This window comes from Providencia rettgeri (assembly GCF_001874625.1).
GTDB classification, from domain to species: domain Bacteria; phylum Pseudomonadota; class Gammaproteobacteria; order Enterobacterales; family Enterobacteriaceae; genus Providencia; species Providencia huashanensis.
The window spans coordinates 1,038,086-1,268,771 of record NZ_CP017671.1 but is presented as its reverse complement, the minus strand read 5'-3'; the positions used below and the strand labels follow the sequence as shown (position 1 = coordinate 1,268,771).

Genomic DNA, 230,686 nt, shown 5'->3' with positions numbered 1-230,686 from the left:
GTCCATTGACCCACAATTAGCAATTAGAATTATCTAAAGACTTGTAAAAGTCCCCAAATAAGAATGATGGCAGCAGGTAATGGATGGAAAATCGCACGCCAAATGACTTTTTGGGGTTTGAAACCAACACCAAAAATCATCGCACTGCAAGTTGCCCAAATTAATAACAGCCCTTGCCAAATTTGGAATGAACTGGTTTTTGCAGCAAATAGAGATGGGTCCCACATCACTGCACCAGCTGTAACTAAAGCTAAAATAAGGATAAGGGCCCTTAACGGCCCCTTATCCAATAGCTGATAGGTTTTATCCACCAGCATTTTATTTACTCACCATCTTTAGCTGCTTTAGAGTCTTCAGAGTGCTCTAATGCTAGTGCTGCAATCACTGCAAAACTACAAGCTAACAGCGTGCCGAGAATCCAGGCGAAATACCACATAGTTATGCTCCTTAATACAGTGAATGCTTGTTGCCTTCGATGAAGTTTTTGTCCAGACGACCAAACATTTTGTAGTAACACCATGCGGTGTATGCCAGTACGATTGGAACAAAGATAGCCGCGACAACTGTCATGACTTGCAGTGTGAACAAGCTAGATGTTGCATCCCACATGGTCAAGCTTGCATTTGGCATAATGCTTGAAGGCATGATGAATGGGAACATTGCTACACCACAAGTTAAAATGATACAAGCGATAGTTAATGAAGAACTCACAAACGCCCAACCATTTTTGTCTGCTTTACTGAACAGCATAGTCAGTAGTGGCAGCGCTAAACCCAGTGCAGGCAGAGCCCACAGGATTGGGTAAGTATTGAAGTTAGTCAACCAAGCCCCTGAAACAACCTCTACGGTTTTATTCAGTGGGTTTGATACCGCATGGTGATCAATCGCTGAAGTGATAACATAGCCATCGATACCCATTACTAACCAAACACCAGCACCCGCAAACGCTAACAGTGTGACTAACGCACAGATATAGGTTGCTTTACGTACACGTAGGTACAGCTCGCCAGTGGTACGCATTTGCAGATAAGTTGCACCTTGGGTAACAATCATCATTAAACCAACCACACCCGCTAACAGACCATATGGGTTCAGCAGACCAAACAGGTTACCTGTATAGGTTAAGTACTGTTGGTTATCAATTTGCAGTGGGACACCTAATAATAGGTTACCAAATGCAACACCGATAACTAATGGTGGAACGAAACCACCGATGAACAGACCCCAGTCCCACATGTTACGCCATTTTGGGTTCTCCAGTTTTGAACGGTAGTCGAAACCCACCGGACGGAAGAACAAAGCAGCTAACACTAAAATCATCGCGATATAGAAACCGGAGAATGATGCCGCATAGACTTGTGGCCATGCAGCAAACATCGCACCACCCGCAGTGATTAACCAAACTTGGTTACCATCCCAGTGCGGTGCAACGGCATTAATCATGATACGGCGTTCGGTATCTGTTTTACCTAAAATAGGTAATAAGAAGCCAACGCCCATGTCAAAGCCATCCGTGACAGCAAACCCAATCAGTAATACACCGATAAGGATCCACCACACAAACCGAAGAACTTCATAATCAAACATAAGTGGCTCCTATTTACTGAACGTCGTGTGCAGAAGTGTTTTTCTGTTCAAAGTGGTAGCGACCAGTTTTCAGGCTACTAGGCCCTTTACGAGCGAATTTGAACATTAAGAACATTTCAGCAATTAAGAACAGTGTGTACAGACCACAGATCAATACCATAGAGAAGATCAGGTCATGGGTCGTTAAATTAGAATGAGCAACCGACACCGGTAATACTTCACCAATTGCCCAAGGCTGACGACCATACTCTGCAACGAACCAACCTGATTCAATTGCAATCCATGGTAGTGGAATACCAAACAGTGCAATACGTAACAGCAGTTTGCTTTGACCAATTTTGTTACGGACTACTGACAGGAATGCCCAGCCAATAATTAATAACAACAGGAAGCCAACACCAACCATGATACGGAATGCCCAGAACAGAGGACCTACGTTAGGAATACTGTCTTTTACTGCTTTTTGAATTTGCGCTTCTGTCGCATCAACAACATTTGGTGCGTATTGTTTTAACAGAAGACCATAACCGAGATCTTTTTTGCTAGCTTCAAATGCAGCACGCAATTCAGGATCTTTATTTCCAGCTAACAGTTCTTGTAATTGACCATATGCAACCATACCGTTACGGATACGAACTTCGTGTTGTTTCATTAGATCTTTCAGACCTAATACTGGCGTATCAACAGAACGAGTTGCAATGATACCCATCGCCCAAGGAATTGAGATAGCAAACTTGTTTTCTTGCTTCTCAGTATCTGGCCAAGCGATTAAGTTAAATGCAGCTGGAGGCGCATGGGTTTCCCACTCAGCTTCAACCGCAGCGAGTTTAGTTTTCTGAACGTCACCCATTTCGTAACCTGATTCATCACCAAGAACGATAACAGATAGAACCGCAGCAATACCAAAACTAGCAGCAATTGCAAAAGAACGCTTAGCAAAAGCAACATCACGACCTTTAAGTAGGTAGTAAGAGCTGATACCTAAGATAAACATTGCACCAGTACAATAACCTGCAGCCACTGTGTGGACAAACTTAACTTGCGCAACTGGGTTTAAGACTAGCTCAGAGAAGCTAACCATTTCCATACGCATTGTTTCAAAGTTGAAGTCAGCTGCGATCGGGTTTTGCATCCAACCATTCGCCACTAAAATCCACAAAGCAGAGAAGTTAGAACCTAAAGCAACTAACCATGTTACAGCAAGGTGTTGAGTTTTGCTTAAACGATCCCAACCAAAGAAGAATAAACCAACAAAAGTAGATTCTAAGAAGAACGCCATCAAACCTTCGATTGCCAGAGGCGCACCGAAGATATCTCCAACGTAATGAGCATAGTAAGACCAGTTAGTCCCGAATTGGAATTCCATGGTCAGACCCGTTGCAACACCTAGGGCGAAGTTAATACCAAATAACTTACCCCAGAACTTAGTCATATCTTTATAAATTTGCTTGCCAGACAGCACATATACCGTTTCCATGATCGCAAGCAAAAACGCCATACCGAGCGTTAATGGCACGAACAGGAAGTGATACATTGCAGTTAAGGCAAACTGTAATCGTGACAGTTCGACAATATCAAACATCTTGACTCCTTGCTCCTAGCAGGAAGACACCGACTTGCGGCAACCCAGCTTCCAGATTAAATTTCGAAGAAAGCCTCTTAACTACCAGCAAAAAATGCCTCAAAACAACAAATAATTAACAAAACCAAAAGAAAGAACAATACTATAATAATAGTACGCCTATCTTCACATACAATAAACTTCTTTTACGTGACTCAGATTTGAATTCTGAATTTACATCAATAATTATACCCTTTAATAGAAAATAGAGTATTTGATCGTGCACCAATTTAAGCAATTTCGACAAATAAAGCTAGAGGTAATAAATTGATTTACGTCAATTTTTTTCCTATTGTTAATTGATTTGCATACCAGTCAATTAATAGTTATTCACTTGTTAATACACTGTTATTGGTATTGATATAAATGTTCTTATTTTTTCTAAAGATTAACAAAAAAATATAACCTTTTTATTAAGAAGTCTAAAAAAGAATATTTAATTTCTAATAGTATCTTATTTCAAAGCTATTATGAATTTTATTAATATACGAACTTATCTCAACTAAAATCATATATTCGGTTAATTAACTTTCCCCAATAATTATAAAATTGACCTGACACAACTTTCTCGTTTTTTGCTTAAAATGGGCTTTGTAGCCCACCAAAGCTATGGAGCATTTTCACAGATAGCCGTACCTGTACTCGTATATTTTAATATTTTTAAGTATAGACACTCTTTGCCAGAAATCCTTATCCTCTCTCCAGAAATTACACTAACGGCTTTTAAAGCCATAAAAAAACCCGTACTCAAATAAGCACGGGCTTTCGTCTCTTACGGCTGCTAGTTACCTAGCGGATCATTTACTTATTCAGTAATGATTTCACGGCATCGCCGATGTCTGCAAGGCTACGAACGGTTTTCACGCCCGCAGCTTCTAATGCAGCAAATTTCTCATCCGCAGTACCTTTACCGCCAGCAATGATTGCGCCAGCATGGCCCATACGTTTACCTTTCGGTGCCGTTACACCAGCGATATAACCAACTACTGGTTTAGTTACATGCTCTTTAATATAAGCCGCAGCTTCTTCTTCCGCGTTACCACCAATTTCACCGATCATGACAATCGCTTCAGTTTGTGGGTCAGCTTGGAACATTTTCAGGATATCAATAAAGTTTGAACCTGGGATTGGGTCACCACCGATACCAACACAAGTTGATTGGCCTAAACCTGCATCAGTAGTTTGTTTTACCGCTTCATAAGTCAGCGTACCTGAACGTGAAACGATACCGACTTTACCTGGCATATGAATGTGACCAGGTTGGATACCAATCTTACATTCACCTGGAGTGATAACGCCTGGGCAGTTAGGGCCGATCATGCGAACGCCAGCTTCATCCAGCTTCACTTTCACAGTCAGCATGTCCAGAGTTGGAATACCTTCAGTGATGGTGATAATCAGTTTAATGCCTGCATCGATAGCTTCTAAGATAGAGTCTTTACAAAATGGCGCTGGCACATAGATAACAGACGCAGTTGCACCTGTCGCTTCAACCGCTTCGCGAACTGTATTGAACACCGGCAGACCTAAGTGTGTTGTACCACCTTTGCCTGGTGTAACACCACCGACCATTTTTGTACCATAAGCAATCGCTTGTTCTGAATGGAATGTACCTTGACCACCAGTAAAACCTTGGCAAATCACTTTGGTGTTTTTATCGATTAAAATAGACATTATTTAGCCTCCGCTGCTGCTACTGCTTTTTTAGCTGCGTCAGTCAAGCTGTTAGCAGCGATAATGTTCAAGCCGCTGTCTGCCAGTTTCTTAGCACCTAATTCAGCATTGTTACCTTCTAAACGCACAACTACTGGTACATTTACGCCAACTTCTTCAACTGCACCAATGATGCCGTCTGCAATCAGGTCGCAACGAACGATACCACCAAAGATGTTAACAAAAACGGCTTTCACGTTTTCATCAGAAAGAATGATTTTAAATGCTTCAGTTACACGCTCTTTAGTTGCGCCGCCACCAACATCTAAGAAGTTTGCAGGTGCGCCACCGTGAAGTTTAACAATGTCCATAGTTCCCATTGCTAAGCCTGCACCGTTAACCATACAACCAATGTTACCATCTAATGCAACATAGTTGAGTTCCCACTGCGCTGCTTGAGCTTCGCGCGCATCTTCTTGAGATTCATCACGTAGTTCACGGATTTCTGGCTGACGATATAGCGCATTACTGTCGATGCCTAATTTGCCATCTAAGCAAACTAAATCACCCGAAGTACTGATAACCAGAGGGTTAATTTCTGCTAAAGCTAAGTCACGCTCAAGGAATAAAGTTGCTAGACCCATAAAAATTTTAGCAAATTGACTAACTTGTTTACCTGTTAAGCCTAATTTAAATGCCAATTCACGGCCTTGGAAAGGCATTGGGCCAGTCAGTGGGTCGATAATTGCTTTATGAATTAATTCAGGCGTTTCTTCAGCAACTTTTTCAATTTCCACACCACCTTCAGTCGATGCCATGAAAACAACACGACGAGTGCTACGGTCAACAACCGCACCTAAATACAACTCTTTATCAATGTCAGTCGCTGTTTCAACAAGAATCTGGTTTACTGGTTGGCCGTTAGCGTCTGTTTGATAAGTCACTAAGTTTTTACCTAACCAGTTTTCTGCAAATGCTTTAACTTCGTTAATATCGCTAGTGACTTTAACGCCACCTGCTTTACCACGTCCGCCTGCATGTACTTGGCATTTAATTACCCATGGGCCATTGCCAATTTTTTTAGCAGCGTCTACGGTTTCAGCGACTGATGAACAGGCATAACCTGTTGGTGCAGGCATCCCATAACGTGCAAACAACTGTTTTGCCTGGTACTCGTGTAAATTCATGATGTTCTATCCATAATTGAGTCTGAAGAGGCGTTTATTCGCCTCCTGCAATTGTTACTGATTTAGCAACCCGCAAGCGGGTTGCATCGGTTACTTCAGACCGGGCAGGTTGTTCCTACCCTGTTATGTTGCTATACGTCCAGCAGTAAACGAGTTGGATCTTCCAGCATATCTTTGATAGCGACTAAGAAGCCCACTGACTCACTACCATCGATTAAACGGTGGTCATAAGACAGCGCTAAATACATCATAGGAAGAATCTCTACCTTACCATTTACAGCCATAGGGCGGTCTTTAATGGCATGCATGCCTAAAATTGCGCTCTGTGGTGGGTTAATGATAGGTGTAGACATCAGAGAACCAAATACGCCACCGTTAGTGATAGTGAAGTTACCACCACTTAAGTCTTCAACAGTTAATTTACCATCGCGACCTTTAACAGCCAGTTCTTTAATTTTTTTCTCGATATCTGCCATGCTCATTGCATCAACATCACGTAGAACTGGAGTTACCAGACCACGAGGCGTAGAGACGGCAATGCTGATATCAAAATAGTTGTGGTAAACCACATCGCTGCCATCAATAGAAGCGTTAACTTCTGGATAGCGTTTCAGTGCTTCTACCGCAGCTTTAACATAGAAGGACATAAAGCCTAAACGTACACCGTGGCGTTTTTCGAATGCTTCGCCATATTGTTTCCGTAAGTCTTTAATTGGTTGCATGTTAACTTCATTAAATGTTGTCAACATTGCAGTGGTGTTTTTCGCTTCTAACAGGCGCTCTGCGATACGTTTACGTAAACGTGTCATTGGTACACGTTTCTCGCTACGGTGTGCTAACGGCGCTTGTGGTGCAGCAGGTGCTGTTGCTGCTGGAGCTGCTGATTTATTTGCTGCTAAATGTTTTTCAACATCTTCACGAGTCAAACGACCACCAACACCCGTCCCTTTAATGTCAGCTGGGTTCAGGCTATGTTCTGCAATCAAGCGACGAATAGCTGGGCTCAGAGCGTCATTACTTTCAGTCTCTAGGCTTGCAGTTTGGCGTTGTGCTGGCGTTGCTTCCTGTGCATCTTTAACTTCAGCAGGAATACCTGAGCTATCACCTAAACGAATACGACCTAACAGTTGTTTAGATAATACCGTCGCGCCTTCTTCTTCAACGATAGCTTCTAACACACCTGCTTCACTTGCAGGCACTTCTAACACCACTTTATCTGTTTCGATCTCAACCAGGACTTCGTCACGCTGAACACTATCACCTGGTTTTTTATGCCATGTGGCAACCGTGGCATCTGCAACGGACTCAGGAAGATCGGGAACAAGAATTTCTACGCTACTCATTTTCTATCCTTTAATTATTCAATGTTCAAAGCGTCATTAACCAGGGCTTTTTGTTGTTCCTGGTGAACGGACGTATAGCCAACTGCTGGTGATGAAGAAGCAGCTCGACCTGCATAACGTAAAGTAGCCCCTGCTGGGATAGCTTCACGGAAATTATGTTGACTGCAATACCAAGCACCTTGGTTTAATGGCTCTTCTTGACACCATACAAAGTCTTTAACATCAGTAAATTGCGCCAACGCTTTTTGGATATCATCGTGTGGGAACGGATACAACTGCTCAATACGCACGATAGCAACGTCAGTTTGTTCATTCTTACGACGTTGTTCTAACAGATCGTAATAGACTTTCCCTGAACACAGAACGACGCGTTTCACATTTTTCGGATTGATTTCATCGATTTCACCGATAACTGGTTCGAATTTGCCATTCGCCAGTTCATCCATACTAGATACTGCTAATGGGTGACGGAGCAGAGACTTCGGTGACATCACAATCAGAGGACGACGCATGCCACGTAAGGCCTGACGACGTAACATGTGGTAAACCTGAGCTGGTGTTGATGGAACACATACTTGCATGTTTTGATCAGCACACAGTTGGAGATAACGCTCTAAACGTGCAGATGAGTGTTCTGGCCCCTGACCTTCATATCCATGTGGCAGTAACATTACAAGGCCACACATACGACCCCATTTTTGCTCACCAGAGCTAATGAATTGGTCGATAACAACCTGAGCACAGTTTGCGAAGTCACCAAATTGCGCTTCCCAAATCGTCAGAGCACGTGGTTCAGTCGTCGCATAACCATATTCAAATGCCAATACTGCGTTTTCTGTTAGGACAGAGTCCCAAACGTTGAATACGCCTTGACCGTTATGAATATTTTGTAATGGAACATAGACAGAACCGTTAGTTTGGTTATGAATAACCGCATGGCGGTGGAAGAATGTACCACGACCCGCATCTTCACCTGACAAACGAACAGGAACACCTTCATCAACCAATGTTGCATAAGCTAAAGTTTCAGCCGCACCCCAGTCGAGTAATTTTTCGCCTTTCGCCATTTCAGCGCGATCTGCATAAATTTTCTCAACACGAGACTGAGCAACAACACCTTCAGGAATAGTGCTAACTTTAGTTGCCAATTCAGTTAAACGTTTGATATCAACGGTCGATTTATATGATTCATCCCATTCATGGTTCAAATACGGAGCCCATGTATAAGAATTGAGTCCCATTTCACGGTACTCTTCAACCACACAATTACCTGCATCTAAGGCATCACGGTACAGATTGACCATTTCAGTCACATCATTAGCACTCAACACGTTCTCTGCAATTAAACGGTCCGCATAAATTTTACGTGGTGTTGGATGCTGTTTGATTTTTTGATACATCACAGGCTGAGTTGCACTTGGCTCATCCGCTTCGTTATGACCATGACGGCGATAACACACTAAATCGATCATCACATCACGTTTAAATGTATTACGGAAATCTAGCGCTAAGCGAGTCACAAATGAAACGGCTTCAGGATCATCAGCATTCACGTGGAAAATAGGCGCCTGCACCATTTTCACGATATCAGTACAGTATTCAGTTGAACGGGTATCTTTCGGATTTGAAGTAGTAAAACCAATTTGGTTGTTAATAACGATACGTACAGTACCGCCAACTTCATAACCACGAGCCTGAGACATGTTCAGTGTTTCTTGAACAACACCCTGACCGGTAACTGCGGAGTCACCATGAATAGTGATTGGTAACACCATGTTGCTGCGACCTTCGTCCAAGCGATCACGACGAGCACGCACTGAACCAATTACCACAGGGCTAACAATTTCAAGGTGAGATGGGTTAAATGCTAACGCTAAGTGAACACGAGAACCGGCGGTTTCAAAGTCAGACGAGAAACCTTGGTGATATTTAACGTCACCCGCACTTGAATGGTCTTTATGTTTACCCGCGAATTCATCGAATAATTCACCAGGTTTTTTACCTAGGATATTCACAAGAACGTTTAAACGACCACGGTGAGCCATCCCCAAAACAACTTCACGAGTATCCTGTTTGCCTGCGTGGTGAATTAAATCTTTCAGCATTGGGATCAGGGCATCACCGCCTTCCAATGAGAAACGTTTAGCCCCTGGGAATTTAGCCCCGATATAGCGCTCAAGGCCTTCAGCGGCGGTGAGTTCCGCTAAGAAACGTAATTTTTCTTCTTTAGAGAAAACTTTTGCAACATCAACTGACTCAAGACGTTGTTGAATCCAACGTTTTTCTTCAGTATTTGTGATATGCATATATTCAGCACCAATCGAACCGCAATAAATGCGTTTCAAGTGCTCATATAGCTCACTGAGTTTCATGGTTTCTTTGCCAATAGCAAATGAACCCACGTTAAAGGTTTCGTCGAAATCTTCTTTCGTCAGATTATGGAATGCTGGGTCTAAATCTGGAACAGATTCGCGTTTCCAAAGCCCTAACGGGTCAAGATTCGCATTCTGGTGCCCGCGGAAGCGGAATGCATTTATTAACTGCAAAACTTTGACTTGTTTTGCATCGATAGCTGGATCGCTAACAGAAGTGTGATAACGCGTAGAGTCTTTTGCTAAGCGGCGGAAGTAATCGCGCGCTTGGGAGTGGAATTGTTCACCACTAGTACCTAAAGTAGCACCAGGAAGTTGCTCAAAAATGGCTTTCCACTCGGCATCTACAGAGTTAGGGTCAGTCAGATAATCTTCATAAAGCTGTTCTATATATGTCTGGTTCGCGCCTGCCAGAAAGCTTGAATCCAGCCAGTCCTTCATTACGCCGTTCTGCATTGTGATCCCTTAAGCTTTAAAAGCTTTAGTTTTCGCCGTGGTTAACTAATTACCGCATTTAAGCGGCCTCGATAAAGGTTCTCTTGGACGTGCTTTATGCATGTTCTCTCTTTGGGAGGCCCTTTATCAGTAAGGGTTTCCCTTTTAAGGAACCTTTAAAAACTGGCTACGGTTTTTAAAGGCCCCTATGCTTGGGCTGTCGTCTTCATCTTTTTTTGCAGTTGGCTATTTTTTCTACTTTTTACTGTTACTTTCTTTGCTTTCACTTTTTTGCGCTTTTGTTATGACAACGTTTTATTAAGTGCTACATTTTATATATGACAATGTTACTTTCTGATGCTCGTTGTGGGTATTTCGTTTTCGCGCTTTTGTGACCTTAAGCGCTATTTAAATTAAAAACCCTACTTTACTTTACGCCCTATTTTTAAGTTATGTATTTATTTTGTGCTATTCCCATTTTAACCCGTAGCACTTAAGCACTACGGGTTAAATATTCACTATCAGGCAGTATGTTTTAGCAACATAGATTTAATATGACCGATAGCTTTTGTTGGATTTAGCCCTTTAGGGCATACATTGACACAATTCATGATGCTATGACAGCGGAAAACACTAAAAGCGTCGTTCAGATCATCTAATCTTGAATCCGTTTCAGTATCGCGGCTATCGATCAGGAAGCGGTATGCTGCCAGCAAGCCCGCAGGCCCAATAAACTTATCTGGATTCCACCAGAAAGATGGGCAAGAAGTCGAACAACAAGCACATAAGATACACTCGTATAAACCATCAAGTTTTTCACGTTGTGCAGGAGTTTGTAAATTCTCACGAGCAGGTGGGTTCTTATTATCATTAATAAGATATGGGCGGATTTTTTCGTATTGGGTATAAAACTGAGTCATGTCGATAATCAGGTCGCGCACAACAGGCAAACCTGGTAACGGACGGATAACAATTTTTTTCCCACCACGGATTAAAGCGGACAATGGTGTGATACACGCCAGCCCGTTTTTACCGTTCATATTGACACCATCAGAACCACAGACACCTTCACGACAAGAACGACGGAATGACAGTGTTGGGTCCTGTTCTTTAATTTGGATCAACGCATCCAACAGCATCATGTCACGCCCTTCTGGCACTTCGAGGGTGTAATCTTGCATGCGTGGGGCGTTGTCCACATCTGGATTATAACGATAAATCGAAAATTGTAGTTTCATAGTTTATTTCTCCGCAACTGGATTAACACCACGCATTAGTAGGTACGAATTTTCGGTGGGAAGGCTTCACGCAATTTTGGCTGCATGTTGACTTCACGACGCGTCATCGTTTCAGATTGCGGTAAATATAATGAGTGACATAACCAATTCGCATCATCACGCTCTGGATAGTCAAAGCGGCTATGCGCCCCACGACTTTCTGTACGGAAGTTCGCTGCTTGTGCTGTCGCATAAGCGGTTTCCATCAGGTTATCCAGTTCTAAACACTCAATACGCTGAGTGTTGAACTCTGTTGAGGTATCATCAAGACGTGCATTTTGCAGGCGTTCACGGATCACTTTTAGCTCTTCCAGACCTTTCGCCATCGCATCACCTTCACGGAATACCGAGAAGTTATGCTGCATACAGGTTTGCAGTGCCTTGCGGATCTCAGTTGGATCTTCGCCAGTACGAGCCCCTTCCCAACGGTTAAAGCGTGTCATCGCCGCATCAATATCGGATTCAGAAGCATCACGCATTGAACCTTGTTCCATGATGGACTCTTTTAGGTGTAGACCCGCAGAACGACCAAATACGACTAAGTCGAGCAATGAGTTACCGCCTAAACGGTTAGCGCCGTGTACAGATACACACGCAATTTCACCCACAGCAAACAGACCTGGAATAACTTCGTCTTCGCCTTTTTCGTTATAGCGAATCGCTTGGCCAGTCACTTTTGTTGGAATACCACCCATCATATAGTGACAAGTTGGAATAACTGGGATTGGCTCTTTGATTGGGTCAACGTGAGCAAAGGTACGGGATAATTCAAGGATACCCGGTAAACGAGACTCGAGAACTTCTTTCCCTAAATGATCCAATTTCAGTTTGGCATGTGGACCCCAAGGACCATCACAGCCACGGCCTTCACGGATTTCAATCATGATTGAACGTGCAACAACATCACGACCTGCCAAATCTTTCGCATTTGGCGCATAACGTTCCATGAAGCGCTCACCGTCTTTATTCAGCAAATAGCCACCTTCACCACGGCAACCTTCTGTCACAAGAACCCCTGCGCCAGCGATACCCGTCGGGTGGAATTGCCACATTTCCATATCTTGTAAAGGAACACCAGCACGAGCTGCCATCCCAACACCATCACCGGTATTGATATGCGCATTGGTGGTCGATTGATAAATACGCCCTGCACCACCCGTAGCTAAAATGGTCGCTTTAGCTTTGAAGTAAACTAATTCGCCAGTTTCCATACAAATTGCAGTACAGCCCACCACATCGCCGTCTTGATTTTTAACTAAATCAAGGGCATACCACTCTGAAAAGATGGTTGTGTGATTTTTTAAGTTTTGCTGATACAAAGTATGTAACAGTGCATGACCAGTCCGGTCAGCCGCAGCCGCAGTACGTGCCGCTTGCTCGCCACCGAAATTCTTAGACTGACCACCAAATGGACGCTGATAAATACTGCCATCGTCTAAGCGAGAAAAAGGTAACCCCATATGCTCTAATTCTAGGATAGCCTCGGGCCCTGTTTTACACATGTATTCGATTGCATCTTGGTCACCGATATAGTCGGAACCTTTCACGGTATCATACATATGCCATTCCCAGTTATCAGGGTGAGTGTTACCTAAAGCAACAGTGATACCACCTTGCGCTGATACTGTATGAGAACGGGTTGGAAATACTTTTGACAGCAGAGCACAAGACAGGCCCAACTGTGAAATTTGAAGTGCTGCACGCATACCTGCGCCACCAGCACCAATAACGATAGCGTCAAACTCTCTGATTGGCAGATTCATTTATGCACCCCACACAACAATTGTTCCGTAAATTAAATAAGCCAACAGACCAACAACGATAGCCAGTTGCAGCACTAAACGAATTGCTAGCGGCTTGACATAGTCAGTTAGCACTTGCCACATGCCAATCCACGCATGCACAAGAATCGAGAACAATGTGAGGATAGTAAATACTTTCGTCACAGAAGAAGCGAAGAAACCACGCCATACTTCATAAGTAATATCATTGATAGCAACAAAACCAACAATGTAAATTACGTATAATACGATAATAATCGCAGAAGCACGGATTAACAGCCAGTCCTGGATACCAGTACGGCCTAAAGCAGAAGCATTACTTACCATACTAAGATCCCCGCCAGAATTGCCAGAATTACGGTGATAACAAATGTAATTTTTGCAGATGAGTTACCAGCAGCAAGGGTTTCATCAACACAGCCAAAATCCATCAGCATATGACGAATACCACCACAAATGTGGTAAGCCAATGCCGTTAGAATGCCCCAAAGAATGAACTTAGCAAAAAAGCCAGTCATTATTTCAGACGCGTATTGAAAACCTTCTGGAGAGGAGAGAGATGTCCCTAGCAACCAAAGCAGAATACCAACTGCGATGAGAGTAATGACGCCAGAGACACGGTGCAAGATCGAAGATATTGCAGTGATCGGGAAATGAATCGTCTGCAAATCAAGGTTGACAGGTCTTTGTTTTTTCACAATTTTGCCCACACAGCTCTTTATTATTTTCCATCCTCCGGACCTGGGGTGGAAATCAGACAGCGACAGGGGGTACAAAATGCAACTTAACACAAACTCTAATCCATCATGTTTAAATAAAGTTGCATACTGATCACGCTGGGAACTCCTACTACAGGGTAATCCGGAGACCTGCCGCTAGTATAAAGTCTTCACAATGCCATTACAATTCCCACACAAAATGTTTGGGGACATTTAGCCCGAACAGTGAGAAGGATCACGATTTAAACATTTTGTATAAATGTGCTTATCTTATTTGACAATGATTCAACATTTATCTTACATATAGGTCTAGCAGAATTATCTTAAGGTGTGGGCGTTCCCTCACTGAAAAATAAAAAACATGAATGTTGCAATGTTAAGTACCTTCCAATTTGAACTGTGACAGGTATTACTAACAAAAGTTATGAAAGTTGTTCCTCTTACCACAAATAATGATATTGTAAGTAAAACAACAAAAAGAACATAACATCTACACACTCATAAACAACCTAATTACATTGTCGTCGGTCGTCAGATTTCAGGTTTTATGTGATAGCTAGCTGATTTTCTAATCATACCGGTAGAACAATGCACGAAGAAACAGTATAACGCTGAGCTTCTGGGTTGTTGGGTGTCGATTATCAAGCGCTAAGGAGACCGTAAATGGCTGATAACAAAGCTAAGCTAACGACTGGTAGTAAGGGTGATATTGACCTCGATATTTTAAGCCCTACCATTGGTCAAGACGTTATCGATGTCCGAACTTTAGGTTCAAAAGGGTTCTTTACCTATGACCCTGGTTTTACTTCTACTGCATCCTGTGAATCAAAAATCACCTATATCGATGGTGATGAAGGCATTCTGCTGCATCGTGGTTTCCCGATCGATCAACTCGCTACCGAAGCTTCTTACCTCGAAGTTTGTTATATCCTGTTATACGGCGAAGCACCGACTCAAGAGCAATACGACACATTTAAAAATACGGTAACTCGCCACACGATGATCCACGAGCAAATCACTCGCATGCTGAATGGCTTCCGTCGTGACTCACACCCAATGGCAGTGTTATGTGGTGTAACAGGTGCACTGGCTGCGTTCTACCATGATGCATTGGACGTGAACAACCCGCGCCACCGTGAAATTACAGCTTATCGTCTGCTGTCAAAAATGCCAACTGTTGCGGCAATGTGTTATAAATACTCCATTGGCCAGCCTTTTGTTTATCCACGTAATGAACTGTCGTACGCGGGTAACTTCTTGCATATGATGTTCTCTACACCATGTGAAGAATATGTGGTAAATCCAGTTCTTGAACGTGCAATGGATCGGATTTTAATCCTGCATGCTGACCACGAACAGAACGCTTCAACATCAACCGTACGTACTGCTGGGTCATCAGGTGCAAACCCATTTGCTTGTATTGCTGCGGGTATTGCGTCTCTGTGGGGGCCAGCTCACGGTGGTGCTAACGAAGCCTGTTTACGCATGTTGGAAGAAATTCAAACCGTTGAGCATATCCCTGCATTTATCGAACGTGCGAAAGACAAAAATGACTCTTTCCGCTTAATGGGCTTTGGTCACCGTGTTTATAAAAACCATGACCCACGTGCAACTGTGATGCGTGAAACTTGCCACGAAGTACTTAATGAGTTGGGCTTAAACGATAGCTTACTCGAAGTCGCTATGGAGCTAGAACGTATTGCCCTGAATGACCCGTACTTCATTGAGAAAAAACTGTATCCAAACGTTGACTTCTATTCAGGTATCATATTGAAGGCAATGGGAATTCCATCTTCAATGTTTACTGTTATTTTTGCTATTGCACGTACAATTGGTTGGATAGCCCATTGGAATGAAATGCATGATGACGGTCTGAAAATTGCTCGTCCTCGTCAGCTGTATACGGGTTACAGCCAACGTAAATTCAACTCTGGATTAGCAAAAAAATAATATTCAATTAAATCTATCCCCCTACAAATACTCAAGCCTCGGTTTATCGGGGCTTTTTTCTCTTTTACTGTTGATATTCCCGCGGTGTTACCCCACTCATTTTGCGAAAAAAACTGATAAAAGCACTATCACTGGCTAAGCCAAGCTCTTGAGTAATAAAGTGATATGGGTGATTTTGTGCCAATAACTCAATCGCTTTAATAAACCGCCATTGTTGCCGCCATGTTTGATAAGTCATTCCGGTTTCTTTTAAGAAAACCCGTGTAATGGTTTTTTCACTTGCGCCAATCGTTTGAGCAAGTTGGTTTAAATTAGGTGGTAATTGCTCGATATCGAGGTCTTTAAAGCGCCTATCTTGAGGAAGTGCAAGTAATGTTGGCTCAGTCGTTGCACTTTGTAGTTCATCGATAAATACTGGTAATAAATTTGCTAAGCGCCCTTGTTGCCAATCACTGTCAAACGGGGCAATTGCAATCCGTTCAAGTACCTCTCTTAGCAGAGGTGAAATGCTCAAAATGACGACTTCATTTGCTATTTTTTTAGCATATTGTTCACTTAAATACACCGAACGATAGCCCACAGATGCGCGCATTTGTGCTCGGTGACAAACAAATGGAGGTATCCATGCCACCCTTCCAGGAGGTAATAGAGAAATTCGGTTCTCAAGTGAAATTCGTATACACCCTTGTTGTGTAAACAAAAGCTGCCCCATTTCATGGCTATGTAAACCAGAATCATGTTGCCCCATTTGAGCTGCTATTCCCAATACTGGCGCTGTATACCAGTGAGTTTGAAATTCATCTGTTTGTTCTAGCCAAGCCATAATGTCCTTTTTTTGATATTTATAGTCTTTATTTTTGTAATGAGACACTAAAAATACCATTAAACTACTTGTCATTGAATAGTTGTATTCATCTTCACCATCTATTTTTATTAATATAAGCAGGATAATTGGTATGAAACACCCTCTTTCATTATGGCTTGCTGTTGCCTTAATGATGTTTCCACAAATCGTGGAAACCATATACAGCCCAGCATTGACCAACATTGCTAGCGCATTTAATGTCGATGCTGAACAAGCATCACAAACATTATCATTCTATTTCTTTGCTTTTGCGCTAGGTGTCGTATTTTGGGGAAGAATGTGTGACACGCTAGGCCGCCGCCCGACTATTCTGGCAGGTCTGTTGATCTACGGTATCGCCTCTATCTGCGCGTTGTTTATCACACACTTTTATTTATTACTGTTAATGAGAATGCTTGCCGCATTTGGTGCCGCCGTCGGTTCAATTGGAACACAAACCGCAATGCGTGATAGCTATCAAGGGCATGAATTAGCTAAAGTTTTTTCAATTATGGGTATTGCCCTAGCCATTAGTCCTGCATTAGGGATGTTATTCGGTGCGGGGTTAGTTAGTTTTGGCGGATATATCGCCGTTTTTACTGGCTTGGCATTTCTCGCGGTCGTGCTTTTTATTTGGTCTACTTGCCGTTTACCAGAAACACGCCCTGAAAATGTGATCAAAGTCCCATTTATGGCGACATTTTTACGAATGATCACAGATAAAGAAATTGTTAGAAATGTGATCTTGATAGCATTTTTCAACATTAATTTATTTAGCTATTATCAGCTGGCACCTTTCAGTTTTGAACGATTAATGCTCACTCAGCAACAATTTGGTTTAACTGGAATTTTATTAGCACTTGGAGTGGGCTTAGGGTCAATCATTAATCGTCATTTATTGGCTAAAAAACACACATCTGAGCAACTTGTTAAGCTCTCTAGCATCATATCTTTGATAAGTGGTTGCTTGGTTTTTGCTCTGATGGATTCTATTTGGTTCATTTTACCGGTGATTGGTGTAGTTATTGGATATGGAATTGCTATTCCTAATATCCTTGCACATGCTTTAAATCGCTATAGTGATAGAAAAGGTACTGCTGGGGCTATTTTAGGTTTGTTTTACTATATCGGACTCGCCATTGGTTTAATGGTCGCAGGCTGGAGCCAGCACTTAGGCTTGGTATTAACCATTTCGGGTTTGGTTCTTGTTCTTTCATCATTACGCTATCGAATTTATACGAGTTAACTTTTTATTTTACTAATTACACATAATTTTCTACGCATTTTACATCACAAGTATGTGACTAGGGGTCGCGAGTGTAGCCAACACCGCCGAGGTTAGATTTAGAAAATCAATGAAGATTAGCTTGAAAATTTAATTCTCTAAATAGTTCGAGTTGTAGCTAGGCGGCAAATGAGCGACTCCCTAAGAGCATAGCCAACACCGCCAAAGTTAGAATTAGAAACTCAATGAAGATTAGCTTGAAAATTTAATTCTCTAAATAGTTCGAGTTGTGGCTAGGCGGCAAATGAGCGACTCCCTAAGAGCATAGCCAACACTGCCGAGGTTAGAATTAGAAAATCAATGAAGATTAGCTTGAAAATTTAATTCTCTAAATAGTTCGAGTTGTGGCTAGGCGGCAAATGAGCGACTCCCTAAGAGTATAGCCAACACCGCCGAGGTTAGATTTAGAAAATCAATGAAGATTAGCTTGAAAATTTAATTCTCTAAATAGTTCGAGTTGTGGCTAGGCGGCAAATGAGCGACTCCCTAAGAGCATAGCCAACACTGCCGAGGTTAGAATTAGAAAATCAATGAAGATTAGCTTGAAAATTTAATTCTCTAAATAGTTCGAGTTGTGGCTAGGCGGCAAATGAGCGACTCTCTAAGAGTATAGCCTACACCGCCGAGGTTAGATTTATAAAATCAATGAAGATTAGCTTGAAAATTTAATTCTCTAAATAGTTCGAGTTGTGGCTAGGCGGCAAATGAGCGACTCCCTAGGAGCATACACAAGTATGTGACTAGGGGTCGCGAGTGTAGCCAACACCGCCACAGCTCGAAATATGACGAGAATTAGGCTGGGTTATCGATATCGATAAACTCTGCGTCTAACCCATGGTGATCAACTAGCCACTTAGTCAGCGCTTTAATCCCGTAACGCTCTGTCGCATGATGCCCTGCACTGTAGAAATGGATACCCATTTCTCTTGCTATATGGATTGTTTGCTCTGAAACTTCACCTGTCACAAATGCATCTACGCCAAACTCGGCGGCTTGTAAGATAAAGCCTTGTCCGCCCCCTGTGCACCATGCAATTTGGCGAATTTCATCTTTAGCATTGTCACCACAATGCAACACTTTGCGACCAAGGCGGGACTCTAAGCGCTGGGTTAATTCCTGTGGTGTAATCGGTTGATCAAAGAAACCGAATGGCATTAATGGATCAATTTGGCCATTTACTTGCACACCCATGATATACGCAAGCTGAGTATTATTACCTAATTGATGATGAGCATCTAAAGGAAGATGGTAACCATAAAGGTTAATATCATTCGCTAATAATGTTTTTAAGCGATTTTTTTTCATACCTTTAATAATTGCGGGCTCATTTTTCCAAAAATAGCCATGGTGAACAATCACAGCATCCGCTTTCTTTTCAACTGCCACGTCCAGTAGTGCTTGGCAGGCTGTTACACCGGTGATGATTTTATGCACATGAGGGCGCCCCTCAACCTGCAATCCATTTGGTGCAAAATCTTGGAATTCACTAATTTTCAGCTCATCATTAATGATTTCTTCTAATCTTAAATTATGCATTATGTGGTCCTTTTTACTACACCGCTATAGGGTCAACCCCATCATTTTGAATGTAATTTACTGATAATCAATAAGCATAAACGGAAACATGCTTTTTTTCTGTGTTATTTGCTGTAAATAAGGATGCTAACCAAAAAGAAAGGTAATAAAGAAAGGCAATAAGGAAAAGAAAAACAGGATGAGGGATAAAAAACAATATCCCCACAATAGGTCATTGCAGGGATATGGCATTACCACTTAAAAGCAAAGCAATTATTAATGATGGCTTTCAAACGTGGCTTCTGAACGCTCTAACCAAACGGGCTTATCGCTGGTTTTAGCCCATACTTTGTGTAAATGGCTATAAAATTTTGCTCGTTGCGGATGAAAAACCATAACCGGAAACGCAATAATGCCAGCTGTAACAGCAGCAGTGCGGCGTGCAAGTACCTGATTACGGGAATATTCGCGATATGTGGACATCGGTATCCTCCTTCAGTTGCCACTCTATTTGTCGATTCCAGAATTGCTCTAAAACCCCAAATAATGACTGTTTAGAAGAGCGACTAAAACCGAACAGATAATATAAAAATTAACTGTCAATATCATAGCGCAAACTGTGTAATAAAACTACTCATCTGACCACTATAAATTAAAATTTACATAATAAAATGATAAATTCCGTTGTTTTATTACATTATTTAACCTGATTGCGTCAAAAACAAACAAATCAGCAACATTTACATAACAATTATTCACTTTAACTCGCCATCTCTGTTTTATTTTATTCCCTCGTATAAAAATACACTTTTATACTTTTTTTACACCGAAGGTCTATTTTTTATCAGCTTCTTTACAACGGAAGTTTTAGCCTTATTGCATGGAAATAATAAGGAGAAAATACTGTGTCATTACTTTCCATTATTGGGGCAGTTCTCGTTGTGTTACTGCTGGTTTATCTGGTCTATGCCCTGCTAAGCGCGGAGGATTTTTAATATGACCACTACCACAATTTTAATTATCGGTAGCTTTTTACTCGTGCTGTTTATTTTGGCAAAACCATTAGGCAATGGTATTGCTCGGTTAATTGATAGCGATATACCGAGTACGCTAATAAAAAGCGAAGCCCTTCTTTGGCGCTTAGGCGGCGTAAAAAAGCCAGGGCGAGAAATGGCGGAAATGACTTGGCTACAATATGCCTTATCGATTTTACTGTTCAATATTTTAGGCTTTATATTGCTGTTTTCTATATTAATATTCCAAGGTCATTTGCCCCTTAACCCACAACAATTTCCGGGAATGAGTTGGGATTTAGCCTTTAACACCGCAATTAGCTTTGTCACAAATACTAATTGGCAATCCTACAGCGGTGAAAACACATTAAGTTATCTAAGCCAGATGTCTGGGTTAACGGTACAAAATTTCCTTTCCGCTGCAACAGGGATTGCCGTTGTTTTCGCCCTTATCCGAGCATTTTCACGCCATGGTCGTAAAACGGTTGGTAATGCATGGGTGGATATCTACCGTATTACTGTGTATCTACTTTTCCCATTAGCGATTATTTTTGCTCTATTTTTTGTTAGCCAAGGTGTTATCCAAAACTTCTCAGATTACCTATTAGTTAATAACCTAAATAATAGCAACCAGTTATTACCAATGGGGCCTGTCGCCTCTCAAGAAGCAATTAAGCTACTCGGTACTAACGGAGGCGGTTTCTTTGGAGCTAATTCTTCACACCCATTTGAAAACCCAACGGCATTAAGCAATTTCGTACAAATGTTAGCCATTTTTCTAATTCCAACAGCGTTATGTTTTGCTTTTGGGCGTGTCGTTGGCAACAACAAACAAGGTCACACTCTGATATGGGTGATGGGGATTATTTTTGTCGTTGCTGCCATAGCGGTTATCAAAGCAGAGTATGTTGGTAATCCATTTTTAAGTGAATTCCATGCGACTACCACTGCCAATATGGAAGGAAAAGAAAGCCGCTTTGGTATCTTAGGCTCCGCATTATTCGCTGTTGTAACAACAGCTGCCTCTTGCGGTGCTGTTAATGCAATGCATGATTCCTTTACTGCGATGGGTGGCATGGTGCCGATGTGGTTAATGCAAATCGGTGAAGTGGTTTTCGGCGGTGTGGGATCTGGCTTATATGGCATGTTGCTATTTGTTTTACTCGCCGTATTCCTTGCTGGGCTAATGATTGGTCGTACTCCTGAATATCTCGGTAAAAAAATCGAGGTGCGCGAAATGAAAATGGTTGCACTGGCTATTTTAGTGACTCCCACTTTAGTACTACTGGGTACCACACTTTCATTAATGACTGAAGCTGGGCGTGCAGGGATCTTAAACCCAGGCGCTCACGGGTTTAGTGAAGTGTTATACGCTTTTTCCTCCGCAGCGAATAATAACGGTAGCGCGTTTGCTGGACTTAGCGCAAATACACCGTTTTACAACCTGCTATTGGCGGTCACCATGTTCTTAGGACGTTTTGGCGTCATTCTGCCAGTTCTCGCCATTGCAGGTTCGATGGCAAGCAAGAAACCTCAAGCGCAAAGTAATGCAACATTACCCACAACAGGTCCGTTATTTATTGGTCTGCTTGTATTCACTGTACTTCTCATTGGTGCGCTGACCTTTGTACCTGCCCTTGCGTTAGGTCCAATTGCAGAGCAACTACACATCGGTTTCGCGGGATAATGAGGGGAAGAAAATGAAAAGTAATAACATCAAATTATTTGATAATAAATTAATCAAACAATCTATCTTTGAAGCATTCAAAAAATGCACACCGCAAGCACAATGGCGAAATCCCGTAATGTTCGTGGTGTATATCGGCAGTATTATCACCACCCTTTTATGGTTAGCAATGGTAACTCATTACACTGAGGGTAACGCTTGGTTTAGTGGAATGGTGACACTATGGCTATGGTTTACACTGCTCTTTGCTAATTTTGCCGAGGCGCTAGCTGAAGGGCGAAGTAAGGCACAAGCCCAAAGTTTAAAAGGGGTAAAACAGCAAAGTAACGCAACTCGTTTGGCTTCTGCATCAATGGATGCGGCTCAAGAAATCGTGGTTTCAAGCCAGTTACGTAAAGGGGATATCGTGCTTATCCATGCTGGAGAAACAATCCCTTGCGATGGTGAAGTGCTTGAAGGTGGTGCATCTGTCGATGAAAGTGCAATTACTGGTGAGTCAGCTCCTGTGATCCGTGAATCCGGTGGTGACTTTTCCTCAGTCACCGGAGGGACTCGCGTTCTTTCTGATTGGTTAATTGTTGAATGTACCGTAAACCCCGGTGAAACATTCTTAGACCGAATGATTTCAATGGTTGAAGGCGCACAACGTCGTAAAACCCCCAATGAAATCGCTTTAACGATCCTGTTAACCGCCCTGACGATTATTTTCGTGTTGGTGTGCGCCACCTTGTATCCATTCACGGTTTTTGCTGCCGATTATGCAGGCGCAGGTAGTGCGGTCTCTATTCTAGTCCTTATTGCTTTATTAATTTGCTTAATTCCAACCACTATTGGCGGATTACTCTCTTCTATTGGTGTGGCAGGGATGAGCCGTATGTTAGGTGCAAATGTGATTGCCACCAGCGGTCGTGCAGTGGAGGCTGCGGGTGATGTCGACGTCTTATTACTCGATAAAACCGGTACTATCACCCTTGGTAACCGACAAGCATCTGAGTTTTTGCCTTTAACGGGTGTGACTGAACAGCAACTAGCAGATGCTGCTCAACTTTCTTCTTTAGCCGATGAAACCCCTGAAGGGCGTAGTATTGTCGTGTTGGCGAAACAAAAGTTTAATTTACGTGAAAGAGATATTCATGGCCTGAATGCTACCTTTGTTCCGTTCTCTGCAATGACTCGTATGAGCGGTGTCAACATTGGAGAAAGAATGATCCGCAAAGGTTCTGCGGATGCGATACGCCGCTACGTTGAAGCAAACCATAGTAAATTCCCGATAGAAGCCGACCAATTAGTTGAAAAAGTCGCTCATTTAGGGGGAACCCCTCTTGTTGTTGTGGACGACCAAACAGTACTCGGTGTTGTAGCATTAAAAGATATTGTTAAAGGGGGAATGAAAGAACGATTTGCTCAAATGCGTAGCATGGGGATCAAAACAGTTATGATCACCGGAGATAACCACTTAACAGCCGCCGCTATTGCTGCAGAAGCCGGTGTCGATGACTTCCTCGCTGAGGCAACCCCCGAAGCCAAGCTCGCATTAATCCGCCAATATCAATCAGAAGGCCGACTAGTTGCCATGACGGGTGATGGTACCAACGATGCCCCAGCATTAGCGCAAGCGGATGTGGCTGTAGCGATGAACTCAGGGACACAAGCGGCCAAAGAAGCAGGTAACATGGTTGATTTAGACTCTAACCCAACCAAATTAATTGAGGTCGTCCATATTGGTAAACAAATGTTGATGACACGAGGCTCATTAACAACCTTTAGTATAGCCAATGATATTGCAAAATACTTTGCCATCATTCCAGCCGCTTTTGCTGTCACTTGGCCTCAACTTAATGCATTAAATATTATGCAGTTACATTCACCTGCATCTGCGATTCTCTCAGCGGTGATCTTTAACGCTTTAATTATCATTTTCTTGATCCCATTGGCGATTAAAGGGGTCAATTATCGCCCTATGAGCTCCCAATCATTGTTGCAACGTAACTTAAGCCTCTATGGTTTAGGTGGGTTAATAGTGCCATTTGTTGGGATTAAATTAATTGATATGTTTATTCGCTTATTTGGGATATAAGGAATTGATAATGAACATGATCCGTTCTTCTATTATTATGTTAATAATTCTCACTTTATTCACAGGGATCGCCTACCCATTGATGGTGACAGGGCTTGCTAATGTCTTTTTCCCTTGGCAAGCTCATGGCTCCTTACTCACTCAAGATGATCAGGTTATCGGTTCTGAACTGATTGGACAAAATATACAAAGTGAAAATTACTTTCATGGGCGGCCCTCTGCAACCGCTGAAGCCCCTTATAATACATTAGCATCTGGCGGTAGTAATTTAGCCGTTAGCAACCCATTACTATTACAAACAATGGAACAACGAAGTGCCCAACTTCGCTCAGAAAACCCAGCGGCTGACAAGAGCATCCCTGTTGATTTATTAACAGCCTCTGCCAGTGGATTAGACCCCAATATTTCTGTTGATGCGGCGTTATATCAAGCCCCGCGAATTGCTAAACACAGACAGATCCCACTAGAAGAGGTAAAATCATTAATTAATACTCATACTGAAAATAGTGTATTCGCTTTTTTAGGCGAGCCTGTTATTAATGTCTTAAAGTTAAACCTTGCTCTTGATGAATATCAGCAACAAGCCAATAGCCAAACTCACTAAGGCCTATTATGAAAAATCAGGAACCTAGTCGCCCTAATCCCGACGATTTATTGGTAAAGGCCAATGAAACAGGCCGTGGCAAATTAAAAATTTTTTTCGGCGCCTGTGCTGGCGTCGGGAAAACCTATGCCATGCTTCAAGAAGCCCAAAGACTAAGGTCACAAGGATTAGATGTGCTTATTGGTGTAGTAGAAACCCATGAACGCGAAGAAACAGCTGCGTTACTTGAAGGTCTCTCACAGTTACCACCAAAGCGTATCCAACATAGGGGACGCCGTTTAACTGCTTTTGATATTGACGCCGCAATTGCTAGGCACCCAGCCATTATTTTAATGGATGAATTAGCATTTAGTAATCCTAATGGCAGCCTACACCCTAAACGCTGGCAGGATGTCGAAGAGCTATTAAATGCTGGTATTGATGTCCTTACGACCATTAACGTTCAACATATTGAAAGTTTAAATGATATCGTCGGAAGCATTACTGGTATTCGAGTGCGTGAAACGGTTCCTGATCATATTTTTGATGCCGCAGATGAAGTCGTATTAGTTGACTTGCCTCCTGATGACTTACGGCAACGCCTAAAAGAAGGCAAAGTTTATATCTCTGGGCAAGCAGAGCGAGCAATCGAACATTTTTTCCGTAAAGGGAATCTCATCGCGCTACGTGAGCTGGCTCTACGTCGAACTGCCGATCGCGTTGATGACCAGATGCGGGAATTTCGTGATGGCAAGGGGCAAGCCCCTGTCTGGCATACCCGGGATGGCCTTCTATTATGTATTGGTCATAATATGGGTAATGAAAAGTTGGTTCGCACCGCGGCTCGCCTTGCCGCAAAGTTTGGCAGTGTATGGCATGCTGTATATGTGGAAACTCCTGCGCTCCATCAATTACCCGAGGCTCGGCGCAGAGCCATTTTAAAGGCATTACGTCTTGCTCAAGATTTAGGCGCTGAAACCGCCACGTTATCTGACCCTTCTGAAGAAAAAGCCATATTACGTTATGCTCGAGAACATAATTTGGGCAAAATACTGATTGGTCGTCGCGATAAGCAACGTAAATGGCCCATATTTAATTTACGCCCTGGCTTTGCTGACCGTCTTGGCAAATTAGGGCCAGACCTTGACTTGGTGATCGTCGCGCTAGAAGAAAAAAGCGAATGGGATAAAGAACCAGAGAGAAAACCTTTCTCTGAAAAATGGCGTTCAGACATGAACGGTTATTTAATGGCGATTGTGATGTGTGCTGCAATTACCATGTTCTCACGCACATTTTTGTTAGCGTTAGATAAAGCCAACTTAGTCACGCTCTATCTACTCGGCGTGGTACTTATCGCGCTATTTTATGGCAGGCGCCCTTCTGTCTTTGCGGCACTAATTAATGTTATTAGCTTTGATTTATTCTTTGTTCAGCCCCATTTTTCCCTTGCTATCATGGATATGCAATATTTAGTCACCTTTACGGTTATGCTAATTGTTGGCGTCGTTGTGGGGAATTTAACTGCTGGCATGCGCTATCAAGCCCGAATTGCCCGTTATCGTGAACAACGAACGCGACATTTATATGAAATGACAAAAGAATTAGGGCAAGCACTCAGCACCGATGACATCGGCAGAACAGGCTATCACTTCCTTAATAACGCGTTCCAAGCCAAAAGCTGTTTATTAATACCCAATGCTGAGGGGCAATTATTGCCCTTAAAATGTGAGGGGCACAGTGCAATGCAAATTGATAATGCAATTGCCAAATGGAGCTTTGATAAACGCCAACCCGCAGGAGCTGGCACCGATACTCTTCCCAGCGTCCCCTATCAATTGCAACCTATAACAACCGCAGATCAAACACTTGCCGTCTTAGCGATTGAACCTAGAAATATGCGCCAGTTGTTGATCCCAGAACAACAACGTATGTTACAAACCTTCACTGGGTTAATTGCCAGTGCCCTTGCTCGGTTAGAGCTAACCAAACAAGCCGAATCCGCAAAATTAGATATTGAACGTGAGCAATTGCGTAATTCATTACTCGCGGCCCTTTCACACGACCTAAAAACACCATTAACCGTTTTATTTGGGCAAACTGAAATATTAATGTTGAATTTGTCTGCTGAAAACTCGCCACTTACTGAGCAAGTTAATAAAATGCGCCAACAAGTTCTGAGTACTTCGCGATTAGTCAATAATTTACTCGATATGGCACGGCTGCAATCTGGTGGCATTCAACCTAATTTAGAGTGGCAATCACTACAAGAAATTACCAGTAGCGCTGTCAGAACATTAGACTATACTTTACATAGTCATCCTTTAGATATTGATATCCCAGCTGATTTATTACTCTATTGTGATGCCAATTTGATAGAGCGGGTGCTTATCAACCTATTAGAAAATGCCGTAAAATATAGCCATGAAGATACCCCAATTGGTATTAAGGCGAGGGTTGAAGGGCAAAAAATTCATATTGAAATTTGGGATGCCAGCAATGCAATCCCTGATGGACAAGAAAAAACTATTTTCGATAAATTCTCTCGAGCGCAAAAAGAATCAGCCATTCCCGGAGTTGGCTTAGGCCTTGCTATTTGTCGTGCCATTATTCAATTACATGAAGGGGAAATATGGGCTCAGAACAATAATAAAGGTGGAGCCAGCTTCCACTTTGTTTTACCTTTAAAACAACTACCTGATATTGAAACCGAAATTTAGGAGCACAACCACTATTGTGAGTACTCATCAAATCCTGATCGTTGAAGATGAAAAAGAGATCCGCCGCTTTGTTCGCCTTGCGCTGGAAGGTGAAGGCTGGAAAGTTTTTGAAGCAGAAAACTACCAACGCGGGTTGATTGAATCTGGGACACGGCAACCCGACTTGCTTATCTTAGACCTTGGGTTGCCTGATGGCGATGGGCTTGATTTAATTCGTGATTTACGCAAATGGAGCAGTATTCCTATCATCGTTTTATCCGCTCGAGAAGACGAATCTCAAAAGGTTGCCGCCCTTGATGCAGGTGCTGATGATTATCTGACTAAGCCTTTTGGTATCAGCGAATTACTCGCACGAGTCCGTGTCGCCTTGCGTCGTTTTGGCAAAGCGGCACAAGAAAACTCACAATTTCAATTTGGTGATATTACGGTCGATTTTATTAATCGGGTTGTCACTAAGCAAAATGAAGAATTACACCTTACTCCCATTGAATTCCGCTTGCTCAGCGAGTTAGTTGCTAACAGCGGCAAAGTATTAACCCAACGCCATTTATTATTACAAGTATGGGGGCCGAGCTATATTGAGCATAACCATTATTTGCGAATTTATATGGGCCATTTGCGGCAAAAATTAGAAAATGACCCAACTCGCCCAATTCATTTACTTACAGAAACAGGCATTGGTTATCGCTTTATGCCTTAAATTGAATTCTAGGAATCTTACCGATAGTTTAAATTAAACGGCTGCTTATAATTCACTCACCTTTTTTCTATGGAGAGAAATTCGTGCAATCACTTACAGCCCAACTATCAAACCGCTTTTCCTCTGCTTTAGTGCTTTTTTTAAGTGTTTTTGTCACCACTCAAGCTCTAGCATTAAGCCCTGAAGAAAAAATTCGTACTGAATCATTATTAGCAGAACTCGGTAAACAACAAAACCTGACTTTTACTCGTAATGGTACGGAGCATTCTGCAACTGATGCTGAATCTCACTTGAGATTAAAACTGCGTAAAACTGAGAAACGCCTCAATACTACTGAACAATTTATCGATAACGTTGCTTCAAAATCATCGGTTACAGGGGAAGAATACCAAGTCAAGGATGCACAAGGTAATGTTTTCCCTGCCAATCAATATTTACATGATTTATTGAAAAACAGTGTGGATAAAAATTAAGAAGTCACAGTAGGTGTTTTTAACCATAAATAAAAACACCTACTGGATGATTGACTAGTTTGCTATCATCTCCCCGACTTTAACAGCCACCCAACCTGCTGGTGTTGTTGCCCCACCGACAATGTTTGTCATTTCAGAAATACCTTCTGGGACAGGGATATTTGAATTAACTGCCGCCTGTGTATACTCTTTAGAAATATCTGTCCCAACATAATAAATAGATGTAAGGACAAGTGTTCCACAAATAAACATTCTAAACATATTACGCTTACAGAAAGGCGTAACCATTGCTAATAAAAACATTAATGAAGCAAGGTCAACGAAAGGTAATACTTTATTACCCGGTAAAATAAATGCGAGCACAATTGCCATTGGGATGAGTAAAAGCCCTGTCGCTAATACTGATGGCTCCCCAATTAATAAAGCGGTATCCATTCCTATATAGAAGTCTCGATTAGGAAATACTTTTTTCAATTTAGCTTCAACGGCATCTCGTACAATTAATAAACCTTGAACTAATATTTCGATCATTTTAGGCAGCAATAACATTGCAGCAGATACAGTAACGGCCAACGCAACAGACTCACTAATGCTATAACCTGCCATTAATGCTAAAACTAAACCAAGAATAAATCCGAGTGTTAATGGCTCGCCAAAAACACCAAATTTTTTATTGATCGTTTCGGGTTCTAAATTAATTTTAGAAACCCCCGGTATTTTTTCAATAATATAATTAGTTGCTATTCCAAAGGGAACATACATGATACAAGTTAAATGCGGGAACGAAATTCCTTTTAAATTATAGTTTCGCTGTAAATAAGGCGCAGTAATATCCGCAGCAACTAATGTTAAAATAAAAATAACATAGGTGATACCAATTGAGAGCCAATAACTTTCAGTACCTGCGTAAACGACTGAACCAACAAGTAAGAAGATCCAATAATTAAAAATATCGATATTAATGGTTTTTGTCATTTTAAAAACAACCATTAATAGGTTTATCACAATAAAGCCTACGACTACCGGTAACATAATCGGAGAGCCCCACCCAATCGTTGATGCCGTAGGCCAACCTGTATCAACAACCGTTAGGTTTAATCCCATTTTCTCTACCATTGATTGCGATGCAGGGCCAAGATTAGATAATAATAAATTAATTACCAATCCAACGCCGACGAAGCCAATTCCCACAAGCATTCCTGCTTTAAATGCTGTACCTACTCTTACGCCAAAACATAATGCAATAATAAAGAAAATAATGGGCATCATGACAGATGCACCAAGGCCTATAATACTATTGATAATATCCATAGCATTTTCTCACGTAAAAGGATTTGAAATAGAATGCATGGTAATAGCACGCATCCTATCGTTTAATATTAAATTTTTATTTTAATTTAATAACTCTATTTTATTTCTTTCAGAAATAACTCTGAAAATAATTTTGGTGTATTGCTAAATGCATCAAGAGTACTCCCCGCCATATGAGGTGTGATAGTGATATTATCTAATAAATAAAATTCACTATTATCTTTTAGTGGTTCATCATCAAAGGTATCAATTGCCGCCCCCATGATTCTTCCATTCTTTAATGCTTCAATCAAATCACTTTCATTAATTAAACCTGACCTCGCCGTATTAATAATAGTGGTGGTCTTTTTCATTAAATCAAAATGTTTTTTATTAATTAAATTTTGTGTTTCGCTGGATAGCCTTGCATGTAAGGAAATAATATCCGCTTGGGAAACTAATTCTTCTAAGGTTTCAACTTTAGTAAACCCAGCAATATCGCTCACATATTTATCATAATATAAAATTGTACACCCAAAACCGGATAAAAATTTAGCAACTAACTGTGCAATATGCCCAAAACCGACTAACCCTATTATTTTCCCGCCTATTTCGGGAATAACATCTGCATTAGGAAAATCTTTACGCCAATGCTTATCTTTAAGTGCGTCATGTGCTCGGGCAATATTACGCGTCTCAGATAACATTAACCCGACAGTAAACTCAGCGACACTACGCGCATTACGCCCTGGTGTATTGAACACCTTAATTCCCTTGCTTTTCGCATATTCAACATTAATATTTTCAATACCGCCACGCAGCACCCCGATATATTTTAGTTTTGGCAAACTATCAATCACCGCTTTATTTATTGGCGCAAATTGGGTGACCACTAATTCAGCATCTTGTGCACTTGTATACAGTTCAACGGGTAAAGTTACCGCTTCTGAACCATGCTGCTCAATTTGTAAGTTATCTTCTTGAAGCTTTTCGATGGAGCTGTGTGTCCACTGATTAACCGTCACATCAATACCGTTATTACGTAATTTCTCTAAGCCTAAATCCATCGTATTCTTTTTAATGAATAAATCGGCAATCGCAAGGCATTTCATTTTCTTTCCCCTTTTACTTAACGCATTAACATGCCACCGGTCACATCAATGGTTGCACCAGTCATATAACTCGCTTTTTGTGAAACTAAAAATACCCCGATATCTGCAATTTCGGATGGAGAAGCGACGCGACCATTTGGTATACGATTAAGATAATATTCCGTATTATTGCGCAAATTCTCGCGGATCATCTCCGTATCCATAATGCCTACTGCAATGTTATTCACATTAATATTTTGTTTTGCCACTTCTCTAGCTAATGAGATTGAAAAAGCCACTAACCCTGCTTTACTGGCCGCATAATGAGAATGCCCAGTTGTTGAACCATGAAAAGCTGCTTGTGAGGTGATATTCAAAATCGAACCTGTTATTTCCTTAGCTAAACATTGGTTAACAAATAACTTGCTTAGATGAAAAACTGATTTCAAATTCACATTCATCACCTTATCCCAATCCTCCAATGAGATTTCGCTCACTTTACCTGATAGCCAGACAGCCGCATTATTGACCAAAATATCAAACTGCCCGAACTCACTTAACCCACTATCGAATAGGGTATCGATAGCTTCGCTATCACTTAAGTCGGTTCTAATGGCTTGGACTTTTACACCACTTTTCCCATTGATTTCTTTCACTAATGACTCTGCATCGTCAGGATGACTGCGGTAAGTAAAACAGACATTAACGCCTTCTTGTGCTAATGAACGAACAAACTCACGTCCAAGCCCTGTCGCCCCACCTGTCACTAATGCGTTTTTTCCTTGTAAGTGAAGTTTCATAATTAATTCCTTTTATTATTCAGTAGCTAACATATGCATTGGTGAACGACTATGGGATTTCCATGTAGCTTGCATATCATCAAGCATGCGTTTATACAGTGCGTACTTTTGCTGATAAACGGTTTTATTCGCTGTATCCGGCTTGATGATATCGGCTACTTTGACCATCACTTCACAGGCAGCAAATACATCTGGGAAATGCCCTTCCATCACGGCCGCTGTCATGGCCGCACCCAGTGTGCCGTGTTCTTGAACATCTACAATTTCAAGCTGGCACTGGAAGATATCAGCAAAAATTTGTAGCCAAACTGGGGAATGCGTTATCCCTCCAGCAATACGAACCACATCACTGAGTTGTGGGTTAATCTTTCTTAACCTTTCAACGTGATAAAGATGACTAAACGCGACCCCTTCATAGATAGCACGCAAAAAGTGCCCACGATGATGAAAACTAGTGACACCAACAAACCCTGCTGTTGCATCTGGAATGGTATTGGAACCAAAAACAAAAGGAAAAAACATGAGTTGGCTTTCGCTTGGTGTTGTTGCAGCAACGAGTTGATTACAAAGCTCATAAACTGAACCGCCCTTCGATTCTTCGAGTTGTTTGTCCGCTGCCATAAAATGTGTAATAAACCACTCTAAATTACTGGCAGAGGTTGGGCTGGCTTCTGTAATTTGCCATCTATTTTCCATTGGATAAATAGATGTCATAAATAGGTTTTTATCAACGACTGGCTTGTCTGTTACGTATTCATTAATACTCCACGTCCCCGCCACAATCGCTAATTTATTAATTTGGTTAACACCCGATGCTAAAGATGATGCTGAAATATCAAATATCCCCCTGATACAGGAGTACCCGCACTTAGCCCCGTCAACTCAGCAATTTCGGGGGTGATATACCCACAACAATCCGTTGATAATTTGATTGGTGGCAGCTTGTCTTTCCACTCTAAACCGCCCCAAAATTCAAGAATTTCATCGTCATAACAACGGTCACGTACATTAATTAAGTTAGTCCCTGAAATATCTGTCAGCTCTTGGTATGCCTCACCTGTTAAATAAAAACGGATCAGGTCTTTGACCATAAAAATATAACGGGCTTTTTGTAAGCTCTCAGGTTCATGATCACGCAACCATGCAAGCAACGCAACAGGCTGCCCTGCCCAGATGGACTGCATCGTTTTTGGCAAAATATCACTTTCAAATCGAGGTGACTGATACCAGTTTTCGACATATTGTTTTGCTCGATTATCTGTGGATACGATACCATTACGCGTCGCATTTCCCTGTTCATCAACGAGGTACAACCCATTTCCGTGACCTGTCACAGATATACCAATAATATCCTCAGCATCTATAGCGGATTTTTTTAGCACCTCTTTAATAACTAAAAGATTTGATTGCCAAAGTTCTGCAATATCCCTTTCAGTGAAAAAAGGTTTTGGAGTGATCATTCGTGTCGTATTTGAAGCAATAGAGACAACCTGGCCTTCTAGGTTATAGATAGCTGCTTTGGTGACGGTTCCACCATTATCAATGCCCATGACATATTGTGTTTTCATTATGAGCCTCTTTGTAATCGGATTTTTATAATTGTTGTTTACCAAAGGGTATGTTCACTGGTTGTAATTCCGTTAAAGCCGGTATAGAAAATTTTATCGACAATATATTTTCTTTTTACAAATCCACCTGCAATGAATGGTTTATTACTTTGATTAAAGCTTCTTTTTAATAAATCAAAACAACTACAGGCATATTCAGCTGGTAATAATTCAATAGCATCAACATCAACTGAATTGTTTTTAACCATATTACTTGCTTGCTCTAATGAACGAGAATCCACTAGTAATACTCTGAATATTGTGTCTAACCCTTCTTTTTTTGCATAACGTAGAGCTGTAAAATTTGAAGAAATAACACCGTCAACTTTATAAAAGTTTTTAAGCACCGTAATACCTGATTGGTCAGGTTTAAATCCACCTAATAATTCTAAATGGACTAAAACTTTTTTCCCTGCCTTATGGCATTTTCCAATCATAGATTGCAAATTACCAATATCGGCATCTGGTAATAAAATATATTCAGAACGACAATTTAATGCCTTCTCAAAATATTTGTAATTTCTGACTGATGGAATAACGGTGTTATTTAAATTCATTATTTAATTCCAATTATTTTGTATTTTGATATAGAGCATAAGCTTCTTCAGGTGATGCCCCTTGGTGAATAATGGCATTTAAACCTGCAACCATTGCGATAGGTTTAGGGTCTTGTGTAATGTTACGCCCAACCGCAACACCTTTAGCCCCCATATTCATGCAATGCTCTACAAATTTAAAGTAGCCAAGTGTATCTGTTTTTGGTCCACCCAAAGCTAAAACAGGGACCATCGAAGCTTCAACAATCAGATAGTCGTCTTCGGTACCTGAAAAACGCGTTTTGATCACATCTGCACCCAGCTCTACGGCAATACGGGCGGCATCCGCAATAACTTTGGCTTCATTGGATTCTGGACTAGTCACTGGGTAACCATAAGGCAATGATTCTACAATGAAAGGCATATTCCATTGTTCTGCTTCTTTTACCAATCTAGCGACCATAGCGTGGGTTTTTTCTTCATTAAATGCGCCAGGAAAGGTCATACAAACCATGCCATCAGCATCTATTTTTAGTGCGTCCTCTGTCGTAAATACCTGTTGCGTGTCAGGTACACTGTTATCATATACATTCACCGTTGAATCAACACGCAGCACAATCGAAATGTCTTTAAACTCCTTCTGGTAATTCCTTGCCATACCGTAAGTTACCAGCGCACAATCCAACCCATTAGCGACTAATTCTGGCATTTGTTTTATTGTATTATCGATACCTTCTGTTTTTGTCGAGAAAAAATAACCATCTAATGCTAGCGTAACGGATTTCCCATCCTGAGCAAAAATCTTAGATAAACGACGTTGTTTTGACATAATATTTCCTTAGAATAAAAACAAAAAAAGCCCTCAGAGATCTGATTAAGATCTCTGAGGGCTTTCAGTTCACTGACCCTGTTATTTATATTTTTAATTATTAAAACCAAGTAATAGATTATTTGATCTTTTTTAAAAATATAAATTTAATTTATATTTAACCTAACTAATGGTTTTTCAATTTAACCTGAAAAAACATTAGTTATTAAGATTAATAAAAACAAATTAATCACTTTGTGTGTTATATATCTTTATTAATCTTAACTGGAGTATATCTTTATCATACAATCTTTCAAACTGTCTAACCGATTTTATTGTTTTGTGATTTAAATCCCGTAATCAATTTTTGATTTCAGTATTTTCAGATATTATTGGTTAATAACAACAAGAAACCATAATTAATTTAGCGTAGTTCTTTCTATACAGCAATAAACCACTTTATTTACAAGGGTAATAACTGATTAAATAACCTCATTTTCTGTTGATTATTTTTTATTATTCTCTATTCAATATCACAGAGAAAACAAAAAATCCCCCCTAGAAATATACATATGTATGTGACTAGGGTTAGAGGGTAAAGCCAATGCACCTAATGTGCATTGGCTTACAACATTTTTTAGTTGGACTCTATTTTAGCCCAAGTATCACGCAACCCTACCGTCCTATTAAAGACCAAGTTATCCGCGCTACTTAAACGGTTATCTGCACAAAAATACCCTTCACGCTCAAACTGATATGCTTTTTCAGGGGCTGCATCTTTTAAGCTTGGTTCAACAAACCCTTGGCGAATAACCAATGACTCTGGGTTGATTACCGACAGGAAATCCTCTTCTGCACCCGGGTTTGGTACTGTAAATAAGCGGTCGTACAAACGAATTTCCGCTGGCAGTGCGTGTGCTACGCTAACCCAGTGAATAACCCCTCTGACTTTACGCCCATCCGCAGGGTCTTTATTTAATGTACCTGCATCGTAGGTACAATAAATAGTCGTGATATTGCCCTCTGCGTCTTTCTCAACACGCTCAGCTTTGATGATATAAGCGTTACGTAAGCGAACTTCTTTACCTAAAACTAAACGTTTATATTGACGATTTGCTTCCTCGCGGAAATCTGCACGGTCAATATAAATTTCATTGCTAAATGGCACTTGGCGAGTGCCCATCTCAGGTTTATTTGGGTGATTTGGTGCCGTTAAGATTTCTTCACCAGCAGGCATGTTTTCAATCACCACACGCACTGGATCAATAACCGCCATTGCACGCGGAGCTGACTCATTCAGGTCATCACGAATACAGGACTCTAATGATGCCATTTCAACGTTGTTGTCTTGCTTAGTGACACCAATACGTTGGCAGAACTCGCGGATAGAAGCAGCGGTATAACCACGACGGCGCAAACCTGAAATGGTTAACATGCGTGGATCGTCCCAACCATTGACATGTTTTTCTGTCACTAATTGGTTCAGTTTACGCTTAGACATCACCGTATATTCCAAATTCAGACGAGAAAACTCGTACTGACGTGGATGACAATCAATCGTGATGTTATCTAATACCCAATCATATAAACGACGGTTATCTTGGAACTCAAGTGTACATAAAGAATGTGTAATACCTTCTAACGCATCAGAAATACAATGTGTGAAGTCATACATCGGATAAATGCACCACTTATTACCAGATTGGTGATGTTCCGCAAACTTAATACGATATAAAACCGGGTCGCGCATCACCATAAATGGGGATGCCATGTCAATTTTAGCACGTAAACACGCTTTACCTTCCTCAAAGCCACCTGCACGCATTTTTTCAAATAATGCTAAGTTATCTTCAATTAAACGCTCACGGTATGGACTGTTTTTACCCGGCTCTTTCAAAGTCCCGCGATATTCACGGATTTCGTCAGGGCTGAGCTCATCAACATAAGCAAGGCCTTTGTTGATCAGTTCAATTGCGTATTGATACAAAGTATCAAAATAATCAGAGGAATAACGAACATTCCCCGTCCATTCAAAACCTAGCCATTTAACGTCTTCTTGAATGGAGTTAACGTATTCGACATCTTCTTTTACAGGGTTGGTATCATCAAAACGTAAATTACATTGTCCCTGATAGTCCTTAGCAATGCCAAAATTCAAGCAGATTGATTTCGCATGACCAATATGTAAATAGCCATTCGGTTCTGGTGGAAAACGTGTATGCACTGATGTGTGTTTTCCGCTCGCCAGATCTTCATCTATGATCTGACGGATAAAATTTGTTGGGCGAGCATCTGCCTCATTCATTGTCATCATTCCTCAATGCCAAAAGCGCGCTAAAAGCGTGTAGTATCTGAATATATTCTATCATAATCAATCAGGAAACAACCGTTTGATTGCGCTTAGCCACCAAAAGGTGCAACAAACTGGAATTTAGGGCAAAAAACTCCCGACATCAGCCCAATTCATTTTTAAGTGAACAACATCACCATTAACACCACTAGCAATAATAGCGGATAACTTTGTGCATGACGTTTATCACTAAGATAAGGCATTAGTAAACCAGCAAAGCGAATTCCCAGCCATGACGCTGCGATTAAAATCAATGCACCTTTAATGTAGATCATCCCAAGGAAACCCGCGCCAAGGTCAATGTGTTGGTCGATAGCAAAAAAGAAGTACGTCAATGTTCCTGTAATCGCCATTGGTAATGTCAATGGATTGGCAAATGCAGCCGCTTGGATCATACTCGCGCCTCTACGTCGCATTAAAGGGACTGTCATCACGCTCCCACCGACCCCAAGAAATGCAGCCACAGCACCAATCACCACCCCAATGGGGGTATCTGCAAAAATGCCCCCTTGTGATGCGGTTACACCATTTGCCTGTGTATTCATAAAACCAGGGCGGATAAAGCAATCTAAAATAGTAATGACTAAGTAACCTATAAATATCCAACGGATCAACGCACTATCTATTGATAGCGCCACTATTGCCCCAAAAATTCCACCAATTGAAATAGGGATAACAAAGGGACGTATAATCGGCCAACTCAGGTTGCCTTTAAGGTAATGAGTACGGCTAGAAAGCGCCGATGAAAAGATCATTACACAGGTTGATGTTGCTACCGCAATTTGCATTGCTACACTGCTTGCCTCGCTTTGCGGCCCCCACACTAAAGTAATCAAAGCATATAACAGTGGAACCGTAATAAAACCGCCACCAAAACCGAATAATGCCGTTGTTATTCCTGAAATAAATCCAAACAAACACAGTAGCCAATCCACAGATAAGTCCTCATGAGTCATTGAAAAGTTATCTTATCGATGAAAAAAGCCCCTTGCTTATGCAAATTAGACAACCTAGTTTGAGATTTCGCCAATATGATTAACACTACTTGATGAATACAAATAAAGGGAGCTCAACTCCCTTTATTTAACATCATTCAAACATGAATAATAATTACCATTCGTCCCGATAATCAAATGAAACTTGATACACAAATTTATCTAAATCAATTTGATGAATGACATGACTTTGAATTTCAATTACCCATTCTTTTTGCAAATCAAATACTCCGTTGTTAATAATATTTTCATCTTTAGGAGCAATTGTTTTATCTATCAGAAAATCATCATCTCCAAAATCTTCTGAATATTCTTCACCCATAAATTCACCAGTTTGCTTATCAAACCATTGAGTATGTAGTTTTAATCCCATTGTTTATTCCTCTTCATAGATATTTTTTTATATTACGTTTAGGATCTGCTGGTTTCAATTGTTTACCACTTTTTGGATCGAATGCACCTATATGCTGCCCATCACTACCTCTATATCCCTCCAATTCTCCATGTTGAGAATCCCACTCATAGATTTTACGCCCTTTGTCACCAACCCACCGATTACGCCGTCCCCCACCACCTTGTTTTGGCGTTTTTCCTTGCACTGGCTTTAATTCACCTAAGCCTTTTATTTCATCAACTTTAGGTGCAGGATGATAAGAATGACCTTTTTCTTTAACACCTTTTCTTTCATCATCTTTTCCCTTCCCTTTATTTTTCTTACCGCCTTTGCTTGCCGCAATATAAATTGGCTTGACACCGATGTTCTCAGAAAAAACAATAATAAAAGGAGATTGCGGGTTAGAACTTGAATTTATAACGGAAGTTGGAAAAGAAGGTGAACTAATCGGGATGCCTGAAGGCCGTTGAATATCATATATTTCACCAGGTAACGATTTCAATCTCTTCGGGTTAGGTAAGGGAGTACCTGTGAAAACCTCAGGTTTTCCTATCTGTATATATCTATCTTTTTGTTCATTTGGCAGTGAATAACTAAAAAGCCCTTTTTGTTCAGTGGGGATTGCTGGTATAACTCGAGTCTCGACTGGTGAATTTGTTGGTGTTAATTCAATAATTTTTTGTCCATTACTTATATGCTCTGTAGGAACGGCATAAGTTTCAACAATGCCCTTGTTACGACTCACCTCTCTTAATATTCGTTCCTCTGGTACTCTTAATTGTTCCCCAACGGGTGTCCTTGCTGTATTTGTATTCCTTGTTAAATAATCAAAATCATGTTTTGAAAAGCCATGTAATGTATCTATTCCGGGTGCACCCGCTGGTGGCGAATATGTTAGTAATCCAATACCTAATCCCACCGACCGCCCAATAACAGTACCTAGAGGGTCACTGTTAGAAAGAGGGGTGACACCGAGTTTGAAAGTACTGACTGGTGCAGCATGGCTGATTATTAGAGGGGACGGTTTTAAGGTTGATAAAGAAGCATTTAATGCTGAAGTAAGTACAGGAGGAATTGTTACTGCTTGATTATCAAAAATTTTATATCTTAGGCTGTCTGTTACTGACTCATATATTTTTATTTTACTTTTAAAATCCTCCCTGAGCATAGATAGTGTTTGTGCAAATGTTTTTATATATATTTTTTGTGCTTCTAAAAAATCACCTCGCCTAAATGCATCCATCATCTGTTTAGCACGCTTATCATATGTCAGAAAAGGGCAATCTTGTTCCCCACACCTAGGGCAAAGGTTACACTTCAATATGTTCATGATGTCATCATTTTGCTGCATAGATGTTCCTTATCAAAAGAGTGTGTTATCCCAAACACTGCCCACAAAGCTAACAATTAATTATATTTTCTTTATACACTGGACTCAATTGATACTGATTATCATTATTTGTTATGCCCTATATGATTATCTTTTTCTTATTTAAACTGCATAAACAAAGAGGGTGGCCTAAGCCACCCTCTTACTCACTTATAATATTAAACTGAATTATTTCAGAACATTATAAATAACGGTTTCACCTGCTTTCACGTCACCTTCAACTAAAATTTCGATGCCAGCAAAATCATCGATATTGCTGATGATAACTGGGCTAATCATTGATTTAGCATTAGCTTCAAGGAACGGTAAATCTAATTTCAGGATAGGTGTACCCGCAGTCACTTCTGCACCTTCTTCCACTAAACGAGCACAACCTTCGCCTTTCAGTGCAACCGTATCAATCCCCATATGAACGATGAGTTCGACACCGTTTTCTGTTTCAAGGCAGAATGCGTGGTTAGTTTCGAAAATTTTCACCACCGTACCTGATGCCGGCGCTAACACTTCGCTGCTTGTTGGTTTGATAGCAATACCATCACCCACAATGCGGCTAGAGAATGCTTCATCTGGTACGTCGTCAAGGGAGAAAACTTGACCACTTACTGGCGCAACTAAGGATAGAATCGCATTACCTTTTGCTTTCTCAGGCTCTGCGGCTTTTTTCTCTTCTGCCGCTGCAACTGGCGCAGAACCTGCAATTGGGCCTTTTGCAATCACTTCAGTCATTGCTTTTGCGACCAATTCAGCTCGAGTCCCCACAATCACTTGAACATTCTGTTTGCTTAAACGGATAACACCTGAAGCGCCCAAACGTTTGGTCATGGCATCATTAACAACTGCTGAATCTTTAACGCCTAAACGTAAACGCGTAATACAGGCATCAATACTGACGATATTGTCGCTACCACCTACTGCGGCAACATATTGGCGCGCTTCTTTTTGGATATCGCTGTCACTGCTATCAGCAGGGCTAATGCTTTCGTCATAACCGTCAATGGTTTCGTCACCCGCACTTTCTTCACGACCTGGCGTTAACAGGTTAAATTTGCGGATCATAAAGCGGAAAATGACATAGTAAATACAGAAGAATACTAAACCTTGGACAATCAACATATACCACTGAACAGCTAATGGGTTACGTGATTGCAACAGCATATCGACTAAACCTGCACTGAAACCGAACCCAGAAATCCACTCCATGGTGGCTGCGATATATACCGAAATCCCCGTTAATAATGCATGAACAACATACAGTATTGGCGCCACGAACATAAATGAGAATTCAAGAGGTTCAGTGATACCAGTAAAGAATGCCGCGAATGCACCCGCGATCATGATACCCGCTACTTTTGCTTTGTTTTCTGGACGTGCACAGTGGTAAATCGCTAATGCTGCACCCGGCAAACCGAACATCATGATTGGGAAGAAACCAGCTTGGTAGCGGCCAGTAATACCCACAGTTGCAAGACCTGCTTCAATAGACTTAGCACCGCCTAAGAAGTTTGGAATATCATTGATCCCTGCAACGTCAAACCAGAACACAGAGTTAAGTGCATGGTGCAAACCAACAGGAATTAATAAACGGTTGAAGAAGGCATAAATACCGGCACCAACTGAGCCTAAATCTTTAATGCTTTCACCGAAAGACACTAAACCGTTATACACCACCGGCCAAACATACATCAGTATGAAGGCTAAGATGATCATTAAGAAAGAAGTTAAAATCGGGACAAGGCGACGACCACTGAAAAACGACAATGCTTTCGGTAGCTCAACACCACTGTAACGATTGTACAATTCAGCAGACAGTACCCCAACTAAGATACCGACGAACTGGTTATTAATTTTACCAAATGCCGCAGGAACCGTTTCCAACGGAACATTCATAATCATGGAATAAGATGCAGGAGAACACAGTGTTGTCACCACTAAGAAGCCGACAAAACCGGTCAGTGCAGCTGCACCATCCTTATCTTTTGACATTCCATAAGCAACACCAATTGCAAACAGTACGGACATATTATCAATAATTGCCGCACCGGATTTAATCAGTAACGCCGCGATTGCACTATTCGCTCCCCAACCATCTGGGTCGATCCAATAGCCAATCCCCATAAGGATTGCTGCGGCTGGTAGTACAGCAACTGGCACCATAAGTGCCCTACCAATCCGCTGTAAGTAGCTAAGAATATTCACAAACTCCCCCTTTATCGCCCTATTTTTGCCCCATTTACGGGATCTTCTTGTTCACACACCTAAATCATAATTTAGGTTATTGAGAGTATCAATTTCATAGTCTAAATTAATTGTTTCGCGATGCAAAATAAATAGGTGTGATTTGTGATAAATGTCAACGAAAGAGTTCCTGATATGACTAAATTAGTAGCTATTATTGAAAACTTATTTTATTATTAAAAATAACTTATTTAAGCCATTAACCTGTATATTCTCAGCACACTTGAAACGATGTTATGAGATAAAAATAACATGGCAACCAAGTGATAACGCACAATAAATTTGAAGTATAACGAGTATTCCTATATCTAATGAATAACATCAGGGATACATATATACATGAAAGATTTCACAGACTTATTAGAGGTAATAGAGACATGAGGCTAATCCCACTTAACAATGCACATGATGTCGGAATCTGGTCCGCACAGTACATCGCTGATAAAATCAATGCATTCAATCCAACTGCAGAGAAACCTTTTGTACTTGGGTTGCCAACAGGTGGTACCCCCCTAGCAACATATAAGGCACTGATTGCTTTATACAAAGCGGGTAAAGTGAGTTTTAAGCACGTAGTAACATTCAATATGGATGAATATATTGGTATTCCAGCTAATCATCCTCAAAGCTACCATACCTTTATGCATGAAAATTTTTTCAATCATATTGATATCCAAGCTGAAAATATCAACTTACTTAATGGCAATGCCCCTGATGTTGATGCCGAATGTCAACGCTACGAAGATAAAATTAAATCTTTTGGTAAAATAAACCTGTTTATGGGCGGCGTTGGCAATGATGGCCACATTGCTTTTAATGAACCCGGTTCATCTTTGAATTCTCGCACGCGAATTAAAACGTTAACACCAGAAACTCGCCAAGCAAATTCGCGCTTTTTTGACAATGATATTAACCAAGTACCTAAGTTTGCATTAACCGTAGGTGTTGCCACATTAATGGATGCCCAAGAACTGATGGTCTTAGCTACTGGTGCCAATAAAGCGAATGCCGTACACGCTGCCGTTGAGGGCTCTGTTAACCATATGTGGACAATCAGTTGTGTGCAAATGCACCCGAAAGCACTGATTGTTTGTGATGAACCCGCAACACTCGAATTGAAAGTCAAAACACTTAAATATTTCAAACAGCTAGAATCTGAAATTCTTGAGAAGTTTAACTAAGATTATATTTATCAATCACCCGATCAGCGAAAGCTGGTCGGTGACCCAAATCCCCAGAGGTCAGGAGTTTTAAGCCATGTATGCACTAACTAATTGCATTATTTATACAGGTCATGAAAGACTGGATAACCATGCTGTCATCATTGATGGTGAAATCATCAAGGATGTTTGTCCTGTCGCTGAACTGCCTGCCAATATTCCACAGCATGATTTACAAGGGGCTATTCTCTCCCCTGGTTTTATTGACTTGCAGGTCAATGGCTGTGGCGGTGTTCAATTCAATGATAATAAAGAAAATGTTACATTGAAAAACTTGGATATCATGCAAAAAGCCAACGAGCGCACAGGCTGCACAAGTTATTTACCGACATTGATCACTTGTTCCGATGAGCTAATGAAACATGGCGTTGAAGTCATGACTGAATACTTAAAAGAACATAAAAACCAAGCGCTTGGGCTTCATTTAGAAGGCCCTTACATTAATGTCATCAAAAAAGGCACACATAACCCCGAGTTTATTCGTCAACCAACAGCACAAATGATTGATTACTTAGCTTCTCACGCAGACGCTATCACTAAAATCACCTTAGCACCTGAAATGGTTGAACAGGGTTATATCCGTCAATTAAAAAACGCGGGTATCGTTATTTCAGCAGGGCACTCTAATGCCACATATGAAGAAGCCAGACTGGGCTTTAAAGCGGGTATAAATTTCTCAACCCACCTTTTCAATGCTATGCCATATATTTCAGGCCGAGGACCAGGGTTAGTCGGTGCCATTTATGACACACCGGAAGTGTATGCTGGAATTATTGCTGACGGTTTACATGTACAATGGGCAAATATTCGCAACAGTAAGCATTTAAAAGGTGATAAATTAATTTTAGTCACAGATGCAACTGCACCAGCAGGGATTGATCCGCAAACTGGTGAAATGGATCATTTTATCTTTGCAGGTAAAACCATATACTACCGTAATGGATTATGTGTGGATGAAAATGGCACACTCAGCGGTTCATCACTGACTATGATTGATGCAGTCAAAAACAGTGTAGAACACGTCGGCATTGCATTGGATGAAACACTTAGAATGGCAACGCTCTACCCCGCAAGAGCCATTGGAGTTGATAACACCTTAGGGTCGATTGCTCCTGGTAAAATTGCGAATTTGACCGCGTTTAACCACGACTTCAACGTCCTCGCAACCTACGTTAACGGAGACGAAGTCTACAAAAAATGAGTAACTAGCTAATGAATCAAAGCCACTCGCTAAAGCAAATTGGTAATATTGATCTCGTCAAACAATTAAATAGTGCCGTCGTTTATAGCTTGATTGACCAACAAGGTCCGATATCAAGAATTCAAATAGCGGAGCAAAGCCAGCTTGCCCCAGCCAGTGTGACTAAGATCACTCGCCAACTACTCGAACGTGGTTTAATCAAGGAAGTTGACCAGCAGGCCTCCACTGGGGGCCGCCGTGCCATTTCAATTGTTTCTGAACATAAAAATTTCCATACTATTGGTGTCCGTTTAGGGCGCTATGATGCCACCATAGCCTTATACGACTTAGGTGGTAAAATGATTATTGATGGTCATTATCCTATTACAGCGCCTTCTCAGCAGGCTGTCGAAGAAAAGTTAATTGCTGCCCTTGAAGACTTTATTGATAAAAACCATCGTCGCCTTAAAGAGTTAATCGCAATTTCTGTTATCCTTCCGGGGTTGGTTAACCCTCACAGCGGTATTGTCTATTACATGCCGCATATTAAAGTTGATAACTGGCACCTTATTGATAATTTACAATCACATTTTAATATCACTTGCTATGCTGGCCACGATATTCGCAGCCTAGCCCTTGCTGAGAGCTATTTTGGTGCAACCCGTGATTGTGAGGACTCACTTCTAGTACGTATCCACAGAGGCGCTGGAGCAGGCTTAGTTATTAACAAAGAAATCCTGCTCAATCACCGTGGGAACTTAGGGGAGATTGGTCACATCCAAGTAGACCCACTGGGTGAACTATGCCACTGTGGTAATTTTGGTTGCTTAGAAACCATTGCCTCAAACCAAGCTATCGAAGCCCGCGTAAGACAGCGCCTAGAACAAGGTTATTCAAGTTCTCTGACCGCAGAAACCTGTACAATTTCTCATATCTGCCAAGCGGCCAACAAAAGTGACCCGCTAGCGACTGAAGTCATCCAACATGTCGGTCGTCAGATCGGTAAAGCCATTGCTATTTCAATAAACCTCTTCAACCCTGAAAAAGTGGTTATTGCAGGTGACATCACAGAAGCCGAATTGGTTCTTATTCCGGCGATCCAAAGCTGCATTGACACTCAAGCCCTTAAAGGTTTTAGAGAAAACTTACCTATTGTCACATCACAACTTGTCCATAACTCAGCAATAGGCGCATTTGCCCTCACCAAACGAGCTATGCTTAATGGTGAGTTACTGCAAAAATTATTTGAAAATTAATTTCTCCGTTTATTTTTCATAAAAGCAGGTTTTATGCCTGCTTTTTTGTTTTCCCCTAACGCGAAAACTCAGCAATTCATTGGATTGATTAAACTTAAATAACTTAAATTTTAAAGCTGGGTTCCACTCTGTTTTCACTAAGTATACGTTTTCAACGCTGCTATCATTCGAATAATTCCCCTTCCATCTTGATCCTCCCGAAAAAGATTTTTTCAAATATGGGCTTGTTTTTTGCTGGCTTTATCGACAAAATGATTATTCATCAGACAAACAGACGCATTTTCTGAAAAATAGTGCAAAAAGCTGTTGACTGTCGTGTCTGTAATTAGCATAATGCGCCCCGCAACGCCGACGAAGGTTATGCAAAAAAAGATGGCTATGTAGCTCAGCTGGTTAGAGCACAACACTCATAATGTTGGGGTCACAGGTTCGAATCCCGTCATAGCCACCATTATTTGCGGGAGTGGCGAAATTGGTAGACGCACCAGATTTAGGTTCTGGCGCCGCAAGGTGTGCAAGTTCAAGTCTTGTCTCCCGCACCATTTTCCTTCTCGGTAGCATTGAATTTAAGATTGGGGTATCGCCAAGCGGTAAGGCACCAGGTTTTGATCCTGGCATTCCCAGGTTCGAATCCTGGTACCCCAGCCATCTTAATACAATCTGTAGTAGAATTCCCGGATGGGGTATCGCCAAGCGGTAAGGCACCAGGTTTTGATCCTGGCATTCCCAGGTTCGAATCCTGGTACCCCAGCCATCTACTATCCTATCTAGATTGTCAAAAACTTCATTTTGAAAAACATAAAATGGCTATGTAGCTCAGCTGGTTAGAGCACAACACTCATAATGTTGGGGTCACAGGTTCGAATCCCGTCATAGCCACCATTGTTTGCGGGAGTGGCGAAATTGGTAGACGCACCAGATTTAGGTTCTGGCGCCGCAAGGTGTGCAAGTTCAAGTCTTGTCTCCCGCACCATCTACCTTCTTGGTAGAACAAAATTTAAGATTGGGGTATCGCCAAGCGGTAAGGCACCAGGTTTTGATCCTGGCATTCCCAGGTTCGAATCCTGGTACCCCAGCCATCTTTCTTCACTTCCTTCTTTCATTTTTCCTATCTCAGTTTACTGATTGATTTTCTCCTATAATATCAACGCGATGCCATGCTATTTTGGTTTATTATTTTTATTAAAAACTTAAATAGAAACAATTTGGCATTCCACGAATAAATCCATACATCTCTCTCTACACGCGCTATTTTTATAAATTTTCCATATTTTCATGCTGGTTATTAGCTGAAAAATTTCTTTTCATTGCCTGCCTTTTACAAATCATCATTATCCGACAAATAACAAATTTAGTTCCTTACAGTTAAAATAGGTCAACATTTGACGCATAAAATTTACCTTTGTTTAACTTTTATATCAGATATGTGACTTAAGTCATTTTTTATTAACCAGTGAAAGTGGTAATCTTCCGACGAATTGTAGTTAGGTGTGATTAATGGCGGGTAAGATCCTTTCTAGCTGCGGTCATTAGTACATTCAATCCCATCTTCCATTCCAATTGATTAGCTCTCAAAAACTCTAATAAAAGTTTTAAAACCTAATAATTATAAATTGCCAAACGTAACATTTTTACAGAGAAAATTTATGCGAAACATGATAAAGCAACCAATATATAAGATTTTATATGTTCAAGTGATCGTAGCCATCTTGCTCGGTATTGCACTTGGTCACTTTTTCCCTGAGGCCGGAGAATCATTAAAACCACTTGGTGATGGGTTCATCAAAATCGTAAAAATGATCATCGCACCTGTCATCTTTTTAACCGTAGTAACCGGTATTTCAGGGATGTCTAATATGAAAGCGGTCGGCAGTGTCGCAGGTAAAGCTATGCTGTACTTTCTGACTTTCTCAACCATTGCATTATTTATCGGCCTTATTGTCGCGAATGTCATCCGCCCAGGTTCTGGGCTTAATATCGACCCAGCAACGCTCGATAGCACAAAAGTTGCTAGCTATGTCGAAAAAGCCCATGAGTCTTCCATTGTTGGCTTTTTGATGAACATCATTCCAGATACGGTCATTAGCCCATTAGTGAATGGTAATATCCTACAAGTCTTATTTATTGCGATTATTTTCGGGTTAGCATTAGCCGCAACAGGTAAACATGGTGAGCCAATAGTTAAATTGCTGCAAAACTTTTCTGAACCTGTGTTCAAAATGGTTGCGATGCTAATGAAACTAGCACCTATCGGGGCATTTGGGGCAATGGCATTTACCATTGGTAAATATGGTATTTCATCTATCGGTAACTTAATGATGCTGATAGTAACTTTCTACATTACCTCCCTGCTCTTTGTCTTAGTTGTTCTTGGCGCTGTCGCAAAATACAACGGCTTCTCAATCATCGAACTCATTAAATACATCAAGGATGAACTTTGGCTCGTTTTAGGGACTTCTTCTTCTGAAGCTGCACTACCAAGTTTGATGAGAAAAATGGAACGGGCTGGCTGTGAAAAATCAGTTGTAGGTTTAGTTATCCCAACAGGTTATTCATTCAACCTTGATGGTACCAATATCTATATGACCATGGCTGCACTGTTTATTGCCCAAGCCACTAATATTGAACTCACAATTTGGCAGCAACTTTCTATACTGCTTGTCGCAATGATCAGCTCAAAAGGAGCTGCAGGTGTGACTGGCGCAGGGTTTATTACTCTCGCAGCAACATTAATGGTAGTACCAAGCATCCCTGTTGCAGGTATGGCATTAATCCTCGGTATCGACCGTTTTATGTCAGAATGCCGTGCTTTAACTAATTTAGTTGGTAACGCATGCGCCTGTATTGTCGTCGCCCGTTGGGAAAAAGAATTAGATACCGAAAAGTTAGCACATGCATTTTCAGATAAAAATGCGACATTTGACCCAGAGGTAACTGAAGGTGATAGCATTATCAATATCAATAAATCAAATGATATACAACCTATTGATCTAGTTAACAATAAACCACATTTATTACCTTAAATAAAATAGGCCGCTGGTAGCGGCCTATTTTATTGTCCATTTCACATCAACGTTATAACCCTAAGGCATATTTCAATGCCAGTTTTTTAGCTTCTCCAGCGCGCTGAGCTGCCATTAACCCGAGGTTTCTTAACATTTTCAACCCCGGTAAACTTTCACTAAATGCCATATAGAAAACATCCATCCCTGCTTGCATAACTAAGTTGTCAGGTAAACGACGACGCTGATAACGTTTTAATACCTCAATGGAGCACCAAGGCTGTAGATATTCACGTGCATAAATGACTTCTTTTAACAACGCATCTACATCACGGTACCCAAGATTGACGCCTTGCCCCGCTAATGGATTAATGGTGTGCGCCGCATCGCCAATCAGTGCTAGACCATCAAGAACATAGCGGTTCGCGTGATGACGTGTTAATGGGAAAGCCCCTGAAGCCACTGCGGTTATTGGCCCTAAACGTTCAGGGAAGGCCTCTGAAACCGCCCCTGTTAACTGTTCCATCGACATCCCTTGCAGACGCCTAATTTTGTCAGGGCTATCATACCAAACCAAAGAAGCCCAGTGATCATATAAAGGCAAGAATGCTCTAGGGCCCGATGGAAAAAACTGTTGCCATGTTTTATCTTGCTGAGGTTGCTGTGTTTGAATAGTAATTAACATACATGATTGGCGATATTGCCAACCACGGTTGCCAATCCCCGCCATTTTACGCACTTGGGAGTTAGCGCCATCGGCTCCCACAACAAGTTGCGCTTCTATAGTTCGGTTATCATCTAATTCAATACACCACGTTTTTTGGTTCTGAGGCCGATATAAATTAACCAACTGCGCAGGGCAAACCAATTCTAAATTGTCGTATTTTTCACACTCACGCCATAGTGCAAGTTGCAGTACGCGGTTTTCAACCATAAACCCGAGTTCTGGCAACCCAAGGCTTTGAGCGTCAAAAAGAACATTGCTACCCGGTTCTTCCCATGTTTCTAGCTGCCTGTAAGGGGCACTCCTCATGGCCTCTACATGCTGCCAAGCACCTAATTGTTGCAATAATTCAACGGATGCACGGCTAATCGCAGAAATACGGACATCAGGTGCGCTTTGTGGATCGAATGCCGCTGGTTTTGCCTTTTCAAGCAAAGCGACTCGCATGCCTTCTTGGGCAAAGCCCAATGCTGCCGCGGCACCCGTCATACCGGCTCCCACCACGACAACATCATAAGATTCGATTAATTTATTCATCACATTAGCTACACTATTCATTGTTTGATGGGATTATTATTTGATTAAGCTATTGTACCCAATATTTGCGGCTCTCACAGAAAATATCCATGTTAGAAACCCATAAGAGTGCTACATTGAGTGAATACCGCGACGCCATAAGTGGCCTGTTTTGCTTAAAAGCCGTTAATTTGCATAAAAATTAACCACAAATACTCAACATCCTCTAGTCACTGATGCCTCAAATGAATACAATACGCCCTAACTTTAAAACAATAGGCAAATTGCCTGCCCTTAAATTTGGTGTAGTGATATTATTTTAAATATCTTTGCATTTATCCCATCATACAATGATGTTCTTCATCAAAATGCATGCAAGTTCCCAAAAAGAGGGTAGGACTTTGGATTTACAACGCGTTTCGAGGTCCATTACACTAGCCGCTTCGAAAACACCGGATATACGACATGTCGACGAATAAAAAGCTATACATTAAAACTTGGGGTTGCCAAATGAATGAGTATGACTCATCCAAAATGGTTTCTTTATTGGAAAACACCCATGGTTACCAACTCACTGAAGTTGCAGAAGAAGCTGATTTATTACTGCTAAATACCTGCTCAATTCGTGAAAAAGCGCAAGAAAAGGTTTTCCATCAACTCGGGCGTTGGAAAACGTTTAAGGATAAAAACCCAGATATCATTATTGGTGTCGGCGGTTGCGTAGCCTCACAAGAAGGGGACTTTATCCGTCAGCGTGCACCAAGTGTTGATATTGTTTTCGGTCCACAGACCTTACACCGCTTGCCTGAAATGATTAATCAGGTGCAAGGTACCCGTAGCCCTGTGATTGATATCAGTTTCCCTGAAATTGAAAAGTTTGATCGCTTACCTGAACCACGAGCAGAAGGCCCAAGCGCATTCGTTTCAATTATGGAAGGCTGTAATAAATATTGTACTTTCTGCGTAGTGCCTTATACACGAGGCGAAGAAGTTAGCCGCCCTTGTGATGATATTTTATTTGAAATAGCACAATTAGCAGCACAAGGTGTCCGTGAAGTTAACTTGTTAGGGCAAAACGTTAACGCTTATCGTGGTGAAACCTTTGATGGTGAAATTTGCTCATTTGCCGAATTATTACGCCTCGTTGCTGCTATCGATGGGATTGACCGTGTACGCTTTACAACCAGTCATCCAATTGAATTTACAGATGATATCATTGAAGTATACCGTGATACCCCTGAATTGGTGAGCTATTTACACCTTCCAGTGCAAAGTGGTTCTGACCGTATTCTTACCATGATGAAACGGGCTCATACCGCACTAGAATATAAAGCCATTATTCGCAAACTGCGTGAAGCTCGCCCTGGTATTCTTATTAGTTCAGATTTTATTGTTGGCTTCCCTGGCGAAACTAACGATGATTTTGAAAAAACCATGAAGTTAATCGCTGATGTGGATTTTGATATGAGTTTTAGCTTTGTTTACTCAGCGCGTCCCGGTACACCTGCGGCCGACCTTCCAGATGATGTCAGTGAAGATGAGAAAAAACAGCGTCTATACTTATTACAGCAGCGCATTAACCAACAAGCCATGAGCTTTAGCCGTGCCATGTTAGGCTCTGTACAACGCATCTTAGTGGAAGGCCCTTCACGTAAGAGCCTCATGGAACTTTCTGGCCGTACCGAAAATAACCGCGTTGTGAATTTTGAAGGCACACCGGATATGATTGGTAAATTTGTGGATGTAGAAATCGTGGACGTCTATGCAAACTCCCTACGCGGCAAAGTGATCCGCACAGAGGAGCAAATGGATCTTCGTGTTCACGAATCCCCTGCATCTGTCATTGCACGTACTCGTAAAGAAGATGAGCTAGGTGTTGGCAACTATCAACCCTAAGTAATAATCTAACGATAGGATATTCAGTGACCGATACAACAACTTTGCAAATCGCAACACAAGAAATCTTTCTAGAACCCGCAGATAACCAGCGTTTAATGAGCCTCTGCGGGCCATTTGATGACAATATTAAGCAACTTGAACGCCGTCTTGCCATCGAAATTAACCGACGCGATAACCGTTTTAAAATATCGGGCAAACCACTTAATGTACAAGCGGCAAGTAAAATTTTACGCCAGCTGTATGTGGATACCTCCCCTGTGCGCGGTGTTATTCCGGATATAGACCCTGAAAACATTCACTTAGCGATACTCGATAGCCGTGTCTTAGAGCAATCCGCTGACAGCGTGCCAGACTACGGTAAGGCCGTGAATATCAAAACAAAACGTGGTGTAATCAAGCCTCGTACACCAAACCAAGCGCAATATATCGCAAATATTTTAGACCATGATATTACGTTTGGGATTGGCCCTGCTGGGACAGGGAAAACATACTTAGCTGTTGCCGCTGCTGTTGATGCACTAGAGCGCCAAGAAGTTCGCCGAATATTGCTAACTCGTCCAGCTGTTGAGGCTGGTGAGAAGCTCGGTTTCTTACCGGGGGATCTAAGCCAAAAAGTTGACCCTTATCTTCGCCCCCTTTATGACGCCTTATTTGAAATGTTAGGCTTTGAAAAAGTTGAAAAACTGATTGAGCGAAACGTGATTGAAGTTGCGCCATTGGCGTATATGCGCGGCCGCACATTAAATGATGCTTTTATTATTTTAGATGAAAGCCAAAACACGACCATCGAACAGATGAAAATGTTTTTGACGCGTATTGGGTTTAATTCCAAAGCGGTGGTAACAGGGGATATTACCCAAGTTGACTTACCGCGCGGCAGTAAATCGGGTTTACGTCACGCCATAGAAGTCCTTTCTGGGGTTGATGATTTAAGCTTTAATTTTTTCCACAGTGAAGACGTTGTTCGTCACCCAGTAGTGGCTAAAGTTGTTATGGCTTATGAAGCATGGGAAGAGCAAGACAATAAGCGCCGCCAGCAGTTACGTGAAGAAAAAGAACGACAACAGCAATTTGAAAAGCAGGAAAACCAATAAATGAGTGGCATCGATATTATTCTCGATTTACAAATTGCATGTGAAAATCCGGACGGCTTACCCTCTGAAGCTTTATTTGAACGCTGGTTAGCCGCAGTACTGCCTAAATTTCAAGCGCAAAGTGAAGTCACCATTCGCATTGTAGACGAAGCGGAAAGCCATCATTTAAACTTAACCTACCGAGGAAAAGATAAGCCCACAAATGTATTATCTTTTCCTTTTGAAGCACCGCCGGAAATTGAGCTGCCATTATTAGGCGATTTAATTATTTGTCGTCAAGTTGTTGAGCAAGAAGCGATTGAACAACAAAAAAGTGCTGAAGAGCACTGGGCACATATGGTGATCCACGGTTGCTTACATCTACTAGGTTATGACCATATTGAAGATGATGAAGCTGAAGAAATGGAAAGCTTAGAAACTGAAATCTTAGCAGAATTAGGTTATGACGACCCCTATCTTGCAGAGAAAGCATGATCTAACTATAATTTTTCTAGTTATCTTTTATAAAAAAGCATTATTTTACAAAAAACTGACGGTAATTATGAGGATAAACCGTCAGTTTTATGCTAAAAAAGAATCAAGCAAGTTGTTTTTATTAACTAACCTAGCTCTAAATACTTTAACTTGTGCTATTAAACCCATAGCCGAGTACAGCTAACAGCGCTGTAGTTCAAAGTATGTCGAGTATTTTATTGAGGAATACAAAATTAACCGCCATGAGCGACGATAACTCTTCGAGTAGCGATAACCCTGGTCCTAAGAAAGGGTTTTTTGCACTATTAAATCACCTGTTCCACGGTGAACCTAAAAATCGTGATGACTTAGTCGAATTAATCCGCGACTCTGAACAAAACGATTTGATTGATCCTGATACCCGCGAAATGCTTGAAGGGGTAATGGACATTGCGGATCAACGCGTACGCGATATTATGATCCCGCGTTCCCAAATTGTTACCTTAAAACGTAATCAAACGCTTGATGAGTGCCTTGATGTCATTATTGATTCAGCCCACTCACGCTTCCCTGTTATTAGTGAAGATAAAGACCACATAGAAGGTTTATTAATGGCAAAAGATTTGCTGCCATTTATGCGCACTGACGCAGAACCTTTTAGTATCGATAAAGTCTTACGTCAAGCAGTTGTTGTACCTGAAAGTAAGCGAGTAGACAGGCTACTCAAAGAGTTCCGCTCTCAACGCTACCATATGGCTATCGTCATTGACGAGTTTGGTGGTGTGTCAGGGCTTGTTACCATTGAAGACATTTTAGAGCTTATTGTTGGCGAAATCGAAGACGAATATGACGACCAAGATGACGTTGATATCCGTCAACTCAGTCGGCATTCTTATTCTGTCCGCGCGCTGACGCAGATAGAAGACTTCAATGATGCTTTTAATACTCAATTTAGTGATGAAGAAGTTGATACCGTGGGCGGTTTAGTTATGCAAGCCTTTGGTCACTTACCTTCCCGTGGTGAAGTTATCACTATAGACAATTACCAATTTAAAGTTGCCATGGCAGACAGTCGTCGAATTCTTCTGCTTCACGTGAAAATTCCAGATGACGCGCCAGTTCCGACTTTGGAAGAAGAACAGACTTAATGAATTCAACGTCTATTTATCAAAGTCAGCGGTTACGGTTACTGCTGGCTTTACTATTTGGAGCCAGTGGAACACTGGCTTTTTCGCCTTTTGATATCTGGCCCGCTGCACTACTTTCTATTCTTTTCCTTCAATTACTCACCTTACAGCGGACGGTTAAGCAATCTTTTTCGATTGGCTTTGCTTGGGGGTTTGGTTTATTTGGTAGCGGTGTCAATTGGGTTTACGTGAGTATTGCTGACTTTGGTGGAATGCCTGGCCCTGTTAATGTACTTATCGTTATTCTTCTGGCGGCATATCTCTCTCTTTATACCGGTCTATTTGGGGCATTACTCACTAAATTTGCTCCCAGTGCCAATATCTGGCGTTTAGTCTTCCTTGCACCTGCACTTTGGCAGTTAACTGAATTCCTACGAGGTTGGGTATTAACTGGCTTCCCATGGCTCCAATTTGGTTATAGCCAAATTGATGGGCCAATGAAAGCATTAGCACCAGTTTTTGGTGTTGAAATGGTTACCTTGTTGCTATTTAGTATCAGTGGCCTATTAGTGCTAGCGATAATACGCCGCAGTTTTATGGCGTTAATAGCGGCTGCGGTTTTATTGTTTGCCCCCCTACTTGCCAAAAATATTCAATGGTTCACCCCTCTTGAAGCAAAAAAAATGCAAGTTGCTTTAGTACAAGGCAATATTCCCCAATCGATGAAATGGGAAGCCAGCTTTTTACAAAAGACCAAAGACACCTATATGGAGTTATCAAGGCCTTATATAGGTAAAGCTTCACTGATCATTTGGCCCGAATCTGCCGTCCCTTCCGTTGAACTCGATAACCAAGCTTGGTTAAAATCCCTCGATCAACTGCTGGCAGGCTCTAATACGCGCTTAATAACCGGAATTGTCGATGCAAGGCCAGCGAATGGTGAGTATGAATTTTTTAATACTATTATCGTATTAGGTGATAAAACGCCGTATCTTTATCCTTCTAAAAATCGTTATAACAAACACCATTTAGTTCCATTTGGCGAGTTTGTTCCCTTAGAGGATATACTACGCCCTATTGCCCCTTTCTTTAACTTACCTATGTCAGGTTTTAGCCGAGGTGATTATCAACAAGCTCAGCTAGCGGTAGGGAATATGCATCTTACAGCCGCAATTTGCTATGAGATAATCTTAGGTACGCAAGTTAGAGATAACTTTAAGCCAGATAGCGATTACTTACTTACCGTATCAAATGACGCATGGTTTGGAAAATCGATTGGCCCATGGCAGCATTTCCAAATGGCTCGAATGCGTTCGTTAGAGTTAGGTCGCCCATTACTACGCTCAACCAATAATGGAATTACTGCTGTGATCAGCGCTGACGGGACAATCCAAGATATACTGCCTCAGTTTAAAACAGCAGTACTTGCCACTGATGTCATCCCGACGACAGGGTTAACGCCTTATGCACGTTGGAGCAATTACCCAATGTGGGCCGCGGTTGTCATCTTTGGCTTACTAGGTTTCACAATGAACCGACGTAGAAAAATTTAATCTGTCATCAGCCTCAATAAGCAAAAATATTGAGGCTGATGAAACTAAACTAACCAACAAGTAACCCTCGTAAATCTGAGATTTTCACTGTAACAATACAGCCCGCATTAAACTGTAAAAAATCATCTTCTATTCCATCTGAGAAAATAACGCCATTATCAGGCATCAACGATTCAAGCATTAAAGGTGATTCTGTTTCTATCGTGCCAAACACCCATTTCGTGCCCGTTGTTTTACTTAAAAAAGGCTCCCTAACGCTAAATTGCAATTTATTGTCTCCCCAACCAAATCCATTAGAAAGGGGATGATGTGCCACGCCTGTAATCGCTTTAGCTCCAGCTAAAATAGATTGAAACCACCCCGTTGAACCCAACCCTGTTGAAACTATAATTCCAGAAGAAGATTGAAACTCTTTCTCCCCTTTCCAATTCAATAAATAACGCGCAGAGGTATGGCTTTTCGGGCCAATGAACAAGTCATTCACCGCTAATAATGATTGACCATCATTGGTTGTTGCTTGTGCAAAAGTAACTGTTTTTTGCTCTGCCTTGCCTTGTATTGTTTTTTGTACAACTTCCTTTAGTTGGCCTATTTCAAAAGGTAATAATTTGCCATCCCATCTCGCTGGGTCTGGGTTAATCGCAATAATAGGCTGCCCATTCAGGTACTTTAACGTATTGGCAACTAAGCCATCCTGCCCGATCACAACCACAATATCTTGCTTAGAAAATTGGTAACTGGGCAATAGTTTTCTTTCTAATAATTGAAACCTACCTAATGGTTTTAATATTGATTCAGCTTGGATTAATTGCCTCTGATAAAGATCATGCTCATTAAGATAATCATCAACTTCCACATGGTTATGCTCTAAATAGAATTTCGCTTGTGGCCATGTATTAAAGCGTTCAATCAATTCCTGTAAGCGCGTCTTACGTGTTACTAATACAAATCTAGCATTATCCATTCCTTCCATTACTTCCCTCCTTTTTTCATTAGTTGACCAAATAGATCAGGTGATAGATTAAGTTCCCCTATCTTCCCTGCATTTTGAGCCAGTGACTCAAAAGCCATTGCCATTAATTGTTCTGGGTTCATTTTTGCCAACGCTAGCGCTTTTAAATTTTCAACGGGTAACTGGCTATAGGCTTTCATTTTGGTTTCAATAGCATAAGCATCTGCTTCTGATTGAATACGCTGGTTTCCCACACTGAGTGTGACTAACTCTTGGCGCTTTGCCTCCGCACTAACTTGCGCAACCAACTCTTCTTGCTCTATTTCTGCTCGTTCACGTAATAGCTTACGTTCATTATCAAGGCGAGCTTCTTCAATTTGTTGTTCTTTTGCTTGAACAGATAAATCCGTTTCTAATTCCGCTTCTTTAATCGTTCTTTCTTGTTCAACAGAAAATTTGCGTCTTGCGTAAATAGCATCATCCGCTTCTTTTAGAATTGACTCCCTCGCTTGCGCCTCTAACGCTTTAAGAGTTTCAGGTGAAGGCGCTATTGCAGCAAAAGAGACGTCTAAAATTTCAAGGCCTAATGATTCAATTAGCGTTTGTTCTGCCAGTTGTTGAGTGACTAAAGTCACTAATGATTGGCTAATAAGTAATGCATCACGCAATGAAGTCGTTTGAATTCTGGCTTGGATAATAGTTTGCGCAGCCCTCACTACTCTATCACTCAATTTAAGTGGGTCTTCAGAAGCGTGATTTTTTCCATCTTTAGTTAAATTGAAATTTAATACATTTGCTGTTTTTTCTGGGTTCTTCACTTGAAATGAAATTTGCCCCTGAATGCGTAAACTTTGAAAATCCGCAGTTTGTAAATTAAAAATAAAAGGAGCTTCTTGAGCGCTTAACGGTAATGCCGCAATAGATGTCTTATCCGAGTTATACCAAAAACTAATCCCCTTTCCTTGCTTACGCACTTTCCCATTCACTGACTGAATAACAAATGTAGATGAGTCTGCTTTGAAATATTTAAAATTGAACATAGTCCACCTCTCATTAATGTCCTTATGACTTTAATTAATTATTGTCCTATAGACACAAACAAGTCAAGCATTAAATGTCTTAATGACATTAATTGGCTTTTAGCGTATGATAGCTCTATTGATTTGAGTGCAATTTAAAGTAGGTAACAATATGAATGAAAAAGAATTTTTAGCAGGATATAACAAAAATGAATATCTCTCACCACTGCTGACTGTTGATGCCGTCTTGTTCACATATCATGAAAACACACTCAAAGTCTTATTAGTCGAAAGGGCAAATTTCCCTGAAAAGGGGAAATGGGGGTTACCTGGTGGCTTCGTTGATGAACAAAATGATAAAACTATCGAAGAGACAATCCTACGTAAGCTAAAAGAAAAAACTGGGGTTATCCCGCCTTATGTTGAACAACTTTGTACGGTAGGTAATAAACAACGTGATCCTCGGGGTTGGTCTGTCACTGTCTGTTATACCGCTTTAATTGCTTATCAAGATTGTGAAGCTCATATTGAGACCGTCGAATCAGTAAAATGGGTATCTATTGATGACATCGCTACATTGCCTCTGGCATTTGACCATTTACAACTCTATCAACAGGCTCGTGAGCGCTTACAACAAAAATCACTTTATTCCATCGTACCCGGCTTTGCTTTACCTGACGTTTTTACACTGTCTGAATTGCAGCATGTCCATGAGGTTTTAATTGGTAAGACTTTGCAAAATAAGTCTTTTAGACGTCGTTTAGAACAAGCAGACTTGCTTATCGATACAGGGGAAAAACGCCATGAGCGCGGCCGACCAGCCAATTTATACCGCTTAAAACCCCAATCGGCTGAATACCGTTTTATTCGTAATTTAGAGTTTTAATCATGAGTACGCCTGATAAATAGCGATTATCAGGCGCAATGATAAAGGTCAGAGGCAAATAGCAGGAGTAACAATATAGGTAAAAATTAATTTATTGGATTTATAATAATTATGTGTGATCCCATCAGGGAACATTTCATGTAAAATTTTCATTCCTGCATCCTTACCGCAGTAATTTATATCTAAGACCTTACGCATGTTCTGCTGCCAGCTATTACTCTCTAGCACATTGTCAGGGATCCCTTTGATAGTATATTGATAAAACAACATGCCATTTTTTTCTGTCACCTCTGTTAATAATGTTACATCATCAATCAACATAGGTAATGACTTCGCCATTTCAGACAAAAAAATGCCACGCAGCATTGTCGGGTCATCATCTGACTTGGCATTAAATGCATTGATTTTATCTTCTGTCGAATTGCTTTTAATTTCATCAACGCGCTGTTTTAATTCTGAATTCGCAGTTGCTACAGAAGACGGCTCAGATTTTGCTTTTTCTTCCGTATCAGGCGAGCACCCAACCATTAATACTGCACCTAACAGTAAGCATACTGTTTTTTTGAACACTACCATCCCATCCACCTATTTTATTATTTATATAGCAGGATGAGTTTACCATAATGATAAATTAAACTTATAGACAGAAAAATCCCCTTTTAACGAGCGAGGGGATCATAAAAATATTAAAATGAGGCTAACCACATACGCATTTTTAAACCATAAGAGCTAGTCCAGCCTGAAGTAAAACTAACTAACTCGCCGTTATCAATTACCATAAACGTCGGTGTTGCACTGACTCCTACCGCATTCGAGAGCTGCCCACTACTGTCATTGATAACAGGGAAGTTTAAATCCTTTTTTTCCATCCCTGAGACTAAGCGAGCCGTTTCACCGGAACGTATGGCAACAGAAATAATCGGCATACCTGATTGATTTAAATCTGAAACTGTTGGCGAAGTTAGATTGCACACACCACACCATGTAGCCCAAAAATAAACCAATATCGGTTTTTCTTTACTTAACTCAGCTAATGAAACCGTTTCACCATTAACTAAAGTATGTTGTTCCAACAATGCAGGGGCTAAAGTTTGTGGTTTACGCCACAAGTCCATTACCGTAAAGGCAACAAACAATATAATGGCTAAAACGATAATTTCTTTAGACCACTTTTTCAGTCTATTCATACGGTTATTAACCTATTTGTTATCAAATAGTACAAATTTAAAGTGTAGCAAAGCAAAGCATTTAATCGAAATTAATGCTTTGTCATTAAGTTAAAATGCTTTCTTTGCTGATTCGCTAATACTTTTCTAAGTCAATCTTAAGCTTAGCTTTATCCCCTAAATAATTCGTGTTGTGGCTAGGCGGCAAGTGAAACTAAGCCCTAGGAGCATACATCAGTATGTGACTAGGGTTAGTATGCCAAGCCAACAACGCCACAGCGCGAAGTATAACAAGGATATTATTTGAGCTTAGCCAACTGCTCTTTCACTATCGCTTCAAACTGCTGCGCATCAATAGCCCCTGGGATCATTTCTTCACCGACTAGTGTCGCTGGTGTCCCATTCACTCCCAGTTTTTCAGCTAACATCATGTTAGTACGAATACCTTCACGGCTTTTTTCGCTCGCTTTCAGTTTATCATTACCCGTCGCTTTCAGGGCTTCTTTGATATTCGCATCAGACAGCATGCCTTGCTTTTGCATAAATTTATGATGTAACGCTTCAAACGCCTTTGGATTCTCTTGCCATAATGTCATCGTTAATTGAGCCGAATCCATTGAAGTCTGGCCTTTAAATGGCAGATATTTGATAACCACAGCAACATCATTTGGATATTTTTTCACGATATCCTCTAGTTGTGGGTCAAAACGTTTACAGAATGGGCAGTTAAAATCAGTAAAGTTGACCAAAACTAGCTTCGCATTTTTATTACCTAAAACTGGGCTAGTTGGGTCATTAAATAATGCCTCTTTTTCCATTTTTAGCGTTTCTTTCATCTGCGCTTGTTGCTTCTCACCCTGTTTGGCTTGCAGTGCGACGATCGCCTCTTCTAAAATCTCAGGGTTTTCTACTAACGTATCTCTGACTAACTTACGAACTTGTGCTTCCTGTTCTGCATTTAGTGGCGCGGCTTGTGCCATTGCACCAAACATAAGTGATGAAAATAGAACAGCTAAAATTGTTTTATTCATTTTGTGGCTCCTTTGGCCTGATTCATAACTGATATTAACGACTCACGGTCAAGTATAGTTGACAGTACTTCGCCTTCGGCCAAGTTAGGGCCATAAATTTGATTAAATGGAACAGCTACCTGCCCACGTTTTTGTAAGAAGGCAGTAATTTCTGGTGATGGTTTCGTCCAATCACCACGTAAAGCGACGACGTCAGGCTCACTAAGAAGCTGCTGAATATCATCTCTCAATAACACATTGTATTTATTCGCCTTACAAGTCACGCACCATTCAGCGGTTACATCAATAAAGACACGTTTATTATCGGCCAGTGCATCTGTAATTGCCTGCTCAGTTAATGGCTGCCAATCTACACTATCCTTTACTAAAGAACGGCTTCCGGTATGTTGCTCTTGCGTCATCCACACAAAACCAATAGCGAAAACAGCAAATAACAACAATGGCAAGAACGCAGCTCGTACCCCTCTTTTTATCGCAATAAAAACCACCAGCAGTACTAAGAAAATTACCGCTATAGCTGTTGATACTGTGACACCAAAATGAGGAATTAATAAGCTAATTAACCACAAGCTGGAGAGGAGCATCATCACCCCAAGCACAGCACGTAATTTTAGCATCCACATGCCAGGTTTTGGTAATAACCTTGATATTACTGGGAAAGCGGCGATTAATAACCAAGGCAAACTCATCCCGACTCCCAGAGCCGTGAAAATCAACCATAACTCTTCCATCGGTGCGGTAAGTGCAAAAGCAACTGCGGTGCCCAAAAATGGTGCAGAGCAAGGGGTCGCTAGCAGAGTTGCAAAAACGCCTTGCCAGAAATGCCCACTGTTTCCATGCCCACCAGCGGTTGCAAGACGAGTGTTAGCCTTACTCCCTAAATTAATTTCAAATAAGCCAAATAAATTAGCAGTAAACAGTGCTGTAACTAGCACCATAAAACCAATAAACCATGGGTTTTGAAACTGAATTCCCCAGCCAACGGCTTGTTGCCCAACACGTAACAGCGTCATGAGTAAAGCAAGTAACCAGAAGGAAACTAAAATTCCTAAGGAAGATAATAAAAATTGGCGACGAATGGTTTTTTGTTCACCTTGAGGCACCATCAATACAGAGCCCAGCTTCATCGCAAGCACAGGAAGAACACATGGCATTAAGTTAAGGATTAACCCACCAACCAAGGCAAATACCACCACTTGCCATAAGGAAATTGCACTTCCAGCGTTACTTCCACCAATAGTTCCTGAAAATGAACCAACTTGGCTATTAATTTGCTGAGAAATATCACCATCACTCACAACAAATGAAACAGTTTTACCGGTTAAATCTGGGGATTCCCCACCCCAATCATCACCAACGTCGATAGTTGCTGTTAAATGCTCCCCTGAGACTTCAATCTCAGGCACCCCTAATGTTGCACCTTCAACAACATCAGTGAAGATATTCGGTTTCCCCCACGAGCTACCTGAATTTTTTTGTAATTCGATAACGAGCTTGTCATGGGCAAAACCAACTTTAGTTTGATCAACTAAACCACTTGTTGGCGGTACTGCCCCTTTCGCTTGGTTAAACGCCCAAGTAAAATCAGCAGGAACAGGCTCAGTTAAATCGAGCTCAAACGGATAATCCGTTAAAATACAAACGTTACTACAAGTCGATAATGTTAATGTCCCAGCCAGTTTATCTAGTTTTTCAGTACTTTTGACTGTAATAGGGAAAACAACATCCCCCATATAGCCTTGAGTTGATACCCCTGCGACATCAAAACGCCCAGGCGTTGGCCATTGCCAATCGGTGGACTCTACAGGTGATGACCACACAATTTCAGGTGCAACGCCCCCCTCTCCCGGTGAGCGCCAATAAGTTTTCCAGCCATCATCAAGTTTCACATCAAGCAAAATATCGATTTTACCCTGTTCTTGGGTAGAACTGAGTAACCTCACTTGTGCATGCCTTGGGGTGTTATCACTCATCCACCCGTTATTCGCTGGTTGCAACCACCCCGTATCCGCAGCATGAATGCTGCTCGAAAAAAGAGCAAATAAAATTAAAAATGAATTAATCAAAAAACGCATTGTTTCCTCCAGAATAAATTACACAAACAGATCCCTATTTGTTGTGTGCTAATTCCGAAGATTACAAAACTGTAAATGTCGTCTGACACGAGGGGGGCATGTTTCTCTTCATTGTTAGCTCTAGATATAAATAGATTAGTGCAAAATAGAGTTAATGCAGCTAAAGAAAGAAACATAAAGAAGAATGGTTCAATAACAGCAGGCAACAATGTCATTAATGACTTCGCGCTAAGTTCACAACTGGAAAGTTGAGTACTACTGTTATCACTCTGTTCTATTTGAGGTTGTTCGACATAGCTAAAGCTATACCCGGTAGGGTCTTGCGCCTGTACTAACACATTAGGCACAAAAAAATTGGCGAACAGACGCTCTCCGACAGCACGTTGGTTCATACAAACCAACACCATCAGACAGGCGAGTATCACTAATCCTTTACCTAATTTCAAATGCCTGTTCATGCGTATCTCGGTATATCTTCCTGAAATAACACCAATTATATGGTTTACACGCTAGTAGCAATGATAAAAACCATGCTTTGATTAATACCATTACACCATCTATAAGTTAAATAGAGGTTACATCTTACACAGCAAAACATTCCGTACAAGTATCATCATCTAACTTTACAAAAAAACATTCCTTTTTAGCTCAATGAAAATCTAAACACATCTAAAAGTAGGCACAAAAATTGCTTTATTTTAATCATCGAGTGAAAACGAAATGATTTGCACTCTAACGGTGCATGATTGTCGGATTTAAACAAATTTTAGCCGCTGTTTATCATGTTAGTGCAGCAATTCAAGAAATCGCCAAATAATATGCGAGACAGCTCCCGAAATTGAAACAATTTGTTTTCATTAATTAACAAATTTAATTACTTTTTAACAATAATAAAACATATAGCGGATAATCGCGGCATTGTCTAAATCAGCAAAATATCCGCAAACACAACACAACAAAGCCAAAGTCATTCAAGGGGTATCTAACGGAAGAACAACAGTTTAGCTAACAGCAGCTTTAACCGCAATTAGCCCAACTGACGCTCGCCCGTCAAGATAGCGTTTGAAATACGATGGGTTTACACCGATGGTCTAAAGGAGCTGTAATTATGCGTATAAGTAAGCTTGTATTATCAATGATGATTTTAGGTGCAACCTGCGCTGTTCAAGCAGAAGAGCTAAACGGTACTCTGAAAAAAATCAAAGACAACGGTGTAATTGTTGTTGGTCACCGTGAATCCTCTGTCCCATTTTCCTACTATGATAATAGCCAAAAAGTCGTTGGTTACTCACAAGATTATTCCAACGAAATTGTCGATGCAGTAAAGAAAAAACTCAATATGCCTGATTTACAGGTCAAACTGATCCCGATTACTTCACAAAATCGTATTCCATTACTGCAAAATGGCACATTTGATTTCGAGTGTGGCTCAACCACCAATAACTTAGAGAGACAAAAACAAGCTGCATTCTCTAACACTATCTTCGTGGTCGGCACACGCTTGTTAACCAAAGGCGATTCAGGTGTGAAAGATTTCGCAGATTTAGCTGGGAAAAACGTCGTGGTTACCTCTGGTACCACCTCTGAAATTCTACTCAATCAGTTAAATGACGAAAAAAATATGAAGATGCGCATTATTAGCGCCAAAGACCACGGTGATTCATTCCGTACCTTAGAATCCGGTCGTGCAGTTGCCTTTATGATGGATGATGCGCTGTTAGCGGGTGAGCGTGCTAAAGCTAAAAAACCTGAAATATGGGAGATAGTCGGTACACCGCAAACTGAAGAGGCCTATGGCTGCATGTTACGTAAAGATGACCCTCAGTTTAAAGCTCTCGTTGATGAAACTATCGCCAATGCACAAACATCAGGCGTCGCAGAGAAGTCCTTTGAGCGTTGGTTCAACCAGCCAATTCCACCCAAAAATCTCAACCTGAAATTTACGTTATCCGATGAAATGAAAGCCCTATTTAAAGCACCGAATGACAAAGCATTAAACTAATAAAAAGACAAACAGGGTATTACTGTGAAGTAGATAGTGGCAAGGCGGTCGTTCCCCGCCTTGCATACTTATCGATAACAGTATTCGGGGATCTAATTGCCCACAGGAAGTCAACATTATGTCTATTGATTGGAATTGGGGGATTTTCCTTCAGGAAGCCCCGTTTGGGAATACCACCTATCTAGGGTGGTTAATATCTGGCCTTGAAGTCACCGTTACACTTTCTATTTGTGCATGGATTATCGCATTCTTAGTCGGCTCAATTTTTGGTATTCTACGTACCGTACCTAATCGTTACTTAGCCTTTATTGGCACTGCCTATGTTGAGTTATTCCGTAATGTACCATTGATTGTGCAATTCTTTACATGGTATTTGGTGATCCCTGAGCTGCTGCCTCGCTCCATTGGGGATTGGTTTAAAATGGAGTTAGACCCTAACTACCAATTTTTTATTTCTTCAATGTTATGCCTTGGGTTATTCACAGCCGCACGGATGACCGAACAAGTTCGAGCCGCTATTCAATCGCTCCCTCGCGGGCAGAAAAGCGCAGCTCTGGCGATGGGGCTAACTCTCCCACAAACATATCGTTACGTTTTATTGCCGAATGCTTACCGAGTAATATTGCCGCCAATGACCTCAGAAATGTTGAATTTGGTCAAAAACTCAGCAATCGCATCAACAATCGGCTTAGTTGATATGGCTGCACAAGCGGGGAAACTACTGGATTATTCTGCTCATGCATGGGAATCATTTACAGCCATAACATTAGCTTATGTTGGTATTAACGTCATCATTATGATTTTAATGTCGCTACTCGAACGAAAAGTTCGTTTACCTGGCACTATTGGAGGGCGATAAGATGCTTTACGAATTTGACTGGAGCTCAATTGCACCGAGTATCCCTTTCTTAATTGATGGCTTTATTGTCACCGCTAAAATTACACTTACCGCCATTGTCGTCGGGATTTTATGGGGAACAGTCTTAGCTGTTATGCGGCTATCGCCTTTCAAGCCTATCAGTTGGTTTGCTGCCTTATATGTTAATACCTTTCGTTCTATCCCGTTAGTCATGGTTTTATTGTGGTTTTATTTGATTGTGCCTAGCTTATTACAAAATGTTCTAGGCTTATCACCAAAAAATGATATTCGTTTAATTTCAGCAATGATAGCCTTCTCCCTTTTTGAAGCGGCCTACTATTCAGAGATTATTCGTGCGGGTATACAGAGTATTTCCCGAGGTCAGGCATCAGCAGCATTAGCACTTGGTATGACAAATATGCAAACCATGAGGCTAGTTGTATTACCACAGGCTTTCAAAGCAATGGTACCATTGCTACTAACTCAAGGTATTGTCTTATTTCAGGACTCCTCATTGGTATACGTCCTAAGTTTGACGGACTTCTTCCGGACAGCCACTAACATTGGCGAACGGGATGGCACACAGGTGGAAATGGTACTATTCGCAGGTCTGGTGTACTTTATAATCAGTTTTGGCGCTTCCATGTTAGTGAATTATCTTAAGAAAAGGACTGTTTCATGATTACCCTGAAAAATGTATCTAAATGGTATGGCCAATTTCAGGTGCTTACAGACTGCACAACTGAAGTCAAAAAAGGCGAAGTCGTGGTAGTGTGTGGGCCATCTGGCTCTGGTAAATCCACATTAATAAAAACAGTGAATGGCTTAGAACCTATTCAGCAGGGTGAAATTTTTGTGAATGATATTCAAGTTAATAGCAAAAAAACTGACCTTGCAAAGTTGCGTTCTAAGGTGGGAATGGTGTTCCAGCACTTCGAGCTATTTCCGCATCTATCAATTATAGAAAACCTAACATTGGCACAAGTCAAAGTATTAAACCGAGATAAAAAAGCCGCTGAAGCTAAAGGGTTGAAACTCTTAGAACGAGTTGGCTTAACAAGCCATGCGAACAAATTCCCTGCTCAATTATCAGGGGGACAGCAACAACGTGTCGCCATTGCCCGCGCACTTTGTATGGACCCTATTGCAATGTTATTTGATGAACCAACATCTGCTCTTGACCCTGAAATGATCAACGAAGTACTTGATGTCATGGTTGAATTAGCTCATGAAGGGATGACCATGATGGTGGTTACCCATGAAATGGGCTTCGCCAAAAAAGTAGCAAACCGCGTGATCTTTATGGATGAAGGGAAAATTGTTGAGGACAGTAAAAAAGAAGACTTTTTCGCTAACCCACAATCTGAACGTGCTAAAGATTTCCTTGCGAAAATACTTCATTAATTCATCTCAATAATATATCTAAACAACGTGGCAGGGCTCCCTTGGAGTCGCTGTCACGTAATCTTCCATAATTTATCGTCTAACCGCATTTTTCTTAACAACCATGAAAATCAACCGACAAAATATTTCCATCTTATAGATTACTCACCCCGACGAATTAGACTGTACTCACTGCGATTTCACCACGTTATTTACACAAGAATTATGTACACAAGAATTGTTGTGTCGAGGGTTATAATAAAGCGCTATACCGTTGCACCAAAAAACGCTCATGAAACCGCACTATTTTGGTATAAAGCGCTTTAGCTCGTCATTCTTCTTTAGTCATTTTTTTAAATATTAACTGCCCCATTACGCCACCGCCACCATCATTTGGGTGGTTAACACCATCCATTACATTCACAGATGCAAAATCAAATGGTGAGACACCTTCTAAACAGGCAGCATTTACCCCGTATTCCTCTGGGTTTGATCGCCGTTGATGAAAGGTATAAATACCGCACACCGAACAAAAAAAATGAACAGCTTGATGAGTATTAAAACGATATTCTGTTAACTTATCTTTTCCTTCCAAAAGTTTAATCCCTGATAATGGTGCAGAAACAGCGACAGCCCCTCTCATCGCACAGAAAGAACAATTGCAGCGCCTAGCCGTATTTAACCCATCGGTTAATTTCACTGTAAACTTTATTGCCCCACAGTGGCATTGAGCTTTAATCGCGTTCATTTGTTTCCCCTTTTATCGGTATCACCTCTAATTTACGTTCAATGAGTTCATCTTATTTAAGGAATTCATGCTTTTTCATTCGGGACAATAAAGACAATGCTCTTTCTATAGAAATAAACAACAACTTGCTGAATTCAAAATAGTTCAAGAAACCACTACCATTTAGCTGTTTTTTTAGTTAAGTTGTTTGGTTATCGGCATAAAATATGCTGATCCCGTTCCCCGAAAAGCAATATTCAGCTTCCCCCCGCAGGTTCAGCTAATCAACTATTGTTGTTTTCGGTACAGATCCGCTATGCTATGCGGATCTAAATAAAGATAGACATCCACGCTACAGATGTAGCATTTATATTCACCATAGGATTATCGGTGCCATGCAAGAACAATATCGTCCAGAAGATATAGAGCCTAAAGTACAGCGTCACTGGGATGAAAAAGAAACTTTCAAAGTGACAGAAGACAACAGCAAAGAAAAATACTACTGCCTGTCCATGCTACCTTACCCTTCTGGTCGACTACACATGGGCCACGTACGTAACTACACCATCGGTGACGTTATTTCTCGTTACCAACGCATGTTAGGGAAAAATGTACTCCAACCAATCGGTTGGGATGCGTTTGGCCTACCTGCTGAAGGTGCTGCGGTTAAAAACAACACAGCTCCTGCACCTTGGACATACGCCAATATCGATTACATGAAAGGCCAGCTAAAAATGCTGGGCTTTGGTTACGACTGGAACCGTGAAGTCACAACCTGTACCCCTGAGTATTACCGTTGGGAACAGTGGTTCTTCACTAAATTATATGAAAAAGGTTTAGTGTATAAAAAAACCTCAGCGGTTAACTGGTGCCCACACGATTTAACTGTACTCGCCAATGAGCAAGTTGTTGATGGTTGCTGCTGGCGTTGTGATACCCCAGTTGAACGCAAAGAAATCCCACAATGGTTTATTAAAATCACAGATTACGCAGAAGAACTGCTCAATGACCTCGATAAACTCGAAGATTGGCCAGAGCAAGTTAAAACGATGCAACGTAACTGGATCGGCCGCTCAGAAGGGACTGAAATCACCTTTAATGTAGCCGAACGTGATGAAAAATTAACCGTTTATACTACCCGCCCAGACACTTTTATGGGGGCGACTTACGTGGCTGTTGCCGCAGGTCACCCTTTAGCTAAAGAGGCAGCGACTAACAACCCTGAATTAGCTCAATTTATTGATGAGTGCCGTAATACCAAAACCGCAGAAGCGGATATGGCAACCATGGATAAAAAAGGGATGGCAACAGGGTTATTCGTTGTGCATCCATTAACCCAAGAAAAACTGCCAATTTGGGTCGCTAACTTTGTTTTAATGGAATACGGTACGGGTGCTGTCATGGCAGTTCCTGCTCACGACCAACGTGACTGGGAGTTTGCACACAAATACAACTTACCTATCAAAGCCGTTATTGCTGATGCAGAAGGCAACGAGCCTGATTTATCGCTAGAAGCTATGACGGATAAAGGTTCTCTGATTAATTCAGGTGAATTTAGCGGGTTAGATCACGAAGCTGGTTTCAATGCGATATCAGACAAACTGGTTGCTCTTGGCGCAGGTCAACGTAAAGTAAATTATCGTTTACGTGACTGGGGAGTTTCACGTCAACGTTATTGGGGTGCACCTATCCCAATGGCAACATTAGAAGATGGCACAGTCGTTCCAATTCCTGAAGATCAACTGCCAGTAATTTTACCTGAAGATGTCGTAATGAATGGTATTACTAGCCCGATTAAAGCCGACCCTGAGTGGGCTAAAATCACGATTAATGGTCAGCCAGCCCTGCGTGAAACAGATACCTTCGATACTTTCATGGAATCATCTTGGTATTACGCTCGGTATACATGCCCACAACACAATGAGGGTATGTTAGACCCAACTGCGGCTAACTATTGGTTACCGGTTGATCAGTACATTGGTGGTATCGAACACGCTATCATGCACTTAATGTATTTCCGTTTCTTCCATAAATTAATGCGTGATGCAGGCTTAGTAAACTCCGATGAGCCAGCTAAACGTCTGCTGTGCCAAGGCATGGTATTAGCTGATGCATTCTACTACACCGGGAGTGACGGCCAGCGCGTTTGGGTTTCTCCAACAGAAGCGATTGTTGAACGTGACGATAAGAACCGTATTATTAAAGCTGTAGACGCAGAAGGCCATGAACTGGTTTATACCGGTATGAGCAAGATGTCTAAGTCGAAAAACAACGGTATTGACCCACAATTAATGGTCGAAAAATACGGTGCCGATACCGTTCGTCTGTTTATGATGTTCGCCGCACCACCTGAATTAACCCTTGAATGGCAAGAATCTAGCGTAGAAGGTGCGAACCGCTTTGTTCGCCGTGTTTGGCGTTTAGTACACGAACACTCACAAAAAGGGGCAACCTTACCTTTAGATATCAGCACGTTAACGCCAGAGCAAAAAGACTTACGTCGCGACCTGCACAAAACGATTGCTAAAGTTACCGACGATGTTGGCCGCCGCTATGCATTCAACACTGCTATTGCTGCTGTGATGGAGTTCATGAACAAACTCGTTCGTGCCCCACAAGAGAGCGAACAGGACCGTGCGTTAGTTCAAGAATCTCTAGAAGCAATTACGTTAATGTTGTCACCGATTATCCCACATGCTTGCTTCGAAATGTGGCAAGCGCTTGGGCATAATGAAGATATTGATTTTGCTTCTTGGCCAGTTGCTGATGAGCAAGCGATGATTGATGACACCAAGCTGGTTGTTGTTCAAGTTAATGGTAAAGTCCGTGGTCGCATAACAGTTCCTGCTGATGCAAACCAAGAGTTTGTACTGGATATGGCACAAAAAGAGTCTAGCGTAGCAAAATACCTTGAAGGTGTTAGCATCCGCAAAGTAATCTATGTTCCAGGCAAATTGCTAAACCTTGTTGTAGGTTAATAGTTAGGTTGATGGCTGATAAGGAGGCCAGGTGCGTTATCTGATAACTTTATTTTTGAGCCTGGCGGTGCTAGTCACCGCAGGCTGCGGTTTTCGCCTTCAAGGAACCACCCAAATTCCTGAAGAACTGAAAACGTTGCAGCTGAGTTCAAGTGACCCATATGGCTATCCTACAAGGGCACTTAGGGAGCAGTTACGGCTGAATAACGTAACAATCCTTGAAACAGGCAACGCAAGTGTCCCTATTTTGAAAGTCCTCGGTTCCAATGAAAACACGGAAACCGTTTCGATTTATCAAGATGGTAAAGCAGCAGAAAAGCAACTTACACTTGTTATGAATGCGCAAGTGTTGATGCCTGATGGCGCTATTTACCCGCTACAAAGTCGTGTTGAGCGTACTTTCTTTGACAACCCTTTAGAAGCACTTGCGAAAGATGCAGAAAAAGAAATTGTTAGGCAAGAAATGCAGGAGCAAGCTGCACGTAACTTAGTTCGTAAGTTACTGCTTGTCCACTCAGCCGAACTTGAAAAAGCAAAAAACCAAGCGGCTGATACGAACACGCAACCATAATGACGCGTATTTACCCTGAACAGCTGGCCTCTTCGTTACAAGAAACGCTAAGAGGCCGCTATTTGATTTGGGGCAATGAGCCCCTTCTACTTCAAGAAAGTCAAGATGCCATCCGCAAAGCTGCCCAACAACAAGGCTTTGAGGAACATTTTGTGTATTCTCTTGAGCAGAACACTGACTGGGATGAAATTTTTAGCCAATGTCAGGCGCTAAGCTTATTCGCTAGTCGTCAAACTCTGACGCTGTTATTACCTGAAAATGGCCCCAACGCAGCAATGGCGGAAAAATTAAGCCAGTTGTCGCAGTTACTTCACCCAGATCTACTCCTTGTACTACGTGGACATAAACTAACAAAAACCCAAGAAAACAGCGGGTGGTTTAAAGCCCTCAGTAAAGAGGCGGTGTATGTCAGTTGCCTGACGCCTGAATACCAACGGCTCCCTCAGTGGGTATCGAAACGCGCGTACAGTATGCGCTTATCTTTAGAAGCCGAAGCCAACCAACTGCTCTGTTATTGCTACGAAGGTAATTTACTAGGTTTGGCGCAAGCCCTTGAACGCCTGTCATTACTGTACCCTGATGGCAAACTCACCTACCCCCGAGTTGAAAATGCAGTTAATGATTCTGCCCATTTTACACCGTACCATTGGGTCGACGCGTTACTTGCAGGTAAATCACGGCGTTCATGGCATATTTTAGAACAACTTCAACATGAAGATGTTGAACCCGTCATTTTGTTACGTTCAATACAACGTGAATTAATACTGCTTATTACGTTAAAACGCCAATCAGTCACAACACCATTGAAAACGTTATTTGACCAACACAAAGTTTGGCAAAACCGCCGTGGAATGATCTCTGAAGCACTACAGCGTTTAACGTTGCATCAATTACAATCTGCACTAATGTTATTAACACAAGCTGAAATCCATATTAAACAAGATTTTAGTCACTCAGCATGGCCTGACCTACAATCACTATCTATGTTATTATGTGGTAAAGCATTTGCAGAGAATTTTATTCATGACTGACCATTTTTCGCCTAAAGATAAACACAATCACCTTCAAGCGTTATTTGGTGGGACATTTGACCCGATCCACTTCGGTCATTTACGCCCTGTTCAGGTTCTAGCTCAACAAGTTGGGTTAGAAAAAATTATTTTATTACCCAATCATGTCCCGCCACACCGTCCGCAACCAGAGGCTACCCCATTACAGCGTTTGGAAATGGTAAAATTAGCGGTTAAAAATAACCCGTTATTTGCCATCGACACTCGTGAGCTAGAAAAAGATAGCCCTTCATATACGATAGAAACACTTTCTCAACTACGCCAAGAAATGGGACCAACCCAACCCCTTGCGTTTATCATTGGGCAAGATTCCTTGTTATCTATTAATACATGGTACGAATGGGAGAAAATTCTTGATAATTGCCACTTATTAGTTTGTGCCCGCCCAGGATATGCTACGCAATTTACCGACCCCAAAATGCAAGCTTGGCTGGCACAACATCAAGCCACAACACCCTCGCAACTAAGCCAATCTGCCAATGGTTATATTTTTATTGGTGACACCCCTCTTATCAATATTTCTGCCACAGAAATACGTGAAAAACTAAATGCAGGGGACACCTGTAGCGAGCTTATCCCTGAAACCGTTCTTCAATATATTTACCAACAGCACCTTTACCAACGATAAGGAAGTTCTCTTATGGGGATGCAATTAGGGTAAGGTTCAAAAAAATATTGTTCACTCAAATAGTTATCAGGGTATTGCACCAATAATTGGCGCATCATTGCTAACGGCTGGCTTATTGGTAAATTCCCTTCTCGATAATCATTGATCAACCATAACAACCGTTTTTTTTCATCTGAGGTTGCTTTACGTTTAAAATATCCTTGCATATGGCTAAGCGCATTTACTTGAATATTTCTAGCTGGAAGGGACGAAAATATTTCCATTAGCCCTGCTTTGTAGTGGTTAAAAAAACCGTGGAGATCGCTTCCCTTACGAATACTTGCCACTAAGCGGCCAGTTAATTGATACCCCACAGGAGAATATGCCATTATCAAATATTTATGGCGGCTATGAAATTGGATGATTTCAGCCTGTGTTAGGTGTTGGCATAAGTTATTAAGCCTTTGCAAAACATACAGTTTCGTTAAGAAACTATCCCAGTAGTCGACATCATGCCATTGCTCGTCAGTGATCACCGCAATACTCGCTGGAAATAACCCAGCCAATTGAAGCCTATCTTGCGCAGCGCAAATAATGCCATCTACGCGGTTGTGGGCTGAATTGACAACATCAGCCGTTAGGTATTCCACAATAGGCTCTACCCATGGTTGAATTTTCATGGGGAGATGACTAACCCCTTCAAATACGAAAATATTTGGCTTCATTATTTGCACAATATCCATCTCACTCTAAAATATTTGCTAGGGTGCGAATTTGTTGAGTTATTTTGTAAAGTTAACACAAACCTCTTGCTCAAGTGAGCAGATATCCCTATAAATTTCACTCCATAATGAATAAAAAAGAATTTAGCCGATTTTTCTTAAAATCTAGGGTAAAATGGCTTCGCTGAGAATGATTTTGATTCATTAGCTATCAGCAAACGCTTTATCTACAAACTACAAACAGTGTTTAATGTAATATTCTGTTTATTTGAATGAAAGGTGAACCTTTTGCAAGGAACTGAACTCCAACAATTTATTATCGATCAGCTTGATGATGCCAAAGCAGAAGACATTATCACTATCGATGTTCAAGGGAAATCAAGTATTACCGATCAGATGATCATCTGTACAGGGACATCAAGCCGCCATCTGATGTCTGTCGCTGACCGGTTAATAGATGCCTGCCGTAAAAATGGTTTAATGCCATTAGGTGTTGAAGGGCAAGGCATTTCTGATTGGATCGTAGTAGACCTAGGTGATGCTATTGTGCATATTATGCAAGACGAAAGCCGCCGCATGTACGAATTAGAAAAACTCTGGAGCTGAGTTTGAAATTACAACTCATCGCCGTTGGAACAAAAATGCCGGACTGGGTCCAGACCGGCTTTATGGATTACCTCCACCGTTTCCCTAAAGATATGCCGTTTGAATTAACGGAGATACCCGCTGGGAAACGCGGGAAAAACGCAGATATAAAACGCATTTTAGAAAAAGAAGGCGAGTTAATGCTCGCAGCCGTGGGTAAAGGAAACCGTATTGTCACCTTGGATATTCCAGGAGATCGCTGGGATACTCCCAAACTGGCCATTCAATTGGATAAGTGGAAACAAGATGGCCGTAATGTCAGCTTATTGATCGGTGGTCCCGAAGGGCTAGCTCCCGCTTGTAAGGCGGCGGCTGAGCAAAGTTGGTCATTATCACCACTTACGCTTCCTCACCCACTAGTTCGTGTCCTTGTTGCCGAAAGTCTTTATCGCGCATGGAGTATTACGACTAATCACCCTTATCATAGGGAATAGTTTGGTTTGAATAAGTTCAAAATGGCAATGGGATGAAAACACAACGCACCCCTTTTCGCGACCACACCGCAGAATCTGTTTTGTTTATCCGCCGAGCGCTTATTGCTTTCGGCGTGATTGTCATTTTAACCTCGATCCTCGTGACCAATTTGTACCATTTACAAATTGTTCGCCATGAGGATTACCAAACTCGCTCTAATGATAACCGAATCAAATTGGTGCCCATTGCACCAAGCCGTGGCATTATCTACGATCGGCAAGGAACACAGCTCGCCCTAAATAGCACTTTTTATCAGTTAGAAATCGTGCCAGAGAAAGTCGATAACCTACAAGAAACCTTAGACAAACTTCGTGATATCGTTGATTTAACCGATGAGGATATTGCTAATTTTGAAAAAGAACGTAAGCGCTCACGTCGTTTTACCTCTATCGCCTTAAAAACACAATTAAATGAAGTTCAAGTGGCTCGCTTTGCCGTAAACCAATACCACTTCCCCGGTTTAGAAGTTAAAAGTTATCAACGTCGCTCCTATCCATATGGTTCTGCATTGACCCATGTCATCGGCTACGTCGCTAAAATTAATGATAAAGACATCGAGCGCCTTGATAAAGACGGGTTATTACCCAACTATGCGGCTAGCCATGATATTGGTAAATTAGGCATCGAGCGTTATTATGAAAGTGTATTACACGGTAAAACAGGCTATGAAGAAGTCGAAGTTAACAGCCGAGGGCGGGTTATTCGCCAGCTTCATGAACAACCGCCTCAAGCTGGCCGGGATATCTATTTAACGATTGATCTCGAGTTACAAATCTATATTGAAAAATTATTAACCACTAGCCGTGCTGCTGTCGTAGTGACAGACCCACGCAACGGGGAAATACTGGCGCTGGTTTCTAACCCAAGCTATGACTCAAACCTGTTCGTCAACGGTATCTCAAACAAAGATTACCAAGCGTTACTGAATAACCCTGATAGGCCGTTGATTAACCGAACAACCCAAGGGCTTTACCCCCCAGCCTCAACCGTAAAACCCTTTATTTCTGTTGCCGCATTGAGTGAAAAAGTCATCACGCCCAACACCACAATATTTGACCCCGGTTGGTGGCAACTCCCCGGCTCAGAAAAACGCTACCGAGATTGGAAACGCTGGGGCCATGGTAAGCTGAATGTGATGAAATCTATTATTGAGTCTGCAGATACCTTCTTCTACCAAGTTGCCTATGATATGGGTATTGACCGTCTCTCTGTATGGATGACCCGCTTTGGCTTTGGCGAGTACACTGGGATCGACCTTGCCGAAGAGCGTTCAGGCATTATGCCTACTCGTGAGTGGAAACAAAAACGTTATAAGAAACCTTGGTACCAAGGGGATACTATTCCAGTCGGGATCGGCCAAGGCTATTGGACTGCTACCCCAATTCAAATGTCAAAGGCCTTAATGACCTTAATCAATGACGGTCAGGTCAAAACGCCTCACTTACTTTATGGCACCAAACTTGGTAATGCCATGGTGCCTTATGAAGATAAAGAAACCACTCAAATTGGGGACATTCATTCGGGTTATTGGGAACTCGCTAAACAGGGGATGTATGGCGTAGCCAATGCACCTAATGGTACAGGTCGTCGTAGTTTTATCGGTACCCCTTATAAAGCTGCCGCGAAGTCTGGAACGGCTCAAGTCTTTAGTTATGAAACCTATAATGCAAGTAAACTCGCCGAGCACTTGCGTGACCATAAATTGATGATTGCTTATGCGCCTTATGATAAGCCAACTATCGCTGTCACTATTATTTTAGAAAATGGCGGCGCAGGTCCTTCTGTAGGGGATATAGTGCGGCAAATATTTGACCATGTTCTTCTTGGTGATAACCGTACAGAAATTGCCACCTCACCAACTAGCGCTGGGGAGGACCGCTGATGTCCCGTTCAAGCTATCAGCTTCAACCAAATACAGTGAGCTATAAAAAAGATGACAGACGATAAGAAAAAAATTTCATTATCAACACGTCTGCACATAGATGTGCCTATGCTATTAATTATCATGGCATTGCTTGCCTATAGCGCGTTTATTATGTGGAGCGCTAGTGGTCAAGACCCTGAAATGATGGAGCGAAAGCTAGGGCAAATAGCTTCTGGCTTTATTGTAATGATCGTTATGGCTCAAATTCCCCCTCGAATGTATGAAAATTGGGCTCCACATCTGTTTATCTTTTGTGTCATTTTATTAGTTTTTGTCGATGTGTTTGGGCAAATCAGTAAAGGGGCCCAACGTTGGCTAGACCTCGGTTTTATTCGTTTCCAACCTTCAGAAATTGCAAAGATAGCGGTGCCACTTATGGTTGCCCGCTTTATGAATCGTGATTTGTGTCCCCCTTCATTTAAAAATACACTGATTGCACTCGTCCTCATTTTTGTACCGACATTATTAGTGGCTGCACAGCCTGACCTTGGAACATCAATCCTTGTGGCGGCTTCGGGGTTATTTGTCTTATTTCTTGCTGGGATGAGTTGGCGGCTGATTGCTATTGCTGCTATCGCCCTAGCGGCCTTCATTCCATTGCTGTGGTTCTTCTTGATGCATGGCTACCAACGGGCTCGTGTCATGATGTTATTGGACCCAGAAACTGACCCATTAGGTGCGGGCTACCATATTATTCAATCAAAAATTGCGATTGGTTCTGGTGGGTTAATGGGGAAAGGTTGGCTGCACGGTACACAATCACAACTTGAATTTTTACCTGAAAGGCACACTGACTTTATTTTTGCTGTATTAGCCGAAGAACTTGGCTTAGTCGGTGTTCTTATCCTTCTTGGCTTATATATTTTGCTGATTATCCGCGGGCTCTATATTGCCGCCAGCGCACAAAATACCTTTGGTCGAGTGATGGTTGGTGGTTTGATCTTAATCCTTTTTGTATATGTGTTTGTGAATATCGGCATGGTCAGTGGTATATTACCTGTCGTTGGCGTTCCCCTCCCCTTAGTGAGTTATGGCGGTTCTGCCTTAATTGTTTTAATGGCTGGATTCGGTATTATCATGTCGATACATACACACCGAAGATTCCTTTCAAAAAGTTTATAAAATGAGGCTTAGTATGCGTTTACAATGGATAATGCTTGGTGTCACTGCCGCGCTACTTAGTGGCTGTGTTACAGAAGAGGTTAAGCAACCCGCCCAAGTGCCAACCAATGTGCCCACTCAAGATGTATTAGGTGCTGAACCTCATTATGAGCCATATCACCCAACAGCAAATAGTGATTACTCACGTAATGGCCAGCAATACCAAATCGTACGTGACCCGGCACAATTTAGCCAAGTTGGCTACGCTTCAATTTATGGTGCTGAATCAACAGGCAATATGACTGCCATTGGTGAACGAGTTAACCCCGTAGAATTAACCGCAGCACACCCGACTTTGCCAATCCCTAGTTATGTGCGTATTACCAATATGATGAATGGCCGCATGATGGTGGTTCGAGTCAACGACCGTGGCCCTTATATGCAAGGTAAAAGCATTGCTATTTCTCGGGCTGCGGCTGACCGCTTAAATTTATTACCAACCACTAAGATTAAAATAGACGCTATCCAAGTCGCCCAAGACGGTACACTTTCTGGTACCGGTACTGTCGGCTCTAATTTTGTTAAGCAGAGCTATGCACTACCTGGGCGCCCACAGCTAGGTTCAGGCCCTATGGGAACGCCTGTGATGGAAAACTTACCAACGCCAGAAAATGCGTTGCCTGTCCAACAGCCCAAAGAACCTATGCAACCAGTGATGCCAGATATGAGCTTACAAACCCCTACGCCAGAGCCACAACCCGCGGCCGAAGAAGCGGTGCCTGAGCGTGGCTTTTTAGTCCAAGCGGGTGCAATTAGCAGCCAACCGAACGCACAAAAAATGCTGGATGAACTAAAAACACAATTTAATGTTCCTGGGCGTTTACAACCCTACAATGGTATCTACCGGGTTCAATTAGGGCCGTTTAGTACTCGACAACAAGCTGTTGAAGTACAGGGCCGTCTACAATCAGAAAAAAACCAAACTTCGATGGTAGTCGCACCTTAAATCTGAATACATACCAAACATTTTAGGTCTCTCAACATTGTGATGATGTTGATGGGGCCTAAAGTATGACTGTATCAAACTGACAAAAATAATTGGTGGAGCGCAAAAGTGGCTTTTTTCTTGCCCTATTCTTTTGCTAAACTGCGCCTCCTTGTGTTAACCGAATTTCGGATGTAAATGGTAAAACCATGAATAATGTCGCTCCATCACGCATCGTGCGTTATACAGTGCTGGGTTCTGCTCTGCTTCTTTTGACTGCCAGTATTGCAAATGCCAATGACAGCTTTCCAAATACTTCAATTCCCGCAGCACCAGCCATAGATGCTGAAGCCTATATACTCATTGATTATAATTCAGGAAAAGTCCTCGCTGAAAGTAATGCGGATCAGCGTCGTGACCCAGCCAGTTTAACCAAGATGATGACCAGTTATGTTATTGGTCAGGCGATTAAATCAGGTAAAATTGGTGCAAATGACATAGTCACCGTGGGTAATGATGCATGGGCAACCGGTAACCCTGTGTTTAAAGGCTCATCCTTGATGTTCTTAAAACCAGGAGATCGAATCAGCGTTTCTCAACTGACTCGTGGGATTAACCTGCAATCAGGTAACGATGCTTGTGTTGCAATGGCTGATTATATCGCTGGAGATCAAACCAATTTTGTTCAATTAATGAATGGATATGTGAATAAATTAGGTTTGAAAAACACCCATTTTGAAACTGTTCATGGCTTAGATGCAGAAGGCCAGTATAGCTCCGCACGTGATATGGCGCTTATTGGTCAAGCTTTAGTACGTGATGTACCAGAAGAATATGCCATTTACAAAGAAAAAGAATTTACCTTTAACAACATCCGCCAAATTAACCGTAACGGTTTGTTGTGGGATAAGAGCCTTGCTGTTGATGGGATCAAAACAGGTCACACAAATGCCGCAGGTTTCAACCTTGTTGCATCCGCAACAGATGGTGATATGCGTTTAATTTCCGTTGTGATGGGTGGGAAAAGCAGCAAAGGACGTGATGCTGAAAGTAAAAAATTACTCACTTATGGTTTCCGTTTCTATGAAACAGTTAAACCATTACAAGCTAACGTTGATTTTGCGAGTGTTCCTGTTTGGTTTGGTGATGAAAATGAAGTGAAATTAGGTGTAGTGGATGACCTATACTTAACGATACCTCGGGGACGGTTAAAAGATTTAAAAGCCAGCTATGAACTGTCAACGACAGAATTACAAGCGCCTTTGACCAAAGGTCAGCAAGTCGGTACGATCAGCTTCCAGCTCGATGGAAAAACTATAGAACAACACCCTTTAGCCGTTCTAAAAGATGTTGAAGAAGGTGGCTTTTTCAGCCGATTAATTGACTATATCAAACTATTATTTCACCGTTGGTTTGGCTAGGGCTTGAAACAAAAATAAATCACCCCCATATAGTAAGCATCGAAATGTTTGTTGGATGAATACTTTTGATTGGCTGGTTTAATACCAGCCAATCTTTTTCAACCAGCGACACAATTTAAAAAATTAGGAGTGCCCATGAAAACGAAATTAGGTGAACTGCTTGAGTTCCCATGTCCATTAACTTACAAAGTGATGGGCTTGGCACAGCCTGAGTTGGTTGATCAAGTGATTGAAGTTGTTCAGCGTCATGCGCCCGGTGATTACTCTCCCGATGTGAAACCAAGTAGCAAAGGCAACTATCACTCAGTTTCTATTACTATTAATGCAACACATATCGAACAGGTTGAAACCTTGTATAGCGAATTAGGCGCATTAGAATTAGTTAAAGTTGTGCTTTAATCAACGAGTAAATAAAAAACCAAATAGTGAAGTGACCCCCAATAGCTGGACAACCAATTACTGGGGGTTTTTTATGCCAAAATACAGCCGAGATTTAAAAATTATCATTGCTAACCATTAATTCTGTATCTACTCACTTATATACAACAAGCTAATACCTTGACAACTTGATGTGTAACAAACATAGGCGTTATACTGACCTAACGATAATGACAACGTGGACGCTTAATTTTGTCAGACAGAAGTATAATCATCCGCCAACTTGGCCTCGCGCCTTACCAACCCGTTTCTGATGCGATGCACCAATTTACGCAATGCCGTACGCCTGAAACCTGCGACGAAATTTGGCTCGTTGAACACCCCCGAGTATTTACTCAAGGCCAAGCTGGTAAAGCCGAGCACGTACTTGCTCCTGGCGATATCCCAGTCATTCAAAGTGATCGGGGGGGCCAAGTTACCTACCATGGCCCCGGCCAGCAAGTCATGTATGTTATGCTAGACTTAAAACGCAATAAACTTGGCGTGCGTGAGTTAGTCACCGCACTAGAAAACACGGTTGTGAATACCCTCGCCCATTTTCATATCGAAGCTTACCCTCGCCCCGATGCGCCCGGTGTATATGTTAACGGGGACAAAATTTGTTCTCTTGGTTTACGCATTAGGCAAGGCTGTTCTTTCCATGGGCTTGCTTTAAATATCGATATGGACCTTGAGCCATTTAACCGTATAAACCCTTGTGGTTACAGTGAATTAAAGATGACTCAGATTAGTGATCTTGCTCCCAAAGTGTCATTATCTGATGTTCAGCCTGTGCTAATCCGTCAATTCTGTGACACACTAGGATTTCATATTGTTCAATAATAATGCTATAATTTTTTAACATTTTTAAACTATTTTTTAATGAATGGGTTACGGCTTTCCATTCGGTTTTATTTAGAATTAAAAATTATCCATCAGCATAAAAGATAACTGGAACCGTCATATTATGAGTAAACCAATTCAGATAGAACGCGGAATTAAATATCGTGACGCCGACAAAATGGCGCTGATCCCTGTCAAAAACGTTGTGACTGAACGAGAAGAAATTCTACGTAAACCTGACTGGATGAAAATTAGGCTTCCCGCTGACTCAACTCGTATTCAAGGCATTAAAGCCGCTATGCGTAAAAATGGTCTACATTCGGTATGTGAAGAAGCCTCCTGCCCAAACCTTTCCGAGTGCTTTAACCATGGTACAGCAACCTTTATGATCTTAGGTGCTATCTGTACTCGACGTTGCCCATTCTGTGATGTTGCCCACGGTCGTCCAAACGCGCCAGATGCCAATGAGCCAGAAAAATTAGCGCAAACAATCAAAGATATGGCATTACGGTATGTCGTTATTACTTCTGTGGACCGAGACGACCTACGTGATGGTGGCGCACAGCACTTTGCGGATTGTATTCGTGCTATTCGCGAAAAAAACCCTTCAATTAAAATTGAAACATTAGTCCCTGACTTTCGTGGGCGTATGGATCGCGCACTAGAAATCCTGACCGCAACGCCACCAGATGTCTTTAACCATAATCTTGAAAACGTACCACGCGTTTATCGCCAAGTTCGCCCAGGCGCGAATTATGAATGGTCATTAAAATTACTCGAAAAATTTAAAGAAGCGCACCCTGATATCCCAACTAAATCAGGGCTAATGGTTGGGTTAGGCGAAACGAACGCCGAAATTATTGAAGTTATGCGTGATTTACGCCGTCATGGCGTAACAATGCTAACGCTTGGTCAATACTTGCAACCGAGTCGCCATCATCTGCCTGTAAAACGCTATGTTAGCCCAGCAGAGTTTGACGAAATGAAAGAAGAGGCAATGGCAATGGGCTTCACCCACGCAGCTTGTGGGCCTTTTGTACGCTCGTCTTACCATGCAGACTTACAAGCTAAAGGTGAAGAGGTCAAATAACCCCTAGCTTTTTGGTACGCTACATTATTTCTATAAAGCCGGATTCAACCTATTTGTTTAAATCCGGCTCTTGTCTTTTACTACTTAATAAAAAACTCGCCCCAGTTAACCAGAGCGAGTTTATAGCTGTTAGTTTCTAATTGTTAATTATTAAAATTACAGAGAGACAACGTTAACAGCAGATGGGCCTTTAGCACCTTCAGTGATTTCAAATTCGACTTTCTGGCCTTCCGCTAAGGTTTTGAAACCTTCGCTTGCAATCGCAGAAAAGTGCACAAATACATCTTTGCTACCATCTTCTGGAGTGATAAAACCAAAACCTTTAGACTCGTTGAACCACTTAACGTTACCTTTAACTTTAGACATCAAATTATTACCTTTAAAATAAAATAGACACACCATCTGTATCAGGCTCAGTACATCAGATATCTAAGTTACTTGTCTACAACCTAGATCACGAAAATTGACTAAAAAAGTAAAAATATATTATTTATCGGTATTATCTGTGCAAATTCCACCCATAATTCTTACAAATAGCAATTATTACAACTAATAGTATTAGCTATAGTGAATTATTTAGATATTACTTCTCATGCAATAGTAACCAACCTTTAATATCTAGGCCGCCAGTATAACCGACTAGCTTTCCATCATGCCCTAATACACGATGACAAGGTACAATTAAAGAAATGGGGTTACGTGAATTAGCCATTCCAACAGCACGACAGTAATTTACAGAACCTAACTTTAAAGCCAAATCCTTATAACTCCATCGCTCACCATAAGGTATCCCACATAAATGCTTCCAAACTTTCTTTTGAAACTCAGTTCCCTGAGGATTTAAAGCAACCGTAAAAACTTTTCTTTTATGACTAAAATATTCTTTTAACTCTTTCACGCAAAGTTTGGAGTGTTCATTCTTAATTTCTTTTTCTGTTTTTTCTTCAACAAAGTACAGGCTCGTTATTCCGTCATCATCAGCCGTAATATGGATCCACGGTTTAGGAAACTTTTCCGGTGTTTCTAAATATTGATGGTACATAGTATCTCCTTAAAAGGAATCAATTACCTGATTGTATATACAGTTATAGAGTAAATTATTTCCGCTTTGCAATAATCTTTTTTCTTAGTGTCACCAACTGAATCACTAAATCCACTTATTTTTTATTTTCAATGTTAATAACAACCTAGCAAATAATTAGAATAATTATCATTCAACTTTTCATATCCACTACATATTGTGTGGTTGATAAATAACTCACCCATATATAGTATTTACTTATTAATCTTGTTGGCTATGACACGTTAAAAAATCAAAAGGTAAATAATATGACTGAGATTACCATTTATAGTAAGCCTAATTGCGTTCAATGTAATGCAACATACCAAGCGCTAGATCGCAAACAAATTTCCTATCAGGTAATTGACCTCACTCAAGATGACCAAGCCCTTGAGCTAGTTAAAAAATTAGGCTATCAACAAGTCCCAGTAGTCATTGCTGGGGACAAACATTGGTCTGGGTTTCGTCCAGATATGATTAGCTTATTAGCGGCCTAGAGGTTCTTATGGCAACGGAAGCGCTTATCTATTTTTCCAGTCGTTCTGGAAATTGCCATCGCTTTGTTAAAAAGTTAGGCCTTCCAGCAACACGGCTCCCCATTGGTCGCCAAGAAAACAGCCTAATTGCAACAAAACCTTATGTTTTGTTACTGCCTACTTATGGTGGTGGAGGCTTAAAGGGTGCCGTCCCAAAAGAAGTGATCCAATTTCTAAATATTGAAGCCAATCGCTCACTTATCCGTGGAGTGATCGCTGCGGGTAACACCAACTTTGGCGATGCCTATGCCATTGCTGGGGATATTGTCGCGCAAAAGTGCCGTATTCCTTACCTTTACCGTTTTGAGCTTCTTGGCACAGAAAAAGATGTTCAATCCGTTAAGCAAGGCCTTCAAATATTTTGGCAGCGTACTGACAACTAGAGTTATTTCAAAATGGATAAAATGCAAAATACCACTGATATAGACTATCACGCACTTAATGCTATGTTGAATTTATATGATAGCAAAGGCCACATTCAATTTGATAAAGACAAGGAAGCTGCACATCATTATTTTAGGCAACATGTAAATCAAAACACTGTATTTTTTCATGACTTAAAAGAAAAATTAGATTTCTTAGTGCAAGAAAACTATTACGAAAGTAGCGTATTAGGTCAATATGATTTTGAGTTTATCAAATCATTATTTAAACAAGCTTATGCGCATAAATTTCGTTTCCAGACTTTTTTAGGTGCCTTCAAATATTACACCAGCTATACCCTAAAAACCTTTGATGGTAAACGTTATTTAGAGCGTTATGAAGATCGTGTCTGTATGGTGGCATTAACACTTGCACAAGGCTCAGAAAGCCTCGCGATGTTATATGTGGATGAGATCATCAGCGGTCGTTTTCAACCTGCTACCCCCACATTCCTGAATTGCGGTAAAAAGCAAAGAGGTGAACTAATTTCTTGTTTTCTTTTGAGAATCGAAGACAACATGGAATCCATCGGTCGCTCCGTAAATTCAGCATTACAATTATCCAAGCGCGGCGGTGGTGTCGCATTTTTAATGAGCAACTTACGTGAACAAGGCGCTCCAATAAAATTGATTGAGAATCAATCATCTGGTGTAGTCCCTGTCATGAAAATGCTAGAAGATGCCTTTTCCTACGCTAACCAATTAGGGGCTCGTCAAGGTGCCGGAGCCGTTTATTTACACGCGCATCATCCTGACATTATGCGTTTTCTTGATACTAAACGGGAAAATGCCGATGAAAAAATACGCATCAAAACGCTTTCTCTAGGGGTTGTTATTCCTGATATCACTTTCCAGTTGGCAAAAGATAATCAAGATATGTATTTGTTCTCTCCTTATGATATTGAACGCATATATGGTGTTCCAATGTCCGAAATTAGTGTGACAGAGAAATACCATGAAATGGTAAATAACAAGGGAATCAAAAAATACAAAATTAATGCGCGAGAATTTTTCCAAACCTTAGCTGAAATTCAATTTGAATCGGGATATCCCTATATTCTCTTCGAGGACACTGCCAACCGGGCCAACCCAATCGCAGGGCGAATTAATATGAGCAACTTGTGTTCGGAAATACTGCAAGTTAATCGCCCTAGTACTTATGAAGATGATTTAAGCTACCAACAGATTGGTAAAGATATTAGCTGTAACTTAGGTTCAATGAATATCGCTAAAACAATGGACTCCCCTAATTTTGCTCAGTCTATTGAGGCTGCTGTGCGGGCTTTAAGTGCAGTTTCAGATATGAGTGATATACGCTCAGTCCCTTCTATTGCACAAGGTAACCGCCAATCCCATGCCATTGGCTTAGGGCAAATGAATTTACATGGCTACCTTGCAAGGGAGCATATTCATTATGGTTCTGAAGAAGCGTTGGATTTTACCAATATTTATTTTTACTGTGTCACTTATTATGCGCTAAAAACATCCAACCAATTAGCCAGAGAAAGAAAAACTGCATTTGTTGGCTTTGAACACTCTACATATGCCTCTGGTGAATATTTCGATAAATATATCAACAACCTTTGGTTACCAAAGACACAGAATGTGCAGGAATTATTCCGACGTTCGGGTATCGAAATTCCAAGTCGTGAAGATTGGCTAGCCTTGAAACAGTCAATTATGACCCACGGAATTTACAACCAGAATCTGCAAGCTATCCCTCCGACAGGTTCAATTTCCTATATTAATAATTCAACATCTAGCATTCATCCTATCGTTTCACGAATAGAAATTCGTAAAGAAGGTAAAATTGGGCGCGTCTACTACCCAGCTCCTTTTATGGATAACAAAAATCTAGAGTATTACCAAGATGCTTACCAAATCGGGCCAGAAAAAATTATTGATACCTATGCAATGGCCACTCAACATGTTGACCAAGGTTTATCTTTAACCCTATTTTTTAAAGATGATGCCACTACCCGCGATATCAATCGTGCGCAAATATATGCATGGCGAAAAGGGATAAAAACACTGTATTACATTAGGTTACGCCAAACCGCCCTAGAAGGAACCGAAGTCGAAGGCTGCGTATCTTGCACTCTGTAATAGGAAAAAATCAAATGACCACCAGCACATCTTATACACCTGTTAAAGCTATCAACTGGAACCGACTTCAAGACGATAAAGATTTAGAAGTTTGGAACCGGTTAACCACCAACTTTTGGTTACCTGAAAAAATCCCGCTCTCCAATGACACACCATCTTGGAACACGCTTACTGCGGCAGAAAAACAGCTCACTATTCGAGTATTCACTGGCTTAACGTTACTCGATACCATCCAAAATACGGTTGGTGCTCCTTGTTTAATGCCTGATGCTCAAACCCCTCATGAAGAAGCCGTATTATCTAATATTAGCTTCATGGAAGCGGTACACGCTCGGTCTTATAGCTCAATATTTTCAACATTGTGCTCGACCACTGATGTCGATGACGCATACCGTTGGAGTGAAGAAAATACAGCGTTACAGAATAAAGCCAAAATCATCCTTTCTTATTATTGCAATTCACATCCACTGAAGAAAAAAATTGCGAGTGTGTTTTTAGAATCATTCCTTTTTTATTCAGGGTTTTATTTACCTATGTATTGGTCAAGTCGAGGTAAATTAACTAATACCGCAGACCTCATTCGATTAATTATTAGGGATGAAGCTGTACATGGATATTATATTGGCTATAAATTTCAAAATTCATTACAACAATATGATAATGAAGTACAAAAAGAAATTAAAGATTTCACTTTTTCATTATTACTTGATTTATATGAAAATGAAGTTAAGTATACGCAAGAACTGTATGACTCGGTGGGTTGGTCAGAAGATGTAAAAAAATTCCTTCATTATAATGCGAATAAAGCATTAATGAATTTAGGTTATGAAGCATTATTCCCAGATACAGTGACAGATGTTAGTGCTGCAATATTATCCGCATTATCCCCAGATGCGAATGAAAACCATGATTTCTTTTCGGGCTCTGGCTCATCTTATATTATTGGGAAGGCAGTAAGTACCGAGGATGATGATTGGAACTTCTAACAAACCAGTAAATTTAGTTTATCTATTAAGGCAGTCCCCCTAAAAAACTATATCATGATGAATAATAATGATTTTATTTATCATGATATTTTTTAGCTCAAAAAACAGACAATTTATTTCGTTTTTTATATGTATATCTGTTTAATTACTCATTTTTAATGAGTCAATCTGGCAAATTATTTGAAAATAATCCATATTCCAATTATTTTTGATAAGATAAATTAATATAAACTAGTGTATATTACATTTATTTTTCTACTATAAATGTTAATTTTTATCCGTATTAATAATAAATTAAAAACTTATTACTCCAATAGATTGTATTAAATGCGCTATCTAATAAATTCAGTCTCACCAGTTAGTTAACATATAGGATCTTAAATTAACGCACTAACGAATTAGGCTAATTATTTCTTTAATCAGCAAGAATAATTCGTCTTTTCTGCATGTGATTTTTTTGATTAATTATGCTTAACCAAGGGTTGTCAGTCGATTTTATTATGCTAGGGTTTATTGCTTGCAAGTTTTGCTAATAACTAAAACAGGAATAATTAAATTTAAACCATAATGATCGAACCCATTAAACTAAAATAGGAATTTCTGCCCTAATAATTTTCAACCGATAGTCGCAATTTTAAAATATTGTTTAAGCTATCACGACAGAATTAATCACATTCAATATGGGCAATCATTCTTCCTTATTGATTGAAAGTTGGGTAAATAATATATGGCAACAAAATTAGAAGTTAAAAATTTATATAAAATTTTTGGGGAAAATCCTGATCCGGCCTTCAAGCTACTGAAATCAGGAATGAGTAAAGATGATATCTTTGAAAAAACAGGCCTAACCGTAGGTGTTCAAGATGTTAATCTGACGATTGAAGAAGGCGAGATCTTTGTCGTGATGGGGCTTTCTGGCTCAGGGAAATCCACGTTGGTACGCCTCCTCAATCGCCTGATAGAACCGACAAGTGGCCAAGTCATGATTGATGGAGAAGACATCTCCGGTATTACTGACAAAGCACTGCGTGAAGTTCGACGAACTAAAATCAGTATGGTGTTTCAATCATTTGCACTTATGCCGCATATGAACGTGATTGATAACACTGCTTTTGGTATGGAACTTTCTGGTATTTCGAAAGAAGAACGGCATAAAAAAGCAATGGATGCCCTTCAACAAGTCAACCTAGAGAAATGGGCTAACTCATACCCTGATGAACTGTCAGGAGGTATGCGTCAACGTATAGGGTTGGCAAGAGCACTAGCCAATGACCCTGATATCCTATTAATGGATGAGGCTTTTTCTGCGCTAGATCCCTTGATCCGAACTGAAATGCAAGATGAGTTGCTCTCTTTACAAGGGGATAAACAGCGCACCGTTGTTTTTATTTCCCATGACCTTGATGAAGCCATGAGAATTGGTGATCGCATTGCCATCATGCAAGGGGGAGTCGTTGTTCAAATAGGCACTCCAGATGAAATTCTGAATAACCCTGCGAATGATTACGTCAAAACATTCTTCCGTGGCGTTGATATTAGCCAAGTCTTTAGTGCCAAAGATATTGCTCGTCGGCGACCTGATGCTCTTTTACATATCGCACCGGGTTTTGGTCCGCGTTCTGCCCTTAAAGTTCTAAATGACGAGGACCGCTATCATGGTTATTTGATCTCTCGAGGTCATACCTTTGTCGGTGTCGTTTCTGTTGAATCCCTCGAAAAAGCGCTCCGTGAAAAAGCCGGTATTGAATCTGCAATTTTAACCGATATCGAGCCTATTCAAGGCGATACATCTTTGAATGAAGTTATCTCAACTGTAGCGCAAGCTCCTTGTGCGGTACCAGTCATTAACGAAAAAAATCGTTATTTGGGGGTAATTTCGAAAGGAATGCTGTTGCAAGCACTGGATAAGGAGACGCCAAATGAGTAAACATAATCAAGAACAAACAACTAACCAGCAAGATCCATGGGCGGATGCTTCAGTGCAAGAAGCCCCAACACAAACCCCAGAAACTGCTGCTGATGATCCATGGGCTGCGAGCTCCGATAATAGCCAAACATCTTCAGATGACCCATGGGGTAATGCCCCAACAACAGATGCACCAGCGGAATCTGGCAGCAACGACTGGTTAGATGCAGCGCCAACAGATGGCGTATCAATTGATCAATTTAACTTTATGGACCCATTTCAGCACACATTGTTACCATTAGATTCGTGGGTAACTCACGGTATTGATTGGGTAGTACAAAATTTTCGCCCAGTATTCCAAGCTATTCGTGCACCAATTGATTTTATTCTCAGTGGGTTCGAGCAATTTTTAACCTCCCTGCCCTCCCCCGTCGCCATTATTTTATTTGCTTTATTAGCATGGCAATTCGCAGGAAGAGCAATGGGTATTGCAACATTCGTTTCAATGATTGTTATCGGGGCAATCGGAGCATGGTCAGAAGCCATGGTCACATTATCATTAGTATTAACGTCTCTGTTATTTTGTATTGTTATCGGGTTACCCCTCGGAATATGGCTTGCACGTAGTGATAGAGCAGCAAAAGTAGTCCGTCCACTACTCGATGCCATGCAAACAACACCCGCGTTTGTCTACCTAGTCCCCATTGTGATGTTATTTGGTATTGGTAATGTACCTGGCGTGGTGGTCACCATTATTTTTGCATTACCCCCGATCATTCGTTTAACCATTTTAGGTATTAAACAAGTCCCAGCAGACTTAATTGAAGCCGCAGAGTCATTCGGAGCCAGCCCTAGCCAAATGCTATTCAAAGTCCAGTTACCTTTAGCTATGCCGACAATTATGGCAGGGGTAAACCAAACATTGATGTTAGCACTATCCATGGTGGTGATCGCCTCTATGATTGCTGTCGGGGGCTTAGGACAAATGGTACTACGCGGGATAGGACGCTTAGATATGGGATTAGCCTCTGTTGGTGGGGTTGGGATCGTAATCCTTGCTATCGTATTAGACCGCTTTACACAATCGTTAGGCCAAGATACACGTGGCAAAGCACTATCACGCTGGTATCAAAAAGGCCCTATTGGGTTAATCACTCGCCCATTCAGTAAAAAATAAACACGTTCAACACATCCTCCATCCACGATAGAGCCATTATTTGGCTCTTCGCTTGCAAAGCCAAGCGACGAACCAAAATAGAAGGATAAACATAATGAGAAAGCCAATTATTCTTGCAACTGCCCTGACTGCTATTCTTAGCTCTTCACTCGCGTATGCGGAGTCATTACCGGGTAAAGGAATTAAAATAAACCCTGTACAAAGCACCATCAGTGAGGAAACATTCCAAACCTTAATTGTCTCAAAAGCCCTTGAAAAGCTCGGCTATGATATTAACCCTATCAAAGAAGTGGATTACAACGTTGCCTATTCCTCTATTGCCAATGGAGACGCAACTTTCCTAGCCGTAAGTTGGGTACCTTTACATGATGCACAATATGAAGCTGCCGGTGGTGATAAAGCCTTTTATCGCCAAGGGGACTATGTTGTCAATGCAGCACAAGGCTATTTAATTGATAAAAAAACCGCTGATAAATATAACATTACCAACATTGAGCAATTAAAAGACCCAAAAATCGCAAAATTATTTGACTCTAACGGTAACGGTAAAGCGGACTTAACTGGCTGTAACCCCGGTTGGGGCTGTGAAGCTGCGATCAATACACATTTAAAAGCTTACGACCTTGAAAAATCTATCGATCACAATCAAGGAAACTACGCGGCTATGATGGCCGATACCATCACGCGCTACAAAGAAGGGAAACCTATTTTCTACTATACCTGGACCCCTTACTGGATCAGTGATGTGTTAAAACCAGGCCGTGATGTAGTTTGGTTAGAAGTGCCTTTCTCGGCAATGCCGAATGGTGAAAAAACAGATACTACGCTTCCTAATGGCAAAAACTATGGTTTCCCACCAAACACAATGCACATTGTAGCGAATAAAAAATGGGCTGCCGATAACCCTGCTGCGGCGAAATTGTTTTCCATTATGAAATTACCTATTGCCGATGTGAATGCGCAAAACTTAAGGATGCATAATGGAGAAGCTTCTCAAGCTGATATTGAACGCCATGTGAATGGATGGATTAAAGCACACCAATCCACTTTCGATGGCTGGGTTGAAGAAGCAAAACAAGCTGCCAAATAAGTTAAACTACTGAGCAAAAACTAAAAACCATCTTCTTCTTGAAGATGGTTTTTTTTATAAATAGCGAAAAGAAATAAACCAAGCTTTTGAATTTTGTTTATAGTATTTGCCTAATTGATGATTGGTAATAAAAAATGAAACAACCACAAACGGCTGAACTCACTACTGGCCTAACCATTTTAATGGCAATTTCGACAGGTTTAGTTGTCGCTAGTAATTACTATGCTCAACCTCTGTTAGAGACTATTGCCGAGCAATTTAACCTTACCACCAATATGGCTGGGTTTATTGTGACCGCTGCCCAGTTGGGGTACGCTGCTGGTTTACTATTTTTAGTCCCTTTAGGGGATTTATTTGAACGTAAACGCTTAATTTTGGTTATGACCTTTCTTTCCGCGTTAGGTCTCCTAATTACAGCTTTATCAAATCATGTATGGCAAATATTATTAGGTACAGCTCTCACTGGTTTATTTTCAGTGGTCGCTCAAGTACTTATTCCACTAGCAGCATCTATCGCCAAACCACATCAACGCGGTAAAGCGGTTGGTATCATTATGAGTGGGTTACTGCTTGGGATTTTACTTGCAAGGACAGTTTCAGGGGCTGTCGCCATGGTGGGTGGCTGGAGAGCTATCTATTGGGTAGCTTTCGCTTTATTGATCCTATTGATGATTGTGCTAGCCATCAAATTGCCTCGCTATCACCAAAAAACCAATCTGAACTATTTTCAGTTACTTGGCTCTATCGGTCGCTTATTTTTTGGTACTCCCGTGCTTGCCGTAAGAGCCTCGCTCGGAGCACTTTCATTTGCTAATTTTGGTTTACTATGGACAGCGATGGCTTTTTTATTGGCAAGCCCACCGTTTAATTACTCTGAAGGCACTATTGGCTTATTTGGTCTGGTTGGGGCTGCTGGAGCATTCATGGCATCTCAGGCAGGACATCTTGTTGATAAAGGGAAAGGTAAACTCCTGACCACAATTGGGCTCGTTTTGTTGTTGTTATCGTGGATACCTATAGGGTTAGCTAAACACTCTCTCGTTGCATTTATTATTGGCGTCTTAGTTCTCGACCTTGCAGTACAAGCTGTTCACGTAACAAGTCAAAGTACGTTATACCGTATTTTACCAGAGGCTCGTAATCGGCTTACTGCCGGTTATATGACCAGTTATTTTATTGGTGGAGCGCTAGGCTCACTACTTTCGGGTTATGCTTATGAACATGCAGGATGGGAAGGCGTAGCCATTTCCGGTGTTATCTTAACTGCAATCAGTTTAATTATTTGGGCAATTGGTATTCGTTTTGACCCTACCATCACCGCGCAGGATCAATAACGTTTCTGCAGATAAAAACGCAGCTAACATTTCAGACAAAATGCTAGCTGCAGTGCTTTAACACATAAACAAACCTAACATATCAAAGTGATACCCTATAAGTTTATCAAATAAATATTTTGAATATTGAATTAATAAATATTCATATATTCATTAAATAGTTTTATTTGTTATAATAACTAAGGCGAAAGTTAGCAAATGACACTGTTAAACAAATACTATATCTTAATTAAAAGGTATACTAATAGTTAGTTATGGCAATTATTAACACATAGAATAATATATAAATTAAACAAAACTCGGTATTTATACGTAATAATTAAAATGTTCCATCTAACTTGTAATTATTGAGTAATAAAAAAAGTGGTATTGAGTTAATGTGATGTGATTATATATTGTTTTATATGATTATATTTAGTGCCTAAATCGATTTATTTTTGGTTGCTTCATAACCAATCATGTCTAAAAAAGCAAAAATGATTGGTTACGCTATACTGAAACCTGTAAATTACATTCATAAAATTTATGAATGATGTATCATAATCAAAATAAAATCGACGGTATTAAGTAAGTATAATTGCTAATTCTATCTTTTAATATACCATTTAGGTGGTTGATGACAGTTGTAATCTTACCAACTGAAACTAATAAGGTATCCAAATAATGGAAAGTTCATTTACACCGACTGAAGAACTACTAAACGCTCGTGTTGCACAGCAAGATTCACATGAAGCACCGATTCCGTATCAAGAAATTCTCTTAACACGCCTATGTATGCATGTTCATGGCAAGCTACTTGAATCACGTAATAACATGTTAAGAGCTCAAGGTATTAATGAAACTTTATTCATGGCATTAATGATCCTTGATACAAAAGACTCCCGTAGTATCCAGCCCTCTGAACTTAGTGCAGCACTCGGTTCCTCACGAACCAACGCCACACGCATAGCCGATGAGCTTGAAAAAAATGGTTGGATTGAACGTAAAGAAAGCCATAACGACAGACGTTGCCTACACTTGCATTTGACTGAGAAAGGAACTGAATTCTTAAATGGTTTATTGCCACCTCAGCATGGCGCCCTTATTGATATTTGGTCTGTTTTGGATGCTAATGAAAAACAACAGCTGGATATGCTGATGCGTAAATTACTCACCAAACTGGATACGATAAAAGATTAACCATGATCTTTATAGGGTTAATGTATTTGAGGCATTCTTACGCTCAAAGGTGAAAAAAAACTTTTCAGCTAACAATATTTCGTTATCCTTTCATTCTTATGCTTTGCGATATCCCATCGAGCAGCAAAATCATTTGTAGTCTTAGTTTCCAGTGGTTAATCCCTAACTACTGGAAACAATTGTGATCCCTATCCATCGAACATGGAGAATATGAGTATGAGTTCCCCTGAGGAAATGCAACAAACGCAGACTCCCCAACCAAATAAAAAAAGACAACGTAGAAATGCGCTCGTGTTTTTAACCATTATTTTTATTGCTATTGGCGTTGGCTGGGCTGTTTACTGGTATCTCGTACTTCGTCATTATGAGTCTACAGACAATGCATATGTCGCAGGTAACCAAGTACAAATCCAATCTCAAGTTTCTGGAAGTGTCATGACGGTCAATGTTGATAACACTGACTTCGTCAAAAGTGGGACCACGCTAGTCACGCTCGACCCTAGGGATGCAGAAATAGCACTTGAAAAAGCAAAAACAGAACTTGCCAATAGTGTGCGCCAAACACGCCAACACATAATTAACAGCCGCCAATTGCAAGCGAACATTGCCGTTAAGCGTTCAGAACTTAACCGATTACAAAATGATTTAAAACGCAGAGAAGTTCTAGGTAGTAGCAATGTTATCGGCAAAGAAGAACTACAACATGCCAGAGAGGCTGTCGTCAGTGCAAAAGCCGCATTAGATATGGCAATTGAACAGTACAATGCCAATCAAGCCATTGTTCTTAACACCCCAATAGCAAAACAACCCGCTGTAGAACAAGCCGCAACACAAGTGAGAAACGCTTGGTTAACCTTACAACGAACTAAAATCGTCAGCCCCGTCGATGGTTATGTTTCCCGCCGCAGTGTACAAGTAGGTTCACAGATTACGCCTTCAACACCATTAATGGCTATCGTCCCTTCTAGTGGCATGTGGATTGACGCTAATTTTAAAGAAACTCAACTTGCGGATATGCGTATTGGCCAAACTGCAAAGGTCACCACTGATTTCTACGGTAAAGATATTGTTTTCAATGGAACCGTCGTCGGTTTAGATATGGGGACAGGAAGTGCATTTTCATTACTCCCCGCACAAAATGCGAGCGGTAATTGGATCAAAGTCGTACAACGTCTCCCCGTTCGTATCGCCTTAGATGCTAATCAAGTTGAAGAGCATCCCCTGCGCATAGGGTTATCAACTGAAGTGACCGTCGATACTTTAAATAAAGATGGCAAAGTACTTTCTAAAGGCATGCGCGATACACCTGCATACCATACTGCAGCATTAGCCGTTGATATGTCACCTGCCGATAAAATAGTTACTGAGATAATTAATAATAACTCAGGGAATAAATAAGTGAGGGAGCAACCGTGACGCCAGCACCGTTAACAGGATCAAAACTTGCTTGGATGACTATTGCCCTTTCATTGGCAACCTTTATGCAAGTACTTGACTCTACGATTGCTAACGTAGCGATCCCAACTATTGCGGGTAACTTAGGTGCTTCTAACTCACAGGGAACTTGGGTAATTACCTCCTTTGGTGTCGCTAATGCAATTTCAATTCCAATCACTGGCTGGCTAGCTCGCCGGATAGGCGAAGTAAGATTATTTTTGTGGTCGACAGGGCTATTTGCTTTAACTTCATGGCTATGTGGCATTTCTAGTAGTTTAGAAATGCTAATTTTATTCCGTGTATTACAAGGCTTAGTTGCGGGACCACTGATCCCATTATCTCAGAGCCTGCTTCTTAATAACTACCCACCAGCTAAGCGAAATATGGCATTAGCTCTTTGGTCAATGACCATTGTCATTGCGCCTATTTGCGGGCCAATTCTTGGTGGGTACATTAGTGACAACTATCATTGGGGCTGGATATTTTTTATCAACGTACCATTTAGTATCGCGATTATTTTTGCCATCATGAAAACACTAAAAGGTCGTGAAACAAAAATATCGATACAACGCATTGATACTATTGGTTTAGTATTGCTTGTAGTAGGGATTGGTGCATTACAAATCATGCTTGACCAAGGCAAAGAACTCGATTGGTTTAACTCTACCGAAATTATTGTTTTGACCATAATTGCCGTTGTTGCTATTGCTTTCCTGATCGTATGGGAGCTCACGGATGAACACCCCGTAATTGACCTTTCACTATTTAAAGAACGGAATTTTACTATTGGCTGCTTATCCCTAAGCCTCGCTTACATGCTATATTTTGGGACCATTGTATTACTGCCCCAATTATTGCAGGAGGTTTACGGCTATACCGCAACATGGGCAGGCTTGGCTTCTGCACCCGTTGGTTTATTACCCTTGTTAATTACCCCAATAATTGGTCGTTTTGGTAACCGAATTGACATGCGCTATCTGGTTACATTCAGCTTTATTATCTATGCTGTTTGTTACTATTGGCGAGCTTATACCTTTGAACCGGATATGAGTTTCGCAGCAGCAGCATGGCCACAATTTGTACAAGGCCTAGCCATCGCCTGTTTCTTTATGCCACTAACAACCATTACCTTATCAGGCCTACCGCCTGAGAAAATGGCTTCAGCATCCAGCCTATCCAACTTTACCCGTACATTAGCAGGGGCAATAGGGACATCGATTACTACCACGATGTGGACACAAAGGGAATCAATGCACCATGAAAACCTCACAGAGTTTGTCAACCCTTACAACCCTAATGCCCAATATATGTATCATGAACTGGCAAAGATTGGTTTGAATGAGCAACAAAGTGCTGCATATTTAGCGAAAACCATTACAGACCAAGGGCTTATTATCTCCGCAAATGAGATCTTTTGGTTATCCGCAGGGATTTTTATCTTATTAATGGTCATTGTTTGGTTTGCAAAACCTCCATTCGGTGCAGGTTCAAAAGGTGGTGGTGCACATTAGCCCCCGCTTTATCATCCTAGCCCCACTTTTTATGTGGGGTTATTTTTTTGCTTATCGCCTTTCTAACCAATACACTAATTCACTAATCAGATTGCTCAGGTAAATTATCATGAAATCATGGGTTGAAAATAGCCAGCTAGTAGAACTGATCAACACCTTAGATGACTTCCAAGCAGAGCAATACCGCAAAAAACTTATTTGCTATGTCAATCAATACCAAGAAATTTACCCTTTCGATATATTGGACGATGTTCAGGCTTATCTGCAGCTAAAACTTGAAGCTGATGACCTTGATTTTACTTGTGTTCCACAAGAAATTACTCAAGCCATCGAAACAGGCTATTATGAATACTGCATCAGTTTAAATGAAATTTCTGCAGCTTATAAAATCGTGACAAAAGTAACACCATTAACCCGTTTAGACCTTATTCAATTCGCAAATCATTTACTAGAAGCTTATTCATGTAATTATTCCGAAGAGGAATTTTTAGCCCCTAAATTAACTGAGCTAGTTTGCTTATTGCATAAATAATATTCTTTATACAAAAAATATTACATATTTGCTCAGTCATAGGCTTATAGCGCAATAACAACTCAACGAGTGAAACTCATTAAGCCATAAATAATTAATCGGCTATTGCTAAAAATACCCCCCATAATAGAAGTTAAGCCCGCATGACTTTTAATTTGCTATTTCGTCACGTATTTGTTCCCCCCACTCACACATCATATTGAGAACTGGAATTAACGTTTTTCCTCGGGGAGTTAAACTATATTCTACTTTAGGGGGGATTTGAGGGTATTCCTCTCTAAATACTAAACCATCTTTTTCTAACTCTTTAAGCGTCGAACTTAATGTCTTGTAAGTAATCGTTCCGATACAACGTTGTAACTCATTAAAACGGATCACTTCTTTATGTTGGGCTAACCAATACAAAATGATCATTTTATATTTGCCATTGATCACGGAAAGCGTATACCCGAAGCCAGTTTCTTGCGGGTTAATACCACTCAAAGCACATAATATTTCCTCTCTATTTTTCATATTATCACTATCCTTTAGGTAAGTATGTGTCGTCAGTGTGCGTATTTTCTTTTTTGAAATTGGATTTTATACTGCCAATACTTTCAAACAAAGGAATAATTTAGTGAAAACTTTAATCGTCGTCGCTCATCCTAATATGCAAGACTCTGTTATTAATCGTCATCTATTAGAACAAGCCGCCAAACAAACCAATGACTTTACGATCCATAATATTTATGAAGCTTATCCAGATTGGAATATTGATGTTGCTAGAGAGCAAGCGTTAATTGAAGCCCATGACAATGTGATCTTACAATTTCCTATTTATTGGTTTAACTCTCCGCCATTACTTAAAAAATGGCTAGACGATGTATTTACTTATGGGTGGGCATATGGTTCACAAAGTCACGACAGACTGAAAGAAAAAACGATCGCTTTAGCCGTTACCGCTGGAATTAGGGATGAGGACTACCATGCTGAAGGAAAATATCAGTATACACTCGCTGAGATATTGCGGCCGTTCGAAGTTACCGTCTTATACATTAATGCTAAATGGGGCGGCTTTTTTGGGTTTTATGGTACCGAAACATATGACGAAAAAGGACTAACTGAATTATCACCTGAAGGGAATATTACGGATAAACAAATGACCCAATATTTAGAATTTATTGAATCAATAAATTGTTAAGTTAGCTCTCACTTTATACGAGCTAAATATAAATCCAGAACTAGCTTTATATTTAGCTAGCCTGGATTTAATTTTTACTCAGTGCGCTATTACTTAACTTGGTTTTGCTGCCACCATTGCGCCAACATAATTCCAGTTGCAACAGACACGTTCAAGCTTTCTACTTTACCTGTACCGCCAATATACAGACTCATATCCCCTTGATCCCACGCGCTATCACTTAAGCCATCACTTTCTTGGCCTAATACTAAGACCATTTTAGCGGGTAACTTAGCTTTCGCTAAATCTAGGCTTCCTTTATGGCTAGAGGTAGTCACAATGGTATAACCTGCTTGACGAAATTTATCCAACGTTGAGGTTAAACCGTCAGCATCAATCGCTTTAATATGCTCAGCGCCGCCTTCTGCGGTACGAATTGCTGCACCAGACTCTAGCATGCCAGCATCTTGCAGAATAACGCCTTTCACACCGAAGTGGGCACAGCTACGCATCATTCCGCCTAGGTTATGTGGGTTACCTACATCTTCTAGTGCTAATACACAATCTTTCTCTGCCGCTTGCTGTATATAAGCATCTGCGCTCATTCCACCACGCTTTTTGATGATAAAACAGACACCACCATGGTGTTCAGTGCCCGATGCCTTTGATAACTCTTCATCATCAACAACATGGTAAGCTTTACGGTTTGCCGCCATCCATTTTAATGCATCACGAAAACGTGGCGTCACAGATTGTAAGAACCACGCACGAACAATCGCATCAGGCCGGTTCTTAAACATAGCTTGGCATGCGTTTTCACCATAGATACGCGTTTCTTCCTGACGTTGCTTACGTAATTGCTCTGGGTCTATTTGGCTTTTACCCGCAATTCCACCATGGTCGTTAACCAGTTCTTCGCTATCTGGTTTAGAAACAGTGCGCCATGGTGAACGCTCACGAGATACATCATCGCGGCTATCAGAACGACGCTCCGGACGATTAGGGCGCCCACCACGGTCATTTCTTCCATCACGTCGGTCATTACTGCGTTTATCATTACCACGTCTATCGTCACGCCCTCCGTCACGACCGCCACGGCGTTTATCATTATTTTTATTGTTGTCCGCTTCTTCACTACGGACATACATCACTTTTACTTTGCCGTTTTTACCACTAAATTCATTCGAGTCGTTCATCACTATCCCCTACTAAGCTATGGCGCGAAGATTACATGATGTTGCAAGGCTACGCCACCGATTCACGCTATTATCTCACCGAAAACTTATTGAATATACTTCTATCGTATAGAAATCGTTTTGCGTACAATAAGCCCCTCATTTTAAATCCCCTAAAAACCTTAATTAACCATGACCCCGAATGCAGTTTATCACCTTCGCCAGCAGCGCCTTGCATTATCAACTAAGCCTTTTAAAGCCAGAGGTTGTCGAGTAAAACGCTGTGAATATTGCTTGTTACCTGTTCCACAATGCTTATGCAAAGACACGGTATCATCACAAGCAAAAAGCCAATTTTGCTTAATTATGTTTGATGGCGAAGTATTTAAACCAAGTAATACTGGGAAATTGATTGCAGATATTTTGCCTAATACCCTCGCATTCCAATGGTCAAGGACTGAACCGGACGCGCAGTTATTAGCTATATTACAAGACACCACAAAACAACCATATCTTATTTTTCCAGAGAGCTACGCTGAAAGTGAACGCACCGTGGTAAATCAACCAAATATCTCTGAAAAACCCCCGTTGTTTATTTTATTGGATGGCACTTGGCCTGAAGCCCGTAAAATGTTTCGAAAAAGCCCTTATCTCAATAATCTTCCAATGCTTTCAATCAATACCAAAGCAAGAACTGATTATTTATTACGGACGCCATCAAGGGAAGAACAACACTGTACAGCGGAAGTTGCTGCAACAGTTTTAGAATTAGCTGGGGATACCAACGCATCTCAACAATTGTTCAGCCACTTCAACCTATTTCGCCACAAATATCTTGAAGGTAAACCTCACCATCCAATGGCACAAATGATGCTAAATGAAACCTCGCTCTAACTATTTTTGGGTAATTTTTTAATTTATTTTACGCACGTAGTACCAAGAAATTTTAACTTTCGGATCATCATCATCATAAAACGTGAACGTGCTTGTATAAATTAATTAAATTGGCAGGATAAACTAGCGCAAAGTCAAAGTTAGGGCATAGTATTCATAAGTATTACTCAGCCTATTTTATCTATTGAGCTTTTAGTTCGTTCCAGCAAAACGGAAGGTTACCAATCATGGGTTTAGTGAGTCAGCTAGAATCTTTATTCAGACCAAAGTCTATTGTTGTTATTGGGGCATCTGAAAATCCGAACCGTGCAGGTTCGGTGATGATGAAAAATCTCCTAACCAGTGGCTTCAAAGGGCCAATCCTTCCTGTTAACCCAAACCGTCATTCAGTACTTGGTGTATTTGCTTATCCATCAGTTGATGAACTCCCTCTTAAACCTGATCTTGCTGTAATTTGCACTCATTACTCACGGAATATCGATTGTTTGCATCAATTAGGCGCTGTTGGTTGTAAGGTTGTGATTGTTTTATCATCCCCTTCTATTCAATTTAATGAACTTAAAAAAGTTGCTCAACAGTACCAAATGCGGTTACTTGGCCCAAATAGCTTAGGCTTCCTTGCCCCATGGCAAGGGCTAAATGCCAGTTTTTCACCTATTCCAATTTTAAAAGGAAAACTCGCCTTTATCTCTCAATCTGCCGCGGTCTCAAACACTGTTCTTGACTGGGCCAGGCACAGAGAAATCGGTTTTTCCTACTTTATTGCCCTTGGTGATAGCATCGATATCGATATCGATGACTTATTGGATTACTTAGCTCGGGACAGTAAAACAAGTGCTATTTTGCTTTATCTTGAGAACATCAGTGATGCAAGGCGCTTTTTGTCTTCATCTCGTAGTGCATCACGTAATAAGCCAATTTTAGTCATAAAAAGTGGTCGTACGCGTAAAGCACAAGAACTACTCGGTGATAAACCTAGCTTAGACGCCGCCTATGATGCGGCTATCCAACGGGCAGGGCTTTTACGTGTACAAGACACTCATGAAATGTTTTCCGCCGTAGAAACATTAAGTTATATGACGCCATTACGGGGGGAACGCCTGTCTATCATGAGCAATGGTTCAGCACCCGCAGCGATGGCATTAGATGAACTACTGTTACGCAATGGTAAGCTAGCTAAGCTAAGTATTGAAACCGAAAATGAATTAAGCTCTTTATTGCCTCTTGATTTATCAACGCAAAATCCTATCGACTTAGGGGATGACTCAACGGTTGAACGCTACATCAATGTGCTAAATAAAATGCTTGATAGCCACGACCACGATGCTTTGTTATTGATCCACACACCGAGTGCGATCACTGAAAGCAAAATAATGGCAGAAAAAATTATTAAGGCCATAAAGCAGCACCCTAGGGGGAAATGGCTAACCATCCTAACCAATTGGTGCGGCGAATATTCATCTCAAGAATCACGCCGACTTTTCAGTGAAGCTGGTATTCCAACTTATCGTACTCCTGAAGGGGCTATTACCGCCTATATGCATATGGTGGAATACCGCCGTAATCAAAAACAACTCAAAGAAACTCCAGCGCTCCCAGTGGGTATTACGGCAAACACTCAGCAAGCTCATGAATACATCCAACAAGCATTAACTAACAACAACCTTCATTTAGATACCCATGAAGTCCAGCCTATCTTAAAGGCATATGGCTTAAACAGCCTTCCAACATGGATTGCCCATTCAAGTGATGAGGCCATTGAAATTGCAGAAAAAATTGGTTATCCCGTTGCATTAAAACTACGTTCTCCAGATATTGTCCATAAATCTGAAGTACAGGGGGTTATGCTTTATTTACGTAATGCGAAAGAAGTCGAGGATGCCGCAAAAGCAATTATTGAGCGTGTTTCCACTAATTTCCCTAATGCACGCATTGAAGGGTTACTGGTACAAAGTATGGCAAACCGAGCTGGGGCCCAAGAGCTAAGAATTGCTGTTGAATTAGACCCCGTATTTGGTCCCTTAATTATGTTAGGAGAAGGCGGTATTGAATGGCAACAAGAAAGCCAAGCAGCCGTCGCCTTGCCGCCACTTAATATGGCTTTGGCCCGTTATCTGGTAATCAATGCAATTAAAGGATATAAAATCAAATCCAGAAGTGCCCTAGAACCTTTAAATATACTAGGGCTATCTAGCTTATTGGTCCGTGTTTCAAATCTAATTATTGATTGCCCGAATATTACACGTTTAGACATTCATCCATTGTTAGCTTCAGGTGACGAATTTACCTTGCTTGATGTCTCTATGACATTAAGTCCAACAGATAGTGCAACAACATCGAGGCTTGCTATTCGCCCTTATCCGAGCGAACTCGAAGAAACTATCGCCTTAAAAGAAGACCTAACCTGCCTGCTACGGCCTATTCTTCCTGAAGACGAACCATTACTGAAGTCCTTTATCGAACAAGTCACCAAAGAAGATCTTTACTATCGTTATTTTAGCGAGATCAGCGAATTCACCCATGATGATCTCGCAAACATGACTCAAATTGATTACGACAGAGAAATGGCTTTCGTGGCCGTCAAAAACCAAGGTTCTAATCCTGAAATTATTGGCGTTACCCGTGCAATGGCCGATCCAGATAACCAAGAAGCTGAATTTGCTGTATTAGTGCGCTCAGATATGAAAGGGCAAACTCTTGGTTACCAGCTAATGCAAAAGCTGCTTAATTACACCCGTAACCACGGTATAAAAAAATTGACGGCAATAACCATGCCTGAAAATAGAAATATGATCAGCTTGGCAAAAAAATTAGGCTTTGAAATTGATGTTCAGTTTGAGGATGGGGTCGTAAACCTAACACTCTATCTGTAAAAAAACTGGGTATAACTACATAACTTGTATGGTAATTAAACAGGCTGTTAATTTGTACTAAATGGTTTGGCTAAATATGCTATCATCCATAGATCATTCGCTTGAAAATGTGCGTAAAGCGATTTGCTATTGGACTAATAAGAGAAAATTCACACTGTGATGTTGTCAAAATTAAAACAAGCAAAACATCAACAATATTTGGTTAGTTTACCTAAACTGTCTCAAGAAATTGCTGATGTAAAAACGCTATATAAGACAGAAGATTTTCGTGATGAACTGCTGAAACAAATTTCTCAGGCTCAAAATACTATCTACATAACCGCTTTGTATTTAGAGAAAGATGATGCAGGCAAAGACGTACTTCATGCGTTATATGCTGCAAAACAAGCTAATACATCATTGGATATCAAAATTCTCGTAGACTGGCACCGTGCTCAACGTGGCAGAATAGGCGTTGCAGCAAATGCAACTAACGCCGATTGGTACTATGACGTTGCTCAGCATTATCCTAATATCGATATTCCAGTCTATGGCATTCCTGTTAATACTAGGGAAGCCTTAGGTGTGTTGCACCTAAAAGGTTTCTTGTTTGATGATACTTTACTGTACAGCGGTGCAAGTATTAATGATGTTTACTTACAACGTCATGATAAGTACCGTTATGATCGGTATCATTTGATCAAAAATAGCCAACTTACCGCATCAATGAAAAAATTTATTGATGACTCGTTATTACAAGCCGAGGCTGTTCATTTACTAAATACAACAACTCGCCCTAAAACAGCTGAATTTAAACACTTAATCAAACAATTTCGTTTGGGGTTAAGGGGTTCTTCTTATCAATTTATCGGGAATGCCTCAAACGATGAGCTATCCGTAACTCCATTTGTCGGTCTTGGTAAAAAGAATGATTTAAACCGTGTGATCACTCATTTAATGGGCTCTACCAATAAAAAACTCACAATTTGTACGCCCTATTTTAATCTACCAGCAGTTTTAGTTAGAATTATTAGTCGGTTGCTAAGAGAGGGTAAGCAAGTCGAAATTATTATTGGTGATAAGACAGCTAATGATTTCTATATCCCACCTGAAGAACCATTTAAAATTATAGGTGCACTACCTTATCTCTATGAGATAAACCTGCGCCGCTTTGTAAGCCGTCTGCAACGTTTTATCGATAATCAACAACTGACCGTTAGGCTGTGGAAAGATGGTGAAAATACCTATCATCTAAAAGGGATGTGGGTAGATAATCAGTGGCAGTTAATAACAGGTAATAACTTGAATCCTCGGGCATGGGGGCTAGATCTTGAAAATGCAGTGCTTATCCACGATCCAAAACAAGAATTACAAGATCAACGTAGCCACGAATTAGAGTGCATCCGCACGCACACAAAAGTGGTAGGCCATTTTCGGGAACTTGATAGCATTCAAACCTACCCAGTAAAAGTAAAAAAACTTATCCGCAGATTACGTCGAATACGTGTGGATAGGCTAATTAGCCGGATTTTATAACCCCAGTCCAAGTCAGCGTCACTTTAGTGGCGCTTTTTATGGCCGTTGACTCGGTGATGATACCTACTATGTTTAAGCCATTCATTATTAGTATATTCATAATGTTAATCACTGGGTGTAGTGGTTATCATTGGTCTAATGATAACTGGAAAGGCAAAGATAAAGCCCAACACTTCGCATTTTCCGCAGCAATGACTGCAGCAGGAAATGCATATGCTGATAGGCAAAATATGCGACATAGAGACGCAGCACAATTCGGTATTTTATTTTCAGTCTCACTAGGTGCTGCAAAAGAATTATATGATAGTCGGCCAGAAGGAACAGGTTGGAGCTGGCATGATTTCACTTATGACGTTGCTGGAGCTGTAGCAGGATATAGCTTATATCAATCATTTAAATAATCTTTGGTTTCATCTTTATCGTCCCCTTTCACTAAATCATTCCTTACCGGATGCCCCCTCTTCACTATCTTATACATTTCGTTCTCTATCGAAGCATCCCTAAAAAAATTGACTATATTAAGGCTTTCTAACTGAAGGGGGTTTTATGATCGCAGTACTATTTGAAGCAAATCCAATTCCTGAACAACAAAGCCGTTACTTTCAGCTAGCCGCTGAACTCAAGTCAGAGTTGCTAAATATTAAAGGATTTATTTCTATTGAGCGTTTTCAAAGCCTAACAACCACTGGGAAGATTTTGTCTCTATCGTGGTGGGAAAATGAAGAAGCCATAATTGAATGGAAAAACAATATGCAACACCAACATGCTCAATTTGAAGGGAAAAGCACCATTTTTTCACAGTACCATATTCGGGTAGCACAAGTTATCAGAGATTATTCATTAAATAAAAGAGACTAACCTTTATGTATGATATTTATGTGATCCTTGATAATCAACCGGGCAAATTAGCGATACTTGGCGCTACATTAGGCCAACATGGCATCAGTCTCGAAGGTGGCGGTGTTTTTTCTGTCGAGGGCAAAAGCCATGCACATTTTTTAATTGAGCACACAGAAAATATTCATCAAGCTCTATTCTCCGTAGGTTTACAGCTTGAAAGCATTTCACAACCTGTAATTTGTCAACTCAATCAAGATTGCCCAGGAGAGCTTGGCAAAATAGCTGCACACCTCGCTCATTATCATATTAATATCCTTGTGCAATATAGTGATCACAACAATAGGTTGATACTATTAACCGATAACAATGAGCTCGCTATTAAAATCACGAAAAAATGGAGTGTTCCCCGTGAGATCAACCCAGCCAGACCTCCTAACCGAGGAAAATGAACACTTAGAACGCTCAATTTCAAATGTTGCCTCTGCAATTGCTGACCCCTCAAGGGTCAGTATTCTTTGTGCGCTAATGGATGGCAAGGCTTGGACTGCAACAGAGTTAAGTACCGTTGCAGGGGTCACACCTTCAACGGCCAGTGCCCATCTGGCAAAATTGTTAAATAGTCAATTAATTACCTATCTGTCTCAAGGGCGACACCGCTACTATCGCCTCGCTGGTACAGATATCGCAGCTCTAATTGAAACTTTAATGGGGGTTTCAATGAAAATGAAGAGTCAACACCCCACCACCACACCTATTACCTTACGCAAAGCGCGCACCTGTTATAACCACCTAGCAGGAGAAATCGCAGTAAAAATCTATCAATCTATGCAAAAAAGAGGCTGGATATTAATCGAAGAGAACAAACTTTCTACATTTGGCATTGACGGTTTTAAACAGCTAGGCATCAAATTACCAATAAAAACAACAAAAAAAATGGTGTGTGAATGTTTAGACTGGAGCGAACGAAGTATGCATCTGAGTGGAGTCGCTGGCGCTGAATTATTAAAAATATTTGAGCAAAACGGATGGATAAACAGAATAAAAGGCTATAGGGAAGTAAGTTTTACATCAACGGGCAAAAAAGCCTTAAAGCGCTATTTTGAAATTGATATCACCTAATTTAACTATTTAATATTATTAGCATTCTTCGGTTCATATATGTAAAAAAGCCCCGTGATTTTCATCACGGGGCTTGATTAAGTGGCGGAACGGACGGGACTCGAACCCGCGACCCCCTGCGTGACAGGCAGGTATTCTAACCAACTGAACTACCGCTCCACTTATTCTTTTCGCCTTTCGGCAATTTACTGCTTCTTATAAGCAATAAATTTTTAATTAATGTCTGGCAGTTCCCTACTCTCACATGGGGAGACCCCACACTACCATCGGCGCTACGGCGTTTCACTGCTGAGTTCGGCATGGGGTCAGGTGGGACCACCGCGCTATTGCCGCCAGACAAATTCGGTTTGTTCCCGTTTAGCGCATTTCGTCACTAAACCAGAACTGCAATCTTGAACAAGCTGCCATGTCCCTCGCCTCTCGGCTTCTCACGCTCATTGAATCAACGTCATCTCTCAATCTCTAAAACACCTTCGGTGTTGTCAGGTTAAGCCTCACGGTTCATTAGTATTGGTTAGCTCAACATATCGCTATGCTTACACACCCAACCTATCAACGTCTTAGTCTTAAACGTTCCTTTAGGACCCTTAAAGGGTCAGGGAAGACTCATCTCAAGGCAAGTTTCCCGCTTAGATGCTTTCAGCGGTTATCTCTTCCGCACTTAGCTACCGGGCAATGCCATTGGCATGACAACCCGAACACCAGTGGTGCGTCCACTCCGGTCCTCTCGTACTAGGAGCAGCCCCTTTCAATCTTCCAACGCCCACGGCAGATAGGGACCGAACTGTCTCACGACGTTCTAAACCCAGCTCGCGTACCACTTTAAACGGCGAACAGCCGTACCCTTGGGACCTACTTCAGCCCCAGGATGTGATGAGCCGACATCGAGGTGCCAAACACCGCCGTCGATATGAACTCTTGGGCGGTATCAGCCTGTTATCCCCGGAGTACCTTTTATCCGTTGAGCGATGGCCCTTCCATTCAGAACCACCGGATCACTAAGACCTACTTTCGTACCTGCTCGAGCCGTCACTCTCGCAGTCAAGCTGGCTTATGCCTTTGCACTAACCGCATGATGTCCGACCATGCTTAGCCAACCTTCGTGCTCCTCCGTTACTCTTTGGGAGGAGACCGCCCCAGTCAAACTACCCACCAGACACTGTCCGCACCCCGGATAACGGGGCAACGTTAGAACATCAAACATTAAAGGGTGGTATTTCAAGGTTGGCTCCATGCAGACTGGCGTCCACACTTCAAAGCCTCCCACCTATCCTACACATCAAGGCTCAATGTTCAGTGTCAAGCTATAGTAAAGGTTCACGGGGTCTTTCCGTCTTGCCGCGGGTACACTGCATCTTCACAGCGAGTTCAATTTCACTGAGTCTCGGGTGGAGACAGCCTGGCCATCATTACGCCATTCGTGCAGGTCGGAACTTACCCGACAAGGAATTTCGCTACCTTAGGACCGTTATAGTTACGGCCGCCGTTTACTGGGGCTTCGATCAAGAGCTTCTCCTTACGGATAACCCCATCAATTAACCTTCCAGCACCGGGCAGGCGTCACACCGTATACGTCCACTTTCGTGTTTGCACAGTGCTGTGTTTTTAATAAACAGTTGCAGCCAGCTGGTATCTGCGACTGGCTTCAGCTCCATGGGTAAACCACTTCACCTAGCGCCAGCGTGCCTTCTCCCGAAGTTACGGCACCATTTTGCCTAGTTCCTTCACCCGAGTTCTCTCAAGCGCCTGAGTATTCTCTACCTGACCACCTGTGTCGGTTTGGGGTACGATTAGTGATAATCTAGAGCTTAGAGGCTTTTCCTGGAAGCGGGGCATGAGCTACTTCGCCACCGTAGTGACTCGTCATCAGACCTCAGCATATAGTGAACCGGATTTGCCTAATTCACCTGCCTACATCCTTAAACCGGGACAACCGTCGCCCGGCCAGCCTAGCCTTCTCCGTCCCCCCATCGCAATTATCACCAGTACGGGAATATTAACCCGTTTCCCATCGACTACGCATTTCTGCCTCGCCTTAGGGGTCGACTCACCCTGCCCCGATTAACGTTGGACAGGAACCCTTGGTCTTCCGGCGTGCGGGTTTTTCACCCGCATTATCGTTACTTATGTCAGCATTCGCACTTCTGATACCTCCAGCATACCTCACAGTACACCTTCACAGGCTTACAGAACGCTCCCCTACCCAACAATATTTACATATCGCTGCCGCAGCTTCGGTGCATAGTTTAGCCCCGTTACATCTTCCGCGCAGGCCGACTCGACCAGTGAGCTATTACGCTTTCTTTAAATGATGGCTGCTTCTAAGCCAACATCCTGGCTGTCTGAGCCTTCCCACTTCGTTTCCCACTTAACTATGACTTTGGGACCTTAGCTGGCGGTCTGGGTTGTTTCCCTCTTCACGACGAACGTTAGCACCCGCCGTGTGTCTCCCGTGATAACATTCTTCGGTATTCGTAGTTTGCATCGAGTTGGTAAGTCGGGATGACCCCCTAGTCGAAACAGTGCTCTACCCCCGAAGATGAGTTCACGAGGCGCTACCTAAATAGCTTTCGGGGAGAACCAGCTATCTCCCGGTTTGATTGGCCTTTCACCCCCAGCCACAAGTCATCCGCTAATTTTTCAACATTAGTCGGTTCGGTCCTCCAGTTAGTGTTACCCAACCTTCAACCTGCCCATGGCTAGATCACCGGGTTTCGGGTCTATACCCTGCAACTCATTCGCCCAGTTAAGACTCGGTTTCCCTACGGCTCCCCTATACGGTTAACCTTGCTACAGAATATAAGTCGCTGACCCATTATACAAAAGGTACGCAGTCACCCTGATAAATCAAGGCTCCCACTGCTTGTACGTACACGGTTTCAGGTTCTATTTCACTCCCCTCGCCGGGGTTCTTTTCGCCTTTCCCTCACGGTACTGGTTCACTATCGGTCAATCAGGAGTATTTAGCCTTGGAGGATGGTCCCCCCATATTCAGACAGGATAACACGTGTCCCGCCCTACTCGTCGAGTTCACAACACTAATATCTTCAGATACGGGGCTATCACCCTTTACTGCCGGACTTTCCAGACCGTTCTCCTGATACTAATGCTGATTAAGACTCTGGGCTGCTCCCCGTTCGCTCGCCGCTACTAGGGGAATCTCGGTTGATTTCTTTTCCTCGGGGTACTGAGATGTTTCAGTTCCCCCGGTTCGCTTCGTTTGACTATGTATTCATCAAACGATAGTGCAACGAATTGCACTGGGTTTCCCCATTCGGAAATCGTCGGGTATAACGGTTCATATCACCTTACCGACGCTTATCGCAGATTAGCACGTCCTTCATCGCCTCTGATTGCCTAGGCATCCACCGTGTACGCTTAGTCGCTTAACCTCACAACCCGAAGGTGTCTTCTGACAACGAGTGACTGTGCTTCATGATTTCGGCGTTAGTCCGTGCTCGCAATGCTCACGTACATTAAGTACGCTGCGCTTGCTGTGCGCGGGCTGCCTTGAACTCATTTCGCTCGTCGACTCGATAGTTCAAAGTACACTATTCAAGTTGAGATTTTTGAGAGACTCTCACATTGTTTAAGCGATAAACAATGTGCGTTGTTTTCAATTTTCAGCTTGTTCCAGATTGTTAAAGAGCATAATTATTCGCAATAGACTATTTGACTAATCTATTCTGAATAATCAGAAAAATTTATGGTGGAGCTAAGCGGGATCGAACCGCTGACCTCCTGCGTGCAAGGCAGGCGCTCTCCCAGCTGAGCTATAGCCCCATAAAGGTAATTTCAGTATCAATAATAAATAATAAAATTTATACTTCTCGCTTTTAGTATGCTTAAAGTTACCAATTTTGTTTAGTCTAGGCGCGGATTGGCGAAGTTTACTTTTGGGTAAACGAGCTAATCTGCAACAACGAATAAACAAAATTTGGTAGGCCTGAGTGGACTTGAACCACCGACCTCACCCTTATCAGGGGTGCGCTCTAACCACCTGAGCTACAAGCCTATTGATACTGCTACTCTATTTCATCAGACAATCTGTGTGAGCACTTCACAAAAACACTTCAATGGTAAGGAGGTGATCCAACCGCAGGTTCCCCTACGGTTACCTTGTTACGACTTCACCCCAGTCATGAATCACAAAGTGGTAAGCGCCCTCCCGAAGGTTAAGCTACCTACTTCTTTTGCAACCCACTCCCATGGTGTGACGGGCGGTGTGTACAAGGCCCGGGAACGTATTCACCGTAGCATTCTGATCTACGATTACTAGCGATTCCGACTTCATGGAGTCGAGTTGCAGACTCCAATCCGGACTACGACGTACTTTATGAGTTCCGCTTGCTCTCGCGAGGTCGCTTCTCTTTGTATACGCCATTGTAGCACGTGTGTAGCCCTACTCGTAAGGGCCATGATGACTTGACGTCATCCCCACCTTCCTCCGGTTTATCACCGGCAGTCTCCTTTGAGTTCCCGACCGAATCGCTGGCAACAAAGGATAAGGGTTGCGCTCGTTGCGGGACTTAACCCAACATTTCACAACACGAGCTGACGACAGCCATGCAGCACCTGTCTCAGAGTTCCCGAAGGCACCAAAGCATCTCTGCTAAGTTCTCTGGATGTCAAGAGTAGGTAAGGTTCTTCGCGTTGCATCGAATTAAACCACATGCTCCACCGCTTGTGCGGGCCCCCGTCAATTCATTTGAGTTTTAACCTTGCGGCCGTACTCCCCAGGCGGTCGATTTAACGCGTTAGCTCCGAAAGCCACTCCTCAAGGGAACAACCTTCAAATCGACATCGTTTACAGCGTGGACTACCAGGGTATCTAATCCTGTTTGCTCCCCACGCTTTCGCACCTGAGCGTCAGTCTTTGTCCAGGGGGCCGCCTTCGCCACCGGTATTCCTCCACATCTCTACGCATTTCACCGCTACACATGGAATTCTACCCCCCTCTACAAGACTCTAGCTGACCAGTCTTAGATGCCATTCCCAGGTTAAGCCCGGGGATTTCACATCTAACTTAATCAACCGCCTGCGTGCGCTTTACGCCCAGTAATTCCGATTAACGCTTGCACCCTCCGTATTACCGCGGCTGCTGGCACGGAGTTAGCCGGTGCTTCTTCTGTCGGTAACGTCAATCGTTGATGATATTAGCATCAACGCCTTCCTCCCGACTGAAAGTACTTTACAACCCTAAGGCCTTCTTCATACACGCGGCATGGCTGCATCAGGCTTGCGCCCATTGTGCAATATTCCCCACTGCTGCCTCCCGTAGGAGTCTGGGCCGTGTCTCAGTCCCAGTGTGGCTGATCATCCTCTCAGACCAGCTAGGGATCGTCGCCTAGGTGAGCCATTACCTCACCTACTAGCTAATCCCATATGGGTTCATCCGATAGCGCAAGGACCGAAGTTCCCCTGCTTTGCTCCTAAGAGATTATGCGGTATTAGCCACCGTTTCCAGTGGTTATCCCCCTCTATCGGGCAGATCCCCATACATTACTCACCCGTCCGCCGCTCGTCAGCGAGAAGCAAGCTTCCCCTGTTACCGCTCGACTTGCATGTGTTAGGCCTGCCGCCAGCGTTCAATCTGAGCCATGATCAAACTCTTCAATTAAAAGTAGCTTGATGCTCAAAGAATGTCTTACTGACCGTAACGTTCTTTTGTTCGGCTAACGTTGTCGGCTTCACATCGCTTCCCCTCGCCGTACCTAAGTACTGTCTCGGGTTATCTCTGCTTGCCTTCGCGTTATCCTTCCAAAATAAGCGTTACTACCTTATTTCATATATATGAATTAACGTGTTAGTCACTCTTCAAGACTTAAAATCAAATATTTTTTTGATAGTGTCCTGTGAGTGCCCACACAGATTGTCTGATAAATTGTTAAAGAGCGTTGCGACTAAATCTGTTTGATTTTCGACTTCGAGGTCGTTGTCGCGAGGAGCCGTATAATACGTTTTCCTCTGTGAGAGTCAAGCAATTTTTTGCTTTTTCTTTTCAGAATCTCTCGCTGCCGTTTCAGTGTTCATCGCGCTTTGCGTTGTCTTGTTCCCGGTCAGTGGTGGCGCATTATAGGGAGTCAGAAAAATCTGGCAAGTGTTTTTTGAAAAAAAAACCTCAAGTGATTATATTTTATACTTTACGCCCAATTCTCAAGCAAAAAACGCGGTTTTATACGTAATTTGATATAAAAAAGGTGGCTAATATTAGCCACCTTTTGATTCTATAATAATATCAATTACTGCTTAGCAACTATCTCGTCATTTTCTACATCTAAAATGACAGGTTTACCCGGTAATAACCTACCTGACAAAATTTCTTGTGCCAGAGGGTTTTCAATTTCTTGTTGAATAGCACGTTTCAATGGCCTTGCACCGAAGATTGGGTCAAAACCTGCCTCACCAATTTTCTCAAGTGCAGCTGGAGTCGCTGTCACTTCATAGCCGTGTTCTTCAAGACGTTTATATAAACGAGCTAACTGAATATTAGCAATATTCGTAATTTGCTCTTTACCTAATGGATGGAATACAACCACTTCGTCAATACGGTTAATAAACTCAGGTCTGAAACTATGGGATACCACTTCCATTACCATATCTTTCATTTCTGAATAACCGATCATGCCAAACCTTTCTTGGATTAAGTCAGAACCCAAGTTAGATGTCATGATAATTACCGTATTACGGAAGTCTACCGTTCTACCTTGACCATCAGTTAAACGCCCATCATCCAGTACTTGCAATAAAATATTGAAGACATCTGGATGCGCTTTTTCAACTTCATCCAATAAAATAACAGAATATGGACGACGTCTAACGGCTTCAGTTAAATAGCCACCTTCCTCGTAACCGACATAACCTGGAGGCGCACCCACTAAACGCGATACCGCATGTTTTTCCATAAATTCAGACATATCGATACGCACCATTGCGTCATCGCTATCAAACATAAAGTTCGCCAGCGCCTTACACAGCTCAGTTTTACCGACCCCTGTAGGCCCTAAGAACATAAATGAACCTATAGGTCTATTTGGATCAGATAAACCTGCGCGACTACGACGAATCGCATTAGATACAGCAACAACCGCTTCATCTTGACCAATAACACGTTGATGTAATTGCTGCTCCATACGTAACAGTTTTTCCCGTTCACTTTCAAGCATTCTTGATACAGGTATCCCAGTCCAACGCGCTAAAATTTCAGCAATTTCAACGTCAGTGACTTTGTTACGTAAAAGCTTCATGCTTTTATTTTCCGCTTTCGTTGCGGCTTCAAGTTGTTTTTCAAGCTCTGGAATGCGGCCATATTGCAATTCAGACATTTTAGCTAAATCGCCCATTCGGCGTGCTTTTTCCATCTCTATACGTGTATTCTCTAGTTCAGCTTTTATATGCTGTGTACCAGTAAGAGATGCTTTTTCTGCTTTCCATTCTTCTTCTAACGCAGAATACTCACGTTCTTTCTCTGTTAGTTCTTCCTCTAACATTTCAAGACGTTTTTTACTTGCGTCATCAGATTCTTTTTTCAGAGCTTGCTGCTCGAGTTTAAGCTGAATAATCCGACGTTCTAGTCTATCTAAGGATTCAGGTTTTGAATCCATCTGCATACGCAAACTTGCACCAGCCTCGTCAATTAAGTCAATAGCTTTGTCTGGCAGCATACGATCGGTAATATACCGATGGGATAATGTTGCCGCTGCGACAATTGCTGGGTCAGTAATTTGTACATGGTGATGTAGCTCATAGCGCTCTTTCAAACCACGTAAAATCGCAATAGTGTCTTCAACTGACGGTTCTGCGACATAGACTTTTTGGAAACGGCGTTCCAACGCAGGGTCTTTTTCAATATATTGGCGATATTCATCTAACGTTGTCGCACCAACACAGTGTAATTCACCGCGAGCTAGCGCAGGTTTTAACATGTTGCCGGCATCCATTGCACCGTCAGCTTTACCAGCACCAACCATGGTGTGTAATTCATCAATAAATAGAATGACATTACCTTCTTGCTTTGCAAGGTCATTCAAAACGCCTTTTAAACGTTCTTCAAATTCACCACGGTATTTAGCGCCAGCAATTAGTGCGCCCATATCGAGTGAAAGTACACGTTTGTTTTTTAACCCTTCAGGAATTTCACCATTAACAATACGCTGAGCTAAACCTTCAACAATCGCAGTTTTACCAACACCGGGTTCACCAATAAGTACTGGGTTATTTTTAGTACGGCGCTGCAACACTTGGATCGTACGACGAATTTCTTCATCACGACCAATCACAGGGTCTAATTTACCTTGTTCTGCTCGCTCGGTTAAATCGACAGTATATTTTTTCAAAGCTTGGCGCTGGTCTTCAGCGCTTTGGTCATTCACTTTTTCTCCACCACGCATCTGTTCTATTGCCTTTATTAAGTTATCTTTATTAACACCTGCTGCTTTGAGCATGTCTGCTAATGTTGTATTGGCTTCTAAAGCGGCGATAAGAAATAATTCTGAGGAGATAAATTCATCCCCATGCTTTTGTGCCAATTGGTCACATAAATTCAAATGACGCATTAAGTCACTTGATGGTTGAACATCCCCCGCAACACCTTGCACCTGAGGCAAACGTTCCAATGCATCTTCAATCTTTTGCTTAAACTGCACAGCATTAACGCCTAGCGTTGTCAGTAAAGGACGAACAGTGCCACCGTCTTGATTAAACAAGGCACTTAATAGATGAATTGGTTCGATAAATTGGTTTTCGCGCCCAAGGGCTAATGATTGGGCGTCAGCGAGAGCTTGCTGGAATTTATTAGTTAAACGGTCCAGACGCATAACACCTCCGATAAATGAGATTAAATTTGCTACTGGTTACTAAATGAGGTCTATTTTTAACTATTCAAGTTTTGCATGGGATTATTTTTATTATATTTGTTAATTTAGATTATAACTCTAAAATTAGTTGGATACCCATATTAGAGAGGCCATTCTGCCCGTTTTTCCTTCACGTCTATAGGAAAAAAATCTGTTTTCATCCGTTACTGTACAAAAATCACCACCATAAATGGCATTAATTCCCATCGTACTCAGTTTTTTACGTGCTAATAAATAGATATCGGCTAAATATTTTCCATTATGGGGAGTAAAAGCTGAGGCCAAATCAGACGATTGATTAACAAATGCGTCTTTCACTTCGCCGCCAACTTCAAATTTCTCAGCTCCGATCGCAGGCCCTAACCATGCCATAATTTCATTTGTTGGGCTGACAAATTGGCTCACCGTATTCTCAAGTACACCATTGCATAAACCTCGCCAACCCGCGTGTGCCGCTGCGACTTCACTACCTGCCATATTACAAAAAAGCACGGGTAAACAGTCTGCGGTCATGATTGCACAAACCTGACCTTTTTGATTGGTATATACCGCATCAGCTTGTTTATTCTTGATTTTACTGCCATCAAGATGAAGCACGCGGGTACCGTGTACTTGCTCAAGCCACACCGGTTGTTGCGGTAATTGAGCAAGTTTAACTAAACGTTGGCGATTTTCACTGACGGCCTCAAAGCGATCCTCAACGTGATCACCTAAATTTAAGCTATCAAAAGGTGGTAGGCTCACACCACCAGCACGGGTCGTACTACAGCTTGATACACTTTTAGGCTGTGGCCAGTCAGGGAAAATCAATATGCTCATTACCAGTCCATATCGTCTTTGTGAAGTTCAGTATCTGCCTTTAAGGCATCAATAAGCTTAACCATATCATCCGGTAACGGTGCATGCCACTCCATTTGAATACCTGAAATTGGGTGATACAGGCGCAACATAGTCGCATGCAGTGCTTGCCTATCAAAGCTACGCATGACTTCGAAGAACTCTTCTGTTGCGCCTTTTAATGGACGCGGACGACCGCCATATAAAGGATCTCCAATTAAAGGATGATTAATATGAGCCATATGGACACGGATTTGGTGAGTTCGACCTGTTTCCAAACGTAAACGTAAACGAGTATGAGCTCTAAAATGCTCCATCACACGGTAATGTGTCACCGCAGGTTTCCCCATTGGATGAACAGCCATGTGGGTTCTTTTGGTTGGATGGCGTGAGATTGGCTCTTCCACCATGCCACCAGCAGTCATGCGGCCTACCGCTACGGCTTCATATTCACGCGTAATTTCTCTGCGTTGTAACGCTTCAACTAAATGAGTTTGCGCAGGAACCGTTTTTGCAACAACCATCAAGCCAGTCGTGTCTTTATCTAAACGGTGGACGATACCCGCTCTTGGTACATCGGCAATTTCAGGGTAACGATACAATAATGCGTTAAGGATCGTCCCATCTGGGTTGCCAGCGCCAGGATGAACAACTAAATTACGTGGTTTATTAATAATTAGGATATCTTCATCTTCATAAATAACATTAAGTGGGATATCTTGAGGCTCCCAGCGATTATCTTCTTCGATAAGGGCATCGATTAAAATTTGTTCGCTACCAAAAACTTTTTCTTTTGGCTTATTGATAACTTTGCCATTAACCTGCACTCTATCAGCTAAAATCCATTCTTTTATGCGTGAACGAGAATAATCAGGGAACAATTCGGCTAAAGCCTGATCTAAACGTTGACCAAGCTGTGATTCAGCGATAGTTGCACTAAGTTGTACTTGTTGAGCCATAAATTAATCTACTTTTTTGGTGTTTGTATTTTGACGGCACAGCCGTTTCATTTAAAATATATGCTATTGTAACTCGAATTTTGCCGGGAGCCTTATGGATAGTCTCCCTCGAAACACTCAGAGGATAACCTACACGTGATGATACGTATGAAAAATCTGGTGGCCGCTGCCACGTTAAGTCTGGTCTTAGTCGGCTGCTCCAGTAACAATGAAGTCAGTCCTGATAGCTCCCCAGCTGAAATTTATAGTACGGGTCAGCAAAAATTACAGGACGGCAACTTTAAAGCTGCTATCAAACAATTTGAAGCACTCGATAACCGTTATCCATTTGGTCCATATGCTCAGCAGGTCCAATTAGACCTCATTTACGCATATTATAAATCAGCAGAGCTGCCAATGGCGATAGCTGCGATTGACCGTTTCATGCGTTTGAACCCAACTCACCCAAATATTGACTACGTCCTTTACATGCGTGGTCTTACTGCTATGGCATTAGATGATAGTTTACTGCAAGGGCTCTTTGGTATCGACCGCTCAGATAGAGATCCACAACATGCACGCGTTGCATTTAAGGACTTTAGCCAATTAGTTCGCTACTATCCTAACAGTTTATACTCAAATGATGCGAGTAAGCGTTTAGTCTACTTAAAAGACCGCTTAGCGAAATTCGACCTTTCCGTGGTTGAATACTACAACAAACGCGGGGCTTATGTCGCGGTTGTTAACCGTGTCCAACAGATGCTAAAAGATTACCCAGACACAGAAGCAACACGTAATGCCTTGGCATACATGGAAATTGCTTATAAAGAAATGGGGTTAAATCAAGAAGCGACTAAGGTTGCGAATATTATTGCAGCAAACCCACAATAATATAACCGAGTAATCTTAAACAGCAGCCTTGGCTGCTGTTTTTCTTTGTTTGCTATTTTGAGACTAACAATACTTTCATTGGCTTAATTTTAACCCAAAAAAAGTTCCGACTATTTGCCGTATCGATAGCCAACTTAACCAGTTTGTCTTAATCTACTCATTTTGGCAATGCTTTTTCACCCCTTTTATACGTGAAATCACACTTCAAATGTACCGACTCCCTCCCCTTAATTAGATGTGATCTATATCAATTTTTTATTAGAGATAATAGGTATTCTGGACTCATCAAAGACGGAAACAATGAGAGGTAACTATATGATAGTGAACATTACTAGCAAACAAATGGATATTACCCCAGCAATTCGCGAGCACATTGAGAACCGTCTAACAAAACTTGATAAGTGGCAAGTCTCACTCATTAACACTCACGTAGTGTTATCAAAAGAGCCACAAGGTTTCATGGTTGATGCAAACATAAAAACAGCGACAGGTAAACTGGTCGCAAGCGCCAAACATGAAGATATGTACGTTGCAATTAATGAACTAATTAACAAACTCGAAAGACAACTTAATAAAGTGCAACATAAAGGAGAATCAAGAAGAGCCAACAATAGTGTAAAAGAAGCGAACCTCGTTACGTTATAATTTTATATTATCTATCAACTTATCTTGAACCTTGTAAACGCGCCTACTATAGGCGCGTTTTTTTGTGTTCTTAACCTTTTTTATTGACATCTTATTAAGTATCGGGTCTATTTAATACAGGTCTAATAATAGGTGTTGCAGATGAATCTTAATTTTGTCTTTTTTTTCTTCTTTTTTAGTGACTCTTAAATAAGGGGCTTTTGTCGTTCGAGAAAAAAAGAAGACAAGATTAGAAAGCCCCCAGCTAGGGGGCTTTTTTATATCATGATATTTACAGGGTGGGCAGAATGGATAACAGTAATAATCTACTGAAAGTAAGAGAGAAAATCAGCCAATTGGATAGTGAATTACTTGGCCTTTTGGCAAAACGTCGTGGTTATGCCGTTGAAGTGGCAGAAACAAAGATTGATGATAACCGCCCCATTCGAGATAAAGATCGCGAACGCCAACTCCTTGATGTTTTGATTAATAAAGGCAAACCCCTTGGACTAGACGGGTTTTATATTACTCGTCTATTTCAGATGATTATCGAGGACTCGGTTCTCACACAACAAGCCATTTTACAAAAACATTTAAATCTAACGCCAAGTGATACGGCTAGGTTTGCTTTTTTAGGCCCTAAAGGTTCTTACTCACACATCGCCGCTCGTCAATACTCTGCACGCCATTTTGATCAACTAGTTGAATGTAGTTGTCATAAATTCCAAGATATATTTTCATTGGTTGAAAGTGGGCAAGCTGAATACGGTATTTTACCGATAGAAAACACCAGTTCCGGTGCAATTAATGATGTTTACGATTTACTGCAGAATACAACATTATCAATTGTTGGCGAAATTCGACTACCAATTAACCATTGCCTTTTAACAACGGGCAATACTGATTTAAGCTTAATTGATACGGTGTATAGTCATCCGCAACCATTCCAACAATGTAGTCAATATTTAGCACAATACCCCCACTGGAAGATTAAATATTGCGACAGCACATCCACTGCGATGCAAATGGTAGCAGAACAAAATTTACCTAACGTCGCGGCGCTAGGCAGTGAAGCTGGGGGGGCTTTATATAATTTAAGTGTAATAGAGCATAGCCTTGCCAATCAACAGATAAATATGACCCGTTTTATTGTAGTCGCTCCACAACCGATTGAAGTAACAGAACAAGTTCCTGCTAAAACCACGTTATTAATGACTACAGGTCAACAAGCAGGTGCTTTAGTTGATGCACTGGTTATTCTAAAAAACAATCAGATAATAATGAGTAAATTAGAATCTCGCCCAATTAACGGTAAACCTTGGGAAGAGATGTTTTACGTTGATGTGCACGCTAATTTGCGTTCAGAAAATATGCAACAAGCTTTAAAAGAGCTATCAGCAATTACACGCTCAATAAAAGTATTGGGTTGTTACCCATCAGAGAATGTTGTCCCCGTTGAGCCAGAAAAGATCACACCTTAATTGTCTATATCAAAATACGTTGGCTGCACAGGTAGTTGTGCAGCCTTATCATCAGATTTGCAACGATTCTATTGTACTAATTAATAGCTTTTATTTTAAAGTAATTCACTAGTCCTTTTAAGTGGAATGCCTGCTCATTTAATGAGTCTGCTGCCACAACAGATTCCTCTACCAAGCTAGCGTTTTGCTGCGTTGTTAAATCAAGTTGCCCGACAGCACTATTAATCTGTGCAATCCCATCACTTTGTTCTCGGCTCGCTTGGCCAATTTCTCGTAGTAATGTGTTCATCTCTTTTACACTGTCAATCATTCCATAAATTTGATCAGTGGCTTTTTCAACTAAATCCATACCGTCTTGAGTTTGGGATGAAGAATTTTCAATAAGCTCGCGAATGTCACTAGCTGATGCCGCACTTTTTTGAGCTAGCAGCCTGACTTCGCCAGCGACGACAGCAAAACCACGGCCGTGCTCCCCTGCTCTAGCGGCTTCAACTGAGGCGTTTAATGCCAAAATATTTGTCTGAAATGCAATTGAATCAATCAGATTAATAATTTCTGTCATTTGTAACGATGATGTATTGATAGCCCGCATTTTATTAGTTACTTGACTCATCATATCACCATTGTTTTGTACTATGATTGCGGCTTGATCAGCCAACATACTTGCTTCGTGAGTATGCTCTGTTGTGTTTTGGACTGTTGAAGTAATTTGTTCCATTGAGCTCGCGGTTTCTTCAACAGATGCAGCTTGCTCTTCTGTACGAGACGCTAAATTTTGGTTTCCTGCAACAATTTGCCCTGCCGCAGCCGAAATACTCTCCGAACCTTGTTGAACTTCTTGGACAATTTCTAACAAACGCCCCTTCATGTCGTTGAGTGCTTGCAGCAGCACACCAGTTTCATCTTTTGAGGTTACTTGCATATCTTTAGTTAAATCGCCGCTTGCTATGGCTTGAGCAAAATGGACTGCATTTTCTAGAGGGCGAGTAATAATGGTAGTAATAAACCAACCAACTACACAGCCAATCCCAATACTGAAGAGCGACAATACCGCAAGCAGTATCTTATTACTTTCATAGTCAGCATTCACATTACGACCGATCTCTTGCATTTGTAGGTCTTGAATAGCCATTAGCGTCTGAATTTGCTCACGGTATTCGCGTTGAATACTAGAGGTTTTTGTCATCATTTCATCAATTGCAGCTTGGCGATTATTTTGCTGCAAGAATGCATTCATACGGGCTTGTGATGCATGGAATTGCTGACGAATTCCCCGTAGATCGGCCAATATTTCTTTAGAACGATCATCCGTTACACTACTTTCCAGTTTTTCCAGTAACTCCGTTATCTTAAGTGTAATTTTAGAGAGTTCTTCACGACGTTTATCGCTACCTCTATCATCAAGCAAAATAAGCTCTTGTATCCCAATAAAAGAATAAAAGTTATCCATCATTTGCCCTGCGGTCGATGCAATTGGATAGCTTTCATAAAGCACCTGCTTCATTCCTTCGTTTGCACGGTTCATGTTTGCCAAAGAAAATATTGAGCTCAAGATAATAAGCGCAACAAACCCGCCAAATGCTATCGTTAACTTCATACTGATTTTGAGATTCTTAAAAGACATATGTTTACCACACTAGCCATCATTTAATGATTAGTGTTATCGGTAAAGCCAGCCAAACCTTTATCATTTAAATCGATCGATTTATAAATATCAATTTTAAAAATTGATTAATTTAGAATTAAATAGTGGATAACTTGCTTTTTGAGAAGCTAAGGATATTATTCGAGAGAAACTACAGAAGTAAGTACAATTACTTATTTTAAATAAATAATCAGAATTAGATTGTCTAAAATTAGTATTTGTAAGGCATAACAATGCATTCGCAGAAGAAATAAAGCCTCCTACCGCAAGAAATACGATAGAAGGCGAGGAATGATTATTTACGGTTATCGTTCGCTCTTTGCAATAACGACTGACTTTCTTTCATAAAATGGTGGGCATCTTCACCAAACCATTCACTAACATGATTAAATTGGCGAATAAATTCCGCTTTATCTTTGCTTTCAAGTAAGTCAATTGAGTTTCCTAACAACTGATGGTAACGACGGATCAACTCAACATTTTCTTCAGAAGACATAATGATATCTGCGTATAGCTGCGGGTCTTGCGCGAATAACCGCCCAACCATCGCTAATTCTAAGCGATAAATAGGTGACGATAATTCAAGCAATTGCTGCAAGTCGATATTTTCTTTCGCTAAATTTTGCCCATACGTAAAGGTCGTAAAATGACGTAACGCTTGGATAAAGCTCATGTTTTTATCGTGTTCTTTTGCCGAAATTTCTTTCAGTCTAGCTCCCCAAACTAATAGCTGCTCAAGGAACCATTGATAAGATCCAGCACCACGGCCATGACAATAGGCAAAGACCTGCTTTGCAACACTACCAATATCAGGACCAAACATTGGGTGAAGCCCCAATACTGGCCCATCATGAGCCGCTAACATAGCGTCTAGTGGTTGCTGCTTAATAGAAGCGATATCCACTAAGATTGTGTCTTTGTCTAGTTTGGGTAATTTGTTGATCACTTGAACCGTCAAATGAATAGGTACACTCACCATTACTATACTAGCGCCCGCGACAATCGACTCGGCCTTAGACCAATCATTTTCAGTTAATGACTTAACTTGATAGCCCGATAAAGTGAGGAGACGATGAAATAACCGCCCCATTTTTCCATCGCCACCGACAATGACTATCGGCCCTGCTGATGGGTTCAATGTTTTGAACCCTTTATCATTTTCACGAGCATAGGACTCACGCATGACCCGCCGAAGAATATCCTCGATAAGATCAGGAGGGACCCCCATTCGCTCAGCTTCAGCACGACGAGCAGCTAACATGCTTGATTCACGTTCAGGCACGTATATTGGTAACCCATGTAAGCTTTTTACCTCACCGACCTCAGCAACCAATTGCAGCCTTTTTGCCAATAAATCTAATAACGATTTATCAACCTCATCAATTTTTTCCCGTAAATGGGATAATTCAGCAGACATACCAATACCCTGATCAGCTCACTTTACTCAGTTTTTGTGCGCGTTGTTCTAGCACTGGTAGCAGTGCTTGATGCAAATTGCGCAATACAGTTTCTGTTGTTTGCCAATTAATGCAAGCATCTGTCACAGAGACGCCGTATTTCATCATATCACGTGCTTGTTCAGACGTTTGATTACCTTCATTAATATGGCTTTCTAACATAATACCTGTAATTGACTCATTACCATTAACAATTTGTTCAATAATTGAATCAACAACCTGTGGCTGACGGCGGTAGTCTTTATTCGAGTTGCCATGGCTACAATCCACCATTAACGATGGTGCTAAGCCCGCTTTTTTCATTTCAACTTCACAAGCTGCAATATCTTCAGCTTCATAGTTAGGCTTTTTACCGCCACGTAATATAACATGGCCATTACTATTACCTTTTGTGTGTAATAAACACACTTGACCAGATTGGTTAATCCCCATAAAACGGTGAGGCATAGCAGCAGCTTTTAATGCATTGATTGCCGTAGATAAACTACCATCAGTTCCGTTTTTGAAGCCAACAGGCATAGATAAACCAGATGCCATTTCACGGTGAGTCTGAGATTCTGTTGTTCTAGCACCAATTGCAGACCAGCTAAATAAATCCCCTAAGTATTGTGGATTATTAGGGTCTAATGCTTCAGTTGCTAATGGCAGCCCCATATTGACTAAGCTGGTTAATAAATCACGAGCAATATGTAACCCCTTTTCCATTTCAAAAGAACCGTCCATGAATGGGTCACTAATTAAACCTTTCCAACCTACTGTAGTACGAGGTTTTTCAAAGTACACGCGCATCACAATATATAAGCTATCACTTAATTCTTCGGCTAATTTTTTCAGGCGCTCACCATATTCAATAGCGGCATCCACATCATGGATTGAGCAAGGACCACATACCACGAGTAAGCGAGGATCACGTTGGTGAATGATGTCGGCAATCACTTGGCGCGATGTCGCAATGGCATGCAGGCTGCTGTGACTCAGCGGATATTTCTGTTTCAGACTCTCAGGAGTAATTAATACCTGCTCATCTTGAATATTCACATTGTTGAGTACATCTTTTTGCATGATCATTTTTTACCTACTTATTAGCTTATATTTGTTTATTGTGATTAAGTGCGTGTTAATAACATACCATGCATCGTAAACAATTCAATCCATTTATGTAAAATATTTCCACTTTCGTATAAAATTATTTACACTAATATAAAATATTGAATAAATTGAATTTTTACATTAATTTAACATTTCAATACTTTAATAAATCAAATAAAAACAAACAATGTGTAATTATTTATTTACATATGGGGTAAATTATCAGCTATGTTCTAAATAGTTCGAGGTGTAGCAAGGCGGCAAAGGAATGAGGCGCTAGGAGCATACACAAGTATGTGACTAGTGCGAATGAGTGCTGCCAACACAGCTAGGACTTGAGATAAACTCTCTCAGCTATATTCTAAATAGTTCGAGGTGTAGCAAGGCGGCAAAGGAATGAGGCGCTAGGAGCATACACAAGTATGTGACTAGTGCGAATAAGTGCTGCCAACACAGCTAGGACTTAAGATAAACTCTCTCAGCTATATTCTAAATAGTTCGAGGTGTAGCAAGGCGGCAAAGGAATGAGGCGCTAGGAGCATACACAAGTATGTGACTAGTGCGAATAAGTGCTGCCAACACAGCTAGGACTTAAGATAAACTCTCTCAGCTATATTCTAAATAGTTCGAGGTGTAGCAAGGCGGCAAAGGAATGAGGCGCTAGGAGCATACACAAGTATGTGACTAGTGCGAATGAGTGCTGCCAACACAGCTACAACTTGAAATATGACGAATATAGTGACAAATATAAAAAGGCCCGCATCTGCGGGCCTCTCTCATAACATAACTTTCGGATGTAGCGAAAGCGTATTACTTGGCGTTCAGACGCTCTTTGATACGAGCTGCCTTACCAGAACGCTCACGCAGGTAGTACAGTTTAGATCTGCGAACAGCACCACGACGTTTAACAGCAATGCTATCTACGACTGGAGAGTGAGTTTGGAATACACGCTCAACACCTTCGCCGTTAGAAATTTTACGAACAGTGAATGCAGAGTGCAGACCGCGGTTACGAATAGCGATAACCACGCCCTCGAATGCCTGCAGACGTTTTTTAGAGCCTTCAACGACCCATACCTTAACTTCCACGGTGTCACCCTGACGGAACGAAGGTACGTCCTGCTTCATTTGCTCGTCTTCAAGTTGTTTAATAATATTGCTCATAATAACTCTCTTACCCTAGGTAAACTGATATGTTTAGACAATTAATTGTCTGGATTCATTTGTTGCTCGGACTGATATTCATTTTGGAATTCAGTCAGCAACATCCTCTGCTCGTCAGTCAGAGCTAGGCTTTCCAGAAGCTCAGGTCTTCTAAGCCAGGTACGACCAAGTGATTGTTTCATGCGCCAACTATCTATTTTGGCATGATTCCCTGAAAGCAGTACCTCAGGAACTTGCATGCCATCTAACACTTCAGGGCGGGTATAATGTGGACAATCTAACAAGCCATCAGCAAAAGAATCTTCTTGTGCAGAAGCTTGATGACCAAGTACTCCCGGAATAAACCGCGAGACTGAGTCTATCAACACCATAGCAGGGAGTTCCCCACCACTGAGAACGTAATCACCAATTGACCATTCTTCGTCAACTTCGGTTTGAATAATACGCTCATCAATACCTTCATAGCGACCACAAACAAGAATTAGCTTCTCATTGGTTGCTAGTTCGCAAACGCCGTCTTGACTTAATTTGCGCCCTTGAGGTGAAAGATAAATAACCTTTGCACCAACACCGGCCTCAGTTCTTGCTGTGTTGATTGCATCCTTTAAAGGTTGAACCATCATCAGCATACCTGGACCACCTCCATAGGGGCGATCATCGACTGTTTTATGCCTATCATGGGTAAAATCCCTAGGATTCCAGCACTCAACAGTCAGCAGGCCATTTTTCACTGCCCGACCAGTTACCCCGTACTCGGTTATTGCGCGGAACATTTCGGGAAACAGGCTAATTACACCAATCCACATAATTTAGTCCCACTTATCAAAACCGTTCAACCGGAGATTTAAAAACCAGGATCCCAATCCACTTCAATAAGTTTGGCATCGAGATCGACTTTCTTGATAACCTGCCCATCAAGAAACGGAACTAACCGCTCCTTGATGCCAAATGCATCTTTTAAATTCGCCTTAATAACTAGTACATCATTTGAACCAGTTTCCATCATGTCAGTAACAATACCAAGGCCATACCCTTGTAACGTAACAACTTGGCAACCCATAAGGTCTTTCCAGTAGTATTCGTTTTCTAACTCAGGAAGTTGGGTTGAATTCACCGCAATTTCAAAGTTAGTCAAGAGTGCTGCTGCGTCGCGGTCATCGACCCCACCCAGCTTAACAATGATATCCTTGTTATGATGTTTCCAATCTTCAATTTCAATGTGTTGCCATTGACCTGAACGTTGGATAAACCAAGGCTGATAATCAAAAATACTTTCAGCATGTTCGGTGGACGAAAAAACTTTGAGCCAACCGCGAATACCGTATGCTGCACCTAATTTGCCCAATACAATTGGGTTTTCAGGTGGCAGTAACTTAGTTTGCTTGCTCATTGTTACCACCGTGACAGATTAAGCTACTTTCTTAGCTTGTTTGACCAGTTGTGCAACACGGTCAGAAATAGTTGCGCCTAAGCCAACCCAATGCTCAACACGGTCCAGATCTAAACGCAGTTCTTCTGCTTGACCTGCTGCGATCGGGTTGAAGAAACCGATACGCTCAATGAAACGACCGTCACGCGCATTGCGGCTATCGGTTACAACGATTTGGTAGAACGGACGTTTTTTAGCGCCGCCACGAGATAAACGAATTGTTACCATAACATCCTCATTAGTTAACAAAACAACCAGACTCCATCGAGGGATAGAGTCCGGCTGTCATATAAAAAGCCCGAAAAGTTTACTCACTTTGACGCAAAAATCAATCAAAAGTACGTTTTGTTTGAGGCTTTATTGTTTAACGCCCCGGAAAACCCGGAGGCATCATACCCTTCATGCCGCGCATCATCTTGGCTAAGCCGCCTTTTTTCATTTTCTTCATCATGCGCTGCATATCATCAAATTGTTTTAAGAGGCGGTTCACCTCTTGTACTGTTGTACCAGAACCTGCTGCGATACGACGTTTACGTGAACCTTTAATAATTTCCGGTTTCTCACGCTCTTTACGCGTCATAGAATTAATCATCGCTTCCATTCGAACAGTGATTTTATCATCCATTTGCGATTTGACGGCATCAGGTAATTGGGACATCCCCGGCATTTTACTCATCATACTCGCCATGCCGCCCATATTACGCATTTGCTTTAATTGGCTCAGGAAGTCATTTAAATCAAAGCTATCACCCGTTTTTAGCTTTTTCGCTAATTTTTCAGCTTCATCACGGTCAACTTTATGTTCGATCTCTTCAATCAGAGAAATCACATCCCCCATACCAAGGATACGGGAAGCGACACGCTCAGGGTGAAAAGGCTCTAAGGCATCAGTTTTTTCACCAACCCCTAAGAATTTAATTGGCTTGCCTGTGATAGCACGGATTGACAGTGCCGCACCGCCTCGAGCATCCCCATCAACTTTGGTTAATACAACCCCTGTCAGTGGCAATGCTTCATTAAACGCTTTTGCAGTATTTGCCGCATCTTGACCTGTCATTGCATCAACGACAAATAAGGTTTCAACGGGTTTGATAATGCGGTGAACTTCTTGGATTTCCTCCATCATCGCTTCATCAACGTGTAAACGACCGGCGGTATCCACTAACAACACATCATAGAATTGTAACTGTGCATGTTTTAATGCTTTTTGTACGATGGCTGCGGGTTTTTCCTGTGCATCGGAAGGGAAAAAATCAACCCCAACAGATTGAGCTAATGTTTCTAGCTGTTTGATCGCCGCAGGGCGATAAACGTCAGCTGAGACCACCAGTACCTTTTTCTTTTGTTTTTCTTTTAAATGCTTACCAAGCTTGGCAACACTGGTCGTTTTACCCGCACCTTGCAAGCCGGCCATTAAGACTACCGCAGGCGGTTGCGCAGATAAATTAAGCTGATGGTTTTCATCCCCCATCGACCTAGTCAGTTCATTTTGAACAATTTTAATAAATTCTTGGCCAGGTGTTAGGCTTTTATTAACATCTTGACCAACAGCACTTTCTTTGACTTTTTGAATAAATTCACGGACAACTGGCAAAGCAACGTCTGCTTCCAGTAAGGCCATGCGAACTTCGCGTAATGTGTCTTTAATATTGTCATCAGTAAGGCGTCCCCGCCCACTGATATTGCGCAACGTGCGCGATAGTCTGTCAGTTAAATTATCAAACATATGTCTTAGCTCAATTCTGTTGATGGGCCGATGCTCAGCCTGATCTGGTTGCTAATACAGCTAATTTCAAGTGTATTGGTTATAACGACTTGAATTATAAGTATCAATCCTTTCATAATCATGAAAGAAAAACCAACGCTAAAATAATTCGGGCAAAATAATTATGCTATTGTAACATGCCCATTGTTTTTTCGCTGCCCCCTGTTTGAAACTGATGATACAGGTTATTATGGTTCTAATTTATGGTGATAAATCAAATCAGTTGGCGCATGAAGTGCTATCAACAACGAATATGCTGTGATTAGCCCGTCCAATGGTTGGAGCCTACACCCGTACAAGTTATACTATGTAATAACTTTCCACTAACCAAGAACAACGACACTATACTATGCCCGTATTTGCAGTCATAGCAGTTTGTACATACATGGTCAGTCTGCTACTGATCGTCCCCGGTCAAGTGCGTAAGCAGCCATTCTATCGTCGCCTAGCGATTTTGCTTGCTGTTATTGCGTTAGTGACTCATGCAATAACACTGAAATTACTTATTTTCAGTGAGGCCGAGGGGCAAAATCTCACACTGTTGAATCTAGGTTCTGCGGTTAGCTTGCTTATGTGTGTGATTATGACCGTTGTGGCTTATTGGGGAAAAGCCTGGTACTTAACTCCGATTGTATATAGTTTTGCTATCATTAATTTAATGTTATCCACCATCATGCCCGGTGAGTTTATTACTCATCTAGAAGCGAGCGTCCCTCTATTCGTTCATATCGGCTTAGCTTTATTGAGCTATGCAACGTTGCTCATTGCAGCGTTATATGCTCTCCAAGTGGCGTTGATTGACCACCAATTAAAAAATAAAACCTTAAAATTTAGCCCAGATATGCCACCCATGATGGTTGTAGAACGCAAAATGTTTCATATCACTCAGGTTGGTGTGATTTTGCTTACATTAACCTTATGCACAGGCTTTATTTATATGGATAATATTTTTGGTAAAGAAAATATCCATAAATCAGTATTATCTGTTATTGCTTGGTTTGTTTATATTACTTTGCTTTGGGGGCATTTCCATGGTGGATGGCGGGGTAAACGCGTGTTGTTTTTCCACGTTGGGGGCTCCATTATCTTAACAATGGCTTTTTTTGGTAACCGCCTTATACAGGAATTTATAATATTTTGACAACTAAACCACCATTAGCCTCATATAAGGAACCTTGTTTTGGATGATGTGTCTACCAGTACGCTAATCATCATATTGATTGTTTTAATTTTTATGTCGGCCTATTTCTCTGCTTCCGAAACAGCGATGATGACATTAAACCGCTATCGTTTAAAACATTTAGCAAAACATGGCAATAGCTCTGCGATCCGCGTCGAAAAATTACTCAAGCACCCCGATAAACTCTTAAGTTTAGTGCTTATTGGCAATAATTTGATCAATATTGTCGCCTCTGCATTAGCGACGATTATCGGCATGCGTTTATACGGCAATGCCGGTGTAGCAATGGCGACGGGGATTCTAACATTTGTGATCCTTATATTTGCCGAGGTTATGCCTAAAACACTCGCTGCGCTGTATCCAGAAAAAATTGCGTTTCCTAGCAGCTACCTTTTAAAGCCACTACAAGTCATTATGATGCCGATTGTGTTGGCATTTAATACCATTTCAGCCTTGTTGTTACGTTGTATAGGTATACGGTCGCTAACTGCCCGTACGGATGCCGTCAACAAGGAAGAATTGCGGACCATTGTTAACGAATCAAAGCATAAAATTAGCCGTCGCAACCAAGACATGCTGATTTCAATATTGGATTTAGACAAAGTCACCGTTGGCGATATTATGTTGCCAAGAAATGAAATTGTGGGCATTGACGTAAATGATGACTGGAAATCAATTATTCGACAGCTAACGCATTCACCTCATGGACGTATAGTGCTTTATCGTGATTCCCTTGATGATTCCATTGGTATTTTGCGTGTTCGAGAAGCCTATCGTTTGATGATGGAAAAACGCGAGTTCAACAAGCAAAATCTGATTAAAGCAGCTGATAATATCTATTTCATCCCGAATAGTACGCCACTTAATATTCAACTTGTTAATTTTCAGCATAACAAAGAAAAGCTAGGCATCATTGTTGACGAATATGGTGAAATTCAAGGTCTTATTACTGTCGAAGATATCTTAGAAGAAATTGTAGGGGACTTTACAACATCTATGTCTCCATCACTAGCTGAAGAGGTTTTGCCACAAAGCGACGGTAGCGTACTTGTAGACGGTTCTGCCAATATCCGTGAGCTAAATAAGGCATTCGATTGGAATCTCCCTATTGATGGCCCTAGGACGGTTAATGGCATGGTATTAGAGGTGATAGGTGATATCCCTCAACCTGAAGAGCAAATCGTGGTAGGCCATTACCTTATCGAGGTATTAGTCATGAGCGAAAATATTGTTAAGCAAGTCAGGATAACCCCTCTGGCATTTAGCTCCCAAATCCCAGACCTTTAATTTAAACTGCCACTCTTAGCTCACAACCTAAAAAGAGCCAGATATTGGCTCTTTTGTTTTATATATAGATCAACTAAAAAATAGATAACTAGACGTGCAGTTGCTCTAGTTTGTCTGCTGGTAACGCTAATTCATCATTTTTATTGATACCAATCTCGGAAGCGAGAACATTACGTGCAATTTGTTGCGCTTCTTCTAATGAATGCATTTTATATGTACCACACTGATATACATTCAATTCAGGAATTTTGTTTTGATCTTCAACCTTCAAAACATCTTCCATTGCCGCTTTCCACGCATTAGCAACACGCTGCTCCTCTGGTTGGCCGATTAAGCTCATATAAAAACCTGTACGGCAGCCCATTGGAGAGATATCAATAATTTCTACACCATCACTGTTGAGATGATCACGCATAAAGCCTGCAAATAAGTGCTCTAAAGTATGCGTTCCTTTCTCTGTCATGGCTTCTTCATTTGGCACGGTAAAACGTAAATCAAACACTGTGATAGTATCATCATTCGGTGTTTTCATGGTTTTTGCCACACGTACAGCAGGCGCTGACATGCGAGTATGATCGACAGTAAAGCTATCTAATAATGGCATTTTGTGACCTCCTCAAAAATATAAAAATTATTTCTAAAAATAAATGAAACTATTTTGAAAATGCAGAGTCTGAAATATTGAAAGACGCGCAATTTGTTATCATCCCTAATTCTCTAAGAGATTTTTATTTGGCCACCTAGTGTGGCCATTTCTTTTAGCGTCCTGCATGGATGCGCAGATAGTCTTCAAAGCTTTCAGTTTCACTTTGCTCCATCTTTGCTTGCTTCTCAATTGAAGCTAACCGTGCTTGTTCAAATTGCTCTTCAGTAATCACTTCATAAGGTTCATTAACTAACTGTTCAAAATACTTCTCAGCTAATTCTAGCCCATAACCACCAATGCCTTTTTCCAACATCTCATCCATAACGAGCGCTGAGTATGTCAGTGTTGGATCTTCAAACATGGCAACAAACTGGTGGCAAGCTTCTTGATACCTTTCATCACAACAAGTATCAAGCACTTCAGCAACCCGAATTAAATCATTAAATAATTGCTGACCAACCTCAACTAATGGTTTGACTTCACTACCACAACCAAAACCAATCACTTGTCCAGGTTTACGCCCTTCAAGGATCACCCTGTTCCAATTTTGGCGACAGCAATCAAGCTCTTGAGCATTCATTTCAGGTGCATCTGCAAGCACACACCATATTAAGAATAGATCAACAAACCGAGCTTGTGTTTCATTTACCCCAATTGCACTGAACGGGTTGATATCCAGTGAACGAACTTCAATATACTCAATACCACCACGCATTAGAGCATCTGAAGGTGATTCATTACCTTTAGGTACACGTTTCGGCCGTATAGGGGCATACAGCTCATTCTCTATCTGTAATACATTCGTATTTAACTGAACATATTCGCCATCTTTTTTTACTCCTAGCTTTTCAAACTCAGCCGAAGGTTTATGAATGGCTTTTTTCAAGTTTTCTATATATTCATCCAGTTTATTGAACGTAATATTTAGATCACTTTGCGACTTATTTGTATAGCCTAGGTCACTCATGCGCAGTGATGTCGCATAAGGTAAGTAATAGGTGCCACAATCTGTTTTATCAAATGATAACGCTGTGTCTCTATCCTTTAAGAAAGAGCCACAAATGGCTGGAGATGCGCCGAATAGATACGGAATAACCCAACCGAAGCGGTAATAATTTCTGATCAGACGTAAATAGCCCTCTGAAATTTTTTCTTTACCGCTTTCTTCATCTTTTACACCAGCCCAAGCCTGCCAAAATTCAATTGGCAAAGAAAAGTTATAATGCACCCCTGCTATCGTTTGCATTAGCGCACCATAACGATTTTTTAAGCCCTCTCGATACAGGGTTTTAAAACGCCCGACATTAGAAGAACCATATTGAGCAAGAGTGATTCTATCTTCACTTTCAATAAAGCACGGCATACTGAGCGGCCACATTCTTTCATTTTTAAGTTGGCGCGCAGTATAACGATGTAAATCCCGAAGAAAGGCCAAATTATGGCTGATGCTTTTATCTACAGGAGTAATAAATTCGAGTAAGGACTCCGCAAAATCTGTCGTGATCCATTTATGTGTTAAAGCTTTTCCCAGCCCTTCTGGATGCAATGTTTCTGCTATCGCACCTGTTGGGGACACACGCAATGTTTCGCGCTCAATACCACGTTGAATTCCATTTAGTGCTTCTGGGTGCGCCTCTAACCATGAGAGCGCTTTTGATACGTCCGGGATCAAATCGACCTCCCGCCTGTGATGTTAATTTATTTTATTGAGGCAATTACTTTAGCTTAAATCACATAAATTGTCGCTGTCTAGATGTGTGGTTTATCGAGGATTACATACAAAGATATTAGGTGAATGGCATTTTTTCTAATTTTAGGCAAAAAAAAACTCCTCAAAGTGAGGAGTTTCTAATGATGGTGCATCCGGGAGGATTCGAACCTCCGACCGCTCGGTTCGTAGCCGAGTACTCTATCCAGCTGAGCTACGGATGCAAAATTCTTTCGATTATAAATCGATGTTCCAATAACTTTTTATGAATTAGATTAAAATGTATTATTGATATGCTAAATTTAGCAACTAAGAGATGGTGCATCCGGGAGGATTCGAACCTCCGACCGCTCGGTTCGTAGCCGAGTACTCTATCCAGCTGAGCTACGGATGCATGTTTAGTGCAAGACTGATTTTTATCTCAAAATTTTTATCAACTACTAAAAACTAACTTCTAAGTTACTGCATGTTTTGGTTTCCAATATTCTAGAACCAAAACAAAACCCCATCAGATACTCTTATAGGGTTAAATATGGTGCATCCGGGAGGATTCGAACCTCCGACCGCTCGGTTCGTAGCCGAGTACTCTATCCAGCTGAGCTACGGATGCATATCTAAAATGGCGGTGAGGGAGGGATTCGAACCCTCGATGCAGCTTTTGACCGCATACTCCCTTAGCAGGGGAGCGCCTTCAGCCTCTCGGCCACCTCACCATATTTTAGTTACACACGATTTGTTTTTTCAAACATCTCGTTGCTGTGTGGCGCACATATTACTTTCCTAGACTTAGAAGTCAAACAATTTTTCCAAACTTTTTGCATTCCGTAGTCTGTTTGCACATTTCACAAGCAAGATGATTAGTTTAGCACCGAAAAAGATCTTTTTCAGCCCTTATTTCACTAAGTTTATAAACAAAAAGCAGGAAAAAAAATGATGATAGCACTCAACAAAAAGTATATTTTTTAGCCAAATGAAAAATAGACATGCAATAAAAAAATAAATCGAGCACGATGAAAATTAATGCTTAGCAAAATATAGTCGCTAAACACTAAAAAACTGCATATTAGATTAACAAAAGGGAATAATAGAATAGGAAAGACAAGCGTCCATTCTTGCTGTGTGGTCAATCATTGGACGCTTCTTTTTTATTATTGATTATCTGGTTGAGTTTTTTCAGCCTGGATCCGTTGATAAATTTCTTCACGGTGAACAGAAACTTCTTTTGGGGCGTTAACACCAATACGAACTTGGTTGCCTTTGACACCCAATACAGTAACTGTTACCTCATCGCCTATCATGAGTGTTTCACCAACTCGACGAGTCAGAATAAGCATTCTTTGCTCCTTGAAATATTAAAAGAGTCGGGTCTTTAGGTATCCCCCGCTATTGTCCATCACACACCGTGAAAACGTAAAGCAATGATATTCACCTAAAGCATTGATGCCATCAATGCAAGCATTCTAATTATTTACAAGCAAAATATAACACTACAAGCGATACATTAACAATGCCGCAACTTTGTCGACGCTTATAGCCGTGATTCAACCCATTCTTCGACACTTGCCATCGCAGCAGGTAATGCATTCACGTCAGTACCCCCTGCCTGTGCCATGTCTGGTCGCCCACCACCTTTACCGCCAACCTGCCCTGCAATAAAGGAAATCAAGTCACCTGCTTTAACTTTAGCAGTTAAATCATTAGTCACCCCAACGATCATACTGACTTTATCACCACTTGTTGTTGAAAGCACGATAATCGCAGATTTCAGCTGATTCTTGAGATCATCTACCATAGTTCTCAGTAGCTTAGGATCAGTATTGCTCAGTTGAGTCACTAACAACTTGATGCCTTTCACATCTTTCGCTTTACTACCTATTGAAGCACTTTCTTGCGATGCTTGCTGATCTTTTAGTTGCAAAATTTCTTTCTCGAGCTGACGAGATTTGTCTAATGCAGCTTTAACTTTTTCCACAAGACTATTGGAGTCACCTTTTAATAGGTGAGCAATTGCTGAAAGTTGCTCGGATTGATTGTGAATATTTTCAATCGCCATCGCCCCCGTTGTTGCTTCGATACGACGAACGCCAGCAGCAGTGCCTGATTCGCTAAGAATACGGAATAAACCAATATCCCCAGTTCGACTAGCATGTGTACCACCGCATAATTCAATAGAAAAATCACCCATACTCAAAACGCGTACACGTTCTTCATATTTTTCACCGAATAATGCCATAGCGCCTTTCGCTTTAGCTCCCTCTAAATCCATCAACTCAGTTTCAATTTCTGAGTTTTTTCGGATTTGAGCATTCACAATATCTTCTACCTGACGTAGCTCTTCCTGTGTCATCGCTTCAAAATGGGAGAAATCAAAACGGAGATATTTATCGTTAACCAATGAGCCTTTTTGTGACACATGCTCACCCAATACCTGACGTAATGCAGCATGAAGTAAATGTGTCGCTGAGTGATTTAAGCGGATAGCATCACGCCTCGCGCTATTAATCAAAGCAGTAATACGATGGTTAACAACTAATGTACCTGACTCTACTTTACCTATGTGACCAATCGCTTGGCCGTATTTTTGAGTGTCTGTTACATTAAAGCTTGCACTGTCACTATTTAAATAACCAGTGTCACCCACTTGCCCACCGGACTCTGCATAGAATGCAGTTTTATCTAGGATAACCAACCCTTCTTCACCCTCTTTAAGGGTATCAACAGGTTGACCATCTTTATACAAAGCCGTGATTGTTGCTTGTTGCTCATCGTATTGATAACCAGAGAATTCGCTACGCTTATCAACTTTGATTAATGAGTTATAATCTGCGCCAAAACCGCTCGATTCTCTAGCACGACGACGTTGGTCTTCCATCGCATGCTCAAAACCTTGCTCATCGACTTTAATATTGCGTTCACGGCAAACGTCCGCCGTTAAATCGATAGGGAAGCCATAGGTATCATATAAACGGAATGCAGCCTCACCATCAAGTGTATCGCCTTTTAGGGAAGCAAGTTCTTCGTCTAATAATTGCAAGCCGCGTTCTAAAGTACGAGCAAATTGTTCTTCTTCAGTTTTAAGAACTTTTTCTACCATTGCTTGCTGACGTGCAAGCTCATCCGCAGCAGAGCCCATCACGTTAATTAGTGGAGCAACTAATTTGTAGAAGAAGGTATCCTTTGCACCAAGCATGTAACCGTGACGCACTGCTCGGCGAATAATACGCCGTAAAACATAGCCACGCCCTTCATTTGATGGAATGACACCATCACTAACAAGGAATGCACAAGAACGAATGTGGTCAGCAATAACACGCAATGATTTATTTTCCAAATCAGTTGCCCCTGTTGCTTTCGCAGCAGCAGCAATGAGTTCGCGGAAAATATCAATCTCATAGTTAGAATTTACGTGTTGAAGTACCGCAGAAATGCGTTCTAAACCCATCCCTGTGTCGACTGAAGGTTTTGGCAGTGGCTCCATAGTACCGTCTGATTGACGGTTAAATTGCATGAAGACAAGGTTCCAGATTTCAATGTAACGGTCACCATCTTCTTCAGGGCTCCCCGGAGGACCACCCCAAATATGCTCACCATGGTCATAGAAAATCTCTGTACATGGACCACAAGGGCCTGTATCACCCATTTGCCAGAAGTTATCTGACGCATATGGTGCACCTTTATTGTCACCAATACGAATAATACGCTCAGCTGGAACACCAATTTCTTTGTTCCAGATATCATACGCTTCATCATCTGTCGCGTAGACAGTTACCCACAGCCTTTCTTTTGGTAAATTAAACCACTCTTCGCTAGTTAATAGTTCCCAAGCAAAGCGGATAGCATCATGCTTAAAGTAATCACCGAAGCTGAAGTTACCTAGCATTTCAAAAAATGTATGGTGACGAGCGGTATAACCCACATTTTCTAAGTCGTTATGTTTACCACCTGCTCGAACGCAACGTTGCGCAGTTGTCGCTCGGGAATATGCTCTCTTATCCAGGCCAAGAAATACATCTTTGAACTGGTTCATCCCTGCGTTTGTGAACAGTAGTGTAGGGTCATTATTTGGCACTAGCGAACTGCTGGTGACCACTTGATGACCTTTCGTATGAAAAAAGTCGAGAAACGCTTGACGGATCTCAGCGGTGCTTTTACTCATATTTATCCCAATATCAAGCTGGAAACAGAATTACGAATTGTTGAGATGGTATGTAACATCACCTCTAATCAACTCTCCGATTAAAAAGTGACTGATAAGATAAAGTCTCTTTATGCAGAAGTAAAATATAGATACATCCATTAGCAGCTTTCATTGTAAAGCGTCTAGATATTTTCTGAAAGCATGTTTATACCCCGCGCTGGGGTATTTTTCCACAGAAAAACTGTTCGATAAACTATTAATGTAATAGGCCAAAATAAAAATGGCGCCCCCTTATGAAAGGTGCGCCACTAATTTAGATGATAATCAAATAGTTACACTTGAATTAAATTTCTTCTGGTGTTTCTTCTTCATCAGAACCACTGACGAAATCTTCCGCAGCGCTACTAAATTCACCAGTATGATTTAATAACATTTCGCGTAGTTTCGTATCAATTTCCTGTGCTATTTCAGGATGCTCTTTTAAATAAGTTGTTGAGTTAGCTTTACCTTGACCGATTTTGTCCCCGTTATAGCTATACCAAGCACCCGCTTTTTCAATTAATTTATGTTTTACACCTAAGTCAATAAGCTCACCGAAGGTGTTAATCCCTTCACCATAAAGAATTTGGAATTCAGCTTGTTTAAATGGTGCTGCGACTTTATTTTTCACAACTTTAACACGGGTTTCGCTACCTACAATTTCTTCACCGTTTTTCACCGCACCGATACGGCGAATATCTAAACGGACAGATGCGTAGAATTTCAATGCGTTACCACCTGTAGTGGTTTCCGGATTACCAAACATAACACCAATCTTCATACGAATTTGGTTGATAAAGATCAGTAAGGTATTTGACGTTTTTAAATTCCCCGCCAATTTACGCATTGCTTGGCTCATCATACGGGCTGCTAGGCCCATATGAGAATCACCAATCTCGCCTTCAATTTCAGCTTTAGGTGTTAACGCAGCAACAGAGTCAACGATAATGACATCAACCGCCCCTGAGCGTGTTAATGCATCACAAATTTCAAGAGCTTGTTCACCTGTATCGGGTTGTGAACATAATAAGTTATCAATATCTACGCCTAATTTTTTCGCATAGATAGGGTCTAAGGCGTGCTCTGCATCGATAAATGCGCAAGTTTTACCACTGCGTTGTGCCGCAGCAATAACCTGTAAAGTTAATGTTGTTTTACCCGAAGCTTCAGGACCGTAGATTTCAACAATACGACCTAATGGCAAGCCACCAGCGCCTAATGCAACATCAAGGGATAAGGAGCCTGTTGAAATCGTTTCAACATCCATAGAGCGGTCTTCACCAAGACGCATAATGGAGCCTTTACCAAATTGTTTTTCAATTTGGCCTAATGCTGCTGCAAGTGCTTTTTGTTTGTTTTCATCAATAGCCATGATTACTCCCTAAGTGCAATGGCTTGACCACTGCGAATAAAACGATTGAATTGGGTTTGTTAAAATTAATTATACTGTATAATCATACAGTATCAAGAAAATTTTTCATTTAACAACTTTAAAAGTGTTTCTAGGACATAACCCGTTGATTGTAAACGAACTTGGTTTCTATCCCCTTGGAATACACAGTGCTGTGTTGTTACGGTTATGGTTTTATCAGCCTGTTTTTTAGCAAAACCAAACCAGACTGTCCCAACAGGCTTTTCTATACTACCGCCGTCGGGGCCGGCAATTCCACTGATTGAAACAGCAAAATCGGCCCTCGCTTCCCGCAATGCCCCTAAAGCCATTTCTGCGACAACTTGTTGGCTTACTGCGCCATATTGTTGTAAAGACTCCTCTTTAACACCAATCATTTGGTGTTTGGCTTCATTGCTATAAGTGACGAAGCCACGCTGGAAGTAAGCTGAGCTCCCTGCGATATCGGTCAATACCTTAGCAACCCAGCCACCAGTACAAGATTCAGCAGCGGTGACTGTTTTACCTTGTTCTGTTAGTTTCTGACCAATTTGAATACTCAATATTTCGAGTTGCTTCTCATCTATCATGATGCTACCTACCTTTACTTCATTTTTTTACGAGCGCGATCCCAAACCCACAAACCCGCAATAGCTATCGCAAATACAGCACCAAAGCCAATCCCTGCATTCACTACTGACAAACCAGCTTTAATTGCCAAAGAGTACAAGCCTAACATAATTAGCATTGCACTGTTTTCGCCTAAGTTTTGCACAGCAATGGCATTCCCTGCTCCAACAGTCTCTTTCCCCTTTTCTTGAAGTAATGCATTAAGTGGAACCACAAATAAGCCACCAAATACCCCAAGTATTATCAGAATAAAATATGCTGGAATAATATTAGTTTGCAATGAGAGTAAAACCACCATGATACCGATGATAACCCCAGCAGGAATACAACGATAAACCGTTTTTAAGGTAATAAATTTAGCAGCAAGCCCCGCTCCAACGACAATCCCTATAGCAACCATCGCATTGAGGATTGTTGGGGTTGTGTTGTCTTGTAAGCCTAAAGCGACAGGTACCCATGCCACTAATAAAAAACGTAAGGTGACACCCGCCCCCCAAAATAAACTGGTCCCCACAAGTGAGAAGCGACTTTCTTGGTTAGACCATAGAATACGGCAAGCACCGAAAAAATCAGTCACTAATAGTTTAATATTCCAGCCTTTGCCTGGCCGTGCAGCCACTAGCGGTGGGATAAAGAAATTGGCAATAACAGCTAATGCATACAATACAGCACAAGTTCCGAGCGCTAATATAAGGTTAATATCGGAAAGCACCCCACCGACCACTGAGCCCACTAGAATAGCCGCGATTGTCGATGCTTCCATAACTCCATTTGCTTTAACAAGGTTATCTCCCCCTGTTAATTCCCCTAAAATACCGTATTTAGCAGGGGAATAAGATGCAGCGCCTACCCCCACTAGACCATAGCAAAGGAAAGGGTTTAACCCCAAACAAATACCAAGAGCCCCAATAAATTTAAAAATGTTAGAAAACAACATTACGCGCCCTTTTGAGAACCTATCGGCGATTTGCCCTACAAAAGGTGCCAGTACAATATAAGTAAATACAAACACCATTTGCAGAATAGGATGGCTCCACTCAGGGTAAAACTCTGCTTTAAGCTGTGCAAGTATTGCAAATAATAATGCATTATCAGCAAATGCAGAGAGGAATTGAGACGCCAATACGGCTTTCATTCCTCGGCTCATTAATGGCGCATTTTGCATGCTTTCTTGCATATTATTCATCCTTTAACGCCATCTGTTTTAGTGTAACAAAGTCCGTTTTACCACTTCCCAAAACTGGCAGTTCTTTTACTAAACGAATATCACGCGGGACAGCTAATTCAGTTAAGCCTTTGCTTTTCGCTGCCGCAGACAATGCGCTGCGGTCTAATTCTTTATCTGTCGTGAATAAAACAAGCGCCTCACCCTTACTACTATCAGGCTTAGTGACAACGCCATGATTCTCATTTGGTGAAATACCCGCGACCATTTGTTCAATACTTTCAAGAGAAACCATTTCCCCTGCAAGTTTTGCAAAACGCTTAACACGACCTTTAATAGTACAGAAGTTTTGATTGTCTAAAGTAACGATATCACCCGTGTCATACCAGCCATCTTCTAATTCACCTTGCTCATTTTCCGCTTTAGGCGTTTCTAAGACACCAGGGGCTTCAACACGTAAATACCCCTTCATGATATTTGGCCCTTTTAGCTGTAATTTCCCCCCCTGTTCAATACCTGGGATAGGGATAATCCTCGCCTCCATTTCGGGTAAAATTTGACCTACTGAACCTTCTTTAGCGGCCATTGGTACGTTAATTGAAACGATAGGAGCACATTCAGTCACCCCATACCCTTCAAGGATACGAATACCAAATTTATCAAACCAGATTTTTTTAGTTTTATCAGAGAGCTTTTCAGCGCCAGCAACGACATAGCGCAAACGTGCAAAATCATACTGATGCGCAAAACGCGCATAATTACCTAAAAATGTCGAAGTCCCAAAAAGCACTGTACAATTTTTGTCATAGACCAATTCCGGAATGACTCGATAGTGCAAAGGGCTTGGATAAAGAAACACTCGGCTTCCTAAAAATAGAGGAATGAACAAACCAACAGTTAGACCAAATGCATGGAATAATGGTAATGATGACATAAAACGGTCACGAGGAGTGAAGTCAGCAATGGTCTTAATTTGCTCAACATTCGCCATTAAGCTCCCGTGGCTATGAACCACCCCTTTCGGTGTTCCCTCTGACCCTGAAGTGAATAGCACGATCGCTTCATCTGTCGTTTTGCGCGGGATAACGGCTTTACGTGGATTAAATAAATGCTTAACAATCCAAAGTTTATCTTGCCATGTCACTGTATCTTTTAAATCTTCAAGGTAAATCCAGTTAGCTTCAGTAACTTGCTCGGGAATATGCGTTAAATGACCTTTTTCTAAAAATTGGCGAGAGGTAAATACGACAGTGGCTGCAGATGCTTTTAATGCATTACTGATCCCATGGCTTCCCGCAGTATAATTCAGCATCGCAGGGACTCGTCCCCTCATTAGGGCCCCAAAAATAGCCGCAGCCGTAACTGTTGTATTTGGCAATAATAAGCCTACACGCTCATTTTCATGGGTATAACGTTCTATAATACGCCCGACTCCCAGAGCTTTTTTCAATAAGCTTTGGTAGGAGTCTTCTTTAAAAGCGATATCTTCAATACAGGGCGTATATCGACCAAACTTATGAACACTTTGAATAAACTCTTCGACCAATGTGACTTGGGGCAAACAAGCCATACGCGCAGATTTCATAATTTGGTACAAATGCTCTCCAGCTAAGGCTCGGCGCTCAACAGCTCGAGGGGCTTGAGGCATAGGAATGCTTTGTGCAGGCAAAATATGTAATGTGATTTTTGGGAACCATTTTAATGGAATAATGCCTTTTAACCGACCAAAATGACTGCGCTCCGCACCTTCAATACGAATAGGAACAACTTTTGCCTCCGACTTTGCAGCAACAAATGCAGCCCCTTCATAGATTTTCATTAAAGAACCATGCACAGAAATACGCCCTTCTGGAAAAATGACGATTGGGCGCCCTTTTTCCACCTCTTTAACAAGGTGACGTATCCCTAAAGGGTTAGCAGGGTCAAGAGGAACAATATCCGCATAAGGTTTAAGACGCTTCACCATTTTTGGTGTCGCAAATGATGAATACACAGCAAATACAGGTTTTACAGGTAAAAAAAGTGCAATCAAAACACCATCAAGGAAAGAAACATGATTGGGTGTAATCAAGCATTTATCTTGATTAAATTCTTTTGCATCACCGGTAACTTGGACGCGAAATAAAAATTTAAGTATTGCCTTGATGATGTTTGCCAACATAATGAATCCCTATATTATGATTATGTTTTATATGCAAATAAGTGAAGTATTTCCGTTATCATACCTATCTTACTTAGCTCTGCTCTTTCTACTAAGCGGTATATTCCGAAAACGTACTTTACTGATACCTAATTAGTTTAAGTCAAATCATTAAGTTGCGCGATAATATCATCAATGGACTGTGTGGCATCAATAACATGGTGTGCCGTCGCACGGTAGATAGGTTCTCTTTGCTGCATAACTTCTTCAATTTCTTCAACTAATGATTTGCCTGTTAAGCTTGGCCGCTGGTCAGCTTGTGGCTCTGCGGCTAGGCGTTTAGCTAAAACGTCAGGCTTAGCATTTAAATAAATCACTGTCCCGTTATCACGCATGATCTTCTGGTTTTCCTCAGCAAGAACCAGCCCGCCCCCTGTTGAAACAATCGTTTTATCTTGAAGAATTGATTTTAACGTTTCCGTTTCTAATTGACGAAAATATTCCCATCCGTACTGTTCAACAATTTCTGCTATCGTTTTACCCGCTCTTTCGAGTATCAATTTATCTGTATCAACAAACTGGTAGCCTTTAGATTCAGCCAATTTTTTACCAATTGTCGTTTTACCCGAACCTCTTGGACCGATAATGTAAAACATTAATTTCCACCCCATAATCATGAATACTAAGCAAAACTGGTTATGTATCTGCTTATGAAAGTTGCCTAATGCGGCAAATAATAAAAAAATAAAGCCACACAAGTGTGGCCTATTAATCTATTTTAGTCTTTATGGGCGATTTAAAAAATCGCCATAACCAACCCATTTATAGGTTGTTAAGGCATCTAGCCCCATAGGGCCTCGAGAATGTAATTTCTGAGTGCTAACCGCAACCTCTGCCCCTAAACCAAATTGCCCACCATCTGTGAAGCGAGTACTCGCATTCACATAAACAGCCGCCGAATCGACACACTGTACAAAATAATCTGCTTGGCGGATAGACTCGGTCAAAATAGCATCAGAATGCGCAGTACCATATTGGCGAATATGGTTAATAGCGGCGTCAATGTCATCAACAATCTCTACGTTGAGGTCTAAGGATAACCATTCATCAACCAAATTTTCAGGTTTTACATCAACAACTGTTGCTGGGCCTTGTTCCAATAATGGCATTGCTTTTTCACTAGCGTGCAGTGTGACTTGCTGTTCAGCCATTTTCTCACTTAAAAATGGTAAGAAATTACCCGCAATATCTTTATGAACTAGCAAAGTTTCCAGTGAGTTACAAGCACTTGGGCGCTGTACTTTTGCATTGATGATTACGTTAATCGCTTTATTAAAATCAACTGACTCATCGACAAAGGTGTGGCAAACACCTATACCGCCGGTGATCACAGGGATCGTTGATTGCTCACGACATAATTTATGTAACCCCGCACCACCACGAGGGATCAGCATATCAATATAACGATCTAATTTTAATAATTGAGAAACTAATTCACGATCAGGGTTATTGATAGCTTGTACAGATTCTTCTGGCAACCCACTATTTTTGAGTGCTTTTTGGATAACACTCACCACAGCAAGGTTCGTATTATGGGTTTCTTTACCACCACGTAGAATGACTGCATTACCGGTTTTTAAACATAACGAAGCCACATCGACAGTGACGTTTGGACGCGCTTCGTAAATCACCCCGACAACACCTAGAGGTACGCGTCGGCGCTGTAAGTTTAAACCGCTATCAAGCTGGCTACCATCAATGATTTGCCCAACAGGGTCAGCAAGCTGACAAACCTTTCTGACATCATCAGCAATGCTTTTCAAGCGTTCTGGAGTCAGCAATAGACGGTCTTGTAAGGCTTCTGCCATACCACTGGCTTTTGCCTGTTCCATATCCTGCTGGTTAGCAGATAATATCACCGCGCTTTCTTTTTCTAGTAATTCAGCAATTTGCAATAGTGCCGAGTTTTTTTGTTTGGTGCTTAGCTGAGCTAATTGCCATGACGCTGCTCGTGCAGCCTTACCCATTGTTTCTAACATAATTAACTCACTATCATATCGTCACGATGAACAGCGACTGAGCCGTGTTCATAGCCAAGTATTCTGCCAATTTCTTGTGAATGATGACCTGCTATCATCCTTAGTGCATCACTATTATAGTGACTAACACCGTGTGCAAGGTCTTTCCCCGCCATATTTAGAATGCGGATCACGGCGCCTCGGGAAAAATCACCTTCAATCTTTTTAATTCCTTTTGGTAACAATGAGCTACCTTTTTCTATAATTGCTAATTGTGCACCATCATCAATATACACATCACCCGCAGCTGGCGCCCCGAAAATCCAACGTTTACGATTTTCCATGGGGTTTTTCTGCCCATAAAAACGAGTCCCCACTGGAATATTTTCAATCACAGCGCTAATGACATCAGGTTTATTACCTGCTGCGATAATAACATCTATCCCTGCGCGGCCAGCAACATCAGCCGCTTGTAGCTTAGTTGCCATGCCCCCTGTACCTAAACCGCTGACACTTCCCCCTGCCATTTGACGAAGCTCGTCGTTGACACCATAGACTTCAGGAATTAATTTCGCATTTGGGTTGCTACGGGGGTCTGCATCATATAGACCTTCTATATCAGTCAGTAGCAACAGTTTATCAGCATCACCAAGAATAGCGGCTAATGCGGATAAATTATCGTTATCACCGACTTTTATTTCTGCTGTCGCAACGGCATCGTTCTCATTAATGACGGGAATAATGCCATTATTCAGTAATGCTTGTAAGGTATCTCGAGCATTTAGAAAACGCTCACGGTCTTCTAAATCTGCACGTGTTAACAGCATTTGCCCTATGTGGATCCCGTAAATGGAGAACAACCTTTCCCACAACTGAATAAGACGACTTTGGCCGACTGCCGCAAGCAACTGTTTAGATGCAATGGTAGCCGGCAATTCGGGGTAATTTAAGTGTTCGCGACCCGCGGCAATTGCCCCTGATGTCACAATGATAATACGGTGCCCTTTTTCATATTGCTGCGCACACTGCCTGACTAACTCAACAATATGAGCTTGATTCAAACGGCGCGAGCCCCCTGTTAGCACACTGGTTCCTAGCTTAACAACCAGCGTCTGGCTATTTTTCATCATTTTTCTGCCATTAGGATTAAGAAAACAAAAAAGTAGATACCATTTTTATCAGGAGAAGCGCGTTATGCCAACAGGCATAACGCAAAATTCAACAAAAGTTGGTTTAAAACAAATTTATGCGCTTAATTCCAGTTTTAATTCTGCCATTAGTGGCGAAGGGAAGAGGCTTAACTCAAGCTCAAGTAATTGCTTAGTAAGTGCTTGATGAAATGATACTAAATTTTTTTCAACGGCTTCAGTGGTAGCCGCATCTTTGAATGCTTTGACTTGCCAACTACCATGGCTATTATAAATACCAAAATGATAAGTGAACTCAAAGCCTTTTTCAGTTGCAACTAATTTTAACCACCACCCCCAAAATTCACGTTTCTCAGGCGCAATACTCGCATTAATACAAACAACAAGGCTATCGAATATATAACAGCCATTGATACATTGTTTTTCGCGTAAATAAGGCCCCATTGCAGCAAATTTCTTTAAATACTTTCCATTTGAATAATCAGTCGGTAAAGCCATGTTAAGGATCTCCTTCTTGGGTAGACCCCTTTTTAACAAATGGGAAAAAATAAGCAAGATATTAAATATAATTAAAGTATTTTTGCTTTCAGCCAATTAGTAGTTTCACTTAGTGCCTTTTCAAAATTAGCAAAAACAGGCTGACTTGGTAGTATTATTGTATCTGCATCCATTGATGAACGCCGAATTAGATCCGATTCTGCTTTCGGACTATAGATATCATCTTTTAAGCTTACCGATAACATCGGAACTTTGCTTCTTTTTCCTAAAAGGCCCTGATTTTTAAGTGAATAACAACTCAACTCATGGCGTAAAGCGGCACCATCAACCTGATAAATTCCCAAACGACTCGCGAACACATCCAAAACTACCCGAGGAATATCTTGTTGATATTTCTCTTCGTGCAATAAACTATGCACAATTGGACCTATGACAGCGACTGCTTTAATTTTTTCTGGGCACATATAAGCTAATCTTAAGGCTATATTGGCACCAAAGCGCATCCCGACAATACCGAAGCGGGTATGGTCAATCCATGCAATATCCTCAAGCTGGCGAACAATTTGCTCATGCAGTGTTGTTGTTTCTTGTGTCAATTTATGTTTTATCGAATAACCAATAGAAGGCATATCGAGCGTTAGCATCGCAATACCTAATGGTTCGAGATAATCGCGAAAATAGCGACAAAAATCGATTTGTAAGCTGTCTAACATGCCGCAAATCATGACGGTAGGATAAGGCCCCTGACCGTGGGATGGGATATGTAAAAAGCCACAAACTTCTTTCCCATCATCCACTTTGAATGCAATTTTCTTTAACCGATATTCTGAAAATTTGGCAGCATTATCATAGGCTTTACACGCTAATAAAATAGCTTGGTCTGCTAGTTCATCCCCTTTAATAAAAGGGTATGCTGCAATACTGTATAAATTTGCGGCTCGCAACCATGCATTACCCGCGTCCGGCCCTTGCTCGAATTCCAAAGCTTTCTGTTGCCAGCGCATAGCCTGCTGTGACCATTCGAAGCACCAATTCCCACGCCTATTACCAATGACGGTATCCAACTGGGTTTCATTACTGCGTGGCGCATCGGAAACTGCTATTCGGCTAAGTACCTCTTCAATTTCTAGTGCATCAATACCACGCCAAATCCAAATTAGCCGGTTGATCATACGATACCAGCCAACATGATGAGAACCACTTAGAACGCTATGAGCTTTTATCAGAGGAGTTGTTTCTGACGAGTAGGATACAAGTGTCGACGTTTCAACTTGTCTGACTCTAGGTTTGAAAAGTTTTTCTGAAAGGTTTTGCTGAGTCATCCCTATTTCCTTGTCTACCTGAGCTGAATTGTGCCAAAAAACCAAAAATAAGGGGAATGCAAAAATGCACTCCCCCGAGATTATATCGCGTTTGACTCAAAAATTTTAGGTATTTATGTGTTATGCCTATGAGGAAAAACCCCAAAGGCTGTTAATGACAATCTATTACCAGAAAATAAGTTTAACTTCGATTTATTTGTCTTGTTCACACAATGGCTTTATAAAAGCAACGCCCATATCCCAAGGCTGCTCTATCCATGTGTCTTGCGGGATATCAACCACATAGTCATCAACTAATGGACGACCAGCTGGCTTAGCGAAGATAGTAACAAAGTGTGCTTTTGGATACATATCACGAATAGCTTGCGCTGTACCACCGGTATCGACCAAATCGTCAATGACGATATAGCCTTCGCCATCACCTTCAGCGCGCTTTATAATTTTTAATTCGCGTTGATTATCATGGTCATAGCTAGATATACATACGGTATCAACGTTACGAATGCCCAGTTCACGTGCAAGAAGCGCGCCTGGAACAAGACCACCACGGCTAACCGCGATAATACCGGTCCATTGTTCTACTGGTAATAAACGTTGTGCGAGTTTACGGGCATGTATTTGCAACATATCCCACGTTACGACATATTTTTCGCTCATAAAATTCGGGTCCCGACTGCTGAGTAAATCTGAAATGTGTCTTGCGGAAAAAAGGTTGCGCGAGATTATAGTGATTTGGCGCGTTAAAAACCAGTAAAAAGCATCATTCGCCATTAATTATTATCATTTACACTATCCATTCTTCAAAAGAAAGTGTTATCCTGAGATTATAAAAGATGCAGCCTTTAATTCGAAACTTCAGGCTGTTAGGTCATAATTACAGCAATATTCCTTTTAAAAATTGAAGCTGAAATTAACGTTGGTTGCCAATCAGTTCCTACATGGGTTATTCAGGATATTATTCCTAAATAGTTCAATTTGTAGCTAGGCGGCAAATGAGTAAATCCTTTGAGTATACATAAGTATATGATTGGAGTTTACGAGTGAAGCCAACAATGCTACAGATTGAAATATAAAGGGAAAATAAAAGGAGAGAAACGTGTCTGAACTAGCTACATTATCCCCCCAACCGCTATGGGACATCTTCGCTACCATCTGCTCTATTCCGCACCCTTCATATCATGAAGAAGCTTTAGCTGCGCATATTATCGACTGGTCAAAACAAAAAGGTTTTCATGTAGAACGCGACGAAGTTGGTAATATTTTGATCCGTAAACCTGCAACAACGGGTTACGAAAACCGCAAAGCAGTAGTCTTGCAAGCACACCTAGACATGGTGCCACAAAAAAATAATGACACCGTGCATGACTTTAAAACAGACCCAATCCGCCCATATGTTAATGGTGAATGGGTGACCGCTGAAGGTACAACTTTAGGCGCAGATAACGGTATTGGTTTAGCTTCTGCATTGGCGGTTCTGGCTGATGACAGTGTCGAGCATGGGCCTATGGAAGTTTTACTCACCATGACTGAAGAAGCTGGCATGGAAGGTGCGTTTGGTCTAAAAGCAGGTTGGCTACAGGCGGATATTCTGATTAACACCGACTCTGAAGAAGAAGGTGAGATCTATATGGGTTGTGCTGGAGGGGTTGATTTCACAACAACATTTGATCTACTGCGTGAACCTTTACCACAAGGTTATCAGACGTTTACTTTAACCCTAAAAGGGTTAAAAGGTGGTCACTCCGGTGGTGATGTTCACTTAGGCTTAGGTAATGCGAATAAATTACTCGCACGCTTCCTTGCTGGACATGCAGAAGACTTAAGCCTGAAATTGTTAGAATTTAGAGGCGGTACCGTACGTAATGCTATCCCACGTGAAGCGCATGCAATTATCTCTGTTCCGATAGAAAAAGTTGCTGAACTGACAGCATTAAGAGAACGCTACGAAGGTATTTTAAAGAATGAGTTAGCCGTTATAGAACCTAACCTTGTTCTACTCTTAGATGAAACACAAAGTGACTTGAAAGCACTGTCTGATGATTGCCAAAAACGTTTTACGTTCTTCTTAAATGCTGCACCTAATGGCGTAATTCGCATGAGTGATGTCGCTGTAGGTGTCGTAGAAACATCGCTTAATGAGGGCGTTGTTCGCATGACAGAAGACCAAGCGGAAGTTATCTTCCTTGTTCGCTCACTGATTGATAGTGGCAAAAACTATGTTGTTAACATGCTCACTTCTATTAGTAAATTAGCACAAGCACAGTACCGCGCTGAGGGGAGCTACCCAGGTTGGCAACCAGATGCCGATTCAGCCGTAATGCACTTAGTGAGTGAAACTTATAACAAGCTATTTGGTAAAATCCCAAATGTGATGGTGATCCACGCAGGCCTTGAGTGTGGCTTATTCAAAAAGCCTTACCCAGATATGGATATGGTTTCAATTGGGCCAACCATTCGTGGTGCTCACTCTCCTGATGAAAGAGTGCATATTGCAAGTGTTGGTGAATATTGGAAACTGTTGACCGCTGTTTTAAAAGCAATCCCGGTTAAAGGTTAAAACCTGATCATAACTGAAACATCTGCCATTCATTATGGTAGATGTTTTATTTATAGTTCTAATAACAATTGCCTTTCCAATTGAGGGCTTTGTAACATAACATGCAACCCAACTAATCGTACCCCTCGCTGTTCACGTCGATTAACCCAAACTTGTTTTGCCAACTGGACTAAATCTTGCTTATTAAGCATTGGGTAAACATGCTCTTGTGTTGTTTGTTGAAAATCATCAAATTTAAACTTTACGCCTTGGCGCGCAATGCGTAAATCAGGCTTCACTTTAGCTAAACGCAATTGCAGTTCATCATAAAGTTTATCTAATAATAAAAGGCAATCATTCCATTCATGAATATCTTCAGCAAGAGTCCGCTCAACACCAACGGATTTCCTTAGTCTATCTGGGTTTACAGGCCGTTCATCGATACCGTGACAACGCTCCCATAGTACCTGCCCAAACTTCCCCATGCTTTTAATCAGTGTAACAACGTCATAGTTTTGCACATCAGCACAAGTCGTTAGCCCCATATCTGCTAGCTTTTGTGCGGTGACTTTTCCCACTCCCGGAATTTTTCTTAGTGGTAAAGTCAGAATGAATTGATCAATATTTTGCGGGGTGATCACAAATTGCCCATTTGGTTTATTCATATCAGAGGCGATTTTAGCAAGGAACTTGATAGGGGCAATCCCCGCTGAGGCTGTCAATTGTAATTCATCAAAAATTTGCTGACGAATTGCCTCTGCGATTAACGTAGCTGAACCATGTAATTGTGAGCAGTCAGTCACATCAAGATAAGCTTCATCGAGGGAAAGCGGCTCGATTAAATCTGTATATCGCGCAAAAATCTTACGTATATGAATGGACGTTTCTTTATATAACGCCATTCTCCCTGAAACGACTTTAAGTTGAGGGCAAAGCCTTAGAGCAATAGCGGTAGACATGGCACTATGTACGCCATAACGACGAGCTTCATAGTTTGCGGTGCTGATCACACCACGGCGATCGGCACTTCCTCCTACCGCAATAGGGATACTACGCAAGCTTGGGTCATCACGCATTTCGATGGCTGCATAAAAGCAATCCATATCAATATGTATAATTTTACGCACAAGTTAGCCCACACAATCAATCAACTGATTAAATATACAGTATTATTATTAGCCGTGCAATCTGGGCCTATTCGCTGACATCAATTCTAAAATAGCAGATAACCTAATGATAATAAAAATAATTAATATTATTGAAATAATAGTCTGCCACACTATATAACAGCATTTGTTATTTAAAGTTTGTCTTAAAAACAATCGTAAATACTTACTTTACCGTGAAAATGTAATAAAACAGATGCGTCCTTTTCACTCATTATACTTTATAAAAAATTCTTTTATGGATGATACCTATGGCAATTCTATCAACATCAAAATATGTTAAAACTATGGCGTCAGTTATTCTACTTCTTGCAAGTCAAACTGCTTTAGCATTATCACCACAAATTGTTGCACACAGAGCCGGTACTGCTGATGCACCGGAAAATACTATTTATGCAATTGATTTAGCAAAAGAAAATAAAGCCGATGCTATTTGGCTAACAGTACAATTAAGTAAAGATAATCAATTAGTTTTATATCGCCCAAGTGATTTAGACTCGTTAACAGAAAAAAAAGGGCCAGTATCTGCTTATACCGCAGAGCAATTAAGTCATATCAATGCTGCCTATAAGTTTAGTAAAAAACATAACCAACAATTCCCTTTGCAAAAAACAACAATTAATACATTAGAAGCTGTTCTACAGAAATACCCTAATACCACTTTCTATATTGACTTAAAATCCCCTGATGCCGACCCTGCTCAGCAAGCACAAGCTATCCTTACATTATTAAATAAGACTAAGGCATTTAAACAAGTCCGTTTTTATTCAACTAATGATGCCTTTCTAACGGCATTAAAGTCTCTTTCACCTCAATTCCAATTATTTGAAAGCCGTGATGAAACAAGAACAATGCTAGCGAATAGTGTTATGAGTCGCCAATGCCCTATAGAAAATGATAAAGATAATACTCGCTGGTATGGTTTCGAGCTTCATCGTAAAGTTGAAGTTGTTGAAAAGTATACTTTAGGTGAAGCTCGTTCACCTGCAACCTTATCATGGGATAAAAACGCTATCGATTGTTTTAGAAAAAATGGTAAAGCGTATATTATTGTATTTGGTGTCAATAACGAAAAAGACTATCAACTCGCAAAAGAAATTGGTGTTGATGCCGTAATGGTTGATTCCCCAAAAAACTTCAAAAAATAATCTAATAATTAAGCTATTTTATTTTGAATTATGTTTAATCAAATAAATTAGCTTAATTTCCTCACCTAAACTACCTCCTATTTTATTTTTATAACACTTTAATGTTAATCATTATTTACATCTACTTTAAATAAAACCAATATTAAAAAGTGCAATATTTTCTTGACTTCTATTTTTAGAAAAAATTAAAAATACCAGTTTATAATAATACTATTTTTTATTTAAACTACTAATTTAATTTCAATAATCACCTTTAAAAACTAACTAGCCCTATTCTTACAAAATGACCTTTCATTATAAATATCAAGAGGATAAAATGTCCAAATCAAAAGGAACAATCTCTATTGAAAATAAATGGGATGAAGACTTTAAAAAAGTCGAAATTATTTATCAAAGCAGTGAAGATGATGTAGATAAGGCTTTTATTACCTATAATATAAGGGCTCAACAAACGCATAATGATGTATTTGATATCGAATACTCATCCACGGGGAAAAGTTCATGGATAGGGACAGTTACCACTTCTAGCGGCCAAAAATGGAGTAGTGGAAGTCCCCTAAAATGTAATGCAAACAAAGCCGAGAATTGCAAAATTATCATTAAATTTGATGGATACCGTAAAGAAATGGGTGTCATATATACCCCAAAAAATTCATGCCATAAGAAAATGAGTCAACTAAAATCTATATAATAAAATAGAAGAATAATGCTATTTAAATATTATACGAATAGTATATTCGGCTATTATTGCTGTCATTGACACTAGAAATAAAACCGCATTGATATACCTTAACTCCCTTCCATTATAGCTAGTTATACGACAAAAATGCGGATACCGTTTTAACTGGCTAATGCTATAAAAAAACCTTAGCCATATACTTTATATGGCTAAGGTTTAGAAAACAGATAGATTAAATACTAAAGTATGCGGTTTTTTTCCAGCATCTTTTGGCGAGCTTCTTCACGTGCCATGCGTTTTTTGCGGGCGTCACAAGGCTCAGGGCAATCGCATACTTTATCAACCCCGATACTACTTAAGCCGCCACAACTACCTTGAATACTTTTACGCTTGAAAATATACCCAAGAGACATTCCTAAAAACGCCAGCAAGAACAGTGCAAAGGCGGCAATAAAAATATTTAGCATTCCTTTATCCTCCCCGAATTACTGCTTCTTGGTTAAAAATGGTTCGAATGCTTTAGTATAACGCTCTTCAAAACCTTTATCTGTCTTAACAATCATAAAAACAGGAATATTCATTTTCTCAGCTAAGGCAAAGCCAGCTTCAGGCCCTAGCACATTTAGCCCTGTTGATAGCCCATCGGCACTCATACAGTTATCTGCAATAACCGTAATAGAAACTAGATTATGGGTAATCGGTCGCCCTGATTTTGGGTCAATAGTATGAGAAAAACGAACTCCATCCTGTTCAAAATAGTTACGGTAATCCCCAGAGGTTGCAATTGAGCTATCTCCAGGCTCGATAACTTCTTGCACTGTTTGGCTTACACCATCTGCCGCAGGTTTTTCAATGGCAATACGCCAAGGCGCCTCTTTACCATTGGTACCTTTAGTGCGCACTTCACCACCAATATCAACCATGTAGTTGTTGATACCCGCTGACTCTAAGTATTCAGCAACAACGTCTACACCATAGCCTTTCGCAATTGATGAAAGATCTACATATAGTTCAGGAATGGTTTTGACTAGGTTATTGTCTTGAACGGATAATTTGTCAATCCCTACCCATGCTCTGCGCTTGGCCAATTCTTCATCTGAAGGGGCTTTAGTGACTCTCCCTTCTGGGCCAAACCCCCATAAGTTAACTAAAGGCCCAACAGTTACATCTAAAGAGCCATCTGTGATTTTATTAATCTCAATAGCTTTTTTAACAACTGTTGCAGTTGCTGCGGAGACAGGGAATGGTGTATTTATGTCTTTAGACTGGTTAAAACGACTTAACTCAGAGTCAGGTCGGTAAGTTGACATCTGGTCATTAACTTCTTCTAAGCGCTTATCTATCTCAGCTTGAATCGCTTCAGGTTTTGCCCCTGAAGAATCCGTAACATATTTAACCGAGTAATAAGTGCCCATTGTTTGTCCCTGAAGATTTTGTTGCTCTGGCCCACCACAAGCAGCAAGAAACAGGGTCGCGACAAACAGAAGTATTGGGGTATAAATTCTTTTACTTAGCATCGTTTTCTCCGCGTCAATCATGAGCGAGTCTGTAGAAGTCGCTCAGACTATTAACACACTTTACATCGTCACCCATGCAGAGAATGTTTCAGTCAAAATAATTATTAACTTACTAATTACCAATTAGATAATTAGTAATTAGCCATCATTGTTAAATTACAAAGAGGGAAGTAGCTTCCCTCTTTAAAGTGTTATCACTGTACTAACCTTGTTAAGTACAATAAACCTAATAACTTAACCACCAAAGTCATCTAGTAAGATGTTTTCATCTTCAACACCAAGGTCTTTAAGCATCTTAATTACAGCAGCATTCATCATTGGAGGCCCACACATATAGAACTCACAATCTTCTGGTGCTGGGTGATCTTTTAAGTAATTGTCATACAGAACATTATGGATAAAGCCAGTATAACCATCCCAGTTATCCTCTGGTAAAGGATCTGAAAGTGCAATATTCCATGTAAAGTTTTCGTGTTCCGCGGCAAGTTGGTCAAAATCTTCTGTATAGAACATTTCGCGAACTGAACGAGCCCCATACCAGAAACTAATTTTACGCTTAGAATTTAAACGGCGCAATTGGTCAAATATGTGGGAACGCATTGGCGCCATACCCGCACCACCACCGATAAACACCATTTCAGCTTCAGTTTCTTTTGCAAAGAACTCACCAAATGGACCGGAAATTGTCACTTTATCCCCTGGTTTTAATGACCAAATATAAGAGGACATAATTCCTGGTGGAACATCTGGGTTACGTGGCGGAGGCGTTGCTATCCGCACGTTTAACATAATAATGCCGTATTCTTCAGGGTAGTTGGCCATTGAATAGGCACGTACAGTAGGCTCTTTAACCTCTGAAACATAACGGAATAGGTTAAATTTATCCCAGTCTTCACGATACTCTTCAGGTACATCGAAATCTTCATATTTAACAATATGTTCAGGGCATTCAATTTGAATAAAACCACCGGCACGGAAAGGAACAACCTCCCCTTCTGGTATCTTCAATCTCAGCTCTTTAATGAAAGTGGCTTTATTGTCATTAGAAATAACTTCGCACTCCCACTTTTTCACACCAAAGATTTCTTCTGGAAGCTCAATTTTTAAATCTTGCTTAACGTTAACCTGACAAGCTAAACGACAACCTTCTTTTGCTTCTCGCTTATTAATGTGGGAAAGTTCTGTCGGCAGAATATCACCACCACCCTCTTTGATTGTCACACGGCACTGGCCGCATGAACCACCACCACCACAAGCAGATGAAACAAAAATACCTTGGTTAGATAGCATACCTAACAGCTTATCGCCAGCTGGAGCCTCAAAGCTTTTGTCAGGGTCGCCATTTACTTCAACTTTGATGTTCCCTGTATTGACTAACTTGGATTTTGCAAACAGGATTAAGCCTGTAAGCACCAAGACAATCAGGGTAAACATCACTACACCTAAAATAATAATTTCCATGAATTCTTCTCGCCTTTATAGCTGCACACCGGAGAAGGACATAAAGCCCAATGCCATCAAGCCGGTTGTCACAAAGGTGATACCTAACCCTTTTAGACCCGCTGGAATATCTGAGTACTTCATTTTCTCACGGATAGCTGCCAACAAGACAATGGCAAGCATCCAACCGATCCCCGAGCCAAACCCATACACTATCGATTCGCTAAAGTTATAATCGCGTTGAGCCATGAAAGAAACACCACCGAAAATTGCACAGTTAACAGTAATCAATGGCAAGAAGATACCAAGTGCGTTATACAGTGATGGGAAGTAACGATCCAAAATCATCTCAAGGATCTGAACCAATGCAGCAATAACACCGATAAAGGTGATGAAGTTCAAAAAGGATAAATCAATACCCTCTGCTATTGCCCCATCACGCAACACTAAGTTATACACCAAGTTATTAGCTGGAACAGAGATACCAAGAACGACAGTTACTGCGATCCCCAGTCCAAAGGCTGTTTTAACATTCTTTGAAACAGCGAGAAAAGTACACATACCTAAAAAGAATGCTAACGCCATATTTTCAATAAAAATGGATTTAACAAATAGGCTAATATAGTGTTCCATGTGATTAGTCCTTCTCTACCTGAGCTGGTTTCAGGATACGTAGTCCCCAAATCAGCATACCGATGATAAAGAATGCACTTGGCGCGAGGAGGAACAAGCCATTAGGCATGTACCAGCCACCGTTTTGCAGTGATTCAAAGACAGTGATACCAAACAGTTTGCCGGAGCCAAATAATTCCCTAAAGAAACCGACTAATACAAGGATCACACCATAGCCAAGACCATTACCGATACCATCCATAAAGCTTTCTATTGGTGGCGCTTTCATTGCATAAGCTTCAGCACGCCCCATTACGATACAGTTAGTAATAATCAAACCAACGAATACTGAAAGTTGCTTTGATATTTCATAGGCATACGCACGTAAAATTTGGTCAACCACGATGACGAGAGAAGCGATGATTGCCATCTGTACAATAATACGCACACTGCTTGGAATATAATTTCTAATCAGTGAAATAAAGAAGTTAGAAAATGCCGTAACTAATGTTACCGCAATGGTCATAACCAATGCTGTTTCTAACTTAGTTGTTACTGCTAATGCAGAACAGACCCCCAGTATTTGCAAAGCAATTGGGTTGTTATCTAATAGTGGTCCAAGTAGGACGCGTTTTATTTCTTTTGAATCAGCCATTATTCAGCGCTCCTTCACGTACTTTTTTCAGGAACGGACCAAAGCCGTTATCCCCTAACCAAAAATCAAACATATGTTGAATTCCGTTTGACGTTAGGGTTGCACCTGAAAGGCCATCGATACCGTATGGGCTATCTGTGGCACCACCACGTACGATTTTAATTGCCGGAATACCCTGTTCATTGAACAGTTTTTTACCCGGCCATTGGGCTTTCCATTGTGGGTTATCGACTTCGCCACCTAAACCTGGTGTTTCACCATGCGAGTAGTAAGTGATACCGCGTGAGGTTACCCCATCAACATCGATTGCCACAAACGCATACATTACAGACCACAAACCTGAACCATAAACAGGTAAAATAATTTGTGATACTTTGCCGGCATCATCTTTCACTAAATAGATTTCAGCACTATTGGCGCGACGGCGAATTTTTGCGATATCCTCTGCTGGAGAAAGGGCAATACTGGTTTCATCGCTACGTAGCTCAGCATTTAGATCATAACGGCTAGTGCTATCAGATAGTTCATTCGTTTTGAAATTCAAAAGCTTAGGTTCGATGCGCTCCCCATAAATTTTTTGGATTTCTTCTGCGGTCATTTTAGGCTGCATTAAACCTGCCACGCTTAAAATATTACGCTGAGTATCTAACTGAATTTGTTCTTGCTGCTTCGGCTTCAAACCAACTGCAGCACCTGCGACAACAACAGAACAAACTAGACAAAGGATAAAAATGACTAGAAATGTTCTACCGACGCTATCTTTATTAATTGGTTTATCATTAGCCACGAGCTTTTCTCCGCTTAATATTTGCTTGAACGACCAGATAGTCAAACAAAGGAGCAAACAGGTTGGCGAACAGAATAGCCAGCATCATCCCTTCAGGATAAGCCGGATTTACTACCCTGATAAGTACACACATTACGCCGATCAGAATGCCATATGCCCATTTACCTTTATCAGTGAATGAAGCGGATACTGGGTCTGTCGCCATAAAAATCATACCAAATGCAAAGCCACCCAGAACCATATGCCACCACCAAGGCATGGCAAATAACGGATTGGTGTCTGAACCAATAGCATTAAATAGGTAAGACATGGCAATCATACCAACCATGACACCCGCCACAATACGCCATGATGCAATGCGGAAGAACATGATGAGTGCGCCACCAATAAACAACATCAGCGTCGAAACTTCACCGATCGAGCCTGGCATATTACCTAAGAACGCTTGCATCCAAGTGATAGGCTCACTTGTTACTGTGTTCATTAGCGCGTGTTCGCCACCTGAAGCCCACTGTGATAATGGAGTTGCTCCCGAGAAACCATCCGCTGCAGTCCAAACCAAGTCACCGGAGATTTGAGCAGGGTAAGCAAAGAATAAAAATGCACGACCCGCTAACGCAGGGTTTAAGAAGTTACGCCCTGTACCACCGAAAATTTCCTTAGCAATCACGACACCGAAGGTAATACCAAGAGCCGCTTGCCATAAAGGAATTGTTGGAGGCACAATCAAAGCAAACAAGATAGAGGTTATAAAGAAGCCTTCGTTGATTTCATGACCACGGATCATGGCAAACAACACTTCCCAGAACCCACCGACAAGGAAAACAACGGCATAAATAGGAAGAAAATAAACTGCACCAAGCAGCATTTTACTTCCCCAACCAGCATCCATTGACAGCGAGGCACCTAAAAATTGTGCCAAACTATAATGCCAGTCACTCGCGAGCACTTGCTGTAGCTCTGCTCCACTATACAGTTGATGAAGTGCAGGGATAGCTTGGTTGCCTACGTTGTACATCCCCCAGAACATTGCAGGGAAAACAGCAAGCCAGACTAAAATCATCATGCGCTTCAGGTCAATAGTGTCCCTGACATGAGAACGACCTTTCGTCACCGTTCCCGGTGTATAGAACACTGTAGAAACTGCTTCATACAATGCATAGTATTTAGCGAGTTTTCCACCGGGCTCAAAATGGTGTTCATACTTTTCAAATAAATTTTTCAGACCCATGGAATCACCCTTCTAGCTCAATCTTGGTCAGAACATCACGTAATACAGGACCATACTCGTACTTCGCTGGGCAAACATAGGTACATAAACCTAAATCTTCTTCGTCCAACTCTAAACAGCCCAATTCTTGTGATGTATCGGTATCTCCAGCGAGGAGATCGCGCAACAAATGAGTGATCATGATGTCAAGAGGCATAACACGCTCATAGTTACCAATTGGTACCATTGAACGCTCACCGCCGTTCATTGTTGTCGTAAAATTAAAGCGCTTATTTTTCAGGAAATGCCCGATCGTAGTACGAGTGATCGTAAATTTATTAACACCAGGCATAATCCAGCCAAATAGTTCTTTATCGCGACCTTCGGCTAATACAGAGACTTGATTGTGAAAACGACCAAGATAATGATGGGTATCATCACAAGTTACGCCCCAAAGGACAGAGCCTGAAATAATACGGTTTTCGCCCGCTTTAAGCTGGCCTTGAGTTAATTCATATAAATCAGCGCCAAGACAAGTGCGTAATAAACGCGGCTTTTCAACCTGTGGCCCTGCCAATGAAACGATACGGTCAGTATAAAGCTGCCCAGTGACAAACAGCTTACCAATCGCAATAACGTCTTGGTAATTAAGGCTCCATACCTTTTTCTTGATGCTTACTGGCTCCAAGAAATGGATATGAGTCCCCGCTAACCCAGCAGGATGAGGACCCGCAAACTGGGTGTATGAAATCTGGCTATGAGCCTCAACTTTTGGTAAATCCCCCTCTCCATGACATACATGGATTTTACCTTCTGTTAAATGGCTAAGGACTAATAACCCATCGTTAAATGCCTGTTCTTGTTCACGAATAACCAAAACGGCATCAGCAGCAAGAGGGTTTGTGTCCATTGCAGTAACAAAAATAGCGCTAGGTGAAGAACCTGGTTGTGGCGAACGACTAAATGGACGCGTTCTTAAAGAGGTCCACAAACCTGATTTAATCAGATTATCTTCGACTTGTTCTCTGGTTAATGCAGATAACTCAGTACGAGTATAAGCTGCAAAGTTTTCCTGTTCATCACCGTCAATTTCAATGACAACAGATTGAAGCACACGACGCTCACCACGATGAATAGCAACAATTTTACCACAGGCTGGACTTGTAAAAACAACCCCCGGATTCTTTTTATCTTCAAAAAGAACCTGCCCTTTTATGACACGTTCACCTTCTTTAACCAGCATCGAAGGACGCATTCCGACATATTCTTCACCTAGCACAGCTACGTGTTGAATTTTCGGGCCGTCTTCTATCACTTGGGCTGGCTCACCTGCGATGGGAAGGTTAAGGCCTTTTTTAATTTTAATCATAAGATCTGCACAAGTTTATCAGTTAAACCCTAAGCTAACGATTCAGCAATGAATGATAGCGACTCAGTAATAAAAACAGCTCAAGCCACTTTCGCCACTTAAGCAGGTATTTTCACATAATTGTTACTAAATTTTTTCTTCTGCCGGACGTAATTTTATCAGTTCCCACTCACTATGTCCGTCTATAGAAGTGACATAGTTCAAGCAAATTGCATTAATATTTAAATTTTTCTGTTAACAATTCGAAATTGCCGAACTATAACATCACCTTTATCGATTGCTGATTACTATTTAACCGATAAAGATTCATCTAAAAACTATTAACAAGCTATATTAATTTTCTATTTACTCGTCTAAAATGCATAAATTCTGTATTCTTTTTAATCAGTGAAAACTTCTACATTTGGCCTTAGTATGAAATTAAGTAAATTTTTTAGTGCAATTTTTCCATTTGTACTCATATATCCACCTGTAATTCAGGCGAGCAACTCTTCATTTATACTTAAGAATAATGCTTTGGATAATCAAAATTCATCTATTTTTATTCAAATATTTAAGCAAGAGGGTTTACTCGAACTCTATCAAAAAACCCCTTCTGGAAAATATAAGCTGACCAAAACTTACCCAATTTGTAAGTTTTCTGGGGGCCTTGGCCCGAAAAAAATAGAAGGAGACCTCAAAAGCCCTGAGGGATTTTATCAAATTACCGCAGAACAGCTCAACCCAAATAGTCGGTATTACCGATCTATCAATATTGGATTCCCTAATGAATACGATAAAGCACAAGGTTACAGCGGTAGTTACCTAATGATCCATGGCAGTTGCGTTTCTGTAGGATGCTATGCCATGACAGATAAATATATGGGTGAAATTTATCAAACCGTCGAAACTGCCTTATTAAATGGCCAGCCAACCATCAATGTCAGCATCTACCCATTTAAGATGACAAATGAAAATATGACGCGCTACAGAAACTCAAGTCACTATTCATTTTGGAAACAGCTACAGCCTGCTTACGAATACTTTAACCAAACAGGAAGACCCGCAGAAATTTCAGTGACATTAGGTAAATACGCGGTAGTTAGCTTACCAGATACCCCAACGAAATTATTAGGATCTAAATCACAATATGCGCTCACCAAGATGGAATAATACAAAGTTACCTGGCTCGATCCGCTGCCAATTTTCATTTCCCGTTAAAGGTTGAGTTGCAATAACAGAAACAATATCAGTGGGTGTGGTGCATTGCTCGAAATCAATTTCAATATCTTGATCTAATAATTTCGCTTTACCAAAGGGTGCTCTACGCGTCAGCCAATGTAAATTCGTTGAACTAAACGCCATCAAATATTGCCCATCAGAGAGCAACATATTAAACACCCCTTTATGACGTAGCTGATCCGCCAATGTCGCGACAAAACGAAACACGCTTTTCCAATTGGAGGGTTTTCGTGGGTACTTTTCACTTAACTGATGTAAAATCCAGCAAAATATCCATTCGCTATCAGTTTCACCGATAGGCCAATAACGCCCTGTTTTCAATGAACGATAACCCTTTAATTGGCCATTATGAGCATAAGTCCAATTGCGCCCCCACAATTCACGCGTAAAGGGATGCGTATTGACTAATGATACATCACCTTGATTTGCTTGCCGAATATGCGCAACAATCGTTTCTGATTTGATAGGATATTCCTGCACAAAGCGGGCAACGGGTGATAAAAAACTTGGTTGAGGATCTTTAAATGTGCGACATCCCAAGCCTTCATAGAACGTAATTCCCCAGCCATCTTTGTGTGGACCGGTATGCCCACCTCGAGAAATTAACCCACTAAGACTAAACGTAATATCAGTTGGAACATTGGCACTCATGCCAAGTAACTCACACATTTAAAGGCTCCTAAACCGGTTAAAACTTTACTTCACCATCTCTTTTTCAATCAACTGAATTAAGATATGGATAACTTTAATATGAATTTCTTGAATGCGATCAGCATAACCAAAGTGTGGGACACGGATTTCAATATCTGCGGTACCTGCCATTTTCCCGCCATCTTTACCTGTTAGCGTGATTACTTTCATCCCTTTCTCACGAGCAGCGCTAATCGCTTTGATAATATTCCCTGAATTACCAGATGTTGAGATGCCCAGTAAAACATCACCTTTCATCCCTACTGCTTCAATAAAACGTGAAAAAACATATTCATAACCGAAGTCATTACTGACACAAGACAGATGACTAACATCTGAAATTGCAATCGCTGGATAACCGGGACGATTTTCACGATAGCGCCCTGTTAACTCTTCAGCAAAATGCATCGCATCGCAGTGTGAACCACCATTACCACAAGACAATACTTTGCCACCAGCTTTAAAAGAATCGGCTAACAATACGGCTGCTTTTTGAATAGCTTCAATATTTGCGTCATCGCTAAGGAAATTTGATAGCGTGTCGGCAGCTTCTGTTAGCTCGCCACGGATCAGGTCTTGATACATGAGGTTTCCTCTTAATTAAGAACATGTTACAGAGAGTATGATTAATTTATATTTAAAATAGCCTAAATAAAAATGCCATCTAATGGCAAAGAGCAGATAGGTATCCACAATTAACCTTTAATACTCAGATTGTTGCACAGGGATTGTTTTGTTTCTACTTTTGATTGTGCTGTCTTAGCTTCGTAGAAAAAGACCTCCTTTTTCCTTACTAGTAACCATAATTTTTTAATGGCCTTAATGTAAATTACCTTAACCATTTTCATAATTTGGTGTTTTTGTGAGCCAAGTTGTAATTAGGATGTAAATACATTGCTAATTCTTTATTAATGGGTATAGATTAAGATAACAAACAGGTCAGACCTCTTACAAGTGGACAGGAGCTTAACTATGATCCTTCTCAGCATTGTGTTATTCCTAGCCTTAATTGGCGTACTTTGTTATCACAAAACATCGTTGGTTTTTAGCGCAATATTATTATTGGCTTATACTGCTGTTATGGGTGTGATAAATATTTGGAGCTACTGGATGTTATTGCCAGTCGCCTTAGTATTATTTCCATTTGTTTTCAGCCCAATACGCCAATCATTATTTTCCGCCCGCGCTATGAAAATGTTTCAAAAAGTCATGCCACCAATGTCAAGAACAGAAAAAGAAGCCATTGATGCAGGGACAACTTGGTGGGAAGGCGACCTTTTCCGAGGAGCCCCTAATTGGAATAAGCTTCATGACTACCCAAAACCACAATTGACTGCCGAAGAACAAGCATTTATTGATGGTCCCGTTGAAACAGTTTGTGGCATGGTCAATGATTTTGAAGTGAGTCATGAGCTCGCAGACCTCCCTCCTGAAGTGTGGCAATATTTACGCGATCACCGTTTCTTTGCCATGATCATCAAAAAAGAATACGGAGGTCTTGAATTTTCTGCCTATGCTCAATCACAAGTATTACAAAAACTTGCCGGAGTTTCGGGCATACTGGCAATAACTGTCGGTGTTCCTAACTCTTTAGGTCCTGGTGAACTCCTACAACATTATGGTACCGATGAGCAAAAACAGCGTTATTTGCCGGGTTTAGCTACTGGTGAAGAAATTCCATGTTTTGCTTTAACAAGCCCTGAAGCAGGGTCTGATGCAGGTGCGATCCCAGATACTGGCATAGTTTGCATGGGTGAATGGCAAGGTGAACAAGTCCTTGGTATGCGTTTAACATGGAATAAACGCTACATTACCTTAGCACCAATCGCGACCGTGTTAGGGCTAGCCTTTAAATTATCTGACCCAGATAAACTATTAGGCGGAGAAAAAAACCTTGGTATCACTTGTGCTTTAATTCCAACCAATACACCGGGGGTCGAAATTGGCCATCGCCATTTCCCTCTTAATGTGCCATTTATGAATGGCCCGACTCGCGGTCAAGATATCTTTGTTCCTATTGATTACATCATTGGTGGGCCAAAGATGGCGGGGCAAGGTTGGAGAATGCTTGTCGAGTGTCTCTCTGTCGGACGCGGTATTACATTACCATCTAACTCAACAGGAAGTCTGAAGAGCATCGCTATTGCAACAGGGGCTTATTCCTATATTCGTCGCCAGTTCAAATTATCAATTGGTAAAATGGAAGGGATTGAAGAACCATTAGCACGCATTGCTGGTAACACTTATTTGATGGATGCAGCAGCAACTTTGATTACGTCGGGGATTATGTTAGGCGAAAAACCCGCGGTTCTCTCTGCTATCGTAAAATACCATTGTACTCATAGAGGTCAACGCGCCATTATTGATGCAATGGATATCACTGGTGGTAAAGGAATTTGCCTTGGCGATTCAAACTTTGTCGCCAGAGCCTACCAAGGTGCGCCAATCGCTATTACGGTTGAAGGGGCCAATATTCTCACTCGTAGTATGATCATCTTCGGCCAAGGTGCTATTCGTTGTCATCCATTTGTATTAGACGAAATGGCTGCTGCAAAAGATAATAATTTGCATAAATTTGATAAAGCTGTATTCGGGCATATCGGTCATGTGATTAGTAACCAGTTCCGGAGTTTCTGGTTAGGCTTGACTAACGGTCGTGGCAGTAGCGCGCCAACAAAAGACGAAACACGCCGTTATTATCAAATGTTAAATCGTCAAAGTGCTAACTTAGCTTTATTGTCTGACGTGGCAATGGGGGTGTTAGGCGGAAGCTTAAAACGTCGTGAGCGTATTTCGGCACGCTTAGGGGATATTTTAAGTAACCTGTACCTTGCCTCTGCAACCCTAAAACGCTATGAGGATGAAGGTCGCCAAAAAGCAGATTTACCGCTAGTAAAATGGGCTGTTGAAGATTGTCTCTATCAGTCAGAAAAAGCCATGGATGATTTATTGAAAAACTTCCCTAATAAAATGGTAGCGGCGATAATGCGAGTGACACTCTTCCCTGTTGGCCGTTCTATGTCGATGCCATCTGACCGACTTGACCACAAACTGGCGCAGCTACTGATGGAACCTTCTGAAACACGGGATAGATTAGGTCGTGGTCAGTACTTAACACCAACAGAAAACAACCCGCATGGCTTAGTAAACCAAGCACTACTCGATATTATTGCTGCTGAGCCAATCTTCGACCGTATCTGCCGTTTAAAAGAGCGTAAACTCAGCTTTACTCGCTTAGATGAACTAGCAGACCAATTACTCCCTGAAAATGTAATTACGCAAGAAGAAGCTGATATTTTACGTAAAGCGGAAGCTAGCCGGTTACGGACTATTAATGTGGATGAGTTTGAGTTTGATGACTTAGGGGTACTTCCGTCAAAAAAGTCTCCTGACGAACCTTCAAGTGAAGATACAAGTAAGAAAAAGAAAGCAGCTTAATTTATAAAGTAAATTATAAAAGGTTATCTTCTTAGAAGTGAGTTTAAGGGTAACAACAAAAAGCCAGCTAGTTATTATAGCTGGCTTTTTGTATGTAAATTATATTTAAAACTTATAATTCCAATTCTAATGCTAATAATTCTTCAATCGTTTGGCGGCGACGGATCAGCGTTGGCTTGCCATCTACAAACATGACTTCCGGTAATAATGGACGACTATTATAATTCGAAGACATAGATGCACCATAAGCGCCAGTATCGTGGAAAACTAAATAATCCCCTACTTTGACCTCAGGTAATGCGCGTGTAACAACTAAACCACCCTCTAATTGAGTAAATACATCCCCTGACTCACATAGAGGGCCTGCAATAATAGTATCGATGAGTTGAGAGCTATCAGCACAACTGCCATCCGCAGTTAGAACAGATACATGATGATAGCTGCCGTACATCGCAGGGCGCATTAAATCATTAAAACCGCTATCCACTAACACATAATGGCGGCTCCCCATATCTTTAACCGCACGGACTTCCGCCAGCAAAACACCGGATTCAGCCATTAAATAACGCCCCGGTTCTATCTCAAGTTCGACTGAGTGCCCTAAATGCTGCTCTATACGCTGACGGGCGTTATTCCATAAACTATAATAATGTTGTACATCTATTAATTCATCGCTTTCACGGTAAGGGGTTGATAACCCTCCCCCTGCCGAAATCGCATGCAGGTCAACCCCAGCGGTGGTGACCAATGCCACCATTGAATCACACACATCAGCAAGATGTTGGTAATCAACGCCAGAACCAATATGCATATGAATGCCCACTAACGATAAATTATAGTGACGAATTTTTTCTAACGCGGCTGGTAAATCTTCATGCCAAATACCGTGCTTGCTATTCTCACCACCCGTATTAGTCTTTTGGCTATGGCCATGACCAAACCCCGGGTTAATCCGCAACCAAACTGGGTGACCAGATTTTTTCTGACCAATTTGGTCTAACATGTCAATCGACCCTGCATTTACCGGAATATCCAGAGCCGTCACTTTTTCTAATGTTGCTCTGTCCAATACATCTGCGGTAAAAACAATTTCTGAGTTTTCACGCCCTGCTTGGAAGCCAGCGACCAGCGCACGTTCTATTTCACCTAAAGAAACAGAATCTACTTTGACCCCTTGCTCTTTCATTAAACGGAGGATATGAATGTTAGAGCTTGCTTTTTGTGCAAACCTAACAGTATCAAAGACTTGTAATTGCTTAATACGCTCAATGATTACAGCGCTATCATAAACCCAAACAGGGGTTCCATACTGGGCTGGTAATCCACGCAAATGTTCAGGTGTTAAATACTGGCTTGTAGTAGTTGCGAATGAAGTCATTGTCTTTCTCGTTTGCAAATTTTTATGGTCTTAATAATTTATTGTATTGAAATCTATTATTCAGAGAAAAAACGGGAAAAAAAATATCCATTTTGCTAAAGTCTATTCATATTTGATATAGCATTTATTTAGAGGCTAAACATGCAAGCTATCTCTTGGCGTCATATTGAAATATTCCGTGCCGTCATGACTACCCCAAACTTAACGGAAGCTGCTACATTACTGAGTACATCACAGCCCACCATCAGTCGTGAACTTGCTCGCCTTGAATATCTATTACAATTTAAATTATTTGATAGGGTAAAAGGCCGCTTACAACCAACTGCGCAAGGCTTACGTTTTTTAGAAGAAGTCGAGCGTTCTTATTATGGATTAGAGCGGATCAAAAATTCGGCTAAAACTATTCGGCGTTTTGAACACGCACAAATATCCATTACTTGTTTACCGGCTTTTGCCCAGTCTTTATTACCTCAGGTTTGTCAGTCATTTATGGAAAGTTACCCTGATGTAAATATCACGGTGATCCCACAAGAATCCCCAGTTCTGGAAGAATGGCTTTCTGCTCAGCGTTATGACTTTGGCTTAACAGAACACCTTCAACTACCACCCGGCACTGAACAGCAAACGTTAGGCTGTTTAAATGAGGTGTGTGTGTTACCTGCAGGGCACCCCCTTGAACTAAAACAGGTTTTAACGCCTACTGACTTTCAACATCAACGGTTTATCAGTTTGTCATTAACAGACAGTTACCGCCAGTTAATTGATTCAACCTTTACAGAACACCATATTGAACGAAAAATGGTGATGGAGACACACTCTGCATCATCCATATGCGCTATGGCATTAAAGGGGATCGGGATATCCATTGTAAACCCATTAACAGCGTTAGACTTTCATCAGCAATCTGCAGGGAAATTGGTGATCCGTCCCCTCAGTTTTTCCATTCCATTTACAGTGAGTTTAATTCGCCCCATTCACCGCCCATCTTCTCAACTGACAGATATTTTCACCCAATCACTAAAAAGTACCTTCAGCCAAATAGAAGAGAGCTTAGCGTCGGCCTTGTTGCATCAACGCTAACCAATATGGTGACGTTTTGAACCAGTCTGTAAGGAAATCAATCACAGCACGTAATGGTGTAGGCATTTTTTGTCGACTGGTGTATACCCCGTAAATACCTAATGGCATTGGTTGGTAATCAGGTAATAATTGAATTAACTCACCACTTGCTAAATACTCTGCGACGGAATAATAAGGTTGCATGGTAACCCCTGCACCATTTAAAGCGCCTTGGGCAAGAAATACGGACTCATTGGCGCTCAACCGCCCGCCAACTAATACCGTATGCTGTTCCCCTTGTTTTTCAAAACGCCAAATGCTGCGCCCAAAAAAGCTATATGTAAGACATTCAAGTAACACTAAGTCTTCAGGTTTAGTGGGCATTTTTTTCCCCGTTAAAAACTTTGGGGAAGCACAAATTACAGAGTGGCAGGTCGATAAAGGCTTAGCAATTAAGTTAGGTTCTAGCTGGTTAGTAATACGGATCGCTAAATCGATACGTTCTTCGATAAGATTAATCGATTTATTAGATATTTGCATATCTATCGTCATATTTGGGTATTGCTGCAAAAATTCTGCCATAGCAACGGATAATGCACTTTGGGCTATCGATTGTGAACAGCTAATGCGCACCAAGCCAGATAGCTCTTTTGCATCATGATGTTGTTGTACAGGTACTAATTGTGAAATCGCATTGAGCTGTAATGATTGCTGATACACCCCCTCACCAGCGGAGGTTAAACTTAAACGCCTTGTTGTTCGATTAAGTAACCGTACTCCAGCCCATTGTTCCATTTCAGATAAATAACGTGTCACCATCGCACGCGACATATCTAACTTTTCAGCAGCACCAACTAAACTGCCTTGTTCCACTATCGTGATAAACACTTGTGCTGCCTTTAACCTATCCATTTACGCCCCATTCGTCCGGTTTATGCAACAAACTTCGCCTAATTATGGTGTTTTTCCGTTAATCATTGCAACTTAATATACATACCAAGCAAAAACGCCTAGTTCAATCTCAGACAATTCAATTTTAGGACTCAAAATGAAATTAACTTTTTTAGCAGCAACAGTATTCATCGCAACATCATTTCAAGTAGCACAAGCCGAGAAATTAACACTCGATATCTATAACCCAGGTAACAACAGTGTATTCCCTGTGTCATCTGAAATTATTAGTGGCCCTAATGAAGTCGTATTAATCGATGCTCAGTTTCAAAATAATGATGCTCAACAACTGGTCGATAAAATTAAAAAACTCAATAAAAAATTAACCACTATTTATATTAGCCACTCAGACCCTGATTATTATTTCGGCTTAGAGACAATTACAAAAGCCTTTCCTGAAGCTAAAGTAATTGCAACATCTGAAACCGTTGCCGCTATTAAAGCGACTAAAGATGGCAAGCTCGCTTATTGGGGAAATGAGTTAAAGGGTGAAGCTCCGACCCATGTGATAGTCCCCGAAATCATCAAAGGGAATAGCTTTACTGTTGATGGCGAGAAACTAGAGATAAAAGGCCTTGACGGTGCTTCGCCAGATAGAACTTATGTGTGGGTTCCATCGCTAAAAGCCGTTGTCGGTGGTGTGGTTGTTTCAGACAATATACACGTTTGGGTGGCTGATACACAGACTAAGGCATCACGCCAAAATTGGCAGCAAACGTTAGAAAGTATCAAAGCACTGAACCCGACGATTGTCGTCCCTGGTCATTTCACGGGAGCATCTAAATTGGATATTGGTACGGTGACATTTACTCAGCAATACTTACAAGATTTTGAAACCGCCGCACAATCGAGTAAAAACTCGAATGAATTAGTACAGCAGGTTGCAGCTAAATACCCACAACTGGATGATAAATCAAGTTTAGAGCTAAGCGCTAAGGTTATTAAAGGCGAAATGCAGTGGCCTCAATAAATTAGTATCACTCCCTTATAACAACCATTTTGTATATTTAACATACTGAATAATATGCCTAGAAATACAACCGCGAGTATAAGGGAGATTGTTGTATATAACTGTTGATAATAATGATACAACTTAACTCAAATTAACCCCAAATTATTACTGAGGATCAATAATGAAAAATATAACCCTACACTATATTTATGACCCTTACTGCGGCTGGTGTTATGCAGCAGCCCCTTTAGTGGAAATTGCAACCAAACACCCCAGTACCAATGTTGAGATGCATGGTGGTGGCATGTTAGCCGGTGATGCGCGTTTGCATCTTGATGATGATTTTCGCCAATATATTATGCAATCAGATAAACGTATTGCAGCGATGACAGGGCAAGTTTTTGGTGATGACTATATAAAAATGCTCCATGAACCTAATTTAGTCATGGACTCCCTACCACCACAAACCGCTATTTTAGCTGCAACCAAGCAAGGTAAAGGCTTTGAGATGCTTAAAACCATTCAAAAAGCCCATTATATTTCTGGGCGTCATATTAATGATACGGCAGTGCTTACTGAATTAGCCCAAAAGCTTAACTTGAATGCTGAGCAGTACACCAGTGATTACACGCAATGTGAACAAAATGAAACTGCAAAACACATACAGAATAGTAAAGCATTGCTCGCCCAGTCTGGTGCGTCAGGTTTCCCTACGCTGTTAATTCAGCAACAAGGGAAATGGTTACGGGTTCCTTTACAAAATTACCTTGGGTCACCAGACAAATGGCAGCAATTTTTAGACTCGTTGGTCGCTGCTGCGTCTTAACCCTTACATTTAGTTGTCGCTAACCAATACGCAGTATAGATAAATACAGCAAGATACTTGCACTAATGATAATTGTAGGCCCGAATGGTATGGTTTGGGCTATTTCATTTACTAACGGCTTAGCACTTACACAACTTGGAGAATGACCCCCTTGGCTTATTTTCGGCAATATCCAATGAGCGAATGCATAATGTAACAGCCCTAAACAAGCCGCAAGCCCTATAAAATAAGGTAATAACCATACCCCTAACCATGCAGCACACGCTGCAATTAATTTTAAGTCCCCTCGCCCCATCTGTGGTTGTTTTTTAATTTTTTCCACGAGTGTAACGGTAATTAGCATCATAAAATAACTCAATATAACTGCATAGATAGCCGAAATGACATTGCCTTGAGGTAAGTTAATTTGATATAGCAAACCAGACCACAATAAAGGATAGGTTAGTACATCCGGTAAATAACCCATTTTATAATCAATAATAAATAACGGTGTTATTAAATTAATAAAAACCACTAAAAACAACATTACCCATAAACTATTAAATGACCCAATAATAATACAACCGAACACCCCATATAGAATAAGTAAAGTATGAAGTTTAATTGTTATTTTGTTTTTCCCAAAACACCAAACAGGGAGATAAATAAGTAACTTTTGAGTCATTAAAACGGATAAAAACAACACAACAAGAAATATAACATCTTGTTTACATAGATGAAATCCAATTGACTCAATAAAAAAAAGCCTTTCATCCCCCTGCCAGGAAGATATCATATTTGTCATATTATCAATAAATGATTTAATATATGATAATAAAAAATAAAATAATTCCTTCATTTTATACTTCCTTCCATTACGAAGCCAAAATAAATATACTCGCTATTCTGGCTTATCCCAACACTTTAATTCCGTGTTATTTCGTCGGTTTATTCGACATTTTCAACTTTTATTTTTTTGAGTAATTATTGATAAAATTGCCACCGCACAGACGTACTACAATTAGCATTTTTTTCGTTATAAACTAAGCGCTAGTGCTTGTGTTTAGAGATTCAATCCCCATATTCATCAAAGCTATCTTATTTATTAACCTAGTCTGTACTAAGGAAAAGCTATGCGCATCCCACGCATTTATCACCCAGAGCCTCTTAAAACGAATATGACAATTTCTCTTGGTGATGACGCCACAAACCATGTAGGGCGAGTACTACGCATGACTGCGGGGCAAAAACTCGAACTTTTTGATGGTAGCAATCAAACGTTTGATGCTGAAATTACTGAAGCGACTAAAAAGAATGTATATGTTCGCATTGTAGATAGCCGTATTGATGATAGAGAGTCCCCTCTCGATTTGCATTTAGGGCAAGTGATGTCCCGTGGAGAAAAGATGGAATTTACCATCCAAAAATCCGTAGAGTTAGGGGTGAATATCATTACACCACTGTTATCAGAGCGTTGCGGCGTTCGCTTAGAAGGTGAGAGGTTAGCGAAGAAATTACAACAATGGCAAAAAATTGCTATTGCGGCCTGTGAACAATGTGGGCGCAACCGTATCCCAGAAGTCCGCCCCGTACAAACACTTGAAGATTGGTGTGCAGAAGATGATGGCGCATTTAAAGTTAATCTTCATCCTAGGGCAACAGAAAGCATAAATACACTGCCAACTGAATTGAAAAAAGTCAGGTTGTTAATTGGCCCTGAAGGGGGGTTATCAGCCGATGAAATCGCAATGACAGCAAATTATCAATTTACCGATATACTGTTAGGGCCTAGAGTATTACGAACAGAAACGACTGCGCTAACCGCTATCACTGCACTGCAAGTGCGCTTAGGTGATCTGGGTTAAGGAGAAAAAATGATCAAGCTCGGTATAGTGATGGACCCAATTTCATCCATCAAAATCAAGAAAGACACCAGTTTTGCGATGATGTTGGAAGCTCAGCGTCGTGGTTACGAAATCCATTATATGGAAATGAATGACCTGTATTTACACCAAGGTGAGGCTAGAGCACAAACTAAAATAGTCACTGTCGAAGAAAACCCTGCCAAATGGTATGAGTTTCATGGTGAGCAAGACATCGCTCTTGGTTCACTTGATGCTATTTTAATGCGTAAAGATCCGCCTTTTGATACCGAATTTATTTACGCTACCTATATTTTAGAGAGAGCAGAACAAGCGGGCTCTTTAATTGTCAATAAACCGCAAAGTCTGCGTGACTGTAATGAAAAATTATTTACCGCTTGGTTCCCTGAGCTGACGCCAGATACGTTAGTCACTCGTAGCCCACAAAAACTGAGAGAATTCCATCAGCAACATGGGGATGTTATTTTCAAACCATTAGATGGCATGGGTGGCGCTTCCATTTTCCGTCTAAAACAAGATGACCCAAATGTTGGTGTCATTATTGAAACGCTAACCGAACATAGTTCCCGTTACTGTATGGCTCAGAACTTTTTACCATCAATTAAAGACGGTGATAAACGTGTATTAGTTGTCGATGGCGAACCTGTTCCATATTGCTTGGCACGTATCCCTGCACAAGGTGAGACTCGTGGTAACCTTGCCGCTGGTGGCCGAGGTGAAGCTCGTCCTCTTAGTGATAGTGATTGGGCCATCGCACAGGCTGTCGCGCCAACGCTGAAAGAAAAAGGCTTAATTTTTGTTGGTCTTGATATTATTGGTGACCGTCTGACTGAGATTAACGTTACTAGCCCAACCTGTGCGCGTGAAATCGAAGCAGCATTCGATATTTCTATCACGGGTATGTTGATGGATGCGATTGAACGTCGCCTAAAAAAATAAGCCATAAATGGTTAAAAAGGCCTGTTTAGGTCTTTTTAACTGGTTGTTTTAAAGTTGTTATTAAATTCAATGGAGCCTTAGTTTGAATCTGCAAAACCATTTTCTTATCGCCATGCCATCCCTAACAGACCCTTATTTTGAACAGTCTGTTGTTTATGTGTGTGAGCACAATGAAAAAGGGGCGATGGGGATAGTAATTAATAAGCCTATTGATGATTTTTCCGTCGATACAATGCTCAAAAAACTTGAAATTACGATATCTGATAAAGTTAATAACCGTAACTTAGAAAGGCCTGTAATTGCTGGTGGCCCTGTGGCAGAAGAACATGGGTTTATCTTACACACACCAATAACTGGTTTCTTATCTAGCCTACACTTAAATGAAGATGTCATGGTCACCACCTCCAAAGATATTTTAGAAACGCTTGGTGGTGAGGATTCCCCCGAGAACTCCCTCGTAGCACTCGGCTATTCAAGCTGGGAACCGGGCCAACTTGAACGAGAAATTATGGAAAATAGCTGGTTAACGGTGGAAGCTTCCCCTAAGCTCATTTTTGATACCCCTATTAATGAACGCTGGGCTGCTGCTGCAAAATTAATCGGTGTTAATATTCATACTATTTCAATGCAAGCGGGGCACGCTTAATGTCTGGAAGAACTTTGCTCGCCTTTGATTTTGGAACTAAAAGCATCGGTGTTGCTATTGGGCAAGAAATTACGGGCACTGCTCGACCGTTGGCTTCTTTAAAAGCCAACGATGGTCGCCCTGATTGGCAACAAATCGAAAAATTACTTAAAGAGTGGCTTCCTCAATTGGTCATTGTCGGCCTGCCACTTAATATGGATGGAACCGAGCAACTCGTCACAAGCCAAGCTCGTAATTTTGCCAACCGCATTCATGGTCGCTTTGGTGTCAAAGTCGAATTGCATGATGAACGGCTATCCACTGTAGAAGCAAAAGCTGGTCTTTTTGAGCAAGGTGGTTACCGTGCATTAAGCAAAGGAAAAGTAGACTCGGCGTCTGCTGTTGTTATCCTTGAAAGCTGGTTTGAGCAAAACTAAGTGGGGCTCCCTTACTGAGAGCCCACTAAAAGTAGAGGACTAACTGCCCCCTAAGATAGTCTTTAATATCACTGGGCTATTTTTATTTGGTAAGTTACTGATTTTGTATCTTGGCTTTTTACTTGCAAAGGATACTCAGTTCCCCATAAAAATGTTGCTGATTTATCTGTATTATGGGGTAATATCAAATTCATTTCTAATGGTATATCCGACACTATACGGTAATTATTTTTCGGCTGTGGGTATTCATGGTGCGCCGAAATATACCCCGTAAATATATCAATATTTCTTTCATTACCAATATCTAAGTAAGGAGCATCTTTGTGCTTTTGAAAGTACGGTGCGTACTTACTCGCAACAATAATAAATGAGTCTGTATCGACCACTTCTTTATTGTTATAGCGAATATTCGAAATTCTCCCTACCGTAGCCCCTTCATTTTTCTTACCGTATAAATCATATAACGGTAATTTGCTAATATTTACATCATAGGTTAGCCCCATAATTGGGTAAAATAAAAAGCTATGGGCATTAGTATTAATTAATGGTGTAGACTCATCTATTGGCATATTATAAATATTTGAGCTCATTTCCAACCATTCGATTAATTGTTGCTTGTTTACCTTTAATGCAGATAAAGAAGCGGGATAAAAAATCTTGTTTAAATCCCTATTGGTTATTTTCCTGTCTTGTATGTCAACAAAAAAACTTGCATCATTTAATGAATAAGATGGTGAAATAGAAATTAACACCTTATCGCTTTCACTCGTAAAATTTCGCATATAATAACGAAGGGAGTCCGCAAGTACAGTTGTTAGGCTTTCATTTCCAATCAGATTAAAATTATTATTGATTTTAAATTTGTCTTGGCTTACTTCTTTGTCTAAGTCACTTTTTAAGTCTTGTTCTGTATCATTTATGCACAACGATATTTTCTCAATAGTACTCCCTTTAGCAACAGAATTTTTTCTATCGACTTGATATCCTTTACTACTTTTTATATCCCACTTATCATTATTCTTTTCTAGAACAAATTTAATAGCGGATAGTGACTCCCCCCACTTACCCGGTTGAGCCGCTGGCTTGCCAAACATTTTCCCATCCTTAACATTAATATTTTCATTAGCTGTTATTTTTTCAGAAGGAAAAACTTCATGAGTATGACCAAATAAAATACCGTCTATATTCGGATTTTTGGCAAGATAAAATGCGACATTTTCCATACCATGTTCAACTTGTGATACATCAATACCTGAATGAGATAAGGCAATAACCAAGTCAGCCCCATCTTTTTTCGCCTGAATAGCAGTACTATTTGCAGCATCTAGCATATCAGTAAATGTAATCTCACTTTCAAGTTTGCTTTTATTAAAAAGCATTGTTTGCATAGGAACTAACCCTAAATATGCGATTTTCAGTAAATGCTTATTACCCGCGTCATCTAAAACCTCTTTTTCCTGAATAATATACTCAGGATAAAGGCTTTTTTGTGACGTATTATCAATAACATTACTTAAAACTACTGGAAAGTTCGCTCCAGAATAAGACCATTTCAAAAACTCAGCACCATTATCAAAATCATGATTACCAGGGGTTGCTACATCATAATTAAGTGCATTTAAACTACAGATAACAGGAGATATACGATAATAGCTTTCATTTTGGTTATAGCGTTTAATAATATGATTCCCTAATGGGTTGCCAGATAATAAATCACCAACATCAACTAAATAGGTGTTTTTATTATCATGCCTAAATTTTTCAATCGCACCAACTAGCGATTTCAAACCATATTTTTCACTTTTTAGATTATTAAAATAATCCTCATCACTTATGAAAGAGTGAATATCAGACGTACCAAGGATATTAATTTCCACTAGGTTATCAGCATAAGACAATGGGATGATAATACTTAAAAGTAATGCAACAGAAAATTTATTCTTCATATTAGTCACTCAAAGTTAATTCCTACAAAAAGCGCTAATCACACCAGCTTCTTATAAGACAATATACTCTTAATAATTCAATATACATGTAGGCAATAAGCAAAGTTAGACCTGGAGCTTAGATAAGCTAAACGACTCAGCAAACTCAGTATAATCAACACAATGTAACTTGAAGTATGTACAAGTAGCTTAATGCGTTATCCAGTTATCACACGCAAGTTGTGCTACTTTCATTTCTATATCAAAAGGAACAGGTTGCGGAATATTTTTTAATGCTTTGCTATCTAAAGCAATTTTTTCTAAACTTAATGTTTGTAAAGCGAGGCCTAAATCCATAACTTCAATAGGATTACCATTTCCTGCAGACAAATTAACAAGGTTTGCATCCGACATTAGGAATATATTTTTACCCGTTTTCAATTGGTATTTATTAATTTTAGGTATGACCTCTTCACTATTATTACTTAAATTCTTCAATGCATTCACATCAATTTCACGTTGGAAATGCCCCGCATTAGCCACAAGCACATTATTTTTCATTGCAGAAAAATGTTCTGTAGTAAGTATATTATCTCGCCCAACGACACTCACAACAAAGTCGGCATCCTGTAACGTACTGATTAATTCAGCAGTTTGAAAACCTTCTAAATGAGCTTCTAATCGAGTAAGCGGATTTGTATCTACTACCGTAACATGTGCCCCCATTCCCCTAAAACGCTGTGCCACACCAGAGCCACAATAACCATATCCAATCACCACTACTTTTTTACCGTGTATCATTACATTAGTTGCATGAGCAATACTTTCCACAACAGATGAGCCAACACCATATCGATTCTCTATAATTCTTTTAGACTGAGTATCATTAATAATTAATGTTGGCCAAAGCTGAGATGTGAAATCTTCCCTTAACCTATTTGCTCCTGTGGTTGTTTCTTCCGTCGCACCAATAATTACTTTTTGTAATGCCTTAAATTTAGGATCGGTAAGAACCAGCTCATGTAAATCTGCACCATTATCGGCGATGATATCCGGCTTCATTTCCAAGACATTTTTACAATAGGCTATATGGTCTTCAAAAGATTCATCTCTCCTCGAAAAAACACTCACATTCATATATTTTACTAATGCTGCCGCTGTTTCATCTTGTGTAGAACCAGGAGAACCTGTAATAGCAATTTTTGCGCCACCTTTTGTCAAGGCTTCAAGCCATACCCCTGTTTTTGCTTCAACATGTAAACAAATACCAATTGTCAGACCTTTAAATGGTTGTTCTTTTTCAAGTCTTTCAATTAAACTTTGCATAATAGGCATATGTGCTTTGGCCCAATTAATACGTTTTATTCCTTTATCTGCTAAATTAATATCAGCAATAGAGTATTGATGAGTATCTAACATAATATATACCTCAATATTTTTACATTTTTATGAATAAGCATGCTGTTTTTTTCTATTTGAAAAAAACATGTACAGTACATAAATAAATGTGAATGTAATCGTATAGCTAGTGAATACAATCCAAAACATTTTCCAATCTACAACCCCATTTATCGTATTAAGATCTAATACCCAGCCACTCAATATGGCACCTAAGAAAGTACCAAATCCATTAACTAAAGTAGTAAATACGCCTTGTGCTGTAGAACGAAATTCAGGTGCTATTTCTTTTTCCAAGAATAAAGAACCCGAAATATTAAAGAAATCAAAGGCGCAACCATATACTAACATTGAAAGGAATAATGCTATTGTTCCTATATAGGTAAAATCACCATATGCAAATAACCCGAAGCGTAAAATCCAAGCTATCATGCTCAACAATAAAACTTTTTCTATCTTGATATACTTTAATAAAAAAGGAAGTAGCAATATAAAAATCACTTCTGAGAATTGCGATATTGATAAAAAAATTGTCGGGTAGGTTGAAAAAATAGAGTTTTGAGCCTCTGGTGCGGCAGCCAGATCCTGCAAAAAGGGTACACCGAGAGTATTCGTGATTTGTAAAACAGACCCTAGCAGCATAGAAAAAAACAAGAAAACAACGACTTGAGATTTCCTAAATAAGACAGCCAAATCACTAAATTTAAATGAATGAGGATCACATTCCAAATTATGGTTATCTTTATTTACCGATATAAAAATAACAGAATAAAGGCTTAAAGCCACGGAAGCTATTGCTGCTATATACAATTGATAATAACTCATTTCTAACTTTAATAAGCTAATAATCCACATTGCAGCTATAAAACCAACAGTTCCATACACCCTGATTTTTGGGAAATAATTTTCTGATTTTAATTTTTCCCTATCCAGTATTTCAAAAATTATACTATTACAGATTGACATTGTTGGCATATAAAAAATCAGATGAACTAATGTCATGGCGAAAAGCAAACTAACCGAAGTACTATGTGCCATTGCAATCAAAAAAAACGCCGATATTAAATGAATGGTAACATAGACGAATTTTCTATTATTAATTCTATCTGCAATTAGCCCCATTAAAATAGGTGAGCATAGTGATGCAATGCCTAAAGAACTAAAGACTAACCCAACATCTCCACCTGTAAAGTGGAGTGTATTAAACATATATGAAGCAAATGTAACTAGCCAAGAGCCCCATATAAAAAACTGCATAAACGAGACTATTTTTAATCGAGTAATTGTGCTCATAATAATTTATTTACCTCACTCAATATTACGTAAACACGTTTATATACAATGTACATTCGGTATGGCTAATAAAAACATTGATTCTACTACTGAGCATTTTCCTCTAATGCATTTCTTGGTTTTAATTAATGTACTGGGTATTAAACAAGAATAAAGTGATATACTTCACAGCAAGTAATACGTATGACTTGACATGGATCACATAAAAACATAAAGCTTGCAAATTAATAAGCCCAAACAAAATTTATCATTTAGTATGAGCGTATTAGATCATTTTTAATTCGTTTAGAATAACGCATCCATCTGTTTATAAAGTATTTTTTATGTTTTCACTCTTGATATGGAGAAAAAATGTCTACTGTTAACAGTAAAGATGTCGCCCGTTTAGCTAACGTCTCACAGTCGGCTGTATCTCTTGTATTTAGTGGTCGTTACCAAGGCCGAGTATCTGAAAAAACCCGTGAAAAAATCCTCTGTGTGGCAAAAGAGCTAGGCTATCAGCCTAATATCAATGCACAAATTTTACGTAGTGGAAATTCACGTACCGTTGCATTTATTGTCCCCGATATTCAACAACCCTATTTCGGAAAAGTCGTTCATGCTGCAGAGCTTTCAGCAACCAAATCCGGGTATTCTTTAATTCTTTTAGATAGTTATGCCAACAAACAATGGTCTGAACATTTATTTTCATTATTTCAAAGTAAACTAATTAGTGGCTGCATTATTTATTCATGTGAAAAAAAACATATCGAATTATTAGAAAATTACCGAGATAAGCTGATATTCATAGAGTCTGATGATGAAAAAAATAATGACATTCTTTTAGATATTGATAAAACGATCAAATCTGCGTTCTCTATTACGCATAAAATGAAACGGTTTAAGGTTGGTTTTTTTAGATCTGATATCCCAAGGCAACATTTTCTAAATCGCCATAAATTATTTAACAATGAATTCGAGTCATTAAACTATGTAGAAAAATCTAAATGTGTCATTTACTCATCCTTTAACCTTGCTGAAGCAACCCAAAATGCAGCATCTTTACTTCAGCAAAAACCCAATATTGTATTTTGCGATGATGACTTATTAGCTGGTGCGCTTTATCGAGCAGCAAAGCAGCTTAACATCACGATTCCTAAAGATGTTGCCGTGATCGGATTCAATGATACTGACCTTTGCAATTATTTAAACCCCGAACTGTCTACGGTTAAAATACCCACTCAGTATATAGGCGAATTAGCGATAAAAATGCTTTTAGATAAAATTTCCGACCGGAAAGATCCAATAAAACAAGAAGTTATTAAATTGGAAATCATTACAAGGGGTTCAACACAGTTTTGATTATCGAGTTCGGGTTGCCGTTATCTTTTTACTGCTGTCACTAGTGTGCCTATTTTGTCAGCATCACCGTCTGTTATGAATCAATCGGCCTTTTGCTATTATCTGGGAAAGCAGATTTAAGGACACTGTTAGAAAATGCTTTTTTATCAAGCTTAATCAGTATTTTTTTGAATTCCCCCTATGCAAAGGTGCCGTTCTGACGCGATTTGCTTTACACTATGGTCAATAACCGCAATTCATCTACTTGGTAAATAGACCTGTACGTGAATACACCAATATTGAATTAAACTATATTGAATAAAACAATGACCATTCAAAATAATATCTCTGATGTCACAGCACGTATTGATCTTGCCGCCGCAGAGTGCCAACGCTCACCACAAGACATTACGCTGCTTGCTGTAAGTAAAACCAAACCTTGTGAAGCTATTTCAGAAGCCATTGAGGCTGGTCTTTTCCAATTTGGTGAAAATTATGTTCAAGAAGGTGTTGAAAAAATTCAATATTTTTCAAATAGGAATGACCTTGTTTGGCATTTTATCGGCCCATTACAATCCAATAAAAGCCGCCTAGTTGCCGAACACTTTGATTGGTTTCACACCCTTGACAGGGCAAAAATCGCTCAACGATTGAACGACCAACGTCCTAGCGATAAAGCCCCTTTAAATGTTCTCATCCAAATCAATATTAGTGATGAGAATAGTAAATCGGGGATCACCTTAGCGGAATTAAACGAACTAGCCGCCCAAGTCGCCACTATGCCTAACCTGGTATTACGTGGTTTAATGACAATCCCTGCCCCCGAAACAGATTACGAACGCCAGTGTGCCACATTTCGCAAGATGGATGCTGCATTTAAGCAATTACAAACAAATTACGCTACCGTCGATACACTTTCGATGGGTATGACTGATGACATGCGCGCAGCAATTCATTGCGGCTCTACTTTGGTACGTATAGGAACCGCTATTTTTGGCGCTCGCCAGTATCACCAATAAATAAGGAGAACAGAATGCAACATCGTAAAATTGCCTTCATCGGTGCCGGAAATATGGCTCAAGCCATTATTACAGGTTTGGTTAACCACGGTTACCCTGCATCCATGATCACGGTTTGTTCTCCAACCCCTGTACGCCGTGACAAACTCGCCGAACAGTACGGTATAATCAGTCGCCATGACAACCTAGCCGCAGTGCAAGCCGCCGATGTGATTATGCTCGCAGTCAAACCACAAATGATGAAAGAGGTCTGTGAGCCACTGCAACAAGTTACCAATTTTGACCAAAAATTAGTCCTCACCATTGCTGCGGGCATCCCTGCTGAACGCTATAACGAATACCTCGCACACCCGCTTAATTTAGTGCGCATTATGCCAAATACGCCATCATTAGTGGGTAAAGGCGTTAGTGGGTTGTTTGCTCAAGGGCAAGTATCAGAGCAAGACAAAAAATTCGCACAAGAACTCATGCAAAGCGTTGGGACAACAATTTGGTGCCAAAAAGAGCAAGAGATCAATAATATTATTGCGATTACAGGCAGTTCCCCTGCTTATTTCTTCTTATTTATGGAAGCAATGCAGCAAAAAGCGCAACAACTCGGTTATGATAGTGTGCAAGCCCGTGAATTAGTCCTCAATGCCATAGAAGGCTCTGTGGAACTAGCTAAATCACAAAGTGATACAGCCTTTTCAACATTACGTGAACAGGTCACCTCTAAAGGCGGTACTACCGCGATGGCTTTAGAACAATTTTATAATGGAAATCTTCCGCAAACTGTTGCCAATGCAATGCAAAGTGCAATTGACAGAGCCGAAGAGATGGAAAAACTTTTTTAATTTAATCGCGGAATTTGCCATGAAGACTATCGTTTTTGTTGTCACTACCCTGATCCAGCTGTACATTTTTGTTTTACTACTGCGTGTTTGGATGCAATGTGTACGTGCCGATTTTTATAACCCATTTTCAAAATTTGTCGTTAAGGCAACTCAACCCATTGTTGGGCCATTACGTCGAGTGATCCCCGCTATTGGCTCAGTCGATACCGCTTCAGTTGTTGTCGCTTTTGTGCTGGCATTAGCTGCAATTATTTTCGGTATGTGGGCAACTAATTTACTGCCAATTTTAGGTGTTACGATCCTACCTATGGGGGTTATTTTATTATTAACCTACGCAGGTAAATTGATTTTCTGGATGATTTTAATCCGCGCTATTTTAAGCTGGGTCAGCCAAGGCCGTAACCCTGTTGACTATTTATTGTACCAATTAACAGAACCATTAATGGCACCAATCCGTCGTATTATTCCAGCAATGGGCGGGTTAGACTTCTCAGCCATGATTGTGATGTTTATCTTGATTGCGCTTAACTATTTGCGTGTAGATATTTCCTTATGGATTGACCCATCACTCACAGCAATGATGTATTCCATTGGTATTATGTAAAAATGAGTTCTAAATGATGCAAAAAGTTGTTTTAGCCACCGGCAATCCGGGAAAAGTGAATGAGTTAGCCGACTTACTCCGTGATTTTGGTATGGATATTGTCGCGCAAACTTCATTAGGTGTTGAATCTGCTGAAGAAACAGGTTTAACCTTCATTGAAAATGCTATCCTGAAAGCCCGACATGCTGCGGCGCAAACGGGCTTACCCGCAATTGCCGATGATTCAGGGATCTCTGTTGATGCACTGGGAGGAGCTCCGGGTATCTACTCCGCACGTTATGCGGGGGAAGAGGCGAATGATGAGCAAAACCTTATAAAATTACTTAATGCAATGGAACATGTGCCTGATGGCCAACGTCAGGCACAATTTAACTGTGTTTTAGTGTATTTACGCCATGCAGAAGACCCGACTCCCTTAGTATTCCAGGGTCGTTGGCAAGGCATTATTACTCGTGAACGTAAAGGCCAAGGGGGTTTTGGTTATGACCCTATTTTCTATATCCCTGAATTGGGTTGTACTTCAGCGGAGTTAACTAAAGCAGAAAAACAAGCCATTTCACATCGTGGTAAAGCCCTAACAATGATGTTGGAAGCATTAAAAAATGCTTAAACAACCACCATTGAGTTTATATATTCATATTCCTTGGTGTGTGCAAAAGTGCCCATATTGTGATTTCAATTCACACACCCTCAAAGGGGAAATTCCCCAAATGGAATATGTTGAGCACCTATTGGCAGACCTTGATATTGATGCGCAATTAATTGGTGAACGCCCTGTCAAAACTATTTTTATTGGTGGGGGAACCCCGAGTCTGTTAACTGCCGAGTCCATGCAAGCCTTGATGGATGGTATTCGCCAACGTATCCAGTTAGATGTACAAGCTGAGGTTACCATGGAAGCTAACCCCGGAACGGTAGAGGCAGACCGTTTCGCTGGCTATCAAGCTGCGGGGATCAACCGAATTTCCATTGGTGTGCAAAGCTTTGGTAATGATAAATTAATAACATTAGGTCGCATTCATGGTCCTGATGAAGCAAAGCGTGCCGCTCAATTAGCGACAAATTTAAATTTGAGAAGCTTTAACCTCGATTTAATGCACGGCCTCCCATCTCAAACTCGCAATGAAGGTTTATCTGATTTACGTCAAGCTATTGAGCTTGCCCCACCGCACTTGTCTTGGTATCAGTTGACCATTGAACCTAATACTCAATTTGGGTCACGCCCTCCCACGTTACCTGACGACGATACTCTGTGGGATATCTATACAGAAGGTCATAAATTATTGAGTGCAGCTGGTTATCAGCAATACGAAACGTCAGCTTATGCCAAACCGGGTTATCAATGCGAGCACAATCTTAATTATTGGCGATTCGGTGATTACCTTGGTATTGGCTGTGGAGCACACGGTAAAATCACATTTGAAGATGGAAGAATTTTACGTACAGTAAAAACCAAGCACCCTCGTGGCTATATGGAAGGTCGTTACATTCATCAATCCTATGATGTTGACACCAAAGATAGGCCATTTGAATATTTTATGAACCGTCTCCGCTTACTTGAAGCAATGCCTCGTGATGAATTTACCCAATATACTGGGTTACCCGAATCAACAGTTAGACCAGCTATTGATGAAGCATTAACAAAGGGTTATATCACTGAGACGGATAACGAATGGCAAATTACAGAACATGGAAAACTGTTTCTCAACTCGTTGTTAGAATTGTTTTTAGATGAGGAATGATTTTTAAGCAAAAAATCGTTTGTTAAGCGAAGGTATATTTTCTCGTTCATTGAAAGCCCGCATCAACACCTGATGCGGGCTTTTTATTTAGAGATAAAAAAGAAATAAACGACAATAACAATGAGGATAGTAAATATTACCGTAGCCAATAAGACAACGGCAGATATTAATTACAGGGCATTAACGACAGCATTCACTTGTTCAGTTAAGCTGACTAAGCCACCACCTGACAAGTACCACAAGTCAGATTGTAAATAGGTAATCTTGCCATCTTTATAAGCTTTCGTTTCTTGAATGTTTGTATCTTCAAAAACGGTTTTATCTAATTTGCCTGCGCCAATCGCTTCACTACGGTCAATAATCAGGATCACATCAGGATTGGCTTGTGCGATGGCTTTGCTATCGACCACACGGCGTTTAGACTTATCGGCATTTTCATCAATAGGTAATTCAGCACGCTGTGCTTTCACTACGTTATAGACAACAGCTTGGTTATTTGGGATCAGCTTGCCATCATTATGCATTAACACTAATACTTTTTTATTTGAATCAGCGGCTTTTTTCTGAGCATCTGCAATGGTTTTATCTAATTCGACCAGTTGTTCATCAACTGATTTTTGATTGCCATACAATTCACCAATTACCCCAAGATTTGCCTTTACTGACTCCATATAATGTTTACTATCGGAGCCTAGGTTGATCGTTGGTGCAATATTTGATAGCGCCTCATAAGATTTGCCTTGGCGGCCCGTGATCACAATAAGATCTGGTTTTAACAGTGCAATTTTTGCTAAATCGGGCTGTTTCATCCCACCTGCATTTTCCATTGACGCTGGAATATTGCCTTTAACATAAGCAGGTGCATTTGCTGTTGGTAACGCAACGACTTTATCACCTAGGCCTAGTTTTTGCATTGAGTCATAAACACCGAAATCAAATAAAACCACCTTTTGTGGTTTTTTGGCCACCTCAGTTTCACCTGAAAGATGTTTAATCGTGACTTTTTCAGCACCTTGCGCTGTCACCACATTGGGTGTGAAAGCAGCCGGTTTTGCGCTAAAAGCCAAAGGAGCAGAGAATGACAATACAGAAACAAGTACTGCAGGAATGAACTTTTTCATTTAAACGATCCCAATTTAGTCATTAAGCCAAACCCGCATTGTAAAGAGAGTGACTTAGATGTCAACTAAATAAGAATCAATTTCATTTTCATTACCATTAATGATGCGAATATCACATTTATAATGAGAAGTTACAGAGAATGAAATAATAAAACAGTAAGATGATTTTATATCTTACTGTTTTTATACGGGATTAACTAATTAGTTAGCTTTGAGCGAGTTAAGTAGTGAAACGCGTTGTTGTTCCATTGAAGTCACTTTAGCACAGACTTGTTGCCCAAACTGTTGGAAGCTTTTTTCTTGTGTTTTCCATTCGGACTCAAGCTCTTGTTGCAACCCACCTAGATTACCCAACATCCCTTGCAAGGCCTTGCTTGCATCGCCCCCAGATAACAATTGTTTGCGCCCCATTTCATTGATGCTATCTTGCAAAATACCACCTAAGCTTTCATTAACCAGCTGACGCCCTTTTGTTTCTACTGTTTTCATCGCTTCATGATGGAATACATAACCGTTAGGGCGAGTCTCAATGATTTGATCAATTTGCCCATTCAGTTCTTTTTCTAGTTTAGTCAACCGGTTACGAATATTGCTATCCCCCCCAATGACTTTAACAACCACTTTATCAATGGTTTCCCTTGAAGTAGATAATTTTTTTTCTGATTCTTGTTTTATCCAAGGTAAATCACTACGGATCATCGATTGATAACGGATAGCTTGCTGTTTTTGCGTTTCTGTCGCGGCAATATTGTTACCATTGAGTGTGATATCGCCGTCTGGGGTAATTTTTAAATCACCGCTACGGCCAATGACCTGTACGCTTTCTGGCGTCATAAAGATGTCATCTTTCGGAGTGACAGAGCAATTATAATCTGCAGCTTGGCTTGTCGCGCAGGCAAGGAGTGAAAATGCAATTAATGTACGACGTAACATAAAATCTCCTAGTAAAACGTTATATCAACGACTAATGGCTTCAACCAGTGGCGTTAAAAAACAGAACGTCCAATTCGCTTTGATAATAACTCTAAGGCAGCACAACCAGCCAGAGAGTTCCCCGCCGCATCGAGTTCGGGGGACCAAACTGCTACAGTGAATTGGTTTGGTACCACACAAACGATACCACCGCCAACACCAGACTTGCCGGGCATTCCTATCCGAAATGCAAATTCGCCAGAGCCATCATACATACCACATGTCATCATCAACGCATTGATTTGCCTTGATTGTAGTGGAGTGATGATTGGGTCAATGGAACAAGATGACATTCCTTGTGATGTTAAATAGGAAAAACATTTCGCTAATTCAACACAGTTCATACTTAGAGAGCAATAATGAAAATAAGTTTCGAGAACGGTTAAAACATCGTTCTCAAAATTACCAAAGGATTTCATTAAATAAGCAATTGCGGCATTACGGCTTGCATGTTCCAGTTCTGAGCGGGCAACCACTGTGTCATAGCTTATATCAGGTTCACAAGACAATTTTCGAACAAACTCTAGCATCCGTTGCTTAGGCGCACTTAAACGAGATTGCAACATATCGGCGATCACTATCGCTCCCGCATTGATAAATGGGTTTCGCGGGATGCCTTTTTCCATTTCAATTTGAATAAGGGAGTTAAATGGTAACCCAGAAGGTTCTTTACCAACGCGACTCCAAATTTCATTTTCTTCATAGCGTGTCATCGCCAAGGTGAGGCTCAACACTTTAGAAATGGACTGTATTGAAAAGCGCTGATATGCCTCGCCCGCAGTAAAAATATCACCATCTATAGTGGAAACAGCAATACCTAATTGATGAGGCGGCACACAGCCCAAAGCAGGGATATAGTTTGCAACGCAGCCTTTTCCAATAAGTGGGCGTACTTGGTCTAGGATATCGTTGAGTAGCTGGTTAGAAAACATGGCGCTCAAAACGTTGACTCCAGATAATGTTTACTACAGAAAATAAAGGCACCCAATTTTGGATGCCTCTTCAAACTAGTGAAAATTGAGTTTATTCATTGAGATAAACCCAATAAAATCATTCCCACCAAACATCAAACAACTCAGAAACAACGACGTCGTTCATGCCTTTTGATTTTAGCCAGTTTTCAACAACTTGACGGTGCTCTTCGGTACACTTACCAATTTTTTGTAAGCAAACGATCCCTTCCCAACTCATGTAGCCACTTGCTTCAAACGCTAAACCATTCGGCTCAATCGCTTCTGCAATCAGTTGGTCAACGGTGCTGTCAACTTCCTCAATCGGCGTACCTTCTTTAAAGCTCCATTTAACAGTGAAGCCTAACTCTTGGAATTCATCCAAGCGCATTTTTTTACGTAAACGACGACTACGTGGTTGTTTAGCCATTATTTGATCCTCTCAAACATTAAATCCCATACACCGTGCCCTAACCGCTGGCCTCGCTTTTCAAACTTTGTTTCTGGCCTTGTTGCAGGACGAGGAACGTAATCACCTGATGATGATAAATTATTATAGCCTTCGACACTCGTCATGACTTCAAGCATATGCTCAGCATATGGCTGCCAATCAGTCGCCATATGGAAAACACCGCCAATTGTTAATTTACTGCGAATTTTTTCCGCAAAAGGGACTTGAACAATACGACGTTTGTTGTGCTTGGCTTTATGCCATGGGTCAGGGAAAAACAACTGAACCATTGCCAAGCTACCATCAGGGATCATGTAATCCAATACTTCGATAGCATCATGGCACATCACGCGTAAATTAGTGACATTCTCTTCTTTTGCTGATGCTAAACATGCCCCAACCCCCGGCGCATGAACTTCAATACCTAAAAAGTTTTTATCTGCATTTTGTGATGCCATGGCCACCAATGAAGCGCCCATGCCAAACCCAATTTCCAATGTCACTGGATTTGAGTTCTTGAATACCTTGGCAAAATCAAAAGGCTGATTGATAAAATCAATCCCTTTCTCTGCCCATTCTTTTTCTAATGCGTCTTCCTGACGTTTTGTCAGACGCCCTTGACGGCGGACAAAACTACGGACTCGGCGCATAACCCGCCCTTCTTCATTATATTCGGGGGAGATTACATTATTGATCATAATAAAGGTTCTAAAAAATAGTTGCCCAATTAAGTTAATGTGCCAACAATCAAGTGATATTAAGGTGATTCATTATCAAACCTATCAATTCCTACCCTAAATACCCCAAATGGGAGCCTTTAGCCCCTTTGAGACACAAAGGATATCGGAGTTTAGCAAAACTTCTGCAAGGTTGCAGTTGATAATTAGCTAACTTTACACTAAACCACACAATAGCGGTTTACAGCCCCCGTAGTCTATGTTGCAATTCCTACCATGACTGGCAATATCAATAAAAATAAAATTATCAATGGAAGCTCAACAATTTTCATCTGCAGTGCTCGGCTGGTATCACAAATACGGCCGTAAAACCTTACCTTGGCAACAGGAAAAATCATCCTATCATGTGTGGTTGTCAGAGGTTATGCTGCAACAAACCCAAGTAAGTACTGTCATTCCGTATTTTGAGAAGTTTATTGCTCGTTTTGAGGATGTCACAGCCCTTGCCAATGCGCCGCTTGATGAAGTATTACACCTGTGGACAGGTCTTGGCTACTACGCACGGGCTCGTAACCTGCATAAAGCCGCACAAATGGTCGCCACTCAATATAATGGCCAATTTCCCCGTACATTCGATGAAATACTTGCTCTACCCGGTGTTGGGCGTTCAACAGCAGGGGCGATTTTGTCATTATCACAACAGCAGCACTACCCTATTTTAGATGGTAATGTTAAACGCGTGTTAGCTCGTGCCTATGCGGTTGATGGCTGGCCGGGGAAAAAGGAAGTGGAAAACCGCCTGTGGGATATTAGCACTGACGTCACGCCAAAAGTTGGGGTCGAGTTTTTTAACCAAGCCATGATGGATTTAGGGGCTATGGTCTGCACCCGTAGTAAACCTAAATGTGAAATTTGCCCTGTTAATTTTGGCTGTATTGCTTATGCGAATCACTCATGGTCGAACTACCCCGGAAAAAAACCGAAACAAAAGATCCCTGAAAAAAGTGCTTGGTTCTTAATTATGCAACACGAAGATAATGTATGGTTAAAACAACGACCGCCATCAGGCATCTGGGGTGGGCTATTTGCCTTCCCTCAATTTGAGTCTTTAGAGCAACTTAATCAATGGTTAAAAGATTCTGGCCTTGAATATAACTCGCCAGAGCAATTAATTTCCTTCCGCCACACATTTAGCCATTTTCATTTAGATATTATCCCTGTAAAAGTTAATATTCAGGCATTTAATTCTGCCATGGATGAAGGCAAGGGACTCTGGTATAACTTACACTTAGGTGCAACTATCGGTCTTGCTGCCCCAGTTGAAAATTTATTAAAGCAGCTTACCTTACTACCTGAAATTTGAGGAAAAAGTTAATGAGTAGAACCATTTTTTGTACATTCTTACAACGTGATGCTGATGGGCAAGATTTTCAGCTTTACCCAGGTGAGTTAGGAAAACGTATTTTTAACGAGATATCGAAAGAAGCATGGAGTCAATGGATGGCTAAACAAACCATGCTCATTAATGAAAAGAAACTCAATACCATGAACCCCGATGACCGTAAAATGTTAGAACAAGAAATGATCAAGTTCTTGTTTGAAGGTCATGATATTCATATTGATGGTTATACGCCTGAAAAATAATCTGTTTGTCTACCTACTCAGTAGGTAGACTCTTGCACCAAGACTGTGAATCGTATGAAAAAACTATTTGCGCTGAGCTTATTGATCCCTCTAATTGTTTCATGTTCTAGTAATCAAAAGTCTGACTTTAACCCTAATCATGTCAAAGACACCAATGGGTTCGATATTTTAATGGGGCAATTTGCCCATAATATTGAAAATATTTGGGGCATTAAAGAAGTGCTGATTGCAGGTCCAAAAGACTATGTGAAATACACAGATGAATACCGTACCCGCAGCCATATTAACTTTGATGCAGGGACTATCACCGTCGAAACTATTTCAGCAATAGAGCCGTCTGAACACTTAAAAAAAGCAATTGTCACCACATTATTGATGGGTGATGACCCCAACTCTATCGACCTTTACTCTGATATTAATGATATTCCCCACAGTAAAGAGCCATTCTTATTTGGCCAAGTACTCGATAACACTGGGGAAGCTATTCGTTGGGAATGGCGTGCAACAAAGTTTGCTGATTATCTAGTCGAAAATAAAATGCAGCGCCGGCAGTCTGGTATGAATGTTGTTTGGTCAGTGACCATGCAATTAGTCCCGAATCATTTAGACAAACGAGCTCATAAATATTTGCCATATATTAAAAAATCAGCCGCAAAATACGGTGTTGATGAATCACTAATTCTGGCGATTATGCAAATTGAATCAAGTTTCAACCCTTATGCTGTAAGCCGTTCGGATGCTATGGGGTTAATGCAAATAATGCCAAATACTGCGGGTAAGGATGTTTTCCGCTCACAAGGTAAATCCGGTGTTCCTAGCCGTAGTTATTTATTTGACCCTGAAAAAAATATCGATACTGGTACAGCCTATTTGGCGATATTACAAAACAGTTATTTAGGCGATATCCGTAACCAAACATCACGCCGATATGCCGTTATAACGGCCTATAACGGCGGTGCTGGCAGCGTATTGCGTGTCTTTCACAGTGATAAAAAACAAGCAGCACAACGTATTAATAATTTAGAGCCAGGTGAGGTATATGAAACATTGTCCACTAAACACCCTGCCGCTGAGTCACGTAATTATCTAATTAAAGTGAATAAAGCTCAGAAAAATTACTTACGCTAAAAGCCGATAAACATCAACGCCAGCCAACCCTAAAGCCATTTCAGGCTGGCGTTGACTAATAACCTTAGTCTTTTTATGTATTTTCGGTTAAAAACTAGCTAACATGTTGAAAAAAAGCGCATACAGTCAAAAGTTTATTGAAAGCGCCTTGACTCAACCAATGAAATCAGGTTTAATACGCTCCGTTGCCCGGATAGCTCAGTCGGTAGAGCAGGGGATTGAAAATCCCCGTGTCCTTGGTTCGATTCCGAGTCCGGGCACCACCTTATTATCAACAGACGTCAACCGACGTCTGTTTTTGTTTGTAAAGCCCGCTAAAATCAACACTCTCCCAAAGTTTCAACTCAACTGAATTCTACTCGATTCTACCCACATCAACCCCATTGTGCGGGTACAATTGCGGGTATACACTAGTTCGATAGAATTTTGTACCCATTTTATCTCTCAGGAAGCTCACTATGGCACTGACTGACGCTAAAATTCGGGCGGCTAAACCCGATGTGAAATCCTATAAATTAACCGATGGTGCAGGTCTGCACTTATTGGTTCACACTAATGGTTCTAAGTACTGGCGATTACGCTATCGCCACTTAGGTAAAGAGAAAACCTTAGCATTGGGTTTATACCCTGATGTCTCTTTATCAGAGGCGCGTTTAAAACGTGATGAAGCAAGAAAATTGATTGCTGACGGTATTGACCCGTGCGAACAAAAACGTGTGGCTAAAGCAGCTTCTGATGCAAATCTCTCTTTTGAAACCATCGCAAGACAATGGCATGCCAGCAATAAAAAATGGTCTGAATCACACAGTGAAAAGGTTTTAAAGAGTTTGGAGTCGCATCTCTTTCCTTATATTGGATTACGCGATATCACTACCCTCAAAACACCTGACCTGCTTATTCCTATCCGTGCAGCAGAAAGTAAAGAGATTTATGAGATAGCTGCGCGTTTACAGCAACGTATTTCTGCTGTCATGCGTTATGCGGTGCAATCCGGTATTATTGGCTATAACCCTGCTATTGATACCGCAGGGGCTGTAACGACGGTACAACGCCAACACCGTCCAGCTCTTAATCTTGACCGTCTACCTGAACTCATTACCCGTATCGATGCTTATAAAGGGCAACCCGTCACTCGCCTAGCCGTGATGTTAAATTTATTAGTGTTTATTAGGTCAAGCGAACTTCGTTATGCGCGTTGGTCTGAAATTGACTTCGATAAAGCCTTATGGACTATTCCTGCTCAGCGAAAGCCTATACCCGGCGTTAAATTCTCACACAGGGGCGCTAAAATGCGCACTCCGCATTTAGTTCCCCTTAGCCACCAAGCCATCACTATACTGAAAGAAATTTGGGCATGGACGGGTGAACATGAATTGATCCTAACGGGCGCTCATAATCCCTTTAAACCCATGAGTGAAAATACGGTCAATAAAGCCTTACGTGTGATGGGCTATGATACGAAGACTGAAATTTGTGGGCACGGTTTTAGAACAATGGCGTGTAGTTCATTAGTTGAATCAGGTTTATGGTCGAAGGATGCAGTAGAAAGGCAAATGAGCCACCAAGAACGTAACTCAGTGAGGGCTGCTTATATTCATAAGGCAGAACATATTGATCAACGCCGATTAATGGTGCAATGGTGGGCGGATTATTTGGATGCTAATCGGGAACAAACGATTTCGCCATTCGACTTTGCAAAGTTGAATAATCCAATGAATCACTAAAACTTTAGCCATGTCATATAGGAGATCCATTTTCAATACGAGGAGTCGAATACTACGGTAGTATGCCGACTATATCGATTCATTGAGAAATGGTGGCAATATTGTTCATGGGAATTTTCATCGTCAAAACGCATGATAACTCACCACGATTTATCGTAATACATCTCATTCAATAAAGAAGCTTTATCACTGAAAGCCTCTGTCCTCACGGACAGGGGCTTTTTTGCTTTTAAATCAACCTAAAAGGAAATTATCATGGAAAATTACATTCGTTGCCCGGCCTGCGATTCAACTCGCATTCGTGAACGTCATATCGGGAAAAAGACAGGAGCTGTTGCTGGTGGCGTATCTGGCGCACTAGCTGGAGCGTCTATCGGCTCTGCTGTTCCTGTTGTAGGGACGATTGCTGGTGCTGCGGTAGGCGCTCTATTTGGACGTTTAGTCGCTGGAGCTACTGCTGGGGCTGTGAGTGGTTCAGCTTTAGATGGCGTGGTATTTGATCGTTATGAATGTATCGAGTGTGAATACACGTTTGATTGATAGCCATAAGTTAACGGAAGCCCCTGATGGGGTTTCATCTCTTAGGAGTCTGTGAGTCTGAACTGACCCTAGTTTATTGGACAGGGGCTTTTTTCGTTTTAACCCACACAAAAATAAATCATGGTAAAAAACATAACATGTTATCGGACCTGAGAGTCTACTCATCATCTTGATCTAAAACGTCATTAATCATTTTTAAAGCGAGTTGCCTGTTTTTCAGCTGATTGGCTTTTTATATCAATATTATCTTCTAAAGGGAAATAGATCCCTTTATCAAAATATCGCCATTAATTAAATCACAATACATCAATAATAGGACACGAATATGCGTATAACAGCGACGGCTTCCCCATGCCTAAAATCGGGGATTATCTCTGTTTTTATCACGAACTTAGGAAAATATAACGAAGGTGAACTGGTTGGTGAGTGGCTTGAGCTTCCAGCAACCTCAAAAGAGATCGAACACTGTTTAATGCGGATTGGCATTGATGGTATTCACTATGAAGAGTATTTCTTGACCGACTATGAATCCTCTATTGATGGCCTTTCTTCTTACATTTCAGAATATAGCCTTTTAGATGAGTTGAACGAGTTAGCCATCCAATTAGCCATGTTATCGCCTGATGAAATTGACCTTTATCAGGCGGCAATTGAAATCGGTTCTTCAGCGAGTTCAATCCATGATTTAATTCATTTAGCGGATAATTTAGATTCTTTCCAGCAATTAGCGGGGGTCAATAATGAATATGATTTAGGTTATTACTGGATAGAAGAAAGTGGTTGTTATGATTTAGCACAACTGGGTCAGTTATCCCATTACTTTGACTATGAATGCTATGGACGTGATGTTTGTCTTGAACAAGGTTGGGCAGAAAGTGGAGCGATGGCTAAGGCAATGATCGCAGATGGTTTAGTTCAAGTTGATGGCATCATTGAGACTCGTAAGCGTTGCAAGATCCCCGCTGGAAAAATCGTTTCTATGGGTAACCAAAAAATTAAAATTCAAGAATAAATACAAAGGTAGCTGATATTAATATCAGCTACTTTTCTTTTACTCACTCACCGCTCTGCATGTAAATCCCCCTCCTTTTTGTGCTTTAAATCTAAACCAACATCATTAATACCTTCCATCCATTCCATGTATCTCTGACGTACTTTTACCTATAGCTGAAATGCCCCCCCTTCAGCAAACTTCAGCCAAATGACATTTTAAGCGTAAAAATTAGATTTCGATCACATTTACTCATTAATTCATTAGTCATTCAAAGATAAACTAGAGTAGATTAATTAAACAAATAGAAACGATTCAGCTATAATGATAACGATAACAAATCAACATTAAGTCAAACTCACAACAATCATCCACTTTTTAGCTGAATCGATTCTTATATTATAGCAATGAGGAGATACTATGTTTAACCTGTCAGTACAAGATATACATCTTGCGGCGACGGCGAATAGTAAAGAGGAAGCTATTCAGCAAGTCGCCACAGCACTGGCTGAAGCTGGTTATGTTAAAGAAGGTTATGTACTTGGAATGCTCGCAAGAGAACACCAAGCACCGACTTTCCTTGGCAATGGTATTGCAATCCCTCACGGCACAACAGATACCCGTGATCAAGTGATTAAAACTGGGGTTGCCGTATTCCAATTTCCTAAAGGTATTGATTGGGGTGATGAGCAAGTAGCCTATATTGTTATTGGTATTGCGGCACACTCTAACGAACATCTTGCACTACTACGCCAACTCACACATGTCATCAGTGATGAAACCATTGCAGATGCGATGGCAAAGGCCGATTCAGCTGAACTGTTACGTAGCCTTTTAATGGGTGAGAAAACTATTCAGCCCCTCCTATTTAATGGCAACATGGTGACATTAAACGCAGAAGCCCATAGTTTGAATTCATTACAAGTCTTGAATTTAGCTCATTTACAAGATAATCAGGCCATCGATGCCGAATTTATCTCTCATGTTTTGACTCAAGCGCCACATTACCTTGGGCAAGGTGTTTGGTTAAGTGATAGCCCTGTAGGAAATCTGTGCAGTGCTGTCACTTTAGCGACAACTCAATCAGCGCTGAGCTACCAAGAACACCCTGTTAAAATGCTAATCACCCTCTCATATGCAGATGACCAAGTCGCACTGTTTCTTTCTAATCTGAATCAAATACTTCAGCATCAACAAATTGAAACCCTGCTGCAAGTGACTGACGCTGATGCACTTGCTTCTTTATTAGCAGGCCGTAATCAGCCTGAAACTGAGACAGCTGAAGGTATTACTGAAGAATTTGTCGTTCGTAATCCACACGGGCTGCATACACGCCCAAGTACGATATTAGTCAGCACAATTAAAAAATTCGCAAGCAATGTTACCGTGGCTAACCTTGATGGTTCAGCAACACCTGTAAATGGACGCAGTTTAATGAAAATGGTGAGTTTAGGCGCTAAAAAAGGCCATCGCCTGCGCATCAATGCACAAGGGAGTGATGCCGCTGAAGCGATGTCAGCTATTGCTCAAGCTATTAATGATGGGCTTGGTGAGGAGGTAGCATGAGCCGTAGAGTCGCCACAATTACCTTAAATCCAGCCTACGACTTAGTTGGCCTATTGCCTGAAATTGATAAAGGTGAGATGAACTTAGTAAAAACTGCTGGCCTGCACGCCGCAGGTAAAGGTATCAATGTCGCTAAAGTCCTTAAAAACCTTGGTATTGATGTCACTGTCGGCGGTTTTCTAGGAAAAGAAAACCAAGATGGTTTTCAAAAAGTTTTTAGCGAAACGGGTATTGCCAACCGCTTCCAAGTGGTTGACGGGCGAACTCGTATCAACGTCAAGCTCACTGAAAAAACAGGAGAGGTGACTGACTTTAACTTTTCTGGCTTTGAAGTCACCAAAGCTGATTGGCAACGCTTTGTTGCTGATTCACTAAGTTGGGCTGGGCAATTCGATATGATTTGTGTTAGTGGCAGCTTACCTAAAGGAGTGGCATTAGAAGAGTTCACTAAATGGATGATGCGATTACGTAATGAATGCATGTGCGTCATTTTTGATAGTAGCCGTGAGGCTTTTGTCGCAGGTTTAAAAGCCGCACCTTGGTTAGTCAAACCTAATCATCGTGAACTAGAAATTTGGGCGGGTAGATCATTACCAACCCGTAAAGATATTGTTGACGCGGCCAATCAGCTTCGTGCACAAGGTATCGCACATGTGGTCATTTCCTTAGGGGCCGAAGGGGCTATGTGGGTGAATTCATCCGGTGCTTGGTTTGCTAAACCACCACAATGTGAGGTGATCAGTACGGTTGGCGCAGGAGACTCTATGGTCGGAGGTTTGATCTATGGCCTGATGATGAGTCAAACCAGTGAGCATACTCTACGACTTGCAACCGCTGTATCTGCGCTTGCTGTATCACAACCGAATGTAGGTATCACTGATCGTGAACAGCTTGCCCGTATGATGGCGCGTGTTGATCTACAACCTTTCAAGCCTGAGTAAGGAAGGACACCATGAAACTATTCATCATAGCAAATCGTCAACAGGATCCCGCTGCGGCTTGGCTAGCAATTGACGCATTAAAAAGCGCAGCGGTCGCTCAAGAGCTGACTGTGACTGAAGATCTATCGACAGCAGATATGGTTATTGTTGTTGGTAATAATATCCCTGAACATTATGATTTAACAGGTAAAAAAGTCTATTTCGATACCATCGAAAATGCGGTACAAAATCCAAATCAATGTCTACAACATGCAAAACAACAGGCCACACTATATCAAGCAGCACAACCTGTAGCTGATACTTCAGCACCTTTTTCTGTTCTTGCTGTTACAGCTTGCCCAACTGGAGTTGCGCATACTTATATGTCAGCTGAAGCGCTGGAAGCTGAGGCGAAAAAGCGCGGTTGGAACATCAAAGTTGAAACCCGTGGTTCCGTCGGAGTCGGTAACGAAATTACTGAAGAAGAAATTGCTAAAGCAGATTTAGTGATTGTTGCAGCAGATATTGAGGTCAACGTCGATAAATTTGCGGGAAAACGCATGTATCGTACGTCGACCAGTGCAGCCTTGAAGAAAACCGCTCAAGAGCTCGATAAAGCCCAAGCAGAAGCCACGCTATTTACTCCTCAAGGTGGCAAATCAACAGCGCAAACTGGTAATAAAAGTGAAAAAAGAGGCGTTTATCGCCACTTATTAACCGGTGTTTCTTACATGCTGCCGATGGTCGTGGCTGGTGGTCTATGTACTGCTTTATCTTTTGCATTTGGCTTAGACGCTTCCAGTGTTGAAGGCTCATTAGCTTGGGCGCTTAGTTTAATCGGTGGACAAACAGCTCTAGCCCTAATGGTTCCCGTTTTGTCTGGTTATATCGCCTATTCCATCGCCGATCGCACAGGTTTAACACCGGGCTTAGTAGGTGGTGTACTGGCTACCACTTTAGGTGCCGGTTTTTTAGGCGGGATCATTTCAGGTTTCCTTGCGGGTTATAGCGCCCACTTTATAAGTACGCGATTGAAATTACCGCAAACAATGGAAGCACTGAAACCAATCTTAATTGTACCGCTAATATCAACCTTGTTTACAGGATTAGCGATGATCTATGTGATTGGTCATCCCGTAGCTTGGTTAATGGATTGGTTGACTAATTGGCTGAACACCATGGGAACGACTAATGCGGTAATTTTAGGTGCGATCCTTGGTGCGATGATGTGTACCGATATGGGAGGACCTGTTAATAAAGCTGCATATGCGTTTGGGGTCGGGCTATTAAGTTCACAAACCTACGCACCGATGGCTGCGATTATGGCGGCGGGTATGGTTCCCCCATTAGCGATGGGTGTTGCAACCTTGCTGGCAAGACACAAATTTGTTCCAGCGGAGCGTGAAGCGGGTAAAGCCTCTTTTGTACTTGGTTTATGTTTTATTTCAGAGGGGGCAATTCCATTTGCCGCTAAAGATCCTATCCGTGTATTACCGACCTGTATTATTGGTGGCGCAATCACTGGTGCGTTATCAATGTACTTTGGTATCCAATTAATGGCGCCACACGGAGGTTTATTTGTATTGTTGATCCCTGGCGCGATAAATCATGTATTAACGTATTTACTGGCTATCGTGATTGGTACGCTAGTGTCTGGTGTCCTGTATGCCATTCTCAAGAAAGCGAGCTCGCAAGAGGCGCAACAAGAAATGGCAAGTCTTATTTGATGTTGGTATAAATTGAAATACTTGTATTTTTTCTCCCCCTACATGGGGGAGTTTTTTTAATTGTTATCATTTATTTTTCCTCACGATTCCCTTCCTAGGAGCGAGGTAGCATATATGCTTGCTTCGTTTTTATCGGGACAGGTGGTGCAATATCGCCTATAGGGTTTTCATTCGGCCAATATTTCGGGCGGGATGATGATAAAACAATTGGCTCTGATTTAAGCTTGCTAGGTTGAGTATAAAGATTGTCAATATCTTGATTATCTCGCTTACCCTGTGTTAAGTATCCAAAAATAGCTTCACCTGTCGTTAAGTCTATTCGATGGTTTTGCGTTTTTTCTTCTCGCCCTGAATGCCCCCCTACAATGTAAGCGCTTAATGAACCAGTAAAGCTTTACTCAACCTCACTGATTTCTACGTTCCATGGCATGAGATCCGACACATCATCTTTCGGACTTCGTTTTGGTAACTCGGTAAACAGGTGTTGGAAGTAATAATAAGGGTTCATGTCATTAGCGCGGCAAGTCATCACGAGGCTATACAAGTTTGCACTCGCCTTTGCTCCGCCTACCGAAGTTGAGAACATCCAATTTTTGCGACCTGTCGTGAACGGCCTTATATCTCGTTCGGTCACATTGTTGTCGATACTTATATCGCCGTCTTCAAGGTAGGTAAGCAGCTTAGGCCACTGGTTTTGCGTATAAGTGATGGCTTTGCCAAGTAATCCTTTAGGGAGAACGTTTTGACTGTCAAGCCATTGCTTGAACTCATTTAAAATAGGTTTGGCTTCTTCTTGTCGTAGTTGGTGTCGAGATTTTGCGTCAAGCCCTTTGGCTTTCTTTTCAAGACCGTATAGTTTGCTAATAAAGTTCCTGGCTTGCCCGCTTTTTTTGATGGTGAAGCTTTTTGAGCATCAGTGAACTTTCTGCGTACATGCGCCATGCAAGCAGCTTGAGTCACGTCCTCAAGTTTGTCGTATGCACTGTAGCCATCCGATAGCAAGTAACCAGAGTAACCACCTAAAAAGTCTTGTACGCACTCTGCTCTGCGGCTGGCTTGATAGTCGTAGATAACCACTGGGTTATTGACGAACTCACCGCTACGATAGACCCACATATATGACTTAGATTGTGCTTTCTTATCTTCTTCACGTAATACTTGAACAGTGGTTTCGTCCGCGCAGATGAGCTTTTCTTTCAATAACTCACTTTTCATTGCATCAATAATGACTTGCACTTTGCTTCCTAACTGAACGCACCAGTTGGCCAGTGTAGCGCGGCTAATATCTATACCAGAGCGATTGAGAATATCCACTTGGCGATAGAGTGGCAGAGCATCAACGTATTTTGCTGTGACTACAGCGGCGAATGCATCTGCACTCCCTAGGCTTTTAGGGATCATACTTGCGGGTTTTGGGGCTGTGATAATCTTTGTTTCAGTCTGTGTTTTTTCACACTGCCGGCAAGCGTACTTGGTTCGCTCGTGACGTATAACACTAACCTTCTGTGGGATGATTTTCAGCTCTTCAGAAGTTTCAACACCACATTGATGTAAAGGCTCGTCGCAGCAGTCGCAATAAGGGGCATTGAGTTCATGTTTATGAACTTCACGCTCGAGCTCTTTTGGAAAAGGCTTACGGCCTGTTTTTTTCTTGTCGTCGTCGGATTTAGCCGTACTCTTTTGTTGCTCCGCTTCGTTAAACGTACCTTTGGGTATTTTTTCACTTTGTGATGAGAAGCGCTTTGACTTACTTAAATTGAGCTGTTCAATCAACAACTCAATTTTGGTTTTGAGCTCGGCAACCTCCTCTTGCTTTGCCGCAAGGAGTTTATCTTTTGCTTCGTTCTGTTGGTGAAGCTCAAGCAGCATAGCTTTTAGCTGGTCGATATCATCAGGGAGGTCGGTCATGTCTGGGCTCTGGTCATCTCAATGACTTAAGTATGACAGCAAAAAAGGATCGTTCAAGCCCAACGTGACGATCAGTATCAGCGGTCACACTTCTAGATTATGAAGTGGACGATGAGCTTTGGCATGTTCGAGCGTTAACCCCGAAAGAAGCCAACCCAGTTGTTGCTTAGTAATATGAATGGCTCCGTCCTCACTGGGTCTTGGCCACTTGAAGGTCCCTTTTTCTAAGCGACGATAGTACAGCCAGAAGCCATTAGTATCCCAAAACAAGATTTTCAATTTATCTCGGGTACGATTGCAGAAAATGAACCAAGACTCACTAAACGGATCCATCTCAAGAGTCTCCGCGACAATCAACGATAGTCCATCAATGGACTTACGCATGTCCGTGACTCCAGAGATGAGGAAAACTGGTTGTTATGATTTAGCCCAACTGGGTCATTTATCGCATTACTTTGACTATGAACGCTATGGACGTGATGTTTGTCTTGAACAAGGGGGGATTTTTCACAGTGGAGGATATGTTTATCATACGAGTGGGTAGATAAGGCAACAGAATAAGGGTAAAGCCGCTTTCCTCCCTTAGAGGGGAGAATAAATGATGCATTGGTATCCCAATGACATCCATAGGCTAAAACGCAAATAAAACTAAACTCTATTTCAAGCCTTCTTTACGGATATCCGTAAAGAAGGCTATTATGGTATTATTTTTTATTTAATTCAACCTATTAACTAGGCGCTAATTTTACTATGGTGACAATTACACTATTAGAAACAGAATAACAACACATAGTATTTATATCTAAATACAAATGAAATTATTTACCTGTAATTGAACTCTGTGATGCAATCAAAGCAACGCCACAGGGAGTTTTCATTCCCGCTAGAGCAAGATTTTTTCCATTGTATTTGATTGTGGTAGAGCCCTTACAATCGCGTAGACGCCTTTACATTTTGGGCAAGACACTTGATCGCCAGCAACCGAGCGCTAGCTTTTAAAACAAAAAGCTCTTTGAGCTTTAGTGATAATTTAACTTAATGTTTTATTCTCATTAATATTCTTTGTTTTATCTTCAAAGTGTTGTTTAAAAATTAAAACCTCACTCATTTTTACCTTACCGTGCCTATTTCTTTTAGGTAAAGGCAATCCTTCTAATTCACATGTAGTTCTATATAGCATAGCTAAATATTCCGCCTTAACGCCAATATATAGGGCAAAGGAATCTATATCAATATTCATATGTTAACCTAAATAAAATAAATCTATTTATAGCCATTAGGGTTTTGCGATTGCCAACGCCAACTATCGTTCACCATATCTTGCACGGAGTACTGAGCTTGCCAGCCTAAATCAGTAAAGGCTTTATTAGGGCTAGACCAGCATTCAGCAATATCACCGGGGCGGCGAGCAACTATTTTGTATTGGATCTGTTTGCTTGATGCCTTTTCGAAAGCAGCGATCATTTCTAATACACTAGTGCCTTTACCGGTGCCTAAATTATAAATATGGAGCCCTGCTTTTTGACTAACACCATTCAAGGCAGCAATGTGTCCACTCGCTAAATCCATAACATGGATATAATCACGAACACCAGTACCATCTGGTGTTGGGTAGTCAGCGCCAAATACCATCACTTCTTTATGACGACCAACAGCAACTTGAGCAATATAAGGGGTCAAATTATTTGGAATACCTTGAGGGTCTTCCCCCATTAAACCTGAAGTATGAGCTCCGACAGGGTTAAAATAACGTAATAAAGTCAGTGACCATTCATCATGCGCAATATGTAAATCGGTAAGAATGCGTTCAACCATATATTTGCTAGTACCATATGGGTTGGTTGTACCACCTACTTTCGATTCTTCAGTTAACGGTACTTCTTCAGGATCACCATACACCGTCGCGGAAGAACTAAAAATGAGGCTTTTTACACCCGCTTTTTGCATTGATGTGATTAAAACCAAAGTACCATTAACATTATTGTCATAGTACTCAATCGGTTTTTGAACTGACTCACCCACGGCTTTTAGCCCTGCAAAGTGAATCACCGATGCAATTTGATGTTCAGCAAAAATGGTATCTAAAATTTTGCTATCACGTACATCACCGACGTAGAAAATAGGTTTAGTGCCAGTAATGGTTTCAATGCGATTTAGTACTTCAGGATTAGCATTGCAGAGATTATCTAAAATAATTGGCTGCATGCCTTGTTCGATCATCTGTACACAGGTATGGCTACCAATGTAGCCAAGACCACCAGTGACTAATACTTTTGCGTTTTTCATTGTACTTTCCTAGTACTCATAAACATAATTATAATCGTCTGACTTGGCATCGATACCATTTAAGATCACACCCGTAATTTCGATATCGTTTTGCTTAAAGCGTTTGAGCGATAGCTCAATATCTTTCACCGTGTTCACACCATAATAGGCGATAAGCAATGAGGTCCCAACGTACTTACCAATAATAGCTGAGTCGGTGATTGCCAGTATTGGCGCAGTATCAATCACGACGATATCGTATTGACCTTTCACCGTATCAAGTAAACGTTTAAAGCGCTCGCTCATCAGCAATTCAGAAGAGTGAGTGACATTCTTACCGCGACAAATCACGTCGAGGTTTTCAATCACACTGTTATGAATATTTGGCTGGCTAGTATCTGATTGTGAGAGATAATCGGATAGACCTAATTTATTGCTTAATCCAAAGGTTTTATGGATACGGCCTTTACGTAAGTCAGTATCGATTAACAATACTTTTTTGCCTGCATTTGCTAACACCACCGCCATATTGGAGGTAATAAAGCTTTTACCTACACCCGGTGAAGCACTGGTGACCATAACCAGATTATTACCTTGGTTCATGACCGAGAAGTAAACACTAGTACGCAAAGAACGAATGGCTTCAACCGCCGTATCGGCAGGTTTTTCTAGTGCGAGTGGATGTTTATTACCTTCTGCAATCAATTTCTTCTCATGGGTAGAGAAAGGAATAGTGGCATAGACGTTGATGCCCAGTGCATCAATATCCTCAGTGCCTTTAATTTTATTATTAAAGAACTCACGAGCAATCACATATGCACAACCCACAATAAAGCCGAGTATTGCAGCTAATACTAAGATTAATGCTTTCTTAGGTGCTACGGCATTCGGTTGAGATTCGGCAGAGTCAATAATACGCACATCAGCGGTGATCCCTGAGTTTAATACACTCAGTTCCTGCTGTTTTGCCACTAATTGATTGTAAATAGCTTGCTCAGATTCTACATCACGGGTTAAACGAACAATTTGTTGTTGAGTATTTGGCAGTTTTTGAATCGCTTTACTGATTTTCTCTTTCTCACGTAACAGCTGCTGGCGCTTATCAAGCAGTGATTGGTAAGCTGGGTGGTTGCGTGTATATAATTGCTGAATTTCAACTTCTTTAAAGGTGAGTTCATTTAACTTTTCTTCGACTTGCAAAGCACTATCAAGGGCGGATTTGGCTTCTAATGATAAGTCGATAGATTCATTCTTTTTACGGAAGGTGTTTAGCTGGTTTTCATAGTTATCCAGCTTGGTTTTAATCTTAGGCAGATATTCATCTAAGAATAATAAGGTGTTATTTGTGACTTCTTTTTTACGCTCGGTATTTTGGTCGACGTAATTTTGAATAATGCTGTTTAAGATTTGCACGTTTTCGGTTTTATCGGCACCTTTAATGGCCATATTGATAATACCGGTTCCTTTACCCACTTCTGCAATAGTTAAAGTGTTACGTAGGTTTTCAATGGTTGAATAACGCGCATTTTTAACTAAGGTAAATTCTTGACCAACCTCTGCAACTAAGGATGAAACCAATAAACTAATATCGTCTTGTTTTAAGAGAATACCAACGGTGCCTTCAAGAACTTGACCTTCAATATTGAGAGAATATTTGTTATCACCCAAATAGGTCAACGTCGCAGGCTTTCCAATAAAGTCTTCAGGAACTAAATAGAGAGCCACGACAGCATCGGTTTTATCACCCCACAGCTTATCAAAAAAGCCTGCCGGTGCGATTTGAGTATCTAAATTCAGGTTAGTCACGGTTTTGCCCAGCACCATTCGTGACTTAATGACTTCAATTTCGGAATCGACTTGGCCACCACTGCTGGCTAATGGCATCATTTCACTCATTTGGTCAACAAGAGAAACTTGGCTGGCTTTGTCATATTGCAGTGTCGCATTAGCTTGATAGATAGGAGTCGCTAAAAAACTGTAAGCTGCTGCAAGCAAAATAAAAAACAGAGTAAAAAAGCCGATTTTAAGATAACTGGACTTTAATACTTTAAAAAGCGCCAGCAGATCGATCTCGTCCGAGGCAGGGGAGCTATTTTTTGTCGTGTTCATAATCAGTTAAATGCTAAGCCTTCCAAAATTAAAATTAAATTTTCCCTTGCCACTGTATAACGGCTTTTTCCATCAGTTGATAAACATGCTCGAACATTTCATCACTGCGTTTATGCGGATCTGGGATCTCGGTTTTATTTAGCCACTGGCCGAATAATATGACTTTGCCACGCGTCTCGGGGAATTGTTGATGGATCCTATCAATATGGTCGTTTTCCATCACTAGGATTAAGTCTGCTTCTTTACATAATTCACTGGTTAAACGACGTGATTGATGGCCATCTAAGGAGAGATTGTGGTTTTGTGCAATACGGATGGCGCTATCATAAGCGGGGCGATCCTCTTTGGCGATAATGCCCGCGGAGTGCACTTTTTTATCGGGGAAACGGGCTTGTAATAGGCGCTCCCCCGTGGGGGAGCGGCATATATTCCCCATACAAACAACGAGAATATTATTAAACATATGGATTACCAGTCATGAATACGTTTAGTACCTTCGGTTAACTGATTATAAGTTGCGATGGTTGGTAGCAATTGAGTGATCAGACGGTTCCAACGTACCACAGGCGCGGCGGTAACATAGACCAGATCGTATGGTTGTAGTTTAAACTCTGTACCCATCACCATTGCCGTGGCATCCGATAAATCTAACTGATACACCGCTGCCATTTTTTTCGGTAGCAACGCATCAAGTTCTTTATCGCCAGAGGTTTGGTTTTTAATTGGACGGATAACAAACACACCGGTTGCATTAGCGGTTGTTTGATCGATACCCCCTGCTTTACTCAGTGCTTCAGTGATACTCATACCTGCACGATCAATAGTCAGGGTATTTGGCTGGCCGACTTCACCCATCACAAATACTTTTTGCCCGTCGTTGCGTGGTACATAAAGTGTATCACCTGGGATCATCAGATAGTTTTGGGTCATATCGCCATACTGTACCAATGATTGCAATGAGAGTTTAATTTCTTTGCCATTACGGGTCAGCACGACGTTATCCCAATCGGCTTTTTCGGTGAGACCGCCCGCGTTATTAAAGGCTTCCAGAACGGTCAGAGGGATATTGGTAATTGGCAATGTACCTGGTTTTGCGACCTCACCAGAAACATACATTTTTTGTGAGCGGAATGCCGCAATACTGACATCCACTTGTGGGGATTCAATATAGGTAGCCAGTTTACTGCTAACTAAATTACGGATCTCCGACAGCGTTTTGCCAACAACCTTCACGTTACCGATATAAGGGTAGTAAATGGTGCCATTGGAATGAACCCAGTTACCTGAGTCGGCAGCGCTACGATAAGAACCCGCTGGAATAGTTAATTCAGGGTGATCCCACACTGTGATGGTTAATACGTCACCCACACCCACACGGTATTCATAGGTTGAAAGTTGCTTTTCAAGTGTAGGGTTTGGCTTGGCGATAACTGGAGCCACATACATCTCATCTAACAGTTTTGGTGAAATCGGGTAGATATCCACAAATTTAGAGATATCACGATCGCCAGTGTCGACGACATTTTTGCCTGATGTAGACATATAGACACCAGGGGTAACGGTACAGCCGGTGAGCAAAATGCTGGCTGCGAGTAGTGTAAGTGGGAGACGCTTACTAAGCACAAGACCATCCTATGATAAAAAATGTTTAGATAAGGTATAAGTGATGGATTGCTATCATCATCCCACTTATACGTGTACGTGTTTAATATAATTTTTTAGGTAGTTTATAGCGAAGGTAAATTTTTGGCAAAAGCAGAACGATAAATTTAGCCTATCGCTTAATCATTGCCAAACAGATCACGTGTATACACTTTCTCTGCGACATCTTCGAGTTCAGGCACCATCCGGTTGGCTAAAATAATATCGCTATCGGCTTTGAATGCTTCAAGATCATGATACACTTTGGAGCGGAAAAATTCGTCCTCTTTAAGCACTGGCTCATACACAATCACTTCAATGCCTTTGGCTTTGATGCGTTTCATCACACCTTGTACCGCCGAGGCGCGGAAGTTGTCCGAACCCGCTTTCATCACTAAACGATATACCCCGACTTTACGTGGCGCTTTGGCAATAATCGCATCTGAGATAAAGTCTTTACGGGTACGGTTAGATTCCACAATCGCATTAATGAGGTTATTCGGTACATCGTCATAGTTAGCCAGTAGCTGCTTGGTGTCTTTCGGCAAGCAATAACCGCCGTAACCAAATGAAGGGTTGTTATAATGGCTGCCAATACGTGGGTCTAAAGACACCCCTTCGATGATTTGACGTGCGTTCAAGCCACGACTCTCTGCATAGGTATCTAATTCATTGAAATAGGCCACACGCATCGCTAAGTAAGTATTGGCGAATAATTTAATCGCTTCCGCTTCAGTGCCATCGGTAAACAGCACAGGGACATCTTTTTTGATAGCGCCTTCGAGCAGCAAATCCGCAAAGATTTCCGCTCGCTCAGAGCGTTCACCCACCACAATGCGTGATGGGTACAAGTTATCCCACAGCGCGCGGCCTTCACGTAAAAATTCAGGGGAGAAAATCACATTGGTGTAGCCAAACTCTTCACGCAGGCGCTCAGTAAAGCCAACAGGGATGGTGGATTTAACAATAATGGTGGCTGTAGGGTTAATTTTCTGCACATCATGAATGACCGATTCAACTGACTTGGTATTGAAGTAGTTGCTTTTCGGGTCATAGTCAGTCGGTGTGGCTACAATCACATACTGTGCGCCCGTATAGGCTTCAACAATATCTTGGGTTGCACGGAAATTGAGTGTTTTTTCACGTAAAAACTGTTCAATTTCGGTATCGATAATCGGCGATTGCTTATTGTTCAGCATCGCCACTTTTTCAGGCACGATGTCGACGGCCACCACTTCATGGTTTTGTGACAGTAACATGGCGTTAGACAGACCCACATAGCCTGTACCGGCAATTGCTATTTTCAAAACTGACCTCTCAAATCCATCTTAGGACATTACAGGGAAATTGATGATATTTTACAGGCGGTAGTAGGATTGATACCAATCGACAAATGCCTGTACGCCCTGCTCAATAGAAACTTGTGGGCGATAACCGGTGACCTTAAATAGGTCTTCAGTGTCCGCCCAAGTGGTATACACATCCCCAGCCTGCATCGGTAAAAAGTTTTTAATCGCTTTTTTCCCTAATGATTTTTCAAGTGCAGCAATAAAGTCCGTCAATTTGACGGGCTGCCCATTCCCAATATTATATAAACGGTATGGCGCACTGCTTTGTGCAGGTGAAAGCGAACAGTTTTCTGGGTCTGCCTGTGGGATTATATCGGAAATACGGATGATCCCTTCCACGATATCATCAATAAAAGTGAAATCACGGCTGAGATTGCCGTTATTATAAACATCGATTGGCTCACCGGCTAAAATAGCTTTGGTAAATTTGAATAGTGCCATATCTGGACGGCCCCACGGGCCATACACCGTGAAGAAGCGCAAACCGGTCGTCGGGAGCTGATACAAATGTGAATAGGAATGCGCCATCAATTCATTGGCTTTCTTCGTTGCCGCATACAATGAAACGGGATGGTCAGTAGGCATATCCGTACTAAATGGCGTTTGGTCAGTGATCCCATAGACTGAGCTGGAAGACGCATAAACTAAGTGCTTGATTTTCGCTTGTCGGCAGCCTTCTAAGATAGCAAGATGGCCATTAAGATTACTGTCTGCATAAGCAAACGGGTTTTGCAGTGAGTAACGAACACCAGCCTGAGCAGCAAGGTGGATCACTCTATCAAACCCTTCTTGAGTACACAGGTCTACCACTTTTTCACGCTCAGTAATATCGAGAGGAATAAAGCGAAAATGCGGGTATTGCGCAAGGAGATGTAAACGAGATTGTTTAAGCCCCTGATCATAATAGTTATTTACATTATCGATTCCAACTACGATATGCCCTTGATTTAATAACTCTTTTGCTACAGCATAGCCAATGAAACCAGCAGTGCCAGTTATTAAAAATTTCATTTATATATCCTTTTATTTAGAAACTTTAAGAACCTATCTCAATAGGGTTTTGTTACAGGCAATGATACCACAGGCAAAATGCAGCATCGCCTCATAATTCTCGACCTTCTTCTCCCAACGAGTCAGGACACGACGGTAGCGATTCATCCAACTGTGTGTTCTCTCTACAACCCAGCGGTGGGCCTTAAAATCCGTGTTTTTGATGGCTTCTGATTCATCCTTCCGTGACTGGATATGAGGTTCATAGCGACGACTTCTCAGATACGATCCCAACCATTCCGCTTCATACCCTTTGTCCATGCACAACCGGAGCCTCTTGCCCGGTCTGCCCGTCTGGAGGGCATCGAGCGTATCCGCAACCAGCTTTATGTCGTGCGTATTTGCTCCAGCGACAACCAGTGCAAGCGGAAGCCCGTTCCCGTCAGTCATCAGACTGCGCTTTACGCCCCGTTTCCCCCCGGTCTGTTGGGTTCCTGCCTGTTTTTTTGAGCCTGCCAGCGGTGATTTGGTCATACAACCATCCATCGACAGCCACGACCAGTCAATAGCGTCCAACTGTTCGCAAGCAAGCAACCCGTTTTGCCAGAAGCGTTCAAATACGCCAGCATCCCGCCACTCCTGAAATCGGCGATGAGCAGAGCTTGACGAGCATATACCGGTGGCATTTAGCGCATTCCACTGGCAACCCGTCCTGAGTACGAAGAAAATGGCGTTCATTGCAGCGCGATTATCAACCCGCTTGCGGTGCGTACCCAGCGGGTGTTGAGTTCTATGCTCCGGGATGAGAGGAGCCATTTTCTCCCAGAGTTCATCACTGATTTGCCACTTGTTGCCCACCATGCTTTGCCGTCATAAATTATCATTATGTATTATCTGACAATTCCTTTTGGGATAGATTCTAAGTAATAATTATCTTAAATACTTATATGCAAATTTTTTTAAAAATGGTGGGCTTAGTCGTAAGGATACAATTAAAAGCAGAAAGATGAAATTTAATGGACTAAAAAGATCTAGTTTTTTCATTGCATATAAACGAGCGTTAAAGTCATTTTTGGCTTTTTTAAAACCTCTTCGATTATAAAAATTTTTATCAACTCTAAATCGTAATAATGGCTCATCTAAGTTTCCGAAAATGTACTTTTTCTCTAATAAGTCAACCCATAAATAATAATCTTGGGTATTCATTAATGCTGGATTATAATGAATATGATTAATATTAATATTTGATAAGTTAAACATAACCGTGGGGTGATTAAAAGGACAACGCTTAATTATATAGCGACTTAAAATAGCATGACTACATGGAATTTTTTTCAACTGAGTATAACCATCCTCGTGAAATTCGATAACTTGAGTTCCACAAATAGCTACATCAGGATGGTTATGAAAATACTCAATTTGCTTTTGAAAACGCTCTGGTTCACATATATCATCTGCATCCATTCTTGCTATGAATGAATATATATTTGAAGTTGATAAACGGCTTATAGCCCTATTTAATTGCCAAGCAAGACCTTTATTTTCATTAATAAATTCAATATATATATTTTGATAATTATTTTGATAATTATTGAGCTTATTGGATAGCTGAATAGGAACCTGGCCATCCACTTGTAGGTAAATATCAAAACTTTTAAATGTTTGGTTTAGAACGCTATTTATCGCGGCATCCAAAAAAATTGGATCGTCATTCTTATAAACTGACATTATAACAGCTATTTTTATCATATTATTTAACTTAACGATATTTTAATGAATACATAAATACTATTAACAAAATTATTGCAGCATGCTAGGTATTAATAGATAGATTTTTTCCCATTTTAAAATCGAAGCTTATGGGAACGAATTTTTCTAAGCAGTTACCTGGAAAATTAGTCATTTCACCAAAGTAAATTTTGTCATCTAGTATATATAAATCCACACGAATAAAATCCAAGTCACTAGAAAGAGATTCAGCTATTAACAAACCCTTTTCAAATAGTTTAGGTTTAGGGATATCCTCACCTTGAGGAAATTGATATTTTACATCTAATAGATTGAAATCTCGGTCATATATATTTCGTTTATGTTGCCTAAATCGAGATAAATCAACTTGTACAAAATTTACCTTGCCATTTAAACAAAAAAATTTATAATCAGGAGGAATATCTGAATTGAATTCTATAAGCTTTTCTATAATAAGAGTTCGAGGTAAATCTTTATATACCCATTCCCTTCCTCTTTTATAATAATCAGTATTTTTCCATTTTATTGAATCATTATAAACTGATTCAAAAGAATCGTTGCTCTTATTTACTATTCTGACCATTTTAGAACCATGGTTTCCTTTAATTACAAATTTTTCTGGTAATGAGTTCCAAATATCTATTGTTAATTCTTCACCTTTCCATAATATGGGAATTAAATCACATAATTGGCATTTGTTTTTAATGTAACTTCTAACTTTTATTCTATCAGCAACTAACTTTCTTAATTTAATATCTTTTGGGCTAGGTTTTATTTTTAATAGTAATATTTTTTCAGTTAATGTTTTAGGGTTGATTAAATTAGGTATCTTTCGTTGCTTTACTATGAATGCTAATATAGAGATTAGCCTATCTATGAACATTATTATAATTCCTCGGTTATATGAAAGAGTGGCTTTTTTAAAATTTTTTCAAAAAAAATTTTAAATTTAAGAACAAATAAAGGTTTTGATTATGAAATCATAGCGTAAGAGACTGATAGTATAAATAATGTCAAAAACAAAATTATCCATAAGAAATAGTTTAATGTCAATACGTTATATTAAATTTTTAAATAAAATAGTACTTACTATGTGATAAACCATCATATTACCAAAAAGCTAATCCTTAAATTACTTTTGTAAATCTAGTAAGAGCGCCATCCTGTAAAATCTAAAATATAGTTAAACAATTAAAGGAGTGCAAATAAAAAATAAAAAATACTGACAACAATAAACATTATAAATTAATGGAAGAGCATTTTATCTCATTCAGAGCCTATCTCAATAGGGATTAATTACCGCATAAAATATATTATCACTGTAACCAAAACCTTATACGTAACTCTTCACCCGCGATGCCTTGACAGCAAAGTTATGTGACGAGGTTAACTTGATCCCATATTCGACTTGAGTGATCTTTCTGAGCTGGCAATCTGAAGGTATGAATAAGAAAACACTACCTCCACCACCAGATTTCGATTCGCCTGAAGAGGCGAAAGATATCATCCATTTTCTATGGAATAAGCTGGCCGAACTTGAAGACCGACTAAACCAAAATAGCCGTAACTCTTCTGTGCCGTCATCCCAACAGTCTTTGCATAATAAAGCTAAGAATACTTCGCCGAATCGGAAAAAATCTGGAAAAAAGCCAGGAGCTCAGCCAGGTCATAAAGGCCACCGCCGACTGCTTCACTCTATTGAAGACAGTGCCTCGGTTGAGCAATACTTACCAAAGAAAACATGCCATTGCGGTGGCTGTGTTATTCCAAATAGAAAACCTTATAAACGACACCAAATTTTTGATTTGCCAGATATCTCTTACACACTTGTTGAGCATCAGGTCTTCAAAGGTGAGTGCTCATGGTGTGGTGATAAGCATCAAGCAGAGCTTCCGGAGCATGTCTCTGATGTTCAGATGAGCCCAAATCTACATAGTTTTATCGCAATCCAAGCGACGCAGCACCATCAAAGCATCGGTAAAATACTATCTATGCTGAAAGATGTGTTTCAGCTTAACTTCTCTACAGGTGCAATATCAGCCGCACAAGGACGAGTAACGGAGTACTTAGCAGATACTCATACGCAAATCCATGAAACAGTCAAAGCCTCTCAACTGATTATGGCCGATGAAACCTCGCATCAACGTAATAATGAGAAACGCTGGATGTGGGCAGCCCTGAGTAATGACGTTGCCTTTTTCCAAATCAACAGCGGTCGAAACCAACATGCGGCTAAGCGATTGCTTGGAGAAGCTGTTTCACACCTTTTAGTGACCGACCAATACTCAGCCTACAAATACATTGATGAATCAAAACGGCAACTATGTTGGGCGCACATCTTACGAAACGTCATCGCTATCGAGGAGAGTGTTTGTCCTGAAAATCAAAAAATCGGGGAAAAACTCGCGTTGATCGCCCACAGTGTGTTCAGGTGCCATCACCGATATATCGAAGAGAAGCTCACCAAAACCCAATACTATCGCCGGCTCAGGCGGTTAAGAAAAAGCTGGCTTCATTGGCTCAAACTGGGCAGTTATCAATGTTCGAAACGTTATCGAGGTCGGTGCCGAAATCTCATGTCTGATGATGCTATGGTGTGGCGCTTTATGGATGATCCAGACTGCCCGTTAACGAACAATGCCGCAGAGCGTGTCCTGCGTAATTATATATTGATGAGAAAGTGCTGCTACGTGACTCGCTCATATAGAGGCGATCTGTTCCGTGAACGTATGTTCTCACTTATAGAAACTGCCAAGCTTCAGCAGATCTCAGCCTATAAATGGTTACGTGAAATCGTCGAACACCATATGCTCAAAGTGAATTATCAGGTGCCAGCATTCCTAGCGTAAACCACCGTCAATAGCTCGCGGGTGAATAGTTACCGATATTTTCATCAAAATTTTGAATAGTAATTTATAGCTAGATAATTTCAATGGAAATTTCATCATAAATTTATAACATAATGATATTGCGGATATTGCGGCTTTATTTATGTCGTGCGTATTTGCTCCAGCGACAACCAGTGCAAGCGGAAGCCCGTTCCCGTCAGTCATCAGACTGCGCTTTACGCCCCGTTTCCCCCCGGTCTGTTGGGTTCCTGCCTGTTTTTTTGAGCCTGCCAGCGGTGATTTGGTCATACAACCATCCATCGACAGCCACGACCAGTCAATAGCGTCCAACTGTTCGCAAGCAAGCAACTCGTTTTGCCAGAAGCGTTCAAATACGCCAGCATCCCGCCACTCCTGAAATCGGCGATGAGCAGAGCTTGACGAGCATATACCGGTGGCATTTAGCGCATTCCACTGGCAACCCGTCCTGAGTACGAAGAAAATGGCGTTCATTGCAGCGCGATTATCAACCCGCTTGCGGTGCGTACCCAGCGGGTGTTGAGTTCTATGCTCCGGGATGAGAGGAGCCATTTTCTCCCAGAGTTCATCACTGATTTGCCACTTGTTGCCCACCATGCTTTGCCGTCATAAATTATCATTATGTATTATCTGACAATTCCTTTTGGGATAGATTCTAAATTTATAACTAAACGAAGCATAGTAATATCTATTTTAATACTCTGAGTTTGACATAGTATATTCTATAACTAGAACATGCAGGCCATTATAGTCTTTTTTGATTTTTTGGCTCATTTTTCATACCGAGCCGTCATTGCTCAGTATTTGGAGGCATTTTTTATTTTTGGCGAAACCATTATAATAGCTCCATCTGCCACCTATTTTTATACCGGAAAGGTTAATACACACTAATCTTTTTCATAAAAAATATTAAATTTTTACTTCATTTAGAATTAGGGTCGCATTATGCTATAGTTGTTTTAATTTCGTTGAAAGTAGTTACCTCAATAGTATGGAATATAAATTAACTAATTATTTTTCTTATAGATAAATTAGCAATTGACTGCCAATTATAACTTTCATTTACTAATTTTTTTGCATTAGTTGACATTTCTATTAATTCGTTATCAGGCATATTTTTTATTTTGTTTAAAGTATAATAAATGTCATTTATATTGTTTATAACAAAGCCACAATTATGTTTTTTTACAATTTTCGCCATGTTAGTCCCTTCAGTTAGTAAGCAAATGTTTCCATACGCTAGTGCTTCTAATACTGCTACTGGTAGGCCTTCGTAACGAGAGGTCATAATAAATATATTATTACTTTCTAAAACTTCTTCTTTTTCAAGTCCAAATATAGGTGGCCTAATTATAATATTTTTATTGGGTTTTAGATTTATTAATTCAATAGTTTGTTTTTTATTAGCACCGTAGATATTAAATAAAATATTACTTTGTGTTTTTTTATAAAAAATATTAAGACTGTTTATTAATAGATCCAATCCTTTATGGTAAATATCACACCTACCTAAATAGAAAGGTTTTATTTTTTTAAAGTTTTTTTGCTTTATGACAGCATTCACATTCACTCCATTAGGTAAAATATATGTTTTTATTTTATTAGAAATAAAAATAGAATCATTCTTTTCTTCTTCATTTAAGTATTGTATGAAGTTAACATGTTGAAATGATATTTTTTTAAATATAGAAAGGTAAATTGACTTCTTTATTTTTTTATGAAGTATAGTTCTTTTCATTAAAGAACAATGAGGAACAAGTATTATTTTGAACCCCATCAGTTTCAGTAATGTAATTAAAATAGGTGATTTTATACTAAAAACACCGTGCACATAGATAAAATCTGGAGAGTAAGACTTTATCTGAAAGAGCAATTTAAAAAAAGAAATTGTTTTAAATTCAGCCTTTTGCTTTAACTTATCATCAGAGGAAAAAGCAAGGTGGAAACTTTCTATATGTGGTATTTTGTTCTGATATTTAGATAAATTAGATACAACATTAGTAATACCATCACCGGCATTATATGTTTTATGGTATAAGTGTAATAGTTTCATTTAATAAAAGTAATAGTCATTTTTAATATAAAAGGATATGTTCGTTACAATGTATAAGATTAGCAGTAGAGCAGTATATGAATTCAATTTTGATATTCTAAATAATTCATATATCAATATGGGAGAAATAACTAAGAAGACAAGTAAAGCTCGTCCAGATAAGACTGCAATTGAAGATGTAGATAAACAAAAAAAAAGAATGACAATAGATAATTTGACTATAGGTATTCTATAACTAACATTTACTTTTATTCCATAAATTAATAATACTAAAAAGACGAATATAAATAGAATTGAAGACCATGATTTATTTCCAAGATAGGAGTCTGAGCCAATATAATATTCAAATCGGGTAAATTGAATTATACTTTCTATATTTAATAACGCTAAATTTATCAGTATAATCGATGATGTTAACAATAAGAACCCTTTTGCTTTATTAATAATTAAATAGTGATAGTTTAATTTCCTTGTGAAAATAAAAAGCAGTGCAAGAATAGCCATGCCATAATGAAATAGTATAGGTATTAAAATAGTAGGAAGTGTCTTAAAAGTTCTATTTATTAATCTGATTGAAATTATTAAAAACAATATGGATATTGAATATCTTACTTGTGTTCCATATAAAAATTGGCTTAAGGAAATTATTATTGGATAAGCAAGTAATAATAACACAAAACGATTATATACGATAGCCATTAGAGCTATTTGAAAAAACATCAATAACAGCCAATAATCATTAAAGTTCAAATCAAATAATACCTTTATAGAATAAGACAGCCATTCATATAAGAAATCATATGAAAATGAACTATTTTCGTAATCAGAAAAATAGTTTATATAGTCAGGGTTATATTTAAATGGGTAATATAGAAAATATATACATGGCGTTAAAAGTAAAAATCGGAAAATATAATTTAATAAAGACACACTATTACATCCTATACTTTAATATATTTTGGAACGATATTTGTAACTCTTCACCCGCGATGCCTTGACAGCAAAGTTATGTGACGAGGTTAACTTGATCCCATATTCGACTTGAGTGATCTTTCTGAGCTGGCAATCTGAAGGTATGAATAAGAAAACACTACCTCCACCACCAGATTTCGATTCGCCTGAAGAGGCGAAAGATATCATCCATTTTCTATGGAATAAGCTGGCCGAACTTGAAGACCGACTAAACCAAAATAGCCGTAACTCTTCTGTGCCGTCATCCCAACAGTCTTTGCATAATAAAGCTAAGAATACTTCGCCGAATCGGAAAAAATCTGGAAAAAAGCCAGGAGCTCAGCCAGGTCATAAAGGCCACCGCCGACTGCTTCACTCTATTGAAGACAGTGCCTCGGTTGAGCAATACTTACCAAAGAAAACATGCCATTGCGGTGGCTGTGTTATTCCAAATAGAAAACCTTATAAACGACACCAAATTTTTGATTTGCCAGATATCTCTTACACACTTGTTGAGCATCAGGTCTTCAAAGGTGAGTGCTCATGGTGTGGTGATAAGCATCAAGCAGAGCTTCCGGAGCATGTCTCTGATGTTCAGATGAGCCCAAATCTACATAGTTTTATCGCAATCCAAGCGACGCAGCACCATCAAAGCATCGGTAAAATACTATCTATGCTGAAAGATGTGTTTCAGCTTAACTTCTCTACAGGTGCAATATCAGCCGCACAAGGACGAGTAACGGAGTACTTAGCAGATACTCATACGCAAATCCATGAAACAGTCAAAGCCTCTCAACTGATTATGGCCGATGAAACCTCGCATCAACGTAATAATGAGAAACGCTGGATGTGGGCAGCCCTGAGTAATGACGTTGCCTTTTTCCAAATCAACAGCGGTCGAAACCAACATGCGGCTAAGCGATTGCTTGGAGAAGCTGTTTCACACCTTTTAGTGACCGACCAATACTCAGCCTACAAATACATTGATGAATCAAAACGGCAACTATGTTGGGCGCACATCTTACGAAACGTCATCGCTATCGAGGAGAGTGTTTGTCCTGAAAATCAAAAAATCGGGGAAAAACTCGCGTTGATCGCCCACAGTGTGTTCAGGTGCCATCACCGATATATCGAAGAGAAGCTCACCAAAACCCAATACTATCGCCGGCTCAGGCGGTTAAGAAAAAGCTGGCTTCATTGGCTCAAACTGGGCAGTTATCAATGTTCGAAACGTTATCGAGGTCGGTGCCGAAATCTCATGTCTGATGATGCTATGGTGTGGCGCTTTATGGATGATCCAGACTGCCCGTTAACGAACAATGCCGCAGAGCGTGTCCTGCGTAATTATATATTGATGAGAAAGTGCTGCTACGTGACTCGCTCATATAGAGGCGATCTGTTCCGTGAACGTATGTTCTCACTTATAGAGACTGCCAAGCTTCAGCAGATCTCAGCCTATAAATGGTTACGTGAAATCGTCGAACACCATATGCTCAAAGTGAATTATCAGGTGCCAGCATTCCTAGCGTAAACCACCGTCAATAGCTCGCGGGTGAATAGTTACCGATATTTTCATCAAAATTTTGAATAGTAATTTATAGCTAGATAATTTCAATGGAAATTTCATCATAAATTTATAACATAATGATATTGCGGATATTGCGGCTTTATTTATGTCGTGCGTATTTGCTCCAGCGACAACCAGTGCAAGCGGAAGCCCGTTCCCGTCAGTCATCAGACTGCGCTTTACGCCCCGTTTCCCCCCGGTCTGTTGGGTTCCTGCCTGTTTTTTTGAGCCTGCCAGCGGTGATTTGGTCATACAACCATCCATCGACAGCCACGACCAGTCAATAGCGTCCAACTGTTCGCAAGCAAGCAACCCGTTTTGCCAGAAGCGTTCAAATACGCCAGCATCCCGCCACTCCTGAAATCGGCGATGAGCAGAGCTTGACGAGCATATACCGGTGGCATTTAGCGCATTCCACTGGCAACCCGTCCTGAGTACGAAGAAAATGGCGTTCATTGCAGCGCGATTATCAACCCGCTTGCGGTGCGTACCCAGCGGGTGTTGAGTTCTATGCTCCGGGATGAGAGGAGCCATTTTCTCCCAGAGTTCATCACTGATTTGCCACTTGTTGCCCACCATGCTTTGCCGTCATAAATTATCATTATGTATTATCTGACAATTCCTTTTGGGATAGGTTCTTAGATAAAAATAGAGACTAGTATCATATAGTTAATGTTATCAGTTTAAGTACTTTGATATTTTTTCTGCAATTAATTTAGGCGCGTGTGTGGTAAGCGCATATGATTGAGTTTCATACTTTAGTTTATTAATTAAACTATAGTTATTAATCAATAACGATAATTGTTGATAAATAGAATCCTCACTATTATTTATTGTGATAATAGGGCAGTTTTTAACTGATAAGTCGCGTTTAAACATATCATTAGCAGGAGCTAAAACAACATGCCCTGCAAACATACTATATATTGCATTCATTCCATATGAGTTGCCTTTAGTTTGGTCAATAGCGATATCAGCAGACTCCATGACTTTAAGATATTCAGCAAAAGGTAATTTTTCTGGTAATATAATTTGAACCCTATCACCATATTTTTTCTCTATTTCAGATAATGCCTTTTTTATTATTTTAGTTCCTTTGAAGCCTTCACGATTTATGCCGTGCATAATGACTATTTTTTCATTGCTAAAGTTTTTTAGAGGAATGGTTTGTAGATTACCATCACATGCTAATGGTATGGTTTCTGTTACTTTATGTGAAAATCGTGATAATCTCCATGCTTTACTATAATCATACATGACAGGAACTATTTTATTAGCGGAGGACGCAACAATATAGTTAATAAAAAGATCAACTTTCCGGCTATAGTACTTTTTTTTAGGTAATGGTATATCTATGTATGGCCAGTTTGGTACTTCACCACTTTTACCTCTTTTTATAAACTCTACATCATCGCCACAACAAAGTAATATAATGTTCTTATTTGTTGCTTTAAATAATAAGAGGATTAATGGCCCTAACCATGTAAAATTAAAAAAACCCGGGTTCATAACCAATATATTCTTATATTTTAATATTTTTGGTAATAGTGTTATTAAAGATAGCAATTTTGTTAGTCTATTGTTTCCGTGTAATATTAACCCGCTCTTTAGTTGCTTGAAACCATCACCAGAAAAACTGAAAACTTCCGCACTATATCCTAATTCCCTAAACCCTTTTACTAAAGATTTCCCATAACCACTATACTCACCGTATATTAAAACTGATTTTTTTTTCATTTTAAATTTTCACTAGAATATTTATTAATGACAAATATAAAAACAATGATATATAAGAAATAATTCAAACAATAAGCATATGTTACGCCTATAGTACCTTCGGATTTTATAAAAAAATAGGAAAGCAGCACAAAGGTTACAGAGAAAAATATTTCACTAATGATAAAAATTCTCGTCATAGCCTTTGCTAGCATTACATATGCTAATAACCATGATGCAATTTTAAATACATCTCCTATAATTTGCCATGTAAACAATGGTTTCATTGGTGTGAAACTATCAGAGAAAAGTAAATAAATAATAAAATCACGTAATAGGTAGATTATCAATCCACATACAATAACAATTGGAAGTAATATTTTATAACCTTGTAGAATCTCTTTTTTTAACTCTTGCTTATTCGTGATTTCTGAAAGTCTTGGTAGGTAATATGTGCTTAAAGCAGTGGTGACTATCATTAAATAAGTTGTTGATATATACCATACACCTTGCCAGTAACCTGCTTGGTCTAATCCTTGGGTTGTTCCTATATAATCACGAATGATAAATTGTGAGGTAGGAACCATAATCGCAGAAGTAATAGCCATTGCTGAGTAGGAAAAAAGATTTTTAGATATCTTTCTATCAAAAGATGAAGTGAATTTTTTCCATGTTATTACTTCATGCTTTCTGAGCATGAATAATATAATAAAAAATATTATGGATTGGTTAGTCGCTAACGCAATTAAAGCACCTTTTAGTCCAAAAAAATAAATCAGTAAGCTAGTGAAAATTAATGAATATATGCTTTGTATTATATTTATCTTTATATAGCTTCTTATTTCTTTAAGGCCATTAATGATAGATAAAAACAAACCATTTAAAACAAATAAAATAATTGTGAAACCAAATATTATAAAAACAAATTGATACTGGACATCATCTAATATTTTAAGAGAAAAGAAGTTAGAAAATATTGCTAATATACAACCGACAACGATGGATGTAGTAAAACTAATACGAATACTAGTACTAAATAGTGAAGGAAGCTTTTCACTTTCTTTACCATATTCAGCCGTGTATTTTACTACACCATTATTTATAGCCCCTTGGGCTGCGATTAGAACAAGCTGACTGAAATTTTGAAACTGTCCGATAACGGCAAGCCCTGCTGGACCAATATAGACAGAAACTGCTTTATTAATCACTAAACCTGATAGCATTTTAAAAAATGTAGCTATCAGGCTTAGTAGTGATGTTTTAACTAATGTCATCATTTTATCGCAAATGAATTACATGCTTCAATAACTTTAGATATTTCTTCATTAGTCATTGTTGGTCCGATTGGGATACTTAGAACTTCGTTGTGGATTTTTTCAGTAATTGGCAATGAAAGTTGTTTATATTGGCAGTATGCCTGTTGTTTATGAGGAGGAGTAGGGTAATGGATTAATGTTTGAATACCATTTTCAGTTAAATGCTTCTGGAGCAATTCCCTATGTTCGGTTGCTATAACAAATAAATGCCATACATGTTGTTCTATATTATTTTTATATGTATTGACTAATAATGGGAGCTTAATTAATGGATTACTAATATTTTCTAAGTAAGCTAATGCTATATTTTGGCGAGTTTTCGTTTCATTACCGAGATACTTGAGTTTCACACTGAGCAACGCAGCTTGTAGCTCATCAAGGCGGCTATTAACACCCTGATATAGGTTTAAGTACTTCTGATGTGAACCATAGTTTCTTAGGGCATATAAAATTTCTGCTAGTTGCTCATCATTAGTGGTTATTGCTCCGGCATCGCCTAGTGCTCCAAGATTTTTTCCTGGATAGAAGCTGAATCCTGCCGCATGACCCCAATTACCCGCTTTTTTACCATCGATGCTAGCATCATGAGATTGTGCACAATCCTCTAGAACTAATAAATTATATTTTTGTGCAAGAGCCATAATTTTAGGCATTGGTGAGATTTGCCCATAGAGATGAACGGGTAAAATAACTTTTGTCTTGTCTGTAATTGCTGCTTTTATATTCTCAACTGATAAATTATAGGTATTAACATCAGGTTCTACGAGAACGGGTACTAAGCCATTTTCAGTAATAGCTAAGACGGATGCGATATAGGTATTAGCTTGTACGATGACCTCATCACCAGCTTTTATTTTTCCTAGCTCTTTCCATGCACGCAGTACTAAAGTTAAGGCATCTAAACCATTGGCTACACCAATTGTATATTTCACACCACAATGAATTGAAAAATTCTTTTCAAAATTTTTTAACTCATTGCCCATTATATACCAGCCTGAGTCTATAACTCTATCACATGCTTCTTTTAATTCATTTTGATACTGATTATTTATAGATTTTAAATCTAGGAAAGGAATCATCTTTATACCTACTTGATAAAATTTTGAAATTTATTTTTAATATCTAAAATATCACTAGGAAATACTTCATAAAAATAATGAATGTCGTCTTCATGAGTCCTTTTGGCATTGAATTTTTCATGAAATGAAATTACCTTTTCATTTCCTTTCATAACTTCAAAGTGACAACGTGAATAACCTTTAATATCAAAGCCGAAAATATATACTAATAATGCACTTTCTATAGCGGCAGTTCTTGTTTTTGATTCATTCAGTATCCAGCTCCCCCAAGAAAATGAGTTATTGTGAATGTCGTAAATTCTGACAGTTCCACAAGGAATGCCATCTAGAGTTTCGATGATGAAATAGAATTCTTCATTATTATTTTCTTTCTGTTTATAATTTCTGATCCAAACTTTTTGTTTTTCAATATCGTTATTCACAGAAGATAAGAATTTATTATAGTTTTCATTTAATCTAAGTGATAATATGAAAGATGCATCACTCTCATTAACTAAACGAAGTTTTACTGTTTTAGATTGTAATATCATATTTAAGCTAGAGAATTATTATAAGTAAGAAAATCACTATAATTACGGATATAATCACTTTCATTATAGTGGTCGTTTGCTAGAACTACGACAATACAGTCCTCTGAAAAATCATACATTTCGTGCCATTGCATAGGCTCAATCAATAAACCTGTATGCGGACAATTTAAAATAATTTCTTCTTTATTTTTGCCATCATCCATAACAAAACGGCAGCTTCCACGGACACATATAGCGAGCTGTCTTAACTCTTTATGTGCATGAAACCCACGTGAAACCCCATCTTTAGTGCCAAAGATGTAATAAATACGTTTAATTTCAAATGGAATATTTTTATTTTGCTCTAATGAAACCAGCGAACCTCTATCATCACCAAGTTTCTTAAATTCAATTGTATTCACTAGTTTCATTATTATTTCCCTATAAGATTAATCAAATACTCGCCGTAACTATTTTTTCTACATTTGTTTGCTGTTTCTAACACTTGTTCTGCTGTTAACCATTGCTGGCGATAAGCTATTTCTTCTAAACAAGCGATTTTAAAACCTTGGCGTTTTTCTATGGTTTCCACAAAACTAGATGCCTCAAGCAAACTATCGTGTGTTCCCGTATCTAGCCAAGCAAAACCTCGACCTAACAATTCAACCTTAAGGTTCTTATTTTTTAGGTAAATTTGGTTTACAGTGGTGATTTCAAGTTCGCCACGATCAGATGGCCGGATATTTTTTGCGATCTCAATAACATCGTTATCATAAAAATATAAACCAGTAACTGCATACTTTGATTTTGGTTTTAGAGGTTTTTCTTCTATAGAGACAGCATTAAAATCAGCATCTAATTCTACAACACCAAATCTTTCAGGGTCTTGAACTTCATAACCAAATATTGTCGCTCCTGTTTGCGAGCTAGCAGCTTTTAGTAGTTTTGGCGAGAAACCTTGCCCCCAAAAAATATTATCCCCCAGAACCAAACACACACTATCCGAACCAATAAACTCTTCGCCGATAATAAAAGCTTGCGCTAAACCTTCAGGTTTTGGTTGTATTGCATATTGTAATGAAATACCAAACTGAGAACCGTCACCTAATAAGCGTTCGAAGCTGCTTTGATCTTCAGGTGTTGTAATAATAAGTATTTCACGGATCCCTGCTAACATAAGTACTGATAGCGGATAATAAATCATAGGTTTATCGTAAATAGGTAGTAACTGTTTAGATACTCCCATGGTTATTGGATATAACCTTGTACCAGAACCACCCGCTAAAATAATACCTTTCACTTTTAAGCCCCTAGTCTTTCTCTATTATATTTATTATTTTGAACTGATTCACACCATTCTGAGTTCTTTAAATACCATTCAACCGTTTTACGTAGACCCGTTTCAAATGTTTCGTCCGGTACCCAGCTCAGTTCATTTTTAATCTTTGTAGCATCAATGGCATAACGTAAGTCGTGACCTGGCCTATCAGTCACATAAGTAATTAGATCACTATAATTCTCAATATTATTCGGTTTGTTTGGTACGAGTTCTTCAAGGATGCTACAAATTGTTTTTACCACATCAATGTTGGCTTTTTCATTATGACCGCCAATATTGTAGGTTTCACCAATCTTACCTTCAGTAACGACTTTATAGAGTGCTCGTGCATGGTCTTCTACATATAACCAATCTCTGATCTGTTGTCCGTTACCGTAAACAGGCAGAGCTTTTCCTTCTAATGCATTTAAGATGATTAAAGGGATCAGTTTTTCAGGGTAGTGGAATGGACCATAGTTATTAGAGCAGTTTGTTACGATGGTTGGTAAACCATAGGTACGTTGCCACGCTCTGACTAAATGATCACTAGACGCTTTTGACGCAGAGTAAGGGCTACTTGGCGCATATGGTGTTGTTTCAGTGAAAAGATCTGTTGTTGATTCAAGGTCGCCATAAACTTCATCAGTGGATATATGGTGAAAGCGGAAGGCGGCTTTTTTATCTGTTGGGAGTTGATTCCAATATTGGCGCGCGGCTTCTAATAATGTGTAAGTACCAATGATATTGGTTTGGATAAACTCACTTGGGCCATCAATAGAACGGTCAACATGTGATTCGGCTGCTAAGTGCATTATGGCATCGGGTTGATGTTGCTTAAATATATCCGTAATTAATTTTGCATCACAAATATCTGCTTGAATAAATGTATAGCGATTATTTTCACAAACAGAGTTAAGCGACTCTAAATTTCCTGCATAAGTTAGTTTATCGACATTAATAATAGCGTCATTGGTATTATTAATAATATGACGAACAACCGCAGAACCAATAAAGCCTGCACCACCAGTAACTAATATTTTCATCTTGGAATAATAAGTCGTATTTTGATTATGAAAAACAGAGTGCTAAAAGTAGTTAGCTCATGATTTTGGCACGCTACCGCCCCGGGCTTACAGCTACCTGTTCACTGATAATTCTTAATTTACTCAACTAATTTTGGCTATTATACACAAATAAGCTCGAGTGAGATAGTTGTTAACTAAACTATCTATAAATAAGATATACTTACAGATAAATCTTACTGTGATCCCCTCCCCCCACTTTAGTCCGCACCCTTTTGATATTTCATTATTTTCAGCAAACGGCTGATATAGGTTGGCCTCTTAGATCTCCAAAAAGTTGATATCACTTTAATTAGTGGTTATTGAAATGGCATAGTTAATTTGACAACCACGCCCGTAATTGATGAACTTGCAAGCGACCTGACGATAAAAGTGATTCATCCAGTTCAACTTTTTCCACTCCCTAGGTAAAAGGAGAAGATAAACCGGAAACACCTTGATTTGTAAATACCTCCCACTAAGCTTGTTGTTGAAATTGTTGCGGAGAGAACAATGCGCCTTCATTCCATAATGGGCGGTAAATTTTCATTCAATGATCCTTTCATTTAAGCAAAAGCAATTGGCATTCTGCCCCTTTTTTCCTAAACAACACAGAAGTAAGGTGCTGTATTCAAATTTAGAAAGTAAAGCATTATTGATATTTTGATATGCTACCGCCCTTAGCCGTAAACCAAGGCTCATAAGGTAAAACGGTAAATTATTCGAAAGCAAATCCGTCCTCAGAGACCATTAAAAAGACAACGAAAAACTCGCTTTCACATCAAACAATAATAAGTAACTTATCTCAAATAAATGGTTTTAATTATAGGTAAAGTGAGACAATCCAACAATATTTTTTATCTATTTAAATAAATATGAATACTCATATATAGAGTTATGCCCCCTGTCAATAATAGATAAAAGGTGGGTATTACGCAACTCAGGGGCATCTCAGTGGATTCATCACCCTCGACGACAGCATGACTTAAGCCTCAGAGGACGGTTGTACATATAGCAGTGACATCAGTTTGCCTGATTGATTGCCATCCGCAAGGTAATTACATAAGTGTCTGGAAATATAGGGTCAAATACAGTCTGAAGTGAACGCATAACGTTATCAGATATGAGATTTATCATGAGAAAGAACATCAGCATATCTTACATAGCAGTACATTAATGATATTATTCATGTTGCTCTCCAAATTGCTTTACCATGCTTATCGGCTGAACAACACATATTCATCCATGATAGCTGTTAATCCCCAATTTTCGGCTTGCCTATCAATCACCCATTCTACGAGTTGTTCTTTGGATTTCAACTTAAGTGTATGGTTCCAATCGTCTAACTGTGCCCCTAACAGCAAATCATACCAACATAACCAGACCAATTTCGGGCGTATTTCCGGATCATTAAATTGCTGAAATAAACTGATTAACTTGTTAGCAAAAGCGTGCTGTTTAAGACGCACACATTCACTGAGCAGTATACCTTCCAGCATAGGGTGGTAGCGTAACAGCCGTTCCTCGATATGAAAATTCTGCCTTAACTCCTCTTCTTCGGTGAGCTTATCAGGGTAGGCTTAATTTTGGTGGCAGTACCGTGGTCACATTTAGCGAAAGCGTGATTGATTAACCTAACACCATGAGCATTAAAAGGTCATAATGGAAACGATTTTTCTGTTTTAGGCTGATGTTCCTCTGTTACATTCTGGGCAGGAATACACCAAATCCCCTCATGGCACTTCGGGCAACATTTTTGATTACTTGTAAAATACTCACGACACTGCACGCAAAACCAATCCGTGATCTTTAATATTGGTGAAACTGATCGAACCTGTGTGCTCAGTCGTGCCTTGTCTTCTAAGTTCTTGATCTTACTGATGACCCGCGGACAATGCTCTGCGCTCTGAGGATCAGAATGGGTAAACCATGACTCCGTTGGCGTCTTGTGCAGTGTGACGGGCTCACCGCAGTGAGCACAGTAATAGTTTTCTCGTGAATAACTCGGTTCTTGGGTGGCTCCCACGAAACGATTGTTCTGCGTTAAGGCTAGCGACATTTTGACTTCGTGTAATTTAAGCATGGTTGTGCTCCTTCTGTAAAATTTAAACTAAACGTTCTGAGTACCCAACATTCAGGATCCACACTCGGCAACCCACCTTGAAACTTAGAAGACCACTGAGCTGTGCCTGCATGCGTATCGAGCCAGGTTCGTATGTTTAGGGCGTAGCTTTGCCTAGAGCGCATTCAATCGCACCAGGTGTGGTTGAAATTGAGTTGGTGGGTAATGGGTGGGTATGCTATGGAAAATGCACGGCGACTCGCTCTAGCGCCTTAGGATTCAAGAGTTGTGTTGGCTCCTCTCGATTCATCAATGCGTGCTTGTAACCACTGTACGACTTCACTTTTTAACCAGCGCGACATGCGACCAAACTTGATGGGTTTGGGGAACTCACCCTCTTGGATTAATTTGTAGAACCACTTATCCGTTAACCCCGTTAGTGCGGTGATAAATTTCATGTCAATAAATTGGTCATCAAGTAATGCAATATTTTCAGTTTGCGTGCTCAT

General features: G+C 40.7%; 199 protein-coding genes, 15 tRNA genes, 3 rRNA genes, 7 pseudogenes and 1 other annotated feature. Of the genes and pseudogenes, 100 read left to right on the top strand and 124 right to left on the bottom strand.

Going from position 1 to position 230,686, the window contains the following annotated elements:
• Window positions 1-29 precede the first annotated feature (29 nt).
• The 12 genes from ybgE to sdhC all read right to left on the bottom strand — a co-directional run bounded on the left by ybgE (window position 30) and on the right by sdhC (window position 13,966).
• Window positions 30-317 (bottom strand): cyd operon protein YbgE, encoded by a 288-nt coding sequence (gene ybgE, locus RB151_RS05655; RefSeq protein WP_042848283.1) that lies wholly within the window; start codon window positions 315-317, stop codon window positions 30-32.
• Window positions 318-322: 5 nt separating this feature from the next.
• Complete coding sequence (gene cydX / locus RB151_RS05650) at window positions 323-436, bottom strand: cytochrome bd-I oxidase subunit CydX (protein WP_004909083.1); 114 nt, start codon at window positions 434-436, stop codon at window positions 323-325.
• An 11-nt stretch (window positions 437-447) separates the two neighbouring features.
• On the bottom strand, window positions 448-1,587 hold the full coding sequence (gene cydB, locus RB151_RS05645) for a cytochrome d ubiquinol oxidase subunit II (protein ID WP_042848285.1): 1,140 nt from the start codon (window positions 1,585-1,587) through the stop codon (window positions 448-450).
• 13 nt (window positions 1,588-1,600) lie between these two features.
• Window positions 1,601-3,169 carry a cytochrome ubiquinol oxidase subunit I gene (gene cydA, locus RB151_RS05640; protein WP_042848286.1) on the bottom strand — a complete coding sequence of 523 codons (1,569 nt, stop codon included), beginning with the start codon at window positions 3,167-3,169 and terminating at the stop codon, window positions 1,601-1,603.
• Between the two features lie 840 nt (window positions 3,170-4,009).
• Entirely contained in the window at window positions 4,010-4,882 is an 873-nt protein-coding gene (gene sucD, locus RB151_RS05635) for a succinate--CoA ligase subunit alpha (protein ID WP_042848287.1), read from the bottom strand.
• Window positions 4,882-6,048: an ADP-forming succinate--CoA ligase subunit beta gene (gene sucC / locus RB151_RS05630; protein WP_071547835.1), complete on the bottom strand. Its 1,167-nt coding sequence runs from the start codon at window positions 6,046-6,048 to the stop codon at window positions 4,882-4,884. The genes sucD and sucC overlap by 1 nt, the downstream gene beginning before the upstream one ends.
• A gap of 131 nt (window positions 6,049-6,179) precedes the next feature.
• Window positions 6,180-7,391, bottom strand: coding sequence for a 2-oxoglutarate dehydrogenase complex dihydrolipoyllysine-residue succinyltransferase (gene odhB, locus RB151_RS05625; RefSeq protein ID WP_042848291.1), 1,212 nt, complete (start codon window positions 7,389-7,391; stop codon window positions 6,180-6,182).
• Window positions 7,392-7,405: 14 nt separating this feature from the next.
• Window positions 7,406-10,219, bottom strand: coding sequence for a 2-oxoglutarate dehydrogenase E1 component (sucA, locus tag RB151_RS05620; protein ID WP_042848293.1), 2,814 nt, complete (start codon window positions 10,217-10,219; stop codon window positions 7,406-7,408).
• 500 nt (window positions 10,220-10,719) lie between these two features.
• Window positions 10,720-11,436, bottom strand: a complete 717-nt coding sequence (locus RB151_RS05615) for a succinate dehydrogenase iron-sulfur subunit (protein WP_042848294.1) — start codon at window positions 11,434-11,436, stop codon at window positions 10,720-10,722.
• A gap of 35 nt (window positions 11,437-11,471) precedes the next feature.
• Entirely contained in the window at window positions 11,472-13,238 is a 1,767-nt protein-coding gene (gene sdhA / locus RB151_RS05610; protein WP_042848296.1) for a succinate dehydrogenase flavoprotein subunit, read from the bottom strand.
• Entirely contained in the window at window positions 13,239-13,583 is a 345-nt protein-coding gene (gene sdhD / locus RB151_RS05605; RefSeq protein WP_042848297.1) for a succinate dehydrogenase membrane anchor subunit, read from the bottom strand.
• The gene (gene sdhC / locus RB151_RS05600; protein WP_004909059.1) at window positions 13,577-13,966 is read right to left on the bottom strand and encodes a succinate dehydrogenase cytochrome b556 subunit; all 390 of its coding nucleotides are present in this window, start codon (window positions 13,964-13,966) and stop codon (window positions 13,577-13,579) included. Before sdhC ends, sdhD begins: the two co-directional genes overlap by 7 nt.
• Window positions 13,967-14,638: 672 nt before the next feature.
• Here sdhC and RB151_RS05595 point away from each other — a divergent pair.
• Window positions 14,639-15,925 carry a citrate synthase gene (locus RB151_RS05595; protein ID WP_042848298.1) on the top strand — a complete coding sequence of 429 codons (1,287 nt, stop codon included), beginning with the start codon at window positions 14,639-14,641 and terminating at the stop codon, window positions 15,923-15,925.
• A gap of 64 nt (window positions 15,926-15,989) precedes the next feature.
• On the opposite strand, the gene RB151_RS05590 is transcribed toward RB151_RS05595, so the two are convergent.
• The gene (locus tag RB151_RS05590; RefSeq protein WP_048606376.1) at window positions 15,990-16,748 is read right to left on the bottom strand and encodes an AraC family transcriptional regulator; all 759 of its coding nucleotides are present in this window, start codon (window positions 16,746-16,748) and stop codon (window positions 15,990-15,992) included.
• Between the two features lie 133 nt (window positions 16,749-16,881).
• Here RB151_RS05590 and RB151_RS05585 point away from each other — a divergent pair, with 133 nt between their 5' ends.
• Window positions 16,882-18,015: a multidrug effflux MFS transporter gene (locus RB151_RS05585; RefSeq protein WP_042848300.1), complete on the top strand. Its 1,134-nt coding sequence runs from the start codon at window positions 16,882-16,884 to the stop codon at window positions 18,013-18,015.
• 831 nt (window positions 18,016-18,846) lie between these two features.
• Here the strand turns inward: RB151_RS05585 and RB151_RS05580 are convergent.
• Together RB151_RS05580 and RB151_RS05575 are read right to left on the bottom strand one after the other, a co-directional pair.
• Entirely contained in the window at window positions 18,847-19,590 is a 744-nt protein-coding gene (locus tag RB151_RS05580; protein WP_042848301.1) for a type 2 GTP cyclohydrolase I, read from the bottom strand.
• A gap of 255 nt (window positions 19,591-19,845) precedes the next feature.
• Window positions 19,846-20,052, bottom strand: a complete 207-nt coding sequence (locus tag RB151_RS05575; RefSeq protein WP_042848302.1) for a YbfA family protein — start codon at window positions 20,050-20,052, stop codon at window positions 19,846-19,848.
• 422 nt (window positions 20,053-20,474) lie between these two features.
• Here RB151_RS05575 and kdpF point away from each other — a divergent pair, with 422 nt between their 5' ends.
• From kdpF to RB151_RS05540, 7 genes are all read left to right on the top strand, one after another.
• Window positions 20,475-20,564 carry a K(+)-transporting ATPase subunit F gene (gene kdpF, locus RB151_RS24595; RefSeq protein WP_042848304.1) on the top strand — a complete coding sequence of 30 codons (90 nt, stop codon included), beginning with the start codon at window positions 20,475-20,477 and terminating at the stop codon, window positions 20,562-20,564.
• Between the two features lies 1 nt (window position 20,565).
• Complete coding sequence (gene kdpA, locus RB151_RS05565) at window positions 20,566-22,269, top strand: potassium-transporting ATPase subunit KdpA (RefSeq protein WP_071547834.1); 1,704 nt, start codon at window positions 20,566-20,568, stop codon at window positions 22,267-22,269.
• 13 nt (window positions 22,270-22,282) lie between these two features.
• Window positions 22,283-24,346 carry a potassium-transporting ATPase subunit KdpB gene (kdpB, locus tag RB151_RS05560; RefSeq protein ID WP_071547833.1) on the top strand — a complete coding sequence of 688 codons (2,064 nt, stop codon included), beginning with the start codon at window positions 22,283-22,285 and terminating at the stop codon, window positions 24,344-24,346.
• 10 nt (window positions 24,347-24,356) lie between these two features.
• Window positions 24,357-24,950, top strand: coding sequence for a potassium-transporting ATPase subunit KdpC (kdpC, locus tag RB151_RS05555; protein ID WP_042848309.1), 594 nt, complete (start codon window positions 24,357-24,359; stop codon window positions 24,948-24,950).
• An 8-nt stretch (window positions 24,951-24,958) separates the two neighbouring features.
• The gene (gene kdpD / locus RB151_RS05550) at window positions 24,959-27,646 is read left to right on the top strand and encodes a two-component system sensor histidine kinase KdpD (RefSeq protein ID WP_071547832.1); all 2,688 of its coding nucleotides are present in this window, start codon (window positions 24,959-24,961) and stop codon (window positions 27,644-27,646) included.
• A 16-nt stretch (window positions 27,647-27,662) separates the two neighbouring features.
• Window positions 27,663-28,346 carry a two-component system response regulator KdpE gene (kdpE, locus tag RB151_RS05545; protein WP_071547831.1) on the top strand — a complete coding sequence of 228 codons (684 nt, stop codon included), beginning with the start codon at window positions 27,663-27,665 and terminating at the stop codon, window positions 28,344-28,346.
• 83 nt (window positions 28,347-28,429) lie between these two features.
• Window positions 28,430-28,819, top strand: coding sequence for a DUF5329 family protein (locus RB151_RS05540; RefSeq protein ID WP_071547830.1), 390 nt, complete (start codon window positions 28,430-28,432; stop codon window positions 28,817-28,819).
• 54 nt (window positions 28,820-28,873) lie between these two features.
• On the opposite strand, the gene RB151_RS05535 is transcribed toward RB151_RS05540, so the two are convergent.
• The 11 genes and pseudogenes from RB151_RS05535 to nagE all read right to left on the bottom strand — a co-directional run bounded on the left by RB151_RS05535 (window position 28,874) and on the right by nagE (window position 42,276).
• Window positions 28,874-30,130 carry a PTS galactitol transporter subunit IIC gene (locus RB151_RS05535; RefSeq protein ID WP_042848317.1) on the bottom strand — a complete coding sequence of 419 codons (1,257 nt, stop codon included), beginning with the start codon at window positions 30,128-30,130 and terminating at the stop codon, window positions 28,874-28,876.
• A 95-nt stretch (window positions 30,131-30,225) separates the two neighbouring features.
• On the bottom strand, window positions 30,226-31,221 hold the full coding sequence (locus RB151_RS05530; protein ID WP_042848318.1) for a 2-hydroxyacid dehydrogenase: 996 nt from the start codon (window positions 31,219-31,221) through the stop codon (window positions 30,226-30,228).
• Between the two features lie 17 nt (window positions 31,222-31,238).
• The gene (locus RB151_RS05525) at window positions 31,239-32,000 is read right to left on the bottom strand and encodes an SDR family NAD(P)-dependent oxidoreductase (protein WP_048606373.1); all 762 of its coding nucleotides are present in this window, start codon (window positions 31,998-32,000) and stop codon (window positions 31,239-31,241) included.
• 15 nt (window positions 32,001-32,015) lie between these two features.
• Window positions 32,016-33,568 (bottom strand): annotated as a pseudogene (locus RB151_RS05520) (FGGY-family carbohydrate kinase).
• 38 nt (window positions 33,569-33,606) lie between these two features.
• Window positions 33,607-34,164, bottom strand: a complete 558-nt coding sequence (locus RB151_RS05515; protein ID WP_042848322.1) for a glycerol-3-phosphate responsive antiterminator — start codon at window positions 34,162-34,164, stop codon at window positions 33,607-33,609.
• A gap of 13 nt (window positions 34,165-34,177) precedes the next feature.
• Window positions 34,178-34,972 carry a class I fructose-bisphosphate aldolase gene (locus RB151_RS05510; RefSeq protein ID WP_042848324.1) on the bottom strand — a complete coding sequence of 265 codons (795 nt, stop codon included), beginning with the start codon at window positions 34,970-34,972 and terminating at the stop codon, window positions 34,178-34,180.
• Between the two features lie 616 nt (window positions 34,973-35,588).
• Window positions 35,589-37,256 (bottom strand): glutamine--tRNA ligase, encoded by a 1,668-nt coding sequence (gene glnS / locus RB151_RS05505; RefSeq protein WP_042848325.1) that lies wholly within the window; start codon window positions 37,254-37,256, stop codon window positions 35,589-35,591.
• Between the two features lie 164 nt (window positions 37,257-37,420).
• On the bottom strand, window positions 37,421-38,236 hold the full coding sequence (locus RB151_RS05500) for a sulfite exporter TauE/SafE family protein (protein ID WP_080750932.1): 816 nt from the start codon (window positions 38,234-38,236) through the stop codon (window positions 37,421-37,423).
• 175 nt (window positions 38,237-38,411) lie between these two features.
• Window positions 38,412-38,669 (bottom strand): colicin E3-like toxin immunity protein, encoded by a 258-nt coding sequence (locus RB151_RS05495; protein ID WP_042848329.1) that lies wholly within the window; start codon window positions 38,667-38,669, stop codon window positions 38,412-38,414.
• Between the two features lie 13 nt (window positions 38,670-38,682).
• Complete coding sequence (locus tag RB151_RS23575) at window positions 38,683-40,041, bottom strand: colicin E3/pyocin S6 family cytotoxin (RefSeq protein WP_225832868.1); 1,359 nt, start codon at window positions 40,039-40,041, stop codon at window positions 38,683-38,685.
• Window positions 40,042-40,248: 207 nt separating this feature from the next.
• Entirely contained in the window at window positions 40,249-42,276 is a 2,028-nt protein-coding gene (gene nagE, locus RB151_RS05485) for an N-acetylglucosamine-specific PTS transporter subunit IIBC (protein ID WP_042848330.1), read from the bottom strand.
• Window positions 42,277-42,692: 416 nt separating this feature from the next.
• Here nagE and nagB point away from each other — a divergent pair, with 416 nt between their 5' ends.
• The 11 genes from nagB (at window position 42,693) to RB151_RS05430 (ending at window position 48,994) form a co-directional block, all read left to right on the top strand.
• Window positions 42,693-43,496, top strand: a complete 804-nt coding sequence (gene nagB / locus RB151_RS05480) for a glucosamine-6-phosphate deaminase (RefSeq protein WP_042848332.1) — start codon at window positions 42,693-42,695, stop codon at window positions 43,494-43,496.
• Between the two features lie 76 nt (window positions 43,497-43,572).
• Window positions 43,573-44,736 (top strand): N-acetylglucosamine-6-phosphate deacetylase, encoded by a 1,164-nt coding sequence (nagA, locus tag RB151_RS05475; RefSeq protein WP_042848333.1) that lies wholly within the window; start codon window positions 43,573-43,575, stop codon window positions 44,734-44,736.
• A gap of 11 nt (window positions 44,737-44,747) precedes the next feature.
• Window positions 44,748-45,971: a DNA-binding transcriptional regulator NagC gene (gene nagC, locus RB151_RS05470; RefSeq protein ID WP_042848335.1), complete on the top strand. Its 1,224-nt coding sequence runs from the start codon at window positions 44,748-44,750 to the stop codon at window positions 45,969-45,971.
• Between the two features lie 374 nt (window positions 45,972-46,345).
• Window positions 46,346-46,422, top strand: a tRNA-Met gene (locus tag RB151_RS05465).
• Between the two features lie 6 nt (window positions 46,423-46,428).
• A tRNA-Leu gene (locus RB151_RS05460) sits at window positions 46,429-46,513 on the top strand.
• A 31-nt stretch (window positions 46,514-46,544) separates the two neighbouring features.
• A tRNA-Gln gene (locus RB151_RS05455) sits at window positions 46,545-46,619 on the top strand.
• Between the two features lie 31 nt (window positions 46,620-46,650).
• A tRNA-Gln gene (locus RB151_RS05450) sits at window positions 46,651-46,725 on the top strand.
• A 51-nt stretch (window positions 46,726-46,776) separates the two neighbouring features.
• Window positions 46,777-46,853, top strand: a tRNA-Met gene (locus RB151_RS05445).
• 6 nt (window positions 46,854-46,859) lie between these two features.
• Window positions 46,860-46,944 (top strand) — tRNA-Leu (locus RB151_RS05440).
• 31 nt (window positions 46,945-46,975) lie between these two features.
• Window positions 46,976-47,050: transfer RNA gene (locus RB151_RS05435), tRNA-Gln, on the top strand.
• A 567-nt stretch (window positions 47,051-47,617) separates the two neighbouring features.
• Window positions 47,618-48,994 (top strand): dicarboxylate/amino acid:cation symporter, encoded by a 1,377-nt coding sequence (locus tag RB151_RS05430; RefSeq protein WP_071547829.1) that lies wholly within the window; start codon window positions 47,618-47,620, stop codon window positions 48,992-48,994.
• 52 nt (window positions 48,995-49,046) lie between these two features.
• On the opposite strand, the gene ubiF is transcribed toward RB151_RS05430, so the two are convergent.
• Window positions 49,047-50,234, bottom strand: a complete 1,188-nt coding sequence (gene ubiF / locus RB151_RS05425; RefSeq protein ID WP_042848339.1) for a 3-demethoxyubiquinol 3-hydroxylase — start codon at window positions 50,232-50,234, stop codon at window positions 49,047-49,049.
• Between the two features lie 444 nt (window positions 50,235-50,678).
• On the opposite strand from ubiF, the gene miaB reads away from it, so the two are divergent.
• The 5 genes from miaB (at window position 50,679) to lnt (ending at window position 56,339) form a co-directional block, all read left to right on the top strand.
• Window positions 50,679-52,109, top strand: a complete 1,431-nt coding sequence (gene miaB, locus RB151_RS05420) for a tRNA (N6-isopentenyl adenosine(37)-C2)-methylthiotransferase MiaB (RefSeq protein WP_042848340.1) — start codon at window positions 50,679-50,681, stop codon at window positions 52,107-52,109.
• A gap of 44 nt (window positions 52,110-52,153) precedes the next feature.
• Window positions 52,154-53,206, top strand: a complete 1,053-nt coding sequence (locus RB151_RS05415) for a PhoH family protein (RefSeq protein ID WP_042848420.1) — start codon at window positions 52,154-52,156, stop codon at window positions 53,204-53,206.
• On the top strand, window positions 53,207-53,680 hold the full coding sequence (gene ybeY, locus RB151_RS05410) for an rRNA maturation RNase YbeY (protein WP_042848341.1): 474 nt from the start codon (window positions 53,207-53,209) through the stop codon (window positions 53,678-53,680).
• Window positions 53,681-53,922: 242 nt separating this feature from the next.
• On the top strand, window positions 53,923-54,807 hold the full coding sequence (gene corC, locus RB151_RS05405; RefSeq protein ID WP_042848343.1) for a CNNM family magnesium/cobalt transport protein CorC: 885 nt from the start codon (window positions 53,923-53,925) through the stop codon (window positions 54,805-54,807).
• Window positions 54,807-56,339, top strand: coding sequence for an apolipoprotein N-acyltransferase (gene lnt, locus RB151_RS05400; RefSeq protein ID WP_048606359.1), 1,533 nt, complete (start codon window positions 54,807-54,809; stop codon window positions 56,337-56,339). Before corC ends, lnt begins: the two co-directional genes overlap by 1 nt.
• 49 nt (window positions 56,340-56,388) lie before the next feature.
• Here the strand turns inward: lnt and RB151_RS05395 are convergent, their stop codons facing one another.
• Together RB151_RS05395 and RB151_RS05390 are read right to left on the bottom strand one after the other, a co-directional pair.
• Complete coding sequence (locus tag RB151_RS05395) at window positions 56,389-57,312, bottom strand: sugar kinase (RefSeq protein WP_042848345.1); 924 nt, start codon at window positions 57,310-57,312, stop codon at window positions 56,389-56,391.
• On the bottom strand, window positions 57,312-58,331 hold the full coding sequence (locus RB151_RS05390; protein WP_042848346.1) for an SPFH domain-containing protein: 1,020 nt from the start codon (window positions 58,329-58,331) through the stop codon (window positions 57,312-57,314). Before RB151_RS05390 ends, RB151_RS05395 begins: the two co-directional genes overlap by 1 nt.
• A gap of 151 nt (window positions 58,332-58,482) precedes the next feature.
• Between RB151_RS05390 and RB151_RS05385 the strand changes: the two genes are divergently transcribed.
• Window positions 58,483-59,196, top strand: coding sequence for an NUDIX hydrolase (locus tag RB151_RS05385; protein ID WP_042848348.1), 714 nt, complete (start codon window positions 58,483-58,485; stop codon window positions 59,194-59,196).
• 48 nt (window positions 59,197-59,244) lie between these two features.
• Here the strand turns inward: RB151_RS05385 and RB151_RS05380 are convergent, their stop codons facing one another.
• From RB151_RS05380 to RB151_RS05360, 5 genes are all read right to left on the bottom strand, one after another.
• On the bottom strand, window positions 59,245-59,772 hold the full coding sequence (locus RB151_RS05380; protein WP_048606353.1) for a hypothetical protein: 528 nt from the start codon (window positions 59,770-59,772) through the stop codon (window positions 59,245-59,247).
• Between the two features lie 110 nt (window positions 59,773-59,882).
• Complete coding sequence (locus RB151_RS05375) at window positions 59,883-60,383, bottom strand: protein disulfide oxidoreductase (protein WP_042848350.1); 501 nt, start codon at window positions 60,381-60,383, stop codon at window positions 59,883-59,885.
• Window positions 60,384-60,661: 278 nt separating this feature from the next.
• The gene (locus RB151_RS05370; protein WP_042848351.1) at window positions 60,662-61,393 is read right to left on the bottom strand and encodes a DsbA family protein; all 732 of its coding nucleotides are present in this window, start codon (window positions 61,391-61,393) and stop codon (window positions 60,662-60,664) included.
• Window positions 61,390-63,468, bottom strand: coding sequence for a protein-disulfide reductase DsbD family protein (locus RB151_RS05365; protein ID WP_071547828.1), 2,079 nt, complete (start codon window positions 63,466-63,468; stop codon window positions 61,390-61,392). The genes RB151_RS05370 and RB151_RS05365 overlap by 4 nt, the downstream gene beginning before the upstream one ends.
• Window positions 63,456-63,926 (bottom strand): metal resistance protein, encoded by a 471-nt coding sequence (locus RB151_RS05360; protein WP_237071514.1) that lies wholly within the window; start codon window positions 63,924-63,926, stop codon window positions 63,456-63,458. Before RB151_RS05360 ends, RB151_RS05365 begins: the two co-directional genes overlap by 13 nt.
• 650 nt (window positions 63,927-64,576) lie before the next feature.
• Between RB151_RS05360 and RB151_RS05355 the strand changes: the two genes are divergently transcribed.
• From RB151_RS05355 to RB151_RS05340, 4 genes are all read left to right on the top strand, one after another.
• Window positions 64,577-65,470 (top strand): amino acid ABC transporter substrate-binding protein, encoded by an 894-nt coding sequence (locus RB151_RS05355; protein WP_042848356.1) that lies wholly within the window; start codon window positions 64,577-64,579, stop codon window positions 65,468-65,470.
• A 118-nt stretch (window positions 65,471-65,588) separates the two neighbouring features.
• Complete coding sequence (locus tag RB151_RS05350; RefSeq protein ID WP_042848357.1) at window positions 65,589-66,329, top strand: amino acid ABC transporter permease; 741 nt, start codon at window positions 65,589-65,591, stop codon at window positions 66,327-66,329.
• Window position 66,330: 1 nt separating this feature from the next.
• Window positions 66,331-67,011 carry a glutamate/aspartate ABC transporter permease GltK gene (gene gltK, locus RB151_RS05345; RefSeq protein ID WP_042848358.1) on the top strand — a complete coding sequence of 227 codons (681 nt, stop codon included), beginning with the start codon at window positions 66,331-66,333 and terminating at the stop codon, window positions 67,009-67,011.
• Complete coding sequence (locus RB151_RS05340; RefSeq protein ID WP_042848359.1) at window positions 67,008-67,733, top strand: amino acid ABC transporter ATP-binding protein; 726 nt, start codon at window positions 67,008-67,010, stop codon at window positions 67,731-67,733. The genes gltK and RB151_RS05340 overlap by 4 nt, the downstream gene beginning before the upstream one ends.
• Window positions 67,734-68,043: 310 nt before the next feature.
• Here RB151_RS05340 and RB151_RS05335 read toward each other — a convergent pair whose 3' ends face one another.
• Window positions 68,044-68,460 (bottom strand): GFA family protein, encoded by a 417-nt coding sequence (locus RB151_RS05335; RefSeq protein ID WP_042848361.1) that lies wholly within the window; start codon window positions 68,458-68,460, stop codon window positions 68,044-68,046.
• 374 nt (window positions 68,461-68,834) lie between these two features.
• On the opposite strand from RB151_RS05335, the gene leuS reads away from it, so the two are divergent.
• Genes leuS through nadD form a run of 4 tightly spaced genes read left to right on the top strand, consistent with a single transcriptional unit; the run spans window position 68,835 to window position 73,686 of the window.
• A complete protein-coding gene (gene leuS, locus RB151_RS05330) occupies window positions 68,835-71,417 on the top strand; it encodes a leucine--tRNA ligase (RefSeq protein ID WP_071547827.1) in 2,583 nt (860 codons plus the stop codon).
• Between the two features lie 31 nt (window positions 71,418-71,448).
• Entirely contained in the window at window positions 71,449-71,988 is a 540-nt protein-coding gene (gene lptE / locus RB151_RS05325) for an LPS assembly lipoprotein LptE (protein WP_042848364.1), read from the top strand.
• Window positions 71,988-73,019, top strand: a complete 1,032-nt coding sequence (holA, locus tag RB151_RS05320; protein WP_071547826.1) for a DNA polymerase III subunit delta — start codon at window positions 71,988-71,990, stop codon at window positions 73,017-73,019. The genes lptE and holA overlap by 1 nt, the downstream gene beginning before the upstream one ends.
• Complete coding sequence (gene nadD / locus RB151_RS05315) at window positions 73,012-73,686, top strand: nicotinate-nucleotide adenylyltransferase (RefSeq protein ID WP_042848367.1); 675 nt, start codon at window positions 73,012-73,014, stop codon at window positions 73,684-73,686. The genes holA and nadD overlap by 8 nt, the downstream gene beginning before the upstream one ends.
• Here nadD and RB151_RS05310 read toward each other — a convergent pair.
• Window positions 73,674-74,345, bottom strand: a complete 672-nt coding sequence (locus RB151_RS05310; protein WP_225832864.1) for a YbgA family protein — start codon at window positions 74,343-74,345, stop codon at window positions 73,674-73,676. The two genes, nadD and RB151_RS05310, sit on opposite strands and share 13 nt — an antisense overlap.
• 321 nt (window positions 74,346-74,666) lie before the next feature.
• Between RB151_RS05310 and rsfS the strand changes: the two genes are divergently transcribed.
• From rsfS to lipA, 9 genes are all read left to right on the top strand, one after another.
• Entirely contained in the window at window positions 74,667-74,993 is a 327-nt protein-coding gene (rsfS, locus tag RB151_RS05305) for a ribosome silencing factor (protein ID WP_080750930.1), read from the top strand.
• 2 nt (window positions 74,994-74,995) lie between these two features.
• Window positions 74,996-75,466 carry a 23S rRNA (pseudouridine(1915)-N(3))-methyltransferase RlmH gene (rlmH, locus tag RB151_RS05300; protein ID WP_048606343.1) on the top strand — a complete coding sequence of 157 codons (471 nt, stop codon included), beginning with the start codon at window positions 74,996-74,998 and terminating at the stop codon, window positions 75,464-75,466.
• Between the two features lie 32 nt (window positions 75,467-75,498).
• Window positions 75,499-77,388, top strand: coding sequence for a peptidoglycan DD-transpeptidase MrdA (mrdA, locus tag RB151_RS05295; RefSeq protein ID WP_042848372.1), 1,890 nt, complete (start codon window positions 75,499-75,501; stop codon window positions 77,386-77,388).
• A gap of 51 nt (window positions 77,389-77,439) precedes the next feature.
• Entirely contained in the window at window positions 77,440-78,552 is a 1,113-nt protein-coding gene (mrdB, locus tag RB151_RS05290) for a peptidoglycan glycosyltransferase MrdB (RefSeq protein WP_042848373.1), read from the top strand.
• A 13-nt stretch (window positions 78,553-78,565) separates the two neighbouring features.
• Window positions 78,566-79,537 carry an endolytic peptidoglycan transglycosylase RlpA gene (gene rlpA, locus RB151_RS05285; protein WP_048606341.1) on the top strand — a complete coding sequence of 324 codons (972 nt, stop codon included), beginning with the start codon at window positions 78,566-78,568 and terminating at the stop codon, window positions 79,535-79,537.
• Between the two features lie 188 nt (window positions 79,538-79,725).
• Window positions 79,726-80,937 (top strand): D-alanyl-D-alanine carboxypeptidase DacA, encoded by a 1,212-nt coding sequence (dacA, locus tag RB151_RS05280; protein WP_071547825.1) that lies wholly within the window; start codon window positions 79,726-79,728, stop codon window positions 80,935-80,937.
• Between the two features lie 135 nt (window positions 80,938-81,072).
• A complete protein-coding gene (gene ybeD, locus RB151_RS05275) occupies window positions 81,073-81,336 on the top strand; it encodes a DUF493 family protein YbeD (RefSeq protein WP_042848378.1) in 264 nt (87 codons plus the stop codon).
• Window positions 81,337-81,633: 297 nt separating this feature from the next.
• Window positions 81,634-82,197: a lipoyl(octanoyl) transferase LipB gene (lipB, locus tag RB151_RS05270; protein ID WP_336431474.1), complete on the top strand. Its 564-nt coding sequence runs from the start codon at window positions 81,634-81,636 to the stop codon at window positions 82,195-82,197.
• 124 nt (window positions 82,198-82,321) lie between these two features.
• Window positions 82,322-83,287, top strand: a complete 966-nt coding sequence (gene lipA, locus RB151_RS05265; protein WP_042848383.1) for a lipoyl synthase — start codon at window positions 82,322-82,324, stop codon at window positions 83,285-83,287.
• 156 nt (window positions 83,288-83,443) lie between these two features.
• Here lipA and cspE read toward each other — a convergent pair whose 3' ends face one another.
• Together cspE and RB151_RS05255 are read right to left on the bottom strand one after the other, a co-directional pair.
• Window positions 83,444-83,653: a transcription antiterminator/RNA stability regulator CspE gene (gene cspE / locus RB151_RS05260; RefSeq protein ID WP_014657708.1), complete on the bottom strand. Its 210-nt coding sequence runs from the start codon at window positions 83,651-83,653 to the stop codon at window positions 83,444-83,446.
• Window positions 83,654-83,870: 217 nt separating this feature from the next.
• Window positions 83,871-84,329 carry a methylated-DNA--[protein]-cysteine S-methyltransferase gene (locus RB151_RS05255; protein ID WP_042848385.1) on the bottom strand — a complete coding sequence of 153 codons (459 nt, stop codon included), beginning with the start codon at window positions 84,327-84,329 and terminating at the stop codon, window positions 83,871-83,873.
• A 287-nt stretch (window positions 84,330-84,616) separates the two neighbouring features.
• Between RB151_RS05255 and nrdH the strand changes: the two genes are divergently transcribed.
• The 12 genes from nrdH to RB151_RS05195 all read left to right on the top strand — a co-directional run bounded on the left by nrdH (window position 84,617) and on the right by RB151_RS05195 (window position 98,563).
• Window positions 84,617-84,844 carry a glutaredoxin-like protein NrdH gene (gene nrdH / locus RB151_RS05250; RefSeq protein ID WP_042848387.1) on the top strand — a complete coding sequence of 76 codons (228 nt, stop codon included), beginning with the start codon at window positions 84,617-84,619 and terminating at the stop codon, window positions 84,842-84,844.
• Window positions 84,845-84,852: 8 nt separating this feature from the next.
• Window positions 84,853-85,266 carry a class Ib ribonucleoside-diphosphate reductase assembly flavoprotein NrdI gene (gene nrdI, locus RB151_RS05245; RefSeq protein ID WP_042848388.1) on the top strand — a complete coding sequence of 138 codons (414 nt, stop codon included), beginning with the start codon at window positions 84,853-84,855 and terminating at the stop codon, window positions 85,264-85,266.
• Between the two features lie 12 nt (window positions 85,267-85,278).
• The gene (nrdE, locus tag RB151_RS05240) at window positions 85,279-87,411 is read left to right on the top strand and encodes a class 1b ribonucleoside-diphosphate reductase subunit alpha (protein WP_071547823.1); all 2,133 of its coding nucleotides are present in this window, start codon (window positions 85,279-85,281) and stop codon (window positions 87,409-87,411) included.
• Window positions 87,412-87,425: 14 nt separating this feature from the next.
• Window positions 87,426-88,397 (top strand): class 1b ribonucleoside-diphosphate reductase subunit beta, encoded by a 972-nt coding sequence (gene nrdF / locus RB151_RS05235; RefSeq protein WP_042848390.1) that lies wholly within the window; start codon window positions 87,426-87,428, stop codon window positions 88,395-88,397.
• Between the two features lie 727 nt (window positions 88,398-89,124).
• Window positions 89,125-90,324, top strand: a complete 1,200-nt coding sequence (proV, locus tag RB151_RS05230) for a glycine betaine/L-proline ABC transporter ATP-binding protein ProV (protein WP_042848391.1) — start codon at window positions 89,125-89,127, stop codon at window positions 90,322-90,324.
• Entirely contained in the window at window positions 90,317-91,480 is a 1,164-nt protein-coding gene (proW, locus tag RB151_RS05225; protein WP_042848392.1) for a glycine betaine/L-proline ABC transporter permease ProW, read from the top strand. The genes proV and proW overlap by 8 nt, the downstream gene beginning before the upstream one ends.
• Window positions 91,481-91,574: 94 nt before the next feature.
• The gene (gene proX / locus RB151_RS05220) at window positions 91,575-92,570 is read left to right on the top strand and encodes a glycine betaine/L-proline ABC transporter substrate-binding protein ProX (RefSeq protein WP_042848394.1); all 996 of its coding nucleotides are present in this window, start codon (window positions 91,575-91,577) and stop codon (window positions 92,568-92,570) included.
• Window positions 92,571-92,704: 134 nt separating this feature from the next.
• Window positions 92,705-93,904 (top strand): MFS transporter, encoded by a 1,200-nt coding sequence (locus RB151_RS05215; protein WP_042848397.1) that lies wholly within the window; start codon window positions 92,705-92,707, stop codon window positions 93,902-93,904.
• A 663-nt stretch (window positions 93,905-94,567) separates the two neighbouring features.
• Window positions 94,568-95,083: a transcriptional repressor MprA gene (gene mprA / locus RB151_RS05210; protein WP_042848398.1), complete on the top strand. Its 516-nt coding sequence runs from the start codon at window positions 94,568-94,570 to the stop codon at window positions 95,081-95,083.
• Window positions 95,084-95,299: 216 nt separating this feature from the next.
• Window positions 95,300-96,481, top strand: coding sequence for a multidrug efflux MFS transporter periplasmic adaptor subunit EmrA (gene emrA / locus RB151_RS05205; RefSeq protein ID WP_042848400.1), 1,182 nt, complete (start codon window positions 95,300-95,302; stop codon window positions 96,479-96,481).
• Window positions 96,482-96,534: 53 nt separating this feature from the next.
• Entirely contained in the window at window positions 96,535-98,031 is a 1,497-nt protein-coding gene (emrB, locus tag RB151_RS05200) for a multidrug efflux MFS transporter permease subunit EmrB (protein ID WP_048606368.1), read from the top strand.
• A gap of 109 nt (window positions 98,032-98,140) precedes the next feature.
• Entirely contained in the window at window positions 98,141-98,563 is a 423-nt protein-coding gene (locus RB151_RS05195; protein WP_237071512.1) for a hypothetical protein, read from the top strand.
• Window positions 98,564-98,713: 150 nt separating this feature from the next.
• Here RB151_RS05195 and RB151_RS05190 read toward each other — a convergent pair whose 3' ends face one another.
• Window positions 98,714-99,076, bottom strand: coding sequence for a winged helix-turn-helix transcriptional regulator (locus tag RB151_RS05190; protein ID WP_042848404.1), 363 nt, complete (start codon window positions 99,074-99,076; stop codon window positions 98,714-98,716).
• A 103-nt stretch (window positions 99,077-99,179) separates the two neighbouring features.
• Between RB151_RS05190 and RB151_RS05185 the strand changes: the two genes are divergently transcribed.
• Window positions 99,180-99,743, top strand: a complete 564-nt coding sequence (locus tag RB151_RS05185) for an NAD(P)H-dependent oxidoreductase (RefSeq protein WP_042848406.1) — start codon at window positions 99,180-99,182, stop codon at window positions 99,741-99,743.
• Window positions 99,744-99,832: 89 nt separating this feature from the next.
• Here the strand turns inward: RB151_RS05185 and RB151_RS05180 are convergent, their stop codons facing one another.
• Complete coding sequence (locus RB151_RS05180) at window positions 99,833-100,918, bottom strand: tRNA/rRNA methyltransferase (RefSeq protein ID WP_048606338.1); 1,086 nt, start codon at window positions 100,916-100,918, stop codon at window positions 99,833-99,835.
• A 171-nt stretch (window positions 100,919-101,089) separates the two neighbouring features.
• Here RB151_RS05180 and RB151_RS05175 point away from each other — a divergent pair, with 171 nt between their 5' ends.
• From RB151_RS05175 to RB151_RS05145, 7 genes are all read left to right on the top strand, one after another.
• The gene (locus RB151_RS05175) at window positions 101,090-101,791 is read left to right on the top strand and encodes a tRNA-uridine aminocarboxypropyltransferase (RefSeq protein WP_042848409.1); all 702 of its coding nucleotides are present in this window, start codon (window positions 101,090-101,092) and stop codon (window positions 101,789-101,791) included.
• Between the two features lie 227 nt (window positions 101,792-102,018).
• Window positions 102,019-104,664, top strand: a complete 2,646-nt coding sequence (locus tag RB151_RS05170; RefSeq protein WP_048606336.1) for a bifunctional acetate--CoA ligase family protein/GNAT family N-acetyltransferase — start codon at window positions 102,019-102,021, stop codon at window positions 104,662-104,664.
• Between the two features lie 159 nt (window positions 104,665-104,823).
• Window positions 104,824-106,179 carry a CDP-diacylglycerol--serine O-phosphatidyltransferase gene (pssA, locus tag RB151_RS05165; protein ID WP_042848412.1) on the top strand — a complete coding sequence of 452 codons (1,356 nt, stop codon included), beginning with the start codon at window positions 104,824-104,826 and terminating at the stop codon, window positions 106,177-106,179.
• Window positions 106,180-106,280: 101 nt separating this feature from the next.
• Window positions 106,281-106,580, top strand: a complete 300-nt coding sequence (locus RB151_RS05160; protein ID WP_423810734.1) for a YfiM family lipoprotein — start codon at window positions 106,281-106,283, stop codon at window positions 106,578-106,580.
• A gap of 145 nt (window positions 106,581-106,725) precedes the next feature.
• Window positions 106,726-107,037 (top strand): antibiotic biosynthesis monooxygenase family protein, encoded by a 312-nt coding sequence (locus RB151_RS05155; protein ID WP_042848413.1) that lies wholly within the window; start codon window positions 106,726-106,728, stop codon window positions 107,035-107,037.
• A gap of 5 nt (window positions 107,038-107,042) precedes the next feature.
• The gene (locus RB151_RS05150; protein WP_042848415.1) at window positions 107,043-107,468 is read left to right on the top strand and encodes an amino acid-binding protein; all 426 of its coding nucleotides are present in this window, start codon (window positions 107,043-107,045) and stop codon (window positions 107,466-107,468) included.
• Window positions 107,428-108,138 carry an ArsR/SmtB family transcription factor gene (locus tag RB151_RS05145; RefSeq protein WP_042848416.1) on the top strand — a complete coding sequence of 237 codons (711 nt, stop codon included), beginning with the start codon at window positions 107,428-107,430 and terminating at the stop codon, window positions 108,136-108,138. The genes RB151_RS05150 and RB151_RS05145 overlap by 41 nt, the downstream gene beginning before the upstream one ends.
• A gap of 82 nt (window positions 108,139-108,220) precedes the next feature.
• Here the strand turns inward: RB151_RS05145 and RB151_RS05140 are convergent.
• From RB151_RS05140 to rluD, 9 genes are all read right to left on the bottom strand, one after another.
• Window positions 108,221-108,297, bottom strand: a tRNA-Asp gene (locus RB151_RS05140).
• Window positions 108,298-108,359: 62 nt separating this feature from the next.
• Window positions 108,360-108,475, bottom strand: a 5S ribosomal RNA gene (rrf, locus tag RB151_RS05135).
• A 146-nt stretch (window positions 108,476-108,621) separates the two neighbouring features.
• Window positions 108,622-111,530 (bottom strand): 23S ribosomal RNA (locus tag RB151_RS05130).
• Window positions 111,531-111,845: 315 nt separating this feature from the next.
• A tRNA-Ala gene (locus RB151_RS05125) sits at window positions 111,846-111,921 on the bottom strand.
• 155 nt (window positions 111,922-112,076) lie between these two features.
• Window positions 112,077-112,153: transfer RNA gene (locus RB151_RS05120), tRNA-Ile, on the bottom strand.
• A gap of 65 nt (window positions 112,154-112,218) precedes the next feature.
• Window positions 112,219-113,758: ribosomal RNA gene (locus RB151_RS05115) — 16S ribosomal RNA — on the bottom strand.
• The 16S, 23S and 5S rRNA genes sit together here with 3 tRNA genes alongside, the layout of an rRNA operon.
• A gap of 622 nt (window positions 113,759-114,380) precedes the next feature.
• On the bottom strand, window positions 114,381-116,954 hold the full coding sequence (gene clpB / locus RB151_RS05110) for an ATP-dependent chaperone ClpB (protein ID WP_042848669.1): 2,574 nt from the start codon (window positions 116,952-116,954) through the stop codon (window positions 114,381-114,383).
• Window positions 116,955-117,077: 123 nt separating this feature from the next.
• Window positions 117,078-117,812: a purine nucleoside phosphorylase YfiH gene (gene yfiH / locus RB151_RS05105; protein WP_042848670.1), complete on the bottom strand. Its 735-nt coding sequence runs from the start codon at window positions 117,810-117,812 to the stop codon at window positions 117,078-117,080.
• Window positions 117,812-118,789, bottom strand: coding sequence for a 23S rRNA pseudouridine(1911/1915/1917) synthase RluD (gene rluD, locus RB151_RS05100; RefSeq protein ID WP_042848671.1), 978 nt, complete (start codon window positions 118,787-118,789; stop codon window positions 117,812-117,814). The genes yfiH and rluD overlap by 1 nt, the downstream gene beginning before the upstream one ends.
• Window positions 118,790-118,927: 138 nt before the next feature.
• Between rluD and bamD the strand changes: the two genes are divergently transcribed.
• From bamD to pheA, 3 genes are all read left to right on the top strand, one after another.
• Window positions 118,928-119,659 (top strand): outer membrane protein assembly factor BamD, encoded by a 732-nt coding sequence (gene bamD / locus RB151_RS05095; RefSeq protein WP_042848672.1) that lies wholly within the window; start codon window positions 118,928-118,930, stop codon window positions 119,657-119,659.
• A gap of 315 nt (window positions 119,660-119,974) precedes the next feature.
• Complete coding sequence (raiA, locus tag RB151_RS05090) at window positions 119,975-120,304, top strand: ribosome-associated translation inhibitor RaiA (RefSeq protein WP_042848673.1); 330 nt, start codon at window positions 119,975-119,977, stop codon at window positions 120,302-120,304.
• Between the two features lie 140 nt (window positions 120,305-120,444).
• Window positions 120,445-120,566, top strand: a sequence feature (Phe leader region).
• Between the two features lie 25 nt (window positions 120,567-120,591).
• Window positions 120,592-121,764, top strand: coding sequence for a bifunctional chorismate mutase/prephenate dehydratase (gene pheA / locus RB151_RS05085; protein ID WP_042848674.1), 1,173 nt, complete (start codon window positions 120,592-120,594; stop codon window positions 121,762-121,764).
• A gap of 76 nt (window positions 121,765-121,840) precedes the next feature.
• Here pheA and RB151_RS05080 read toward each other — a convergent pair whose 3' ends face one another.
• From RB151_RS05080 to ffh, 8 genes are all read right to left on the bottom strand, one after another.
• Window positions 121,841-123,388, bottom strand: a complete 1,548-nt coding sequence (locus RB151_RS05080) for a methyl-accepting chemotaxis protein (RefSeq protein ID WP_071547821.1) — start codon at window positions 123,386-123,388, stop codon at window positions 121,841-121,843.
• A 316-nt stretch (window positions 123,389-123,704) separates the two neighbouring features.
• A complete protein-coding gene (gene tyrA, locus RB151_RS05075) occupies window positions 123,705-124,826 on the bottom strand; it encodes a bifunctional chorismate mutase/prephenate dehydrogenase (protein WP_042848676.1) in 1,122 nt (373 codons plus the stop codon).
• A 13-nt stretch (window positions 124,827-124,839) separates the two neighbouring features.
• Window positions 124,840-125,934: a 3-deoxy-7-phosphoheptulonate synthase gene (locus RB151_RS05070; RefSeq protein WP_042848677.1), complete on the bottom strand. Its 1,095-nt coding sequence runs from the start codon at window positions 125,932-125,934 to the stop codon at window positions 124,840-124,842.
• An 831-nt stretch (window positions 125,935-126,765) separates the two neighbouring features.
• On the bottom strand, window positions 126,766-127,119 hold the full coding sequence (gene rplS / locus RB151_RS05065; protein ID WP_042848679.1) for a 50S ribosomal protein L19: 354 nt from the start codon (window positions 127,117-127,119) through the stop codon (window positions 126,766-126,768).
• Window positions 127,120-127,160: 41 nt separating this feature from the next.
• A complete protein-coding gene (gene trmD / locus RB151_RS05060; RefSeq protein WP_042848680.1) occupies window positions 127,161-127,925 on the bottom strand; it encodes a tRNA (guanosine(37)-N1)-methyltransferase TrmD in 765 nt (254 codons plus the stop codon).
• A 38-nt stretch (window positions 127,926-127,963) separates the two neighbouring features.
• On the bottom strand, window positions 127,964-128,509 hold the full coding sequence (gene rimM, locus RB151_RS05055) for a ribosome maturation factor RimM (RefSeq protein ID WP_042848681.1): 546 nt from the start codon (window positions 128,507-128,509) through the stop codon (window positions 127,964-127,966).
• Window positions 128,510-128,527: 18 nt separating this feature from the next.
• Window positions 128,528-128,776, bottom strand: a complete 249-nt coding sequence (gene rpsP, locus RB151_RS05050; RefSeq protein WP_042848682.1) for a 30S ribosomal protein S16 — start codon at window positions 128,774-128,776, stop codon at window positions 128,528-128,530.
• Window positions 128,777-128,912: 136 nt separating this feature from the next.
• On the bottom strand, window positions 128,913-130,274 hold the full coding sequence (ffh, locus tag RB151_RS05045) for a signal recognition particle protein (RefSeq protein ID WP_042848683.1): 1,362 nt from the start codon (window positions 130,272-130,274) through the stop codon (window positions 128,913-128,915).
• A gap of 388 nt (window positions 130,275-130,662) precedes the next feature.
• On the opposite strand from ffh, the gene RB151_RS05040 reads away from it, so the two are divergent.
• Together RB151_RS05040 and RB151_RS05035 are read left to right on the top strand one after the other, a co-directional pair.
• Window positions 130,663-131,454: a cytochrome C assembly family protein gene (locus RB151_RS05040; RefSeq protein ID WP_042848684.1), complete on the top strand. Its 792-nt coding sequence runs from the start codon at window positions 130,663-130,665 to the stop codon at window positions 131,452-131,454.
• A 39-nt stretch (window positions 131,455-131,493) separates the two neighbouring features.
• Entirely contained in the window at window positions 131,494-132,780 is a 1,287-nt protein-coding gene (locus tag RB151_RS05035) for a CNNM domain-containing protein (protein ID WP_042848685.1), read from the top strand.
• 88 nt (window positions 132,781-132,868) lie between these two features.
• Here the strand turns inward: RB151_RS05035 and luxS are convergent, their stop codons facing one another.
• The 18 genes from luxS to gpt form a co-directional block, all read right to left on the bottom strand.
• On the bottom strand, window positions 132,869-133,384 hold the full coding sequence (luxS, locus tag RB151_RS05030) for an S-ribosylhomocysteine lyase (protein WP_042848686.1): 516 nt from the start codon (window positions 133,382-133,384) through the stop codon (window positions 132,869-132,871).
• A 154-nt stretch (window positions 133,385-133,538) separates the two neighbouring features.
• Window positions 133,539-135,098, bottom strand: coding sequence for a glutamate--cysteine ligase (gshA, locus tag RB151_RS05025; protein ID WP_042848687.1), 1,560 nt, complete (start codon window positions 135,096-135,098; stop codon window positions 133,539-133,541).
• Between the two features lie 183 nt (window positions 135,099-135,281).
• A tRNA-Arg gene (locus tag RB151_RS05020) sits at window positions 135,282-135,358 on the bottom strand.
• A 93-nt stretch (window positions 135,359-135,451) separates the two neighbouring features.
• A tRNA-Arg gene (locus tag RB151_RS05015) sits at window positions 135,452-135,528 on the bottom strand.
• Window positions 135,529-135,667: 139 nt separating this feature from the next.
• Window positions 135,668-135,744: transfer RNA gene (locus tag RB151_RS05010), tRNA-Arg, on the bottom strand.
• 10 nt (window positions 135,745-135,754) lie between these two features.
• Window positions 135,755-135,847, bottom strand: a tRNA-Ser gene (locus tag RB151_RS05005).
• Window positions 135,848-136,282: 435 nt separating this feature from the next.
• Complete coding sequence (csrA, locus tag RB151_RS05000) at window positions 136,283-136,468, bottom strand: carbon storage regulator CsrA (protein ID WP_004264815.1); 186 nt, start codon at window positions 136,466-136,468, stop codon at window positions 136,283-136,285.
• A gap of 194 nt (window positions 136,469-136,662) precedes the next feature.
• Window positions 136,663-139,290, bottom strand: a complete 2,628-nt coding sequence (alaS, locus tag RB151_RS04995) for an alanine--tRNA ligase (RefSeq protein ID WP_042848688.1) — start codon at window positions 139,288-139,290, stop codon at window positions 136,663-136,665.
• 325 nt (window positions 139,291-139,615) lie between these two features.
• Window positions 139,616-140,683 (bottom strand): recombinase RecA, encoded by a 1,068-nt coding sequence (gene recA, locus RB151_RS04990; protein WP_048608224.1) that lies wholly within the window; start codon window positions 140,681-140,683, stop codon window positions 139,616-139,618.
• Between the two features lie 92 nt (window positions 140,684-140,775).
• Window positions 140,776-141,291, bottom strand: a complete 516-nt coding sequence (gene pncC / locus RB151_RS04985) for a nicotinamide-nucleotide amidase (RefSeq protein ID WP_048608226.1) — start codon at window positions 141,289-141,291, stop codon at window positions 140,776-140,778.
• A 14-nt stretch (window positions 141,292-141,305) separates the two neighbouring features.
• Complete coding sequence (gene lplT / locus RB151_RS04980) at window positions 141,306-142,508, bottom strand: lysophospholipid transporter LplT (RefSeq protein WP_042848691.1); 1,203 nt, start codon at window positions 142,506-142,508, stop codon at window positions 141,306-141,308.
• Window position 142,509: 1 nt separating this feature from the next.
• On the bottom strand, window positions 142,510-144,657 hold the full coding sequence (aas, locus tag RB151_RS04975) for a bifunctional acyl-ACP--phospholipid O-acyltransferase/long-chain-fatty-acid--ACP ligase (RefSeq protein WP_071547819.1): 2,148 nt from the start codon (window positions 144,655-144,657) through the stop codon (window positions 142,510-142,512).
• Between the two features lie 137 nt (window positions 144,658-144,794).
• The gene (aroL, locus tag RB151_RS04970; protein WP_042848746.1) at window positions 144,795-145,292 is read right to left on the bottom strand and encodes a shikimate kinase AroL; all 498 of its coding nucleotides are present in this window, start codon (window positions 145,290-145,292) and stop codon (window positions 144,795-144,797) included.
• 129 nt (window positions 145,293-145,421) lie between these two features.
• Window positions 145,422-146,675, bottom strand: coding sequence for a glutamate-5-semialdehyde dehydrogenase (gene proA, locus RB151_RS04965; protein ID WP_042848694.1), 1,254 nt, complete (start codon window positions 146,673-146,675; stop codon window positions 145,422-145,424).
• Between the two features lie 2 nt (window positions 146,676-146,677).
• Complete coding sequence (proB, locus tag RB151_RS04960; RefSeq protein ID WP_042848747.1) at window positions 146,678-147,781, bottom strand: glutamate 5-kinase; 1,104 nt, start codon at window positions 147,779-147,781, stop codon at window positions 146,678-146,680.
• Window positions 147,782-147,898: 117 nt separating this feature from the next.
• Entirely contained in the window at window positions 147,899-148,300 is a 402-nt protein-coding gene (crl, locus tag RB151_RS04955) for a sigma factor-binding protein Crl (RefSeq protein WP_042848695.1), read from the bottom strand.
• Window positions 148,301-148,371: 71 nt separating this feature from the next.
• Window positions 148,372-149,622 carry an esterase FrsA gene (gene frsA, locus RB151_RS04950; RefSeq protein WP_071547818.1) on the bottom strand — a complete coding sequence of 417 codons (1,251 nt, stop codon included), beginning with the start codon at window positions 149,620-149,622 and terminating at the stop codon, window positions 148,372-148,374.
• Window positions 149,623-149,814: 192 nt separating this feature from the next.
• Window positions 149,815-150,279 (bottom strand): xanthine phosphoribosyltransferase, encoded by a 465-nt coding sequence (gene gpt, locus RB151_RS04945; RefSeq protein WP_042848748.1) that lies wholly within the window; start codon window positions 150,277-150,279, stop codon window positions 149,815-149,817.
• Between the two features lie 439 nt (window positions 150,280-150,718).
• Between gpt and pepD the strand changes: the two genes are divergently transcribed.
• Window positions 150,719-152,179: a beta-Ala-His dipeptidase gene (gene pepD, locus RB151_RS04940; RefSeq protein ID WP_071547817.1), complete on the top strand. Its 1,461-nt coding sequence runs from the start codon at window positions 150,719-150,721 to the stop codon at window positions 152,177-152,179.
• Between the two features lie 50 nt (window positions 152,180-152,229).
• On the opposite strand, the gene dinB is transcribed toward pepD, so the two are convergent.
• Window positions 152,230-153,285 (bottom strand): DNA polymerase IV, encoded by a 1,056-nt coding sequence (gene dinB / locus RB151_RS04935; RefSeq protein WP_042848698.1) that lies wholly within the window; start codon window positions 153,283-153,285, stop codon window positions 152,230-152,232.
• Between the two features lie 290 nt (window positions 153,286-153,575).
• Here dinB and RB151_RS04930 point away from each other — a divergent pair, with 290 nt between their 5' ends.
• Together RB151_RS04930 and RB151_RS04925 are read left to right on the top strand one after the other, a co-directional pair.
• Window positions 153,576-154,472 carry a glycerophosphodiester phosphodiesterase family protein gene (locus RB151_RS04930; protein WP_048608232.1) on the top strand — a complete coding sequence of 299 codons (897 nt, stop codon included), beginning with the start codon at window positions 153,576-153,578 and terminating at the stop codon, window positions 154,470-154,472.
• 316 nt (window positions 154,473-154,788) lie between these two features.
• Window positions 154,789-155,163, top strand: coding sequence for a hypothetical protein (locus RB151_RS04925; RefSeq protein WP_042848700.1), 375 nt, complete (start codon window positions 154,789-154,791; stop codon window positions 155,161-155,163).
• 227 nt (window positions 155,164-155,390) lie between these two features.
• Here RB151_RS04925 and nqrM read toward each other — a convergent pair whose 3' ends face one another.
• From nqrM to RB151_RS04885, 8 genes are all read right to left on the bottom strand, one after another.
• The gene (gene nqrM, locus RB151_RS04920) at window positions 155,391-155,618 is read right to left on the bottom strand and encodes a (Na+)-NQR maturation NqrM (protein WP_042848701.1); all 228 of its coding nucleotides are present in this window, start codon (window positions 155,616-155,618) and stop codon (window positions 155,391-155,393) included.
• An 18-nt stretch (window positions 155,619-155,636) separates the two neighbouring features.
• A complete protein-coding gene (locus tag RB151_RS04915) occupies window positions 155,637-156,668 on the bottom strand; it encodes an FAD:protein FMN transferase (protein WP_042848702.1) in 1,032 nt (343 codons plus the stop codon).
• A gap of 234 nt (window positions 156,669-156,902) precedes the next feature.
• Window positions 156,903-158,129 (bottom strand): NADH:ubiquinone reductase (Na(+)-transporting) subunit F, encoded by a 1,227-nt coding sequence (gene nqrF, locus RB151_RS04910; protein WP_042848703.1) that lies wholly within the window; start codon window positions 158,127-158,129, stop codon window positions 156,903-156,905.
• Between the two features lie 15 nt (window positions 158,130-158,144).
• Window positions 158,145-158,741, bottom strand: a complete 597-nt coding sequence (nqrE, locus tag RB151_RS04905; protein WP_042848704.1) for an NADH:ubiquinone reductase (Na(+)-transporting) subunit E — start codon at window positions 158,739-158,741, stop codon at window positions 158,145-158,147.
• A 4-nt stretch (window positions 158,742-158,745) separates the two neighbouring features.
• On the bottom strand, window positions 158,746-159,375 hold the full coding sequence (locus tag RB151_RS04900; RefSeq protein ID WP_042848705.1) for an NADH:ubiquinone reductase (Na(+)-transporting) subunit D: 630 nt from the start codon (window positions 159,373-159,375) through the stop codon (window positions 158,746-158,748).
• Window positions 159,368-160,162 (bottom strand): Na(+)-translocating NADH-quinone reductase subunit C, encoded by a 795-nt coding sequence (locus RB151_RS04895; protein ID WP_071547816.1) that lies wholly within the window; start codon window positions 160,160-160,162, stop codon window positions 159,368-159,370. Before RB151_RS04895 ends, RB151_RS04900 begins: the two co-directional genes overlap by 8 nt.
• Window positions 160,155-161,393: an NADH:ubiquinone reductase (Na(+)-transporting) subunit B gene (locus RB151_RS04890; RefSeq protein ID WP_042848707.1), complete on the bottom strand. Its 1,239-nt coding sequence runs from the start codon at window positions 161,391-161,393 to the stop codon at window positions 160,155-160,157. Before RB151_RS04890 ends, RB151_RS04895 begins: the two co-directional genes overlap by 8 nt.
• 4 nt (window positions 161,394-161,397) lie before the next feature.
• The gene (locus RB151_RS04885) at window positions 161,398-162,741 is read right to left on the bottom strand and encodes a Na(+)-translocating NADH-quinone reductase subunit A (protein ID WP_042848708.1); all 1,344 of its coding nucleotides are present in this window, start codon (window positions 162,739-162,741) and stop codon (window positions 161,398-161,400) included.
• 414 nt (window positions 162,742-163,155) lie between these two features.
• Here RB151_RS04885 and RB151_RS04880 point away from each other — a divergent pair, with 414 nt between their 5' ends.
• Window positions 163,156-163,893: a L,D-transpeptidase family protein gene (locus RB151_RS04880; RefSeq protein ID WP_042848709.1), complete on the top strand. Its 738-nt coding sequence runs from the start codon at window positions 163,156-163,158 to the stop codon at window positions 163,891-163,893.
• Here the strand turns inward: RB151_RS04880 and RB151_RS04875 are convergent.
• A complete protein-coding gene (locus RB151_RS04875) occupies window positions 163,864-164,631 on the bottom strand; it encodes a class II glutamine amidotransferase (protein ID WP_042848710.1) in 768 nt (255 codons plus the stop codon). The two genes, RB151_RS04880 and RB151_RS04875, sit on opposite strands and share 30 nt — an antisense overlap.
• Window positions 164,632-164,658: 27 nt before the next feature.
• Complete coding sequence (gene lpcA / locus RB151_RS04870) at window positions 164,659-165,237, bottom strand: D-sedoheptulose 7-phosphate isomerase (protein WP_042848711.1); 579 nt, start codon at window positions 165,235-165,237, stop codon at window positions 164,659-164,661.
• 387 nt (window positions 165,238-165,624) lie between these two features.
• Here lpcA and fadE point away from each other — a divergent pair, with 387 nt between their 5' ends.
• Window positions 165,625-168,090, top strand: coding sequence for an acyl-CoA dehydrogenase FadE (gene fadE / locus RB151_RS04865; protein WP_042848712.1), 2,466 nt, complete (start codon window positions 165,625-165,627; stop codon window positions 168,088-168,090).
• A gap of 112 nt (window positions 168,091-168,202) precedes the next feature.
• Here fadE and lysA read toward each other — a convergent pair whose 3' ends face one another.
• Window positions 168,203-169,468, bottom strand: coding sequence for a diaminopimelate decarboxylase (lysA, locus tag RB151_RS04860; RefSeq protein WP_042848713.1), 1,266 nt, complete (start codon window positions 169,466-169,468; stop codon window positions 168,203-168,205).
• 141 nt (window positions 169,469-169,609) lie between these two features.
• Here lysA and RB151_RS04855 point away from each other — a divergent pair, with 141 nt between their 5' ends.
• Window positions 169,610-170,548, top strand: coding sequence for a LysR family transcriptional regulator (locus RB151_RS04855; RefSeq protein WP_048608240.1), 939 nt, complete (start codon window positions 169,610-169,612; stop codon window positions 170,546-170,548).
• Here the strand turns inward: RB151_RS04855 and RB151_RS04850 are convergent.
• Window positions 170,519-171,439, bottom strand: coding sequence for a LysR family transcriptional regulator (locus RB151_RS04850; RefSeq protein WP_042848715.1), 921 nt, complete (start codon window positions 171,437-171,439; stop codon window positions 170,519-170,521). The genes RB151_RS04855 and RB151_RS04850 overlap by 30 nt on opposite strands.
• 136 nt (window positions 171,440-171,575) lie before the next feature.
• Here RB151_RS04850 and RB151_RS04845 point away from each other — a divergent pair, with 136 nt between their 5' ends.
• The gene (locus RB151_RS04845; protein WP_071547815.1) at window positions 171,576-172,448 is read left to right on the top strand and encodes an MBL fold metallo-hydrolase; all 873 of its coding nucleotides are present in this window, start codon (window positions 171,576-171,578) and stop codon (window positions 172,446-172,448) included.
• 163 nt (window positions 172,449-172,611) lie between these two features.
• Window positions 172,612-173,256, top strand: coding sequence for a DsbA family protein (locus RB151_RS04840; RefSeq protein ID WP_071547814.1), 645 nt, complete (start codon window positions 172,612-172,614; stop codon window positions 173,254-173,256).
• A gap of 19 nt (window positions 173,257-173,275) precedes the next feature.
• Here the strand turns inward: RB151_RS04840 and RB151_RS04835 are convergent, their stop codons facing one another.
• Window positions 173,276-173,920, bottom strand: a complete 645-nt coding sequence (locus RB151_RS04835; protein WP_042848749.1) for a prepilin peptidase — start codon at window positions 173,918-173,920, stop codon at window positions 173,276-173,278.
• A 448-nt stretch (window positions 173,921-174,368) separates the two neighbouring features.
• Here RB151_RS04835 and rsmE point away from each other — a divergent pair, with 448 nt between their 5' ends.
• The 4 genes from rsmE (at window position 174,369) to ruvX (ending at window position 177,119) form a co-directional block, all read left to right on the top strand.
• Entirely contained in the window at window positions 174,369-175,100 is a 732-nt protein-coding gene (gene rsmE / locus RB151_RS04830; RefSeq protein WP_042848719.1) for a 16S rRNA (uracil(1498)-N(3))-methyltransferase, read from the top strand.
• 9 nt (window positions 175,101-175,109) lie between these two features.
• The gene (gshB, locus tag RB151_RS04825) at window positions 175,110-176,057 is read left to right on the top strand and encodes a glutathione synthase (RefSeq protein ID WP_042848720.1); all 948 of its coding nucleotides are present in this window, start codon (window positions 175,110-175,112) and stop codon (window positions 176,055-176,057) included.
• A gap of 82 nt (window positions 176,058-176,139) precedes the next feature.
• Window positions 176,140-176,703 carry a YqgE/AlgH family protein gene (locus RB151_RS04820; protein WP_042848721.1) on the top strand — a complete coding sequence of 188 codons (564 nt, stop codon included), beginning with the start codon at window positions 176,140-176,142 and terminating at the stop codon, window positions 176,701-176,703.
• Entirely contained in the window at window positions 176,703-177,119 is a 417-nt protein-coding gene (gene ruvX, locus RB151_RS04815; RefSeq protein ID WP_042848722.1) for a Holliday junction resolvase RuvX, read from the top strand. The genes RB151_RS04820 and ruvX overlap by 1 nt, the downstream gene beginning before the upstream one ends.
• Window positions 177,120-177,187: 68 nt before the next feature.
• Here the strand turns inward: ruvX and RB151_RS04810 are convergent, their stop codons facing one another.
• The 3 genes from RB151_RS04810 to RB151_RS04800 all read right to left on the bottom strand — a co-directional run bounded on the left by RB151_RS04810 (window position 177,188) and on the right by RB151_RS04800 (window position 181,735).
• A complete protein-coding gene (locus RB151_RS04810; protein WP_071547813.1) occupies window positions 177,188-179,065 on the bottom strand; it encodes a metallophosphoesterase in 1,878 nt (625 codons plus the stop codon).
• A gap of 189 nt (window positions 179,066-179,254) precedes the next feature.
• Window positions 179,255-180,463 (bottom strand): adenosylhomocysteinase, encoded by a 1,209-nt coding sequence (locus RB151_RS04805; RefSeq protein ID WP_071547812.1) that lies wholly within the window; start codon window positions 180,461-180,463, stop codon window positions 179,255-179,257.
• A 27-nt stretch (window positions 180,464-180,490) separates the two neighbouring features.
• Window positions 180,491-181,735, bottom strand: a complete 1,245-nt coding sequence (locus RB151_RS04800) for an MFS transporter (RefSeq protein ID WP_071547811.1) — start codon at window positions 181,733-181,735, stop codon at window positions 180,491-180,493.
• A gap of 351 nt (window positions 181,736-182,086) precedes the next feature.
• On the opposite strand from RB151_RS04800, the gene RB151_RS04795 reads away from it, so the two are divergent.
• The 6 genes from RB151_RS04795 to hemW all read left to right on the top strand — a co-directional run bounded on the left by RB151_RS04795 (window position 182,087) and on the right by hemW (window position 187,256).
• A complete protein-coding gene (locus RB151_RS04795) occupies window positions 182,087-183,076 on the top strand; it encodes a LacI family DNA-binding transcriptional regulator (protein ID WP_071547810.1) in 990 nt (329 codons plus the stop codon).
• A 305-nt stretch (window positions 183,077-183,381) separates the two neighbouring features.
• A complete protein-coding gene (locus RB151_RS04790; RefSeq protein WP_048608256.1) occupies window positions 183,382-184,074 on the top strand; it encodes a YggS family pyridoxal phosphate-dependent enzyme in 693 nt (230 codons plus the stop codon).
• Window positions 184,075-184,088: 14 nt separating this feature from the next.
• Entirely contained in the window at window positions 184,089-184,910 is an 822-nt protein-coding gene (gene proC / locus RB151_RS04785; protein ID WP_042848729.1) for a pyrroline-5-carboxylate reductase, read from the top strand.
• 19 nt (window positions 184,911-184,929) lie between these two features.
• Complete coding sequence (locus RB151_RS04780) at window positions 184,930-185,514, top strand: YggT family protein (RefSeq protein ID WP_042848730.1); 585 nt, start codon at window positions 184,930-184,932, stop codon at window positions 185,512-185,514.
• Between the two features lie 16 nt (window positions 185,515-185,530).
• A complete protein-coding gene (rdgB, locus tag RB151_RS04775) occupies window positions 185,531-186,124 on the top strand; it encodes an RdgB/HAM1 family non-canonical purine NTP pyrophosphatase (RefSeq protein WP_071548825.1) in 594 nt (197 codons plus the stop codon).
• Window positions 186,117-187,256: a radical SAM family heme chaperone HemW gene (gene hemW, locus RB151_RS04770; RefSeq protein ID WP_071547809.1), complete on the top strand. Its 1,140-nt coding sequence runs from the start codon at window positions 186,117-186,119 to the stop codon at window positions 187,254-187,256. Before rdgB ends, hemW begins: the two co-directional genes overlap by 8 nt.
• Window positions 187,257-187,426: 170 nt before the next feature.
• On the opposite strand, the gene RB151_RS04765 is transcribed toward hemW, so the two are convergent.
• The 5 genes from RB151_RS04765 to trmB all read right to left on the bottom strand — a co-directional run bounded on the left by RB151_RS04765 (window position 187,427) and on the right by trmB (window position 191,448).
• The gene (locus RB151_RS04765) at window positions 187,427-188,377 is read right to left on the bottom strand and encodes a siderophore ABC transporter substrate-binding protein (protein ID WP_071547808.1); all 951 of its coding nucleotides are present in this window, start codon (window positions 188,375-188,377) and stop codon (window positions 187,427-187,429) included.
• A 201-nt stretch (window positions 188,378-188,578) separates the two neighbouring features.
• The gene (locus tag RB151_RS04760; protein WP_042848733.1) at window positions 188,579-189,310 is read right to left on the bottom strand and encodes a DUF2884 family protein; all 732 of its coding nucleotides are present in this window, start codon (window positions 189,308-189,310) and stop codon (window positions 188,579-188,581) included.
• A gap of 53 nt (window positions 189,311-189,363) precedes the next feature.
• The gene (gene glsB / locus RB151_RS04755; RefSeq protein WP_042848734.1) at window positions 189,364-190,290 is read right to left on the bottom strand and encodes a glutaminase B; all 927 of its coding nucleotides are present in this window, start codon (window positions 190,288-190,290) and stop codon (window positions 189,364-189,366) included.
• A 109-nt stretch (window positions 190,291-190,399) separates the two neighbouring features.
• Window positions 190,400-190,729, bottom strand: a complete 330-nt coding sequence (locus tag RB151_RS04750) for a YggL family protein (RefSeq protein ID WP_071547807.1) — start codon at window positions 190,727-190,729, stop codon at window positions 190,400-190,402.
• Complete coding sequence (gene trmB, locus RB151_RS04745) at window positions 190,729-191,448, bottom strand: tRNA (guanosine(46)-N7)-methyltransferase TrmB (protein WP_042848736.1); 720 nt, start codon at window positions 191,446-191,448, stop codon at window positions 190,729-190,731. The genes RB151_RS04750 and trmB overlap by 1 nt, the downstream gene beginning before the upstream one ends.
• Window positions 191,449-191,737: 289 nt before the next feature.
• Here trmB and mutY point away from each other — a divergent pair, with 289 nt between their 5' ends.
• The 11 genes and pseudogenes from mutY to fruA all read left to right on the top strand — a co-directional run bounded on the left by mutY (window position 191,738) and on the right by fruA (window position 201,667).
• Window positions 191,738-192,790 carry an A/G-specific adenine glycosylase gene (gene mutY / locus RB151_RS04740; protein WP_071547806.1) on the top strand — a complete coding sequence of 351 codons (1,053 nt, stop codon included), beginning with the start codon at window positions 191,738-191,740 and terminating at the stop codon, window positions 192,788-192,790.
• Between the two features lie 11 nt (window positions 192,791-192,801).
• Window positions 192,802-193,071, top strand: coding sequence for an oxidative damage protection protein (locus tag RB151_RS04735; protein ID WP_042848738.1), 270 nt, complete (start codon window positions 192,802-192,804; stop codon window positions 193,069-193,071).
• Between the two features lie 54 nt (window positions 193,072-193,125).
• Window positions 193,126-194,199 carry a membrane-bound lytic murein transglycosylase MltC gene (gene mltC / locus RB151_RS04730; RefSeq protein ID WP_042848739.1) on the top strand — a complete coding sequence of 358 codons (1,074 nt, stop codon included), beginning with the start codon at window positions 193,126-193,128 and terminating at the stop codon, window positions 194,197-194,199.
• Window positions 194,200-194,386: 187 nt separating this feature from the next.
• Window positions 194,387-194,462: transfer RNA gene (locus RB151_RS04725), tRNA-Phe, on the top strand.
• A gap of 195 nt (window positions 194,463-194,657) precedes the next feature.
• Window positions 194,658-195,923 carry a tyrosine-type recombinase/integrase gene (locus RB151_RS04720; protein ID WP_071547805.1) on the top strand — a complete coding sequence of 422 codons (1,266 nt, stop codon included), beginning with the start codon at window positions 194,658-194,660 and terminating at the stop codon, window positions 195,921-195,923.
• A gap of 255 nt (window positions 195,924-196,178) precedes the next feature.
• On the top strand, window positions 196,179-196,463 hold the full coding sequence (locus tag RB151_RS04715; RefSeq protein ID WP_008913927.1) for a hypothetical protein: 285 nt from the start codon (window positions 196,179-196,181) through the stop codon (window positions 196,461-196,463).
• 325 nt (window positions 196,464-196,788) lie between these two features.
• A pseudogene (locus RB151_RS04710) lies at window positions 196,789-197,268 on the top strand (antirestriction protein ArdA); the annotation flags it as partial.
• Window positions 197,263-197,475, top strand: coding sequence for an RNA-binding S4 domain-containing protein (locus RB151_RS23505; RefSeq protein WP_419177470.1), 213 nt, complete (start codon window positions 197,263-197,265; stop codon window positions 197,473-197,475). The pseudogene RB151_RS04710 and the gene RB151_RS23505, both read left to right, overlap by 6 nt.
• Before the next feature lie 399 nt (window positions 197,476-197,874).
• Window positions 197,875-199,020 (top strand): fused PTS fructose transporter subunit IIA/HPr protein, encoded by a 1,146-nt coding sequence (gene fruB / locus RB151_RS04705; protein WP_040132876.1) that lies wholly within the window; start codon window positions 197,875-197,877, stop codon window positions 199,018-199,020.
• Window positions 199,017-199,961 carry a 1-phosphofructokinase gene (fruK, locus tag RB151_RS04700; RefSeq protein ID WP_071547803.1) on the top strand — a complete coding sequence of 315 codons (945 nt, stop codon included), beginning with the start codon at window positions 199,017-199,019 and terminating at the stop codon, window positions 199,959-199,961. The genes fruB and fruK overlap by 4 nt, the downstream gene beginning before the upstream one ends.
• 11 nt (window positions 199,962-199,972) lie before the next feature.
• A complete protein-coding gene (fruA, locus tag RB151_RS04695; RefSeq protein WP_071547802.1) occupies window positions 199,973-201,667 on the top strand; it encodes a PTS fructose transporter subunit IIBC in 1,695 nt (564 codons plus the stop codon).
• 394 nt (window positions 201,668-202,061) lie between these two features.
• Here the strand turns inward: fruA and tnpC (RB151_RS04690) are convergent.
• Together tnpC (RB151_RS04690) and tnpB are read right to left on the bottom strand one after the other, a co-directional pair.
• Window positions 202,062-203,575: pseudogene (gene tnpC / locus RB151_RS04690) on the bottom strand (IS66 family transposase).
• 84 nt (window positions 203,576-203,659) lie between these two features.
• The gene (gene tnpB / locus RB151_RS24140; protein WP_071547801.1) at window positions 203,660-203,959 is read right to left on the bottom strand and encodes an IS66 family insertion sequence element accessory protein TnpB; all 300 of its coding nucleotides are present in this window, start codon (window positions 203,957-203,959) and stop codon (window positions 203,660-203,662) included.
• 16 nt (window positions 203,960-203,975) lie between these two features.
• Here tnpB and RB151_RS23020 point away from each other — a divergent pair.
• Window positions 203,976-204,119: pseudogene (locus tag RB151_RS23020) on the top strand (antirestriction protein ArdA); the annotation flags it as partial.
• Window positions 204,120-204,605: 486 nt separating this feature from the next.
• Here the strand turns inward: RB151_RS23020 and RB151_RS04675 are convergent.
• From RB151_RS04675 to RB151_RS04630, 10 genes are all read right to left on the bottom strand, one after another.
• Window positions 204,606-204,815 (bottom strand): hypothetical protein, encoded by a 210-nt coding sequence (locus RB151_RS04675; protein WP_071547800.1) that lies wholly within the window; start codon window positions 204,813-204,815, stop codon window positions 204,606-204,608.
• Window positions 204,816-204,838: 23 nt separating this feature from the next.
• The gene (gene galE, locus RB151_RS04670; RefSeq protein ID WP_071547799.1) at window positions 204,839-205,861 is read right to left on the bottom strand and encodes a UDP-glucose 4-epimerase GalE; all 1,023 of its coding nucleotides are present in this window, start codon (window positions 205,859-205,861) and stop codon (window positions 204,839-204,841) included.
• 9 nt (window positions 205,862-205,870) lie between these two features.
• Window positions 205,871-207,949, bottom strand: coding sequence for a polysaccharide biosynthesis tyrosine autokinase (locus RB151_RS04665; RefSeq protein ID WP_081363937.1), 2,079 nt, complete (start codon window positions 207,947-207,949; stop codon window positions 205,871-205,873).
• Window positions 207,950-207,983: 34 nt separating this feature from the next.
• Window positions 207,984-208,412: a protein tyrosine phosphatase gene (locus tag RB151_RS04660; RefSeq protein WP_071547797.1), complete on the bottom strand. Its 429-nt coding sequence runs from the start codon at window positions 208,410-208,412 to the stop codon at window positions 207,984-207,986.
• 5 nt (window positions 208,413-208,417) lie between these two features.
• A complete protein-coding gene (locus tag RB151_RS04655) occupies window positions 208,418-209,572 on the bottom strand; it encodes a polysaccharide export protein (protein WP_071547796.1) in 1,155 nt (384 codons plus the stop codon).
• 158 nt (window positions 209,573-209,730) lie between these two features.
• Complete coding sequence (locus RB151_RS04650) at window positions 209,731-210,897, bottom strand: nucleotide sugar dehydrogenase (RefSeq protein WP_071547795.1); 1,167 nt, start codon at window positions 210,895-210,897, stop codon at window positions 209,731-209,733.
• A 51-nt stretch (window positions 210,898-210,948) separates the two neighbouring features.
• A complete protein-coding gene (locus RB151_RS04645; protein WP_071547794.1) occupies window positions 210,949-211,950 on the bottom strand; it encodes an NAD-dependent epimerase in 1,002 nt (333 codons plus the stop codon).
• Between the two features lie 33 nt (window positions 211,951-211,983).
• Entirely contained in the window at window positions 211,984-212,790 is an 807-nt protein-coding gene (locus RB151_RS04640; RefSeq protein WP_071547793.1) for an IS5 family transposase, read from the bottom strand.
• A gap of 69 nt (window positions 212,791-212,859) precedes the next feature.
• Window positions 212,860-213,678 (bottom strand): glycosyltransferase, encoded by an 819-nt coding sequence (locus RB151_RS04635; protein WP_071547792.1) that lies wholly within the window; start codon window positions 213,676-213,678, stop codon window positions 212,860-212,862.
• A 64-nt stretch (window positions 213,679-213,742) separates the two neighbouring features.
• Window positions 213,743-214,561 carry an ATP-grasp fold amidoligase family protein gene (locus tag RB151_RS04630; protein ID WP_071547791.1) on the bottom strand — a complete coding sequence of 273 codons (819 nt, stop codon included), beginning with the start codon at window positions 214,559-214,561 and terminating at the stop codon, window positions 213,743-213,745.
• A 559-nt stretch (window positions 214,562-215,120) separates the two neighbouring features.
• Between RB151_RS04630 and tnpC (RB151_RS04625) the strand changes: the two genes are divergently transcribed.
• Window positions 215,121-216,527 carry an IS66 family transposase gene (gene tnpC / locus RB151_RS04625; RefSeq protein ID WP_071548824.1) on the top strand — a complete coding sequence of 469 codons (1,407 nt, stop codon included), beginning with the start codon at window positions 215,121-215,123 and terminating at the stop codon, window positions 216,525-216,527.
• 132 nt (window positions 216,528-216,659) lie between these two features.
• Here tnpC (RB151_RS04625) and RB151_RS04620 read toward each other — a convergent pair.
• The 3 genes and pseudogenes from RB151_RS04620 to RB151_RS24590 all read right to left on the bottom strand — a co-directional run.
• Window positions 216,660-217,142, bottom strand: a pseudogene (locus RB151_RS04620) (IS5 family transposase); the annotation flags it as partial.
• A gap of 406 nt (window positions 217,143-217,548) precedes the next feature.
• A complete protein-coding gene (locus RB151_RS04615; RefSeq protein ID WP_071547790.1) occupies window positions 217,549-218,598 on the bottom strand; it encodes a glycosyltransferase family 4 protein in 1,050 nt (349 codons plus the stop codon).
• Complete coding sequence (locus RB151_RS24590) at window positions 218,599-219,528, bottom strand: EpsG family protein (RefSeq protein WP_071547789.1); 930 nt, start codon at window positions 219,526-219,528, stop codon at window positions 218,599-218,601.
• 145 nt (window positions 219,529-219,673) lie between these two features.
• Here RB151_RS24590 and tnpC (RB151_RS04605) point away from each other — a divergent pair, with 145 nt between their 5' ends.
• Entirely contained in the window at window positions 219,674-221,080 is a 1,407-nt protein-coding gene (gene tnpC / locus RB151_RS04605) for an IS66 family transposase (RefSeq protein WP_071548824.1), read from the top strand.
• Window positions 221,081-221,212: 132 nt separating this feature from the next.
• Here tnpC (RB151_RS04605) and RB151_RS04600 read toward each other — a convergent pair.
• The 12 genes and pseudogenes from RB151_RS04600 to RB151_RS04545 form a co-directional block, all read right to left on the bottom strand.
• Window positions 221,213-221,695 (bottom strand): annotated as a pseudogene (locus RB151_RS04600) (IS5 family transposase); the annotation flags it as partial.
• A 99-nt stretch (window positions 221,696-221,794) separates the two neighbouring features.
• A complete protein-coding gene (locus RB151_RS04595; RefSeq protein ID WP_071547788.1) occupies window positions 221,795-222,853 on the bottom strand; it encodes a hypothetical protein in 1,059 nt (352 codons plus the stop codon).
• Window positions 222,850-224,109 carry an O-antigen translocase gene (locus RB151_RS04590; RefSeq protein WP_237071509.1) on the bottom strand — a complete coding sequence of 420 codons (1,260 nt, stop codon included), beginning with the start codon at window positions 224,107-224,109 and terminating at the stop codon, window positions 222,850-222,852. The genes RB151_RS04595 and RB151_RS04590 overlap by 4 nt, the downstream gene beginning before the upstream one ends.
• Window positions 224,106-225,227, bottom strand: coding sequence for a DegT/DnrJ/EryC1/StrS family aminotransferase (locus RB151_RS04585; RefSeq protein ID WP_071547787.1), 1,122 nt, complete (start codon window positions 225,225-225,227; stop codon window positions 224,106-224,108). The genes RB151_RS04590 and RB151_RS04585 overlap by 4 nt, the downstream gene beginning before the upstream one ends.
• Window positions 225,228-225,235: 8 nt before the next feature.
• Window positions 225,236-225,757 carry a GNAT family N-acetyltransferase gene (locus tag RB151_RS04580; RefSeq protein ID WP_024172665.1) on the bottom strand — a complete coding sequence of 174 codons (522 nt, stop codon included), beginning with the start codon at window positions 225,755-225,757 and terminating at the stop codon, window positions 225,236-225,238.
• A 2-nt stretch (window positions 225,758-225,759) separates the two neighbouring features.
• Window positions 225,760-226,167, bottom strand: coding sequence for a sugar 3,4-ketoisomerase (locus tag RB151_RS04575; protein WP_024172666.1), 408 nt, complete (start codon window positions 226,165-226,167; stop codon window positions 225,760-225,762).
• Between the two features lie 2 nt (window positions 226,168-226,169).
• Window positions 226,170-227,036, bottom strand: coding sequence for a glucose-1-phosphate thymidylyltransferase RfbA (gene rfbA, locus RB151_RS04570; RefSeq protein ID WP_071547786.1), 867 nt, complete (start codon window positions 227,034-227,036; stop codon window positions 226,170-226,172).
• A 2-nt stretch (window positions 227,037-227,038) separates the two neighbouring features.
• Complete coding sequence (gene rfbB / locus RB151_RS04565) at window positions 227,039-228,097, bottom strand: dTDP-glucose 4,6-dehydratase (protein WP_071547785.1); 1,059 nt, start codon at window positions 228,095-228,097, stop codon at window positions 227,039-227,041.
• 364 nt (window positions 228,098-228,461) lie between these two features.
• Window positions 228,462-228,665 (bottom strand): annotated as a pseudogene (tssK, locus tag RB151_RS23570) (type VI secretion system baseplate subunit TssK); the annotation flags it as partial.
• Between the two features lie 667 nt (window positions 228,666-229,332).
• Window positions 229,333-229,614: a hypothetical protein gene (locus RB151_RS04555; protein WP_423810733.1), complete on the bottom strand. Its 282-nt coding sequence runs from the start codon at window positions 229,612-229,614 to the stop codon at window positions 229,333-229,335.
• Between the two features lie 158 nt (window positions 229,615-229,772).
• Window positions 229,773-230,174, bottom strand: coding sequence for a putative zinc ribbon protein (locus RB151_RS24585; protein WP_423810735.1), 402 nt, complete (start codon window positions 230,172-230,174; stop codon window positions 229,773-229,775).
• Between the two features lie 275 nt (window positions 230,175-230,449).
• The gene (locus RB151_RS04545; protein WP_071547783.1) at window positions 230,450-230,686 is read right to left on the bottom strand and encodes a helix-turn-helix transcriptional regulator; all 237 of its coding nucleotides are present in this window, start codon (window positions 230,684-230,686) and stop codon (window positions 230,450-230,452) included.

Bases quoted from the DNA above. Each gene is read 5' to 3' on its own strand.
- ybgE (WP_042848283.1), bottom strand. From the start codon at position 317: ATGCTGGTGGATAAAACCTATCAGCTATTGGATAAGGGGCCGTTAAGG.
- cydX (WP_004909083.1), bottom strand. From the start codon at position 436: ATGTGGTATTTCGCCTGGATTCTCGGCACGCTGTTAGCTTGTAGTTTT.
- cydB (WP_042848285.1), bottom strand. From the start codon at position 1,587: ATGTTTGATTATGAAGTTCTTCGGTTTGTGTGGTGGATCCTTATCGGT.
- cydA (WP_042848286.1), bottom strand. From the start codon at position 3,169: ATGTTTGATATTGTCGAACTGTCACGATTACAGTTTGCCTTAACTGCA.
- sucD (WP_042848287.1), bottom strand. From the start codon at position 4,882: ATGTCTATTTTAATCGATAAAAACACCAAAGTGATTTGCCAAGGTTTT.
- sucC (WP_071547835.1), bottom strand. From the start codon at position 6,048: ATGAATTTACACGAGTACCAGGCAAAACAGTTGTTTGCACGTTATGGG.
- odhB (WP_042848291.1), bottom strand. From the start codon at position 7,391: ATGAGTAGCGTAGAAATTCTTGTTCCCGATCTTCCTGAGTCCGTTGCA.
- sucA (WP_042848293.1), bottom strand. From the start codon at position 10,219: ATGCAGAACGGCGTAATGAAGGACTGGCTGGATTCAAGCTTTCTGGCA.
- RB151_RS05615 (WP_042848294.1), bottom strand. From the start codon at position 11,436: ATGAAACTACAATTTTCGATTTATCGTTATAATCCAGATGTGGACAAC.
- sdhA (WP_042848296.1), bottom strand. From the start codon at position 13,238: ATGAATCTGCCAATCAGAGAGTTTGACGCTATCGTTATTGGTGCTGGT.
- sdhD (WP_042848297.1), bottom strand. From the start codon at position 13,583: ATGGTAAGTAATGCTTCTGCTTTAGGCCGTACTGGTATCCAGGACTGG.
- RB151_RS05595 (WP_042848298.1), top strand. From the start codon at position 14,639: ATGGCTGATAACAAAGCTAAGCTAACGACTGGTAGTAAGGGTGATATT.
- RB151_RS05590 (WP_048606376.1), bottom strand. From the start codon at position 16,748: ATGGCTTGGCTAGAACAAACAGATGAATTTCAAACTCACTGGTATACA.
- RB151_RS05585 (WP_042848300.1), top strand. From the start codon at position 16,882: ATGAAACACCCTCTTTCATTATGGCTTGCTGTTGCCTTAATGATGTTT.
- RB151_RS05580 (WP_042848301.1), bottom strand. From the start codon at position 19,590: ATGCATAATTTAAGATTAGAAGAAATCATTAATGATGAGCTGAAAATT.
- RB151_RS05575 (WP_042848302.1), bottom strand. From the start codon at position 20,052: ATGTCCACATATCGCGAATATTCCCGTAATCAGGTACTTGCACGCCGC.
- kdpA (WP_071547834.1), top strand. From the start codon at position 20,566: ATGACCACTACCACAATTTTAATTATCGGTAGCTTTTTACTCGTGCTG.
- kdpB (WP_071547833.1), top strand. From the start codon at position 22,283: ATGAAAAGTAATAACATCAAATTATTTGATAATAAATTAATCAAACAA.
- kdpC (WP_042848309.1), top strand. From the start codon at position 24,357: ATGAACATGATCCGTTCTTCTATTATTATGTTAATAATTCTCACTTTA.
- kdpD (WP_071547832.1), top strand. From the start codon at position 24,959: ATGAAAAATCAGGAACCTAGTCGCCCTAATCCCGACGATTTATTGGTA.
- RB151_RS05535 (WP_042848317.1), bottom strand. From the start codon at position 30,130: ATGGATATTATCAATAGTATTATAGGCCTTGGTGCATCTGTCATGATG.
- RB151_RS05530 (WP_042848318.1), bottom strand. From the start codon at position 31,221: ATGAAATGCCTTGCGATTGCCGATTTATTCATTAAAAAGAATACGATG.
- RB151_RS05525 (WP_048606373.1), bottom strand. From the start codon at position 32,000: ATGAAACTTCACTTACAAGGAAAAAACGCATTAGTGACAGGTGGGGCG.
- RB151_RS05515 (WP_042848322.1), bottom strand. From the start codon at position 34,164: ATGAATTTAAATAACACCGTTATTCCATCAGTCAGAAATTACAAATAT.
- RB151_RS05510 (WP_042848324.1), bottom strand. From the start codon at position 34,972: ATGTCAAAACAACGTCGTTTATCTAAGATTTTTGCTCAGGATGGGAAA.
- glnS (WP_042848325.1), bottom strand. From the start codon at position 37,256: ATGAATGAGGCAGATGCTCGCCCAACAAATTTTATCCGTCAGATCATA.
- RB151_RS05495 (WP_042848329.1), bottom strand. From the start codon at position 38,669: ATGGGATTAAAACTACATACTCAATGGTTTGATAAGCAAACTGGTGAA.
- RB151_RS23575 (WP_225832868.1), bottom strand. From the start codon at position 40,041: ATGCAGCAAAATGATGACATCATGAACATATTGAAGTGTAACCTTTGC.
- nagB (WP_042848332.1), top strand. From the start codon at position 42,693: ATGAGGCTAATCCCACTTAACAATGCACATGATGTCGGAATCTGGTCC.
- nagA (WP_042848333.1), top strand. From the start codon at position 43,573: ATGTATGCACTAACTAATTGCATTATTTATACAGGTCATGAAAGACTG.
- nagC (WP_042848335.1), top strand. From the start codon at position 44,748: ATGAATCAAAGCCACTCGCTAAAGCAAATTGGTAATATTGATCTCGTC.
- RB151_RS05430 (WP_071547829.1), top strand. From the start codon at position 47,618: ATGCGAAACATGATAAAGCAACCAATATATAAGATTTTATATGTTCAA.
- ubiF (WP_042848339.1), bottom strand. From the start codon at position 50,234: ATGAATAAATTAATCGAATCTTATGATGTTGTCGTGGTGGGAGCCGGT.
- miaB (WP_042848340.1), top strand. From the start codon at position 50,679: ATGTCGACGAATAAAAAGCTATACATTAAAACTTGGGGTTGCCAAATG.
- ybeY (WP_042848341.1), top strand. From the start codon at position 53,207: ATGAGTGGCATCGATATTATTCTCGATTTACAAATTGCATGTGAAAAT.
- corC (WP_042848343.1), top strand. From the start codon at position 53,923: ATGAGCGACGATAACTCTTCGAGTAGCGATAACCCTGGTCCTAAGAAA.
- lnt (WP_048606359.1), top strand. From the start codon at position 54,807: ATGAATTCAACGTCTATTTATCAAAGTCAGCGGTTACGGTTACTGCTG.
- RB151_RS05395 (WP_042848345.1), bottom strand. From the start codon at position 57,312: ATGGAAGGAATGGATAATGCTAGATTTGTATTAGTAACACGTAAGACG.
- RB151_RS05390 (WP_042848346.1), bottom strand. From the start codon at position 58,331: ATGTTCAATTTTAAATATTTCAAAGCAGACTCATCTACATTTGTTATT.
- RB151_RS05385 (WP_042848348.1), top strand. From the start codon at position 58,483: ATGAATGAAAAAGAATTTTTAGCAGGATATAACAAAAATGAATATCTC.
- RB151_RS05380 (WP_048606353.1), bottom strand. From the start codon at position 59,772: ATGGTAGTGTTCAAAAAAACAGTATGCTTACTGTTAGGTGCAGTATTA.
- RB151_RS05375 (WP_042848350.1), bottom strand. From the start codon at position 60,383: ATGAATAGACTGAAAAAGTGGTCTAAAGAAATTATCGTTTTAGCCATT.
- RB151_RS05370 (WP_042848351.1), bottom strand. From the start codon at position 61,393: ATGAATAAAACAATTTTAGCTGTTCTATTTTCATCACTTATGTTTGGT.
- RB151_RS05365 (WP_071547828.1), bottom strand. From the start codon at position 63,468: ATGCGTTTTTTGATTAATTCATTTTTAATTTTATTTGCTCTTTTTTCG.
- RB151_RS05360 (WP_237071514.1), bottom strand. From the start codon at position 63,926: ATGAACAGGCATTTGAAATTAGGTAAAGGATTAGTGATACTCGCCTGT.
- RB151_RS05355 (WP_042848356.1), top strand. From the start codon at position 64,577: ATGCGTATAAGTAAGCTTGTATTATCAATGATGATTTTAGGTGCAACC.
- RB151_RS05350 (WP_042848357.1), top strand. From the start codon at position 65,589: ATGTCTATTGATTGGAATTGGGGGATTTTCCTTCAGGAAGCCCCGTTT.
- gltK (WP_042848358.1), top strand. From the start codon at position 66,331: ATGCTTTACGAATTTGACTGGAGCTCAATTGCACCGAGTATCCCTTTC.
- RB151_RS05340 (WP_042848359.1), top strand. From the start codon at position 67,008: ATGATTACCCTGAAAAATGTATCTAAATGGTATGGCCAATTTCAGGTG.
- RB151_RS05335 (WP_042848361.1), bottom strand. From the start codon at position 68,460: ATGAACGCGATTAAAGCTCAATGCCACTGTGGGGCAATAAAGTTTACA.
- leuS (WP_071547827.1), top strand. From the start codon at position 68,835: ATGCAAGAACAATATCGTCCAGAAGATATAGAGCCTAAAGTACAGCGT.
- holA (WP_071547826.1), top strand. From the start codon at position 71,988: ATGACGCGTATTTACCCTGAACAGCTGGCCTCTTCGTTACAAGAAACG.
- nadD (WP_042848367.1), top strand. From the start codon at position 73,012: ATGACTGACCATTTTTCGCCTAAAGATAAACACAATCACCTTCAAGCG.
- RB151_RS05310 (WP_225832864.1), bottom strand. From the start codon at position 74,345: ATGAAAATTCAACCATGGGTAGAGCCTATTGTGGAATACCTAACGGCT.
- mrdA (WP_042848372.1), top strand. From the start codon at position 75,499: ATGAAAACACAACGCACCCCTTTTCGCGACCACACCGCAGAATCTGTT.
- mrdB (WP_042848373.1), top strand. From the start codon at position 77,440: ATGACAGACGATAAGAAAAAAATTTCATTATCAACACGTCTGCACATA.
- rlpA (WP_048606341.1), top strand. From the start codon at position 78,566: ATGCGTTTACAATGGATAATGCTTGGTGTCACTGCCGCGCTACTTAGT.
- dacA (WP_071547825.1), top strand. From the start codon at position 79,726: ATGAATAATGTCGCTCCATCACGCATCGTGCGTTATACAGTGCTGGGT.
- ybeD (WP_042848378.1), top strand. From the start codon at position 81,073: ATGAAAACGAAATTAGGTGAACTGCTTGAGTTCCCATGTCCATTAACT.
- lipB (WP_336431474.1), top strand. From the start codon at position 81,634: ATGCACCAATTTACGCAATGCCGTACGCCTGAAACCTGCGACGAAATT.
- lipA (WP_042848383.1), top strand. From the start codon at position 82,322: ATGAGTAAACCAATTCAGATAGAACGCGGAATTAAATATCGTGACGCC.
- cspE (WP_014657708.1), bottom strand. From the start codon at position 83,653: ATGTCTAAAGTTAAAGGTAACGTTAAGTGGTTCAACGAGTCTAAAGGT.
- RB151_RS05255 (WP_042848385.1), bottom strand. From the start codon at position 84,329: ATGTACCATCAATATTTAGAAACACCGGAAAAGTTTCCTAAACCGTGG.
- nrdH (WP_042848387.1), top strand. From the start codon at position 84,617: ATGACTGAGATTACCATTTATAGTAAGCCTAATTGCGTTCAATGTAAT.
- nrdI (WP_042848388.1), top strand. From the start codon at position 84,853: ATGGCAACGGAAGCGCTTATCTATTTTTCCAGTCGTTCTGGAAATTGC.
- nrdE (WP_071547823.1), top strand. From the start codon at position 85,279: ATGGATAAAATGCAAAATACCACTGATATAGACTATCACGCACTTAAT.
- nrdF (WP_042848390.1), top strand. From the start codon at position 87,426: ATGACCACCAGCACATCTTATACACCTGTTAAAGCTATCAACTGGAAC.
- proV (WP_042848391.1), top strand. From the start codon at position 89,125: ATGGCAACAAAATTAGAAGTTAAAAATTTATATAAAATTTTTGGGGAA.
- proW (WP_042848392.1), top strand. From the start codon at position 90,317: ATGAGTAAACATAATCAAGAACAAACAACTAACCAGCAAGATCCATGG.
- proX (WP_042848394.1), top strand. From the start codon at position 91,575: ATGAGAAAGCCAATTATTCTTGCAACTGCCCTGACTGCTATTCTTAGC.
- RB151_RS05215 (WP_042848397.1), top strand. From the start codon at position 92,705: ATGAAACAACCACAAACGGCTGAACTCACTACTGGCCTAACCATTTTA.
- mprA (WP_042848398.1), top strand. From the start codon at position 94,568: ATGGAAAGTTCATTTACACCGACTGAAGAACTACTAAACGCTCGTGTT.
- emrA (WP_042848400.1), top strand. From the start codon at position 95,300: ATGAGTTCCCCTGAGGAAATGCAACAAACGCAGACTCCCCAACCAAAT.
- emrB (WP_048606368.1), top strand. From the start codon at position 96,535: ATGACTATTGCCCTTTCATTGGCAACCTTTATGCAAGTACTTGACTCT.
- RB151_RS05195 (WP_237071512.1), top strand. From the start codon at position 98,141: ATGAAATCATGGGTTGAAAATAGCCAGCTAGTAGAACTGATCAACACC.
- RB151_RS05190 (WP_042848404.1), bottom strand. From the start codon at position 99,076: ATGAAAAATAGAGAGGAAATATTATGTGCTTTGAGTGGTATTAACCCG.
- RB151_RS05180 (WP_048606338.1), bottom strand. From the start codon at position 100,918: ATGAACGACTCGAATGAATTTAGTGGTAAAAACGGCAAAGTAAAAGTG.
- RB151_RS05175 (WP_042848409.1), top strand. From the start codon at position 101,090: ATGACCCCGAATGCAGTTTATCACCTTCGCCAGCAGCGCCTTGCATTA.
- RB151_RS05170 (WP_048606336.1), top strand. From the start codon at position 102,019: ATGGGTTTAGTGAGTCAGCTAGAATCTTTATTCAGACCAAAGTCTATT.
- pssA (WP_042848412.1), top strand. From the start codon at position 104,824: ATGTTGTCAAAATTAAAACAAGCAAAACATCAACAATATTTGGTTAGT.
- RB151_RS05160 (WP_423810734.1), top strand. From the start codon at position 106,281: ATGTTAATCACTGGGTGTAGTGGTTATCATTGGTCTAATGATAACTGG.
- RB151_RS05155 (WP_042848413.1), top strand. From the start codon at position 106,726: ATGATCGCAGTACTATTTGAAGCAAATCCAATTCCTGAACAACAAAGC.
- RB151_RS05150 (WP_042848415.1), top strand. From the start codon at position 107,043: ATGTATGATATTTATGTGATCCTTGATAATCAACCGGGCAAATTAGCG.
- clpB (WP_042848669.1), bottom strand. From the start codon at position 116,954: ATGCGTCTGGACCGTTTAACTAATAAATTCCAGCAAGCTCTCGCTGAC.
- yfiH (WP_042848670.1), bottom strand. From the start codon at position 117,812: ATGAGCATATTGATTTTCCCTGACTGGCCACAGCCTAAAAGTGTATCA.
- rluD (WP_042848671.1), bottom strand. From the start codon at position 118,789: ATGGCTCAACAAGTACAACTTAGTGCAACTATCGCTGAATCACAGCTT.
- bamD (WP_042848672.1), top strand. From the start codon at position 118,928: ATGATACGTATGAAAAATCTGGTGGCCGCTGCCACGTTAAGTCTGGTC.
- raiA (WP_042848673.1), top strand. From the start codon at position 119,975: ATGATAGTGAACATTACTAGCAAACAAATGGATATTACCCCAGCAATT.
- pheA (WP_042848674.1), top strand. From the start codon at position 120,592: ATGGATAACAGTAATAATCTACTGAAAGTAAGAGAGAAAATCAGCCAA.
- RB151_RS05080 (WP_071547821.1), bottom strand. From the start codon at position 123,388: ATGTCTTTTAAGAATCTCAAAATCAGTATGAAGTTAACGATAGCATTT.
- tyrA (WP_042848676.1), bottom strand. From the start codon at position 124,826: ATGTCTGCTGAATTATCCCATTTACGGGAAAAAATTGATGAGGTTGAT.
- RB151_RS05070 (WP_042848677.1), bottom strand. From the start codon at position 125,934: ATGATCATGCAAAAAGATGTACTCAACAATGTGAATATTCAAGATGAG.
- rplS (WP_042848679.1), bottom strand. From the start codon at position 127,119: ATGAGCAATATTATTAAACAACTTGAAGACGAGCAAATGAAGCAGGAC.
- trmD (WP_042848680.1), bottom strand. From the start codon at position 127,925: ATGTGGATTGGTGTAATTAGCCTGTTTCCCGAAATGTTCCGCGCAATA.
- rimM (WP_042848681.1), bottom strand. From the start codon at position 128,509: ATGAGCAAGCAAACTAAGTTACTGCCACCTGAAAACCCAATTGTATTG.
- rpsP (WP_042848682.1), bottom strand. From the start codon at position 128,776: ATGGTAACAATTCGTTTATCTCGTGGCGGCGCTAAAAAACGTCCGTTC.
- ffh (WP_042848683.1), bottom strand. From the start codon at position 130,274: ATGTTTGATAATTTAACTGACAGACTATCGCGCACGTTGCGCAATATC.
- RB151_RS05040 (WP_042848684.1), top strand. From the start codon at position 130,663: ATGCCCGTATTTGCAGTCATAGCAGTTTGTACATACATGGTCAGTCTG.
- luxS (WP_042848686.1), bottom strand. From the start codon at position 133,384: ATGCCATTATTAGATAGCTTTACTGTCGATCATACTCGCATGTCAGCG.
- csrA (WP_004264815.1), bottom strand. From the start codon at position 136,468: ATGCTTATTCTGACTCGTCGAGTTGGTGAAACACTCATGATAGGCGAT.
- alaS (WP_042848688.1), bottom strand. From the start codon at position 139,290: ATGAGTAAAAGCACCGCTGAGATCCGTCAAGCGTTTCTCGACTTTTTT.
- recA (WP_048608224.1), bottom strand. From the start codon at position 140,683: ATGGCTATTGATGAAAACAAACAAAAAGCACTTGCAGCAGCATTAGGC.
- pncC (WP_048608226.1), bottom strand. From the start codon at position 141,291: ATGATAGATGAGAAGCAACTCGAAATATTGAGTATTCAAATTGGTCAG.
- lplT (WP_042848691.1), bottom strand. From the start codon at position 142,508: ATGCAAGAAAGCATGCAAAATGCGCCATTAATGAGCCGAGGAATGAAA.
- aas (WP_071547819.1), bottom strand. From the start codon at position 144,657: ATGTTGGCAAACATCATCAAGGCAATACTTAAATTTTTATTTCGCGTC.
- aroL (WP_042848746.1), bottom strand. From the start codon at position 145,292: ATGTTTTACATTATCGGTCCAAGAGGTTCGGGTAAAACGACAATTGGT.
- proA (WP_042848694.1), bottom strand. From the start codon at position 146,675: ATGTTAGAAACAATGGGTAAGGCTGCACGAGCAGCGTCATGGCAATTA.
- proB (WP_042848747.1), bottom strand. From the start codon at position 147,781: ATGAAAAATAGCCAGACGCTGGTTGTTAAGCTAGGAACCAGTGTGCTA.
- crl (WP_042848695.1), bottom strand. From the start codon at position 148,300: ATGGCTTTACCGACTGATTATTCAAATGGAAAGTATTTAAAGAAATTT.
- frsA (WP_071547818.1), bottom strand. From the start codon at position 149,622: ATGACTCAGCAAAACCTTTCAGAAAAACTTTTCAAACCTAGAGTCAGA.
- gpt (WP_042848748.1), bottom strand. From the start codon at position 150,279: ATGAGCGAAAAATATGTCGTAACGTGGGATATGTTGCAAATACATGCC.
- RB151_RS04930 (WP_048608232.1), top strand. From the start codon at position 153,576: ATGGCAATTCTATCAACATCAAAATATGTTAAAACTATGGCGTCAGTT.
- RB151_RS04925 (WP_042848700.1), top strand. From the start codon at position 154,789: ATGTCCAAATCAAAAGGAACAATCTCTATTGAAAATAAATGGGATGAA.
- nqrM (WP_042848701.1), bottom strand. From the start codon at position 155,618: ATGCTAAATATTTTTATTGCCGCCTTTGCACTGTTCTTGCTGGCGTTT.
- RB151_RS04915 (WP_042848702.1), bottom strand. From the start codon at position 156,668: ATGCTAAGTAAAAGAATTTATACCCCAATACTTCTGTTTGTCGCGACC.
- nqrF (WP_042848703.1), bottom strand. From the start codon at position 158,129: ATGGAAATTATTATTTTAGGTGTAGTGATGTTTACCCTGATTGTCTTG.
- nqrE (WP_042848704.1), bottom strand. From the start codon at position 158,741: ATGGAACACTATATTAGCCTATTTGTTAAATCCATTTTTATTGAAAAT.
- RB151_RS04900 (WP_042848705.1), bottom strand. From the start codon at position 159,375: ATGGCTGATTCAAAAGAAATAAAACGCGTCCTACTTGGACCACTATTA.
- RB151_RS04890 (WP_042848707.1), bottom strand. From the start codon at position 161,393: ATGGGTCTGAAAAATTTATTTGAAAAGTATGAACACCATTTTGAGCCC.
- RB151_RS04885 (WP_042848708.1), bottom strand. From the start codon at position 162,741: ATGATTAAAATTAAAAAAGGCCTTAACCTTCCCATCGCAGGTGAGCCA.
- RB151_RS04880 (WP_042848709.1), top strand. From the start codon at position 163,156: ATGAAATTAAGTAAATTTTTTAGTGCAATTTTTCCATTTGTACTCATA.
- RB151_RS04875 (WP_042848710.1), bottom strand. From the start codon at position 164,631: ATGTGTGAGTTACTTGGCATGAGTGCCAATGTTCCAACTGATATTACG.
- lpcA (WP_042848711.1), bottom strand. From the start codon at position 165,237: ATGTATCAAGACCTGATCCGTGGCGAGCTAACAGAAGCTGCCGACACG.
- fadE (WP_042848712.1), top strand. From the start codon at position 165,625: ATGATCCTTCTCAGCATTGTGTTATTCCTAGCCTTAATTGGCGTACTT.
- lysA (WP_042848713.1), bottom strand. From the start codon at position 169,468: ATGACTTCATTCGCAACTACTACAAGCCAGTATTTAACACCTGAACAT.
- RB151_RS04855 (WP_048608240.1), top strand. From the start codon at position 169,610: ATGCAAGCTATCTCTTGGCGTCATATTGAAATATTCCGTGCCGTCATG.
- RB151_RS04850 (WP_042848715.1), bottom strand. From the start codon at position 171,439: ATGGATAGGTTAAAGGCAGCACAAGTGTTTATCACGATAGTGGAACAA.
- RB151_RS04845 (WP_071547815.1), top strand. From the start codon at position 171,576: ATGAAATTAACTTTTTTAGCAGCAACAGTATTCATCGCAACATCATTT.
- RB151_RS04840 (WP_071547814.1), top strand. From the start codon at position 172,612: ATGAAAAATATAACCCTACACTATATTTATGACCCTTACTGCGGCTGG.
- RB151_RS04835 (WP_042848749.1), bottom strand. From the start codon at position 173,920: ATGACTCAAAAGTTACTTATTTATCTCCCTGTTTGGTGTTTTGGGAAA.
- rsmE (WP_042848719.1), top strand. From the start codon at position 174,369: ATGCGCATCCCACGCATTTATCACCCAGAGCCTCTTAAAACGAATATG.
- gshB (WP_042848720.1), top strand. From the start codon at position 175,110: ATGATCAAGCTCGGTATAGTGATGGACCCAATTTCATCCATCAAAATC.
- ruvX (WP_042848722.1), top strand. From the start codon at position 176,703: ATGTCTGGAAGAACTTTGCTCGCCTTTGATTTTGGAACTAAAAGCATC.
- RB151_RS04810 (WP_071547813.1), bottom strand. From the start codon at position 179,065: ATGAAGAATAAATTTTCTGTTGCATTACTTTTAAGTATTATCATCCCA.
- RB151_RS04805 (WP_071547812.1), bottom strand. From the start codon at position 180,463: ATGTTAGATACTCATCAATACTCTATTGCTGATATTAATTTAGCAGAT.
- RB151_RS04800 (WP_071547811.1), bottom strand. From the start codon at position 181,735: ATGAGCACAATTACTCGATTAAAAATAGTCTCGTTTATGCAGTTTTTT.
- RB151_RS04795 (WP_071547810.1), top strand. From the start codon at position 182,087: ATGTCTACTGTTAACAGTAAAGATGTCGCCCGTTTAGCTAACGTCTCA.
- RB151_RS04790 (WP_048608256.1), top strand. From the start codon at position 183,382: ATGACCATTCAAAATAATATCTCTGATGTCACAGCACGTATTGATCTT.
- proC (WP_042848729.1), top strand. From the start codon at position 184,089: ATGCAACATCGTAAAATTGCCTTCATCGGTGCCGGAAATATGGCTCAA.
- RB151_RS04780 (WP_042848730.1), top strand. From the start codon at position 184,930: ATGAAGACTATCGTTTTTGTTGTCACTACCCTGATCCAGCTGTACATT.
- rdgB (WP_071548825.1), top strand. From the start codon at position 185,531: ATGCAAAAAGTTGTTTTAGCCACCGGCAATCCGGGAAAAGTGAATGAG.
- hemW (WP_071547809.1), top strand. From the start codon at position 186,117: ATGCTTAAACAACCACCATTGAGTTTATATATTCATATTCCTTGGTGT.
- RB151_RS04765 (WP_071547808.1), bottom strand. From the start codon at position 188,377: ATGAAAAAGTTCATTCCTGCAGTACTTGTTTCTGTATTGTCATTCTCT.
- RB151_RS04760 (WP_042848733.1), bottom strand. From the start codon at position 189,310: ATGTTACGTCGTACATTAATTGCATTTTCACTCCTTGCCTGCGCGACA.
- RB151_RS04750 (WP_071547807.1), bottom strand. From the start codon at position 190,729: ATGGCTAAACAACCACGTAGTCGTCGTTTACGTAAAAAAATGCGCTTG.
- trmB (WP_042848736.1), bottom strand. From the start codon at position 191,448: ATGATCAATAATGTAATCTCCCCCGAATATAATGAAGAAGGGCGGGTT.
- mutY (WP_071547806.1), top strand. From the start codon at position 191,738: ATGGAAGCTCAACAATTTTCATCTGCAGTGCTCGGCTGGTATCACAAA.
- RB151_RS04735 (WP_042848738.1), top strand. From the start codon at position 192,802: ATGAGTAGAACCATTTTTTGTACATTCTTACAACGTGATGCTGATGGG.
- mltC (WP_042848739.1), top strand. From the start codon at position 193,126: ATGAAAAAACTATTTGCGCTGAGCTTATTGATCCCTCTAATTGTTTCA.
- RB151_RS04720 (WP_071547805.1), top strand. From the start codon at position 194,658: ATGGCACTGACTGACGCTAAAATTCGGGCGGCTAAACCCGATGTGAAA.
- RB151_RS04715 (WP_008913927.1), top strand. From the start codon at position 196,179: ATGGAAAATTACATTCGTTGCCCGGCCTGCGATTCAACTCGCATTCGT.
- fruB (WP_040132876.1), top strand. From the start codon at position 197,875: ATGTTTAACCTGTCAGTACAAGATATACATCTTGCGGCGACGGCGAAT.
- fruK (WP_071547803.1), top strand. From the start codon at position 199,017: ATGAGCCGTAGAGTCGCCACAATTACCTTAAATCCAGCCTACGACTTA.
- fruA (WP_071547802.1), top strand. From the start codon at position 199,973: ATGAAACTATTCATCATAGCAAATCGTCAACAGGATCCCGCTGCGGCT.
- tnpB (WP_071547801.1), bottom strand. From the start codon at position 203,959: ATGCGTAAGTCCATTGATGGACTATCGTTGATTGTCGCGGAGACTCTT.
- RB151_RS04675 (WP_071547800.1), bottom strand. From the start codon at position 204,815: ATGAATATTGATATAGATTCCTTTGCCCTATATATTGGCGTTAAGGCG.
- galE (WP_071547799.1), bottom strand. From the start codon at position 205,861: ATGAAAAACGCAAAAGTATTAGTCACTGGTGGTCTTGGCTACATTGGT.
- RB151_RS04665 (WP_081363937.1), bottom strand. From the start codon at position 207,949: ATGAACACGACAAAAAATAGCTCCCCTGCCTCGGACGAGATCGATCTG.
- RB151_RS04660 (WP_071547797.1), bottom strand. From the start codon at position 208,412: ATGTTTAATAATATTCTCGTTGTTTGTATGGGGAATATATGCCGCTCC.
- RB151_RS04645 (WP_071547794.1), bottom strand. From the start codon at position 211,950: ATGAAATTTTTAATAACTGGCACTGCTGGTTTCATTGGCTATGCTGTA.
- RB151_RS04640 (WP_071547793.1), bottom strand. From the start codon at position 212,790: ATGGTGGGCAACAAGTGGCAAATCAGTGATGAACTCTGGGAGAAAATG.
- RB151_RS04635 (WP_071547792.1), bottom strand. From the start codon at position 213,678: ATGATAAAAATAGCTGTTATAATGTCAGTTTATAAGAATGACGATCCA.
- RB151_RS04630 (WP_071547791.1), bottom strand. From the start codon at position 214,561: ATGTTCATAGATAGGCTAATCTCTATATTAGCATTCATAGTAAAGCAA.
- tnpC (WP_071548824.1), top strand. From the start codon at position 215,121: ATGAATAAGAAAACACTACCTCCACCACCAGATTTCGATTCGCCTGAA.
- RB151_RS04615 (WP_071547790.1), bottom strand. From the start codon at position 218,598: ATGAAACTATTACACTTATACCATAAAACATATAATGCCGGTGATGGT.
- tnpC (WP_071548824.1), top strand. From the start codon at position 219,674: ATGAATAAGAAAACACTACCTCCACCACCAGATTTCGATTCGCCTGAA.
- RB151_RS04595 (WP_071547788.1), bottom strand. From the start codon at position 222,853: ATGAAAAAAAAATCAGTTTTAATATACGGTGAGTATAGTGGTTATGGG.
- RB151_RS04590 (WP_237071509.1), bottom strand. From the start codon at position 224,109: ATGATGACATTAGTTAAAACATCACTACTAAGCCTGATAGCTACATTT.
- RB151_RS04585 (WP_071547787.1), bottom strand. From the start codon at position 225,227: ATGATTCCTTTCCTAGATTTAAAATCTATAAATAATCAGTATCAAAAT.
- RB151_RS04580 (WP_024172665.1), bottom strand. From the start codon at position 225,757: ATGATATTACAATCTAAAACAGTAAAACTTCGTTTAGTTAATGAGAGT.
- RB151_RS04575 (WP_024172666.1), bottom strand. From the start codon at position 226,167: ATGAAACTAGTGAATACAATTGAATTTAAGAAACTTGGTGATGATAGA.
- rfbB (WP_071547785.1), bottom strand. From the start codon at position 228,097: ATGAAAATATTAGTTACTGGTGGTGCAGGCTTTATTGGTTCTGCGGTT.
- RB151_RS04555 (WP_423810733.1), bottom strand. From the start codon at position 229,614: ATGCTGGAAGGTATACTGCTCAGTGAATGTGTGCGTCTTAAACAGCAC.
- RB151_RS24585 (WP_423810735.1), bottom strand. From the start codon at position 230,174: ATGTCGCTAGCCTTAACGCAGAACAATCGTTTCGTGGGAGCCACCCAA.
- RB151_RS04545 (WP_071547783.1), bottom strand. From the start codon at position 230,686: ATGAGCACGCAAACTGAAAATATTGCATTACTTGATGACCAATTTATT.